Annotated in this window: 196 protein-coding genes, 5 tRNA genes, 2 rRNA genes, 12 pseudogenes and 1 other annotated feature (2 of these 216 only partly in view); of the genes and pseudogenes, 74 read left to right on the top strand and 141 right to left on the bottom strand. The window is 45.5% G+C overall.

Annotated elements, in window-relative coordinates:
• Positions 1 to 118 carry the 3' portion of a peptide MFS transporter gene (locus NSQ83_RS02445; RefSeq protein ID WP_015252830.1) on the top strand. 1,361 nt of this gene lie to the left of the window's left edge, so 118 of the gene's 1,479 nt are visible here — the last part of the coding sequence; its start codon lies off the left edge, out of view; its stop codon occupies positions 116 to 118.
• A gap of 41 nt (positions 119 to 159) precedes the next feature.
• Here the strand turns inward: NSQ83_RS02445 and NSQ83_RS02440 are convergent, their stop codons facing one another.
• The 5 genes from NSQ83_RS02440 to NSQ83_RS02420 form a co-directional block, all read right to left on the bottom strand.
• Positions 160 to 1,005, bottom strand: a complete 846-nt coding sequence (locus tag NSQ83_RS02440) for an alpha/beta hydrolase (RefSeq protein WP_038428351.1) — start codon at positions 1,003 to 1,005, stop codon at positions 160 to 162.
• Positions 1,006 to 1,071: 66 nt separating this feature from the next.
• Positions 1,072 to 1,536: a pyridoxamine 5'-phosphate oxidase family protein gene (locus NSQ83_RS02435; RefSeq protein WP_015715237.1), complete on the bottom strand. Its 465-nt coding sequence runs from the start codon at positions 1,534 to 1,536 to the stop codon at positions 1,072 to 1,074.
• Positions 1,533 to 1,760: a non-oxidative hydroxyarylic acid decarboxylases subunit D gene (bsdD, locus tag NSQ83_RS02430; protein ID WP_198878974.1), complete on the bottom strand. Its 228-nt coding sequence runs from the start codon at positions 1,758 to 1,760 to the stop codon at positions 1,533 to 1,535. The genes NSQ83_RS02435 and bsdD overlap by 4 nt, the downstream gene beginning before the upstream one ends.
• Positions 1,761 to 1,776: 16 nt before the next feature.
• Complete coding sequence (bsdC, locus tag NSQ83_RS02425) at positions 1,777 to 3,198, bottom strand: phenolic acid decarboxylase BsdC (protein WP_198878973.1); 1,422 nt, start codon at positions 3,196 to 3,198, stop codon at positions 1,777 to 1,779.
• 2 nt (positions 3,199 to 3,200) lie between these two features.
• Entirely contained in the window at positions 3,201 to 3,815 is a 615-nt protein-coding gene (locus tag NSQ83_RS02420; protein ID WP_014478815.1) for a non-oxidative hydroxyarylic acid decarboxylases subunit B, read from the bottom strand.
• 89 nt (positions 3,816 to 3,904) lie between these two features.
• Here NSQ83_RS02420 and bsdA point away from each other — a divergent pair, with 89 nt between their 5' ends.
• The 6 genes from bsdA (at position 3,905) to NSQ83_RS02390 (ending at position 8,894) form a co-directional block, all read left to right on the top strand.
• The gene (gene bsdA / locus NSQ83_RS02415) at positions 3,905 to 4,777 is read left to right on the top strand and encodes a transcriptional regulator BsdA (RefSeq protein ID WP_003234533.1); all 873 of its coding nucleotides are present in this window, start codon (positions 3,905 to 3,907) and stop codon (positions 4,775 to 4,777) included.
• 115 nt (positions 4,778 to 4,892) lie between these two features.
• On the top strand, positions 4,893 to 5,699 hold the full coding sequence (gene tcyA / locus NSQ83_RS02410; RefSeq protein WP_114523693.1) for a cystine ABC transporter substrate-binding lipoprotein TcyA: 807 nt from the start codon (positions 4,893 to 4,895) through the stop codon (positions 5,697 to 5,699).
• The gene (tcyB, locus tag NSQ83_RS02405) at positions 5,686 to 6,390 is read left to right on the top strand and encodes a cystine ABC transporter permease TcyB (RefSeq protein ID WP_003234541.1); all 705 of its coding nucleotides are present in this window, start codon (positions 5,686 to 5,688) and stop codon (positions 6,388 to 6,390) included. The genes tcyA and tcyB overlap by 14 nt, the downstream gene beginning before the upstream one ends.
• A 13-nt stretch (positions 6,391 to 6,403) precedes the next feature.
• Positions 6,404 to 7,147 (top strand): cystine ABC transporter ATP-binding protein TcyC, encoded by a 744-nt coding sequence (gene tcyC / locus NSQ83_RS02400; RefSeq protein ID WP_003234543.1) that lies wholly within the window; start codon positions 6,404 to 6,406, stop codon positions 7,145 to 7,147.
• A 320-nt stretch (positions 7,148 to 7,467) separates the two neighbouring features.
• Positions 7,468 to 8,115, top strand: coding sequence for a YitT family protein (locus tag NSQ83_RS02395; protein ID WP_014475783.1), 648 nt, complete (start codon positions 7,468 to 7,470; stop codon positions 8,113 to 8,115).
• A 104-nt stretch (positions 8,116 to 8,219) separates the two neighbouring features.
• Positions 8,220 to 8,894 (top strand): 4'-phosphopantetheinyl transferase, encoded by a 675-nt coding sequence (locus tag NSQ83_RS02390; RefSeq protein WP_198878972.1) that lies wholly within the window; start codon positions 8,220 to 8,222, stop codon positions 8,892 to 8,894.
• On the opposite strand, the gene NSQ83_RS02385 is transcribed toward NSQ83_RS02390, so the two are convergent.
• Positions 8,889 to 10,223 (bottom strand): PLP-dependent aminotransferase family protein, encoded by a 1,335-nt coding sequence (locus tag NSQ83_RS02385; protein ID WP_198878971.1) that lies wholly within the window; start codon positions 10,221 to 10,223, stop codon positions 8,889 to 8,891. The two genes, NSQ83_RS02390 and NSQ83_RS02385, sit on opposite strands and share 6 nt — an antisense overlap.
• 123 nt (positions 10,224 to 10,346) lie before the next feature.
• Between NSQ83_RS02385 and NSQ83_RS02380 the strand changes: the two genes are divergently transcribed.
• Both NSQ83_RS02380 and NSQ83_RS02375 read left to right on the top strand, forming a co-directional pair.
• Positions 10,347 to 11,285 carry a DMT family transporter gene (locus NSQ83_RS02380; protein ID WP_198878970.1) on the top strand — a complete coding sequence of 313 codons (939 nt, stop codon included), beginning with the start codon at positions 10,347 to 10,349 and terminating at the stop codon, positions 11,283 to 11,285.
• A 53-nt stretch (positions 11,286 to 11,338) separates the two neighbouring features.
• Positions 11,339 to 11,896, top strand: a complete 558-nt coding sequence (locus NSQ83_RS02375; protein ID WP_198878969.1) for a YcxB family protein — start codon at positions 11,339 to 11,341, stop codon at positions 11,894 to 11,896.
• Positions 11,897 to 11,910: 14 nt separating this feature from the next.
• Here NSQ83_RS02375 and NSQ83_RS02370 read toward each other — a convergent pair.
• From NSQ83_RS02370 to hxlR, 8 genes and pseudogenes are all read right to left on the bottom strand, one after another.
• Positions 11,911 to 13,135: pseudogene (locus NSQ83_RS02370) on the bottom strand (MFS transporter).
• Positions 13,136 to 13,244: 109 nt separating this feature from the next.
• Positions 13,245 to 13,973: a surfactin biosynthesis thioesterase SrfAD gene (gene srfAD, locus NSQ83_RS02365; protein WP_003234568.1), complete on the bottom strand. Its 729-nt coding sequence runs from the start codon at positions 13,971 to 13,973 to the stop codon at positions 13,245 to 13,247.
• Between the two features lie 28 nt (positions 13,974 to 14,001).
• The gene (srfAC, locus tag NSQ83_RS02360) at positions 14,002 to 17,829 is read right to left on the bottom strand and encodes a surfactin non-ribosomal peptide synthetase SrfAC (RefSeq protein WP_198878968.1); all 3,828 of its coding nucleotides are present in this window, start codon (positions 17,827 to 17,829) and stop codon (positions 14,002 to 14,004) included.
• Positions 17,830 to 17,865: 36 nt separating this feature from the next.
• Positions 17,866 to 25,395, bottom strand: a pseudogene (srfAB, locus tag NSQ83_RS02355) (surfactin non-ribosomal peptide synthetase SrfAB); the annotation flags it as partial.
• Positions 25,341 to 25,481 (bottom strand): competence protein ComS, encoded by a 141-nt coding sequence (comS, locus tag NSQ83_RS02350; protein ID WP_010886404.1) that lies wholly within the window; start codon positions 25,479 to 25,481, stop codon positions 25,341 to 25,343. The pseudogene srfAB (NSQ83_RS02355) and the gene comS, both read right to left, overlap by 55 nt.
• Positions 25,482 to 25,524: 43 nt before the next feature.
• A pseudogene (gene srfAB / locus NSQ83_RS02345) lies at positions 25,525 to 28,614 on the bottom strand (surfactin non-ribosomal peptide synthetase SrfAB); the annotation flags it as partial.
• Between the two features lie 12 nt (positions 28,615 to 28,626).
• Positions 28,627 to 39,390, bottom strand: a complete 10,764-nt coding sequence (gene srfAA, locus NSQ83_RS02340; protein WP_160215003.1) for a surfactin non-ribosomal peptide synthetase SrfAA — start codon at positions 39,388 to 39,390, stop codon at positions 28,627 to 28,629.
• Positions 39,391 to 39,963: 573 nt separating this feature from the next.
• On the bottom strand, positions 39,964 to 40,326 hold the full coding sequence (hxlR, locus tag NSQ83_RS02335) for a transcriptional activator HxlR (RefSeq protein WP_003246265.1): 363 nt from the start codon (positions 40,324 to 40,326) through the stop codon (positions 39,964 to 39,966).
• Between the two features lie 232 nt (positions 40,327 to 40,558).
• Between hxlR and hxlA the strand changes: the two genes are divergently transcribed.
• The 5 genes from hxlA to nin all read left to right on the top strand — a co-directional run bounded on the left by hxlA (position 40,559) and on the right by nin (position 44,628).
• A complete protein-coding gene (gene hxlA / locus NSQ83_RS02330; protein ID WP_003234604.1) occupies positions 40,559 to 41,191 on the top strand; it encodes a 3-hexulose-6-phosphate synthase in 633 nt (210 codons plus the stop codon).
• 5 nt (positions 41,192 to 41,196) lie between these two features.
• The gene (gene hxlB / locus NSQ83_RS02325) at positions 41,197 to 41,754 is read left to right on the top strand and encodes a 6-phospho-3-hexuloisomerase (RefSeq protein WP_003234605.1); all 558 of its coding nucleotides are present in this window, start codon (positions 41,197 to 41,199) and stop codon (positions 41,752 to 41,754) included.
• A 110-nt stretch (positions 41,755 to 41,864) separates the two neighbouring features.
• Positions 41,865 to 43,586 (top strand): methyl-accepting chemotaxis protein TlpC, encoded by a 1,722-nt coding sequence (gene tlpC / locus NSQ83_RS02320; RefSeq protein ID WP_029727077.1) that lies wholly within the window; start codon positions 41,865 to 41,867, stop codon positions 43,584 to 43,586.
• Positions 43,587 to 43,753: 167 nt separating this feature from the next.
• A complete protein-coding gene (gene nucA, locus NSQ83_RS02315; RefSeq protein WP_003234608.1) occupies positions 43,754 to 44,203 on the top strand; it encodes a DNA-entry nuclease in 450 nt (149 codons plus the stop codon).
• Positions 44,204 to 44,229: 26 nt separating this feature from the next.
• Positions 44,230 to 44,628, top strand: a complete 399-nt coding sequence (nin, locus tag NSQ83_RS02310; protein WP_032722902.1) for a DNA-entry nuclease inhibitor — start codon at positions 44,230 to 44,232, stop codon at positions 44,626 to 44,628.
• A 36-nt stretch (positions 44,629 to 44,664) separates the two neighbouring features.
• Here nin and bglC read toward each other — a convergent pair whose 3' ends face one another.
• The 4 genes and pseudogenes from bglC to NSQ83_RS02290 form a co-directional block, all read right to left on the bottom strand.
• On the bottom strand, positions 44,665 to 46,098 hold the full coding sequence (gene bglC, locus NSQ83_RS02305; protein WP_032722901.1) for a 6-phospho-beta-glucosidase: 1,434 nt from the start codon (positions 46,096 to 46,098) through the stop codon (positions 44,665 to 44,667).
• A gap of 152 nt (positions 46,099 to 46,250) precedes the next feature.
• On the bottom strand, positions 46,251 to 46,583 hold the full coding sequence (locus NSQ83_RS02300; protein ID WP_015252849.1) for a YckD family protein: 333 nt from the start codon (positions 46,581 to 46,583) through the stop codon (positions 46,251 to 46,253).
• Between the two features lie 81 nt (positions 46,584 to 46,664).
• A pseudogene (locus tag NSQ83_RS02295) lies at positions 46,665 to 46,985 on the bottom strand (RDD family protein); the annotation flags it as partial.
• A gap of 35 nt (positions 46,986 to 47,020) precedes the next feature.
• Positions 47,021 to 47,213, bottom strand: a pseudogene (locus NSQ83_RS02290) (hypothetical protein).
• A gap of 161 nt (positions 47,214 to 47,374) precedes the next feature.
• Between NSQ83_RS02290 and NSQ83_RS02285 the strand changes: the two are divergent.
• Together NSQ83_RS02285 and NSQ83_RS02280 are read left to right on the top strand one after the other, a co-directional pair.
• Entirely contained in the window at positions 47,375 to 48,238 is an 864-nt protein-coding gene (locus tag NSQ83_RS02285) for a transporter substrate-binding domain-containing protein (RefSeq protein WP_029727074.1), read from the top strand.
• Between the two features lie 9 nt (positions 48,239 to 48,247).
• Positions 48,248 to 48,928: an amino acid ABC transporter permease gene (locus NSQ83_RS02280; RefSeq protein WP_003234624.1), complete on the top strand. Its 681-nt coding sequence runs from the start codon at positions 48,248 to 48,250 to the stop codon at positions 48,926 to 48,928.
• A 48-nt stretch (positions 48,929 to 48,976) separates the two neighbouring features.
• On the opposite strand, the gene zinU is transcribed toward NSQ83_RS02280, so the two are convergent.
• From zinU to NSQ83_RS02255, 5 genes and pseudogenes are all read right to left on the bottom strand, one after another.
• Positions 48,977 to 50,170 (bottom strand): zinc metallochaperone ZinU, encoded by a 1,194-nt coding sequence (gene zinU, locus NSQ83_RS02275; protein WP_003234625.1) that lies wholly within the window; start codon positions 50,168 to 50,170, stop codon positions 48,977 to 48,979.
• A gap of 27 nt (positions 50,171 to 50,197) precedes the next feature.
• Positions 50,198 to 50,371, bottom strand: a pseudogene (locus NSQ83_RS02270) (hypothetical protein).
• Positions 50,372 to 50,608: 237 nt separating this feature from the next.
• Positions 50,609 to 51,193, bottom strand: coding sequence for a L,D-transpeptidase (locus NSQ83_RS02265; RefSeq protein WP_032730538.1), 585 nt, complete (start codon positions 51,191 to 51,193; stop codon positions 50,609 to 50,611).
• A complete protein-coding gene (gene folE2 / locus NSQ83_RS02260; RefSeq protein ID WP_144500918.1) occupies positions 51,190 to 52,104 on the bottom strand; it encodes a GTP cyclohydrolase FolE2 in 915 nt (304 codons plus the stop codon). The genes NSQ83_RS02265 and folE2 overlap by 4 nt, the downstream gene beginning before the upstream one ends.
• A gap of 116 nt (positions 52,105 to 52,220) precedes the next feature.
• Positions 52,221 to 53,426 carry a nitrate/nitrite transporter gene (locus NSQ83_RS02255; protein ID WP_015252853.1) on the bottom strand — a complete coding sequence of 402 codons (1,206 nt, stop codon included), beginning with the start codon at positions 53,424 to 53,426 and terminating at the stop codon, positions 52,221 to 52,223.
• Between the two features lie 179 nt (positions 53,427 to 53,605).
• Between NSQ83_RS02255 and nasB the strand changes: the two genes are divergently transcribed.
• The 5 genes from nasB (at position 53,606) to cobA (ending at position 62,462) form a co-directional block, all read left to right on the top strand.
• The gene (nasB, locus tag NSQ83_RS02250) at positions 53,606 to 55,921 is read left to right on the top strand and encodes an assimilatory nitrate reductase electron transfer subunit NasB (RefSeq protein WP_160221333.1); all 2,316 of its coding nucleotides are present in this window, start codon (positions 53,606 to 53,608) and stop codon (positions 55,919 to 55,921) included.
• A 6-nt stretch (positions 55,922 to 55,927) separates the two neighbouring features.
• Complete coding sequence (gene nasC, locus NSQ83_RS02245) at positions 55,928 to 58,060, top strand: assimilatory nitrate reductase catalytic subunit (protein ID WP_339238938.1); 2,133 nt, start codon at positions 55,928 to 55,930, stop codon at positions 58,058 to 58,060.
• 120 nt (positions 58,061 to 58,180) lie between these two features.
• Positions 58,181 to 60,598: an NADPH-nitrite reductase gene (gene nasD, locus NSQ83_RS02240; protein ID WP_160221331.1), complete on the top strand. Its 2,418-nt coding sequence runs from the start codon at positions 58,181 to 58,183 to the stop codon at positions 60,596 to 60,598.
• A gap of 31 nt (positions 60,599 to 60,629) precedes the next feature.
• The gene (nirD, locus tag NSQ83_RS02235; protein WP_160221330.1) at positions 60,630 to 60,950 is read left to right on the top strand and encodes a nitrite reductase small subunit NirD; all 321 of its coding nucleotides are present in this window, start codon (positions 60,630 to 60,632) and stop codon (positions 60,948 to 60,950) included.
• A 60-nt stretch (positions 60,951 to 61,010) separates the two neighbouring features.
• Positions 61,011 to 62,462: a uroporphyrinogen-III C-methyltransferase gene (cobA, locus tag NSQ83_RS02230; RefSeq protein ID WP_080348067.1), complete on the top strand. Its 1,452-nt coding sequence runs from the start codon at positions 61,011 to 61,013 to the stop codon at positions 62,460 to 62,462.
• A 31-nt stretch (positions 62,463 to 62,493) separates the two neighbouring features.
• Here cobA and ffoR read toward each other — a convergent pair whose 3' ends face one another.
• Positions 62,494 to 63,504 carry a ferredoxin--NADP(+) reductase gene (gene ffoR, locus NSQ83_RS02225; protein ID WP_029727065.1) on the bottom strand — a complete coding sequence of 337 codons (1,011 nt, stop codon included), beginning with the start codon at positions 63,502 to 63,504 and terminating at the stop codon, positions 62,494 to 62,496.
• A 154-nt stretch (positions 63,505 to 63,658) separates the two neighbouring features.
• On the opposite strand from ffoR, the gene NSQ83_RS02220 reads away from it, so the two are divergent.
• The 3 genes from NSQ83_RS02220 (at position 63,659) to NSQ83_RS02210 (ending at position 66,359) form a co-directional block, all read left to right on the top strand.
• Entirely contained in the window at positions 63,659 to 64,513 is an 855-nt protein-coding gene (locus tag NSQ83_RS02220) for an alpha/beta hydrolase (RefSeq protein ID WP_019712511.1), read from the top strand.
• 99 nt (positions 64,514 to 64,612) lie between these two features.
• Positions 64,613 to 65,497: a permease gene (locus tag NSQ83_RS02215; protein WP_128441338.1), complete on the top strand. Its 885-nt coding sequence runs from the start codon at positions 64,613 to 64,615 to the stop codon at positions 65,495 to 65,497.
• A gap of 4 nt (positions 65,498 to 65,501) precedes the next feature.
• Positions 65,502 to 66,359: a TIGR03943 family protein gene (locus tag NSQ83_RS02210; RefSeq protein WP_003234649.1), complete on the top strand. Its 858-nt coding sequence runs from the start codon at positions 65,502 to 65,504 to the stop codon at positions 66,357 to 66,359.
• 36 nt (positions 66,360 to 66,395) lie between these two features.
• Here NSQ83_RS02210 and putR read toward each other — a convergent pair whose 3' ends face one another.
• From putR to NSQ83_RS02175, 7 genes are all read right to left on the bottom strand, one after another.
• A complete protein-coding gene (gene putR / locus NSQ83_RS02205; RefSeq protein ID WP_003234651.1) occupies positions 66,396 to 67,631 on the bottom strand; it encodes a proline utilization transcriptional regulator PutR in 1,236 nt (411 codons plus the stop codon).
• Between the two features lie 152 nt (positions 67,632 to 67,783).
• Positions 67,784 to 69,205, bottom strand: coding sequence for a sodium/proline symporter PutP (gene putP / locus NSQ83_RS02200; protein WP_010886399.1), 1,422 nt, complete (start codon positions 69,203 to 69,205; stop codon positions 67,784 to 67,786).
• Between the two features lie 123 nt (positions 69,206 to 69,328).
• Positions 69,329 to 70,876 carry an L-glutamate gamma-semialdehyde dehydrogenase gene (pruA, locus tag NSQ83_RS02195; RefSeq protein WP_003234655.1) on the bottom strand — a complete coding sequence of 516 codons (1,548 nt, stop codon included), beginning with the start codon at positions 70,874 to 70,876 and terminating at the stop codon, positions 69,329 to 69,331.
• A 16-nt stretch (positions 70,877 to 70,892) separates the two neighbouring features.
• Complete coding sequence (putB, locus tag NSQ83_RS02190) at positions 70,893 to 71,804, bottom strand: proline dehydrogenase PutB (RefSeq protein ID WP_003246421.1); 912 nt, start codon at positions 71,802 to 71,804, stop codon at positions 70,893 to 70,895.
• A 189-nt stretch (positions 71,805 to 71,993) separates the two neighbouring features.
• Entirely contained in the window at positions 71,994 to 72,776 is a 783-nt protein-coding gene (locus NSQ83_RS02185) for a nucleotidyltransferase domain-containing protein (protein ID WP_003246492.1), read from the bottom strand.
• A gap of 83 nt (positions 72,777 to 72,859) precedes the next feature.
• Positions 72,860 to 73,816, bottom strand: a complete 957-nt coding sequence (cah, locus tag NSQ83_RS02180; protein WP_015715213.1) for a cephalosporin C deacetylase — start codon at positions 73,814 to 73,816, stop codon at positions 72,860 to 72,862.
• Between the two features lie 71 nt (positions 73,817 to 73,887).
• Positions 73,888 to 74,862, bottom strand: coding sequence for a LysR family transcriptional regulator (locus NSQ83_RS02175; protein WP_015715212.1), 975 nt, complete (start codon positions 74,860 to 74,862; stop codon positions 73,888 to 73,890).
• Between the two features lie 117 nt (positions 74,863 to 74,979).
• Between NSQ83_RS02175 and NSQ83_RS02170 the strand changes: the two genes are divergently transcribed.
• On the top strand, positions 74,980 to 75,741 hold the full coding sequence (locus tag NSQ83_RS02170; protein ID WP_015715211.1) for a class I SAM-dependent methyltransferase: 762 nt from the start codon (positions 74,980 to 74,982) through the stop codon (positions 75,739 to 75,741).
• Positions 75,742 to 75,768: 27 nt separating this feature from the next.
• On the opposite strand, the gene NSQ83_RS02165 is transcribed toward NSQ83_RS02170, so the two are convergent.
• Positions 75,769 to 76,329, bottom strand: coding sequence for a shikimate kinase (locus tag NSQ83_RS02165; RefSeq protein ID WP_003246473.1), 561 nt, complete (start codon positions 76,327 to 76,329; stop codon positions 75,769 to 75,771).
• Positions 76,330 to 76,606: 277 nt separating this feature from the next.
• Here NSQ83_RS02165 and tmrB point away from each other — a divergent pair, with 277 nt between their 5' ends.
• Positions 76,607 to 77,200, top strand: coding sequence for a tunicamycin resistance ATP-binding TmrB (gene tmrB / locus NSQ83_RS02160; protein WP_128442061.1), 594 nt, complete (start codon positions 76,607 to 76,609; stop codon positions 77,198 to 77,200).
• Positions 77,201 to 77,249: 49 nt separating this feature from the next.
• Here the strand turns inward: tmrB and nadE are convergent, their stop codons facing one another.
• Together nadE and NSQ83_RS02150 are read right to left on the bottom strand one after the other, a co-directional pair.
• A complete protein-coding gene (gene nadE, locus NSQ83_RS02155) occupies positions 77,250 to 78,068 on the bottom strand; it encodes an ammonia-dependent NAD(+) synthetase (protein ID WP_003246440.1) in 819 nt (272 codons plus the stop codon).
• Positions 78,069 to 78,197: 129 nt separating this feature from the next.
• Entirely contained in the window at positions 78,198 to 78,794 is a 597-nt protein-coding gene (locus NSQ83_RS02150) for a DUF1989 domain-containing protein (RefSeq protein ID WP_003246345.1), read from the bottom strand.
• Positions 78,795 to 78,923: 129 nt separating this feature from the next.
• Between NSQ83_RS02150 and NSQ83_RS02145 the strand changes: the two genes are divergently transcribed.
• On the top strand, positions 78,924 to 80,264 hold the full coding sequence (locus NSQ83_RS02145) for an amino acid permease (RefSeq protein ID WP_024572720.1): 1,341 nt from the start codon (positions 78,924 to 78,926) through the stop codon (positions 80,262 to 80,264).
• A gap of 1 nt (position 80,265) precedes the next feature.
• Here the strand turns inward: NSQ83_RS02145 and NSQ83_RS02140 are convergent, their stop codons facing one another.
• The 3 genes from NSQ83_RS02140 to NSQ83_RS02130 all read right to left on the bottom strand — a co-directional run bounded on the left by NSQ83_RS02140 (position 80,266) and on the right by NSQ83_RS02130 (position 82,264).
• A complete protein-coding gene (locus NSQ83_RS02140) occupies positions 80,266 to 81,027 on the bottom strand; it encodes a YqcI/YcgG family protein (RefSeq protein ID WP_044052645.1) in 762 nt (253 codons plus the stop codon).
• Between the two features lie 69 nt (positions 81,028 to 81,096).
• Entirely contained in the window at positions 81,097 to 81,726 is a 630-nt protein-coding gene (locus NSQ83_RS02135) for a LysE family translocator (protein ID WP_015252870.1), read from the bottom strand.
• 73 nt (positions 81,727 to 81,799) lie between these two features.
• A complete protein-coding gene (locus NSQ83_RS02130; RefSeq protein ID WP_003246360.1) occupies positions 81,800 to 82,264 on the bottom strand; it encodes a MarR family transcriptional regulator in 465 nt (154 codons plus the stop codon).
• A 112-nt stretch (positions 82,265 to 82,376) separates the two neighbouring features.
• Here NSQ83_RS02130 and bmr3 point away from each other — a divergent pair, with 112 nt between their 5' ends.
• Entirely contained in the window at positions 82,377 to 83,915 is a 1,539-nt protein-coding gene (gene bmr3, locus NSQ83_RS02125) for a multidrug efflux MFS transporter Bmr3 (RefSeq protein ID WP_003234681.1), read from the top strand.
• A gap of 43 nt (positions 83,916 to 83,958) precedes the next feature.
• Here bmr3 and NSQ83_RS02120 read toward each other — a convergent pair whose 3' ends face one another.
• The 5 genes and pseudogenes from NSQ83_RS02120 to NSQ83_RS02100 all read right to left on the bottom strand — a co-directional run bounded on the left by NSQ83_RS02120 (position 83,959) and on the right by NSQ83_RS02100 (position 91,036).
• Positions 83,959 to 85,584, bottom strand: coding sequence for an L-lactate permease (locus tag NSQ83_RS02120; RefSeq protein ID WP_069322349.1), 1,626 nt, complete (start codon positions 85,582 to 85,584; stop codon positions 83,959 to 83,961).
• Between the two features lie 31 nt (positions 85,585 to 85,615).
• Positions 85,616 to 86,581 (bottom strand): L-lactate dehydrogenase, encoded by a 966-nt coding sequence (locus NSQ83_RS02115; RefSeq protein ID WP_024572029.1) that lies wholly within the window; start codon positions 86,579 to 86,581, stop codon positions 85,616 to 85,618.
• Between the two features lie 176 nt (positions 86,582 to 86,757).
• Entirely contained in the window at positions 86,758 to 88,737 is a 1,980-nt protein-coding gene (amyE, locus tag NSQ83_RS02110) for an alpha-amylase (protein ID WP_217024592.1), read from the bottom strand.
• A gap of 148 nt (positions 88,738 to 88,885) precedes the next feature.
• Positions 88,886 to 89,487, bottom strand: a pseudogene (locus tag NSQ83_RS02105) (DUF6773 family protein).
• A gap of 115 nt (positions 89,488 to 89,602) precedes the next feature.
• Complete coding sequence (locus NSQ83_RS02100) at positions 89,603 to 91,036, bottom strand: YfcC family protein (RefSeq protein ID WP_003246402.1); 1,434 nt, start codon at positions 91,034 to 91,036, stop codon at positions 89,603 to 89,605.
• A gap of 149 nt (positions 91,037 to 91,185) precedes the next feature.
• On the opposite strand from NSQ83_RS02100, the gene NSQ83_RS02095 reads away from it, so the two are divergent.
• Positions 91,186 to 92,337, top strand: coding sequence for a M20 peptidase aminoacylase family protein (locus tag NSQ83_RS02095; protein ID WP_029317212.1), 1,152 nt, complete (start codon positions 91,186 to 91,188; stop codon positions 92,335 to 92,337).
• Between the two features lie 37 nt (positions 92,338 to 92,374).
• On the opposite strand, the gene opuAC is transcribed toward NSQ83_RS02095, so the two are convergent.
• Genes opuAC through opuAA form a run of 3 tightly spaced genes read right to left on the bottom strand, consistent with a single transcriptional unit; the run spans position 92,375 to position 95,362 of the window.
• Positions 92,375 to 93,256 carry a glycine/proline betaine ABC transporter substrate-binding protein OpuAC gene (opuAC, locus tag NSQ83_RS02090; RefSeq protein WP_003234700.1) on the bottom strand — a complete coding sequence of 294 codons (882 nt, stop codon included), beginning with the start codon at positions 93,254 to 93,256 and terminating at the stop codon, positions 92,375 to 92,377.
• A complete protein-coding gene (opuAB, locus tag NSQ83_RS02085) occupies positions 93,256 to 94,104 on the bottom strand; it encodes a glycine/proline betaine ABC transporter permease subunit OpuAB (protein ID WP_003234703.1) in 849 nt (282 codons plus the stop codon). Before opuAB ends, opuAC begins: the two co-directional genes overlap by 1 nt.
• A 1-nt stretch (position 94,105) precedes the next feature.
• Positions 94,106 to 95,362, bottom strand: coding sequence for a glycine/proline betaine ABC transporter ATP-binding protein OpuAA (gene opuAA / locus NSQ83_RS02080; RefSeq protein WP_024571578.1), 1,257 nt, complete (start codon positions 95,360 to 95,362; stop codon positions 94,106 to 94,108).
• Between the two features lie 289 nt (positions 95,363 to 95,651).
• Between opuAA and NSQ83_RS02075 the strand changes: the two genes are divergently transcribed.
• Together NSQ83_RS02075 and NSQ83_RS02070 are read left to right on the top strand one after the other, a co-directional pair.
• A complete protein-coding gene (locus NSQ83_RS02075) occupies positions 95,652 to 95,954 on the top strand; it encodes a metalloregulator ArsR/SmtB family transcription factor (protein WP_010886398.1) in 303 nt (100 codons plus the stop codon).
• Between the two features lie 68 nt (positions 95,955 to 96,022).
• On the top strand, positions 96,023 to 97,195 hold the full coding sequence (locus NSQ83_RS02070; protein WP_061891263.1) for an MFS transporter: 1,173 nt from the start codon (positions 96,023 to 96,025) through the stop codon (positions 97,193 to 97,195).
• A 290-nt stretch (positions 97,196 to 97,485) separates the two neighbouring features.
• On the opposite strand, the gene niaP is transcribed toward NSQ83_RS02070, so the two are convergent.
• The 7 genes from niaP to NSQ83_RS02035 all read right to left on the bottom strand — a co-directional run bounded on the left by niaP (position 97,486) and on the right by NSQ83_RS02035 (position 104,239).
• Positions 97,486 to 98,688 (bottom strand): niacin permease NiaP, encoded by a 1,203-nt coding sequence (gene niaP / locus NSQ83_RS02065; RefSeq protein WP_069837227.1) that lies wholly within the window; start codon positions 98,686 to 98,688, stop codon positions 97,486 to 97,488.
• Between the two features lie 121 nt (positions 98,689 to 98,809).
• On the bottom strand, positions 98,810 to 99,901 hold the full coding sequence (locus NSQ83_RS02060; RefSeq protein WP_003234715.1) for a toxic anion resistance protein: 1,092 nt from the start codon (positions 99,899 to 99,901) through the stop codon (positions 98,810 to 98,812).
• A 15-nt stretch (positions 99,902 to 99,916) separates the two neighbouring features.
• Complete coding sequence (locus NSQ83_RS02055; RefSeq protein ID WP_339239225.1) at positions 99,917 to 101,530, bottom strand: YceG family protein; 1,614 nt, start codon at positions 101,528 to 101,530, stop codon at positions 99,917 to 99,919.
• A gap of 83 nt (positions 101,531 to 101,613) precedes the next feature.
• On the bottom strand, positions 101,614 to 102,387 hold the full coding sequence (locus NSQ83_RS02050; RefSeq protein ID WP_003234719.1) for a TerC family protein: 774 nt from the start codon (positions 102,385 to 102,387) through the stop codon (positions 101,614 to 101,616).
• A gap of 51 nt (positions 102,388 to 102,438) precedes the next feature.
• Complete coding sequence (locus NSQ83_RS02045) at positions 102,439 to 103,002, bottom strand: TerD family protein (RefSeq protein ID WP_339238933.1); 564 nt, start codon at positions 103,000 to 103,002, stop codon at positions 102,439 to 102,441.
• Between the two features lie 34 nt (positions 103,003 to 103,036).
• Positions 103,037 to 103,618 carry a TerD family protein gene (locus NSQ83_RS02040; RefSeq protein WP_003234723.1) on the bottom strand — a complete coding sequence of 194 codons (582 nt, stop codon included), beginning with the start codon at positions 103,616 to 103,618 and terminating at the stop codon, positions 103,037 to 103,039.
• 21 nt (positions 103,619 to 103,639) lie between these two features.
• Complete coding sequence (locus NSQ83_RS02035) at positions 103,640 to 104,239, bottom strand: TerD family protein (RefSeq protein WP_003234725.1); 600 nt, start codon at positions 104,237 to 104,239, stop codon at positions 103,640 to 103,642.
• Between the two features lie 283 nt (positions 104,240 to 104,522).
• Here NSQ83_RS02035 and NSQ83_RS02030 point away from each other — a divergent pair, with 283 nt between their 5' ends.
• Complete coding sequence (locus NSQ83_RS02030) at positions 104,523 to 105,518, top strand: LLM class flavin-dependent oxidoreductase (protein WP_198879040.1); 996 nt, start codon at positions 104,523 to 104,525, stop codon at positions 105,516 to 105,518.
• 37 nt (positions 105,519 to 105,555) lie between these two features.
• Here the strand turns inward: NSQ83_RS02030 and znuB are convergent, their stop codons facing one another.
• From znuB to rapJ, 6 genes are all read right to left on the bottom strand, one after another.
• A complete protein-coding gene (znuB, locus tag NSQ83_RS02025; RefSeq protein WP_014478745.1) occupies positions 105,556 to 106,398 on the bottom strand; it encodes a zinc ABC transporter permease ZnuB in 843 nt (280 codons plus the stop codon).
• A complete protein-coding gene (znuC, locus tag NSQ83_RS02020; protein ID WP_003234730.1) occupies positions 106,356 to 107,051 on the bottom strand; it encodes a zinc ABC transporter ATP-binding protein ZnuC in 696 nt (231 codons plus the stop codon). The genes znuB and znuC overlap by 43 nt, the downstream gene beginning before the upstream one ends.
• A gap of 55 nt (positions 107,052 to 107,106) precedes the next feature.
• On the bottom strand, positions 107,107 to 108,066 hold the full coding sequence (locus NSQ83_RS02015) for a metal ABC transporter substrate-binding protein (RefSeq protein WP_086343416.1): 960 nt from the start codon (positions 108,064 to 108,066) through the stop codon (positions 107,107 to 107,109).
• A 187-nt stretch (positions 108,067 to 108,253) separates the two neighbouring features.
• Entirely contained in the window at positions 108,254 to 109,939 is a 1,686-nt protein-coding gene (locus NSQ83_RS02010; protein ID WP_198879039.1) for an alpha-glucosidase, read from the bottom strand.
• A 24-nt stretch (positions 109,940 to 109,963) separates the two neighbouring features.
• Positions 109,964 to 110,740, bottom strand: a complete 777-nt coding sequence (locus NSQ83_RS02005; RefSeq protein ID WP_003234739.1) for an SDR family oxidoreductase — start codon at positions 110,738 to 110,740, stop codon at positions 109,964 to 109,966.
• Positions 110,741 to 110,846: 106 nt separating this feature from the next.
• A complete protein-coding gene (gene rapJ / locus NSQ83_RS02000; RefSeq protein WP_015715201.1) occupies positions 110,847 to 111,968 on the bottom strand; it encodes a response regulator aspartate phosphatase RapJ in 1,122 nt (373 codons plus the stop codon).
• A 122-nt stretch (positions 111,969 to 112,090) separates the two neighbouring features.
• On the opposite strand from rapJ, the gene cwlK reads away from it, so the two are divergent.
• On the top strand, positions 112,091 to 112,594 hold the full coding sequence (gene cwlK, locus NSQ83_RS01995; protein ID WP_106074159.1) for a peptidoglycan L-alanyl-D-glutamate endopeptidase CwlK: 504 nt from the start codon (positions 112,091 to 112,093) through the stop codon (positions 112,592 to 112,594).
• 7 nt (positions 112,595 to 112,601) lie between these two features.
• Here the strand turns inward: cwlK and NSQ83_RS01990 are convergent, their stop codons facing one another.
• Both NSQ83_RS01990 and NSQ83_RS01985 read right to left on the bottom strand, forming a co-directional pair.
• On the bottom strand, positions 112,602 to 113,963 hold the full coding sequence (locus tag NSQ83_RS01990; RefSeq protein WP_129138221.1) for a YcdB/YcdC domain-containing protein: 1,362 nt from the start codon (positions 113,961 to 113,963) through the stop codon (positions 112,602 to 112,604).
• A gap of 186 nt (positions 113,964 to 114,149) precedes the next feature.
• On the bottom strand, positions 114,150 to 115,568 hold the full coding sequence (locus NSQ83_RS01985) for a YcdB/YcdC domain-containing protein (protein ID WP_339238932.1): 1,419 nt from the start codon (positions 115,566 to 115,568) through the stop codon (positions 114,150 to 114,152).
• Positions 115,569 to 115,741: 173 nt separating this feature from the next.
• Here NSQ83_RS01985 and NSQ83_RS01980 point away from each other — a divergent pair, with 173 nt between their 5' ends.
• Positions 115,742 to 115,873 carry a hypothetical protein gene (locus NSQ83_RS01980; RefSeq protein ID WP_003246334.1) on the top strand — a complete coding sequence of 44 codons (132 nt, stop codon included), beginning with the start codon at positions 115,742 to 115,744 and terminating at the stop codon, positions 115,871 to 115,873.
• 22 nt (positions 115,874 to 115,895) lie between these two features.
• On the top strand, positions 115,896 to 116,960 hold the full coding sequence (locus tag NSQ83_RS01975; protein ID WP_003234750.1) for a DUF4352 domain-containing protein: 1,065 nt from the start codon (positions 115,896 to 115,898) through the stop codon (positions 116,958 to 116,960).
• A 38-nt stretch (positions 116,961 to 116,998) separates the two neighbouring features.
• Here NSQ83_RS01975 and NSQ83_RS01970 read toward each other — a convergent pair whose 3' ends face one another.
• From NSQ83_RS01970 to natA, 3 genes are all read right to left on the bottom strand, one after another.
• Positions 116,999 to 117,931 (bottom strand): aldo/keto reductase, encoded by a 933-nt coding sequence (locus NSQ83_RS01970; RefSeq protein WP_088467508.1) that lies wholly within the window; start codon positions 117,929 to 117,931, stop codon positions 116,999 to 117,001.
• 135 nt (positions 117,932 to 118,066) lie between these two features.
• Positions 118,067 to 119,227: a sodium ABC transporter permease NatB gene (gene natB, locus NSQ83_RS01965; protein ID WP_003234755.1), complete on the bottom strand. Its 1,161-nt coding sequence runs from the start codon at positions 119,225 to 119,227 to the stop codon at positions 118,067 to 118,069.
• On the bottom strand, positions 119,228 to 119,968 hold the full coding sequence (gene natA, locus NSQ83_RS01960; protein WP_015252894.1) for a sodium ABC transporter ATP-binding protein NatA: 741 nt from the start codon (positions 119,966 to 119,968) through the stop codon (positions 119,228 to 119,230). It lies immediately after the preceding gene.
• Between the two features lie 143 nt (positions 119,969 to 120,111).
• Here natA and natR point away from each other — a divergent pair.
• Together natR and natK are read left to right on the top strand one after the other, a co-directional pair.
• A pseudogene (natR, locus tag NSQ83_RS01955) lies at positions 120,112 to 120,813 on the top strand (two-component system response regulator NatR).
• A 12-nt stretch (positions 120,814 to 120,825) separates the two neighbouring features.
• Complete coding sequence (natK, locus tag NSQ83_RS01950; protein ID WP_088467507.1) at positions 120,826 to 121,782, top strand: two-component system sensor histidine kinase NatK; 957 nt, start codon at positions 120,826 to 120,828, stop codon at positions 121,780 to 121,782.
• A gap of 39 nt (positions 121,783 to 121,821) precedes the next feature.
• On the opposite strand, the gene NSQ83_RS01945 is transcribed toward natK, so the two are convergent.
• On the bottom strand, positions 121,822 to 122,898 hold the full coding sequence (locus NSQ83_RS01945) for a helix-turn-helix domain-containing protein (protein ID WP_003246276.1): 1,077 nt from the start codon (positions 122,896 to 122,898) through the stop codon (positions 121,822 to 121,824).
• Positions 122,899 to 123,132: 234 nt separating this feature from the next.
• Here NSQ83_RS01945 and NSQ83_RS01940 point away from each other — a divergent pair, with 234 nt between their 5' ends.
• Entirely contained in the window at positions 123,133 to 123,516 is a 384-nt protein-coding gene (locus NSQ83_RS01940; protein ID WP_029317228.1) for an RDD family protein, read from the top strand.
• A gap of 37 nt (positions 123,517 to 123,553) precedes the next feature.
• Here NSQ83_RS01940 and lipA read toward each other — a convergent pair whose 3' ends face one another.
• Entirely contained in the window at positions 123,554 to 124,192 is a 639-nt protein-coding gene (gene lipA, locus NSQ83_RS01935) for a lipase LipA (RefSeq protein WP_003246250.1), read from the bottom strand.
• A 163-nt stretch (positions 124,193 to 124,355) separates the two neighbouring features.
• The gene (gene ansZ, locus NSQ83_RS01930; protein ID WP_198879037.1) at positions 124,356 to 125,483 is read right to left on the bottom strand and encodes an asparaginase AnsZ; all 1,128 of its coding nucleotides are present in this window, start codon (positions 125,481 to 125,483) and stop codon (positions 124,356 to 124,358) included.
• Between the two features lie 216 nt (positions 125,484 to 125,699).
• Here ansZ and lmrA point away from each other — a divergent pair, with 216 nt between their 5' ends.
• Positions 125,700 to 126,266, top strand: coding sequence for a transcriptional regulator LmrA (lmrA, locus tag NSQ83_RS01925; protein ID WP_038428320.1), 567 nt, complete (start codon positions 125,700 to 125,702; stop codon positions 126,264 to 126,266).
• Positions 126,267 to 126,305: 39 nt separating this feature from the next.
• On the top strand, positions 126,306 to 127,745 hold the full coding sequence (gene lmr(B) / locus NSQ83_RS01920) for a lincomycin efflux MFS transporter Lmr(B) (protein WP_198879036.1): 1,440 nt from the start codon (positions 126,306 to 126,308) through the stop codon (positions 127,743 to 127,745).
• A 42-nt stretch (positions 127,746 to 127,787) separates the two neighbouring features.
• Here lmr(B) and NSQ83_RS01915 read toward each other — a convergent pair whose 3' ends face one another.
• Positions 127,788 to 128,900, bottom strand: a complete 1,113-nt coding sequence (locus tag NSQ83_RS01915; protein ID WP_046664296.1) for an aminotransferase class V-fold PLP-dependent enzyme — start codon at positions 128,898 to 128,900, stop codon at positions 127,788 to 127,790.
• Between the two features lie 78 nt (positions 128,901 to 128,978).
• Here NSQ83_RS01915 and pcp point away from each other — a divergent pair, with 78 nt between their 5' ends.
• Positions 128,979 to 129,626 (top strand): pyroglutamyl-peptidase I, encoded by a 648-nt coding sequence (pcp, locus tag NSQ83_RS01910; RefSeq protein WP_046664297.1) that lies wholly within the window; start codon positions 128,979 to 128,981, stop codon positions 129,624 to 129,626.
• Here the strand turns inward: pcp and tatC are convergent.
• From tatC to cwlJ, 6 genes are all read right to left on the bottom strand, one after another.
• Positions 129,623 to 130,351: a twin-arginine translocase subunit TatC gene (gene tatC, locus NSQ83_RS01905; RefSeq protein ID WP_014475692.1), complete on the bottom strand. Its 729-nt coding sequence runs from the start codon at positions 130,349 to 130,351 to the stop codon at positions 129,623 to 129,625. The genes pcp and tatC overlap by 4 nt on opposite strands.
• Positions 130,352 to 130,411: 60 nt before the next feature.
• Positions 130,412 to 130,624, bottom strand: a complete 213-nt coding sequence (tatAD, locus tag NSQ83_RS01900) for a sec-independent protein translocase protein TatAD (RefSeq protein ID WP_003223835.1) — start codon at positions 130,622 to 130,624, stop codon at positions 130,412 to 130,414.
• Between the two features lie 12 nt (positions 130,625 to 130,636).
• The gene (phoD, locus tag NSQ83_RS01895) at positions 130,637 to 132,388 is read right to left on the bottom strand and encodes an alkaline phosphatase PhoD (protein WP_046664298.1); all 1,752 of its coding nucleotides are present in this window, start codon (positions 132,386 to 132,388) and stop codon (positions 130,637 to 130,639) included.
• An 18-nt stretch (positions 132,389 to 132,406) separates the two neighbouring features.
• Positions 132,407 to 132,583: a hypothetical protein gene (locus tag NSQ83_RS01890; protein ID WP_003246278.1), complete on the bottom strand. Its 177-nt coding sequence runs from the start codon at positions 132,581 to 132,583 to the stop codon at positions 132,407 to 132,409.
• Positions 132,584 to 132,664: 81 nt separating this feature from the next.
• Positions 132,665 to 133,396, bottom strand: a complete 732-nt coding sequence (locus NSQ83_RS01885; protein WP_003246379.1) for a VWA domain-containing protein — start codon at positions 133,394 to 133,396, stop codon at positions 132,665 to 132,667.
• 105 nt (positions 133,397 to 133,501) lie between these two features.
• Entirely contained in the window at positions 133,502 to 133,930 is a 429-nt protein-coding gene (cwlJ, locus tag NSQ83_RS01880) for a cell wall hydrolase CwlJ (protein ID WP_003246500.1), read from the bottom strand.
• A gap of 312 nt (positions 133,931 to 134,242) precedes the next feature.
• On the opposite strand from cwlJ, the gene NSQ83_RS01875 reads away from it, so the two are divergent.
• Together NSQ83_RS01875 and NSQ83_RS01870 are read left to right on the top strand one after the other, a co-directional pair.
• Complete coding sequence (locus NSQ83_RS01875) at positions 134,243 to 134,629, top strand: YndM family protein (protein ID WP_003246313.1); 387 nt, start codon at positions 134,243 to 134,245, stop codon at positions 134,627 to 134,629.
• A complete protein-coding gene (locus NSQ83_RS01870) occupies positions 134,589 to 134,723 on the top strand; it encodes a hypothetical protein (RefSeq protein WP_124073449.1) in 135 nt (44 codons plus the stop codon). The genes NSQ83_RS01875 and NSQ83_RS01870 overlap by 41 nt, the downstream gene beginning before the upstream one ends.
• On the opposite strand, the gene NSQ83_RS01865 is transcribed toward NSQ83_RS01870, so the two are convergent.
• The 15 genes from NSQ83_RS01865 to glnK all read right to left on the bottom strand — a co-directional run bounded on the left by NSQ83_RS01865 (position 134,684) and on the right by glnK (position 150,925).
• On the bottom strand, positions 134,684 to 135,370 hold the full coding sequence (locus NSQ83_RS01865; protein ID WP_082359962.1) for an ABC transporter permease: 687 nt from the start codon (positions 135,368 to 135,370) through the stop codon (positions 134,684 to 134,686). The two genes, NSQ83_RS01870 and NSQ83_RS01865, sit on opposite strands and share 40 nt — an antisense overlap.
• A gap of 18 nt (positions 135,371 to 135,388) precedes the next feature.
• Positions 135,389 to 136,312, bottom strand: a complete 924-nt coding sequence (locus NSQ83_RS01860) for an ABC transporter ATP-binding protein (protein WP_128992367.1) — start codon at positions 136,310 to 136,312, stop codon at positions 135,389 to 135,391.
• A 91-nt stretch (positions 136,313 to 136,403) separates the two neighbouring features.
• Positions 136,404 to 137,339, bottom strand: a complete 936-nt coding sequence (gene ycbM / locus NSQ83_RS01855; RefSeq protein ID WP_198879035.1) for a two-component system sensor histidine kinase YcbM — start codon at positions 137,337 to 137,339, stop codon at positions 136,404 to 136,406.
• A 1-nt stretch (position 137,340) separates the two neighbouring features.
• Entirely contained in the window at positions 137,341 to 138,021 is a 681-nt protein-coding gene (gene ycbL, locus NSQ83_RS01850) for a two-component system response regulator YcbL (protein WP_198879045.1), read from the bottom strand.
• Positions 138,022 to 138,117: 96 nt separating this feature from the next.
• Positions 138,118 to 139,056 carry a DMT family transporter gene (locus NSQ83_RS01845; protein WP_198879034.1) on the bottom strand — a complete coding sequence of 313 codons (939 nt, stop codon included), beginning with the start codon at positions 139,054 to 139,056 and terminating at the stop codon, positions 138,118 to 138,120.
• A 20-nt stretch (positions 139,057 to 139,076) separates the two neighbouring features.
• Complete coding sequence (gene rtpA, locus NSQ83_RS01840) at positions 139,077 to 139,238, bottom strand: anti-TRAP regulator (protein WP_003234807.1); 162 nt, start codon at positions 139,236 to 139,238, stop codon at positions 139,077 to 139,079.
• A gap of 96 nt (positions 139,239 to 139,334) precedes the next feature.
• Positions 139,335 to 139,582: a binding site (T-box leader), on the bottom strand.
• A gap of 56 nt (positions 139,583 to 139,638) precedes the next feature.
• On the bottom strand, positions 139,639 to 140,559 hold the full coding sequence (gene mphK / locus NSQ83_RS01835) for a macrolide 2'-phosphotransferase MphK (protein ID WP_046664301.1): 921 nt from the start codon (positions 140,557 to 140,559) through the stop codon (positions 139,639 to 139,641).
• Positions 140,560 to 140,837: 278 nt separating this feature from the next.
• Complete coding sequence (garD, locus tag NSQ83_RS01830; RefSeq protein ID WP_046664302.1) at positions 140,838 to 142,370, bottom strand: galactarate dehydratase; 1,533 nt, start codon at positions 142,368 to 142,370, stop codon at positions 140,838 to 140,840.
• A 91-nt stretch (positions 142,371 to 142,461) separates the two neighbouring features.
• Entirely contained in the window at positions 142,462 to 143,163 is a 702-nt protein-coding gene (locus NSQ83_RS01825; protein WP_046664303.1) for a FadR/GntR family transcriptional regulator, read from the bottom strand.
• A 69-nt stretch (positions 143,164 to 143,232) separates the two neighbouring features.
• Entirely contained in the window at positions 143,233 to 144,600 is a 1,368-nt protein-coding gene (gudD, locus tag NSQ83_RS01820; protein ID WP_109962837.1) for a glucarate dehydratase, read from the bottom strand.
• Between the two features lie 36 nt (positions 144,601 to 144,636).
• The gene (gudP, locus tag NSQ83_RS01815; protein WP_198879033.1) at positions 144,637 to 146,004 is read right to left on the bottom strand and encodes a glucarate transporter GudP; all 1,368 of its coding nucleotides are present in this window, start codon (positions 146,002 to 146,004) and stop codon (positions 144,637 to 144,639) included.
• A gap of 84 nt (positions 146,005 to 146,088) precedes the next feature.
• A complete protein-coding gene (gene gucD, locus NSQ83_RS01810) occupies positions 146,089 to 147,555 on the bottom strand; it encodes an alpha-ketoglutaric semialdehyde dehydrogenase GucD (RefSeq protein WP_204551418.1) in 1,467 nt (488 codons plus the stop codon).
• A 29-nt stretch (positions 147,556 to 147,584) separates the two neighbouring features.
• A complete protein-coding gene (kdgD, locus tag NSQ83_RS01805) occupies positions 147,585 to 148,511 on the bottom strand; it encodes a 5-dehydro-4-deoxyglucarate dehydratase (protein WP_014475678.1) in 927 nt (308 codons plus the stop codon).
• 226 nt (positions 148,512 to 148,737) lie between these two features.
• A complete protein-coding gene (gene glnL, locus NSQ83_RS01800; protein ID WP_339238923.1) occupies positions 148,738 to 149,682 on the bottom strand; it encodes a glutamine utilization two-component system response regulator GlnL in 945 nt (314 codons plus the stop codon).
• A 10-nt stretch (positions 149,683 to 149,692) separates the two neighbouring features.
• Entirely contained in the window at positions 149,693 to 150,925 is a 1,233-nt protein-coding gene (glnK, locus tag NSQ83_RS01795; protein WP_204551509.1) for an ATP-binding protein, read from the bottom strand.
• 301 nt (positions 150,926 to 151,226) lie between these two features.
• On the opposite strand from glnK, the gene NSQ83_RS01790 reads away from it, so the two are divergent.
• From NSQ83_RS01790 to mmuP, 4 genes are all read left to right on the top strand, one after another.
• Positions 151,227 to 152,210 (top strand): glutaminase, encoded by a 984-nt coding sequence (locus tag NSQ83_RS01790; protein WP_014475676.1) that lies wholly within the window; start codon positions 151,227 to 151,229, stop codon positions 152,208 to 152,210.
• A 22-nt stretch (positions 152,211 to 152,232) separates the two neighbouring features.
• Positions 152,233 to 153,669: an alanine/glycine:cation symporter family protein gene (locus NSQ83_RS01785; RefSeq protein ID WP_003246395.1), complete on the top strand. Its 1,437-nt coding sequence runs from the start codon at positions 152,233 to 152,235 to the stop codon at positions 153,667 to 153,669.
• Between the two features lie 128 nt (positions 153,670 to 153,797).
• Positions 153,798 to 154,745 carry a homocysteine S-methyltransferase gene (gene mmuM, locus NSQ83_RS01780; RefSeq protein WP_198879031.1) on the top strand — a complete coding sequence of 316 codons (948 nt, stop codon included), beginning with the start codon at positions 153,798 to 153,800 and terminating at the stop codon, positions 154,743 to 154,745.
• 119 nt (positions 154,746 to 154,864) lie between these two features.
• Positions 154,865 to 156,277, top strand: coding sequence for an S-methylmethionine permease (gene mmuP, locus NSQ83_RS01775; protein ID WP_015715174.1), 1,413 nt, complete (start codon positions 154,865 to 154,867; stop codon positions 156,275 to 156,277).
• A gap of 36 nt (positions 156,278 to 156,313) precedes the next feature.
• On the opposite strand, the gene NSQ83_RS01770 is transcribed toward mmuP, so the two are convergent.
• From NSQ83_RS01770 to gamR, 3 genes are all read right to left on the bottom strand, one after another.
• Entirely contained in the window at positions 156,314 to 157,384 is a 1,071-nt protein-coding gene (locus tag NSQ83_RS01770) for a branched-chain amino acid aminotransferase (protein ID WP_019712566.1), read from the bottom strand.
• Between the two features lie 209 nt (positions 157,385 to 157,593).
• On the bottom strand, positions 157,594 to 157,869 hold the full coding sequence (locus NSQ83_RS01765; RefSeq protein WP_038428307.1) for a DUF1648 domain-containing protein: 276 nt from the start codon (positions 157,867 to 157,869) through the stop codon (positions 157,594 to 157,596).
• 33 nt (positions 157,870 to 157,902) lie between these two features.
• Positions 157,903 to 158,610 carry a transcriptional regulator GamR gene (gamR, locus tag NSQ83_RS01760; RefSeq protein WP_003234841.1) on the bottom strand — a complete coding sequence of 236 codons (708 nt, stop codon included), beginning with the start codon at positions 158,608 to 158,610 and terminating at the stop codon, positions 157,903 to 157,905.
• Positions 158,611 to 158,828: 218 nt separating this feature from the next.
• On the opposite strand from gamR, the gene nagB reads away from it, so the two are divergent.
• From nagB to gltP, 3 genes and pseudogenes are all read left to right on the top strand, one after another.
• Complete coding sequence (nagB, locus tag NSQ83_RS01755) at positions 158,829 to 159,578, top strand: glucosamine-6-phosphate deaminase (protein ID WP_198879030.1); 750 nt, start codon at positions 158,829 to 158,831, stop codon at positions 159,576 to 159,578.
• Between the two features lie 20 nt (positions 159,579 to 159,598).
• A pseudogene (gene ptsG, locus NSQ83_RS01750) lies at positions 159,599 to 161,495 on the top strand (glucose-specific PTS transporter subunit IIBC).
• 144 nt (positions 161,496 to 161,639) lie between these two features.
• Positions 161,640 to 162,884, top strand: a complete 1,245-nt coding sequence (gltP, locus tag NSQ83_RS01745; RefSeq protein ID WP_003234847.1) for a glutamate-aspartate/proton symporter GltP — start codon at positions 161,640 to 161,642, stop codon at positions 162,882 to 162,884.
• A gap of 35 nt (positions 162,885 to 162,919) precedes the next feature.
• Here gltP and NSQ83_RS01740 read toward each other — a convergent pair whose 3' ends face one another.
• The 11 genes from NSQ83_RS01740 to purT form a co-directional block, all read right to left on the bottom strand.
• Positions 162,920 to 163,888 (bottom strand): rhodanese-related sulfurtransferase, encoded by a 969-nt coding sequence (locus NSQ83_RS01740; RefSeq protein ID WP_003246287.1) that lies wholly within the window; start codon positions 163,886 to 163,888, stop codon positions 162,920 to 162,922.
• 199 nt (positions 163,889 to 164,087) lie between these two features.
• Entirely contained in the window at positions 164,088 to 164,975 is an 888-nt protein-coding gene (locus NSQ83_RS01735) for an AraC family transcriptional regulator (protein ID WP_151261982.1), read from the bottom strand.
• A gap of 107 nt (positions 164,976 to 165,082) precedes the next feature.
• A complete protein-coding gene (locus tag NSQ83_RS01730) occupies positions 165,083 to 166,423 on the bottom strand; it encodes an erythromycin esterase family protein (RefSeq protein ID WP_198879029.1) in 1,341 nt (446 codons plus the stop codon).
• Positions 166,424 to 166,526: 103 nt separating this feature from the next.
• On the bottom strand, positions 166,527 to 166,805 hold the full coding sequence (locus NSQ83_RS01725; RefSeq protein ID WP_021481898.1) for a hypothetical protein: 279 nt from the start codon (positions 166,803 to 166,805) through the stop codon (positions 166,527 to 166,529).
• Between the two features lie 54 nt (positions 166,806 to 166,859).
• Complete coding sequence (locus NSQ83_RS01720; protein WP_080528866.1) at positions 166,860 to 167,651, bottom strand: phosphatidylserine decarboxylase; 792 nt, start codon at positions 167,649 to 167,651, stop codon at positions 166,860 to 166,862.
• Positions 167,644 to 168,132: a DedA family protein gene (locus NSQ83_RS01715; RefSeq protein WP_003234861.1), complete on the bottom strand. Its 489-nt coding sequence runs from the start codon at positions 168,130 to 168,132 to the stop codon at positions 167,644 to 167,646. The genes NSQ83_RS01720 and NSQ83_RS01715 overlap by 8 nt, the downstream gene beginning before the upstream one ends.
• Positions 168,123 to 168,656, bottom strand: coding sequence for a CDP-diacylglycerol--serine O-phosphatidyltransferase (gene pssA, locus NSQ83_RS01710; RefSeq protein WP_009966430.1), 534 nt, complete (start codon positions 168,654 to 168,656; stop codon positions 168,123 to 168,125). Before pssA ends, NSQ83_RS01715 begins: the two co-directional genes overlap by 10 nt.
• A 194-nt stretch (positions 168,657 to 168,850) precedes the next feature.
• Positions 168,851 to 169,741, bottom strand: a complete 891-nt coding sequence (cesB, locus tag NSQ83_RS01705; protein WP_198879028.1) for an enantioselective carboxylesterase CesB — start codon at positions 169,739 to 169,741, stop codon at positions 168,851 to 168,853.
• Between the two features lie 170 nt (positions 169,742 to 169,911).
• On the bottom strand, positions 169,912 to 170,310 hold the full coding sequence (locus NSQ83_RS01700) for a YbfJ family protein (RefSeq protein WP_198879027.1): 399 nt from the start codon (positions 170,308 to 170,310) through the stop codon (positions 169,912 to 169,914).
• Positions 170,273 to 171,214 (bottom strand): serine protease, encoded by a 942-nt coding sequence (gene mpr / locus NSQ83_RS01695; RefSeq protein WP_204551417.1) that lies wholly within the window; start codon positions 171,212 to 171,214, stop codon positions 170,273 to 170,275. Before mpr ends, NSQ83_RS01700 begins: the two co-directional genes overlap by 38 nt.
• Before the next feature lie 143 nt (positions 171,215 to 171,357).
• Complete coding sequence (purT, locus tag NSQ83_RS01690; protein WP_326379065.1) at positions 171,358 to 172,527, bottom strand: phosphoribosylglycinamide formyltransferase 2; 1,170 nt, start codon at positions 172,525 to 172,527, stop codon at positions 171,358 to 171,360.
• A 215-nt stretch (positions 172,528 to 172,742) separates the two neighbouring features.
• Here purT and NSQ83_RS01685 point away from each other — a divergent pair, with 215 nt between their 5' ends.
• Together NSQ83_RS01685 and NSQ83_RS01680 are read left to right on the top strand one after the other, a co-directional pair.
• Complete coding sequence (locus NSQ83_RS01685; RefSeq protein ID WP_204551415.1) at positions 172,743 to 173,546, top strand: AraC family transcriptional regulator; 804 nt, start codon at positions 172,743 to 172,745, stop codon at positions 173,544 to 173,546.
• Positions 173,543 to 174,463: a DMT family transporter gene (locus NSQ83_RS01680; RefSeq protein ID WP_204551414.1), complete on the top strand. Its 921-nt coding sequence runs from the start codon at positions 173,543 to 173,545 to the stop codon at positions 174,461 to 174,463. The genes NSQ83_RS01685 and NSQ83_RS01680 overlap by 4 nt, the downstream gene beginning before the upstream one ends.
• A 253-nt stretch (positions 174,464 to 174,716) precedes the next feature.
• On the opposite strand, the gene NSQ83_RS01675 is transcribed toward NSQ83_RS01680, so the two are convergent.
• The 3 genes from NSQ83_RS01675 to NSQ83_RS01665 form a co-directional block, all read right to left on the bottom strand.
• Positions 174,717 to 175,967, bottom strand: coding sequence for an MFS transporter (locus tag NSQ83_RS01675; RefSeq protein WP_204551508.1), 1,251 nt, complete (start codon positions 175,965 to 175,967; stop codon positions 174,717 to 174,719).
• On the bottom strand, positions 175,964 to 176,881 hold the full coding sequence (locus NSQ83_RS01670; RefSeq protein WP_122894972.1) for a helix-turn-helix domain-containing GNAT family N-acetyltransferase: 918 nt from the start codon (positions 176,879 to 176,881) through the stop codon (positions 175,964 to 175,966). The genes NSQ83_RS01675 and NSQ83_RS01670 overlap by 4 nt, the downstream gene beginning before the upstream one ends.
• Before the next feature lie 91 nt (positions 176,882 to 176,972).
• Positions 176,973 to 177,221, bottom strand: coding sequence for a YbeF family protein (locus NSQ83_RS01665; protein WP_087614234.1), 249 nt, complete (start codon positions 177,219 to 177,221; stop codon positions 176,973 to 176,975).
• 296 nt (positions 177,222 to 177,517) lie between these two features.
• On the opposite strand from NSQ83_RS01665, the gene glpT reads away from it, so the two are divergent.
• Together glpT and NSQ83_RS01655 are read left to right on the top strand one after the other, a co-directional pair.
• On the top strand, positions 177,518 to 178,852 hold the full coding sequence (gene glpT / locus NSQ83_RS01660) for a glycerol-3-phosphate transporter (protein WP_003246460.1): 1,335 nt from the start codon (positions 177,518 to 177,520) through the stop codon (positions 178,850 to 178,852).
• Between the two features lie 98 nt (positions 178,853 to 178,950).
• Positions 178,951 to 179,832: a glycerophosphodiester phosphodiesterase gene (locus NSQ83_RS01655; RefSeq protein ID WP_204551413.1), complete on the top strand. Its 882-nt coding sequence runs from the start codon at positions 178,951 to 178,953 to the stop codon at positions 179,830 to 179,832.
• Positions 179,833 to 179,878: 46 nt separating this feature from the next.
• Here the strand turns inward: NSQ83_RS01655 and NSQ83_RS01650 are convergent, their stop codons facing one another.
• A complete protein-coding gene (locus tag NSQ83_RS01650) occupies positions 179,879 to 181,498 on the bottom strand; it encodes an APC family permease (RefSeq protein WP_003246447.1) in 1,620 nt (539 codons plus the stop codon).
• A gap of 267 nt (positions 181,499 to 181,765) precedes the next feature.
• On the opposite strand from NSQ83_RS01650, the gene NSQ83_RS01645 reads away from it, so the two are divergent.
• Positions 181,766 to 182,026, top strand: a complete 261-nt coding sequence (locus NSQ83_RS01645; RefSeq protein ID WP_003234883.1) for a hypothetical protein — start codon at positions 181,766 to 181,768, stop codon at positions 182,024 to 182,026.
• A gap of 40 nt (positions 182,027 to 182,066) precedes the next feature.
• Here the strand turns inward: NSQ83_RS01645 and cypC are convergent, their stop codons facing one another.
• Positions 182,067 to 183,320, bottom strand: a complete 1,254-nt coding sequence (gene cypC, locus NSQ83_RS01640) for a fatty-acid peroxygenase (RefSeq protein ID WP_046664305.1) — start codon at positions 183,318 to 183,320, stop codon at positions 182,067 to 182,069.
• A 172-nt stretch (positions 183,321 to 183,492) separates the two neighbouring features.
• On the opposite strand from cypC, the gene blaOXA reads away from it, so the two are divergent.
• On the top strand, positions 183,493 to 184,296 hold the full coding sequence (gene blaOXA / locus NSQ83_RS01635; RefSeq protein WP_046664306.1) for a class D beta-lactamase: 804 nt from the start codon (positions 183,493 to 183,495) through the stop codon (positions 184,294 to 184,296).
• Positions 184,297 to 184,322: 26 nt separating this feature from the next.
• Here the strand turns inward: blaOXA and NSQ83_RS01630 are convergent, their stop codons facing one another.
• The 4 genes from NSQ83_RS01630 to NSQ83_RS01615 form a co-directional block, all read right to left on the bottom strand.
• Complete coding sequence (locus tag NSQ83_RS01630) at positions 184,323 to 184,514, bottom strand: DUF5370 family protein (RefSeq protein WP_003234886.1); 192 nt, start codon at positions 184,512 to 184,514, stop codon at positions 184,323 to 184,325.
• A 16-nt stretch (positions 184,515 to 184,530) separates the two neighbouring features.
• The gene (gene csgA, locus NSQ83_RS01625) at positions 184,531 to 184,779 is read right to left on the bottom strand and encodes a sigma-G-dependent sporulation-specific acid-soluble spore protein CsgA (RefSeq protein ID WP_003234887.1); all 249 of its coding nucleotides are present in this window, start codon (positions 184,777 to 184,779) and stop codon (positions 184,531 to 184,533) included.
• Between the two features lie 111 nt (positions 184,780 to 184,890).
• Positions 184,891 to 186,279, bottom strand: coding sequence for an amino acid permease (locus NSQ83_RS01620; RefSeq protein WP_015252942.1), 1,389 nt, complete (start codon positions 186,277 to 186,279; stop codon positions 184,891 to 184,893).
• Between the two features lie 317 nt (positions 186,280 to 186,596).
• The gene (locus tag NSQ83_RS01615; protein WP_204551412.1) at positions 186,597 to 187,781 is read right to left on the bottom strand and encodes a DUF4885 domain-containing protein; all 1,185 of its coding nucleotides are present in this window, start codon (positions 187,779 to 187,781) and stop codon (positions 186,597 to 186,599) included.
• Between the two features lie 131 nt (positions 187,782 to 187,912).
• On the opposite strand from NSQ83_RS01615, the gene NSQ83_RS01610 reads away from it, so the two are divergent.
• The gene (locus NSQ83_RS01610) at positions 187,913 to 188,770 is read left to right on the top strand and encodes a hypothetical protein (protein WP_204551411.1); all 858 of its coding nucleotides are present in this window, start codon (positions 187,913 to 187,915) and stop codon (positions 188,768 to 188,770) included.
• Positions 188,771 to 188,855: 85 nt separating this feature from the next.
• A complete protein-coding gene (locus NSQ83_RS01605) occupies positions 188,856 to 189,626 on the top strand; it encodes a protein kinase (protein WP_015252945.1) in 771 nt (256 codons plus the stop codon).
• Here NSQ83_RS01605 and NSQ83_RS01600 read toward each other — a convergent pair.
• Genes NSQ83_RS01600 through NSQ83_RS01585 form a run of 4 tightly spaced genes read right to left on the bottom strand, consistent with a single transcriptional unit; the run spans position 189,611 to position 192,566 of the window.
• A complete protein-coding gene (locus tag NSQ83_RS01600) occupies positions 189,611 to 189,874 on the bottom strand; it encodes a hypothetical protein (protein WP_029726939.1) in 264 nt (87 codons plus the stop codon). The two genes, NSQ83_RS01605 and NSQ83_RS01600, sit on opposite strands and share 16 nt — an antisense overlap.
• A 58-nt stretch (positions 189,875 to 189,932) precedes the next feature.
• Positions 189,933 to 190,919, bottom strand: coding sequence for a two-component system sensor histidine kinase YbdK (gene ybdK / locus NSQ83_RS01595; RefSeq protein ID WP_198879020.1), 987 nt, complete (start codon positions 190,917 to 190,919; stop codon positions 189,933 to 189,935).
• Positions 190,916 to 191,587: a two-component system response regulator YbdJ gene (gene ybdJ / locus NSQ83_RS01590; RefSeq protein WP_198879019.1), complete on the bottom strand. Its 672-nt coding sequence runs from the start codon at positions 191,585 to 191,587 to the stop codon at positions 190,916 to 190,918. The genes ybdK and ybdJ overlap by 4 nt, the downstream gene beginning before the upstream one ends.
• A 1-nt stretch (position 191,588) precedes the next feature.
• On the bottom strand, positions 191,589 to 192,566 hold the full coding sequence (locus NSQ83_RS01585; RefSeq protein WP_198879018.1) for an alpha/beta hydrolase: 978 nt from the start codon (positions 192,564 to 192,566) through the stop codon (positions 191,589 to 191,591).
• A 129-nt stretch (positions 192,567 to 192,695) separates the two neighbouring features.
• Between NSQ83_RS01585 and NSQ83_RS01580 the strand changes: the two are divergent.
• Positions 192,696 to 192,842: pseudogene (locus NSQ83_RS01580) on the top strand (MerR family DNA-binding transcriptional regulator); the annotation flags it as partial.
• A gap of 106 nt (positions 192,843 to 192,948) precedes the next feature.
• On the opposite strand, the gene NSQ83_RS01575 reads toward NSQ83_RS01580, so the two are convergent.
• From NSQ83_RS01575 to adaA, 10 genes are all read right to left on the bottom strand, one after another.
• On the bottom strand, positions 192,949 to 193,302 hold the full coding sequence (locus NSQ83_RS01575; protein ID WP_172480948.1) for a hypothetical protein: 354 nt from the start codon (positions 193,300 to 193,302) through the stop codon (positions 192,949 to 192,951).
• A gap of 207 nt (positions 193,303 to 193,509) precedes the next feature.
• Positions 193,510 to 194,682 carry an MFS transporter gene (locus NSQ83_RS01570; protein ID WP_017694956.1) on the bottom strand — a complete coding sequence of 391 codons (1,173 nt, stop codon included), beginning with the start codon at positions 194,680 to 194,682 and terminating at the stop codon, positions 193,510 to 193,512.
• Between the two features lie 126 nt (positions 194,683 to 194,808).
• Positions 194,809 to 195,111, bottom strand: a complete 303-nt coding sequence (locus NSQ83_RS01565; RefSeq protein ID WP_003234907.1) for a metalloregulator ArsR/SmtB family transcription factor — start codon at positions 195,109 to 195,111, stop codon at positions 194,809 to 194,811.
• Between the two features lie 495 nt (positions 195,112 to 195,606).
• A complete protein-coding gene (locus NSQ83_RS01560) occupies positions 195,607 to 195,981 on the bottom strand; it encodes a DUF2294 domain-containing protein (protein WP_003246482.1) in 375 nt (124 codons plus the stop codon).
• 57 nt (positions 195,982 to 196,038) lie between these two features.
• Entirely contained in the window at positions 196,039 to 196,329 is a 291-nt protein-coding gene (locus NSQ83_RS01555) for a DUF6407 family protein (protein WP_015252954.1), read from the bottom strand.
• A 63-nt stretch (positions 196,330 to 196,392) separates the two neighbouring features.
• The gene (locus tag NSQ83_RS01550; RefSeq protein ID WP_046664311.1) at positions 196,393 to 196,920 is read right to left on the bottom strand and encodes a carbonic anhydrase; all 528 of its coding nucleotides are present in this window, start codon (positions 196,918 to 196,920) and stop codon (positions 196,393 to 196,395) included.
• 76 nt (positions 196,921 to 196,996) lie between these two features.
• Positions 196,997 to 199,612, bottom strand: a complete 2,616-nt coding sequence (locus NSQ83_RS01545) for a YbcC family protein (protein WP_204551410.1) — start codon at positions 199,610 to 199,612, stop codon at positions 196,997 to 196,999.
• A 14-nt stretch (positions 199,613 to 199,626) separates the two neighbouring features.
• Entirely contained in the window at positions 199,627 to 201,144 is a 1,518-nt protein-coding gene (locus NSQ83_RS01540) for an NADH dehydrogenase subunit 5 (RefSeq protein ID WP_015715141.1), read from the bottom strand.
• A gap of 518 nt (positions 201,145 to 201,662) precedes the next feature.
• Positions 201,663 to 202,202 (bottom strand): methylated-DNA--[protein]-cysteine S-methyltransferase, encoded by a 540-nt coding sequence (gene adaB, locus NSQ83_RS01535; protein ID WP_003246311.1) that lies wholly within the window; start codon positions 202,200 to 202,202, stop codon positions 201,663 to 201,665.
• Positions 202,189 to 202,824: a bifunctional transcriptional activator/DNA repair enzyme AdaA gene (gene adaA, locus NSQ83_RS01530; RefSeq protein ID WP_204551409.1), complete on the bottom strand. Its 636-nt coding sequence runs from the start codon at positions 202,822 to 202,824 to the stop codon at positions 202,189 to 202,191. The genes adaB and adaA overlap by 14 nt, the downstream gene beginning before the upstream one ends.
• Positions 202,825 to 203,096: 272 nt before the next feature.
• Here adaA and alkA point away from each other — a divergent pair, with 272 nt between their 5' ends.
• Positions 203,097 to 204,008 (top strand): DNA-3-methyladenine glycosylase, encoded by a 912-nt coding sequence (alkA, locus tag NSQ83_RS01525; protein WP_204551408.1) that lies wholly within the window; start codon positions 203,097 to 203,099, stop codon positions 204,006 to 204,008.
• 266 nt (positions 204,009 to 204,274) lie between these two features.
• On the opposite strand, the gene NSQ83_RS01520 is transcribed toward alkA, so the two are convergent.
• The 12 genes from NSQ83_RS01520 to NSQ83_RS01465 form a co-directional block, all read right to left on the bottom strand.
• Positions 204,275 to 204,415: a hypothetical protein gene (locus NSQ83_RS01520; protein ID WP_160221295.1), complete on the bottom strand. Its 141-nt coding sequence runs from the start codon at positions 204,413 to 204,415 to the stop codon at positions 204,275 to 204,277.
• Positions 204,416 to 204,461: 46 nt separating this feature from the next.
• The gene (glmS, locus tag NSQ83_RS01515; protein ID WP_015252962.1) at positions 204,462 to 206,264 is read right to left on the bottom strand and encodes a glutamine--fructose-6-phosphate transaminase (isomerizing); all 1,803 of its coding nucleotides are present in this window, start codon (positions 206,262 to 206,264) and stop codon (positions 204,462 to 204,464) included.
• A gap of 433 nt (positions 206,265 to 206,697) precedes the next feature.
• Positions 206,698 to 208,044, bottom strand: coding sequence for a phosphoglucosamine mutase (glmM, locus tag NSQ83_RS01510; protein ID WP_198879015.1), 1,347 nt, complete (start codon positions 208,042 to 208,044; stop codon positions 206,698 to 206,700).
• Between the two features lie 18 nt (positions 208,045 to 208,062).
• Positions 208,063 to 209,517, bottom strand: a complete 1,455-nt coding sequence (gene cdaR / locus NSQ83_RS01505) for a CdaA regulatory protein CdaR (RefSeq protein ID WP_024571951.1) — start codon at positions 209,515 to 209,517, stop codon at positions 208,063 to 208,065.
• Positions 209,510 to 210,331, bottom strand: a complete 822-nt coding sequence (gene cdaA / locus NSQ83_RS01500; protein ID WP_003223651.1) for a diadenylate cyclase CdaA — start codon at positions 210,329 to 210,331, stop codon at positions 209,510 to 209,512. Before cdaA ends, cdaR begins: the two co-directional genes overlap by 8 nt.
• Before the next feature lie 160 nt (positions 210,332 to 210,491).
• Complete coding sequence (rsiW, locus tag NSQ83_RS01495; protein ID WP_038428286.1) at positions 210,492 to 211,118, bottom strand: anti-sigma-W factor RsiW; 627 nt, start codon at positions 211,116 to 211,118, stop codon at positions 210,492 to 210,494.
• 13 nt (positions 211,119 to 211,131) lie between these two features.
• Positions 211,132 to 211,695 (bottom strand): RNA polymerase sigma factor SigW, encoded by a 564-nt coding sequence (gene sigW, locus NSQ83_RS01490; RefSeq protein WP_014478649.1) that lies wholly within the window; start codon positions 211,693 to 211,695, stop codon positions 211,132 to 211,134.
• Positions 211,696 to 211,925: 230 nt separating this feature from the next.
• A tRNA-Gln gene (locus NSQ83_RS01485) sits at positions 211,926 to 211,997 on the bottom strand.
• Between the two features lie 4 nt (positions 211,998 to 212,001).
• Positions 212,002 to 212,086: transfer RNA gene (locus NSQ83_RS01480), tRNA-Tyr, on the bottom strand.
• A gap of 22 nt (positions 212,087 to 212,108) precedes the next feature.
• Positions 212,109 to 212,181, bottom strand: a tRNA-Thr gene (locus NSQ83_RS01475).
• A 4-nt stretch (positions 212,182 to 212,185) separates the two neighbouring features.
• Positions 212,186 to 212,261, bottom strand: a tRNA-Val gene (locus NSQ83_RS01470).
• A gap of 3 nt (positions 212,262 to 212,264) precedes the next feature.
• Positions 212,265 to 212,339 (bottom strand) — tRNA-Glu (locus tag NSQ83_RS01465).
• A 179-nt stretch (positions 212,340 to 212,518) separates the two neighbouring features.
• Between NSQ83_RS01465 and NSQ83_RS01460 the strand changes: the two genes are divergently transcribed.
• The 13 genes and pseudogenes from NSQ83_RS01460 to NSQ83_RS01400 all read left to right on the top strand — a co-directional run bounded on the left by NSQ83_RS01460 (position 212,519) and on the right by NSQ83_RS01400 (position 226,938).
• Positions 212,519 to 212,974: a DUF523 domain-containing protein gene (locus NSQ83_RS01460; RefSeq protein WP_003234960.1), complete on the top strand. Its 456-nt coding sequence runs from the start codon at positions 212,519 to 212,521 to the stop codon at positions 212,972 to 212,974.
• 12 nt (positions 212,975 to 212,986) lie between these two features.
• Positions 212,987 to 213,458, top strand: a pseudogene (locus NSQ83_RS01455) (GNAT family N-acetyltransferase).
• A gap of 109 nt (positions 213,459 to 213,567) precedes the next feature.
• Entirely contained in the window at positions 213,568 to 214,482 is a 915-nt protein-coding gene (murQ, locus tag NSQ83_RS01450) for an N-acetylmuramic acid 6-phosphate etherase (protein WP_339238907.1), read from the top strand.
• A 16-nt stretch (positions 214,483 to 214,498) separates the two neighbouring features.
• Positions 214,499 to 215,350, top strand: a complete 852-nt coding sequence (locus NSQ83_RS01445; protein WP_015252968.1) for a MurR/RpiR family transcriptional regulator — start codon at positions 214,499 to 214,501, stop codon at positions 215,348 to 215,350.
• Positions 215,351 to 215,375: 25 nt separating this feature from the next.
• A complete protein-coding gene (locus NSQ83_RS01440; protein WP_003234968.1) occupies positions 215,376 to 216,743 on the top strand; it encodes a PTS transporter subunit EIIC in 1,368 nt (455 codons plus the stop codon).
• Positions 216,744 to 216,799: 56 nt separating this feature from the next.
• Positions 216,800 to 218,125: an N-acetylmuramoyl-L-alanine amidase gene (gene amiE, locus NSQ83_RS01435; protein WP_198879173.1), complete on the top strand. Its 1,326-nt coding sequence runs from the start codon at positions 216,800 to 216,802 to the stop codon at positions 218,123 to 218,125.
• A gap of 27 nt (positions 218,126 to 218,152) precedes the next feature.
• Positions 218,153 to 220,081 (top strand): beta-N-acetylhexosaminidase, encoded by a 1,929-nt coding sequence (gene nagZ / locus NSQ83_RS01430; protein WP_198879172.1) that lies wholly within the window; start codon positions 218,153 to 218,155, stop codon positions 220,079 to 220,081.
• Positions 220,082 to 220,094: 13 nt separating this feature from the next.
• Positions 220,095 to 221,339 (top strand): exo-beta-N-acetylmuramidase NamZ domain-containing protein, encoded by a 1,245-nt coding sequence (locus NSQ83_RS01425; RefSeq protein ID WP_064911734.1) that lies wholly within the window; start codon positions 220,095 to 220,097, stop codon positions 221,337 to 221,339.
• Positions 221,340 to 221,529: 190 nt separating this feature from the next.
• Complete coding sequence (btr, locus tag NSQ83_RS01420; RefSeq protein ID WP_198879171.1) at positions 221,530 to 223,119, top strand: bacillibactin transport transcriptional regulator Btr; 1,590 nt, start codon at positions 221,530 to 221,532, stop codon at positions 223,117 to 223,119.
• A gap of 90 nt (positions 223,120 to 223,209) precedes the next feature.
• Complete coding sequence (gene feuA / locus NSQ83_RS01415) at positions 223,210 to 224,163, top strand: iron ABC transporter substrate-binding protein FeuA (RefSeq protein ID WP_014478641.1); 954 nt, start codon at positions 223,210 to 223,212, stop codon at positions 224,161 to 224,163.
• An 18-nt stretch (positions 224,164 to 224,181) separates the two neighbouring features.
• Positions 224,182 to 225,186, top strand: coding sequence for an iron ABC transporter permease (locus tag NSQ83_RS01410; RefSeq protein WP_003234979.1), 1,005 nt, complete (start codon positions 224,182 to 224,184; stop codon positions 225,184 to 225,186).
• Positions 225,179 to 226,189, top strand: a complete 1,011-nt coding sequence (gene feuC / locus NSQ83_RS01405) for an iron ABC transporter permease FeuC (RefSeq protein WP_003234980.1) — start codon at positions 225,179 to 225,181, stop codon at positions 226,187 to 226,189. The genes NSQ83_RS01410 and feuC overlap by 8 nt, the downstream gene beginning before the upstream one ends.
• Positions 226,186 to 226,938, top strand: a complete 753-nt coding sequence (locus NSQ83_RS01400; protein WP_198879170.1) for an alpha/beta hydrolase — start codon at positions 226,186 to 226,188, stop codon at positions 226,936 to 226,938. The genes feuC and NSQ83_RS01400 overlap by 4 nt, the downstream gene beginning before the upstream one ends.
• A 9-nt stretch (positions 226,939 to 226,947) precedes the next feature.
• On the opposite strand, the gene NSQ83_RS01395 is transcribed toward NSQ83_RS01400, so the two are convergent.
• Positions 226,948 to 227,868, bottom strand: a complete 921-nt coding sequence (locus NSQ83_RS01395) for a bile acid:sodium symporter family protein (RefSeq protein ID WP_014478637.1) — start codon at positions 227,866 to 227,868, stop codon at positions 226,948 to 226,950.
• A gap of 145 nt (positions 227,869 to 228,013) precedes the next feature.
• Positions 228,014 to 229,450 (bottom strand): SulP family inorganic anion transporter, encoded by a 1,437-nt coding sequence (locus NSQ83_RS01390; protein WP_198879169.1) that lies wholly within the window; start codon positions 229,448 to 229,450, stop codon positions 228,014 to 228,016.
• A gap of 306 nt (positions 229,451 to 229,756) precedes the next feature.
• Between NSQ83_RS01390 and NSQ83_RS01385 the strand changes: the two are divergent.
• Positions 229,757 to 230,194, top strand: a pseudogene (locus tag NSQ83_RS01385) (MFS transporter); the annotation flags it as partial.
• A 4-nt stretch (positions 230,195 to 230,198) separates the two neighbouring features.
• On the opposite strand, the gene rrf reads toward NSQ83_RS01385, so the two are convergent.
• A 5S ribosomal RNA gene (gene rrf, locus NSQ83_RS01380) occupies positions 230,199 to 230,314 on the bottom strand.
• A 54-nt stretch (positions 230,315 to 230,368) separates the two neighbouring features.
• Positions 230,369 to 230,686: ribosomal RNA gene (locus NSQ83_RS01375) — 23S ribosomal RNA — on the bottom strand (it continues 2,610 nt past the right edge of the window).

Here is a 230,686-nt window from a genome sequence, read left to right as displayed (position 1 = left end):
TGATAAAATTCCTGAAACAATGTACTTCGGCACCATCGGTTTGATTTCTATCGTTCTTGGCGGCATTCTCCTGCTGCTCTCGCCGGTTATCAAACGCGCGATGAAAGGGGTCTTATAATCAGAAACAGCCCGCGGATTTTGATCTGCGGGCTGTTTTTTTTATTGATCCAGCCATTTGCTGAAGCTTTGATCAAAGGCTTCCGGTTCTTCCAGCATCGGCTGATGGCCGCTCTTTTCAAAAATAACCTTATCCACATGGGGATATAAACCGTCGACAGCATCCCATAGCGCAACAGGCGCAACCAAATAATCATATCTCCCTAATCCGATATACACCGGCATACGAACATCAGCTAACCGCTGAATAAGATCAAGCCGGGCAAATGTTTTGCCCCATAATTCATCCATGATCGGCATATTCGTGAATACACCGTCCCATAAGGCAGCAGCATGCGGCCGCTCTTGATAAAAGCTTTTCGCTTCAGCACGAATACACATGTGCACGAAGCGCCTTTCAGGATCTTTGTCGATGTCCTGCGGCAAATTCTCGATGTCTTTTTCAAAGCGTTTCTTTCTCTCAAGACTGGCTGTTTCCATGAAAAATGATTCGCTTTTTCGCTGTCTTTCTTCACTGTTATCAGGCGCAGTATTGAAGAGCGCCACCTTCCGAACTTGTTTGGGATATGTCCTGGCATACTCTAAAGCCATAAAAGCGTGCCCGGAATGTCCCAGGATAGTAACATCCTCAAGCTGAAGAAATGTTCTCATCCTTTCGATATCGGCCAAGACGGCATCAAGCCCCGAATCCTCCGCACAAAGCTCCCGCTTAGGCTTAGCAAATCCCCTATGGTCGACAAAGACCCATTGATATTTCTGTTTGATATCTGAGGAAAAAAGGCGCGGATAGTAAACCGCACTCCCGATCACAAGGATGGGTGCGCCCTCGCCCTCAATTCGATAAGCTAAATCAAAGCCGTCCGAGTGACAGATCCCCGCACGTTCCATTTCTCACGCCCCCTTTTGTTTTCATTATATAAAAAAAGCCTGACGCATGGCGTCAGGCTATCGCTATTACCGTTTTAAATCTTCCAGGGTCTTTTCCCATCTGCCCAGCACCTCTTCAGGGCTGTGAAGCTGTATACGGACACCTGAAGTCAAATCAGCGTATTTCGCAACGTCCTCCTTCACTGAAACGATGCGGCAGGAAAAACGGTCTCTATCATATTCGGCATCTTTCAAAGGCGGTAAAGGCGCGCATTCAAGCTTTACATAATAGGCCGCTCCCTTCCACCACGCCGTGAACTGTGCTTTTCCTGTGCGAAGGATGTTGGCCGAAGTCATTGTGTTTTTCCACAGAGCGATTCGGATATCAGTTCGGCTCAGCGCGATAATTTCACCCGCACTGATCATAGCGGCATGCGGCCAGCCATCCTCTGATACTGTTTGCAGAACGAAGGCCTCATGCTGCTTCTCATTCAGGCATCTCCCGTCAAGCAGCTCAAAGAGACGGTCTGACATACTGTTCACGCCGATCAAGCCTTTCGTTCCGGCACCGCCGGAACTTCAATTGCTGTTTCTGTTTCCTTTGGATCAATTTTAAACGCTGGATTGTATTTTTCGGGATTTGTAATGTTTTCCGGTTCACAGGATCTCCATGTAAAAAAGCATGTTTGGCACTGATAAACTTCCCATGCGCCTTCTACAGGCGATTTGCTCATGACTTCTCCCTTTTTTGAGTCGCATCGAGGACATGTATGCATTTCGAACATCCTTTCCTTATTTATTCATTAAGTCCATTAGTTTTTGTTCCCATTCTTTCGTTGTTAGCGGAGAATCAAGCGGCTGTGAATAATGGCCTCTTGTTTCCGGCGCAACCGGTGTAGTGGCGTCAAGAATCATTTTGTGAGTGATTCCTGATGGATTGGATCCCGGATCAAGCGGCAGGACAGATAAGTCCGGAATGATGACCGCATCGTGTTTCGGATGCATTTTGGTCGAAAGCGCCCACATGACCTGCGGAAGGTTGAATGGATCGACATCCTCATCAACGACAATGACCATTTTGCAGTAGCCGAGTCCGTGCGGCGTTGTGAGTGCGCGCATGCCGACCGCTTTCGCAAATCCGCCATAGCGGGTTTTTGTGGAAACAATCGCGATTAAACCGTGTGTGTACATGGCGTTCACTGCCACAATTTCGTTCGGGTACGCTTCTTTTAACTGCTGATAAAGCGGCACGCATGTGTTAATGCCGATCATGTAATCGCATTCTGTCCAAGGCATGCCTAAGTATAAATGTTCAAAGATCGGATTGTTTCTGTGATAGACGCGTTTAATTTTGATAATCGGCATGCTGCGTCCGCCGGAATAATGGCCTGTGAATTCACCGAACGGCCCTTCATATTCGCGCTCTCCAGCAATAATCTCACCTTCAAGCACCACTTCAGCGCCCCACGGAACATCAAGATCAGACAGCTTTGATTTGACGATGCGATATGGTTCGCCTTGAATCGCACCTGCCATTTCGTATTCTGATTGATCATAGAGAAGCGGAGTCGATGCCGCCGTTGTAATGACCGGCTCACAGCCGAGCGCAATAGTGACCGGAAGATTGATGCCGCGTTCTTCAGCTTGGCGCAGATGGATTGCAATATCGTGCTGCGGGACAGGCTGAATGCCGAGGCGGTCTTTTCCTTTGACCTGCATTCTGTAAATGCCGACATTTTGTTTGCCGAAGTTGTCAGGGTCCTCAAGATCATGGGAAATAACACACGCTTTGTCTAAATAGTAGCCTCCATCACCTTGGTTAATTCTGAAAAGAGGCAGTATATCGAACAAATTGATATCTTCTGTGATTTCATTTTCATGGAATGGCGCTGTTTCCTCACGTTTGACCGGCATCGGAAATTGGTCATAACGCTTTGCGAATTCAAAAAACTGTTCTTTTACCGGTGTGTCTTTCGGCATGCCCAGCATCATTGCATGGTTTGGCCAAGAACCGATGACATTCATCGCAATTCGCGCGTTATGATAGCCGTAAATATTGTTAAATAAGAGCGCAGGGCTTTTATCGCCAAGATTGCTGGCTGCCCGTGCGGCGGCCCCTAAATCCGGTTCCGGCTTTACCTCTTCATTCACTGTAAGCAGCTGTCCTTCTTTTTCAAGGGCAGCGAGAAATTCTCTGAAATCTTGATAAGCCATGATCAAGCTCCTCCTTTTTGTTTTTCAATCCCATTCCAGCGCTTCGCTTCAGGAAGCCGAATGCCAAATTGGTCCAATGTTCTGAATACAATATGGTCGACCATTTCCTCTAAGCTGCTCGGCTGATTATAAAATGCCGGCATCGGAGGAAGAATGATGGTGCCCATTTTCGTAAGCGCTAGCATATTTTCGAGATGAATTTGGTTCAAAGGCGTCTCTCTCGTTAAGAGGACGAGTTTTTTTCTCTCCTTGAGCATGACATCCGCCGCACGTGTCAGCAGATTATCCGCCATGCCGGTGCGAATGCTTGCGAGAGATTTCATGCTGCACGGCGCAACAATCATTCCATCGGTATCAAACGACCCGCTTGAAATGGCTGCCGCCTGATCCTTATGTGAGTAAGTGTATGTGGCCAGTTGTTCTACTTCTTGTAAGGTATAGCCTGTTTCGTGTTTGATCGTGACGTTTGCCCAAGGAGACACAACGAGATGGGTTTCCACTCCGGCGGCCTTCAGCCACTGTAGCAGCCTGACCCCGAAAATGGCCCCTGTTGCCCCTGTCATTCCGACAACGAGTTTCACTTTGCCCCCTCCTTTACGCTTGAATTCTGCTTTCATTTCAATCATACTCCTGATATATCCATATGAAAAATATCTATTAAATCTATATTTAATACCTAAAAGGTATGATAAGGAGGCGCTTTCTTTTGGACATTCGCCAGCTTCGATACTTCATTACCATTGCCCAAGAACAGAAAATCACGTCAGCAGCCAAAAAGCTTCACATGGCGCAGCCGCCTTTAAGCAGGCAGCTCAAACAGCTGGAGGACGAACTTGGTGTTGTCCTGTTTGACCGGAACAAGAAAAAACAAATGACTCTTACATATGAAGGAGCTGTTTTTCTAAAAAGAGCAAAAGAGATTCTGCATAGGTTTGAAGATGCAGTCATTGAGGTACAGGAGCTGAAGGAGGAAGTAGCCGGCACACTTGCCGTGGGATCAACGATTTATTGCGCGGCTCTGATGCTTGAAAAAGTAACACAGATCAAAGAGAGATACCCCCATCTCACCTTTAATATTTGGGAAAATGAACCCGCGACACTGTTGGAACTGCTGGAAAGCCGGCAAATCGATGCGGCGGTCACGACAACACTGATCAAAAGTGACACAGTACAATTCAAACAGCTTGATGACATTCCATGTGTGCTCGTGCTTTCAGATGAAGCCGGATATCCGTGCGGAGACACCATTAAGATGGAGGACATTCCTTCATTTCCGCTGATCCTGCTGCGGCCTGTCAACGGAAAAGGCGTCTATAATCAGGTCATGAATGAATTTCATCGTTTGAACCTGGAGCCGCGCATTGTTTGTGAATGCCACGACTCTGCAACTTTGCTCAGCCTCGTGTCATCCGGATTCGGCGCGTCTATTTTGCCCGTCACAATGATTCCCGTTCATATGAGAAATCACGTTCACACCGTTCATATCGAAAATAATCCCTTCATTATGACACCGGCTGTCATGTGGAGAACGGACAGTTATTTGCCTAAACCGGCACAGCAATTTTTGGATTTATTTTAAAAGATTTCGCCTTATGAAAACCAATTACTTGACTCATACTAAAAAAAAGTTATCCTTTAGATTTGTAAGCTATTTTTTTATTTCAATAAAATCAACCAGAAAAGTGGGGAATAAGATGAAAAAAGCATTATTGGCTTTATTCATGGTCGTAAGTATTGCAGCTCTTGCAGCTTGCGGAGCAGGAAATGACAATCAGTCAAAAGATAATGCCAAAGATGGCGATCTTTGGGCTTCAATTAAGAAAAAAGGTGTGCTCACAGTCGGAACGGAAGGAACATATGAGCCGTTCACTTACCACGACAAAGACACTGATAAACTGACTGGCTATGATGTCGAAGTTATCACAGAAGTCGCAAAACGCCTCGGGCTTAAAGTCGACTTTAAGGAAACACAGTGGGACAGCATGTTTGCCGGCCTGAATTCCAAACGGTTTGACGTTGTTGCCAACCAAGTCGGAAAAACAGATCGTGAAAATCAATATGATTTCTCAGATAAATACACAACATCAAGAGCCGTTGTCGTAACGAAAAAAGACAACAACGATATTAAGTCTGAAGCAGATGTAAAAGGAAAAACGTCAGCTCAATCACTGACAAGCAACTACAACAAATTAGCTACAAATGCCGGCGCGAAAGTAGAAGGCGTTGAAGGCATGGCGCAGGCCCTTCAAATGATCCAGCAAGGCCGCGTCGATATGACATACAACGATAAGCTTGCCGTATTGAACTACTTAAAAACATCTGGCAATAAAAACGTGAAAATCGCGTTTGAAACAGGTGATCCTCAGTCAACATATTTCACGTTCCGTAAAGGAAGCGGCGAGGTTGTTGATCAAGTCAACAAAGCATTAAAAGAAATGAAAGAGGACGGGACTCTTTCTAAAATTTCTAAAAAATGGTTCGGCGAAGATGTTTCTAAATAATCTGCCGGCATTGACGCTTGGCACGGCGATCCCGTGGGATCTGGTGCAGCAGTCATTCTGGCCGATACTTTCAGGGGGAATCTACTATACGATTCCCCTTACGATTCTTTCCTTTATATTCGGAATGATCCTGGCGCTGATTACGGCGCTTGCCAGAATGTCGAAAGTGAGACCTTTGAGATGGGTGTTCAGCGTATACGTATCCGCAATACGCGGCACTCCTCTTCTCGTTCAATTGTTCATCATTTTCTATCTGTTCCCGGCCTTTAACGTCACATTAGATCCATTTCCAAGCGCAGTTATCGCCTTTTCATTAAACGTCGGCGCCTATGCATCTGAAATCATTCGGGCATCTATTTTATCCGTGCCGAAAGGGCAATGGGAAGCCGGCTACACAATTGGCATGACACATCAAAAAACGCTGTTCCGCGTCATTTTGCCGCAGGCGTTTCGTGTGTCGATCCCGCCATTATCCAATACCTTTATCAGCCTGATTAAAGATACATCCCTCGCCTCTCAAATTCTGGTCGCTGAGCTGTTCAGAAAAGCCCAGGAAATCGGCGCGCGGAATCTTGATCAAATTTTAGTGATCTATATTGAAGCAGCCTTTATTTATTGGATTATCTGCTTCCTGCTCTCACTCGTCCAGCATGTCATCGAACGGCGTCTTGACCGCTACGTGGCCAAATAAGGAGGTTCCGAGTATGCTTACCGTTAAAGGATTAAACAAATCATTCGGTGAAAATGAAATTTTAAAAAAGATAGATATGAAGATTGAAAAAGGAAAAGTCATCGCCATACTTGGGCCTTCAGGTTCAGGGAAAACGACGCTGCTCCGCTGCCTGAACGCTCTGGAGATCCCAAATCGCGGAGAGCTTGCATTTGATGATTTCTCCATCGATTTCTCCAAAAAGGTGAAACAGGCGGATATCCTAAAGCTTCGCCGAAAATCCGGAATGGTGTTTCAGGCGTATCACCTGTTCCCGCACCGCACAGCCCTCGAAAACGTGATGGAGGGCCCTATTCAGGTGCAAAAACGGAACAAAGAGGAAGTCAGAAAAGAAGCGATTCAGCTTCTTGATAAAGTCGGATTGAAGGACAAAATGGATTTATATCCATTCCAGCTTTCCGGCGGCCAGCAGCAGCGCGTCGGCATCGCCCGCGCACTGGCGATTCAGCCTGAGCTCATGCTGTTTGACGAACCGACCTCAGCGCTTGATCCCGAGCTTGTCGGAGAGGTGCTGAAGGTTATCAAGGACTTGGCCAATGAAGGCTGGACCATGGTCGTCGTGACCCACGAAATCAAGTTCGCGCAGGAGGTTGCGGATGAAGTCATCTTCATCGACGGCGGCGTTATCGTGGAGCAGGGACCGCCGGAGCAAATTTTCTCCGCACCAAAAGAAGAACGGACACAGCGGTTCTTGAACCGGATTTTGAACCCGCTGTAATAAGAAAAACAGAGCGTCAGCGCCCTGTTTCAGATTATTGACAAAATCCTAAAACGATATTCGTTTTAGGATTTTGTGATTTTCAGCGTGATTGAAAACCTTTGAAGTCTAGGAAGGGCGAGCATTGGAGCACAGCGAATGTTAAATTCGTGAGCACCGAAGCACAGGCCTGACAACGAATGCAAGGGTTTGCCAACACGCTGAAACAGGGCGCCTGCGGCGGCCCTGTTTTTTTGTTGAGCCCCTTTCGCCTATTCCGCCCTTCTGTCAGATGTGCTACAATGACAATCGACTGATTTTTACGAAAGAAGGGACCTCACGTGAAGCAAGAACTTGTTCTGCGCTGGACATTTTATTTTGCCGGTTTGATCATTTTGGCTTTTGGTGTATCCCTGACGATAGAAGGAAAAGCACTCGGCATTAGTCCGTGGGATGCATTTCATTACAGCCTGTTTCAGCACTTCGGGCTTACCGTCGGCCAGTGGTCCATCATTATTGGAGCGCTCATCGTCGGATTCACGTCATTGTTTACGAGAGCTTGGCCGAAAATTGGGGCCCTCCTGAATATGGTGCTCATTGGTGTATTTATAGATTTTTTCAATTTCATTCTGCCTGCCCCCTCGACCTACACAGGCTCGATCATCGTCTTCTCTCTAGGCGTGGTGCTGATCGGTTACGGCGTCGGTGTTTATGTATCAGCAGGCCTTGGCGCGGGGCCGCGTGATTCACTGATGATGCTGATTACAGAAAAAACCGGCTGGAATGTGCAATGGGTGCGGAACGGCATGGAAATAACCATTTTGTTTGCGGCATGGGGCATGGGGGGGCCGATCGGTTTTGGCACCATTTTGACCGCCATCCTCACCGGACTTATTTTGCGCTTTTCATTGCCCCAGTCAATCCAGCTGCTGAATTATGCTGTGGCAAGGCGGACAGCCGCTGTGAAAGCATCTCCGCCTGTACACTAAAACAAAGCCGCCTTGGCTTTGTTTTTTTATTTTCTCCTCTATATGAGTCTTGTGGAAGTATGATAGGATGGTTTTGACAATCTTTTGCAGACGGAGGATCTAGAATGAAGATTTACGGAATTTATATGGACCGCCCGCTTTCACAGGAAGAAAATGAACGGTTCATGTCTTTCATATCACCTGAAAAACGGGAGAAATGCCGGAGATTTTATCATAAAGAAGATGCTCACCGCACCCTGCTGGGAGATGTGCTCGTTCGCTCAGTCATAAGCAGGCAGTATCAGTTGGACAAATCCGATATCCGCTTTAGCACACAGGAATACGGGAAGCCGTACATCCCTGATCTTCCCGACGCTCATTTCAACATTTCTCACTCCGGACGCTGGGTCATTTGCGCGTTTGATTCACAGCCGATCGGCATAGATATCGAAAAAACGAAACCGATCAGCCTTGAGATCGCCAAGCGCTTCTTTTCAAAAACAGAGTACAGCGACCTTTTAGCAAAAGACAAGGACGAGCAGACAGACTATTTTTATCATCTATGGTCAATGAAAGAAAGCTTTATCAAACAGGAAGGCAAAGGCTTATCGCTTCCGCTTGATTCCTTTTCAGTGCGCCTGCACCAGGACGGACAAGTATCCATTGAGCTTCCGGACAGCCATTCCCCATGCTATATCAAAACGTATGAGGTCGATCCCGGCTACAAAATGGCTGTATGCGCCGCACACCCTGATTTCCCCGAGGATATCACAATGGTCTCGTACGAAGAGCTTTTATAAATGGCTCATCAACAGCTTGACACCGCGCTCAATATCTTCCGTTTTCACATTGGAAATATTGATTTTTAATAGATTTTCTTTCGGATAATCTGATAAATAATGACGGTCTATCGCCTCAAGGAGAACCCCTTGTTTTTTCAGTCTATGAATCACTCTTGAGGCGGGCAGATCCTGAGGAAGCACCAGATGGGTGTGCATACAGGGTGCCTGCCCGCTGGAGAACGTAAAGCGTCCGCATCCCAGCTGCCTGTGAGTTCGAATGGCTTGATGTAGCCTCAGCGACCGCTCTTTATAAGAATCTCTGATTTTCTCCTTATGCCTGCCGTACATACCGCTTTTCAGGTAAATCTCCAATGCCGATTGAGAAATCATCGAACAGTCGATGTCGTTCAGTTTTTTGTACGCATAGAACGTGTCAGTCAGCGCTTCGGGCAAAACAGCCGCCCCCACGCGAAGGCCGGGGAACATCATTTTTGAGAAGCTTTTCAAATAGATGACATGTGAGGACAGATCATATGCGTACAGCGGATCTGCCTTTTTATTTTCTTCCAGATCACCGAGGTAATCATCCTCAACGAGATAGACATCATACGCTTCTGCCAGTCTCACAAGCTCCTGTTTATCACGCTCTGACAATGAGCAGCCAAGCGGGTTATGGAAGCGCGGCATCGTATAAAAAAATTTAATCGATTCTGTTTGAAATAACCGCTCAACCTCGGCTATATCAAGCCCTTCTTCCGTTCGTTTCACCCCGATGGCGGGAATCCCAAGTGTCTCAAGCTGTTCGACCATCAAATGGTAGCCCGGCTGTTCAATGGCGATCTTCTCTTTCCCATTTGGGAACGGCATGGCACAAAGCAAGGATAACGCCTGCTGGACACCTGATGTAATGAAAATATGCCGTTCATCCGCAAATACCTGTTGAGTGGCCAAGAGCTTTCGGAGTACGCGGATGAGTGATGGAAGCCCCTTTGGCGTCCCATAAATAAACAAATCGTTTTTGTATGTATCAATCGCTTTGTTGATGCAGTGCTGAAAATCAAGATACGGAAACACATCTGGGTCCGGCGCAGATGTGGCAAAGTCGATGGGGCCAGGCTGCCCGCTTCTTGATTTCCCTGTCTTTTTCACAATATAATAGCCGCTTTTCGGAACAGAATAGATAAGGTGGCGCTTTTCCAGCTCCTGCAACGCGCGGATCACTGTGCTTTTGCTGACTTGGTAGCGGGCGGACAGCTGACGGATAGATGGAAGCCTGTCTCCTTCTTGATAGGCGGTGCTTTGCATCATCTCTTCTATCCTCGTTACTAGACTCATATATTTCTCCATGCCTTCTCCCCCTGTTTTGTATCGGTACAGTTCATTGTTTTTCTCATTGTACCGTTCTGACCGCGGCCATACAATAAAGGGAGCGACCGGCGCTGCAATTCAGGTAAAGGAGCCATTCCCATTATGGTTAAACATCAGCAAGCCCCCGCTTATATAGCGGCTATTTTATATTCGTTCATTATCGGTTTATCCTTTCTATTCGTAAAAATCGCACTGCAAACAGCAGAGCCGTTTGATATTTTGGCGCATCGGTTCACCATTGCGTTTGCTGCGGCCACTGTACCGATCTTATTCGGCTGGGTAAAGCTATCAATCCGCGTAAAGGACGTCATTGCCATTTTGCCGCTCGCCCTGCTGTATCCCGCGTTATTTTTCAGCTTTCAGGCATTCGGCCTTGTGTACTCGTCCTCCTCTGAAGCGGGAATTATTCAGGCAGCCATTCCGATTTTCACGATGGTCTTTGCCGCTTATGTTTTAAAGGAACGCCCAACGTGGACGCAAAAGGGGTTCACGGTTTTATCCGTTGCCGGCGTCATGTTTATTTTTGTGATGAAAGGCGTTGACGTGGAATCAGCCAGCTTAAAAGGGTCTTTGCTGATCCTATTGTCCGCTTTGTCTTCAGCGATGTACAATACTGCTGCCAGAAAAATGACGCAGCGGTTCAAGCTGACAGAGCTCACCTACATCATGTCAGCCATCGGCTTTATCGTCTTCAACGCCATCGCCCTTGTGCGTCATGGAGCGGCGGGAACAGTCGGCACTTATTTTCTGCCGTTCCGGGAGCCCGGCTTCGTTCTCGCCATTGTGTATTTGGGCGTGCTGTCTTCACTTGTCACTTCATTTCTGTCTAACTATACGCTGTCGCGAATTGAGGCGTTTAAAATGAGCGCTTTTAATCATGTATCTACCATTGTGACGATGATTGCAGGAGTTGTGATTCTCAACGAAAGCCTGGCCTGGTATCATCTTGCCGGGGCTGTTTGTATTATGATTGGCGTGGTGGGGAGCAATATCAATCTGGAGAAAAAAACAAAGCGCCCTGGTATGCCTGCAAAAAAATGAGAAATTATGCTAGACTGAAAGGAAAAACATGATTAGAGGTGTAGGTTTACCGTATGATTCAATATGCTAGTGAAAGTATCAATCTTCCAGGAGAAATCGCTTTTAAGGATGTAAGAGAAATCTTTTTTTATCAAATCGCAAAAATATCATGCTTTTACTTTCTGTTGTTTTGCACCATATTTGCTGCAGTTAACTTCATTAACGGATGGCCCCGTATCGTTTATGGCAGTGACGCGCTTAACTTGTTTATGAACAGTATGTTGATTATCGTGATGTCCGTTCTGTTTACACTGCTGCTTCTCCTTCTTCTATATGTGAAGTTTTCCAGAGCATACAAGAAGAACGAACGGATGAAATCGAAAAGAACATATACTCTGAACCAAGAAGGAATTCGTATATGTTCTAAAAAATATGACCTCATTTTCAATTGGGATGAAATCACAGCTGTTTTCGAATATAAGAATATCTTCCGCATCAATACATCCAGCAGCCAATATATTGCGATCCCAAAACATTTTTTTCATTCCGAAGTGGAGATGAACAGATTCAAGGAGATTATCCTTAAAAATACCGAAACAAAAAAACTCAAATTTAAAAAGGATCAGCATTGACAGTGCTGATCCTTTTATATTGATTGGTGGGTTTCTTTTGCCTTTTGTTTATCTAAAAACGGCACCAGCTCTATTACAGCCGATAAACCCACAAACACAATGCACACAGCGACAATCAGCAAATAACCATGAGTCATGTCAAAAAACAAACCGCCCGCATACACGCTGAGAGCTCCGGCAACCTGATGGATAAAGAAATTGATGCCTAACAGCGATCCGATCAATCCTGTTTGATAGCTTTCCGAAATTGACGCCGCGGTCAGCGGGATCACGCCTGTGTAACTGAGCCCGAATAACAGGATAAACCCGAAGTACCAAAGGTCGCTGTGATGAATTCCGAGAATGGGCATGAGCAGGCAAATCAGGCTGAGCAGCCGAATGACAAATAAGATGGATAGCATGACGCTTCTGCTGCCGAGGAGATCTGACAGCCAGCCCGCCAATAATCCGCCAATGATGATAAACGCCCCGAACGCGACCATCATTCCGTTGACATGAGAGACATGCGCATCCTTCAGTATCGGAACGAGGTGAGCATCAATAATTCCCATCGTAAATCCGCAAGTAAACACGCCGAAGTACAGGATATGAATGAGGCGGGATTGCTTCATCACGTACCAAAACCCCCGCCAATCATAAGATTTTTTCACAGACTCCGCTTGCGCATGTGGCGGGCTTCATCCCAAAGACGAGGAGCGGCAGCAGAACAGCCGCCATGACGATTCCCAAAATCGTATAGGTGCTCTGCCAGCCGGCATGATACGGAGCCGCAGCCCAAATGGGCGAGAGAAGCAGCAGGCCCGCAGAGTTGGCATTGGTCAAAATAGCAAGCGCCAGACCTTTATGTGTGTCAAACCAACGGCTGATGAAGTACTGGGTCGTCACGCCGACCGCGCAGGAATAGCCGATTCCGCCAAGCACACCGTAAATGGCGGAAAACACATGAACATTCGGTGAATAAGGAAGCACCAAAAAGCTTGCGCTGATGCAGACAGCTCCAAGCGCCATAATTTTTCTGACACTGAAACGGTCGATAAAAAAACCGACAAAAAACTGGACGATGCCGGTTGTGATCATAAAAATGCTGACAGAAACCGAAATCAGCGACCTGTCGGCATGGAAGGCATCCGCCATTGGCAGCATAAAAAATTGAAAGGAATTTCTGAATGAGTTCATTCCGATGGCGAAAACAAACGTAAACAGCAATACAAACCATTTCATCCTGGGAGACGTGCGCATGTTTCGACCTGTCTTTATTTGAGTATTTTGAGTATTTCGACTATTATACCATGCAGAAATTGGCATTCAACACAAAAAAAGCGGAACAGCCGAAGCTGTCCGCTTTTGATCACGGTTGAATGATCGGATGCTGATTCAAGATCGCAAAAATCCGTTCTGCGACTTCTTCCGTTTGTGACAGCAGGAACATGTGCCCGCCGTCAAATTGATGGAATGTGATGTCTTTTGCCCACTTCTTCCACCCTTCCGCATCTCGTATGCACTTTTTATCATCAAGCCCGTTAAAGACATGAACAGGCGACTGGATCTGGGCCAGATCGTAAAGCTCAAATTGTTCAAGAGCCCGGTAATCTGATCGGAAAGAAGGCAGGAAAAAGGACATGACCTCCTTATTTTCAACAAGCTCTGCGGGCATTCCGCCTAATTGGATAATATGATCGAGAAACTGATCATCAGGCAGATGGGACACTTTCTTCCGCTGAATATGAGGCGGCTGGATTGCAGAAATGATAACCGCCTGCGGAAAGATGCCTTCACGCTCAAGCTTTTGCGCCAGCCTGAAGGTGATCATTCCGCCCATACTGTGTCCGAACAGCACAAACGGCCGATCAGGGCGAAGGTTCAGTTCTTGCTTGTACAAATCCGTCAGCTCTTCGAGATCCTCAATGGCTGACGTTTGATTCGTGCCGTGTCCCGGCGGCTCGGCAGCGAGCATCTCGCACTCCCCCTGCAAAAAAGCATGGAGAGGGCGAAACGACGCCGAATAGCCGCCGGCAAACGGAAAACAGATGAGCTGTGTTTTTTCCGACGCATCAAATGATTTGAAGAGTTGGCTCATTGGCTGTCTCCTCCTTTCATCACTTCATTTATGAAACCGTTACGGTTTGTGTATTAAGAAATTCGAGCAAAATCTCCGCATTCCTATCTAGCGTTTCGCCCTGCAGCATTTCTGCGTGTGTTCCGAAGCCTCTTTTCACACGGTAAACACCTGTTGTAGCTTCTTCCCATGATGCAAGCCATTCCGGCATGTCAAAATCAGCGCCGGAAGTCAACAGATCAATATCTGCTTTCACCTGGCCTGTGCTGATCAGGTTGACGTAGTATGAGTAAAAGGCATGTGTTTTTTGCTTGAGGCCTTGTTTGACGGCTTCGCTGTTGAGCGCTTCATTGTCCCGATTGACATTCATCAACGCTTCGACATCACTTTCAACCGTGCGTCCGTCCAGATCACTGACACCTTGTTTTTTATAGGAATCGACCATGATGATCCGCTGAACAATACGGCCTTGTTCCTCAAGCTTTTTCGCAGCTTCAAACGCCAGGCTGCATCCCGCTGAATATCCAAACAATGTTAAAGGCCCTTCCGGCTGCAGCTTCTGGATCAAATCCGCATAGCGGTCAAGCCGGTCTTCCTCCTCAATAAAATCAAAGGCGCACAGCTTGTATGACGGCAAGCGGCTGGACAGATTTTGGTACATAAGGCCATAGCCCAAGACCGGCGGGAATGCGAAAATGATCTGCTCCTGATCCTGATTCATTATCGTTACATCCTGCAAGCCATCAGGGCCCCCGTTTTTCACATACGCTGAAATACCGGCGATCGTCGGCGCTTCAAACAAAAGCTTTACTGGAAGATCAATCCCAAGCTCTTTCTTAATGCGGGAAGCGGCGGTCATTGCCTTTAAGGAATGCCCTCCGAGCGCAAAGAAATCGTCATGAATGCCAATTTGCTTTCTGCCGAGAACCTCAGACCATATTTGTGCGATTGTTTCTTCCATCTCGTTCCGCGGTCCGATCCATTCTTCCGCCAGCTGATCCTGATCAGGTTTTGGGAGCAGCCGTTTATTGACTTTCCCGTTCGTCGTTAAAGGAAGCTCATCCAAGAAGGTAAAGGTTTGCGGCACCATGTAAGCAGGAAGCTGTTTTTTCAGGTGCGCCTTCACGTCCTCAGCTGAAAGCTGCGTCCGGTTCACGAGGTAGGCATTGATTGATGCATCGCCAGACTCAGGGCGGTCCGCCACAACGACCGCATCTTTCACACCTGGGTATTCCTGCAGCTGCTTTTCGATTTCTTCAAGCTCAATCCGGTGTCCACGTATTTTGACCTGGTCGTCAATACGGCCGGCGTATTCAATCGTTCCATCCGGCAGCCAGCGCGCTAAATCCCCTGTGCGGTAAAGCGTTTCTCCCGGCTTGAACGGGTTCTTAATAAACTTTTCCTTCGTGAGGTCAGCACGATTTACATATCCTTTTGACACGCCCATTCCGCTGATGCACAGTTCACCGATCGCCCCGAATGGCTGGAGATGGCTTTGCTCGTTCAGAATATAAACACTGGCATTGCTGATCGGCTTTCCGATCGGCAATGAGGAGATGGAATCCGGTATATCATGCACGACGTGAGCAGTCGCAAACACTGTTCCCTCAGTCGGCCCGTAGCAGTTAATCAGCTTGCCCGGCCCCATGACCCGCAGCGCTTTTCTGACATGAGGCACTGACGCGCGCTCTCCGCCGAATAATATACAGCGTAGTCCCTTCATCCAATCCTCTCCCGCATCCGTGAGAAGATTAAATAGTGCGGTTGTCGCAAACATGACATTGACATTCTCTTGCAGGATCAGATCTGTGAGCCGTTCTGTATCAAGCAGCGTATGTTCATCTGCGATAATGAGCCGTGCCGCATTCAGCATAGAAGCATAGAAATCAAAGGTAAATGCGTCAAAGGCGTAATTGGAAACAGATAAGAATGTATCTTTCTCAGAGAATGCCATGTAGTCTACATGCTTGACCAATCCTTGAATATTGGCATGAGTGGTGATATTGCCCTTTGGCTTTCCGGTTGTGCCGGACGTGTACATGATATATGCCGGATCATTAGGATCAATCGCGGTTGCAGGATCGCTTGCCTGTTCTTCAAACCGTGTTTGATCATCAATGAAGAGCGTTGTGCCTGTATACGGCAGCTCAGCCGCTTGTTCTTTCATCTTCTGATGCGTCAGAAGACAGGCTGCCGCACTGTCAGCCAGCATATACGAGATTCGGTCCTCTGGCAGCTTCGGATCAACCGGCAGATAGGCTGCTCCCGCCTTTAATACACCGAGAATGCCGATTACCAGTTCAAGTGAGCGCTTCGTGTACAGCGCTACAACAGAGCCTTTGCCCGCACCGTGTTTTTGCAGCCGGCGTGCAAGGCGGTTCGCTTCCTCATCTAATTCGCGATAAGACAGGGTCTGGCCGGAATACGTAAGCGCCGGCGCATCCGGATTGACGTTCACTGCTTCCTTGAACCAATCCGTCAGAGGCTTTGTTTCATGAGCTTGAGCCGGCGGGTTTAAGCCGGTTAGCAAAAATTCTCTCTCCCTGTCGTCAACGAGGTTGATCGTGCTGACAGGCTGATCCGGATTCTGGATGAGCTGCTGAATTGCTGTGAGAAGCTGAGATTTCAAGCGCAGGATAAACGCCTCATCAAACACATTCTCATTATAGGCAAGCTTAATCAGCATCTCATCTCCCGGGGAAGCCATCAGGTTGAGATCATAATTCGACTTCTCAAAAACATGAACATCCACCATATCAAAGCCGTTTTCACTGCTTTCTTCATTTTTCGCATCCTGAAGCGGATAGTTCTCAAAAACAATGATGTGGTCAATCAGTTTCGGCTGATCGGCCTGGCTTTGGATGTCATAAAGCGGCACATATTGGTGCGGCTCAGACTGCAGCGATTGCTCCTGCAGCTGCTTGAGCAAGCCGTTAAATGTGATACCCTCAGACAGCTTCACACGTCTCGGGACAACGTTGATAAACAGCCCGACCATATGTTCAACGCCTTTGATTTCCGCGGGACGCCCTGAAACAACTGTACCGAAGGCCAAATCGCCAGACTGCTGATAGCGGCTGATCAATACGCTCCAGACTGCCTGCAGCGCCGTACTTAAAGTGGTATGCTGCGATTTTGCAAGCTCAGTAAAAGCCTTTGTTTCCGCCTCCGGCAGTGAAAAGAGCAGCTCTTTCGGCTCATAGCCGTCCTTCTGTTTCTTCCTTTGCTCCGCAAACGTCGTTTGTCCTTCAAAGTCCTCCAAGTACTCGCGCCAGTAGCGGAGCGATGCTTGTTTATCCTGCTTTTCAAGCCACTTGATGTAGTCTTTATACGGTTTGACGGGCGGCAGGCTGTACGGCTTTTGTTCGCGCAGAGCATTGTATACCTTAAATAGATCCTGTACGACGATGCCGAAGCACCATCCGTCCAAAATAATGTGGTGGTAGCTCCACACCCATTCAAAGCTTTCTTCAGCTTTCTTGAAAATGGCTGCCCGCATCGGAATATCCCGCGTCAAATCAAAACCCCTGATCTTATCCTGTTCTTTGTACTCATTGATTTTGGCTGTTTGCTCGCTGCCCGTTAAGTGTGTCAGATCGATTTCTTCTATTTGGAACTGCCGTTTTTTCAATACGACTTGGACAGGTCTTTTTACTTTTTCGTGAATGAACACGGTACGAAATACATCGTACCGGTCCATGATCACATTCATGCTTTCTTCAAGACATTTGATATTCAAGCTGCCTTTTACTTTCATCGTGATTTGTTCAAGGTAAAAGCTTTGGCCGGGATTCAGGATGGCATGAAAAAGCATCCCTTCCTGCATCGGCGATAGGTAATACATATCTTGAACCTGATCCTTGCTAAATTGACTCATATGTTTCGCTCCCGCCTTCTGTAATTCCCTTGCGTTTTATTTTAAATTCTCCTCAAGCATGTCAAAGATATCTCCCATCTCGTCCATTTCAAGGTCTTCGGCGCTAAAGTCGCTTGGTGTGAATTCCTTGTCTTCTTTTTCCGTGCAATGGCGGATTAGCATCAGGAGGTTTTCTTTAAACCGTTCCATTTGCTCCTCGACTGTAGCTCTTTCAAACTCCTTCTCATTGTAGGAGCAGGAAAGCACAAACCGGCCGTTTCTGATCATGCCGCTGAAGCTTAAAGCGTACAGCGCCTCTGATTCTCCGCTTACTTGGCGCCCCATATCGAAAGCGGACGGTTCAAAGAAATCGGTTTTGACTTCACTGTCGAATTGGCCCAAATAGTTGAAGCTGATCTCCGGTGTGAAGCCCTTTGTTTCCGCTGTTTCTGTGAAATAACGAAGAATGCCGTAGCCAACACCTTTGTCCGGAATGCGGCGCAGGTTTTCTTTGACTGTTTTGATCACAGCCGAGGCATCTGCGTCAGATATGTCGAGCACAACAGGGTATTGTGCCGTAAACCAGCCGACCGTTCTGGAGATATTCACATTCGGGATAATGTCCTCCCGGCCGTGTCCCTCAAGGTTAATGCCAATTTTGGCCCCCTTTGTCCATTCTTTCATTGTCAAACCGAGCGCGCTGAGAAGAATATCGTTGATTTCAGTTCCATATGGCTGATGAACATCTGTTAAAAGATGCTTAGTGTCTTCTTCCGTTAATTCACATAGGACGGATGATGTATCCTTGACGATCCGCTGCTCTGTTTCACAATCCTTCGGTAAAGGAGAAACCTGTTCAGCGGCAATTTGCGACCAGTATTCAGCCTGCTGTAAAAGATGCGCTGATTGGCTGAATGCCGCCAGTTCTTCCGCCCAATCCTTGAAGGAGTTTGTTTTTTGCGGGAAGACAAGGCTCTCTTCTTTCTCAGCCTGCATGTAGCCTGAAGCAAAGTCTTCAAGCAAAATCCGCCATGACACACCGTCGACCACGAGATGGTGTACAGCAATGAGCAGGTGATCCCCAGCTTCTGTGCGATATTGCTCCGCCTTTAAAAGCGGCCCGGTTCTCAGATCGAGACTGCTTTGCAGCTTGTTCGCGAGAATCTTAATCTGGCTTCTCAGCATCTCTTCATCGGAGCCGTACAGGTCCACGATTTCGAAGCTGACCTTGCTCTCACCGATCGGTTGATACGCCTGAACGATGTCCCTGTTTTCCTCACGATAGACCATACGAAGCGCGTCATGATGCTCGATCAGCGCCTGCAATGTTTTCTCCACCCGTTCAGGATCAAAGCCCTTCTTGGCGTGAAGCATCACAGATTGGTTCCAGTGGTGCTTGTTCGTGAAGTTCTTTTCAAAGAACCAGCGCTGGATCGGCGTCAGGATGACTTCGCCCTCCACCGGGCCTTGGTCTGCCTGTTTGCCTTCGGCACGCTCTACGTACTGGGTGAGCTCTTCGATCGTCGGGTGCTGGAAGAGATCTTTCATTTCCAGCTTCCAGCCGTGCTGGTTCAAGCGGCTCGCCATTTGAATTCCTTTGATGGAATCTCCGCCAAGCGAGAAGAAATTGTCGGTGACACCGACTTCAGACATTCCAAGCACGTCCTGCCAGATGCCGGCAAGCAGCTCTTCCATGTCGGTCGTCGGCGCTTTGTATTCTCCGCTTCCCGCTTCGATGTCCGGCTCAGGCAAGGCTTTGCGGTCCACTTTGCCGTTTGCCGTAACCGGAAGCTCGTTCAGCGTCACCCAGAACGCCGGGATCATGTAATCCGGCAGGGTTTCCTTCAGTGCTGATTTCAGTGCTTCTATGTCAGCTGATTCCGGTGTGACATACGCCGCGATCGCTGTGTTGCCGCCTTTATCTTTGACAGCTGTCACCGCCGCATCCTGCACCTCAGAAAGCTGGGCGAGCTGGACTTCAATTTCTGAGAGCTCGATCCGGTAGCCGCGGACCTTGACCTGCTGGTCGATCCGGCCGATGTATTCGATGCCGCCGCCTGTCCACTTCACCAAATCGCCGGTGCGGTACATGCGCTCACCCGGCACAAACGGATCAGCGACAAACCGCTTCGCGGTTTCGTCTTCTCGATTCAGATAGCCGCGTGCCAGTCCGCGCCCCGCCACGCAAAGCTCTCCGGCTACGCCTTCCGGCTGCACCTGATTGCCCTCGCCGAGAATGTATACTCTCGTATTGGCAATGGCCCTTCCGATGGAAAGCGAGCCTTCCTCCGGATGGATTTCTGCGCTTGTGGCAACGACCGTATTCTCTGTCGGCCCGTAGTTATTGACGAGTGTGTACGGCTTTTTCACTGCGCGCTTCAGCTTGTCTCCTCCAGTAAGCAATACGCGAAGTGATGTGTTCTCAAGCTCCATGAACTGTTCCGCAAGCTGTGTCGGCAGGAACGTGATCGTTACGCCGTTCGTTTCAAAATAATCGTTCAGGCGGACGATATCGAGGCGGATCGCTTCATCAATGACGTGAAGCTCGGCGCCGATCGTCCAGGTTGGAAACATCTCCCAAATGGAAGCGTCGAACCCAAAGCCCGCGTACTTCGCACTGCGGTCCTCCGCTGTCATGCTGAACGCGTCGTGGTGCCAGAAGCACAGGTTCACAAGCGCATGGTGCTCGACCATGACACCCTTCGGCTGTCCGGTCGTTCCAGACGTGTAAATCATGTACGCCAAGTTCTCCGCGGTTACAGCGGTTTCTGGATTTTCCTCGTCGTTTTCATCAAGCGGCAGGCTTAGAATCGTGCGGCTTCCGTCGAGAAGAATGACATCTCCCGTATAGCTGTCCGGCACTGAAATGCCTTCCTGTTTCAAGAGAAGCTTCGCGCCGCTGTCCTGTAAAATATACTCAATCCGCTGATCCGGATAGTCAGGATCAATCGGCACAAACGCCGCTCCGGCTTTCAAGACGCCGAGCACCGCGGCGGACATTTCAAGCGACGGCTTCGTGAGAATGCCGACACGGTCATCCGGGCTGATGCCGCAGTCCATCAGAATCCGCGCGAGACGATTCGCCTTCGCATTCAGCTCGCCGTACGTCCAAGACTGGCCGTTGTATGTGACAGCCGGGCGGTCTTTGTGGCGCTGGACAGTCTCTTCGAATAGCTGATGAACCGTTTTGTCTGTCGGCACAGGCAGCGCTTTGCCCTTCCATGCCTCAAGAAGTGCTTGTTTTTCTGTCTCGGTGACGAGTGACAGGCTGGAAAGCGGCTGGTTCGGGTTATCCGCAACAGCCTTTAGTAGCCGCAGAACGTATTCGCTCCATTTTTCAGCTGTTTCTTTTGCGAACAGATCTGTCGCATATTCGAGCTGCAAGCCAATGCCATTTTCATCAGTAAATCCGCCCAGTGTCAGATCAAACTTAGAAGTTCCCTGATGAGCCTCATAAGGTGAAATGCTCAGATTTTGCAATGTAAGCTGTTCTTTATCAGGGTTTTCTGTCGTCACCATCACATTAAACAATGGGTTTCGGCTCATATCCCGAGGGAGATCAAGCTGATTAACCAGATCTTCAAACGGATACTCCTGATGCTCAAGCGCTGACAGGTTCGTCTGCTTTGCTTGCTCCAAAAGCTCCGCAAATGTTTGCTGTTCTTTCGCTTCCATTCTCAGGGCAAGTGTATTGACGAACATTCCCGGCATGTCCTGAACATCAGCATTCGTCCGGCCGGCAGTAACGGAGCCGATGACGATATCCCGCTGTCCGGAAATTTTGCTTAAAAAGACGTGGAAAACAGCATGGAGCACCATGTGCAAGGTCGTTCCGGTTTCCGCAAGCAGTTTTTCTACCGCCTTTGCCGTCTCACTTCCCGTACGGAAACGGATCGTATCTCCTTTAAAGCTTTGCACAGGCGGACGGGCGTAATCGAGCGGGAGATCAAGCTCTGGCAGCTCGCCTGAAAGAACTGACATCCAGTACGCCTCATGCTCCTTCATCCGTTCTTTTTGCTCAGCTTCATTTTTCCAAACGGCGAAATCTTTATAATGAAGCGCCGGCTCCGGAAGCTGCTCTCCTTTGTAAAGCAGCGCCAATTCTTTTACAAAGATGCCTCTTGAGACGCCGTCTGCGATGATATGATGCATATCTAAAAGCAGCAAATGTTTTTTCGCTTCTATTCGAAGCAAAGCTGCGCGAATGAGCGGTGCGTCGTTTAAGTCGAATGGCCGGATAAATTCCTTAATCTTTTGGTCCGCTTCGTCTTCTTCGGCTTCAAACACATGAAGATCAACCTCCGCCTTCTCAATGATGCGCTGAACAGGCTCACCATTAGCTTCCATAAATGACGTCCGCAATGATTCGTGACGGTTCACAAGCTGATTGAGTGAGTCGCGCAGGCGCGAAATATCAAGCTCTCCTTCCATTAGAAGAACAGATGGCATGTTGTAGCTTATCGTCTGGCGGTCAAGCTGATTGAGCACGTACATCCGTTTCTGTGCGGATGACAATGGATATATAGCCTGCTTGTCAGCCGGTTTGAGGACTTGATGGCCGCCTGAAACGGCAGACGCCTCCATATAAGCCGCCAGCTGGCGAACAGTCGGCTGCTCGAACAGTGCTTTAAGCGGTACGCTTTTCTCCAATTCCGCCTGAATGTTGGCAATCAGCATCATCCCTTTTAATGAATGGCCGCCTAAATCGAAAAAATTGTCATCAATGCCGATGGCTTCTATGCCAAGCGTTTTCTGCCAAATGCGGCATAAACTTTCTTCAAGCGCTGTCTCCGGTGCGGCCAAGGCCTTGCCTCCGGATTGTGCCGCGTTAGGCTTCGGCAGAGCGTTTCTGTCGGTTTTTCCGTTTGCCGTCAGCGGAATCGCGTCAACCTGCACAAAGAAAGCAGGAATCATATGAGACGGCAGTGTTAGGGAAAGCTGGTACCGGAGCTCTGCTTTTTCAATATCTTGATCCGACGTATAATACGCGCAAAGCTCTTGAAGACCGCCCTCGGAAACCGCTAGTACAACCGCTTCTTGAATTCCGCTGAGGCTGAGCATGACCGTTTCAATTTCTTTCGGCTCAATGCGGTAGCCTCGGATTTTCACCTGATCATCAGCCCGGCCGATAAATGCAAGCGTACCGTCAGAAAGTCTTCGTACGACATCTCCGGTTTTGTACATGAGGCTTCCCGGCGAATATGGATTTTCTACAAATCTCTCGGCTGTCAGCTGAGGCCTGTTGAGATACCCTCTCGCAAGCCCCTGTCCTGTGATATAGAGCTGTCCGCTCGCTCCCGGCGGCACAAGCTTCAATGCTTCATTTAAGACAAGCGCGCCGGCATTCGCAATCGGCCGTCCGATTGTCGGGCGTTTCACAAATGTATCCGGCTCAGACAGATCAACCCGCCCGGCGATGGCGCCGATCGTTGCTTCTGTCGGGCCGTAGTGATTGATAAATTCGGTATGTCCATACATCTTACGGAAGGCGAGAACATCAGTCGGGATGATTTTTTCTCCTCCCAAGACGATCAAGCGCAAGGATTCAAAGTTCGCATCTTTTGCAAAACTGGAGGTGTTCACTATTGTATGGAACAGAGACGGTGTCAGTTTGATATATGTGATCCCATGCTCCTTGATATAGTGCGCTATTTCATCCGGCGCCGTATAGGTTTCCTTCTGGACGATATGGAGCTCGCCCCCGCCCAGAAGTACAGGGAACATGCTCGTATAGCCAAGGTCAAATGCGTAAGATGAAAGCAATACAGTCTTATCATTTTCCGTCAGGCTCGCCTCTTCACTAAACCAAGAGACATAGTTTGTCAGATTGCGATGCTCAATCTGCACGCCCTTTGGCTTTCCGGTCGTACCGGACGTATAAATGACGTATGCAAGATTGCGAGACCCGGAAATGGATGATGGGCGCTCCTTGCTTTCATTTCTCCATTTACCGTCATCAAGGCTGACGATTGTCCCTTCATATTGCCCAATAGCCGTCATGTTTCTTTCATTCACGACCGCAAATTTTGCTCCGCTGTCCTCTAATGAATAACGGATTCGTTCTTCAGGTGTATCAGGATCAATCGGAAGGAAAGCTGCCCCCGCCTTCATGACACCGAGAATGGATACCATGACTTCAGCTGACCGGTCCATAACAATCGCGACGATGTCTTCATTTCCGGCCCCTTGGGCACGAAGATGATGCGCCAGCTGGTTCGCCTGTTCATCAAGCTCGCGATAGGTCAGCAGATTTCCGCCAGCCTTCACCGCAGGATGGTCAGGTGTTTGCTGGGCCTGTTTTTCAAAAAGAGCGGCAAAGGTTGCTTCGGTAATTTGAGTCATATGTCTTTCTTCTAGCAAAGCAGCTGTTTCTGCAGATGAAAGCAGATCTACATCAGACAGCCGAACGTTTGGATTAGCCGCGGCCGCTTTGATGATATTGACAAAGTGGCGGCTCCAGCGGCGGATCGTCTCGTCCTTAAACAAGGCAGTCGCATAGTCAAAGCTTAGGCCGATATCCTCTTCACGCTCGACCGCTTCCAAGGAAAGATCAAATTTCGCAACATGATGAAGCATGGAATACGAGGAAATCTTCAAATCTCCTAATCTTAATGAAGGAATCTCCATATTCTGCATGTTGAACATCACGCTGAACAGCGGACTTCTGCTTGTATCCCTTGTAAGCGGAAGCTTTTCAATCAGCTCCTCAAGCGGATAGCTCTGGTGCTCGAACGCTTGAAGGCTGGCTGTTTTGACCTCTTCAAGGAATTGCGCGAAGGTTTTATCTCCCGCTGGTGCCGTTCTGAGTGCCACCGTGTTGACAAACATACCCGGCACACCTTGCAGATCAGGATGTGTTCTGCCAGCTGTCGGCGAGCCAACAATGATATCATCCTGTGACGCGTACTTGGAAAGGAGTACATTGAACGCCGCCAGCAAAAACATGTATATCGTCGTATCTGTTTCTGCCATGAGCGATTTGATTTGAGCCGTGATTTGCTTATCAAGCCCAAACATCACGCGTTCTCCCGCAAAGCTCCGTTCAGCTGGCCGCTCGAAATCCGCGGGAAGATCCAGTATTGGCAGTTCGCCTTTAAAGACATCGAGCCAGTATTCCTCATCTTTTTGATAATTAGTTTGTTCTTTGTGCCAAACTGCGTAATCTTTATAGTGAATTTGTGGCAGTTCCAGATCTGCGCCTTGATATATTTTGGCAAGATCACCGATTAGAATGCCTGTTGAACTTCCGTCAGTAATAATATGATGCATATCAATGAGCAGCAGATGGCGTTTTTCTTCCAGCTGGACAAGCTTCGAACGGACGAGCGGCGCGCGGTTTAATTCAAACGGCTGAACAAATGCTTTGATTATCTCTTCCGCGTCTTCTTCCCGTCCCTTGGCAGCCTCCAGCTGGAACGATATGTTTTTATGAACGGTTTGCACAACCTCTCCGTCGATCATGTCAAACGATGTACGGAGGATTTCGTGCCGGTTGATTAATTGCTGAATCGCGTTTTCAAGCCGGTCTTTATCTACTTCTCCCTCCAGCAGAAGTACAGCGGGGACGTTGTAGCTTGTGTTTGCTTGTCCAAGCTGATTGAGGATATACATTCTCCGCTGGGCCGGGGATACAGGATAATGCTGCTGATAAGATGCTTGCCTGATCGGTTCAAACGTCTGCTCCTCCTTGCTTTCGTTCTCTTCCAAATACAGTGCCAGTTCTTGAATAGTCGGCTTTTCAAAAAGCACTTTTATCGGAACTTCCTTATGAAAATGCTCTTGAATTTTCGCCGTCATCATCATCGCTTTCAAAGAATGACCGCCGATCATAAAGAAGTTATCGGTAACGCCTGCTCTGACGCCGAGTATTCCTTCCCAGATCTCCGCTAATTTCTTTTCACTCTCTGTTTTTGGTGCTGCGTATTCCGGCTGCACGGCTTCTGATTGCGGTGCAGGCAGTTCTTTTTTATTGATTTTCCCGTTTGGCGTGAGCGGCAGGCTGTCCATTTGAATCAGGTGGGCAGGGACCATATAGTCAGGCAAAGACTGAGACAGTGTTTTTCTCAGCTCACTCACAGCCACTTCACGATCCGCCGTGAAGTACGCGCAAATTTCATTTTCATCTGCTTTGTTCTTGCGGATGATCACCGCAGCCTCTGTCACATGCTCAGCCATGTTCAGTTTTGTTTCAATTTCGCCAAGCTCAATTCGGAAGCCGCGCACCTTCACTTGGTTGTCGATTCTGCCTAAAAATTCAATATTGCCGTCCGGCAGCCATCTTGCCAAGTCACCAGTGCGATAAATTCTCTCACCCGGTCTGAACGGATCTTCGAGAAATTGCTTCTCTGTCAGCTCAGGGAGATTGACATACCCACGCGCTACACCGATTCCGCCTACGCAAAGCTCACCAGGCGCGCCGATTGGCTGCAGGCATTGCTGCTCATCCAGGATGTAGGCAGTGGAATTACCGATCGGCTTCCCGATTGGGATAGAGCCGCCATACTCGCGGTCGATCAGAAAACTGGTTGAAAATGTCGTGTTTTCTGTCGGGCCGTATCCGTTCCACAATGAAAGCGACGGCGATGCCTGTTTTACTTTGCTGACAATATGCGGGACAAGGGCGTCTCCGCCGATGATTAAATGGCGCAGTGTGCCGAACATACCCGCATCCTTTGCAGCAAGCTGGTTGAATAAAGGTGATGTCAGCCACATGGTTGTGATGCTTTGCTCACGCAGGAATGCAGCAAATTGTTTCGCATCAAGCAGCGTCTCTTTTTTGACCGGATAAAGCGCTGCGCCATTCAGCAGTGCGCCGAATACCTCAAACGTTCCGGCATCAAAGCTGACAGCTCCCGTTTGCGCCATGCGGTCCTCTTCAGTAACAGGAACGTACCCGGCATTTTTGACGAGGCGCAGAATGCTTTTATGTTCGATCATGACGCCTTTCGGTTTGCCCGTTGAACCGGATGTGTACATGATGTACGCCAAATCAGACGGGGCGGATGGCAGGTTGAGATTGTCAGCTTCGCCATCTTCAATGCCTATGTCCAGGGTAAGAACTGGCACCTGCAGCTGATGTGCCTGCCCTGTATAAGAATTTCCGGTCAAAACCATTCGAACGGAGCTGTCCTCTGCCATGAAACGAAGACGATCCCCCGGAAGCGCTGGATCAAGCGGCACATATGCGGCGCCTGCTTTTAACACAGCCAGCATGCCGACAACGGTTTCTACTGAGCGATCGTTCATAATCGCTGCTGTTTCCCCTTTTTGAAGGCCTTGTTCGACAAGCTTTCTCGCCAGACGGTTAGCCGCTGCATTCAGCTCACGGTACGTCAGCTCGGTTCCTTCATATACGACGGCAGTGCTCGCCGGCGTCCGTTTCGCTTGCTCTTCAAACACTTGGTGAACAGCCATTCCTTCAGGGAGTTCGGCTTTCGTGCTGTTAAACACCTCGACAATTTGACGCTGCTCTTCGTCTCCCACAAGCCCGTACTCACGCACAAAAGCGGCCGGCTGATCGACAGCTGCTTCCATCATGCGGGTAAGGTGCTCCGCTGTCCGTTCGATAAAAGCGGAATCAAAGGCGGCTCCGTTATATTTAATTTTGACGGTCCATGTTTTGCCTGGATACACAATCAGGTTGAAATCGAAGCTCGTTTGTTCAAATGCGCTTTCTACCTTAATCGAAAACCCGAGGCGGTCTTCCATGCTGCCGTTTTCAAGCTCTTGATCAAGCGGATAATTTTCAAACGCGACCAGATGGTTTAAGAGATTGCCATCAAGGGCTGAGCGTTTTTGAATCTCATAGAGCGGCACGTAATCGTAACGCTCTGCCTCTACTGCATGCTGCTGAACAGCTGTGAAAATATCAGCGAATGCAGCATCTCGTTCAACTTTCACCCGCACCGGAATGGTGTTGATAAACAGCCCCGCCATCGTTTCAATTCCGTTGATTTCAGACGGCCTTCCTGAGACGACCGTTCCGAAGACAACATCATCCGTAAAGTTGTATTTGCTGAGAACAATGCCCCAAACGGCCTGAAATAGGTTAGGCCCTGTCACTTGATGGAGATTTGCGGTTTGCTGAATACGGGCAACCAATGTTTCGTCCCATGTAAAGGAATATTCTTTATTGACGTATTCGTCTTTTTTCACAGGCAGGCGGCCCGGGAGCACGCTTGGCTGTTCAAAACCCGCCAAGCGCTCGCTCCAGTAGCTCTCCGCTTCTTCATTGTCCTGTTTTCCAAGCCACTTGATGTAATCGGAATAAGGCTTGCCTTGACCGTTTGCCGGTGTCCTGCCTGCTCTGAGCGCTTCATAGTTTTGGAACAGGCTTTTCATGAGGACGCCCATGCTCCAGCCGTCCATCATAATATGATGATTGCTCCAGACAAGATACAGCTGATCTGCAGCAAGGCGGAAAACCGCCACCTTGAACAATATGTCTTTTGCCAGGTTAAAGCCTTGGCGCTGAACGTCTTGTTTGTAACGCTCAATGTGCTCCTTCTGGCGATTCTCGTCTGCATGACTGATATCCTCATAATGCACCTTTGTTTTGCGTTCCGCTAACACGACCTGACGCGGTTTTTGCAGCTGCTGATGCACAAATACCGTACGGAGAATATCGTATGACCGAATCAGTTCATTGACGCTTTTCTCAAAGATTTCAAGATCAAAAGCGCCGTGAATCCCAAGCTCTAATTGTGTGAAGTACGAGGAAGAATGCGGATCAAGCATCGCATGATACAGCATTCCCTCCTGCATTGGTGTCAGTGCGTACACCTTTTGAATCGATTTTTTGCTCATATGCCACCTCTATTAGAAAATTTCCATTAATTTATCCAGCTCATCCAGCGTCAAATCGTCGTCACCAAGATCACTCGGGGTCAGTTCCGTACCGTCTTGAGATAGGCAATGTTCAATGATTCTAAGAAGATGCGCTTTAAAGCTGTCACTGAATGTTTGTACTGTTTTTTCATGAAATTCAAGAGAATGATAGGCCAGTGACATCGTCAGTTTTCCGTTTTCGATATATCCGACAACATCCAGCGCATTCGGTTTTTCTGTTTCAGGGCTTAATGACTGTCCTGATGGCAGCTCTGATCTCGTAAACAAACCTGCATCCGACATTTCGTCAAACTGACCTAAATAGTTGAAGCTGACATCCGGCTGAATCGAGAACGCCACATCTTCTTTATGTTCCGATGCCGTCAGATAGCGCAAAATGCCGTATCCGACTCCCTTATTCGGCACATGTCTGATATCTTCTTTCATTTGCTTCAGCTGGTAGCCCAGATCATCCGCATGCTTCATATCGAGCACCATTGGGTACATACTTGTAAACCAGCCGACTGTGCGGGAAATGGTCAGGTCTTCTATGATTTCTTCACGTCCGTGCCCCTCTAAATGAACATTTACTCGATCCTGACCCGTCCACTCCTTCATTGCCAATCCGAATGCCGTCAGCAAAATATCATTCATTTCTGTGTGATATGCCTCATGCACCTTTGTGGTGAGCTGTTCTGTCTCTTCAGCAGTCAGCGAGAATTCAATTGTCTTTGTATGTTTCATTCGCTGATCACCAGATTCGCGGTCTTTCGGAAGCTTTGCCGCGACAGCTTGTTCTTCAAGCTGTCTCCAATACTCTTTTTCTTTCAAAAAGGCTTTGGAGTTCGCGAAGTCTTGCAATCTCTCTGCATACTCTGCAAATGAATGTGTTTTCTGCGGGAGAACCGGTTCATTGCCTTGCTCAAGCTGTGTATATACTGCGGCGAAATCCTCCAGTAGAATCCGCCACGAGACGCCGTCAACCACTAAGTGGTGAATGGCGAGAAGCAAGTGGTCTCCGTCTTCCGCTTGGAACAAGCCTGCTTTTAACAAGCCGCCTTCCTGCAAGTCGATGCTGCTTTGCAAACGCTCTGCTTCTCTCTCTATACGGTCTTCGTAATCTGCAGCTTGGCCCTCAATCTGGATGACCTCCAATTGAGCGGAAGCAGCTTCAAGACCTCTGTTGTATTGAATGACGTCTTCCTGTCCCTCACGATAGACCATACGGAGCGCGTCATGATGCTCGATCAGCGCCTGCAATGTTTTCTCCACCCGTTCAGGGTCAAAGCCCTTCGCGGCGTGAAGCATCACCGATTGGTTCCAGTGGTGCTTGTTCGTGAAGTTCTTTTCAAAGAACCAGCGCTGGATCGGCGTCAGGATGACTTCGCCCTCTACCGGGCCTTGGTCTGCCTGTTTGCCTTCGGCACGCTCTACATATTGGGTAAGCTCTTCGATCGTCGGATGCTGGAAGAGATCTTTCATTTCCAGCTTCCAGCCGTGCTGATTCAAGCGGCTCGCCATTTGAATTCCTTTGATGGAATCTCCGCCAAGCGAGAAGAAATTGTCGGTGACACCGACTTCAGACATTCCAAGCACGTCCTGCCAGATGCCGGCAAGCAGCTCTTCCATGTCGGTCGTCGGCGCTTTGTATTCTCCGCTTCCCGCTTCGATGTCCGGCTCAGGCAAGGCTTTGCGGTCGACTTTGCCGTTTGCCGTGACCGGAAGCTCGCTCAGTGTCACCCAGAACGCCGGGATCATATAATCCGGCAGGGTTTCCTTCAGTGCTGATTTCAGCGCTTCTATATCAGCTGTTTCCGGGGTGACATACGCCGCGATCGCTGTATTGCCGCCTTTATCTTTGACAGCTGTTACCGCCGCATCCTGCACCTCAGAAAGCTGGGCGAGCTGGACTTCAATTTCTGAGAGCTCGATCCGGTAGCCGCGGACCTTGACCTGCTGGTCGATCCGGCCGATGTATTCGATGCCGCCGTTCACCCACTTCACCAAGTCGCCGGTGCGGTACATGCGTTCACCCGGCACAAACGGATCAGCGACAAACCGCTTCGCGGTTTCGTCTTCTCGATTCAGATAGCCTCGCGCTAATCCGCGTCCCGCCACACAAAGCTCTCCGGCTACGCCTTCCGGCTGCACCTGATTGCCCTCTCCGAGAATGTATACTCTCGTATTGGCAATGGCCCTTCCGATGGAAAGCGAGCCTTCCTCCGGATGGATTTCTGCGCTTGTGGCAACGACCGTATTTTCTGTCGGCCCGTAGTTGTTGACGAGTGTGTACGGCTTTTTCACTGCGCGCTTCAGCTTGTCTCCTCCGGTCAAGAGGACGCGAAGTGATGTGTTCTCAAGCTCCATGAACTGTTCCGCAAGCTGTGTCGGCAGGAACGTGATCGTTACGCCGTTCGTTTCAAAATAATCGTTCAGGCGGACGATATCGAGGCGGATCGCTTCATCAATGACGTGAAGCTCGGCACCGATCGTCCAGGTCGGGAACATCTCCCAAATGGAAGCGTCGAACCCAAAGCCCGCGTACTTCGCACTGCGGTCCTCCGCTGTCATGCTGAACGCGTCGTGGTGCCAGAAGCACAGGTTCACAAGCGCATGGTGCTCGACCATGACACCCTTCGGCTGTCCGGTCGTTCCAGACGTGTAAATCATGTACGCCAAGTTCTCCGCGGTTACAGCGGTTTCTGGATTTCCCTCGTCGTTTTCATCAAGCGGCAGGCTTAGAATCGTGCGGCTTCCGTCGAGAAGAATGACATCTCCCGTAAAGCTGTCCGGCACTGAAATGCCTTCCTGTTTCAAGAGAAGCTTCGCGCCGCTGTCCTGTAAAATATACTCAATCCGCTGATCCGGGTAGTCAGGATCAATCGGCACAAACGCCGCTCCGGCTTTCAAGACGCCGAGCACCGCGGCGGACATTTCAAGCGACGGCTTCGTGAGAATGCCGACGCGGTCATCCGGGCTGATGCCGCAGTCCATCAGAATCCGCGCGAGACGATTCGCCTTCGCATTCAGCTCACCGTACGTCCAAGACTGGCCGTTGTATGTGACAGCCGGGCGGTCTTTGTGGCGCTGGACAGTCTCTTCGAATAGCTGATGAATCGTTTTGTCTGTCGGCACAGACAGCGCTTTGCCCTTCCATGCCTCAAGAAGAGCTTGCTTTTCTGTCTCAGTGACCAGTGACAGGCTGGAAAGCGGCTGGTTCGGGTTCCCAGTAACTGCATCTAAAAGCTCCATCCAATATTGCTTCCATCGTTCAATCGTTTCCTGCTTAAACAGAGCTGTATTGTATTCGAGTACGAATGTAAGCCCTCCGTCGGTTTCGTCAGCCGTCAGCGTGAGGTCAAACTTGGCTGTTTTCCGTTCAAACGGATGCGGCTCAAGCTGAATCCCTTTCATTGTTAAATCCTTTATATTCGCATTTTGCATTGAAAAAACTGCATCGAATAACGGATTTCTGCTTGTGTCACGCTGAACCTGAACATTTCCGATCAAATCCTCAAGTGGGTAATCCTGCGCATCAAAAGCGCTGAGTGCCGTTTCTTTCACTTCGTTAAGATAGTTGGCAAACGTCTTTTCACCCTTCGGATACGTGCGCAGCGCCAATGTATTGACGAACATTCCGATGACGCGGCTGACGTCCGCTTGAGATCGTCCGGCCACAGGTGAACCGACGATGATATCGTCTTGCCCGCTCAGTTTTGATAAAAATGCACTGTATGAAGCCAGAAGCACCATGTAAAGCGTGGAATCCGTTTCTTTTGCAAGCCTGCGCAGAGCATCAGCTTTGCCTGCTTCTAATGAAAATGCAATGCGGTCTCCCTCAAATGTTTGAACAGCAGGCCGACTGTAATCAGTCGGAAGCGTCAGCACCGGCAGCTCTCCGTCCAGCTCCTTCAGCCAATGCTCTTCTTGCTTCTTGTAAAGCTCAGACTGAATGAACTGCTGCTGCCACACGGCATAATCCTTATATTGAATACGGAGCGGCTCAAGGGTTTCTCCGTCGTACAGCTTTGAAAGCTCCTCAATCAGCACACCGACAGATGCACCATCAGAAATAATATGATGCATATCGAACAGCAGCACATGCTCAGTGTCTGAATGCTTGATAAGCCCTATTCTGAACAGTGGAAGTTGGTCGATTTTGAAAGGCTTAATAAACTCAGAAACGATCCGCTCTGTCTCTTCTTCCGGTGCTTCGAAATAGGCTATCTCGCACTCAGCCTCTTCCCAGATCCGCTGCACCGTTTCTCCATCTTTTATTTCAAACGTGGTTCTCAAGGCTTCATGACGCTGCATTAACTGCTGCATGACGCTGTTAAGCCTTTCAACATCAAGCTCACCTGTCAGGCGCAGAACCGCCGGCATGTTATAGCTCGTTTGCGCATCCTCAAGCTGCTGAAGCACGTACATCCGTTTTTGCGGTGAAGAAACAGGATACGTATCTTGTTTCTCTGCCGGGCTGATACTTGCGGCTGTCCCTTTTTCAGCAGAGGCAATCACCTGTGCCAAGCCCTCAACCGTCGGTGATTGGAAGAGATCCTTGAGTGACAGCTCAACGCCCAGTTCCTGATGAACCAAGGCAAGCATCTTCATGCCTGCTAATGAATGTCCGCCAATGTCAAAGAAGTGGTCATAAGCGCCGACTTGTTCAGCCTGAAGCACCTGTGCCCAAATGTCTGCGACTTTTTGTTCCATTTCATTGCGTGGCGCAACATATGAAACACCTCTTGAAACGTTGGCATCAGGAATCGGCAGCGCTCTCCGGTCAATTTTTCCGTTCCCTGTCAGCGGCAGCTCGTCCATTTGGATAAACACCGCAGGAACCATATATGCCGGCAAGTCCTTCGCAGCATGCTCTCTCATCTCTTGTGATGAGATGTCTCCTTCTCCGACATAGTAAGCACACAACAGTTTATCTCCCGCTCCTTGATCAACGGCAAGCACAACACTTTCCTGAACACGATCATGGGTTTGCAGCTGATGTTCGATTTCTCCAAGCTCGATGCGCTGTCCGCGAATCTTCACCTGATGGTCGATTCGCCCGATAAATTCGATGTCGCCATTCGGCAGCCATCTCGCAAGGTCTCCCGTTTTATACATGCGTTCGCCGGATGTAAACGGATGGGGAACAAATTTCTCCTCAGTCAGTTCTGGACGGTTGTAATAGCCTTTCACGAGTCCTTCGCCGCTGACGCAAAGCTCTCCGGCAATCCCGGCAGGCTGCACGTGTCCCGTACGGTCAAGAATGTATACTTCCGTATTGCTAACCGGTTTTCCAATCGGAACAGACAGCGTGTGCTCCTCCAATTCATCAACCGGATGATACGTCGCGAAAACCGTGCTTTCAGACGGTCCATACATGTGAAGAAGCTTGCCCTTTCCAACCGTTTGCAAAGCTTTTCTGACATGCTCAACCGAAGCCCGTTCCCCGCCAAACATAATTTTGCGAAGCGTTGACAAGCATGCCGGATTCAAGTCCACAAGCAAGTGGAACAAAGCGGTTGTAATCATGAGAATACTGATGTTCTCCCGTTCAATGACGCGGGACAGGCGAGCCATGTCCAAAACGGTTTCCTTCGGTATCAGCACCAGCTTGGCTCCGTTTAACAAAGAGCCGAACATATCGAACATAAACGCGTCAAACACGTAATTGGAAAGACCGAGAATCGTATCCTGTTCTGTAATGCTGAGATAATTCGTTTCCTTCACCGTGCGGAGAATATTGGCATGTGTCACGATATTCCCCTTAGGTGTTCCAGTCGTTCCGGAAGTATACGTCAGGTTGGCCATTGCTTCAGAATCAAGAGGCAGTGCGAGATTGCGCGCATCGGCATGATAGCTTTCTTCCTCATCGGCTAGCACGATAACGCCCTTAAATTCCGCTTCTTCCGCCAAAGCCTTTAATTTCCTCTGAGTGAGAAGCACCTTTGCTCCGCTGTCACGGAAGAAATGCTGCATCCGCTGAATCGGATGTTCCGGATCGATCGGAACATAAGCCGAACCTGATTTTAATACTGCCAAGATCGACACAATCATATCCATTGACCGCTCGCATAAGACAGCCGCAGTTCTGCCTTCGCCAGCTCCAAGAGAAAGAATGCCGCGGGCTAAACGATTGGCCCGTTCATTCAGTTCACGATAAGTGAGTGATTCGCCTTCATATTGAAGCGCAGTGTGGTCTGGCGTATTCGCCGCTTGCTCCTCAAACAGCTGAACAATTGTTTTGTCTTTCGGATAAGGTGTTCTGCCCGGGTTAAACTGCTGAATTTGCGAAGCAGCCTCCTCTTCAGAAAGAAGCTTATACTCAGAAATCGGCTTCTCTGGATCAGCCGCAGCATCTTCAAGCAAACGCGCAAAATGCGTAAGCAGCCTGTCTGCCGTGCTTTGTTTAAACAGCTTTGTGCTGTAATCCAAATCAAGCTCAATGCCTTCATCGGTTTCTCTCGCCTGCACCGTCAAATCAAATTTGGCAATCTTGAAATTGGTCTCATGAACAGACAAGGACAGATCGCCGACAGCCGGAATGCCTGCTGTCGCATTTTGAAGGCTGAACATCGTGTCAAACAGCGGATGCCTGCTAACATCACGCGGGATGTTCAAATCTTCAACAAGCCACTCAAACGGATAGTCCTGATGAGAAAAGGCATTCAGCACCCGTTTGCGGACACGCGAGATCAATTGGGTAAACGTCTCATCTTGCTTCACCTCACTGCGAATCGCAAGCGTATTGACAAACATCCCGATAATGCCCTCTGTATCGGAGTGATTTCTGCCCGCTGACGGTGTCCCGACAATGATGTCATCCTGCCCCGTATACTTTGACAAAAGCGTATAGTAAGCGGACAGCATCACCATATATAAAGTGGCGCCGTTTTGTTCAGCCAAACGATTGAGGCGATCCTTTACCCCCGCATCCAGCTTGATTGACACCCGATCCCCTTCAAAGCTTTGAACAGGCGGTCTTGGGTAATCGGACAGAAGCTGAAGCACCGGGAGCTCGCCTGCAAAGACTTCCTTCCAATAAGCCTGGTCCTTCTTGTACCCTTCAGCAGCCTGTCTGCTTTGCCATACAGCGTAGTCCTTATACTGGAGACGAAGTTCAGGAAGCTGTTCGCCTTTATAAATGCGTGCTAACTCCTCCAGCATAATGCCAATGGATACACCATCAGAAATCAAATGGTGCATGTCAAACAGCAGCATATGACGGTTCTCTTCAAGCCCCAGCAAACCGATTCTGAACAGCGGAGCTTTCGCTAAATCAAATTTCCGAACGAATGAAGCCATAATTGCCTCATCTGAGCGGCCGCCTCTTTCAATCATTTCGATGTTGAAATCAACGCTATCGTGAATGTTCTGTCTCGGCGTGCTGTTTTCAAGAACAAATGATGTTCTCAATGACTCGTGGCGTCGGATTAACCCCTGAAATGCGCGCTCCAGCTTTTGAATATCTAAAGGCCCTTCCAGAATTGCTGCTGCCGGCATGTTGTAGCCGACTCCCGCATCCTCGAACTGGCTGACGATATATGTTCGCTGCTGTGCCAATGAAAGCGGATAATGCTCCTGTTTTTCAGCAGGTTCAATCACCGCAAAAGCTTTGCTTTCTCTGTGATCAGCTTCCTCTGCAAGAGCCGCAATCGTCGGATGCTCAAACAAATATTGAAGCGGAATCTCGACGCCTGCTTCCTTATGAATCTTTGTTAAAAGGGTCATGGCCTTCAATGAATGCCCGCCCGTTTCAAAGAAATTGTCAAAGACCCCCGCCTTCTCCACGTTCAGCACGTCCTGCCAAATGGCTGCGATTGCTTTTTCAGTCTCATTTCGCGGCGCTGTATAGGCAGTGCCGCTGACAGCCTTCACCTCTAGCGCAAACAGCTTGCGGCGGTCGACTTTGCCGCTTGGCGTAAGCGGAATTTCTGTCACTTCTGTAAAGTAAGCCGGCACCATATAGTCAGGAAGCTGTCTGGCCGCATGCTCCCTTAAGCCGGCTGGCGCAAATTCGCTTCCAGGCTTCTGCACAACATATGCGCAAACCTCAAGATTTCCCTGTTCGTCAGGGCGTGCCAAAACAACGGCTTTTGCAACGTCTGGCGCCTGCTGAATCACGGCTTCAATTTCCCCAAGCTCAATCCGGTATCCGCGGACTTTGACCTGGTCATCCTCTCTGCCTAAATATTCGATTGTTCCATCTGGAAGCCAGCGCACCACGTCCCCGGTCCGGTACATGCGATCGCCCGGCACGAATGGATCTTGTAAAAACTTCTCTTCCGTTAATTCAGGCAAATGCAAATAGCCTCGGCCCACACCGTCTCCCGCGATATAAAGCTCACCCGCCACGCCTTCAGGCTGCAGCCGGCCTTTTTGATCCAAAATATATAAGCGGTTATTCCCCAGCGCTTTCCCGATCGGCACATACGCTGATTGAACTGCATTCTCAGGGATAACCGGATGAACAGACGCGTCAACGCACGTTTCAGTCGGCCCGTACACATTAGTCAAACGCGGCGCTGTGCCGGCTTCTTTAAACAGCTTCAGCAGCTTGTCCGCAACAACAGATGACAGGCCTTCTCCTCCGATCAGCATGTGCTTCAGTTTTAGGCCTTCAAAATCGCCCGCTGCTGCCAGCATTTGCAAATGAGCCGGTGTTCCATCCGTCGCCTCAATGCTGTTTCTCCGATAATATGTAGCAAGGGCGGTCCCGTTCGTCACTGTTTTCTTCGGTACGATATAAAGGGTTTGTCCCAAAAGAAGCGACGCGAAGATCTGCTTCACTGACGCATCAAAGTGGAACGGCGCAAGCAATGCCATCCGCAGGGTTTGGCTGCCGCTTTGGTAAATCGTCTGCTGCAGAGATTCAACCAAATGATGAACCTGGCGATGCTCGATCATAACGCCTTTCGGACGTCCGGTTGTTCCCGATGTGTAAATAATGTAGGCAAGATTCCGCGCGTTTACATCAGCCTCCGTCATATCGTCTGCACCTTCCGCAATTGCCTGATCTAAGTCAATCAGCTCAGCATCGGCTTCAGGCGCTGCAACCTTCGATTCAGTCAGGATGAAGTCCGCCCCGCAGTCCTCCAAAATATATTGAATCCGCTCTGCAGGAAAACCCGGATCAATCGGCACATAGGCTCCGCCGGCTTTTAAAATTCCCATGATAGCTGTAATCATCCGTTCAGAACGTTCAATCAAAACCGCGACAGGACTGTCCGGGCCAACCCCTTTCTGTTTCAGCACATTGGCGATGCGTGCAGATTGCTCATGTAACGTTCGATAGGACAATGTACGATCTTCGAATACAACCGCTGGATGATCTGAAAGCTGCTCAGCCTTTTCTTGGAACAGTTCCGGGATCGTCATGTCCTTACGGTAGCTCACAGATTTACCGCCCGCCCTCGCAAGCAGCTTCTCTTTCTCCGCATCAGAAATCATCGTTAATTCATCAATTGTATGTTCTGGATGCGTTAACGCGTTCTCCAGCATTGTAATCATGCGCTCACAAATCATGTTGATTTCTTCACGTGAAAATAAATCAGTGCGGTAATCAAAATCTATGGTGAGTTTCCCAGTATCCCATCGATCCTTCACATGGATCGAGACATCATTTAATCCGCTGCCGCTGAAAATCGGCTCAGTCAAAAAGGCAAGGTCCTCTTCTTTTTGCCACTGCATCACCTGATATTCAAGAGAAACAGTAAACAGCTTGGTCAGAGAGCTCTTTGTTTCACGCAAATCGTTGATCAGGAGATTATACGGGTACTTTTGGTGGCGGAGTGTCTTCATGAGATCCTTCATCCGGTCTTTGACAAATTCTAAAAACGCCTGCCCGCCGTCAATGTTTGTCCGAAGCGGAACCGTAGAAACAAACATGCCAAGCATCTGCTTCTCTTTCGCATTTGTCCGGTTGCCCATAAAGGTTCCCGTCACAACATCATTTTGGCCGCTGACCCTGTACAAATAGGCGGCGAGCAACGATTGAAATACCGAAAGAACACTGACTTTATTCGCCTCACAAAACGACAGAATCTGCTGATGTAGCGCTTCAGGCACATCTTTAGAGAACCTCTCAGCATCTAAACTTCCCCCTGCGGATGCATTCCGTTTCAAGGAAACAAGTTCAGGCACCGATTCAAATTGTTTGTTCCAAAACGCCTTGTCCTTTTCAAACCGCTTCGATTGAGCATAGTCCTGTTCAGATAAAACATGATCGATAAATGAATGCGAGATTCCTTCTTTTGCCTCTGAGCCGCTGGCTAATTCTAAATAAATGTGCATGATCGCATTCCCGAGAATATTCATGGAGATACCATCAGAAATCACGTGATGAACATTTGCGTAAAACCATACTTCATTTTCCTTTATGGTGAACAAGGAAAAACGGAATAAATCACAATCGTACAACGGCAAAGGTTTTTTCGTTTCCTCCCGGCTCCATTGTGAAATAAACTCTATCGCATTCGGATCTTCAGTAGTGTCAGTATGTTTTATATCAACAGGCCGATACTCGCTAATATATTGTACAGGCTCCCCGTTTTCATCTAGCCGCAACCGAAGGCGCATGGCGTCATTTCTGCGAATAAACTCTTGAATCGCCTGCTCAACAAGCACATAATCAATCGCATCAGCTGAAACCAGCTTACCAATCCCCGCAAGATTTGAAATGCTCGTGTGAGGATAAAATTTTTCTGTGTACCAAATTCGTTTTTGTGCATCCGTTAAAGGATAAAAAGTTATTTCCATATTGTCATACCTCCCCTAATCTTTATAAGCAGTGAACATGTGCAACGCATTTTCTCTTTCTTATCCATATCAGCTTTTAATTCTTATGAACTAACAGCCGAAATAGCCCAAAGTACTACACTTAAAAAGCAGTGCTTCCAATCAAAAAACAGATGGCCGCTATTAAAGCAGGCTGCCGTCAGTCAGCATTGCGGCGTTTAACATAAGCGGATAAAGACCGCAAGACCCCACCCTAATAAGAAACCAATTTTGGCTATTTATTCATTGTTTTCAATATTTTTTATCTTTCTACCGTTTACTTTAAATGAAAAAAATGTTTTTATCACCGAAAAATGGGTGAAAAGTTTCATGCGGGATGCCGAAAGATTCCAGTTTATTTACAGGGATATTTTTGCGGGATGCCGCAATCATTTCCACTAAACATTATTTACAGAAAAATAAAAATTTTTAAACCAAACTGCTGCGTTCAATCTTTTTTTATTGCTGAATGCAATTTACAATCTTTACATGACTATGTGTACCGCGCAAAAACCGAAAAAAAGGCAAAAAAAAGACACCCTTGCGAAGAGCGTCTTACAACGATTCTTTCATGACATTTTTGTCGATATCAATCAATTCCATATAACCTTTCCCCCACTCATACATGGCTTCAAGAATAGGCATGAGGCTTTCTCCGTGCGGGGTCAGAGAATATTCAACCTTCGGCGGGACAACTGGATACACTTCCCTGTGAACAATCATATCCTGCTCAAGCTCTCTCAGCTGATTCACGAGGATCTTCTGCGTAATATCAGGAATCAATGTTTTTAATTCATTGAACCGTTTTGTGCCTTCTTTTCCTAAATGCCATAAAATGAGCATTTTCCATTTACCGCCAATCACTGCAAGCGTTAATTCCTTCTCACAATTAAACCTTTTGTCGTCCATCCGGCTCAATAGAATCCCCCCCTTAGTAACCTTTTTGTATGTTAGATACGTATCATCACTTACTTACTTTTTTGCAGACTCTTTTTTCATTATACTCACTCATAAAATCAAGCGAAAGAAATCTGATTGTCTCTCCTCACAGTATCCTCCAAGTAACTTGTTGACTTCAAAGTGCCTACTTCTCATCAAAAGAAGGAACCTATAGAATGAAAAATAATTCGAAAAAGGGAGTGGATCAACAATGGAATTACAGCTTGCATTAGACCTCGTCAACATCCCGGAAGCCATTGAGCTCGTCAAAGAGGTAGAACAATACATCGACGTAGTTGAAATCGGAACACCGGTCGTCATCAATGAAGGCCTAAGAGCCGTTAAAGAAATAAAAGAAGCATTTCCTCAATTGAAGGTTCTTGCAGACCTGAAAATCATGGATGCCGGAGGCTACGAAATTATGAAAGCGTCGGAAGCAGGCGCTGACATCATCACCGTTTTAGGGGCTACAGACGATGCAACGATTAAAGGCGCAGTAGAAGAAGCCAAAAAACAAAAGAAGAAAATCTTAGTGGACATGATTAACGTGAAAGATATCGAATCCCGTGCGAAAGAAATTGACGCACTCGGTGTTGACTACATCTGCGTCCACACTGGCTATGATCTTCAAGCAGAGGGCAAAAACTCTTTCGAAGAATTAACGACAATCAAAAATACCGTAAAAAACGCAAAAACCGCAATCGCGGGCGGCATCAAACTTGATACACTGCCAGAAGTGATCAAGCAAAACCCTGACCTTGTCATTGTTGGGGGCGGAATTACAAGCGCAGCTGATAAGGCGGAAACAGCTTCAAAAATGAAGCAGCTGATTGTCCAAGGATAACTCCTATGAAAACGACTGAATACGTAGCGGAAATTCTCAATGAGTTACACCGTTCAGCAGCTTATATTTCTAATGAAGAGGCTGACCAGCTTGCCGATCACATTCTTTCATCCCACCAAATTTTCACTGCGGGTGCGGGGCGGTCTGGCCTGATGGCAAAATCCTTCGCGATGAGACTGATGCACATGGGCTTCAACGCCCATATTGTAGGTGAGATTCTCACTCCGCCGCTCGCCGAAGGAGATCTAGTTATTATCGGCTCAGGATCAGGCGAGACAAAAAGCTTGATTCATACCGCAGCAAAAGCAAAAAGCTTACACGGAATTGTTGCCGCTTTAACCATCAATCCGGAATCAAGCATCGGAAAACAAGCGGACCTCATCATCAGAATGCCTGGTTCTCCTAAAGACCAGTCTAACGGAAGCTATAAAACCATTCAGCCAATGGGATCATTATTTGAACAAACTTTGCTGCTCTTCTATGATGCAGTGATTTTAAAACTCATGGAGAAAAAAGGACTCGATTCTGAAACTATGTTCACTCACCACGCAAACCTTGAATAGCATCACACAACCGGCCTGAAGATCAGGCCGGTTTTATTTTTTCTAAAATAAAACTTTAAACCCGAAAACCCGATAAGTAATATGACCTACAAATCGTAAAGGGAGGAATTATGTTGATAAAACGATTTAAGATGAAGCTAGGAACTAAAATTCTTTGCCTCGTTTTCGTGGTGATTCTTTTGTTTTCGGCATCAGTTGGCACTGTGATGCTTAAGGAAATTACAGAAAACATGAAACAAATGGCAACTGAAAAAGCGAAAGGTGATCTTGCTTTAAGCAGCACTTATATTGATGATGTCATGTCAGGCGACTGGCAGGTGAAAAACAATAAGCTCTATAAAGGGCAAACACAAATCAATGGAAATGAAGATATTGTTGATCTGCTTGGCGAAAAAACAGGTGATACCATTACCATTTTCCAAGGCGATACTCGTGTTGCAACCAATGTCATGAAGAATGGCGAAAGAGCTGTCGGCACCCAGGCTTCTTCTGAAGTTATTGCCGCTGTTTTAAAGAAAGGAAAGCGTTTTTACGGACAAGCAGATGTAGCAGGTTCTTCTTATCAGACTGCATACATGCCGTTAAAAGATCAAAATGGGAACATCATCGGCATGCTGTATACCGGAGCTAATCAAAGTATTTTAGCATCACTTACACAATCACTTTTCACTCAATTCGCTATCGTTCTTGTTATCGTCATTATGGTATCAGTCATCCTTGTCTTGGTTTTCACCAGAAAAATCAACAAGCGGCTGAACGCTTTAAAAAGCGCCTTTGAAAGTGCCGGAAACGGAGATATGACAATAGAGGTGTCAGACAAAACCGGTGACGAGCTTTCAGAACTAAGCGTCTATTATAATAAGATGAGAATGAAGCTGAACGATACCATACAAACCGTACAACAATCAGCCCTTCAGCTTGCGTCAGCCTCTCAGCAGCTCTCAGCCGGAGCAGAGGAAACAAATCAAGCTTCAGAAAAAATCACAGAAGCTGTACAGCAGATTGCAAATGGAGCCCAAGATCAGATCACCCGAATTGAAAGTAGTGAAAGCTCATTAAAACAAGCTTCAGCAGACATCCGGGATATTTCTGCAAATACTGCCGCTATCGCTGACAAAGGGCAGCTCGCTCAATCAAAAGCAGACATTGGACAAAAGGAAATTGCAAATGTACAGGCGCAAATGGATGCGATTCACCAGTCAATTCAGAAAAGCGGAGAAATCATACACCAGTTAGACGGCCGCTCTAAACAAATTGAGCAAATTTTATCGGTCATCACCCAAATTGCCGATCAGACAAACCTGCTTGCGCTGAATGCAGCGATTGAAGCTGCCAGAGCCGGTGAACAAGGAAAAGGCTTTGCTGTTGTTGCTGATGAAGTACGGAAATTAGCGGAAGAGTCTCAACAGTCTGCGGGGCAGATTTCAAAACTGATCATAGAAATACAAAAGGATATGAACCGGTCTGCAAGATCTGTTGAGCATGTGAAAACAGAAGCTGCAGAAGGAGTCACCATGATCCAGCGCACCAGAGATGCATTTAAGGAAATTGCAGCTGCAACAGGTGAAATCAGCGCCGAGATTAGTGATTTATCAGCATCTGTAACAAACATTTCAGCCAGTGCACATCATATAAATGATTCCTTTGCAGCCAATACGGCCGACATTAAAGAATCTACTAAAAATACCCGGCAAGCGGCTGCATTAACAGAGGAGCAATTTGCTGCAATGGAGGAGATTACCGCAGCTTCTGAAACACTTTCTCAATTAGCTGAGGAGCTTACCGGTATCATAAGCCAATTTAAAATGATTAATCAAGCCGAAAACGGCTGATGACTTACTATCATTATTGTAAATTGGCAATCGTATTTTGCTGAAAACAAATATTTCGATCTGCTAAAATTACGATTTCTGCAATAAACTGAGCGTAAAACATAAAATTTAAACCTTTACACCAAATGCTTTCTGGATTACTCTTGTGTCAGTTTTAAAAGCGGGAGGTGAACATCACGACGGACATCATAAAAACGATACTTCTCGTCATCGTCATCATAGCAGCTGCAGCTGTCGGCCTGATAAAAGGAGACTTTTTTTCAACTGATCAAAAAACGTCTCAAACGAAAGAATATGATGAAACAATCGCCTTCCCATCTGACCGGTATCCCGAAACTGCCAAGCATATTAAGGATGCGATAAATGAGGGACACTCAGAGGTGTGCACTATTGACAGAGACGGAGCTGAGGAACGCCGCGAGCAATCATTAAAGGACGTACCTTCCAAAAAGGGGTATGACAGAGATGAATGGCCAATGGCCATGTGCAAAGAAGGCGGTGAGGGAGCTTCTGTAGAATACATTTCTCCCGCTGACAACCGCGGAGCAGGCTCTTGGGTCGGGCATCAGCTTACCGATTACCCAGACGGCACAAAGGTTTTATTCACAATTCAGTAAACAGTACATAGAGGAGGAACAGCACATTGATCAAATCATGGAAGCCGCAAGAACTTTCGATTTCATATCATCAATTTACTGTATTTCAAAAGGATTCTACACCTCCTGTAATGGATTGGACTGACGAAGCGATTGAAAAAGGATATGCTGCGGCAAACGGAGCCATTTCCTTTGAGGCACAGCGAAATACAAAGGCCTTTATTCTTTTGCGCCTGAACAGTTCAGAAACAGTAAACTCCTACGAAAAAAAAGTGACTGTTCCTTTTCATGTCACAGAAAACGGAATTCATATTGAAAGCATCATGTCTAAAAGACTGTCCTTTGATCTGCCTAAAGGAGACTATCAATTGACATGCTGGACTGTGCCGGCTGAAATGTCAGATTTGCACGCCGACACTTATATTATTGATGCTGTTTCTGTGTAATGAAAAACCCCTGAGAGAATAACTCTCAGGGACTCTTTATAAACTTTCTCCGTTCGTCTTGATGACATCTTGATACCAATAAAAGCTTTTTTTCTTCAAGCGTTTTAAATCGTATGTGCTTTCTTCATCACGATTGACATATACAAATCCGTATCTTTTTTGGTAGCCGTTCAGCCAGCTTAACAGATCAGTAAACGACCAGCTGCAATAGCCGATTAAATCGACACCGTCACTGATGGCTTGTCTGCATTGCTCAAGATGCGAACGCAAATAATCAATTCGATAATCATCCTGTACAGTGCCGTCCTCAACTTTATCAAATTCACCCAAACCGTTCTCTGTTATAAACACTGGAAGCTGATAGCGGCTTGTAATTCGGCGAAGACCGATACGCAGCCCAATTGGGTCAATTGTCCAATCCCAGTTGCTCGTTGTCAGATGCGGATTTTTTTTCGTTTTGAACACTCCGGGTATCCCCGTCTCCTGATTGGTTCCCTTTTGGCCTGTCGTATTCATTTTCCCTTCTGACACACCATCAAGCGGATTTCGTTCATAGGTGATCGTCTGATAATAATTGACACCTACAAAATCAGGCTTCCCTTTGGCGAGCAGGTCCATATCTCCTGCTTCAATTGTCGGCGCCCATCCCTGTTTTTCCAAGTAGCGGAATGGAATTTGCGGGTAGGTTCCCCAGCAATACATGTCAAGCCACCAATTGTTCATAAATTCTTCGGCGTTTTCAAATGCCAGTATATCCTCTGGATGGCTTGATAAAGGGTAAGCCGGAGAATAAGCAAAGCTAGGACCTATTTTGCCTTCAGGCACATATTCTCTAAATGATTCGATGGCTTTTGCATTAGCCAGAAACGCAATATGGTTTGCTTCGTAAAATCGTTTTCTGTCTTTCACTCCAGGCGGATGCATGGCTGTAATAAATCCGTGATTAAAATTGTAGTTCTGTTCATTTAACGTAACCCAATATTTCACCCTGTCTCCAAAACGTTTATAAAGAGTAATACAGTAGTGATTAAAATCCTCTATGATGTTTCTGGATTCAAACCCGCCGTATTCGTCCATAAGCGCTTGAGGCAAATCCCAGTGATATAAAGTCAGAACCGGCTCGATGTGATGAGAAAGCAATTCATCAATCAGACTATCGTAAAACGCTAGACCTGCTTCATTGATCTCTCCTTTTCCTTTTGGAAAAACCCGTGGCCAGCTGACGGAAAATCGATATGCTTTTAACCCCATCTCAGCCATCAGAGCGACATCTTCTTTAAATCGGTGATAATGGTCAACCGCAATGTCGCCATTGGTTCCTTTAAACGTTTTGCCCGGTATTTTCGTAAACACATCCCAAACAGAAGGGCCTTTGCCATCTTCATTCCAAGCGCCTTCAATCTGGTACGCTGCAGAAGCAGAGCCCCACAAAAAATGTTTCGGAAAAGATTCTGGATGCTGGTGGATCATAGTGTTTATCACTCCTGAATTATTGATAAACCTATCATAGGCTATGAAACGCGTTTCATATCAACTCGATGTTAGTCGCGGAACAGCTCAGCTAATATTGCCTACCTGTAAATAACGCAAAAGCACCCAATTCCAATTGGATGCTTACCATTTTAATGTCTTTTTTCAAATTTATGCGGATGAGGATGGTGCTTTGGAACAAAGCCGTTTTGTTTCATCATTTCAAAGTGTTTGTCCAAGTGATTTTTGATGTGTTCTCCTCTTTCTTTAGGCAGGATACCGTATTGTACATACTTTGAGATCACGTCTTTGCGCTTTTTAAGAATCTCTGCTTCCAGTTGTTCAATCTCTTTCTTTTGCTGATCTGTCAGTGTAACATTTGCGGGAGGCTGCTGCTGTTTTTCAGCGGCCTCAGCTGTACCGGTCAGAGAAATGACAGCCGCTGCAATGAACATTGTGATGATGTTGATGGTTATTCGTTTCATCCAGTTTATTCCTCCAATCCTATTTTTCATATGTTTTGCTGCCTTGTATTTTTTATGCATAAAAATAAAAAGAGCGAACCATTATTCGCTCTTTCTAATCTCTTCGTCAGCATTAAGTTCCTCTTCACCTGGTGTCGCATAAGTGACATATGTTCCCGCGATTAAATCATGCAGGGTCCGTTTGTCTTCTCGTACGGCAATCAGAATCAGGCTGGCGATCAAGCCGAGTCCGAAGGTTATACAGTAAACCAGGCCGGCTACAATAACCCGTAAAAACATTGTTAACAGACTGACCTGTGATCCGTCTTTTTTTACGATTCTGATTCCGCAGATCCTTTTTCCGATAAGGTAGCCGCGCCAAAACACCGGCAGCAAAATAGAGTACAGCAGTACAAACAGGCTGGTTTGTAAATATTCATTTGACTCCCCATTATGGTTTAAATGTTTCCATTTTCTTTCTCATCGAATATATCATATGCCTTAGGGGCATCAGCAAGACTTAATATTCTGAAGATCGTTTCATGCTTCTTGACCATTTCTTACGGTATTGGCATAGATGAATGACGGATCTGCTGCACCTTAACTTCACAAGCTCCTATCCATGCACGTCTGGCATTCATCCTTGGACAATTCCTTTTTTCATCACCTCTTCCCTTCATAGACGCTTTTAAACACCCACCCATGCCTTTTGTATACACAATTCGAACTTTTTGAAAACGCGATCAACATATTGCAACCCCTTATGTTCAATGCTATCTTTTTAGTTGATTAACAGATTGGGGGAAATATAGGTGAAATCATTCAAGCAATCCAAAGCCGTTATATTCAGTTTCACAATGGCTTTCTTTCTTATATTGGCAGCCTGTTCCGGCAAAAATGAAGCCGATTCCAAGGATACAGGCTGGGAGCAGATTAAGGATAAAGGGAAAATCGTAGTCGCTACATCAGGTACGCTCTATCCTACTTCTTATCACGATACTGACTCTGGCTCTGATAAGCTGACGGGCTATGAGGTTGAAGTTGTTCGTGAAGCGGCAAAACGCTTGGGGCTGAAGGTTGAGTTCAAGGAGATGGGCATTGACGGGATGCTGACAGCGGTGAACAGCGGACAGGTTGACGCAGCCGCGAATGACATCGATGTGACGAAGGACCGCGAGAAGAAGTTCGCATTTTCTACTCCATATAAATATTCATACGGCACGGCAATCGTCCGTAAAGACGATTTATCCGGGATTAAAACGCTTAAGGATTTAAAAGGGAAGAAAGCGGCTGGCGCGGCTACAACCGTCTACATGGAGGTCGCGAGAAAATACGGCGCCAAAGAAGTGATTTATGATAATGCGACGAATGAGCAATATTTAAAAGATGTTGCCAACGGACGCACTGACGTCATTTTAAACGACTATTACCTGCAGACACTTGCGCTCGCGGCATTCCCGGATCTCAACATTACAATTCATCCTGACATCAAGTACATGCCGAACAAACAGGCCCTTGTCATGAAAAAAAGCAATGCGGCACTTCAGAAAAAGATGAACGAAGCATTGAAAGAGATGAGCAAGGATGGCTCTTTGACTAAACTGTCGAAACAATTCTTCAATAAAGCAGATGTATCAAAAAAAATTGATGCCGACGTTCAGGACGTTGATTTGTAATCGGACGCCATGATCAATAGCATTCAATGGGAATATATTTTCAACACGAAGCTGGCTATTGAATCGTTCCCTTATGTCATAAAAGGCATTGGATATACACTGCTCATCTCTTTTGTAAGCATGTTTGCGGGAACTGTGATCGGCCTGTTCATATCACTCGCCAGAATGTCTAAGCTTGCTTTGTTAAGATGGCCGGCGAAGCTCTATATCTCATTTATGCGGGGCGTTCCGATTTTGGTGATTTTGTTTATCCTTTATTTCGGGTTTCCTTATATCGGCATTGAATTTTCCGCTGTCACGGCTGCTTTAATCGGCTTTAGCCTAAACAGCGCCGCCTACATTGCGGAAATTAACCGTTCAGCCATTTCATCCGTCGAAAAAGGACAGTGGGAAGCCGCATCCTCGCTGGGTCTTTCCTATTGGCAGACGATGAGGGGCATCATTTTGCCGCAATCGATACGTATTGCGCTGCCTCCGCTTGCCAATGTATTGCTCGACTTAATCAAGGCGTCATCTCTCGCTGCGATGATTACAGTGCCGGAATTGCTCCAGCATGCGAAAATCATCGGGGGCAGAGAGTTTGATTATATGACCATGTATATTCTGACCGCTCTCATTTATTGGGCCATCTGCTCCATTGCCGCGGTCTTTCAGAATATCCTTGAGAAAAAATACGCTCATTATGTTTAAACAAACGTTTCATTAAAAAAAGCCGTTCCCCATGGGACGGCTTTTTTTCTATTGATTCAGCTTCCATTTAAACGGGTCCTCAAACAGCGACCAGTCGGAATCAAATTCATACTCAGTCAACAGGCATTGATCAAGCTCTTTCGTGATCGTTTCTTCATCCAGGTCAGTTCCGATAAAAACTAGCTGCGTTAGGCGGTCGCCGAACTCCGGGTCCCACTCCTCCAGGATTTCCGGCTCCTGCTGTTTGACTTGCTCCTGCTCAAGCTTCGGCAGCGCCGCCACCCAATAAGATACAGGCTCAATCGTAACCGACGGACCTGCTTGCGACATCAGCAAAGCGAGGTTGTTATGAGATGCGCACCAGACGATTCCTTTGGCACGTACCACGTTCTTTGGCATTTGATCCAACCAACGGTAAAATCGTGTAGAATGAAACGGCAAACGTCTCTTATATACAAATGAAGAGATACCGTATTCTTCTGTTTCCGGGGTGTGTTCCGCATGGCCTGCCGTCAGCTCTTGAATCCAGCCGGCCGATCCGCTCGCTTCCTCGAAGTTAAATAACCCTGTATGCAAAATCTCCTGTGGTTTTACATTTCCTTTGACGGAACGAATGAACCTGGCTCTTGGCTGCAGTTTACGAAGAACGTTTTCAAGCTGTTCGAGCTCTTGCTCGCTGACCAAATCACATTTATTTAAGATCAGTACATCGCAAAACTCAATTTGATCGATCAAGAGGTCGGCGATTTCTCTTTCATCCTTTTCCCCCAATGCTTCTTTGCGGTCCAGAAGGCTTTCGCCTGACTGATAATCATGCCAAAAACGGTTGGCATCAACAACCGTCACCATCGTATCCAGCTGACAGAATTTTGTAAGATCGATTCCCATCTCTTCATCGATATAAGAGAAAGTCTGGGCCACCGGGATCGGTTCGCTGATTCCTGTCGATTCAATGACGATATAATCAAACCGTCCGTCTTTTGCCAGCTTCTCAACTTCAATTAATAAGTCTTCGCGAAGCGTGCAGCAAATGCAGCCGTTTGACATTTCCACAAGCTTTTCATCTGTTCTGGAAAGGCCCCCTTCCTGCTTAACCAAGCCCGCGTCAATGTTCACCTCGCTCATATCGTTTACGATAACCGCTATTTTCAAGCCTTCGCGATTTTGCAGAATGCTGTTCAGCAATGTTGTTTTTCCCGCACCTAGATAACCGCTCAGTACGGTAACCGGAATTTTTTTCATAATAATGCCTCCATTAAAATAGAATGATTACGATTTAAATTGTATACTTTGCCGTATGTACAATGGTGTAGAGCAGCTTTTCGCGCTCATTTCTCGCTGCCGCCCGATTTATAAATCAGTAAAGGCTCCAACCGCGTTTAGTCCTTTTCCCCATCGCAAATCCCTGCCCCTTGCCGACATTCGGAAAACCGCAGCTTGCATAAAGCAATTGCTCCACTTGCGTTGCTGAACCGATGGAGAGCGCAAATATCTAATCAGAATGCGGCTTGTGTATCGTCTCCAGTTTTCAAGAGACGCTTCATGGGGATCAATGACAGCAAGATCCTTAGCCTTTACGCTTTTCACAGATACAGACAATGATAAGCCATTTATCACAAAACGTAATTGTTACGATTTAAATTGTATGGTCTTTTTTCCTTTTTGTCAACGGTTTTCAATTCAGCTGATCACCACTTTTGTATGTTCAGGGATATTTTCATATACCCATTTCGCATCTGGAATGGTCAGCCTGATACATCCGTGAGATGCTTTCGTTCCTAGTTTTTCTGCTTCCGTTTTGATGACTTTTTGATCCTTAGTCATTGGCACACTATGAAATAAAAATTCACCGTGATTTTTCCATGATACCCAGTATTCTGCGCCTTCCTGGTATCCTTCGGAGAAAAACCATTCTCCCCGTTCAGGCTCTACATAAAAGGTGCCCTTTGGCGTAGCATCATCTTTTGTTTGATCAAGACCAGAAGAAATCATCATTGTATAGATGGTGTTGCTTCCTTCCTTGATGTAAGCCTTCTGCTCCTTCACATTCACATCAATCCAGACATGCTTCTGTTTAATATCCGGGTATTCTCCGCCCGAAGGCTTTGTCCAATCAATGCTTGTTTTTTCTGGTTTTCGGGCGGCCGTCATGTGCTCGTCCGTTTTCTTCGTATTTAAACTTGCGTGTTCTTCCGTATGATAAGAACACGCTGACAGCAGGCTGGCCGGCACAAGAACTGCAATAATGAATAATGAGCGTTTCATATTCTATCCACCTGTTTCGAAAAACGCAGCTTCGCGCAGGCATCGTGGAGATGGATCGATTCTTCATTGCGGCATTCAATCTCAAAGGCCGACACCCATTCAAGCTCAAACAAATCAGCAGCAATCAGCCGGACGAGATCCTCAACAAATCTCGGGTTTTCATAGGCCGTTTCTGTCACGGCTTTTTCATCAGGCCGCTTCAATACCGGATGCAGTCTCGCAGAAGCATTTGATTCTGCGGCGTGAAGCAAATCAGCTTTAACATCACTTGGCAGCGATGCGGCCGGGTGAATATCCGCCCAAATGCTGACCGTTCCCCTCTGATTATGGGCACTGTATTCGCTGATTTCCTTGGAGCAAGGGCACAGAGTCGTTACTTTTGCTGAGATGCCGGCACGCTGTTTAAACGGCTGATCTTTGCGATAGGTGACAGACATGAATATATCAGCATGCATCAAACCCGCTTTCTCAAGCTTCGGGCTTTTCCGTTCGAAAAACCACGGAAACCTCACTTCAACTGTGGCAGATGATGTGTCCATGTTTTCTGCAAGCTCTTTCGTAAATTGCTGAAGAGAGGAAAATGAGAGAATCCAGCCATTTTGATGATAGACTTGCAGCAGCTCTGTTAACCGGCTCATGTTAATCCCTTTCTGATTTCTCGGCAAATTACAAGTCATTGTAAAGTTCGCAGCCGTTGTTTGCTCGGCAGGCATCATGGCAGAAGTGATTGTGACTGGATGGGACACATTAGCGACACCTACATGCTGAATGTCAAAAAAATAATCCTTCCTGATATTTTGCAGGTCCTTCATTTTCTCTTTTTCCACTGGTTTCTCGCCTTTGATCGGACTGACCGATCCAAAGTATTGAAGACGCTCCGTTTTTTTCGGGAGCAGCGTATGTTGATTCATTCAGAAAACTCCTCTCGCTAACAAATCGTAATAATTACTATTTATTTTGATCTTTTCACTGTTGAAAATCAAGAGAAAATAAAAAAGACACGCACAAACGCGTGTCCGTCAAAATCCTAAACATCCGCCGGGCTGCTTTCCGCGCTCCAGCTTTTCCGCCAGTAATAGCCTGCGGCAAGCACAAGTGCAAACGCCAGCAGCGCGATACAGGAAAACGTGATAAAACCGATAGCATATGTGCCTGTCATCTGTTTGAGAGATCCTAAGATGTTCGGCAGGAAAAACCCTCCGATTCCTCCGGCCGCACCGACGATTCCCGTCACCATGCCAATTTCTTTGCGAAAACGCTGCGGCACGAGCTGGAATACTGCGCCGTTTCCCATTCCGAGCCCCATCATTCCGACAAACAATAGAACAATAACCATTGAAAGAGATGGCAGGCTGCTGACTCCGGCCATACACAGTGCCACGATGACAAACAATACAGAAAGAACTTTCGTGCCGCCGACACGATCCGAAATCAAGCCCCCGACAGGCCGGAAAAAGCTCCCCGCCGCCACACATAATGTAACGAAGTCCCCTGCGTGAATTTTTGACAGCTGGTATTGATCAACAAAGAAAATAGATAAAAAGCTTGAGAGCCCGACAAATCCGCCAAATGTGACGCTGTACAGCAGGCAGAAAAACCATGTTTCCTTTTGCCCGAACACATGCAGATAGCTTTTGAGCGGCTGCGGAGCCGGCTGTGCAGGAGAATCCTTTGCCATGGATACAAAAAGAATAAAGACGATCAATAATGGAATTAGCGCAATTCCCATGACAATGTGCCAGCCGAACTGCTCTGCCAGACGAGGGCCAAACAGGGTTGCAAACAACGTGCCGCTGTTCCCCGCTCCGGCAATCCCCATCGCAAGTCCCTGCAAATGAGGCGGATACCAGCGGCTGGCCATAGGCAGCGCTACAGCAAAGCTTGCCCCCGCCACGCCAAGCAGAATCCCGATGGCATACAGCTCAGTCAGGGAACGGCCGCCGAATGTCCCCCAAAGCAGCGGAATCATCGTCACCAGCATCCCGATCACTGCCGTTTTTTTCGGTCCGATTCTGTCCGTTAAAATACCAAGAATGATACGAAACACAGATCCAGATAAAATCGGCACAGCTACGACAAGCCCTTTCTCAAAAGGAGACAGGCCAAAATCCTGAGAAATATAAACACCCAGCGCCCCAAGCATAACCCATATCATAAAACTGACATCAAAGTATAAAAAGGAACAGAGCAAAGTGAGTGGATGACCGCTAGTTTTCAGTTCCGACAGCTTCATAAGATTCCCCTTTCTAGACCCTCATTATTTTACATTTTCTGAATCAAGGATATAGGACCATTATTTTCTGGAAAAGACATGTGTAAGTTTTTGTGACACGTTTAATGCGTTAACAATGCATTGTGACATAATTTTTAATAGGAGAAAACTTACGAGCTTCGCCAAAGGAGGTCTGATACATGAAGAAACAAAGATTAGTGTTAGCGGGAAACGGCATGGCCGGAATCCGCTGTATTGAAGAAGTATTAAAGCTGAATCGCCACATGTTTGAGATTGTCATTTTCGGAAGCGAGCCGCATCCCAATTACAATCGCATTCTCTTATCCTCTGTATTGCAGGGTGAAGCGTCACTCGATGATATTACACTGAACAGCAAGGATTGGTACGACAAGCACGGGATCACGCTTTACACAGGCGAAACGGTTATTCAGATTGATACAGATCAGCAGCAGGTCATCACAGATCGGAAACGCACTCTGTCGTATGACAAATTAATAGTGGCAACAGGCTCCTCCCCTCATATTCTCCCTATCCCCGGGGCAGACAAAAAAGGTGTCTATGGATTTCGGACAATAGAAGACTGCCAAGCGCTGATGAACATGGCCCAGCACTTTCAAAAGGCTGCGGTAATCGGAGCCGGCTTATTAGGACTGGAAGCTGCAGTAGGTTTACAGCATCTCGGTATGGATGTCAGCGTCATTCACCACTCCGCCGGCATTATGCAAAAACAGCTCGATCAAACAGCGGCGCGGCTGCTGCAAACAGAGCTGGAACAAAAAGGCCTAACCTTTCTTTTGGAGAAAGACACCGTCTCCATTTCCGGCACCACGAAGGCAGACCGAATCCATTTTAAAGATGGCTCTTCGATAAAAGCAGACTTGATTGTGATGGCGGCCGGCGTCAGACCGAATATTGAATTGGCTGTATCCGCTGGAATCCAAGTGAACCGCGGGATCATCGTGAATGACTTCATGCAGACAAGCGAACCGAATATCTACGCCGTTGGTGAATGCGCTGAGCATAACGGAACGGTGTACGGATTGGTGGCACCGCTTTATGAGCAGGGAAGAGCTCTCGCCAGTCATATTTGCGGCGTTCCATGTGAGGAATATCAAGGCTCAGCACCATCTGCGGCGTTAAAAATAGCTGGAATCGATGTGTGGTCAGCAGGAAAGATCCAAGAGGATGAACGCACGACGAGCATCAAAATCTACGACGAACAAGCAGGAGTTTATAAAAAAGCGCTTTTTGTAGATGAAAAACTGGCCGGCGTTATTTTATTCGGAGACACCCGTGACAAGCAGCGGCTTCTCGACAGCCTCCTTAAACAACGAGACATCTCCATTGTCAAAAAGCAGATCATCGAACCGGAGACAAGCGGCCCTTTATTTGAATCCATGCCTTCCAGTGAAACGATTTGCCAATGCAACTCAGTGACGAAAGGCGCGATTGAAGAAGCGGTGCACACGAATAGCTTAACAACTGTTGAGGAAGTCAAGCACTGCACCAAAGCCACTGGGTCCTGCGGAGGATGCAAACCGCTCGTTGAAGACCTTTTGAGGCACATGACCAACAGCGAATATACGAAGCCCGCCGGCACACCTTCGTTTTGCAGCTGTACTGATTTTACAGAAGACGACATCATCGCTGAGCTTCAGCGCAGGCCATTCACTAATCCGGCAGAAGTGATGAACCAGCTTGACTGGAAAACAAAAAACGGATGCAGTACTTGTGTTCCTGCGATTCAATACTATCTGGAAATGCTGTACCCTGGGTTTGTCCAGCCTGAGCCAGCCACTGAAGAGACATGCATCCTGATTCCGCAAATGTACGGCGGGCGGACAAACGCGGAGCAGCTAAGAACCATCGCCAACATCATTGAGGCATACAGCATTCCCGACGTATCCATCACTCACGGCCAAAGGCTGAAGCTTTCCGGGATCAAGCCTGCGGATCTCCCGAACATAAAAAAAGACCTGAAGATGCCCGTTTACACTAATGAACACCGACACGCGCTGCAAAGCATCAAAGCATGTACATGCGGGCAAAATCGATCGATTCAGCAGCTGGCAGCCCAAATCGAAAGACAACTTGAGATGCTTCCCTTACCCGCTCCCATTTCTATCAGCTTATCATGTGAAACAGACTGCACCGATGCCGCCCTGCAAGATGTCGGCGCAATTCGGACACAAGCTGGCTGGGACATTCACATCGGCTGCGTCCGGGGAACTCATGCCCGTTCAGGAGCTTTGTTTTGCGTGACTGAGAACGAAGACAGCACTGCCAGCATGATCAAAGGACTGATTCAGTATTATCGGGAAACGGCTCATTACTTAGAAGGTGTTCATCAGTGGATAGACCGTCTCGGGATCGTTCATATCAGAGAAGTGCTATTCGAAGAAGACCTAAGGGCACAGCTGCTGGAAAGCCTCCAAACAGATCTGTCACTGATTCAAAACCCGACTGTAGAGATGGGCGCATATAAGAAAGGATGAGGCATTTTGACTGAACGACTGCTTAGATATTTCCGTGATAAACAGCAAGACGTCCAATCAGAAAAAACATATGACACTCAATGCCCGTTTTGCAGCATGCAGTGCAAAATGCAGCTCGTGGAACAAACCATCGTCACGCGCAAAAAGTACACTGCGATCGGGATTAATAATCCTACAACACAGGGGCGGCTATGCATGAAGGGCATGAATGCTCACCAGCATGCCTTGAACTCCTCTCGCATCACCCGCCCTCTGCTGAAGAAAAACGGCGAGTTTATGCCTGTTTCCTGGGAAGAAGCACTGAATCATATCAAAGACCAAGTGACAATGATCCAAACTGAACACGGACATGACGCCATGGCGGTATACGGAAGCGCCTCGATTACAAATGAAGAGGCGTATTTGTTAGGGAAATTCGCACGGGTGGGCTTACAGACAAAATACATCGACTACAACGGGAGGCTTTGTATGTCCGCCGCAGCAACCGCAGCCAACCAAACATTCGGCGCAGACAGAGGCTTAACGAATCCCTTATCAGACATTCCCCACACCCGTGTGATCATTCTGGCCGGCACAAATATCGCGGAGTGTCAGCCTACGATTATGCCGTATTTTGAAAAAGCGAAAGAAAACGGAGCTTACATCATTGCCATTGATCCGCGTGAAACAGCTACAACAAAAATCGCCGATCTTCATTTAAAAATCAAACCCGGCACAGACGCCGCCCTTGCCAACGGTCTCGTCAAAATCATCATTGATGAACAGCTTATAAACGAGGATTTCATTCAATCACGAACAAATGGATTCGAAGAGCTGAAGCAGCTTACTGACTCGTTGGACCTGAATGACATCGCCGAACAGACGAGTGTCCCGCTGGCGGATATAAGAAAAGCGGCTGTAAAGTTTGCCAAGGAAACGTCCGCCATGCTGTTTACAGCCCGCGGGATTGAACAGCAAACCGATGGAACAGCGGCTGTGAAAGGCTTCTTAAACATGGTGCTGATCACAGGAAAAATCGGCAAGCCTTACTCAGGTTACGGGGCGATCACCGGACAAGGCAACGTGCAAGGTGCAAGAGAGCATGGCCAAAAAGCCGATCAGCTTCCGGGCTATCGATCTATTGAAAACGAACAACACCGGGCACATGTTGCGAAAGTGTGGGGAATCCATCAGGATGATCTGCCGCGAAAAGGTGTCTCAGCCTATGAAATGATGGAAAAAATCAATGACGGCGACATTAAAGGATTGTTCCTCATGTGCTCCAATCCTGCTGTCTCCAGTCCAAATGCGAATCTCGTGAAAAAGGCTTTACGTAAACTGACATTCTTTGTTGCAATCGATTTGTTTATTTCTGAGACTGCGAAATACGCAGATGTGATTTTACCCGCCTCCTCTTACTTAGAAGATGAAGGCACCATGACAAATGTAGAAGGACGCGTGACATTAAGAGAAGCAAGCCGGCCATGTCCCGGCGAAGCAAAGCATGATTGGCAGATCATTTGTGATCTCGCATCCGCTCTCGGCAAGGGCCGCTACTTTTCTTATACGTCAGCGGAGGATATTTTTAATGAATTGAGAGAAGCAAGCCGAGGCGGGATTGCCGATTATTCAGGCATCTCATATGAGAGGCTAAGACGTGAAGGCGGCATTCATTGGCCGTGTCCGGAATCTGATCATCCCGGAACCAGTCGCTTGTTTACAGAATCATTTGCTCATCCGGATCAAAAAGCGGCATTAAGTGTGATTCCAAACGAACCACCTGTTCCAAAGGAGAAGCCAACAGCCGATTATCCGCTTTATTTAACGACAGGCCGCGTCATGTCTCACTACTTAACAGGCGTCCAAACAAGAAAAAGCGCCGCCCTTGCCGCGAGACATTTTGAATCGTTTATGGAAATCCATCCGCAAACAGCAGCGACCTACAATATCGAGGACCGTGTGCTGGTAAAAATAGAATCGCCGCGGGGAAGCATCACCGTCCGCAGCAAATTATCAGAACAAATCAGAAAAGATACTGTTTTTGTTCCCATTCATTGGGCAGACGCTCAAAATGTGAATGATTTAATCGGAGAAGCCTTAGATCCAGCCTGTAAAATGCCCGGTTTTAAGGTATGCGCCGTCCAAATCAGACCTATTTAAATTTTTCATAAAATTTTTAGAACTTTTCGTATATTTTGTTACATTTTATAACATGTATCTTAAATATTCCTTTTTGCTGTGCTACGCTGGAAAAAACATTGATAAGGAGCGGATCATCTGATGGGAAAAAAACAGCTAGTTCTTGTTGGTAATGGAATGGCCGGGGTAAGGGCCATTGAAGAGATACTGAGTATTGCTAAAGACGAGTTTCAGATCACAATTTTCGGTGCCGAACCGCATCCCAATTACAACCGAATCCTTTTGTCAAAAGTGCTTCAAGGCGATACAGATATTAAAGATATTACGTTAAACGATTGGGACTGGTACGAAGAAAACAACATTCAATTGTATACAAATGAAACAGTCATCAAAGTGGACACGGAAAACAAAACAGTCATCACAGATGCAGACAGAATCCAGCCTTACGATGAATTGATCCTGGCGACAGGCTCGGTCCCTGTTATCCTTCCGATTCCGGGCGCAGACAAAAAAGGCGTCACAGCTTTCCGGGACATAAAAGATACAGACACAATGCTCGCCGCGTCAAAACAATATAAAAAAGCTGCCGTCATCGGCGGAGGACTTCTTGGTTTGGAAGCAGCTCGCGGACTGCTGAATCTTGGCATGGATGTGTCCGTCATCCACCTTGCCCCATTCCTGATGGAGCGCCAGCTTGATGCAACGGCAGGACGCCTGCTGCAAAACGAGTTAGAAAAACAAGGTATGACCTTTTTACTTGAAAAGCAAACAGAAGAAATTGTCGGTGACGACCGTGTCGAAGGCCTCCGATTCAAGGATGGCACAAGCATTGAAGCTGATTTAGTCGTCATGGCTGTCGGCATCCGCCCAAATACAACGCTCGGGGCCGAGAGCGGCATTCCGGTTAACCGCGGCATCATCGTCAACGATTATATGCAGACTGAAATCCCGCACATTTACGCGGTCGGCGAATGTGCCGAGCACCGAGGAATCGCCTACGGGCTTGTGGCGCCGCTGTATGAACAGGCAAAAGTGCTGGCAAAGCATATGTGCGGCATCGAAACAAAACCGTATGAGGGCTCCGTTCTCTCCACACAGTTAAAGGTATCAGGCGTCGAGGTCTTCTCTGCCGGTGACTTTAACGAATCAGAGGAGAAAAAAGCGATTAAAGTCTTCGATGAGCAGGACGGCATCTATAAAAAAATAGTCCTGAGAGGCAATCAAATTGTCGGTGCTGTTTTATTCGGCGACAGCAGCGAAGGCAATCGCCTGTTTTCTATGATTCAAAAAGAAGCCGATATCTCTGAAACCTCTAAAATATCAATCTTACAGCCCCTCAGCCAGGAAGCAGGCACAAGCATAACCGCAGCGATGAGCGACGATGAAATCATCTGCGGCTGTAACGGCGTGTCAAAAGGTGCGATTATTCAAGCCATACAGGAAAAGGGCTGCTCGTCAACGGACGAAATCAAAGCATGCACCGGCGCATCCCGCTCATGCGGAGGCTGTAAGCCGCTCGTAGAAGAAATCCTCCAGCATACGCTCGGATCAGACTTTGATGCGTCAGCGCAAAAAGAAGCCATTTGCGGCTGCACCACATTGTCGAGAGATGAAGTCGTAGAAGAAATCAAAGCCAAAGGGCTGTCACATACAAGAGAAGTCATGAATGTGCTCGGCTGGAAAACGCCAGAAGGCTGTTCTAAATGCCGACCCGCTCTGAACTACTACTTAGGCATGATCAATCCAACCAAATACGAGGATGACCGGACATCCCGCTTTGTTAATGAACGAATGCACGCCAATATTCAAAAAGACGGAACATACTCAGTCGTTCCTCGGATCTACGGCGGCGTGACCAACTCCACAGATTTGCGCAAGATCGCCGATGTCGTTGACAAATATGAGATCCCGCTCGTGAAAATGACAGGCGGCCAGCGAATTGATCTTATCGGCGTGAAAAAAGAAGACCTTCCGAAGGTATGGGAAGATCTTGATATGCCATCGGGCTACGCGTACGGAAAAACGCTCCGCACAGTGAAAACATGTGTAGGCGAGCAATTCTGCCGCTTCGGCACACAAGACTCCATGGCACTGGGCATTGCGCTTGAGAAAAAATTCGAAGGGCTGAACACGCCTCACAAAGTCAAAATGGCCGTGTCTGCCTGCCCGCGAAACTGTGCGGAATCCGGCATTAAGGACCTTGGCGTTGTCGGCATCGACGGAGGCTGGGAGCTTTATGTCGGCGGAAACGGCGGAACCCATTTGCGTGCCGGCGATTTGCTGATGAAGGTGAAAACAAATGAAGAAGTCTTAGAATACGCGGGCGCTTACCTGCAATATTACAGGGAAACCGCAAACTATCTGGAGCGTACGTCCGCATGGCTTGAGCGCGTCGGTTTATCCCATGTCCAATCCGTGTTAAACGATCCGGAAAAGCGGCAGGAGCTGAACGACCGAATGAATGAAACACTCTCTGTCCACAAGGATCCGTGGAAAGACTTTTTAGAGGATAAACAAACCTCTAAAGAATTATTTGAAAATGTCGTGACCACATCATAATGACAAAAACTATCATTGAGGAGGAATGGACATGGTAAACAAAGACGTAACAAAAGTATGTATCGGAAAAATTGAAGAATTGCCTGAACAATTAGGCAAAACAGTGTATATTGAAGATAAGGAGCTCGCGGTTTTCAAGCTTTCAGACGGAAGCATCCGCGCCATCGAAAACCGCTGTCCGCATAAAGGCGGCGTCCTGGCAGAAGGCATCGTCAGCGGTGAATATGTTTTCTGCCCGATGCATGACTGGAAAATTTCCTTAAAAGATGGAATCGTCCAAGAACCTGACCACGGATGCGTCAAAACATATGAAACGCTGATCGAAGGAGAACATGTTTATCTCGTATATTGATCAAAAGACCGGATCACTTTTCTAGTGGTCCTTCATTTTTTACAGTGACGGAAGGATGACATGATCATGAAGAACGGAATCGTATATTTCGTGGGAGCCGGACCCGGCGACCCAGGCCTGCTCACCATCAAAGGAAAACAGGCGCTCGAGGAAGCAGATGTGATTTTATATGACCGGCTCGCCAACCCGAAGCTGCTCGAATTTGCATCACCGGACTGCCAGTTTATTTATTGCGGAAAACTGCCAAACCGCCATTTTATGAAACAAAAAGAAATTAACGCCCTGCTGGTTGAAAAAGCATTAAATGGGTTAACCGTCGTTCGCTTGAAGGGCGGAGATCCGAGCGTATTCGGCAGAGTCGGCGAGGAAGCAGATGCTCTTCATGAGCACGGCATTCGCTATGAAATGGTGCCGGGAATCACCTCTGGAATTGCAGCGCCGCTATATGCGGGCATCCCCGTCACGCATCGGGATTTCGCATCGTCTTTTGCCATGATTACAGCGCATGATAAATCATTAAAAGGCACGCCGAACCTTGACTGGGAAGGGCTTGCACGAAGCGTACAAACCCTTGTTTTTTACATGGGTGTCAAGAACTTGTCTTATATTTGCCAGCAGCTTATTTCATACGGGAAATCGCCTTCTGTCCCTGTCATTGTCATCCAATGGGGAACGTGGGGCCGCCAGCGGAGTGTGAAAGGAACACTTGAGAACATTCAGCAAAAAGTGCAGGAACACCAGATTACAAACCCTGCGATTATCGTCATCGGAGACATCGTCAACTTTCAAACACACGGCTGGTTTGAAAGCAAACCGCTCATCGGACGGCATTTGATGGTTGTGACTCATGGCGAAGATGAAGACCCGCTTGCAGACAAGCTGCGCGATTCCGGCGCCGATGTCATCGAGTGGCCGAAATGGCGGACCGAAAACATGCCAGTCAATGAAGACATTCTTCGAAAGATTGGCACCTTTGAAGACGTTTTTTTCACATCGCGCCGAGCGGTTTGTGAATTTTTCAGAGCACTGGCTTCTCAGAAAATCGACATCCGCCAGCTGACAGCCAAACTGAGTGCAGCATCTGAGCAAGCAAAGACAGAGCTTGAGAAACGGGGCTTTCTTGTCACCGCCATTCAACCTGATTCAGAGAAACGTCTTGTTGTCGGGAGCCGCCATGCAGTGGAATTCATGCAAAAGCATGAATCCTGTTCGTTTTATATCACTCATGAAAACGTCATAGATGACCGGTTCACCCACATGATTCAGCGTACCATCAGTGAATCCCCGCTGCACATGGTCATTTGCCCGAACAAGCTGTCCGTTCAGCAATTGATCAATGGTGGCGAACAAATTGGCATTTCGCCGGAATTGTCAGCAAGCCGGCCCCCTATCGTCTGTATAGGCGATGACTCAGCTGCCGAAGCTTATGGATTCACAGCTGTACAAGAACAGGATGAATTGCTAGCTTTCATTCAGAATCAACAGACGCAGAAAAAGCTCCTTCACAGCTGATGGCTGGCAGCCCTTTCCCCCAAGGGCTGTTTTATTTATGTACCAATTTTTTATGATGGGTGGAATACATCGCCATATTCTCGGCCTTAGGGTCCAGATAAGCCTTGGCACTGTTGACCGCTGTCGGGCCTTCGGTAAAGCCGCCGGCAATCAATCTCAGCTTGCTTTCATAAAAAGCCGCGTCACCCGCTACAAACACGCCCGGAAGATTCGTCCGCATATGTCTGTCAGCTTTCACCCTGCCTTCTTCAATCTCCAGCCCCCACTCCATCATCGGCCCTAGATCAATTTTGAAGCCATGATTAATGATCAGCTCATCAATTTCTATGTCTTTCCTCTGGCCAGACTCAGTATGACAAACGGTCACGCTTTTGATGCCCTCTTCATCTCCGTTCAAATGCTCCAGCCGATAAGGCGTAAGCACCCGCACCGATGATTGCTTCATTTTCGTCACGCTGCTTTCCATTCCGCCGAATTCCTCACGCCGATGAACGACAGTCACAGACGCCGCAATCGGTTCAAGCTCATTAGCCCAATCGACCGCAGTATCTCCGCCGCCTGATATCACCACGCGTTTCCCTTTAAACGCATCGAGCTTCTCCACTCCATAATGAAGATTTTTGCCCGCATATCGGGCCGCATCCTCGCTGTCAAACTCATTGACCTCAAGTGTACCCATGCCGCAAGCCAAAATCACAGTTCTTGTATAGTGCTTTTCCCCTTCAGAACCCGTCAGTACAATGGTGCCGTCATTCAGGCGTTCAAACCCGGTCACACGCTGATTCAATACGATATCAGGATCAAATGTTGCCGCCTGCTCCTTCAGCTGCTCGATCAGCTGCTTTCCCGCAATCCCCGGTATGCCGCCGATATCGCGAATGATTTTCTCAGGAAAGAATAAAGACACCTTCCCTCCGAGCTTCGGCAAAAATTCGATTACCTTTGTTTTCAGCTCCCGCATCCCGCAGTAAAAAGCAGTAAACAGCCCAATCGGCCCGCCCCCTATTATCGTAACGTCATATACCTCTTGATTCTCAGCCATCCGTCCTGCCTCCCGTTCACATCTATATCAAAGTTTTAATTGAGAATGAATATCAATACAAAGTATATCATATTTCAAGGGCCTGTGTTTATTCATTTCTTCACCTTGTGATCAATTGCTGAAAACTCTATAATAGGACAAATGGGAGTAACAGATGAAAAGACAAGTCGAAACGATCACCTTTGATGGCAGTACACTAGAATATTCTGTGACAGGCAAGGGAACTCCGATCCTTGTCATGCATGGCGGGCATTCAAATTGTTACGAGGAATTCGGATACACAGCGTTGATTGAGCAAGGGTATTCCATCATTACGCCTTCAAGGCCCGGCTATGGACGAACGTCAAAAGAAATTGGAAAAAGTCTTGCCAACGCCTGCCGTTTCTATGTGAAATTATTAGATCATTTACAAATCAACAGTGTCCATGTGATCGCCATCTCAGCAGGAGGGCCGAGCGGCATATGCTTTGCCTCACATTATCCGGAAAGAGTAAATACATTGACCCTGCAATCCGCAGTCACCAAAGAGTGGCTCACCCCAAAAGACACTGAATATAAATTGGGGAGAATTCTCTTCCGCCCGCCGGTGGAAAAGTGGATATGGAAGCTGATTTCTTCTTTGAATAACGCTTTCCCGCGTTTGATGTTTCGAGCTATGAGCCCCCAATTCAGCACGCTTCCGTTTCAGCGAATCAAGTCCTTGATGGATGAAAAAGACATGGAAGCATTTCGGAAAATGAACAGCCGGCAACGCTCGGGTGAAGGATTTCTGATTGACTTGTCACAAACCGCCGCTGTCTCTTTAAAAGACCTGCAAGCCATCATATGTCCCGTGCTGATTATGCAAAGTGTTTATGATGGATTGGTTGACTTGTCACATGCACATCATGCAAAAGAGCACATTCGTGGCGCTGCTCTCTGTTTGCTTCACTCATGGGGACACCTGATTTGGCTCGGAAAAGAAGCTGCAGAAACAGACAGTATCCTACTCAGCTTTTTGGAATCCTAACCAAAGTGAAACGATCCTTTCCCCTCCTCCGTCAAACAAGCAGTGCCTTTTTTTCTGGTATCATAAGAAAGGCAGCTTAACATGAGCGGAGGTTTTATTGTGACAGCACAATCATCTTTTCTTCAGCTGAATTCTATTTTTATCAGCATTTTAATAGAAGCCATTCCGTTTATTCTGATTGGCGTCATACTTTCCGGAATCATTCAAATGTTTGTTTCTGAAGAAATGATTGCAAGAATCATGCCGAAAAACCGTTTTCTCGCCGTTTTATTCGGTGCGCTGGCCGGCGTTTTATTTCCCGCCTGCGAATGCGGCATCATCCCGATTACGAGGCGGCTTCTGTTAAAGGGAGTTCCTCTGCATGCGGGGGTTGCTTTCATGCTGACCGCGCCTATCATTAATCCTATCGTTTTATTTTCTACTTATATTGCGTTCGGGAATAGATGGAGCGTTGTCTTTTACAGAGGCGGACTGGCTCTCGCCGTTTCGCTGATCATCGGGGTCATCTTATCCTATCAATTTAAGGATAACCAGCTTTTAAAGCCTGATGAACCCGGGCACCACCATCATCATCACGGCACCTTGCTCCAAAAACTGGGCGGGACCTTGCGGCATGCCATTGATGAATTTTTCTCCGTGGGGAAATATTTAATCATCGGCGCCTTTATCGCAGCCGTTATGCAGACGTATGTCAAAACATCCACTCTGCTTGCGATCGGGCAGAATGATGTATCCTCTTCCCTCGTGATGATGGGTCTGGCGTTTGTCCTGTCGCTTTGTTCAGAAGTTGATGCGTTCATCGCGTCTTCCTTCAGCAGCACATTTTCATTAGGATCGTTAATCGCCTTTCTCGTCTTTGGCGCAATGGTGGATATTAAGAATCTATTGATGATGCTTGCGGCCTTCAAAAAACGATTTGTTTTCCTGCTGATTACATACATTGTCGTGATTGTTTTAGCGGGATCACTACTGGTAAAGGGGTGATTGGATGTTTCGTCTATTGGTGCTGATGGGATTTACGTTTTTCTTTTATCATCTGCATGCCTCAGGAAATCTAACAAAATATATCAATATGAAATATGCCTATCTTTCCTTTATTGCGATTTTCCTGCTGGCCATTCTGACCGCCGTCCAAGCATATCTATTTATCAAGTCGCCTGAAAAAAGCGGGCATCACCATGACCATGATTGCGGGTGCGGCCATGATCACGAGCATGACCATGAACAAAACAAGCCATTTTATCAGCGTTATTTGATTTATGTTGTTTTTCTTTTTCCTTTGGTGTCAGGCATCTTCTTCCCGATTGCAACGCTTGACTCATCCATAGTCAAAACAAAAGGGTTCTCGTTTAAGGCGATGGAGAGCGGAGATCACTACTCCCAAACTCAGTATTTGCGGCCTGATGCCAGCCTTTATTACGCGCAAGACAGCTATGACAAACAAATGAAACAGCTGTTTAATAAGTATTCCAGCAAAAAAGAGATTTCTCTGACCGATGACGATTTCCTAAAAGGAATGGAAACCATCTATAACTATCCGGGTGAATTTCTCGGACGGACGATAGAATTTCATGGATTTGCTTACAAAGGAAACGCAATTAACAAAAATCAGTTGTTCGTATTAAGGTTTGGCATCATTCACTGTATCGCTGATTCCGGCGTGTACGGGATGCTTGTGGAATTTCCGAAGGACATGGACATCAAGGATGATGAATGGATTCACATTAAGGGCACTCTGGCCTCAGAATATTACCAGCCATTCAAGTCAACTCTCCCTGTCGTCAAAGTAACTGACTGGAATACCATTAAAAAACCTGATGATCCGTATGTTTACAGAGGATTTTAAGTGAAGACGAAACCAGTACAAGTACTGGTTTCTTTTTTATTTCTTTTTCATCAGCATCAAATCGAGATAGAGCTGGCACCGCGTTCTGAAATCGCTTAAATCGATCGACGTCATCTCAGTAATTTGTTTGATGCGGTAATTCAATGTATTTTGGTGAATAAACAGCTGTTCTGCCGCTGGTTTTGTTTTGCAGTTGTTGAGGAGATAGATTTCCAAGGTTTTGAGCAGCTCAGTGCTGCTTTCTTCGTCTTTCGCTTTTAATAAAGCTAAATCTTTATTCTCGTATTCTAAAAATTCATTTTTCTGTTCGATGCTTTCTAAATAACGGTAAATGCCGAGTTTGGCATATTCATATGGAATGTTTTCCTGATTGCCGGTGATTTCTGCGGCTTTGATGACTTCAAGTGCTTCTGTGTAGCTCTTGCCAAGTTTTAATAGGTGATTATATTCGTTTCCGATACCGATATAAATAGGGGTAGGTATTTTTTGAAAGTGAAAATGTGTTAACAGCTTGTTAATAAACTCAGAAGCTGCTGAGGAGACGGAGCTTTTTTGGGAAAAACTCGCTACGACGATGACAATGTTTGATTCGATCGTTAAGACATGACTGACCTTATCCCGTAAATTCAGGTACGACCTGATATTTTCCTTTAAATCCTCAACCGCTTCCCCATCCCCATTTGCGGCGTGCAGGATCACAACTGAAAACATGGAAGGCAGCACGGTGTTGATCCTTTCAGCTTCCCGTCTGAGTTCCTTCTCAGAGGTAAATTGCTGATAGATCGCCCGTTTGATGAGATCCTCTGCTTTTTCTTCCTTTTCCTGTTTCAATTTATTCGTTTTATAAATGATTTTCCCGACATGGAAGGAGGTCTCGTACAAAAAGTCGAGCTCTTCATCCGTCAGATTTTGGTCCAGCTCCTGAATCCAGATGTAGCCCATGACTTCCCCTTTGTGCTTTGCACTCACGACCACCCTCTGGTTTAACCCAATGCTTTCAATTTTATTGACGCGAAACGGCTCAGGCTCTGTTTTTAATTTTTCAATAATACCGTCCTTCAGAAACCTCTCAAAAATCTGGACCGGACACTTTTTCGAAAAAATAGTCTGCTGGTTGGCAGAATCAAAATGGTTAATATAGTAAGAATTATAGGCTAATAAAAAGAAATCCGCGCTTTCCAGTATCACTGGCTTTTGCAGTTCATAGCTAATAAAATCAATCAGCTTATCAACATCTGAAAATGAAAAAACTCTCTCTAAAAGCTCTTCCATACCTTTTTCTCCTATACTTTTTTTACTTTAATCATATCCATACGGGGTCTTTTTGTATAGAAAAAAATACGTTTGTTTCCAAAAGAAAAAAATGGCCGCTTAAAAGGAGAAAAGAGGAAAAAGGGACAGCCCCTTCCTCCTCCTTTCGATCTTTATTGCGACATTGTATCTTGGTAGTCGTTGAACTGGTCTGTGACAGCTTGTGACGGAGCCTGCGTCAATATGCTGACAAAAAAGACAGATAATAGACTCGCAGCAAAACCAGGTATCATTTCATACAGAAAGTCCGAAAGACCGGCATTCGCCCAAATGATTACAGTCGCTGCTCCCACAATCATGCCGGCGAGTGCCCCCCATTTGGTCATTCGTTTCCAAAACAGACTGAGCAGTACAACTGGCCCGAATGATGCACCGAAGCCCGCCCACGCGTAGCTGACCAATCCAAGGATGGTGTTATTTTTCTCCCAAGCCAGAACCAACGCGACAATTGAAACAGCCAGAACAGCCAGTCGGCCTAAAAACACCAGTTCTTTATCTGAAGCTGAGCGTCTGAACATCGACTTATACAAATCTTCTACCAGAGAGCTTGATGTCACAAGCAGCTGGGAAGAAATTGTACTCATAATCGCGGCCAAAATCGCTGAAATCAGAAAACCCGTGATAATCGGATGGAACAAGATATTCCCTAATTGAATAAAAATCGTCTCTGGGTCCTTCAGTGTCATGCCGCGCTGATGGTAATAAGCGATTCCGCCCAAACCGGTCAGCACTGCGCCTACTGCAGACAAAATCATCCAGCCCATCCCAATTCTGCGCGCTCTTTTGATCTCTTTGACAGACGTTATCGCCATAAAACGCACAATAATATGCGGCTGGCCAAAGTATCCCAGCCCCCAGGCAAACAAAGAAATAATGCCAAGGACGCTCGTTCCTTTGAAAATATTAAACATATCAGGATCTACAGAGCGGATTTCAGCAACTGTATCACCTGCTCCTCCCGTGTGGAAAAACGTAACGATCGGCACAAGAATGAGTGCGGCAAACATAATAATCCCCTGAACAAAATCTGTCCAGCTGACTGCCAAAAAGCCGCCAAACAGGGTATATGCCACAACAACACCCGTCACAATCCACAGGCCGGTGTGATAATCCATCCCCAAGATGCTGTTGAATAAGACGCCGCCGGACACCATTCCGGACGATACATAAAACGTGAAAAAGACTAAAATGACAATTCCCGAAAACAGTCTGAGAAGCTTTGTTTGATCTCCGAAGCGATTTTCCAGGAATCCGGGAATTGTAATAGAATTCCCCGCTTTTTCAGTATAGGTTCTCAGCCGTGGTGCGACGTAAAGCCAGTTCGCCCACGCTCCAAGGCAAAGTCCGATGACGATCCAAGCGCCGCTCAGACCAGTAGAAAACATGGCGCCCGGAAGCCCCATTAGCAGCCAGCCGCTCATATCGGCAGCGCCGGCACTGAGAGCGGTTACTGCCGGACCCAAAGAGCGTCCTCCCAGCATATAATCCGTCAGATTCGACGTACGCTTGTAAGCAAAGTAGCCGATTAGCAGCATTCCCGCCATATAAATACAAATCGAAATAATCAGCTGTGTGTTTTCTATGGCACTTCCTCCTCTTTTTTATAGTATATGGATGAAATGGACACCCCCGCAGGGAGGATGCCCATTTAGTCCCGCTTAGAACATTTCACTGATTGTTTTTGCTTGCATATGCAGAGCCAAGTAATCCGGCCCGCCTGCTTTTGAATCCGTTCCCGACATTTTGAAGCCGCCAAACGGATGGTAGCCGACGATAGCACCTGTACAGTTGCGGTTGAAGTATAGGTTTCCGACATGGAATTCCTGTTTCGCACGCTCGATGTGCTTGCGGTTGTTTGTGATAACCGCGCCTGTCAAACCATATTCAGTATTGTTTGCCACTTCTAAAGCTTCATCAAAGTCTGACACTTTACAAAATGCAACGACAGGTCCGAAAATTTCTTCCTGCATGAGTCTTGCTTTCGGATCAAGGTCAGCGAAGATCGTCGGTTTGATGAAGTATCCTTTCGAATCATCACCAGTACCGCCGCTTACTAGACGCCCTTCCTGTTTTCCGATCTCAATATAGCTCATAATTTTATCATAAGAACCTTGGTCAATGACAGGTCCCATATAAACATCTGCACTGTCAGGTTTAGCTGTTACTTTTGATTCCGTAATTTCAATGACACGCTCTAATACTTGATCATACACTTTTTCATGAACAACTGCACGTGAACCTGCAGAGCATTTTTGTCCCGCAAAGCCGAATGCTGAAGTAAAGATCGATTGAGCCGCTAATTCAATGTCCGCATCCTCATCAACAACAACCGTATCTTTACCGCCCATTTCAGCGATGACACGCTTTAAATGCTGCTGGCCCGGCTGAACCTTCGCCGCGCGTTCGAAAATTCTCGTACCAACTTCTCTTGATCCCGTAAATGTGATAAGGCTTGTTTTCGGATGGTCAACAAGATAGTCGCCTACTTCCGCTCCGCTTCCCGGAACAAAGTTGACTACTCCTTTTGGCAATCCGGACTCTTCAAGCACCTCAACAAATTTTGCTGCAATAACAGGTGTAGCACTCGCAGGTTTCAGGACCACTGTGTTTCCAGTAACGATCGGCGCCACTGTTGTGCCTGCCATGATCGCAAACAAGAAGTTCCAAGGCGGGATAACCACTGTCACTCCAGTCGGCGTGTATACATATTGGTTTTTCTCGCCTTCACGGCTGTTGACCGGTTTGCCTTTTGCCAGTTCGATCATTTGGCGCGCATAATACTCCATGAAGTCGATCGCTTCAGCCGTATCGGCATCCGCCTCGTTCCAAGGCTTTCCTGCTTCTTTCACAAGCAAAGCTGAGAATTCATGTTTTCTTCTGCGGACTTTGGCAGCAGCGCGGAACAGGACAGCCGCTCTCTCTTCAGGAGACGTGTATCTCCACTCTTCAAATGCTTTTGCAGCCGCTTGAATCGCTTGCTCAGCGTGCTCTTGAGAAGCTTTTGACACTCGGCCGACGACTTCTTCTTTATCAGCCGGGTTGATTGAAACGATTTTCGCTTCCGTTTCCACTCTCTCGCCGTTAATGACAAGCGGATAGTCTTTTCCTAAATATTCGCTTACTGTCGCAAGCGCTTTTTTAAACGCTTCCACGTTGTTTTGATCTTGAAAATTTGTGAATGGCTCGTGTTTGTAAGGTGTTGTCATGATAATCTCTCCTTTTTTACTTCTTTGTCATTCCTTTGAAAGCAAATGCAATGTTTGACGGACGTTCTGCAAGGCGTCTCATAAAGTAGCCGTACCAATCCTCGCCGTATGGCAGGTAGACTCTCATGTTATAACCTTCTTTTACGAGGCTGAGCTGGGTTTGCGACCGCATGCCGTACAGCATCTGAAATTCAAACTTGTCATTGGCAATGCCATGTTCCTTGGCAAGCTGCTTTGTAAAGTCGATCATTTTGTCGTCATGTGTGGCAATCGCTGTATAGTGACCGTTTAAGAGCTGCTTTCGGATGATTTTTTTGTAATTTTCATCGACATCGCTTTTCTCCGGGAAAGCTACTTTTTCTGATTCTTTATAAGCTCCTTTTACAAGGCGAAGGAACGGGTTTAAAGAATCCAAATCGTCAATGTCTTTTTCCGTCCGGTACAGATAGGCTTGCAGCACTGTGCTCACATGCTCGTATTTCTTTCTGAAATCTTTGAAAATATCAAGCGTTTTCTGGCATCTGACTTCGTCCTCCATGTCAATGGTGACCATGATTTTATGTTTCTCGGCCGTCTGAAGGATTTTTGTCATATTTTCATACACCAAATCCATATCTATATCCAAACCTAAAGACGTCATTTTTAAAGAAACGTGTGAGTTCAGCTCCTGATCCGCGATGGTCGCAATGGTTTGAATGCACTCTTCCGTACGCTCCCGTGCGACCTCGGCACTGTTCACAAACTCGCCTAAATGATCGACAGTAACTGACAGGCCTTGGCTGTTAAGCTGTCGAATGGTCGGGATTGAACTATTAAAGTCATTCCCGCCGATAATTTTACCCGCTGCTACCCGGCTTCCCCAGTTCCTCGCCATTTTATTGAGAAAGCCGCTTTTGGATAAAAATAAGAAAAAATCTCTTGTGATCACTTCCAACCTCAACACCCCGCAATCTAAGAAGTATTTGTATGAGTTTATTGTAAATGGACAAAACAGGCGTTCACAATATTCTCAAAATACAAAGATTCTGATTATTTTTGTGGGTTTGCCACAATCAGATAGTTAGAAAGTCGGGGGGTATTCTGTCGAATAAAGGAGAAAAGGAAGCGACAAAAAACATCAGCTTCCTCCATCCTTCCACACTTCTTCAACCGTATTCAAAAGCAAACGGTTCAATTCAGATGTCATATCTTTTTTCTCTGCCTTCAGTTCTTTTGCCGCTTCCATGATTCTTTCAATTTCCGTTTCAATGAATTGGTGAATAACATCGATTCTTGCTTCGAGGTCAAGCTCTTCCCCTCTTCTTTTCCGTTCAAGCAAGGTTTCCATTTCAGCCTTCAGCTCGGGTTCAGCAACAAGTTCATTCATCAAAACAGTAAAGTCCATTGGCGGTATGGTTCCGTGCTTTTCAATCCATTGGCAGGCCAAAATAGGCCGAAGAACGTAGAAGTACTTTTTAATTTTGACCTCTTGTCCTTGTAGATAATCCTTGACGTTCCTTCTCGCCATATTGATATAGTGATACACGCTTGCTTCAGGCTTAAATGCCTCCGTGCGCAGTTTTCTTAACTGCTCTGCGGTCGTAAATGCTTCATAATACACAATGTCTGAGGACAGCCATTCGAGGAGCGGAGGGTTTGATTTTTTGAAAAGCCGAAGCGTTTTTCTCAGCTCCCAGCCGCTGATATCCAGCAAATCGTGAATCGGTTCCTCAATGACATCACGCTCCTGCTCAATTGAAAAATACCACTCCTTTTTCGGCACATAAATAAAGCGGACGTCGTAATCACTATCCTGCGAGGGAAATCCCCATGCGCGGCTTCCTGACTCGACGGCATACACGATTTTGACTCCGTATGACTGCTCGATCCGTTTTAATTCATCAATGATTCTTTGTTTCATATCTATTCGTCTCCAGTCTGTTCTCATTCCGGCAGTTTGCAGAAAAAAACCGCCTGATGATATGCGGCGGCTTTTCACATTTATCAGCCTTTAAGATGCTGCTTAAAAAAAGCAAGTTTTTCCGTTTGAAAAGCAGGGATATACTCATGTCCGAAGTAGCGGTACACCTTCAGCTCTTTCTCTGTTTCCAAATGATTGTAGGCGGCAAACACGGTGGACGGCGGCGTGACCTTGTCTATCAGGCCGATTGACATCAGGACAGGCACCTTCACTCGGTCAGCGAGATTCATAATATCGAAATATGAAAGTGTCTTCATCGCCTGCACTTCTGTTTCCGGACTGCCATTTCTTCTGAAGAAGGAATTGATTTCAAGATACGGCTGTTCAAGCGCCACATCAATGGCCCGTTCGAAGTTGCTTAAATAAGGATAATCAGCAACCGCGGCTTTTGGAATGTCTGACAGCGCCGCTGCGGCAATGGTTAAACCTCCGCCTTGGCTTCCTCCTGTCACACCGATCCTTGTTTCGTCAACCTCGTCGAAGCTGCTGATGACCTCAAGCGCGCGGACGGCGTCCAAATAAACACCGCGGTAATAGTATGTATCTTTATCAAGAATTCCTTTCGTCATCCAGCCCAAAGCGTGACCGTGCGGTGAAATACTCGTATCCTCGCTGCTCTGCTGGCCGCGGACAAGCATGCCGAATGCGGCGTAGCCATGGAGTGCCCAGTTTACCATTTCATGAATCTCACCATCATAGCTTGCATTGTAGCCATGATATTTCACGATCGCCGGATGCGGGCCTTCCTTGTCAGGCACCGCGTACCATCCGGTAATGCGGGCGTTTCCGAAGCTTTTATATGTGAGACGGTACACTTTTACTCCGTCAGCAGGATAGTCAACCGGCTGTAAATCAGGTTCTGCTTGGACTTTTGCAAGTTCCTCCAAAGATAATTTCCAAAACTCAGAAAAATCTTTCGGTGCTGTTTTTTCAGGCTTATATGTTTGCAATTGGTCGAGCGGCAGATCGAATAGTTGCATTTCCGATTATTCCCCTTTGTTTTATAAGATTTAGTTTGTATTCCTATACTACCACGTTTCGTCTTTGTTTTCTAAATATTTTCATCTTTGTTTCCCAGACAGCCTTCATCAAACGTTTGTTTAAGACTTTCCCGGCTTAGTTCCATAAAGGCCTGGGCCGTCAGACTGACATAGCGGTTCTTTAAAAAGACAAAGACGAGGGTTCGTGATGGCGCGGATTGAATCGATAAATAGATCACACCCGGATCTTTATCCCTTCTGACCATATTCGGTGCCATAGTCACACCTAATCCATTAGCCACAAGAGATTGGGCGGTTTCAATATGGCTCGTCTTAAAGGCAGCATTCGGCTTAAAGCCGCTTTCCGCACAGAGATCGAGAACTGTCCTGCGAAAGCCGAAGCCTTCTTTTAACAGAATAAAGGGCACGTTCCTTACCATGTCAATCGGCACACACGGCTGGCGTCCCTCATCTTCTTCCAGCGCTTTCTCAATCAGAGCGACCAATTCCGGCGGCATCCACCTTTGTTTTTCCTTCGGCACCGCGAGAACAACCGGTTCCGTGAGCAAGGGTGTAATGGAGAGCCGTTCATCCTCGATGGGCAAGGATATAACAGAAAGGTCAACTTCTCCCTTTGCCGTCATCTCCTCCAATGAAACCGGATCTTTTTCAACAAGCTGAACCTCCACATGAGGATAGCGCGCCAAAAACTGCTTCAGCAGCGGGGGAAAGAGATATCTCCCTGTTACAGCAGGAATCCCGATGGATAATTTATGACCGATTCCCTGTGATCGCTCCTGCATTTCCCGAAGCAAATCATCTCTGGAACGAATGATGTCCTCGGCTTTTTCAATGAAACGCCTGCCGTGAGGTGTCAGTGTAACAGAGCTATGGGATCTGTGAAAAAGGGTAAGCCCCAGCTCAGCCTCAAGCTTTTTGATTTGCTGGCTGAGAGACGGCTGTGCGATATGAAGATGTTCCGCCGCCTTTGTAAAGCTTTGGCGCCGGGCAATTTCCGCTGCATATTCCATCACTTTAATATCCATTTCAGCCTCCATAGGTTGAACCTATCATTTTCATCATTTTTATATCTTGGACGAATCATAACAAAAATTGCTAACATAATCCATATCATCATTTACGAAAAGAAGGAGCTGGTTCAAATGACTAATGAAACACCGTTTTCTAAAAACGCCGAGATGTATCGGGATGAAAAGGTATTTGCCGAGGGGGAAGATTTGGGGTTGATGATCAAAACAGCGGAATGCCGGGCAGAGCATCGAGTGCTGGATATAGGAGCGGGCGCCGGCCATACGGCGCTGGCATTTTCTCCTTATGTACAGGAGTGCATCGGTGTTGATGCGACGAAAGAGATGGTTGAGGTTGCGTCCTCCTTCGCGCAAGAAAAAGGAGCTGAAAACGTACGCTTTCAGCAAGGAACGGCAGAGTCACTCCCCTTCCCCGACGATTCATTTGACATCATCACCTGCCGATACGCAGCCCACCATTTTTCAGATGTCCGCAAAGCTGTCAGCGAGGTTGCACGCGTACTAAAACAGGACGGACGTTTTCTCTTAGTTGATCATTACGCGCCTGAAGATCCCGTTCTTGATGAGTTTGTCAATCATTTGAACCGGCTTCGAGACCCTTCCCATGTTCGAGAAAGCTCATTATCAGAATGGCAGTCGATGTTCAGCGCCAATCAACTGCCCTATCAAGACATCCAAAAGTGGAACTTGCCGATTCAATACGATAGCTGGATCAAACGAGGCGGAACTCCCGCTGACCGGAAAAAACAAATCATTACCCACTTGAATCACGCATCAGACGAAGCACGCGACACGTTCTGTATTACATTGAACCAAAACGGACAGCCCATCTCCTTTTGTTTAAAAGCGATTTTGATACAAGGGATAAAACGATAAAAAAAGCCGTGCGCTGCGCACGGCTTTTTACATCGGCTGATAAAGATCCCAGCCAATTTTTAATGTCTCAACAATGTAATCGGCAACCTCTTCCGGGGAAAGGTTGTCTGTTGCCACTTTTGAATTGTGCTTGTCATAAATGACTTTTCTTTCGTTAAACAGCTGTTCCATTTCATCCATTGAACGGTTATGCAGTACAGGGCGGCTTTCGATCAATAAATCCGCGCGCTGCTTCCAGTTCTCCCATGACAGGTCCAGATGAAGCACGAGACAGTTTTCCAGACAGCAATTTCTGATTTCTTCTTGTTTAAAAGATCCCCCGCCCAGAGATACGATTTTGAATCGTTTATGATGGCAGATGTCTAAAATATATTCCTTCTCCGTTTTCCGGAAAAAGTCTTCCCCCTTTTTCTCAAATATCTCAGGAATTGACATATTGAAATCCTTTTCGATCTGTTGGTCAATATCAATAAAATCTCTATATAATTTTTTAGCGACCAATTGGCCGATTGTCGTTTTTCCTACACCCATGAATCCGATCAGGACGATATTTCTTTCTCTTACTGGGATGGCTCGTTTAGCGTTCATCTTCGGCGAAATCCTCCTAAGGAATGAAATTTTATATTCATTATATGCTTATTTAGCGAATATTTATATAGATACCGGCTTTACCGGTCAAGCTTATAGTGCGCTTTTTTTTTTAATCATTTTTGCCTGAATGACATTCATTGTACAACATTTCTGCAGGTATTTTAATACTTCGACGCAAAAAAGCGTTAAAACCTTCCGCCTTTATTGTTTTTCCAGCTGACTCTTCGATGGAAGGGTCTTTTTCTGTATGATAAATAGGAAGGGAGAAATGGCGATGATCATTTGGATAAACGGGGCATTCGGTTCCGGAAAAACACAAACAGCCTTCGAACTGCACAGAAGGCTGAACCCATCTTACGTGTATGATCCCGAGAAAATGGGTTTTGCGCTGCGCTCCATGGTGCCGCAGGAGATCGCAAAGGACGATTTTCAAAGCTATCCTTTATGGCGGGCGTTCAATTACAGTTTGCTAGCTTCTCTGACAGATACATACCGCGGCATCATTATTGTGCCTATGACGATTGTACATCCTGAATACTTCAATGAGATCATCGGCAGGCTCAGGCATGAAGGCAGGATCGTTCGCCACTTTACACTAATGGCTTCAAAGGAAACCTTGTTAAAAAGGCTGCGCACCAGAGCAGAAGGAAAAAACTCCTGGGCCGCCAAACAAATTGACCGCTGCATTGAAGGTTTATCATCACCCATTTTTGAGGACCACATTCAAACAGACAACCTGTCGATTCAGGATGTGGCAGAGAACATTGCCGCGAGAGCCGAACTCCCATTAGATCCTGATACGAGAGGCAGCCTCCGAAGGTTCGCCGACAGATTAATGGTAAAGCTGAATCATATCCGCATCAAATAAAGCTTCTGTACACGACAAAAGCCCGCTCCGAGAGCGGGCTTTCTTCAACTTATTTCCACCAGTCATCAAACATAGACGCCGGGACCTGGCGTTTATGTTCAGTCATGCTGTAGCGTTTTTCCAGCGCTTCTGATACTTTCGCTGATACTTCTTTTCCTTCGAGATAATCGTCAATCTCGTCGTAGGAAATGCCAAGCTCTGTTTCATCCGACTGCTGCGGTTTTTCGTCGAGCAGATCGGCAGTCGGCTCTTTTAAGTATAAGCGTTCCGGTGCACCCAGCTCTTTCAGCAGGGTTCTTCCCTGGCGCTTCGTCAAGCCTGTCAGCGGCAGGAGGTCTGCTCCGCCGTCACCGTACTTCGTAAAGAAACCAGTCACTGCTTCAGCAGCATGGTCTGTTCCTAACACAAGAAGGCCTTCCTGGCCGCCGATCGCGTATTGCGCGATCATTCTTGTTCTTGCTTTTACGTTTCCTTTATTAAAGTCAGTCAGCTGATCGCCTGTTTCCTGCTGATACTGATCAGAAAAAGCGCTGACTGTTGATTTAATATCAAACTTCCATGATTTATCCGGCTTAATAAACTTCAAAGCAAGCTGGGCATCGTCTTCATCCTGCTGTGTGCCATGCGGAAGACGGACAGCGATAAATTGAGCGTCTCCGCCCTCCTCGCGAATGCTCTCCACCGCAAGCTGAGCGAGTCTTCCCGCAAGTGTTGAATCCTGGCCGCCGCTGATTCCCAATACAAAGCCTTTAGCACCAGTTTTCTTTACATATTGTTTTAGAAAATTGACTCGGTCCTCAATTTCTTGCTTTGGATCAATTGAGGGCTTCACATGTAACTCACGCATAATCTTTTCCTGCATGCTCATCCCAATCATTCCTCCTGTACATTTTCCCTTGTTACTGATCATTTCCCCAAATCAATGAAAATGAATCATGACTGTTATGTATCCCTATTAAATATAGCACAGGTCTTCATTCACAGTGAACAAGAGAGATCAGCTGACTTCAACCCGTATGGATGTCACACTGTCGCCATTGCATTTCCCTTTTTCAATCGGGCAGGAAGAAAACGCGACAATTAAATCCATCTCCGCCCTGAGCCTTACATAATCTCCGGCATTCGAAAGCGGCGTTTCCACAGACAGATTCCCTTTCTCATCAAGGACAGTATTCATAAAAATCGCAAATGGGTAATGCATGTGAGGCTTCGGTACGCCAAACTGCTCAAGCGCACGGTTCATATTGTCATAGCACGTATCCTGAAACTCATCCTTTTGCTTCCCATATAAGAGCCTGTTCATATCAGGACGGCAGGCGGGCAGCAGCAGATCATGCTTGCCGACCGTATCTTCAATCAGGGTTAACATCGGCTTATACAGGTTGGAGTAGAGATGGTCGTTGACCTTCACATGAATGGAGTGATTGGCGTCTATCGTCGCTCCCTGATCAAGGTGTTCATAAAAATCCTTGGCATGGTATGCGACAAAATCAGCCACCTGCTGCCCTTCTACATCAACCACCTTTAAAATCTGACCCTTTTTCAGCTTCAGCCCAAGCCCTTTTTTCGGCTCCACAATATATTGCTGTGTCATTGGTTTGCTCCTTTTTTCATTAGTATGAGCGTCCGCTTCCTTCTCCATGTAAAAAGAGGCAAAAATCCGATGTATATAAGCTTCGGACAGATCACAATCTAACCTTAGATAAAAGGGGTTGAATAAATAATGAGCCAAACAAAAAAAGACCAGCCAAAAGGGAATCTGGCTTGGTGGCAGCTGTCACTGATCGGAGTCGGCTGCACGATTGGAACAGGCTTCTTTCTCGGTTCCAGCATCGCAATTGTAAAAAGCGGTTTTTCCGTTCTCCTTTCATTTCTGATCGCAGGGATCGGTACGTATTTTGTCTTTGAACAGCTCGCCAAGCTATCGGCGAAGCAGCCGGAAAAGGGCTCGTTTTGTGCGTATGCCCGAAAAGCATTCGGCAAATGGGCAGGCTTCAGCAACGGCTGGGTGTACTGGACATCAGAAATGCTGATTACCGGAAGCCAGCTGACAGCCATTTCGCTCTTTACGAAGCATTGGTTTCCTCAAGTGCCGCTATGGGTGTTTGCCTCAATCTACGCAGTACTTGGGCTCCTTATTATTTTCACCGGCCTGTCCGTCTTTGAAAAAACAGAAAACGTGCTGGCAGTGATTAAAACAGCTGCTATTTTTATGTTTATTGTCATTGCCATCCTGGCTTTATGCGGTATCCTGTCCGGCGGAAATCATGGCATACATGTTCCAAATAAGACGAGTGAGTTTTTCCCATACGGCGCCATGGGGCTGTGGACAGGTTTAATCTACGCGTTTTACGCTTTTGGCGGAATTGAGGTCATGGGGCTGATGGCGGTTCACTTAAAAAAACCTGAGGAAGCGTCTAAATCAGGGAAACTGATGCTGGCGACGCTGGCGATTATTTATATCATTTCAATCGGGCTTGCTCTGCTTTTGGTTCCGTTACACGCGTTTACTGAACAGGACAGTCCGTTCATTACATCATTAAAAGGATATAACCTTGAGATCATCCTTGATATATTTAACGGGATTTTCATCATCGCCGGGTTCTCGACCCTTGTCGCTTCGCTTTTTGCCGTTACGACATTGCTTTGTACGATGGCTGATGACGGCGACGCGCCGAAATGCTTTACTCTCAAGGAAGGCAAAAAAATATGCTGGCCGGCACTTGGGCTGACGTTTGCGGGGCTTGTTCTCTCCATTATTCTGTCGTTAGTGCTGCCTAAAAACATTTATGAGCATATGACAACAGCTGCGGGGCTTATGCTTTTATACACTTGGCTGTTTATCCTGTTCTCCAGCAAAAAGCTGACTGATCCCGAGGGCATGGGAAAAACGCAAATTTATTTAGCGATGGTTCTGATTGCTGCGGCTGTGTCCGGTACATTGTTTGAAAAATCAAGCCGGCCCGGTTTTTTCGTCAGCATAGGTTTTCTCGTGATCATCGCCATCGTTACCATGATCTATCAAAAAAAGCAGGGTCATAAAGATCGCCCTGCCAGTCCTTGATTTATTTCATTTTGTTGAACATGTTCTTTAAATAAGAAAACGGGCACTTCGATACCTGTTTTTCGTCATCACGGAGGAAATACTGCTTCCATTCACGATTATCCTTTCCTCCGTACCAGCCTAATTGCGGGTGAATCGGAGCCTGATCATAGGCCTCTAAACGAGATCGGATCAGCCTGCTCATGTTACGGCCAAATGCAGTTGATCCATTTAGGTCATCAAACACCCACCTTGGCTGAAACGTGACCATAAAAAAAGGAAAGCTCCGGCTTCTTCTTGCCTCGTGCCCCGGTGTAGCGCACAGAATGAAATACGGCTCGCCGTCAAAACAAAACTCCCATTTATAATGCTCAGGATCGGCCGGAATGTCTTCCGGCCATTCTTTTTCGTCTTGATGACTCAGTCTATTTAAAAAGCGCCAAAACAGCTCTTCATACGCTTCAATCGAATAATGCTCCGCCAAATCTTCCGGTGTATCAAACAACACAACGAGGGATGCATATTTTCCCGTGTCCCGCGATATCTTGCCGTACTCCGCAAGCAACGGAGCCAGTTCCTCCGCTGTACAGTTTTCCCGCGGATCTCCGGCAAAAGCAATCCGAAGCTGATCAGTCAGAAACGCCTGGCGTCCGGGAATGCACGGAAACGTATCCGCGTCGTCCCCCAGAGTTTCTGCCAGCAGCTCAAAAGCGATTCTTTGCCATTCAGGAAGCTCTTCCTGAATACGTTCCAGAAAACTTTTGGTGTAAATCCCATTCACCATTGATCCACCTCCAGTATCATCTGGATACTATATTAAAACTGGAAGCGGCAGGTGACTGTCCTTCATGAATCAGCCCAATAACTGTTGGATGCCCTGATAACCAAAGTAAAAGCCAAACACAAGGAGGGATACACCGGCGATTCCGGTCAATCCTCTCAATAGCTTTTCATGAAGCAGGTTTCTGAACGTACTGGCTGTGATAGCCATGCAGAAATCCCAGATTAAAATGCCGATCATGATGCCGGAGCTATAGATTAGAAGCTGATTCATATTGTAGGCCTCTGCTGTTTTCGCAAGAATGCTTCCGTAAATTCCAAGCCAAAAAAGGATGCTCAATGGGTTTGACAATGAAATGAGAAAACCCGATGCGAATGTTTTCCTGTATGACGGTTTCCCCCGCGAGCTTCGCACATCCATCGGTTCTCTGACGTTTTTCAGCGTTTCAATTCCGGTATAGGTCAGGACAAAAAAGCCGAAGAGCCACAAAAACGTTTTCACAAATGGAGCGGTCAAGAACTGCGACAACCCGAAATAGATAAAAAGCATGTACAGCCCATCCGCTGTCATGGCGCCTAAACCGAAAATCCATGCATGCCAAAAACCGTTTTTAATTCCTTTGTCTATTTGCGCCGCATTCACTGGCCCCACAGGCGCAGACAAGGACAGTCCCAGCACAATATAGCTCAAAAAAATGTTCACCGGCCCGTACTCCCTTCTCTTATGTAACTTGTACAATTTATTCGGGAACGGGCCAAGCTATGCACAAATTCACTTACTGTTTCAGACGTTCAAGCTCTTCCTCCATAATATCGGCGGCTTTGCCTACAAAACTGAAAATGAGTTCCAGCTCCTCTTCCGTATATTCGCGGCACAAATCCATCGTTGACTCAGACAGAGGACGGAACAAATCCTTTATATGTTTTTTCGAAGCAGTCAAAGGGACGATTACGACTCTCCTGCGATCGTTCGGGTCCTTTTCACGAGCCACATACCCCGCTTTTTCCAGCCGGTCAACAAGCGCCGTGACGGAACCCGTGCTGAGGCCGGTTTTTTTCCCCAACTCTCCGGCCGTCATCGGCCCTGCTTCATTTAAAATGTCAGCTGATTTCAAATCGGTGGGAAACAGACCGAGAGCTTGAGCGGCTGCCTGATGAAACAGAACCGTTCTTGTGCCCAGTTTTCGAAAAAGCTGAACAGCAGTCTTTTCCAACTCACTTCTGGAATTTCTTGTTGACAACTGACAGTCCTCCCTATAAAATCGAGTTTATCTTGATAATCGAGATATTCAACAATCAAACTATTATCATGATATCAGAACTTACATAGAAAAGTAAGAGGAGGTAGAACAAATGGACACAACAACAGCAAAACAGGCTTCCACCAAATTTGTGGTCCTCGGTCTCCTGCTGGGCATCTTGATGTCTGCAATGGACAATACGATTGTTGCCACCGCGATGGGCAATATCGTAGCCGATCTTGGAAGCTTCGATAAATTTGCCTGGGTGACGGCATCCTATATGGTGGCGGTTATGGCTGGCATGCCGATTTACGGCAAGCTTTCCGATATGTACGGCCGAAAACGTTTTTTCCTGTTTGGACTTATTTTTTTCTTAATCGGTTCTGCTTTATGCGGGATTGCCCAGACGATGAATCAGCTGATCATCTTCCGGGCCATTCAAGGGATCGGAGGCGGCGCGCTCCTGCCGATTGCCTTTACCATTATCTTTGATTTGTTTCCGCCGGAAAAACGCGGAAAAATGTCCGGCATGTTCGGTGCTGTATTTGGATTATCCAGTGTTCTTGGTCCGCTCTTAGGCGCGATCATTACAGATTCGATCAGCTGGCACTGGGTGTTTTACATCAATGTGCCGATCGGCGCATTGTCATTGTTTTTCATTATTCGCTACTACAAAGAATCTCTGGAGCACAGAAAGCAGAAAATAGACTGGGGCGGCGCGATTACCTTAGTCGTATCCATTGTATGTCTGATGTTCGCCCTTGAGCTTGGCGGCAAAACATACGATTGGAATTCCATTCAGATCATCGGGCTGTTTATTGTATTCGCCGTTTTCTTCATTGCCTTTTTTATTGTGGAGAGAAAAGCAGAAGAGCCGATTATTTCTTTCTGGATGTTTAAGAACCGCTTGTTTGCCACAGCGCAGATTCTCGCTTTCCTGTATGGCGGAACATTTATTATTTTAGCGGTATTTATTCCGATTTTCGTTCAGGCGGTCTACGGCAGCTCGGCGACAAGCGCGGGCTTCATTCTGACGCCGATGATGATTGGATCAGTCATCGGAAGCATGATCGGCGGGATCTTCCAAACGAAGGCAAGCTTCCGCAATTTGATGCTGATATCTGTTATAGCTTTCTTTATCGGCATGCTGCTTCTTTCCAATATGACGCCTGACACAGCACGGGTATGGCTGACAGTCTTTATGATGATTTCAGGCTTTGGTGTAGGCTTTAACTTCTCCCTGCTGCCGGCGGCATCGATGAATGATCTTGAACCTCGCTTTCGGGGAACGGCAAACTCTACAAATTCATTTTTGCGATCATTTGGCATGACCTTAGGCGTCACCATTTTCGGAACGGTGCAAACAAACGTATTCACGAACAAGCTGAGCGACGCCTTCAGCGGTATGAAAGGCTCAGCGGGATCAGGTGCTGCGCAAAATATTGGCGACCCGCAGGAGATATTCCAAGCGGGAACACGTTCCCAGATTCCTGATGCGATCCTGAATCGCATTATTGACGCGATGTCATCAAGTATTACGTATGTGTTTTTGCTCGCTTTGATTCCAATTGTCCTCGCGGCGGTTACCATTTTATTTATGGGGAAAGCCAGAGTGAAAACAACAGCCGAAATGACAAAGAAAGCAAATTAACATAAAAAAGCAGTACATGCTGGGCATGTACTGCTTTTTTATATTACACTCCTAATCTTGCAAGAATAAACGTCCATATACAAATGATCAATAACAGAATCAGGCTGTACGCCACTGTCCTTTTAAACAGTTTAGATTCCTTGCCTGTTTGGCCGACCGCTGCGGCAGCGATGGCGATAGATTGAGGAGAAACAAGTTTCGCCATGACACCGCCCGCCGTATTTGCGGCTAACAGCAAATCTGAACCCGCACCGATCTGCGCTCCCGTGACAACCTGCAAATGGCCGAACAAAGCATTATTGCTGACAACAGAACCGGTGATGAACACGCCAATCCAGCCGAGAACAGGACTGACAAACGGGAACAGGTCTCCTGTTTTCGCCAATGCTAACCCAATTGAAGAGCTGAGCCCTGCGAAGTTGGCCAGATTGGCAAACCCCATCACGAAGCAGATCGTGATAATCGGCACCCACAGCTCTTTTCCCGTCTCCTTCAAGGAAGCAAAGGCATCCCGATAAGAGAAATTTTTGCTGAACAGCCCTGTCACGATGACCGCCGCTAAAATCGCTGTTCCAGTCGCTGACAGCAGATCAACTTTAAAGACTGCATCTAACGGCATGGCAGATGGCGCAATCGGCGGCATTTTCATAATTTGCTGATGCAGAAAAGGCATTTTGAACAGGAGCGTTGATTGATATAACAGCCCGCCTTCTTGGAAAAGCGCTTTGAAGGCAGGAAGGCTCCAAATGGTGATCGCCGCAGTTAAAATGTAGAAAGGAGACCACGCTTTCGCAATGTCAGCGGCACGGTATGCCTTTTTCTCACCAGCATCGCCGGCCCCTGCCTCGCGGTAAATCTCTTTCGGCTGCCATTTGCGGAGGAAGAGGGCAAGCCCGCCCATGCTGAATAAGGCCGCCAAAATGTTTGCTAATTCCGGCCCGAGCACCGCCATTGTCAGTGTCTGAACCGCTGTATACCCACCGCTCACAACCAGAAGAGCGGGCCATGTCTGTTTGATTCCTTTCATTCGGTCTAATAGGAATACAAGCAGGAATGGTATGAAAAATGAGATCATCGGCAGTGTCCACATTAATGTCCGAGACAGCTCAAGAGCAGACAAATCACCAATCTGCGCCCCTGTGATGACAGGAATCCCAATCGCCCCAAAGGCTCCGGAGGCGGCGTTTGCAATCAAGCAGAGCGCCGCCGCTTTTAACGGTTTAAAACCAAGTTCGACGAGCAGCGCCGCACTAATCGCAATCGGAACACCAAAACCGGCCGCGCCTTCTAAAAACGCGTTAAAACAAAAACCAATTAATAATAGCTGTAATCGTTGGTCAGGCGAAATGCCGGCAATGCTGGACCGAATAATGGTAAATTTCCCGGTTTTCACTGCGATTTTATACAGCCACACCGCCATCAGGACGATGTAGCCAATAGGCCACAGCCCGCTCCCGATTCCTAACAAAACAGAAGAAATCGCTTTTTCAACCGGCATATGAAATGCCAAAACGGAGACGAAGAAACTGACGGCTAGGGTAAGAAATGCCGCAAGAATGCCTTTCATTTTCAAAACAGTTAAAGCCAAAAGAAAAAAGAGAATCGGTGTGAGCGCCACAAGTGCGCTCACATACTCGTTTCCAAACGGATCATACAACTGCTCCCACATTGACAATCAGCCCTTTACTCTAAAGTTGCGGTTAGTTGACTTTTTGTTCTGCAAAATGAGGTTTTAAAATGTTTTTAAGGACGCCGGCGCTGTGAAGGAACTGTTCTTTTTCTTTCTCATTTAAGTTCAGCTCAGTGATACCTGCGATCCCTCCGCGGTTCACGACAGCCGGCACACCGATGTACACGTCATCTGCACCGTATTGCCCGTCCAAATATGTGCTGACAGTTAATATGCTGTTTTCATTATGAAGAATGGCTTTTGTAATGCGAGCAAGACTCATCGCAACCCCATAATAAGTCGCGCCTTTTTTCTCAATGATATGGTAAGCTGCGTTTTTCACATCATCTACAATTTGGTCCAGCTCCTCTTGTTTGTACGCATCGTTTTTCTCAACGAGTTCACTGACCGGCACACCGCCGACATTCGCGTGGCTCCAAACAGGAAGCTCTGTGTCGCCGTGCTCTCCGATAATATGCGCGTGCACGTTTTGAGGCGCTGCGCCAAAGTATTCGCTCAGCATGAAACGGAATCTCGCAGAATCAAGTGTTGTGCCGCTTCCAATCACCCGCTCTCTTGGCAGGCCGCTGAATTTCCATGTTGCGTAAGTCAGGATATCAACCGGATTTGTCGCGATTAAGAAAATACCGTCAAATCCGCTCGCCATGACTTCACTAACGATGCCTTTGAAAATCTTCAAGTTCTTTTCTACTAATTCAAGGCGTGTCTCACCAGGTTTTTGGTTTGCTCCGGCGCAAATGCAGACAATATCAGCATCCTTGCAGTCTTCATATGTTCCGTAAGATGTTTTGACCGGTTGTGGCGCAAACGCCTTTCCGTGGTTTAAATCCATCACATCGCCCATTGCTTTTTCTTTATTTACATCAATGACCACAAGCTCATCTGTGATCCCTTGGTTAATTAACGCAAATGCATAACTGCTTCCAACAAAACCCGCTCCGATTAAAGCTACTTTATTTACATGTTTGTTCATCATTAATCATCCTTCCAGGGTATGTTTCTCTTTGATGTCTTTTTATTTGTGAAGTATTTCACATTTATATTGTGCAATACTTCACAAACTTTTGCAAGAGAAAAGTTTTGTCTGATTTATGAACAAAAAAGAAACCATCATAGATGGTTTCTTTCGGTAAGTCCCGTCTAGCATTGCCCTCAATGAGGAAGAGAACCGCTTAAGCCCGAGTCATTATATAAACCATTTTGCACGTAATCAAAGCCAGGCTGATTCTGGCCGGGCACTTGGGAGCTGCCATTATTAAAAATCACTTTGGCGTTGGTTGTATCCGTGTCCGCAGGCAGCGTCAGCGTGTAAATTCCATCTGCATTTTTAGTCATTGGTTTTCCAGGCCAAGATCCGGTCAATTCAATTGCCCGGCCCCCATCATGTTTATAGATATAAGCATTTACCTGGCTCCAATGATTCGGATTTTGATAGCCGATGGTTTTGGCCGAAGCTGGATCTCTTTTAACAAAGCTGTATTCCTCGGCCCTCGTTACACCATCACTGTTCGTTCCTTTTAACATGATGGTGTATGTTTTGCCAAATGGATCTCCTTTTCCGATTGTGAATTGATCTCCATCCTTAAACGCCGTCTCTGGTCCATTATTGATTTGATAAACGGCTTTTGTTGTATTCGCATCTGCACGCAAGGTAATCGTCAGTTGATCATTGAAAGAATGTGTTACACCTGTTTTGTAATTCTCAAGGAAAACATGAGGCGCTTTTGCAATATCATCAGGATAAAGCACAGCCACAGACCTGGCATTGATCGTGCCTGTCAGTTTACCATCATTCACTTGAAATGAACCTGCCCCAGCTTTATTGTCATATCTGCCATCAGGCAATTTTGTTGCCGTATTGATAGAGACAGAGGATGAACCTGCATTTGCCAGCACAACGCCATGTGAGCCGCGCTGATTCATAAATATCTGGTTGTTTCCATTCGGGTTCGAGAGTTCCTCAGGCTGTCCAGCCATCACATTGTGAAATCTATTGACCGCAGTGATAGCCTGATCTTCAAATAAAGCACTCCCGCGATCGCCTATTTGGCTTTTCCCCGGGAACCTCACACCATTTCCGCCTCCCTCAGGTCTGGAAAAGAAAAGAGGCGTACTGCCTGAACGAGAAGCTATCACCGCCCAGCCTAAACGGATATCATCATCGCTCATCCATGTCGACTCTTCATCATCATTGGCATACGTATCATGCGACTCTACCCATGTCACTAGCTTGTCCGCAGACACATCAGATGCATAGTGGGAGATATTCGACACGCCCAGATTACGATTCTTTAAAGCGGACCTTATGGAATGCCCATAGTTAGACGCTGTCACATCCATATAATTCGCATATGCAGCATCTCTGGAGGCACTATCCTGCAGGATTTCTCCGTATTGGAACTCTGCAGATGTATTTGTGATATTCGGCCAAAATTGACTGCCGTAACTGCCATCATCTGGAAGCTCTATATGTTTGGCGGCATCAAATCGAAAACCGTCTGCCCCGTCATTCAATGCCCTTTCTAAGAACCGTTTCAGATAGGACTGTACTTGTGTATTTTGTGTATTCCAGTCATACAGCCCGAGCAATGAATTCTGCGTGACATCCCATCGATCAGACCAGTTTTTAATTTGTGTGTTTCCATGTGTCCAGTTTGGAATACTCTTAACCTCATTGGAAATCGCGGCATAATCACTGGTGGTATGATTGATGACCGCGTCAACAATGACCTTTATGCCATATTCTTCAGCGGCTGCACACATTTCTTTAAATTCTTGTTCAGTACCTAAGTAACGGTTGCCAATTTGATACGATGTCGGCTGATACAGCCAGTACCAGTTCGACATGCTTTTATCTCCTTGATTCCCTTCCTTTACTTGGTTAATCGGAGATGTCTGAATGGCTGTATATCCTGCATCATGAATATCCTTCATATTGTGTTTTAACGTATTGAACGACCAATTCCATGCATGAAGAATGGTTCCGCTTTTGATCGACGGTGCTGTAAGCTCATTCGATTTGTTCGCCGTTTCAGCACTCGCAGCCGCCGGTCCTGCCAGAACCAAATGAAACAGCAATAAAAATCCAGCGAATAACGGCAGTAAAGAGGTTTTGAATCGTTTTGCAAACATTCTTGACACTCCTTATTTGATTTTTTGAAGACTTACTTCGGAGTCAAAAATCCCTCTTACTTCATTCTTCCGCTTCCTCCTTTCAAACCGATGTGAAGACTGGAGAATTTTGTTAACGCTTACATTTAAAATTATCACAATCACTCTATCAAAACAACTTGGCAGAGTGAATACAAATCAATGTTCCTATAAAAAAAGCTGCCCGAAACTGTGAACGCTTCCCTCGCTTTCCAAACAAAAAAAGAAACCATCTATTTTTCAAGATGATTTCTTTTTTATTTCTTCTTTTACCGCTCTTCTGTAAGCCAGCTTCACAATCACATACCGAAGCAGAAACAGAACGCCGCCGCAGACGATAAAAAGAAGAATCATTTTCAGCCAAGCGAAGAATGTATGGGGAATCCCCCTGTCGTACATCGTAAGCACCACTACCGCAAAGGCGACCGCAATTGATTCTATTCGCTGCTGCTTCACCCGTTTTTGCAGTTCTTCTTTGGTGTCTATTCTCGGCATGAGCATTCCGGATGCCGCAGCCCTGATGCAGTAATATAAGATAATGATGAACAAAAACACAAGGCTTGCAGCCCATTCTTTAAACGGAAATTCAAACATAATGCCGCGGATGATCACATCAAGCAGCGCAAATGCTCCCGCTATCATCCCAATCTCCGACCAGATTTTTTGTTCTTTTTCTTTTACTCTCTTATTTTTCCCATTCACGCCTGAAAGTCTATTACGCAGATTATTCATGACCTTCCTCCCGCACTTTTACGAATGGCTTATGGCTTACATGTTACAATAACAGCCTGCGCTTCTGCAATGAATAACTCAAAAGCCCGCCGTACAAGCCGGCGGGCAGCAATCGTTAAAACGGCCCCCAATTGATCATGACGCCGATCACGATAAAGACAAGCCCGATCAAGAACCAAATCAGAGCAAGCGGCACCATAAACCGCAGCCACTTGACATACGGAATACCGCTGGCGGCAAGCACCGCCATGAGAACGCCGGATGTCGGGTTCACACAGTTGACGACCCCTTCTCCAAGCATAACCGCTTCAACCGCAACCTGTCTCGTGATTCCCATCAAATCAGCGAGCGGCGCCAGGATTGGAATAAATACAACGGCTTCGCCAGAACCTGAAGAGATGAGAAAATGAAGCAGCGCACTGGCGATATACATGCCGATTGCCCCAGCAATCGGGCTGAATCCATCCAAAAGTGAAGCCAAAGCATTGACGACAGTATCGAGAAGCTTTCCATTTTCAAGGATAACGGAAATGCTTCGTGCCATCCCGACAATCAGCGCCCCGTATACAAGACTTTGGCAGCCCGTAATGAAGGTTTTGGCAATATCGTTCGCCGCAAGCCCGCCTATTAAACCGGCAAGGACAGAAATAAAAATAAATGTTGCAGCCATTTGGGAATCTGACCAGCCAAGCTTCAAAGCGCCGTATAAAAATCCGACAAGTGAGAGTCCCGCCACAGCCAAAATCAGCTTATGGCGAACGGTAAACGGCACTGACTGATCTTCTTCTTTACCGGCTTCGCCCATTCCTGCCGCAGGGAACCAATCTGTTCCTAACACACTGGCATCTTTTGATTTTTTTAATTTTCTCGTATACAAATAGATATAAATAATAGAAGACAGCAAAAAGCATATGTATATCACAACTCGCAGGCCGATTCCTGAGAAAAGAGGGAGCTCCGCGATTGATTGTGATAAACCGAGCGGTGACGGTGATAATATGGTGGAGTTAAATCCAGCGTAGCAGCCGATGTATATAACAGCGGCTCCCGCGACTGCGTCCCATTTTAAGGATCGTGCCACAATGAGGCCGATGGGGATAAAACCGATAACTGAATTCACGACAATCCCGGTTGTTCCGAGAATGGAGAACAATGCGCCGACAATACAAATAAATAATAATTGCTTTGTGCGGAATTTGCTGATGACATTGTAAATCAGGCCATTGATGGCACCCGTTTTTTCTAGAATAGCAATGGTGCCGCCTGTGAATAAAATCAGAAAGATGATGGGTGCTGATCCAACCATTCCATCCTGTAGAGAAGTAAAAAAGCTGATCAAGCTGACCGGAGACTGTTCAATTGAATGATAGCTTCCCGGAACAGCGGTCGTGACATCCCCCTTTGTCACGCGGTCAAATTCACCTGCCGGCACAATATATGAAGCGATTGCGCAAATGAAAGCAATCATAAATAAGAGGACATAGGCGTCAGGCATTTTAAATGTCATACGTTTTTTCTTAGGCTGTGTTTCGGCTGCTGGCATACTCATATTTCGATCCATCCCCTCTGTTTGAAAATATTAATTATTCTGAATAGTAGCAATATGTGCTATATTATATACAGCCTATCTTCCTGTTTCAATATAAATAAAGTAAAGAAGGTAAAAATTCATTCTGATAGAAGGAGGTATTTCTTACCATGCAAAAGCTTTCAGAAGACATGAAACAAACCATTATGGACATCTTCGAGCATCTGCACGCGAACCCTGAAGTCAGCTGGAAGGAATATGAGACAACTTCATTTTTGAAACAAAAGCTTGAGGATTTAGGGTGCCGGACGCGCACGTTTTCAGACTGCACCGGGGTTGTCGGCGAAATCGGCTCAGGCTCACCTGTTGTAGCGGTACGCGCTGATATTGACGCGCTGTGGCAGGAGGTTAACGGCACATTTCGCGCCAACCATTCCTGCGGACACGATTCACATATGACAATGGCATTGGGCACGTTAATGCTGCTAAAAAAACAACCTGAGCTTCCGAAGGGCACAATCCGTTTTATCTTTCAGCCGGCAGAAGAAAAAGGCGGCGGCGCCTTGAAAATGATAGAAGAAGGCGTGCTTGATGACATCGACTATTTGTATGGCGTTCACGTCCGTCCGATCCAGGAAACACAGAACGGCCGCTGCGCTCCGTCTATTCTGCACGGATCAAGCCAGCACATTGAGGGAACGATCATCGGGGAAGAGGCTCATGGCGCCCGTCCGCACCTCGGGAAAAACAGCATTGAAATTGCGGCATTTCTTGTACATAAGCTCGGACTCATTCATATTGACCCGCAAATCCCGCATACCGTCAAAATGACAAAACTTCAAGCCGGCGGTGAAAGCTCTAACATCATTCCAGGAAAAGCATCGTTCAGCCTTGATTTGCGCGCACAGACCAATGAAGCCATGGAGGCGTTAATCGCCGAAACAGAAAGAGCCTGTGAAGCGGCCGCCGCTGCATTCGGCGCAAAAATCGAGCTGCAAAAAGAACACAGCCTTCCTGCGGCAACACAAAACAAAGAAGCTGAAGCGATCATGGCAGAAGCCATTACAGATATCATCGGGGCTGAGCGGCTTGATGACCCGCTTGTCACTACCGGCGGAGAGGATTTCCATTTTTACGCCGTGAAGGTGCCGAATCTGAAAACAACGATGCTTGGCCTAGGCTGCGGGCTCCAGCCGGGGCTCCATCATCCGCACATGACCTTTGACAGAAATGCGATGTTCAACGGCATTCACATTTTAGCGAATGCCGTGCTCAAAACATTTCAGAAGGCGGAATCACTTGCTGCCGCTAACGCTTCTTAACGCAAAAAAGCAGCCTGGCTACAGGCTGCTTTCTCCATTATTTATTCAAATCTTCAATTGAGTTGACATTTTTCATATATTGAGGAACAACAAGCCCCATCTTCACACCAGTCATACTGGTGCCAATATCATCATATTTGCCTTTATATTTAGCGGCGTATGCTTTATGGGTATTCGGCAGCCATGCGGAAAGGGATGCATCCGCACTTCCCGTCGCAATTGCAGTCCACATCGGCCCAGCCTCTACCTGAGTAAGTGTTACCTCATAGCCCAAGTCTTCTAAGACTTTGCCTATGACGTTTGTACTTGCAATCTCACTGTCCCACGCCACATAGGCAAGGTTGATTTTGTCTCCCTTCACCTTTTGAACGCCTTTTGTCCATTCGGCAATCTGATCCTTGTGTTTATTCACGTACTCAGCAGCAACTTTGGCAGGTTTCTCGCCTTCTTCCACCTTGATCATGATTTCGCCCATTTCGTCTTGCGTCCATTTAAACTGGCTCAGAAGCTTTGCGGCATTCGGCTGCTCTTTGCTGAAGCCTTTGCGTGTGATCGTATGGATTTCCTCTGCGCTGCCATAAGATTGTTTCGGATCATCGAGATATTTCAGCTTATATCTGGAGAACATCCAGTGCGGAGTCCATCCTGTAATGATAATCGGTTTCTTACGGTCGTATGACTTTTTAAGCGTAGCGGTCATCGCAGCACTTGACGCTGAAATCAATGTCCAGTCATTCAGGTCATAATCCTTCATCGCTTTGTCAGTCAGGGACATAATCCCTGAACCGGGGTCAATCCCGATGATGGTCTTATTCACTTGTTCTGCTGCGGATGCATTTTCATCGTTTTCTGAACCGCAAGCCGCAAGTGAGAGCGCCAGCATGGCTGAAACGCCGATGCCGATGATTTTTTTAAGCATCAGGCATTCCCCCTGCTTTTCTTCTTCACTTTAATATTTTGAGTAATACGGTCCAGGGTAATGGCAACGATAACGATGGCGATACCGGCCTCTACTCCGACCCCGGTTTTCAGCTGTGTAACGGCACTGTATACTTCAGAACCAAGTCCCGGTGCACCGACCATTGCGGCGATAACAACCATTGATAACGCAAGCATGATGCTCTGGTTAATTCCGGCCAAAATCGTTTTTGTCGCAAGCGGAAGCTGAACTTTAAACAAACGCTGAGCTGTTGTAGAACCGAATGCCTCAGTCGCTTCAATCAGATCCGCCGGCACTTGTTTAATACCGAGAACAGTCATGCGGATTGTCGGCGGCATCGCGAAGATAACAGATGCAACAACACCCGGCACAACACCGATGTTAAAGAAGAAAATCGCCGGCAATAGATATACGAAAGCAGGCATTGTCTGCATTAAATCAAGAATTGGCGTTACAATACGGCGAACCGTTTCCTTCTGAGACGCCCAAATTCCGATCGGTACCCCGACCACAATCGAAATAATCACAGATGTCAACACAAGCGCCAATGTTTGCAGCATTGGGTCCCAATATCCTAAATAATCGATCAGAAGGAATCCAATCAATGTAAATAACGCAATTCCCCTTGTACTGATCCACCACGCAAGTGCAGCGAAAATAATTGTTAACAAAATAGATGGAATAAATCCAAGACCGGTGACAATTCCATTTACAAAAGCGGCCAATCCGTTTGCAATTCCGTCGAAGAATCCGCCAAACGTCATCGTAATCCAGTCAACAAAACGGTCAATGATATCTGCTAAAGGTATTCTAGGCAGTCTATCCATCTTACTTCACCTCCTGTACAGAAGGATCTTGTGTTTGTTCACCAGTGCCTTCAGCATTGATATACTCGTTATTGCCGGCAAGTGCGCCAATCAGCGCGCCTCTTACGACAATTCCTTTCATTCTTTGCTTCTCATCCACAACCGCAATTGGAATATTCGCATCGGACACAACGTCAAAAATCTCAGTCAGATACGTATTCTCTGGTACAGTCGTAAATTCTGTATTCAAGATGTCTTGAAGTGACAAATCAGACTCAGCCGCTTTTTTCGCATCAGACGCATAGATAACACCTAATAATTTCTTTTGTTTATCCACTGCATAAATTGAAGAAATTCCAAGGTTTTTCATCAGTGTCAATGCTACGCGAGGCCCTTTATCAATCCGCACTGTTTCAGCGCGTTTCATAATGTGGCCTGCTGTGAGGACTTTAGACAAATCAACATCTTCGACGAATTTCTCAACATATTCGTTAGATGGATTCATCAGGATTTCTTCAGGCGTGCCGATTTGAACGATGTTGCCGTCCTTCATTAGGACAATTCTGTCGCCGATCCGCAACGCTTCGTCCAAGTCATGCGTAATAAAGATAATCGTTTTTCCGACATTATCGTGAAGATCAAGAAGTTCATCCTGCATATCTTTACGAATCAATGGATCAAGCGCACTGAACGCTTCGTCCATCAGAAGAATGTCCGGATCATTTGTCAACGCGCGGGCAAGGCCGACACGCTGCTGCATCCCGCCGGAAAGCTGGTCGGGATATTGGTGTTCAAATCCTTCCAGTCCAACGAGCTTAAGAGACTCAAGCGCTTTTTGCTGCCGCTCTTGTTTGTCTACACCTTGAAGTTCCAGTCCGTATTCTGTGTTTTCAAGTATCGTTCTGTGCGGGAACAGAGCGAACTTTTGGAAGACCATGCTGATTTTCTTCCGGCGGACTTCCCGGAGCTGGTCTTTAGACATATTTGTTATCATGTCACCATCAATGTAAATATTTCCGGCAGTCGGTTCAATAAGCCGGTTTAACATCCGTACTAAAGTTGATTTACCGCTCCCTGATAGACCCATGATGACAAATATCTCACCATCATATACTTCAAAATCTGCCTGATTAACACCAACGGTTGATCCGGTTGCTTTCAGGATCTCTTTTTTTGTCTTTCCGTTGGCAAGCATTTGAACTGCCTTCTTTGTTTGTTTCCCAAAAATCTTAGAGACTTTCTCGACTTTTATCTTAATTGGTTTCTCATCTACACTCATATTTTCCCTCCATATTAAGCAATCTTTATTACCGTAACATTTATGTAACTTCCCACACAAACAGCATATTCTCTTTTATTCTGTACCATTTCTTTATAAACATCCATGTGACCACATGATCTTATTTATGCTTCTAAATGCTCTGTAATCCTCCTATATGATTGTATTTTACGGGTGATTTTTCGCCTATCTTTAGTTGAAAACGCTTTTATTGGAATTGAATTCCTCCTTCCTCTTATGACTTCCCTCTCCTTTACTGGAAAAATAAGTTGCTTTTTCAACATCAATTATGTATTATAGTTTCATGACTATGAAACAATCAGATGATCAAATCAGAGCGCAAATTTTTAAAGCACTGTCTGATGAATCAAGGCTTGCCATTATTCGTACGCTTTATGTCAGCGGAAAAGAACTCAGCTGCGGTGAAGTAGGTGAAAAGTGCAATATTGTCAAAACCACGGCATCTTATCATTTTAAAACGCTGCGTGAAGCGGGATTGACGGCAACCCGGAAAGATTCGCGGACAAAATACGTCAGTCTGCGTGAAGACACATTTCAAACATACCTGCCTGGCTTTTTGGAAACCCTCTAACAAAGGGTTTTCTCTATACATATCTGTTTCATAGTTTCAAAGTTATAAAACAATAGGAGTGATAAAATTTGAATCGCATTTGGCTTTTCTTCAGTGTCATGTTTGTCATTGGCACGGATACCTTTTTGCTTTCGCCGCTTCTCCCCCTTTTACAGGATCAGTTTCATGTCTCTACTGATTTGTCAGGCTGGATGGTCAGTGCTTATGCACTCGGTTATGCGCTCTTCGCTTTCATTGCAGGCCCAATCTCAGACCGGCTGAACAGGAAAACAGTCATGCTGTGGGGACTTGCAGGCTTTATCGTATCCACATTTTTATGCGGCATCGCTCCCTCTTTTGCCGCCATGTGCCTGTTCCGTTTTGCCGCAGGCGTTAGCGCTGCGTTTGTGACGCCTCAAATTTGGGCGTCCATCCCAGTCATTGTCCAGCCTTCTCAGATCATAAAAGGCATGGGGATTGCGACAGCAGGTTTGGCCGCTTCACAAATGCTCGGACTTCCTATTGGAGGGTTTCTCGCTTCCTTTACATGGCATACGCCATTTTTCGTTTTGTCAGCGTGCTCGCTTATTCTTCTATTGATCCTGGCGGCGGTCATGCCTGGCATCCGGCCTTCTGAACCATTGGCGCGCCCATCAATTGTCAACCCCTATCGGGAGCTTTTTTCATTGCCGAAAACATCGGTCATTCTGCTTGCCTATTTTCTGTTTCAAACCGGAAACTTCGCATCGTTCAGCTTTCTGGGTACTTGGCTTTCCGCGGATTATCATTTAACCGTGTCACAAATTGGCGCAGCTATGCTTGTACTCGGACTGGGAAATATGCTCGGGAGCCTTATCGGCAGCCGGGTTTCAGAAAAGCTGGGCATGTTTAAAACACTGATCAGCGGGATGCTGCTAATGGGCGCTCTCTATTTCGCTCTTCCGTTCTTTCCAAACTTGTTTTTAGTAGAAGCCGGCTTTTTTCTCACGTTCTTTACAGCTGGCATCATCTTTCCGTTAATGATGGGTGTCTTTCAATCCATTGCACCAAATGCGCGAGGAACCATCGCTTCCCTTTCCAATGCCGCTATGTATGCCGGGACCACTGTCGGTACAAGTATTGCAGGTTTTTTATATCAAAGCACACAGCATTTCGGAGCTGTCACAGGATTTACTGCCATTTTGTTCATACTTTCTATGACGCTCTACCAGGCAATCAGTAAAACCGGGAAACGCCAATCCGCAGCCCGGGCGCAGATGTAAAAAAAAAAAGCACCTCATTCAAGAGGTGCCTCAGATTGTTGACAAAATCCTAAAATGGTTTTCATTTTAGGATTTTGTCATCTTTTCAGCGTGATTGAAAACCCTTGAAGTCTAGGAAGGACGAGCATAGGAGCGGACATTCACAGGATGTGATGACGACGGCGTTTAGGCAGGACGCCTGAGAATTTAGCCGTTGATCCACTTCGCATTGAGCACCGAAGCGCAGTCCTGACAACGAATGCGAGGGTTTGTCGACACGCTGAAAGCACCTCTTTCAAGAGGTGCTTTTCCTATTCTAGCTCAGTTTGTTTCGTTTCTTTCCCCATAATCAAAATACAAGCAACCGCGAGTAAGATTGCAATGCAAAAGATTGAAAAGATGACCGAAAACGAAATATGACGGGCTGCCAGGGTTCCGACGAGCAAAGGCCCGAAGATGCCGCCGATTCTTCCAAACGCTGCTGTCGTTCCTGAACCTGTTGCCCGAATCGCAGTCGGGTATTGCTCCGGGGTATAAGCATACAGCACGCCCCACGCACCGAGATTGAAAAACGATAACAGCATGCCAGCCGTAAGCAGAAGACTTAAGGAATCCGCTGTTCCGAAGAAATAGGCGCTTCCTGCTGTGCCAATCAAGTAAATGACAAGTATCCACTTCCGGCCCGCTTTTTCAATCAGCCATGCGGCAGAGAAATAGCCAGGTAGCTGAGCAAGCGTCATCAGCAGGACATATTCAAAGCTTTGAATCATGCTGAAGCCTTTCAGCAGCATGACACTCGGGAGCCATAGGAACATGCCGTAATAAGAAAACACCACACAGAACCAAACGAGCGACAGCATCACGGTCGGCCGTATATACTGTCTTGCCCAGACGCTTTTTACATTCTCCCACACCGACCTCTTTTTGGCAGAAAGCGATTCATATTTCGGCGAATCAGGCAGACTCGTCCGCAGGTACAGCGCATAAAAAGCAGTCAGCGCAGTTAACAGAAGTGCAGCCTGCCAGCCGAAGCTTGGTATCACAAAGTAAGAAATCAAGGCCGCTGCGAGCCAGCCCACGGCCCAAAAGCTTTCCAAAAGCACAATCACTCTGCCCCGCTTTTCAGGCACAACCGCTTCCGAAACGAGTGTTGAAGCGACTGGAAGCTCGCCGCCAAGTCCCATACCAATCACGAAACGAAGGATTAGAAATGCCGATAAACTTGTCACAAAAGCGGAAATGCCGCTTCCGATGGAAAAGCATAAAAGGGTGATGATAAACACTTTTTTGCGGCCGATTCGATCAGCAAGCAAACCAAACAAAAACGCACCCGCAGCCATGCCGATGGAATTGACGCTTCCGATCCATTTCATTTCTTCGGGCGACAGATTCCACTCTACATGGAGCGCGGCGATAATAAACGATAATATTCCGACATCCATTGCATCAAACAGCCACCCCAAACCGGCGACGCCCAGCAGTTTACGCTGGGATATAGACTGTTGTTTTCCCATTGCCAACACCTCTGATATGCAAAATGATTACCGTTTAAGTTTACACCTGTCTTTACACATTGTCATTAACTAAATGATGTAATTGAAATACCCCGCTTATGTTCCACAAGCGGGGTTTTTATTATTGCTGCAATGCTGCTTTTTTAATATTATCCTGAAGCTGGGCAATTCGTCTCGCGCCGTCTTCGCGGAGGCGCTTGTTTTCTTCTTCGATTTGTTTTGTTTCCTGCATGCCGCTGACAATCGTGTTCCAAGACGATTCAATCGTTTCAATATCTATGCTCGGTCTGCCGGCCATTCTCGCAATTTCAACACTTTGGCTCGAGATGTTTTCAGCATTTCGTTTCAGCATCTCGTTTGTCCGGCGGTCAAGCTCGCTCATGGAATCAGCCACAAGCTTTTGCCGCTTTACCGTAACAGCCTGAATAATGCCGTTTTTGAAAATCGGAATGGTAATGATAAACGCGGAGTTGATTTTCCCGATCAGCTTTGCATTTCCTCGCTGCAGGAGACGGATTTGAGGTGCGGTTTGAAGCGCCACCATCCGTGCCATGTCAAGATCATACACCCGTTCCTCAAGCGCCTGAATGCCGTTGCGCAACGTATCGAGCTGCATTTGCGCCAGCTGGTTCCCGCTTGCCGCTTTTTCCTCATATGAAGGAAGGATCGACTGCATCTCTTCCAGTTTCATCTGCCCGGCAACGACGTATTTTTCAAGCTCCATATAGTATTTGATATTGTTTTCATACATTTCATCGAGCGTGTAGTTCGTCTTCGTCATCTCATCTTTGTATTTTGAAATCTCAACGTGGATTTTTTCAATCTCTCCGCCAAGCGTCTGATACTTTTTAAAGATTTTTTCAATCATGCTGCCGCCGCGTTTGAAAATTTTCGCCATTAATCCCTTTGGCTCATCAAAATCATTTTTGTCGAAGCGGTCCATGATTTTCCCAAGCTGAGTCAGCATTGTGCCGGAGTCTGTCACGCTTGTTGTTTTCATCATCCCTAAGATGCGGTCAGAGAACTTGGATATTTCAACGGCCGGCTCCTTGCCGTACTCAAGCAGCTCCATTTGGTTTTTGACGTCAATTTGTTGAGCAAGCCGCTTCACTTCTGGTTCCTGACGGAGCTGAAGACGGATATCGTCAGCTTTTTGCTGGGAAATCTCTTCATTTTTATCGAGAACAAGCGGATTTTGATTTTCTGTTGTCATGCTTTTCTTCTCTCCTTATTTTTGGGTAATGGTTCTGAAGAGCCTTTTCACAAGCGAAGGCTCTTTGTAGTCCTGCTGAAACACCATGTCATCCAGCCAGTGGATATCATACTGATCCTCTTCAATAAACTGCTCTATATCCTGGTGTCCGGGCGGATTATAAATGATGATATCGATTCCGATTTCATTCAGGAACAGCAGGGCAGCAGCATCCGAACGCGTGAGTCCGCCGCTCATTTCCGTATGATATAAAACGAGTTTCGGAACGGTTTGCGCATAGTCGAACATTTGAATCAATTTCAGCAGATTAGCAGGCAGGTTTGTTGTTTGTTTAAACAAATAGATTTGAACATCCTTGACTTGTTCCTGATGCAAAGCCTTAAGCCGCGGGTGCCTGCACATTCTCGAAATCGTTTTGGCAATGGCAGTCTGAACGCCTGCCGGCAGCTGTTTGTACTGCCACACATTGCTTGCCATCAGCTTGTCCGGATCAATGTTCCCTTCTTGATCAAGTGCGTGGCTGTAGTGAAATTGATAGTTCGACTTTATTTCTTCTGTAAATGGAAAGCTTCTTACCATTTCTGTTTCCTGATAATCCGCTAGAGTATGAAGCCTGTTCCAATATTCCTTATTGTCTTTCGACACGCCCATAATTTTGGCGAATACATTCGGAATCTCAATGGAATGTTTATCAGCTTTGAAATTCGGCCGAATAAAGGCGCGTTCTTTCGTGATTAAAAACAATTCATCATAGGTCGTTTTCAGCGTAACGGACACCGGTGTGTGATCTCTGAACTGCCACGGCTTATACAGCATGGATTCCTCGTGATTCAGCACATGTTCAATTTCCTTTGTTGAGCGGTAAGCCACTGTTGATTTCCGGTCTGGTTTTTCTTTCGGAAACGGCTGAAGCTCCGAAACATCCGGGAGCTTTTCCGTAAAACCGAGCTCCTGCTTCGGGTCGACAAGCGCCAGCTGATCCGTTCCCGCCGGATGGAACAGCAGTACATCACAGCCGACCAGCATCAGATAATATAAGAAATAGAGCTGGCTTTTCGTCGCATCTCCATACCAAACAACCTTCGGCATCTCCCGCTCTATATCGGTTTTTTCCAGCCAAGGGTTCAGATGGTTTAAGGAAAACTTCGAGACATCAAGCAGCACTCTGCGAAAATCAGGATGATTCAGCCCCTTTTCATGACTGTCCGCAAAGGTATGTAAAAGCGTCATCAGCGCTTTTCTTAAATGGCGGTGCATCAGGGGATTTGAGTGCTTCGCAATCAGCTTTTCCCCGTCCAGAAAGGCAACAAAGCGGCTGACTGACAGCCCTTTTTCTTTCTGATTGATGGAATGAATATGCTGAAGCTTTTGAAATGTTTCCGGTTCGATTGTTTTATCAAGCGTTTCACTCAAAATCGTTATACGGTCGTTTACAGACAGCTCATACAGCTCGTTATAGTAGTCCGTCTCATCAATAGGCGTGCCCAATATCTGACCGGCAAGACGAGAAAAAGAAAGGCCTTGTGCAGTTTCATAGTGATCCCGCTCCGGCAATGGTTGAAACAGCAGGCTTTTCCAATCGCCATCAGGCGGAAGAGCTTTATGAATGGTTAGTTCTTCTTGTCTCATCATATCCTCCTTTCCGGTTTGTCATTGAACGATATTTCGGTAACAAAAAAGGAAGGACATTGAACCTCCCTCCTTGTTTTGTTTTATTCTTCTTTTGAAGCGGCTGTTTGTTCGCGCACCTGCTTTTGTTTATTGATGTAGTGAATGATCAATGTTACCGCAAATGCAGCGATAATGATGATGAAGAATACAGAGTGCGGCATTTCGTAATGGAAAGCGCTCCCCGCCATTTTCAGCGCGATAATGCCGATTAAGACGAATGCTGTGTTTTCCAGCTCAGGAATTTTATCAATCAGCACAAGGAACACTTTTGCCACTGTACGCATCATTAAAATACCAAGCATACCGCCAATCAGAAGCACCCATACTTTTTCAGATACTGCAAACGCGGCCAGGATGCTGTCCACAGAGAAGGCAAGATCCATTAATTCTACTGAAATGACAGTCGCCCAGAAGATCCCAAACGTGCGGACCATCCAAGAGTTTTTCTTGATGCCGTCCGCTTCCTCTTCTTTTTCGCCTATCCAGAAGTGCTTAATGACGAGCCAAGCCAGGTAAAGCGCGCCAAGCACCTTGATCCACCAGAATTTAATGAGAAGCATACCGAGCCCGATGAAAATAAACCTGAAAATATAAGCTCCAAACAAACCATACGTTAACGCTTTTTTCCGCTGTTTTTCCGGCAGGTGTTTAACCATGACCGCAAGAACAAGCGCGTTATCGGCCGATAAAAGGCCTTCCAGAACAACAAGGGAACCGATCAAACCCCAGGAAACAGGATCAGTCAGAACTTCCCCCCACATTTTCCAATCGAAAAATGAAGCATACGTAGACAAAATATGATGTAAAAAGTCCAAGTTTTTTCCTCCTATTAATTTGAAACGGTGACTTCTCTATTTGTCACTCGCTTACACTTGCAAACCGTAATTCCGGCACAATGCAGCCAGCCCGCCAGAAAATCCGCTGCCGATTGCATTGAATTTCCACTCGCCGCCGTGTCTGTAAAGCTCACAAACGACAACAGCTGTTTCAATGGAGAAGTCTTCTCCCAAATCGAAGCGAAGAAGCTCATTCTGCGTTTCTTCATCCACAACGCGGACAAATGCATTGGAAACTTGTCCAAAGTTTTGGCTGCGTGCTTCAGCGTCGTGAATGGTCACTGTGATGCCGATTTTCTCAATGTGAGCAGGGATTTTTGAGAAATCAACGATAATCTGCTCATCATCTCCATCGCCCTCACCCGTATGGATGACACCGCCGCTCGGATGTTCAAGGTTATTATAGAAGACGAAATCGAGATCATTTACGCAGTTATCATGCGCATCAACTAAAAAGGCCGAAGCATCCAGGTCAAAATCGTGTCCGCCGGAATACTTGTTTGTATCCCAGCCTAAGCCGATCACCGCTTTAGTCAGTCCCGGATTTGTTTTTGTTAAATCAATGCGCTGTCCTTTTGATAATTGAATGGCCATACTGCCTCTCTCCTTTCTGCTCTTCGTATTTGTCTTAACCGACTTGCAAACCGTAGTCTGTTGCAATGCGGGCAAGGCCGCCTTGGTAGCCTGAGCCGATTGCTGAGAATTTCCACTCGCCGTTATGTCTGTAAAGCTCCCCTGCAATGATTGCCGTTTCAATAGAGAAATCTTCTGCAAGATCGTAACGGATGAGCTCTTCATTTGTTTCTTCATTTACGATGCGGACAAACGCGTTTGATACTTGTCCAAAGTTTTGGCTGCGCGCTTCTGCATCGTGAATGGTAATAACAAATGAGATTTTATCAATGTTTGCCGGTACAGCGCTGAGATTTACTTTTACATTCTCATCGTCGCCTTCGCCAGCACCAGTCAGGTTGTCGCCTGAATGAACGACTGAACCGTTGCCGCCTTCAAGCTGGTTGTAGAAAATAAAGTCGTTTGGAGATGCGCATTTGCCTGCGGCGTCTAACAGAAACACACTTGAGTCAAGATCAAAGTCGTGCCCGCCGTCATACTTGTTCGTATCCCAGCCTAAACCGACAACAACCTTTGAAAGACCCGGATTTGTTTTTGTTAAATCTACTTTTTGTCCTTTTGCCAATGAAATTGTCATGTTTCATCCACTCCTTTTCTTTTATACGTATCGGCTGATAATATCTTCTAATCTCGTATCGTTTGTGCCTTCACCGATCGCCGCAAACTTCCACTCACTGCCGCTGCGGTAGATTTCTGCTGTAATCAGGCTTGTTCTGCCGGCGTAATTGTCTCTCAAATTGTACTTGAGCATTTCCTCGTGATTAGATTGATCAACTACGCGGATAAACGCATTTTGAATCATGCCGAAATCTTGTTTTCTTCTGACACAATCGTAAATGTTCACTACAAATACAAGCTTATCGATGTTTCCAGGCACTTTATCTAAATCTATCATAATTTGCTCGTCATCGCCCGCACCGTCACCCGTCAGGTTGTCGCCTGTATGCTGTACACCGCCGCAGCGGCTTTTCAGGTTGCCGAAATAAATCAGGTTTTTCTTATCGGTGAATTTTCCGTTTTCCAACATCAGCACTGAAGCGTCACAGTCGATATTCGGACCGCCTCCGCCAAGCAGTTTGCTGAAGAACCCTCCGCCTGAGGACACTGGGTCCCAGCCGAGACCGACCATCAATTTTGACAGACCGGCTTTTCCTTTTGTTAAATCAATTCGTTGACCTTTTTCTAAAGAAATTGCCACACGATTCACTCCTACTCATCGAAATGTGAAGATAGTCACATTTATTTTTACGCTCACAAGGAAAATAAGCCGTAAATTACTAATATATACGTTTGTTATTATATCAAAGTTTCGTAAAAGTTAAGAATAATTGACGAAAAACCTCGAAAAAAAACTTCCATATTTGATATATGATTTGCAAATGCTATAAAGTGCGCTTCTTAAACAAACCATTTGACGCGGGCAAGTCATTTTGCCTATTCTGGTGTCACCATCTAAAAACAGACAGAAAGGAAGCGGCCTTTTGATTCAATTAAGCATACTTGATCAGGCACCTGTTTCTAAAGGAGAAAGCCCTGTGACAACTCTTCAGCATTCGGTTGAGCTTGCCCAATTAAGCGAAGAGTGGGGCTATAAGCGTTATTGGTTTGCCGAGCATCACAGCACGAAAGGACTGGCAAGCACAGCGCCTGAAATCATGATCGCCCGCATCGCAGCACAGACAAACACCATTCGTGTCGGATCAGGCGGCGTGCTTCTGCCCCAATACAGCCCATTTAAAGTGGCTGAAACCTTTCGCCAGCTTGAGGCCCTGTATCCAAACCGGATTGACCTCGGCGTCGGCCGTTCTCCAGGCGGCACGACAAAAACCAGGCTTGCATTAACGGACGGGGTGAAAAAAAGCTTAACCGAATTTAACAGACAGCTGCAGGATGTCTCTTATTTTCTAACAGATTCCCTTCCTCCCGACCATCCGTATGCCGGAATCAAAGCGGCGCCCCTTATTGGTACGGCACCCGAGCTATGGGTGCTCGGTCTTGGTGAAAACAGCGCAAGACGCGCGGCGCACCAGGGGATTGGATATGTATTTGGGCATTTCATTAATCCCGAGCGAGGAGAAAATGCATTCCGCATCTACCGGGAAAGCTTTCGGCCCTCAGCCCATTTTTCGAATCCATCCGCACTGTTTACGATTTTTGTCATTTGCGCAAAAACAGATGAAGAGGCAGAAGAACTCGCATTAAGCCAGGATTTGTGGCTTCTTCGCGTCGGAAAAGGCTTGGACAGCCGCGTGCCAAGCATCGAGGAGGCGAAAGCTCATCCCTACACAGCGTCCGATAAAAAACTCATAGAAGAAAACAGAAAGCGGATGGTGATCGGTTCTCCAACCACTGTCAAACAACAGCTGTTAGACCTCACAGGCCGCTACGAAACAAATGAAATCATGGTTCTGTGCAATGTGTTTGATTTTGAGGCGAAAAAGGAATCTTATGAGCGCCTTGCCGGATTGTTTCTATAAAAAAAGCAGTTTTCTCTAGGGAAAACTGCTTTTCATGTTATCGGTGCCTTTTTTTGCGCTGAGCTTCTTTTTTGATAAACGTCCAAACTCCCTGAACTGCAAATCCGATTAATAGCAAAACGATCAAAAGCAGGGTAATAGACGGACCTGGCGGCGTCCCGAGCTGATAGGATGATGTCAGTCCCGTAAATACGCTGAATAATGAAATGAGTATGGCTGTAATGAAAACCATGTTAAAGCCTTTTGCAATTCTGATGGCGAAGGCTGCCGGCAATACGAGCAGGGCCGATACAAGAAGGACCCCGATGATCGGAATAATGACTGAAATCGCAAGGCCTGTGACAATACTGAATGACAACGAGAGAACGTTTGTATTGATTCCCGATGTTTTGGCTGTTGCTTCATCAAACGTCAGCAGGTAGAGCGGCCTTCTCAGTACGATAAAATAAAGCAGGATCAGCAGTGTGATAATACTGATAATATAGACCTGCTGCTGGTTTACTGTCACAAGCGATCCAAATAGGTATTGATCGATGCTCATATTGGCTGTGCCTTTGGAAAGGCTGATTAAAAACATCGCGAAGGACAAACCAGCTGCCATTAAGATGGCAATGGACACTTCTGAATAAGTCCGATACGCCCGCCGCATGTATTCAATTCCGATCGCGCCGATGGTCACGACGACTATGCTTGCTGCGGTTATATTGGTGCTGAGAAAAAAGCCGATGGCAACACCTGACAATGAGATATGTGAAAGTGTGTCAGCCATTAAGGCCTGTCTTCTGAGAACGAGATACACTCCTAGTATTGGAGCCATGACGGCGATCATGCCGCCTGCTAGAAAAGCTCGTCGCATGAATTCCAAGTCAAACATTTCCATCCGCCTTTTTCTCCTCTCTCTAATCGAATCACTTTATCTAAAAATTGCTGTACTTCGTTTTGTTCGTGAGTAACCATCACAACTGTGCGGTTGTGATTTTTCACAAGGTGATGCATAAATTCGTAAAATCCTTTTCTGCTGTCGTAATCAACAGCTGTCGTCGGTTCGTCCAGCATCAGCAGATCCGGGTTGCTGGCGAGCATTCTGGCGATACAGATTTTCTGTTTCTGTCCGCCTGATAAATCACCGATTTTACGATGGCGGAGGTCCCACATTTCCACCATTTTCAATGCTTTTTCTACTTCAAGATGATCTTCTTCATTTAAACGTTTAAACCATTTCCCTTTTGTATAGCGGCCTGACTGAACAAGCTCCAGCACCGTGCTCGGAAATCCGGCATTAAATGAAGAAATTTGCTGCGGGACGTACCCTATGGTCAGGCGTTTCCCTTCTGTATTCCTTTTACTGATCGTCACTGTGCCTTCCCACGGTTTCAGCATGCCGAGCATTACCTTTATGAGCGTCGATTTAGAGGCGCCGTTTGGTCCAGTGATGCCGACGAACTCACCGCTTTCAATATCAAGTGATACTTTATCTAAAACAGGCGTATGGGAATAGCCGAAAACGATATCTTTCAATGAGACGAGATTCATGTTAATCTTCCTTTCTCACAAAGAAATAGTGTGCACCCCTCCGGCGCACACTATCTTATGATTTAACCAATAGTGAATCTTTCAGGGCATCGAGGTTTTGTTTCATAATGTCGATATACCCTAAACCTTTATCCTGTTCTTCTTTGCTCAAGCCTTCCAGTGTATTCAGCACTTCTGTCTTCGCGCCGATTTCACTGGCGAGCGTATCTGCGACCTTTGAGGATGCAATTTCTTCAAAGTAAATAACTTTTACATTATGTTCTTTGGCATATGTTTTCAGCTTTGCCAAGCTGGCTGCGCTCGGTTCTTGGTCAGGTGAAAGCCCTGCAATCGGAACCTGCTTCAAGCCGTATTCTTTTGCCAGATAGCCAAAAGCTGTATGCTGCGTGATAAATTCTTTTTTCTCCGCTTTTTTTGCGGTTGTACGATATAGTTTATCAAGATCCTGCAGTTTTGCAATATATTCTTTACTATTTTTCTCATAGTATTCTTTGTTATCCGGGTCCTGCTTCACGATTTGCGCCGTAATATTTTTAACTTCCTTCTGTGCCAGAACAGGGCTAAGCCATACGTGAGGGTCCATTGCATGACTGTGCTCATGCTCCCCATGATCATGCTCTTCGTGTTCTTCTTCAGAGCCTTCCATTAAATCAATGCCTTTGCTTGCATTAACGAAAACGGCATGGCCTTGGCCCATGCTTTTTTCAGCTGACGGAACCCATGTCTCCATGTATTCACTATTATAAACGAACAAATCAGCATCCTGAATGTTGGCAATGTCTTTCGGCGTCGGTTCCCAATCATGCGGTTCAACGGAAGATGGGATTAACAGATCCACATCGCCTTTGTCTTTTACAATTTGTTTTGTGAATTCATACATCGGGTAGAACGTTGTGACAACGTGCAGTTTATCACCCTTTGAATCCGCCGACCCTTTTGTTGATGAGTTGCCGCATGCTGCAACTAATAAAAAGCACGCTGCAATCACAAACAAACCGCTCCATTTTTTAGACATATCGTATATCCCCTCTTTTTCAGTAACTTTAAATCAAAATGATAACGATTTTGTAATCCTATATTATAATAAACCGAAGTCATTACGTTTTGCAAGAATAAATTTCATTTTCATTTATTCTTCCCGCCTGCAGAGCGGATATATGTACTAAAAAAACCCGGCTAAGAATGCCGGGCTACTTCAATCATTAGTTTGTTTTGTCCAGAAGATAGACCCTGCTCTCATAAGGCCGGAACACCATTTCGTCAGCAAGATCATTGTTGTTATAATTGCTGAGAAGCAGAGAGGCCTGAGCTTTGCCGCAGTTCTTAGGCCACTGAAAAACAGCTTGCTCTTTTGAAAAATTATTGACCGACAAAAGCTGCTGTTTACTGTTTCCTCTCATGTATACAAACAGCTGCGGATCGTCCGGAAGCAAAAGATCAAAGCTTCCTTTCATGAGGTCAGCGTACTGCTTTCTCAGGCTGATCAGCTTTTTGTAATAGATTAAGACCGAATCAGGGTCTCTCTGCGCTTCCTCCACATTGATTGCGGTGAAGTTCGGATTGACCTTCAGCCAAGGCGTGCCGTCAGTAAATCCGGCATTTTTGCCGCTGTTCCACTGCATCGGGGTCCGGGCGTGATCCCGGCTTTTGGCTAAGATCGATTTCATCACATCATTTGGATCATAGCCTTTTTCAAACACCCGTTTATGATACATATTGATCGTTTGGATATCTTTGTAGTCTTCAATCCGGGTGAACGGCGCGTTTGTCATCCCGATTTCTTCTCCCTGATAAATATACGGCGTGCCCTTCATAAAATAAAGTACGGCTGCCAGCATTTTCGCTGATGCTTTGCGGTATTCCCCATCGTCTCCGAATCTGGACACAATCCGGGGCTGGTCGTGGTTGCACCAAAACAATGTATTCCAGCCTTGATGTTCAAGCTTCTTTTGCCATTTTGTCAAAACCGATTTTAAATCAGAAAGCTCAAGGGGCTTCAAATCCCAATGTTCTTTTCCGGGCTGCTGATCAAGCTCCATATGCTGAAAGTGAAAAATCATATTCAGCTCATGCTTATCTGTTCCCGTATATTTAAGGCCTTCTTCCGGTGTGACACTGCCGACCTCTCCGACAGACATGACATCATATTGAGAAAACACTTCATCTGTCATTTCTTTTAAATAGTCATGGATTCGTTCGCCATTTGGCTGAAAGGGCTTCGGCTCTGCCTGCTGATTGATATAGTCCTCATACGAAGGAAGATATTCTTTCTTAGAAATGAGATGGAGCTGATCAATTCGCAAACCGTCGACCCCTTTATCGAGCCAAAATTTCATCATGTCATACACCGCCCGGCGAACTTCGGGATTTTCCCAGTTTAAATCAGCTTGTTTGACGGCATTCATATGGAGATAGTATTCTCCGGTGTGCTCTTCGTATTGCCAGACCGGGCATCCATAGTTTGAGAGCCAGTCCGTCGGCGGGCCGTTCTTTGTGCCGGGACGCCAATAATAATAGCTGCGGTATTTGCTGTTTTTGTCCAGCTCCGCTTCTTTAAACCACGGATGCTCGACCGAGGTGTGATTTAACACAAAGTCCATCACCAGCTTTAATCCCCGCTGATGCACCTGGTCCAGCAACTCGTGAAAATCGTCCATTGTTCCGTAAGAATCCATAATCGCCTTATGGTTTGTCACATCATAGCCGTAATCAACATTCGGAGAAGGATAGATCGGGCAAATCCAAATCACATCTGCCCCGAGCTCCTTTATGTAGTCAAGACGGGAAATAATCCCCCGCAAGTCCCCAATTCCGTCTCCATTGCTGTCCTGAAAGCTTCTCGGGTAAATTTGGTACACCACTGCATTCTTCCACCAGTCCGTTTTCATCCCGCAATCCCCCTGTTTTGTCTTCTATTCAAGCTGAGATGGATAAAGTGTCATTCCGCCGTCGACGAAAAGTGTTGCGCCGGTCACATAGCTTGCTTCCTCAGATACGAGCCAAGCTGCTGCTGCCGCCACTTCTTCAGGCTTTCCGAAGGCTTTCATCGGGATTTTTTTCAATTGTTTTTGCCTGCTCTCTTCCTTTTTCGTATCAACATTTGATTCTGTGGCAATGGTGCCGGGCGCTATCGCATTGACGCGGATTCCCTTATCCGCATAATTGAGCGCCAGCGTTTCCGTCATCATCTTGATGCCGCCTTTGGATGTGGAATACTGAACGTTGACAGGGCGCGGAATCTGCTGATGAACACTTGAGATATTCAGCACATTGCCCTTGATATTGTTTTTCATCATGTGGTTAAGTGCTGCTTTCGCTCCCAGAAAGGTTCCGGTAACATTGACATCAATCACTCTCTGCCAATCTTCAAGACTCATCTCATGCGGCATCGCCTCAACGCCGTTAAAACCAGAGTTGTTTACCATCACATCGAGCGTGCCGAAATGCTCTAAAGCTGTGTCCAAGAGCGCCTGAATCCCCTCTTCTTTTGACACGTCCGCCTCAACTGCGACGGCTTTCCCTCCGTTCTGTTTAATGATTTCCAGGGTTTCATCGGCTCCAGACGGGTCGCTGTGGTAGTTTACAACAACATTCATTTTCTCCTGTCCGAACCGTTCCGCAATGGCTTTCCCGATTCCTTTTGAAGACCCTGTCACAATCGCTGTTTTTCCGGTTAAATCTTTGTACATACTTGATATCCTCCTCTGTTTCTCACTATGCAGTGGAAAATACCCTGTTTTTCCGAGTTGAAAACAGCACAAAAAAAGCAGAGAACCTGTAGTTCTCTGCCATTTCCTATTGAAAACGCTGCTCAGCAAGCTTCTTTTTAATATTCATCAGCCTGCGGTAAAAGAAAGCGGCGGACTCGTAATGTTCCAGCTGATTGAAACGTTCCGCTGTATCATGCAGCAGATCTTCGGCGTCAGCAAGAAGCTGCCTGGATTCCAGCAGATCAAAGCATTCTGTAAGCACGTTCAGGTCGCCGCTTCCAAGATACAGCTCATGAATGAGGCGGAATTTCGTCAAGTACATGTCATCCTCCCATTCAGCCGCGCTCTTTATCCCGCGGTCATACGCCTCTACTGCCTTGTCATATTTTCCCTCTTTACAGTAGATATGGGTCAGTGAAAATACAGCTTGAACAGCTTGCTGAAAGTTGTGCTCCTCAAAAATGGCGGCGGCTGTTTTGAAATAGCCCTCCGCTTCTTTGTAATCACCCAGACTGTACTTACAGTGTCCGACATTATAATAGGCAGCGGCGATCATGTATGCTTCTTCAAGCTGCCTGGCATGATCTAAAGCGCTGCACAAGTGGGTCAGTGCTTTTTCATGATGATACACATCGGTCAAATTTCCGGCGATGATAAATTCACACTGAACCCGGCGGCGACCGTACAGTTCATATTTCGTATAGATATCAAGCGCCTGGCTCGCATAATTCATGGAAAAATACGTTTGTTTGATGTGATAATACACTTCTGCGACTTTAAAAAGAAACTCAGCTTTTTCGATCTCATCCTCGACATACTCGAGCTTTTCCTCGGCATGTTTATAATGGTCGATCGCTAATATGAAATTTTTCTGCTTGAATTCGTACATTCCTCTGAAATAATAAAAGTAGTATTCCAGTAAGCCCGTGAGTTTTTGCTGATTGCTTTCAATTTCGTTCAGCATATCAGAGAACGGAGGCTTGGTGTCGCTGTCTTTCACCGGCATCAGCTTATCAAGCATGATTCGATGCCGGAATTCCATCAAAGAAAAATATAAAAGCAAGTCCTGGTTCTCTTCCATATCTTCTAAATCGTATTCAATCTCCTGCTTTAACGCTTCTGCTTGATCTGCTTCAAATGCGCGAATGAGCTTGTACCATTCATTCAGCTTTACTGCTACTTCTTCTGATGGAATCTTTGCTCTCATCGGTCTGCCTCCTTCCTCCTGCTACTATTTATGTTATATTTTATCATAGCTGTTCGCTTTTAGAGAGAGTCAATCACTTAAAAGCGTTAACATTCAGCACATCTTGAGAAAGTGAGACCGATATGAAGTTACCCGCAAAAACATTTGTTATCTTATGTATTCTATTTCTTCTAGATCTTTGTTTTAGTTATATTCGGCATGAATGGCATTCTCAAAACGCCTTGCAGGACATGCCTGTCCCCTCGGATCTTCATCCGATTGTGAAGCAGAATGCCGATGCACTCAAAGCCGCTGCAGCGAATAAAGGCATTACCGTCGTCATTACTGAAGGATTCAGGTCCTTTAAGGAACAAGATGAATTATATAAACAGGGACGTACAAAAAAAGGGAATATTGTCACCTATGCAAGAGGAGGGGAATCGTATCATAACTATGGTTTAGCGATTGATTTCGCCCTTCAAAAAAAGGATGGGAGCATCATATGGGATATGGAATATGACGGCAATCAAAACGGAAAATCAGATTGGCTGGAGGTTGTCGAGATCGCTAAGACACTCGGTTTTGAATGGGGCGGGGATTGGAAACGATTCAAGGACTACCCCCACTTGGAGATGATTCATAACTAGACACCCCTCACAGCCTTTTCTTTTTCCTTATGTGCGCATCAATATAGGAAGGGTAAACCGGCTTATAGACAAGTTTGTAGTGCTGGTCACTGCCTGCTGTAAAATCAGGCTGCCATTCCAGCTTCACATCAAAAGCGCCTAAAAACGCTTCTCTCGCTTCTTCAGCGGAAACATCCGGCCTGTGATTTATCGCTTCCAATTGTTCAGGTTCAATATCAGGCGCCATAAAAGCGTCAACCAACCCAGTTTCCGGATTGACAATGATGCGGGCAGCGCCGAACCGCAGCGGCACTCCTTTATACCAGACAGAAAAATGGTTGCGGACTCTCCCTCTTTCATCAATTCGGACGGGATTCACCCTGAAAAACTCAGCCGCTCTCGGATAGAGGGCATACAAAAATTGAAGCGCTATCTCTTGGCATTCTTCCGTGGAGCATTGGCGGTTGTTCTGCCGCTCCATAAAAGAAAGCGCTGCTTTTAATTTTCCGGTTCTTTTATCCGTCTTCATTTTGATTGTGTTTTTATTTCTCGTTTCAAAATAGCTTCCTATGCTTAAATCCTTACGCTCCGGCGCAGCGCCCCTGCGCCATGTGCTTCCAATTTGTTCTCCAAAGTCTCTTTCACTGACTTTCTGCATATCAGAGGTAAAACCCAGCAAGGCAAATATATCAACTTCTTCCTTGTTCTGAAGCGGCGGCAGTGGCGCCGTGTTTTCTATTCTTTCATCTGCGATATGCTGGTCGGGCACAATTTCGTCTACATCTGCGGGATAGCTGTATCCCGGGAGAATCGGTTCATAAACAAGCCTTGGTTCCTGTTCGCCATCAATGACATCGTACATCAGCTCAAAAGACATTGTGTTTAAGTAATGGGACACAACCTTCTCTTTTGCTACAAATTCCGTCGGAACTTCGGCTTTATGCCCTTCCCCGTAATATAGAAAGTGGACAATCTGACCGCTGCGTGTCATATCAATTAAAAAGCCGGAATTGGGAATCGGAAGCCCCAGCTCCATTTTGGTATAGACAAACCGGATGTGCTGCCCCCGTTCTTCCTTGCCTTGAAAATGAAAATTCATAAATGTGCCGGGATGATTGGCAGCGGCAAACTGAAGAGCCGTCAGCTTCAGCTCGGCATCTGGAAGTTGTTTGTCTGGTTCGGAGCGGACAGTTGTTGAAAAGGTGAGCAAAGCGCCGTCATTTCTAAGTTCAACTGTAATGTGCTTTTCCGGATCTTTAGGGTCCTTCCAGATAAAATATGCCTGCCCGTTCTTCTTTTGCTTTTGGTCGTAATCTTCTATCTCAAGCTCATAATGCGTCGGTACATTTCCGATCTCCTGCGCCTTCTTTTTCAGCTGTTTATTAACCAATGAAGTCATCCCTTTCAAAGAGTCTACGACAAAGAGAATCCTGTTTATTATATAAAAAGACCTTTCTTCTTTTAAAGTGAAGAAAGGTCCTTTTCTATTATTGTCATTGTTTTTCGAGATTCTTTCTGTTACTTTCATCACGCACTCTCTTCTATGCCTGAGGCAATTGCGTGACTTTTGGCTGTTTTACCATGAGCTGAAGACAGGCTCTCCTGTATGTGCATCGATAAAACGCGGATACACCGGCTTATAGACGAGCCGGTAGCTGTGTTCTTCATCATCTCCGTACTCTCTTTCCCAGCCAAGCTCAACTTTAAAATGCTGCCAAAAGATAGCCTTGGCTTGTTCAACTGAAATGGCCGGAATGGGATCAATGGCTGCCAGCTTATTTGGGTCAATATCCGGTCCCATATAAACAGTGATATCCCCTGTCTGGCGGCTGACACAAATTCTGATCTGCCCAAATCGGATCGGAACTCCGTGACAATGCGCTTCAAACGTAAAACCAGCGACTGCGTTTTCTTCTTCATCTTTTTCGTCGTATCTGATCCTAAAATATTGATCGGCATTCGGAAATAAAGCAAATAGAAAGCGAAGCGCGATTTTTTCACACTCTGCCAAGGTTACTGTCAGCGGCCCTTTTTTCTCCATAAATGACATGACGCCTTCGAGTTTTCCGGTTTCTTTGTTATAGATGGTTTTCAGCACTTGATGAGTCCGTCCCTTAAACCAGCTGTCCATGCTTTTATCCGCCGGCTGATACACAGGGTCATCCGGATTCCGCCAAACGATTCCAATTCTCCCATCTCCCAAATCCGCTTCCCGCTCTTTGACAAACCCATTTTCAATACCAATCATGCTGTCAGGATCGGCCTTTTCGCGGATGCCCTCGAATAAAGGGAGAGGAAAGCTCTCCGGCTCCCTGTAATCATCGTCATCATCAACTGCTTGTTCTTCTTGAACCAAATCCGCAGGTACGGTAATCGCCCTACATTCAGGCTCGTACACCAAATGCGGCTGATCATCTCCGTTTTTGTAAACAGAACGATGGAGAACCTGAAACAAAAGGTCGAACTCCACGTCCTTCTTGATAAAGGCAAGTGCCTCTTCAACATCCGCGACCCGCTTTGGCTTGATGATGCTGCCCGCTTCGCCGTAATAACGGAAGTAAACAATCTCACCTGATAAGGAAACATCAGCCATAAATCCGCTCATGGGGAGAGGAAGCCCAGCCTCCATTTGAACATATGAAAATCTCACTTTATCGCCGTATGCACGGTCATTTTCTTCACGAACAAAGGCAGAGAGTGCCCCCGGATGATGAGTCTCGACAAATTGGCGCATGATATCCTCTAGTTTCTCCTCAGACAGCCTTTCTCCGCTTTCAGGCTCAATATCACGGGAAAGGGATTCCAGCTCTCCGTCCGGTCCAAGCTCCACGATAATGCCGGTATTCTCATCCTGAGGATCTGCCCAACATAAATGAGCTCTTTTATCATCACCGCCATAATCTTCAATTTCCAGTTTTAAGTGTGTCGGCACCCGGCCGATTTCCAGTGCTTTTTGTTTCAGTCCCTCTTTCTTCACAAAGGCGGCCCCTTTCATCCTTCTTAAGTTCCCTCCAACTAATCAAAAAGTAATAGTCTAAAATACACAGTTTTCTGAGTTTACCAGTTTTACCAGAACATTTTTCACCAAAAATAGGATGATGAACCTATTCAATATAAAAGCTAATAATCTTAAAATTAATTCCGTTGTAACTTTTTATAGGTCCATTCATGACAAAGGAGGGCGGAGTTTCCAGAAAATCCGGTGAGAACCGTGAGAAAAGAACTGATTTTTTTGGTTATATGATGCTAATCCATTCAAAAAGATCCATTTCTCAAAGACAAAAGACTCCCCTTTCCTAAACCATTTGAGGAGGAAAAATGAATGTTTCAGAAAAAAACGTACGCTGTTTTCCTAATTCTTCTGCTGATGATGTTTACAGCTGCTTGTTCCGGCAGCAAAACAAGCGCGGAGAAGAAAGAATCAGAAACAGAAAAAAGCTCAGATATAGCTCAAGTCAAAATCAAGGATGTCTCTTACACACTTCCGTCTAAATATGATAAGTCCACTTCAGATGACCAGCTCGTGTTAAAAGTCAATGTCGCGGTGAAAAACACAGGAAAAGACCCGCTGAATGTAGACAGTATGGATTTCACATTGTATCAAGGTGATACCAAAATGTCTGACACAGACCCTGAAGACTATAGCGAAAAGCTTCAAGGCAGCACCATTAACGCTGACAAATCCGTTGAAGGAAATCTTTTCTTCGTTGTAGATAAAGGCAAGCAATACGAGCTTAACTATACGCCGGAATCTTACGGTGATAAAAAGCCAAAATCAGTTACTTTTAAAATTGACGGAAAAGACAAAAAAATCCTGGCGACGGCAGATAAGCTCCAAGATTCTGCAAAAGCGTTATCAGCTTATGTTGATGTCCTTCTTTTCGGCAAAGATAACGCCGATTTCGAAAAAATCACCGGCGCTAACAAAAATGAAATTGTAAATGATTTCAATGAATCAGCCAAAGACGGTTATCTCTCAGCTTCCGGCCTTTCCAGCACATATGCGGACAGCAAAGCGCTTGATAATATCGTGAACGGCATTAAAGAGGGATTAAGCAAAAACTCTTCCATTCAAGCAAAAACGACTTCAATCTCTAAAGACGAAGCAATTGTTGAAGCCACAGTTAAACCTGTAGATGCATCTTCTCTTTCAGACCGTATCGAAGACAAAGTGAAAGACTACTACAGTAAAAACTCTAGTGCCAGCTATGAAGAGGCAGTGAAATACGCGCTTCAAGTCTACCCTGAGGAATTTAAAAAGCTTGGACCTGCTTCATCTGAAAAAACAGTCGAAGTAAAAATGAAGAAAAATGACATCGACCAATGGCAGCTTGATATGGATGATTACAGAGCAGCAGAATTAGTCGAAGCATTCATCAAAGAATAAAACACCAAAAGGAAATAGCCATGACGGCTATTTCCTTTTTATTTAAAAATGTCGCTGATGAAATTCACTTCATCTTCGGTGAGTTCAATGTTCAAGGTTTTCAGGTTATCCTGTAATTGCTCAGGTCGTTTAGCTCCTGGAATAATGGCATCAATCGCCGGTCTCGTTAACAGCCACGCCAAGGCGACATGTGCCGTATCCACTTGTTTTTCCTCCGCTACTGCTTTCAGCTTATCTACTTTTTTGAGATTGTGGATAAACGTTTCACCCTGAAATTGAGGTTTATCCTTTCTGAAATCATCAAAGACTGTGTCTCGCGTGAATTTTCCTGTCAGCAGTCCGGACGCAAGCGGAAAGTAAGGAATAAAGGAGATGCCTTGTTTTTCACAGTATGGAAGAAGCTCTTTCTCGGCATCACGCTGTATGAGAGAATATTCGGCCTGGAAGACCTCCAAATAGCCATCAGCATTAAAATCCTGCAATTGCTGATAATCGAGGTTCGAAGCGCCGATTGCTTTGATTTTCCCCTCATCCTTCAGCTCTTTCAAAGTGCCCGCCACTTCAGCGAGAGGTGTTTTTCCATCCGGAAAGTGAACATAATACAAATCAATATAATCTGTTTTCAGCCGCTTCAGGCTCTTCTCGACCTCGCTGCGAAGAAACTCCCGGCTATTGTCTAATTCAATGCTGCCGTCCACTTCTTTATGAGCTCCTTTGGTGGAGATGATGAGCTCATTCCGCACGCCGCGTTCCTGTACGACTTCGCCGATTAATTCTTCAGACCGCCCCAATCCATATATAAAGGCGGTATCGATAAAATTGACGCCGCCATCCAATGCCGTGCGCACTAAATCCTTCCCTGTTTCATCATTTAGATTTGGAAATAGATTATGCCCGCCGACCGCATTCGCGCCGAATCCGATCCGCTTCACCTTCAGCTTCGTTTTGCCGAGTGTACGTGTTTGATCCATTGTTCCTTCTCCTTTGAAACCAATTTTGATGAAAAATAGTGCAGGGTCACTTTTTGTATTAGCTATCCTTTTTCTATTTTCCTTCTTTTTTCAGGATATACAAAAAGGAGAAAGTGTATTTCTCCTTTTGCAAGTTTATTTTGGAAGAACCCATTTGTCTTTCAGGAAGCAGGCTCTGGCTAGTAAAAAGAAGATGGCGATGAGCACGGCGATGGTTCCTGACGTAGACAAAATGGCAGCCGGGTCAACCATCCCGAATAAAAGCTGTTTAAATAACGCATGCAGGTTCAGAAACGGGATGAGAAAGTATGATAAGTCAAATTGGTTCGGTGCCTTGCTGAAGATGAAAAACATCGGGAACACAGGCAGAAAGACGACGAGAGACATATAACTTTGCGCTTCTTTTACCGAGCTGGACATGATGCTGATGAAAAGCTCCATCGCAGATATCAGCAATGCAGAGAGCACAATGATTAAGGCTGAAGCGCCGATTACACTCCACATATGATCTCCCAGCTGGAAGGCCGTTTTTAAATTTTCGGTAAATAACACGGTGGACAAAATCAAAAACACCAAAGCAAATACACCTGAAGCCACGCCAAAAGTGGAAACCGCAAGCCACTTGCCGACCAGCACTTTGTTTCTGCTGACTGGCGTTAATAGCAGCGCCTCGATTGACTTTCGGTCCTTTTCACCGGCCATGATATCAAGAGCGATCGGCATTGCGCCGGAAACAATGGAAGTCAGAATCAGCATGGGCAGAATGGCGGAAAGCATAATAGCGGAAGTCCCTTTCTCCTCATCCGCTTCCTTTTGCTGAATTGTAAACGGCTGGATCACCGATTGATCAATATGCTTATTTGTTAAACGTTGCTGCACAATTTCATTTTTGTACTGATCTAAGGCAGACTGCACAAGCTGCATGGCATTTGACGACCCTTGATCTATTGAATTGCCGTAAACATCAACCTTAAAAGGTGTCATGCTGTTGACATATGAGTCGAACTCTTTCGGGACGTTCAGATAGGCATCTGCTTTTCCTTCATCAACTGCCTCTTCAGGCTTTGCAAATGTTTTTACGCTGATTTCGTCAATCTCATTAAGCTTGCTTTCCAGTGCGGGCGGAAGCGAATGGCCGACAGCCAGCGTGTACTGCTCCCCTTTGTCGGACAGCATGCTTTCATAAAAGAAGACAAGTCCAAGCATCATAATCATCGGCACTAAGATTGTGAGTAAAATCGTTTTTCTGTCGCGCAAAGCGTCGATCATTTCTTTTTTATAAATATGGCTCAGCATTTAAGAAATCCCCCTGACAAGCTTAGACATAAAGATGTAATTCAAATCCTCACTGCGCTCGCTCTCGTATAGTGATTCAAGCGCCCCTCGGTAAATCACCTCTCCGCTGTGAATCATGATGACACTGTCACAGAGTGCCTGCACTTCCTCCATAATGTGGCTGGAGAAAAGAATCGTTTTTTGTTCTCTTTTCAGCTGCTGTATAAATTCGCGGAAGATGTTGCTTGACGTAATATCAAGCCCAGTTGTCGGCTCATCAAATAAAATGATGTCCGGATCGTGAATCAGCGCTCTGGCAATGGCGACTTTCTGCCTCATGCCTTTCGAAAACCCGCCCACTCTCCGGTTCATATAATCGCGCATGCCGAACCGTTTCGATAAATCTTCTATTCTTGCTTTGATCTCGTGGCGGTTCAGCCCATACAGCCTGCCGAAGTATTGGAGATTTTCTTTAGCGGTCATCCTGTCGTAAAGCCCGGTTTCTCCTCCGAATAAGACACCGATTCTTTTTTTGACTTCAGCCGGCTGCTTGACCGTGTCAAAGCCGTCTACTGTGATTACACCCTGTGATGGTTCAAGCAAGGAAGCAATCATTCTCAGCATCGTCGTTTTGCCGGCACCGTTTTCTCCGAGAATGCCGACGACTTCTCCTTTTTCAATTGTTAAGCTTACATCTCGCACCGCTTTGACTACTTTTTTCTTATCCTGAAACCTGCGGCTGCAATCGGTCAGTGTAATCATGTCACAATCTCCCTTATCTTTATTTCTAGTAATGACTATATACGAAAAGCTGGATTAGTTGGATAAAGTTGTCGCGAAGAGTTCTTTTTATGTCGTGAAATGGGATAGAATAAAGATGATTCTATGTAACTAGGGGAATGATAATGGTAAAAGTCGGACTTGTAGATGATTATCGAGTAGATTTAGAGAAGCTGGAAGCGATCGTGTCCAGAATGCAGGACGTCGAAATTGTCTTTTCCACCGATTCAGCGAAGGAAGCCTACAGGCGGGTAAAGAACGGAGACATTGATCTGCTGCTTGCCGATATCGAGATGCCCCATATGTCTGGCTAAGAGCTTGCTGATTTGATCAAATCCCATTCACTTGATGTGGATGTGATTTTTGTTACCGGCCATGGCGGTTATGCGGTTCACGCCTTTGACCTGAACGTCCATGATTATATTATGAAGCCGTACTATGCCGACCGTCTGGCCGCTTCCTTCGACCGGTACTTGAAAAAGAAAACGGAAACGAGTTTGAATGGGCGTATATTGATAAAGCAAAAGTCTGAAATGCACGTCCTGCAAAAGAAGGATATTATTTTCGCAGAACGGACGGGACGTTCGACGACGATTGTGACAACCGCCGAAGAGGTGCAAACGTATCAAACATTAAATGATATTAAAGGCGACCTGCCCGAAAAGGATTTTCTTCGTTCGCATCGTTCCTTTATTATCAACATTCATTACATAAAGCATTTTTCCGCTTATACCAAGCATTCATTCACAGTTTCCTTTGAGGGAACGTCTAAAAAAGCGATGATCACTAAGCAGCAGCTTGATTATTTTCAAAACTACTATTTTTGAGGAGTTCGGAACGTGATTACCCTTTTTCAATGTCTTTATCTGGTTTTATTTAGTTTCATATGTTATCAGGGAGCTGCTGCTCTTTCACACAGCACAGCAGTCTCTTGGCTCACCGCTGTTTTAGGCGCAGCTGCTGCAGGTTTGTACATTTGGAATACGAAGCGGGTGTGGGACTGCTGTTCCTTCCAGCTTTGTGCGTGGATTGCGGTGATTCAAGTGATGTCGGCGGGAGTAGTGCTGATCGGCACAGACATCATGCCGGTATTATGTGTAATCGCGATATTTGCAGGGTGTGAAGGGCTCCGTATCGGACAGTCTGCTTTGCAGGCAAGGCTTTCTGATCAAATTGATAAGCTGACTCAAGCTGAACAGCACGCCAATCAAATGCTGATTGATGTCAGAAGCCGGAATCATGACACAATGAAACATATCACTGCAATCAAATCAGCTCAGCCCAAGGCAGATACACAAGCATATATTCAAAACTGGGCGGATCAATACAGCCAATATGACCGTTTTTTGAAAGGAGAGAACGCGTACGTTGCAGGGGTGCTTTATGATTTTTTAGAAAAAGCCCGCGCCTCGAATGTGAGTGTTTCGCTGCATATGCATACACCGCTTTCTTCCCTTCCGTTTTCGCCTGCTGATCAGGTCAGCTTGGTCGGCAACATATTAGAAAATGCGCTCGACAGCGCAGCGGAGGCCCGAGAAAAAGCAGAGATTAAACTGGAAACTTCACTGCGCAGCGGACTTTATGTACTGACTTGTGAAAACAGCACTCCCGGGATGGACCCAAAAGTGCTCGATACAATTTATCAATCGTTTGGCCGCTCAACGAAAAACGGCGCTCATGAAGGCATGGGCACATATATCATTCAAAAACTGGTGAAGAGCGCTTTTGGCAGGCTGGATTTTACCTACCGCCACCCCGTCTTCCGGTTAGAAATCAAAATTCCGTTTCAGAAATAAAAAAACCTTGAAAAGCCTGGCTTTTCAAGGTTTTTTCCATTATGAGGATAACGCTTGTGCAAAACGATCTGCTTCATCTTGCAGCGTGCTTTCAATTTCTTTGTAACGGCTGGAAATCGTTGATGCGCTAACGCCGTATTTTTTCGCCAGTTTAGCCTGGGAAACGGACGCGCCGTTAAGAGAAATTGCGTTTACATAATATTCAACTGCCGCCGCAAAAGCTTCCGGCTTTCTGATGACAGGTGATTTTTTCTCGCAGAATGTTTTCCAGATGTCAATAACAGCTGGGATCAATTCAGTCGGATACTCTTCCCCGCTCATGCCTTCTTCAATAGCCGCAGCGGTTTCTTTCTCCAAGTCGTTTGCCCACTCAACAGTGCTTACTTCCGCTTTCTCTGCTTGTGGCTCTTCATCTTTCTCAGCTAACAACGCGAACAGAACGTTGTTGAATTCCTGCTTCATGAAGTCCTCCGGCGTTTTGCCGTCCTTCACAGCGGCATCCGCATATTTCTTCACCTTGCTGATCAGCGCTTCTGTTCTCTTCACCGGGAAGATCGTGAACTGCATGAAGAATTCTGCTTTTTCCGCTTCGTGGATTGGGTATCCAAGAATCAGGCTTCCCACTGGAGGAAGGTCTTGATTGCTGGCGTCCATTTCCACTTCGAATTGTTTTGCCGTAATGACATCTTCAAAGTGAATGATGCCTTCCTTCAGGTCCTTCAGCAGCAATAAAGCAGGCGTCATGCTCTGCCATGATTCTACGATCTCACGCGTTTTCGGACGAGTGATCGAATCGCCTTTTTTCTGAAGGTACTCTTCGAAGATTGTCTTCTCACCAGCAAGCGGGTGGAAGAAGATTCCCCAGATTCCTAAGTTAAATACGCTGATGTCTTTCGTCTGTCTGTCCATAGCAGAAAGAAAATCATGCTGGTTGATAAAGCCTGAAATGCTTTCTCTATGTACTGTGAAGGCATACTCCACTAAGTCTTCCTGAATTTGTTTCGCTTCTTTTGCCGCTAGTTCCGCCGGGAAGTCGACAACTTTACTTCCGCAGCATTTTTTATATTTCTTGCCGCTGCCGCATGGGCAAGGGGCATTTCGTTTCACTTTTCCCACAATAAACCCTCCGAATTCTGTTGTAACTTTTCTATTTTAACAAAAATAACTTCTGAGGGCTTGGTTTCGGGCTAAAAAAGAATTTGGTAATGTGATAAGCTGGCTGATTATGCCAATTTACCTATGACATTTTCACCAACTTTTGTGATTTAAGGCTTATCACCTATTCCCACTTTAGGCCCTTCTTTTTTACAATCATTAGGTGTTTATTTAACATTTTAAGGAGTGTTTCTATTGGAACTAGCTGGTTTCATGCTGCGCGCCTGCGCTCTTTTACTTGATGTAATCATTGCCGCAGCAGTGATTTTGGCAGCCGGATTTACGTTTGGCGATGGGTCCGCTGGTGTCATTATTGTCGCCATATTGATGCTGATTGTGTATCCTTTGCTGATGCCGCTGACAAATTGGAAGGGCACACTGGGCAAAAAAATCATCGGGCTGCAAATCGTGAGGGACGAAACACACGAGAAAATTTCTTTCCTACAGGCGATTGTCCGTTACATCATAGCGTGGGTGCATGTATTCTCCCGCCTGATCTATTTGACAGCCGCATTTACGAAGAAAAAACAAACCGTTCATGATATGGCGGCGAAAACCATTGTGCTGAAAGCAGAATAACCTTGAAGAATAGGACTCTTCAAGGTTATTTATCTCATTAGTTTGTATTCTGGCCCCCGCCGTTCAGCCCTTCTTTAATCAGGCTGTTGACTTGGCTGCTGTACAGAAGGCCGATGTGTCCAACGCCATGGATTTGAACGTTTCTAGCACCGTCTAATCTTGATAAATAATTCATGACAATCATATCGGCACTGCTGTAAATGGATGTGTATAAAATCTTTTGATTTGGATCTGTTCCCGGAAGCGCCTTGCCTGTCGTCAAACGGTTCGCGCCGCCAAGCGTCACGACGTTTGCAACTTTATTTCCGCCGTCCAGATTTTTTATGTAGTAAAGTGTGTTCGCGCCCCCCATACTGTGAGCGACAATATCCACTTTTTTCGCACCCGTTTCATCTAAAACCTTTTGCACAAATCGTGATAATACCGGTCCATTGTTATAATTTGTGCCTGTCTTGTCCCAAAAATCAACTGCATACAGCTTGTCCCGCGACCAGCCCTGAGATACGAGATAGCTCTTAATTCCCGCAAAATTGAATGATGCCCCTCCAATACCGTGAACCATAACGACTGGATTGTGTTCAGCGGCTTTTGCTGACGGCTGCAACGCAAACAGCGATGTAACAGACAGCATCAAAATTGTTACAAGTGCAATGATCCTTCTTTTTACAAATTTCATAATATCCTCCTTTTTTTGTAACAAATTCTCCAATTATATTACGTTACCAAATTAATTAAGTAAAGGGTAATTTTGGCTTATTTTTAAAGAAATTTTAAGATTCAGAGGTCATTATTGGTCCTAAAAAGCCAAAAAAAAAGAAGGCTTATTCGCCTTCTTTTCTTCAATACTCATTGAAATAAGCTTGGATTTTTTGAGGATCATTTGTTTTGGTAAGCGCAAGCATCAGCAACATCCGTGCTTTTTGGGGGTTTAAAGAGTTCGATGCCAGCAGGTCCTTTTCCGCATAGTCTTGGTTTGGTGTGACGACACCATTTCCCGTGCGGGTAGAGCGCACCACTGTGACGCCTTTTTTGACTGCGCTGTCCGCCCCTTTTTCGGCTGCGTCAGATAAAGACCCGTTCCCAGAACCGGCAAATACAATCCCCTTTGCTCCGGCTTTTACAGCAGCGTCAAACAGGTAGCTTCCGTCATTTTGGTATCCATAGATAATGTCAACCTGCGGCAGCTCATCAAGATTAGAAACCGAGAAATCCGTGTCCTTCGTATGCTTACGAGTAATCTCATTATTAAAATAGATATCATCTGCAATTGTTCCGACGAAGCCCATTTCTTCTGATTTAAATGTATCTGTTGTAGTTGTGTTTGTTTTGGTGACATATCGGGCTGAGGCAATCCGGTCGTTAAGAACAACAAGCGTCCCTTTCCCTTTTGCCTCAGGGGCACCTGCCACTTTCACTGCATTGTACAGGTTAGAAGGCCCATCAGCGCTGATGGCTGTGGAAGGTCTCATCGAACCGACAATAACAACCGGTTTATCACTTTTCACGGTGAGATTCAAAAAATAAGCGGTTTCCTCCAATGTATCTGTTCCATGAGTCACGACGATTCCGTCTACATCATCTGAAGCGAGCAAGTGGTTGATGCGTTTCGCCAGCTTCAGCAATATTTTATTATCAATATTTGTGCTGCCGACGTTAACAATCTGCTCGCCGCTGACGTTTGCAATGTCTTTCATTTCTGGAACTGCCTCAATCAGTGATTCAACGCCGACAACACCTGCTTTATATTCAGTCGTTGAGGTTTTCGATTGATCGGCACCAGCTATCGTGCCTCCTGTCGCTAAAATTCTAATGTTTGGCAGACCTTTTTTTTCAGAGGCAGAAGCCGAAGAGACTTTTTGTGTCTGCGCTTTTTCTTTCGGGGATTCTTTTGTTTCAGGAGAATGTGAACATCCGGTAAAAACAAACAATAGTGCAGTAAAAAGTACGAGCATTCGTTGTTTTTTCATCTATTTCTCTCCTTACATCCATATGATGATTAATCATTGAACATTTTATCTATTCAGTCAAAAGATCAGTCAGCTTTTCTCTCAGTATTTTTTGTTGTCATATCCTTCTTTTTTTGTCTTTTCATACAATGAATTTTTCTTGACAATTGATGATTGAATCAAGATAATAGACCAGTCACTATATTTTTGATTGCAATTCAGTAAGGTGGGAATGTTATGAGTTATGGAGATTCCCGTGAGAAAATCCTTTCGGCAGCTACCCGGCTTTTTCAGCTGCAAGGGTATTACGGCACGGGGCTGAACCAGATTATAAAGGAAAGCGGTGCGCCTAAAGGCTCTCTTTACTACCACTTTCCCGGGGGTAAAGAACAGCTTGCGATCGAAGCCGTGAATGAGATGAAGGAGTATATCCGTCAGAAAATCGCGGACTGCATGGAATCCTACACCGATCCAGCAGAAGGCATTCAAGCCTTTTTGAAGGAGCTCTCCTGCCAGTTTTCATGTACGGAAGACATTGAAGGCTTGCCTGTGGGCTTGCTAGCGGCTGAGACGTCATTGAAAAGCGAACCGTTGCGCGAAGCCTGTCATGAAGCCTACAAAGAATGGGCCTCTGTGTATGAGGAAAAACTGCGGCAGACTGGCTGCAGCGAGAGGCATGCAAAAGAAGCCAGCACTGTGGTTAACGCGATGATTGAAGGCGGCATCCTTTTATCTTTGACGGCAAAAAACAGTACGCCGCTCCTTCATATCTCCAGCTGCATTCCTGACCTGCTGAAGAGATAAAAAAAACGACATACTACATGCAGTTGATAGAGAGGGGAAATGATTTTGGAAACAACAGCTAAAGCATCTCAGCAATACAAAGTGATGCCGATTATGATTTCCTTGCTGTTGGCCGGTTTTATCGGCATGTTCAGTGAAACAGCGCTGAATATTGCGTTAACCGACCTTATGAAGGAATTGAACATTACAGCGGCAACCGTCCAATGGTTAACGACGGGCTACCTGCTTGTACTCGGTATCCTTGTTCCTGTTTCAGGACTGCTGTTGCAGTGGTTCACAACAAGACAGCTTTTTACCGTGTCACTTATCTTTTCAATATTAGGGACGCTGATCGCGGCGCTTGCGCCAAGCTTCCCGTTTTTATTGGCGGCGAGGGTCGTTCAGGCACTCGGAACCGGTCTTTTACTCCCGCTGATGTTTAACACGATCCTGGTGATTTTCCCGCCTCATAAACGGGGTGCCGCAATGGGAACGATCGGTCTTGTCATTATGTTCGCGCCCGCCATCGGCCCGACTTTCTCAGGATTGGTTCTGGAGCATCTCAACTGGCACTGGATTTTTTGGATCTCTCTTCCATTCCTTGTGCTGGCGCTTGTTTTCGGTATCGCATATATGCAAAATGTATCTGAAACGACAAAGCCGAAAATCGATGTATTGTCTATCATCCTGTCGACGATTGGCTTCGGCGGCATTGTGTTCGGATTCAGCAACGCGGGTGAAGGCTCCGGGGGATGGTCCAGCCCGACTGTTATCGTGTCGCTGATTGTCGGCGTTGTCGGCCTTATCCTATTTTCAATCCGCCAGCTGACAATGAAGCAGCCGATGATGAACCTCCGTGCGTTCAAATACCCGATGTTTATTTTGGGTGTGATCATGGTGTTCATTTGTATGATGGTCATTCTGTCATCTATGCTGCTTCTGCCGATGTATCTGCAAGGCGGCTTAGTCCTGACTGCATTTGCATCTGGTCTTGTTCTCTTGCCGGGCGGTATTTTAAATGGATTTATGTCCCCTGTCACAGGCCGCTTGTTCGATAAATACGGGCCGAAATGGCTTGTCATTCCGGGATTTGTGATTGTCACAGTTGTACTATGGTTCTTCTCAAATGTAACGACCACTTCAACAGCTGTGCTGATTATCATCCTGCACACCTGCTTGATGATCGGGATTTCTATGATCATGATGCCTGCACAGACAAACGGTTTAAACCAACTGCCGCGCGAATTTTATCCAGACGGCACCGCCATTATGAACACGCTGCAGCAAATGGCTGGCGCTATCGGAACAGCGGTTGCGGTCAGCATTATGGCTGCAGGCCAGCATGATTATATGAGTACAGTTAAAAACCCTGCCGATCCGGCAGTCATCCCGCAAGCTTTGACAGCGGGTGTACAGCACGCATTTGTGTTTGCAATGATTGTTGCCATTATCGGTTTAATTGGCGCTTTCTTTATGAAGCGCGTGAAGGTAGATCATTAATATGAAAAGCCCCTGACTAGTGTTCAGGGGCTTTTTTTATGTTTACTTGTGGATCGTTTTCGCCGCGATTTCATCAATCGCGTGCCGCATTTCCTCCTTCGTATTATAAAAATGGGGAGCGAGACGGATGACATTGTCCCGCGGCGCGCAAATCACTTTTTTCTTCTTCAGCAACGCCGCCGTTTCCGATGCCCGCTCATCCCGGATCGCAACCATGCCCGGCTGACCCCCACCTTGTGCCGCCGCCAGCTGCAGGCCTTTTTCAGCGGCATATTGAACTGCATCGGCACAGATCGTTTTCACATGATCTCTGATATGAGAAACCCCAATATGATTCAGCAGCGATAAAGCCGCTGCAGCTGCGTATACGCTGATAAAAGCTGGGGTGCCCGTTTGAAAACGGCGCGCTTCTTTTGCATAAGCCCCATCAAATCCGTTCTCTCTGCCGAACCAAGCTGATGCTTTCGGCTTCAGTGCGTCAGCCAGCTCCTTTCTCACATAAAGAAACGCCACACCCGGTATGCCGAGCAAATACTTCCGGGTGCCTGCTGCCAGCATATCTACGCCCCATTCCTTCACATCAATGGGAATATGCCCGGCTGATTGATAAGCATCTACAAACAATAAAGAGCCCTTTCTCTGAGAAATCTCGGCAATCGCTTTTATATCCTGAACATAGCCGTCACGATAATGAACGTGAGGAACACACGTCAGTACTGTTTCATCCGAAATATGCGTTTCATACTGTTCGAGCGGCATCACACCGTCTATTGATGGAATGACGGATACGGTATAATCGGAGTGTGCCTGCCAAACATGAGGCACCGCCGGAAAATCCATATCTGTATATACAACGTGCTTCTTTCCAAATGCAGTTAAGGACGATGCTACAGAAACCAGCGCATCAGAAACTGACGGCACAATCGCCACTTCATCCGGTTCAGCCCCGATCAGCTTTGCAAACTCGTTTCTCGCAAACTCTGTTTTTTCAATCGCTTCTTTCCAGTTCGTCCCTTTATACAGCAGGCTATCATGATAATCCTGGATCGCCCTTGATACAGGCTCTGCCAATGCGCTCTGAGAACAGCTGGCAAGCATCGTATGCGTCTGCAAGGTTGGGAATAAATGACGATACTGCTGCGGTAAATGCTCCATTATGATTCACTCCTTTACATTATTTTGATGAAAAACCCATAAATAAACAATAGAATAAAAGAAAAAGGAGATGAGAAGATGAGAAAAAAAGTGCTGATCACTGGCTTTGACCCTTTTGACAAAGAAACCGTCAATCCATCATGGGAAGCAGCGAAACGGCTTAATGGCTTCGAGACAGAAGAAGCCATTATTACAGCGGAACAAATTCCAACCGTCTTTAGATCCGCTCTGGACACTCTGCGCCAAGCCATTCAAACACATCAGCCGGATATCGTAATTTGTGTCGGCCAAGCAGGAGGACGGATGCAGGTTACACCGGAACGGGTGGCGATCAATCTTGCAGATGCGCGAATCCCCGATAACGAAGGACATCAGCCGATTGATGAAGAGATTTCTCCAGATGGGCCCGCCGCTTACTGGACAGGGCTTCCCGTGAAACGAATAACTGCTAAGATGAAGGAACACGGCATTCCAGCTGCGGTTTCCTACACAGCGGGGACCTTTGTATGCAACTATTTGTTCTACGGGTTAATGGATCACATTAGCCGGACATCCCCGCACATTCGCGGCGGTTTTATTCATATTCCTTACATTCCGCAGCAAACAATCGACAAAACAGCGCCGAGCCTCAGCCTGGACACGATTGTCCGGGCATTGAGAATCGCCGCTGTTACGGCCGCACAATATGATGAGGATGTGAAGTCACCGGGCGGTACGCTGCACTAAGCGGCCGCCGCTGTTTCTTCCCTCAGCCTCTTTTTGTAGACAAACGCCGATAGGGTGACACTCACTTCAAACAGGACAAGAAGCGGGATCATCACGAGAAAATCAGAAATAAAATCAGGCGGTGTAATCAATATAGATACGACAATCAGCAGAAAATAGGACAGCTTTCTCGCTTTGGCCAGTCTGTAAGGATTTAAGATGCCCAGCCTTGTTAAAAACATCACCACCAAGGGCATCTCAAACAAGAAGCCGAACGGCAGGCTCAAATTCACCATAAACCGAAAGTAGCGGTCAGCCGTAAACATCGTTTCAAAGTGGCCGGAGGATAAATGAGTCAAAAAGCTGAGCACGATCGGAAACAAGACAAAGTATCCGAAGGAGATGCCCGCCAAAAACAACGCAAATAAACCTGGTATGTACATGAGCGTCACCTTGCGCTCCGTTTTCGTCAGCGCCGGTGCAACGAAACGCCACAGCTGGTACGCGGCAACAGGGATAGAAGCCGCAATGGCACAAATGCCGGAAAGCATCATATACACCCAGAGGATTTCACTCGGCCCAAGCACAGCCAGCTTTCCATCCAAATCCCTGATTAGCCAGTCATAAATGTCCTGTACGAACAAAAAAGCCGTGATGAGAAATAGAAAAAATGCCGCGAGGGTTACGATAATCCGGCGGCGAAGCTCTTCTAAATGCCCGATCAAATGGGTTTCTTTTTTATCCATTCAAAAAAGCCCTCCCTTTCATAAAAAAAGAGGCAGACCCGGTGTCTGCCTCATCAGCATTCAGCCCGCGTTTTTGTCCTGCTTTACCGCTGTCAGCTCAGCTGATTTCTCTTCTTTTTCATCACCAGACACAAGTGATTTTGTGGCGCTTTTAAATTCCAGCAGTGTCCGTCCGGCGGCACGCCCGATTTCCGGCAGCTTGGAAGGGCCAAAAATAATGAGGGCGATGACGAAGATCAGAATCAAGCCCGGTATTCCAATGTTTGAAAACATAATTTCCACTCCTTAATTCGTGATTTTTGCCCGCTTCTTAATCATTTGTTTTTCGTGGGCTTTGTTGTGCGCAAAGAAACGATTCTCTTCGACCTCATCGGATTGCTTCACCCCGCCTTGGATTGTTGTGGATGATACCTTTCTCAACCCAGTTTGGTCTTTCTGGTAAACGAATGAAGCCCGCGTGGAAATGGCTGCGCCCGGCTCGGTCACAAACGGCATCACCCGATAATCGGCTTTCCACTGGTGAGGCGTCACTGTACAGCGGACATATCCGCGATAGTCGTTAAAGAACTTGATGTGCGGATTTTCTTTTAAAATTTGGTCCGTATCCGCCCGCTTATCGGCGCCGTTTCCTCCGGATGTGATCGAGGTTCCGACAAATTCGGCTCCGAATATTTTTGAACTTGTCTTCTCGAAATCGACATGCAAATTCGATGCCCAGCTTGCGTGTACATCACCTGTCAGTACGACAACATTATTCAGATTTTTGCTTTTAATGAAATTGATCACCCGTTCGCGCTGAGCCGGGTAGCCGTCCCACGAATCCATGCTGTAGATCGGGCTTGCGCTTGTCCCGAAATTCCACTTGGCAAAGAAAATCTGCTGCGCCAGCACATTCCAGTGGGCTGTCGAGCTGCCCAAATTGTTGAAGAGCCACTGCTCCTGTTCTTTTCCAAGCAGGGTCCGATTCGGATTGAGCGATTCATCAGAAGGCGGCTTATTGCCGTCGTTATTGGCTTGGTCGTCCCTGTACTGGCGGGTATCAAGCACATTGAAGGACGCCAGGTTTCCGTACGTAAAGTGCCGGTACAGCTGCATATCTGGGCCATTCGGCAAAGAGGAAATGCGGAGCGGCATATGTTCATAGTATGCCTGGTATGCTGCCGCGCGGCGGAGCACGAATGCTTCAACCGACTGTCCTTTTTCAGGTATTTTATTGGCATAGTTGTTTTCAACTTCATGGTCATCCCAAGTTACAACCCAAGGGAATGCCGCATGTGCAGCTTTAAGATTGGCGTCAGAACGGTATTGAGCGTGACGGTTCCGATAGTCTTGCAGCGTAATGATTTCCGCGCTGTTGTGCGTGCGGACATTGCCTGTTTTTGATACATATTCATTTGGGCCGTATTCATATATGTAATCACCGAGATGGAAGACAAGATCAAGCTTTTCCTTTGCCATATGCTTGTAGGCCGTATAATATCCGTGCTCATATTGCTGGCAGGAAGCAAATGCAAAGGTCATTTGCGGCACATTGGCGCCAGGGGCAGGCAGTGTTTTTGTTTTTCCGACAGGGCTTAGTTCATGACCGGTTTTGAAACGGTAATAGTACACTTTGTTTGGCTCAAGCCCGTCCGCTTCCACATGAACGGAATGGGCAAGACTTGGTTTAGCCATTTCAGTGCCTTTTCTTACGATTTTGCGGAAATGCTCATCCTTTGCGACCTCCCATTTGACAGGCACTGCTTGCTTCGGCATTCCCCCGCCATTCAGCGGATCTGGTGCCAGACGTGTCCAAAGCACGACACTGTCAGAAAGCGGATCACCTGACGCTACCCCTAATGTAAACGGATAGCTTGAGAATTTAGGCGCAGCATTTACTTCAAAGGCCCTAACCGACTGGGCAATCGTTAATCCAAGAGAAAGTCCTGCAATCTTCCCCGCTCCTTGAATAAATTTGCGGCGGTCAAACGTATTGTTTTGAAAGCTTTCCTCTTTCAGTTTCTGTACCCATTCATCAAAACGACTGTCGTATGCCATTCAAGATCCCCTCTCTCCTCATTGATCGTCTCCATTATAGGAAATCATTGTTAAACGACTGTGAAGAAGTGTGAACTGATTGTAAGCGCTGAACATTAAAAACAGGTCTTCCCTCACAAGCCTGCTGCTGAAACATGCCGAAAGCTGGCTGAATGACGCGTTTTCTGCATATCCTGTCGTTTGCAAGCCGCCCATTCGGCCTATTTTTCTTCACATGATCTTAAAAAAACAAAAACACCGAGCCATTTCGCAGAATGACTCAGTGCTCTTTATCAGTTATTTCGAAAACAATCTGCTGAAAAAGCCCTTCTTTTTCGGCTTTTCAGCAGGAGGCTCTTGTTCTCTTACAATCCCTTTTTCCTTCGCTTCTTTCAGCCAAAATGGAAATTCAGCAAGCAGAGCATCATAAAGCTCATCATCAGAAATGCGGTCAATCTCTTCGATATGCAGGAAGTTCGTGTTATCAATGACACGCCCTTCTAACGTATCCAGTTTATTGAGAAAATCAAAGTTTCCGTTTCCGATGCCGACAAACTGCCAGAACACCGGTTTATCAGAAGAAGCTTCAATTATCGGTTTGATTGACTTTTTACAGCCCCCGTCATTGATAAAAACAATGAAAGCAGGATACGAGCTCGGTTCCTCCGTAACATATTTGCGCAGCACGTCCTTCATGACTGGCGGCTCATCATTTCTGCCGAATTTATGCAAGCGGTCATTATTTAAAATTTCACGATCGACATAGCCCGAAAAATCCTTTTCTGAAACTGGCTTTAATCGGGAAAATTCATTATCATACACCCATACATCCAGCAAACCGTTATCATCAAACTGATCAGCCACTGCCAAAATCCGCTCCACCACATTTTGAACCGTCCCGTTTTTGTAGAGCGGTCTCATCGATCCCGTAATATCAAGAACCAGTCCAACACGAGCCGTCACCTTCGTTAACTGCTTTTTCTCCAGTACGATCTTTACACTTTTCTTTTGCAGGTCAATTGTTGCCATTCTGTCATCTCCGTCAGCTCTTTTTTCTTTGATTATCTCACAGGAATATTTTGCATTGCATCTTTTCAAAGAAAAACACCGTTCAATTTGAACGGTGTCCTGTCTCTAAAATGTGTTATATACATTTTCACACGTCTCCGCCGTCGGCTGATAAAAGCAGTGTGACTTAAATCTGGCCACAAACGGCTGGTTATACCACTGGGCTGGACAGTCCCCCTGCGGCCTGAAGTACCATAAACTAAATTTTGCAGGCCAGCGCCTTTCACCATTAATCGACCGGCGTGCAAGGGCACGCTCGCTATCCCGCGCTCTTTGATAAAAATATCCATGAGTCACAGCCTCAAACGCGTGTGGCTGATAAATCATCTGCCTGATGGTGCGGAGGCCTTTAAAATCTGAGCAATTCGCCCGCAGCCGATTAATTCCAACGTTGCCGACAAGCAGCATCCCCTGCTTGCCTTCACCTTCCGCTTCCGCTCTGAGCAGCCTTGCCATCAAATCGACATCCGCACTCGTTGCTCTCACGACCGCCATCACGTCACCTCCCCTTGATCTCTTTTCATCATATTTCATTACTTCAGAAGTGATGACGGAGGGACAGGAGAAGTTTTTAAATTTATTCATCTAAAAACAGCAAACATAATGGGCTGTTGGGCATCAAAGCAGCGTCCGGTGCAGTACAAGCTTCACATTTCCGCTGTCGAAGCGCCGCAGCCTCAATTCCTGATTCACATCATTGACCCCTCCCCAGCAGATTTGCACCCGTCTCCGAAAAGAAATAAGGTTTAACTTTTTACATTTGAGGAATTATACATAACAAATCAAATGACAAAAGGAGGAATTGTAATGACACATGTGAAAGCGCTCGCTATTAAAGGTATTATGACGATTATTGTGTTGTATCTGGTGCTTGGTCTGGGCTTTGGGTTCACGTTTGGTGATACGCTGCTAATGACGATTGTGTTAGGGGTTATTTCTTATTTACTGGGCGATCTTTATGTATTGCCGAAATGGAATAATATGATTGCAACTTTGGCTGATTTTGGTTTGGCCTTTCTCGTGATCTGGCTGATGGGCATGCCGCTTTCTATGGGGATGACTGGCGGTGAAGTTGCATTGGCGGCTTTATTCGGCGCGATTGTCATGGCAATCGGTGAATATTGCTTCCATTTCTATATGATGAGCAAAGAGATTGGCAAGAAGCATTATCTTGAAACAAGAACAGACTCATAATGGAAAGGCCGATGCTGACAGCATCGGCCTTTTATACATATTGGGCGCCTTTGTTTACGCATCCTGCTTGTCCGCATTCCTGATCGCCATGTAGGAAAAGAACAATCCGAATGCCGCTAACGATAACGGGATATACACAACAGATGAAATCGAGAAGCCCGGACTTGTTGAGCTGATGAGCATCACAATTACTACAGATGAAATGATGGTCGCCGGAACCGAGTGTCTACGCATCCCAAAAAAGATGGGAACTAAACTGGTTCCAGCGGCGCCAAAAGCGAAAACCGCCATTTTGACCGCCTGTTGAGAAATGATCTTGGAAGTAAGCTCTCCCGGTATGAAATGGTAGATCGAGTTCAGCCAAAAGAAACCGGCGGCTATGAGTATATTTGAAAGTAAAATCGTGATAAACGTCAGTCCGCCCGCGATCATGAGCTTAGCGGTGAGCAGCTTTTTACGGCTGATCGGGTACGTGAACATCACAAGAATGGTTTTGTTTTTATATTCCGAAATCACCAATTTTACGATCAGCACAGCGCCAAATACGATAAATACCGCTCTGACGAAGGTGCCGATGATGAGGAATGCTTCATCCGTACTTTGGAACGAAACCCCGCCATCGGCTTTTTCGGAATAACTGATCAGCCACATAAAACCCATAATGATCACGTTGGCAATAAGGGCACCTCTGATATACCAGCCCATTTTCATTTTTCTTAATTCGATTCTGATCAGATTCATCAACGTGTCTCTCCTCCTTTACGCACTGATGCTATTGCCGTTGATCAATTTGATAAAATAATCCTCCAGCGACGTATACTTTTTGTTCATTGATTCAATGTCTACATCATTTAAAATCAATGCTTTGGATATGGCAGCCTGAGAGGCTTCAGCCTCGTAAATTCGAATCGTTTTCTCATTTAATATTTTAAAGTTGGTTAATTGCAGCTCTTTCTCCAGCACAAAGCATGCCCTTGTCTGATTCGATGTAACAAGCTCGATGTATTCAGTGTTCTGGCCCCTGACATCCTCCATTGATACCTCTTCAAGCAGCCTGCCGTCCCGAATGACGCCGATCGTGTCCGCAATTTGTTCGATTTCACCCAGCAGGTGGCTTGAGATCAGCAGCGTCATACCGTACTCTTTGCTCAGCACTTGAAACAAATGCCTGATCTTTTTAATGCCGAGAGGGTCAAGACCATTCACCGGCTCATCCAGAATAAGCAGGTCCGGCTTCGTGAGGATGGCACGCGCAATTCCAAGGCGCTGCTTCATCCCGAGGGAAAAGGTTTTGACGGGTTTTTTGTCGATTTGTTTTAAATTCACCATATCCAGCACTTCTTGTATGGCTTTTTTATTGTGATATCCCATATATTCACAATGCAGATCTAAATTTTCTTCAGCTGTCAGGTTTTCATAAAAAATCGGATATTCAATCATGCTGCCGATGTTCCCCAGAACCTCATATGACGTGTGGGTGAACTTGTTCCCAAGAATGATGATTTCACCGCTTGTCGGTTTGACAAGGCTCGTCAGCATTTTCATAATGGTTGTTTTCCCCGCGCCGTTCGGGCCGAGAAAGCCATAGATTTCACCTTTTTTAATATGCATGCTGACATTGGATACGACCTCTTTGCCCTGATATGTTTTGGTCAGCCCGTTTGTTTGTACGATATAAGTCAACTTTGTTTCTCCTTCCCTCTCTTTTCCTGTTTTCTATTGTAGCGGCGAGCCCTGTCATTTTTATTTCTCAAACCTTAAGAAATTCTTACGATTAATATGTCATGCGTTTCAAGGTGATCGTAAATGCAGTCCGTTCGTACGGCTTGCTTTGGACGGATATGGTGCCTCCCATTTTTTCTGTAAGCCTTTTTGTGATGGTTAAACCCAGTCCGCTTCCTTGAAATGCTTTATTTCTGGATTCTTCAAGTGTGTACAGCCTCTCAAACACCCGCTGCTGATCGGTTTCACTAATCCCTTTTCCGCGATCCCATACGGTGATGGCGATGTTCCTCTCATCATAAGACAGCGTCAGCCCGATTAACTTGCCGGCCGCGCCATATTGAATCGCATTGGACAATAGGTTTTGCAGGATTCTGTCCAGAGCCTCTTCATTCGCCTGCGCATACACCGGCGTATCCGGGATATCGATGGCTGCTTGAAAGCCTTTTGACTGAACAGTGTCATAATAGTGCAGGATATTTCGTTTGCATATGTCGTTCATATGTACTTTGGTAATCGGGATCTCTTTATCTTCAGATTCTAATTTCGCTAAATCAAAAAAGGAGTTGATCATCTGAATAAGTTCATTTGTTTTCTGGCGGAGCTTCCCCAACAATCTTTCCCGCTCTTCTTCCGGCATGTTCGGGTCACTTTGAATGGCTTCGATATAACCGAGAATGACCGTTAACGGCGTTTTCAGGTCGTGCGACATATTGGTCAGCATCCGCTTCATGGATTGCTCTGTTTTGGCAAATTGGGCGCTGATCTGCTGACGATTCTCAACGATAAGATTGATATTAACAAGCAAGCTTTTGAGCGCATGATCGTCTGTAGGAAGCAAAATTTGTCCTGCCGAATCCCGGCTGAGCATGTAGCTAAGCTGGTCAGCCGTGTAAGCCAGATTCCCGTCCCGCTTCTTTTTCATTATGAATTGAATCACATTCAGACACGCCAGAGCGATGACAGCGGCCACCCATAGCACTGTCATTCTAAAACTCTCCTAATTTATAACCGATGCCCCATAACGTTTTAATATATTGAGGGGAGGAGGGGTCATCCTCAATCTTTTCTCTGAGCCGCCGCATATGTACGTTAATGATGTTCTGATCATCAAAGTACTCTTCATTCCAAACGGAACGGTAGATTTGTTCTTTCGTAAACACTTTTTTAGGATTTGATGCAAATAAGCACAGCAGCTGCCATTCTGTTGACGTCAGCTGGAGCGGCTCTCCGTTTTTCAAAACGGAAACATTGTCTATATCTATCGCAAGCTGGTGAATCTGGATCACCTTCTTCACAGCCGGCTCCTCTGCCGAATATTGCGTTGCCCGCCGTATCGCGGCTTTTACTCTGGCTGTCAGCTCAATCATCGAAAACGGTTTGGCGATATAATCATCCGCCCCAAAGCCAAGTCCCAATGCCTTGTCCACATCTCCGTCTTTTGCCGAAATCATTAAGACCGGTATATTGCTTTTTTCCCGGATGATTTTCAGAAAATCCATGCCGTTCAGCTTCGGGAGCATGATATCAAGGAGGACCAAATCGTATGAATCCTGCTGAAACAGCCGGATGCCCTCTTCTCCGTCGAAAGCATGCACAATTCCAAAGCCTTCTTTTGTTAAATAATGATCCACCATTTCACTGATTGAGTGGTCGTCTTCTACAAGCAATATGCGCTGCATCTTCTCACCTAACCTTTACAAAATCAAAAAACACACACGTAATTACACTTATTGTAATTGAAAAACGTGTGTGTTTTATAAAAATTATTCTTTTTTTCCTATTTTCAGCTTCCTGTATTCCATGCCCGTAATGACAAAGAATACGGCAGCGCATCCAATGACTTGAATGAGCCCGAGTCGTTCACCGAGAAATAAAGCTCCATAGAAAATCGTCAGGATAGGCCCTGGCATTGAAATGGCGGCGGCTCGCTGTGCCCCGATTCGTTTTATGTCCTCAAGCATTAGCACAAATGGAATCACTGTGGTAACGACTGCAATTACCGCGAACAAACCATACATAGAAAGCGGATATGCTGCCATTGGCGTATTCATGCCAGCCGCCGATTTTATCCCTGTGTAAAGCATCATGGCAGCTCCAGCAGCTGTCATCCCGTATGCATTGAGACGGATCCCCCCGATTTGATGGACGAGATGCCCGGAAAGGACAAGATAACCAGCATAGACGGCCGAAGATAACAAAATGAATACAGCTCCAATCATATTCGCCTGGAAAAGCTCAGCATTCCAGCCGCCCAGCGCCAAGAAAAGCCCAAACATGACCGCCAGAACTGCGAAAAGGTCCTGAATTGAGGACATTTTCCGGTCACGACACGCGGTGAATCCAAACACAAACAACGGATAGCTCATCAGCAATATACGTTCAACCATTGCGGATACATGGTTCAGCCCGATAAAATCAAGCAAGGGAGACAGAAAAAAACAAAACACTCCCGCGCCACAAGCCTTCCATAGGTCTCCTTTTTTCTTACCGTCTGGCATTGGAGGACGGTATATTAAAAAAATCAGCCAAAACAGCGGAACAGCCAGCAGCTGCCTGTATAGCAGCACGGCATCTGGCTCAGCACCCATTTGGTATGCCCATTTTATCCAAATCGATTTAGACGCAAAACAAACTGTTCCGATCAGCAAAAAAATCGTACCTGCTGCGGCCTCACGAATCTTACTCTGCTCTTCTGCTCTCATCTCAGCTCAGCTTTTCTCCTTTACTTATTCAAATGCTTTTGGATAAAATCCAGAAGCGTATATCCTTGAGCAGTCAGAATAACACCTTTTCCGCTGCAGGCCGGGCAAGGTGTTCCTTCGATTTCTCCCGCTCTTTCACATTTAGGACATGCGACCTCAAGATCATCAGTTGCAATGACCATTTGATATCCTCCTTTCTAACTCATCTGCTATGCCACCACCAGCCATCGTCCATTGGCCGTCACCTCCTTTAAGAAACACAAAAACCCCCGTCCTATGCAAAGGACGAGGGTCTCGTGGTACCACCTTTATTAACAGCTATACAGCCGTTCACTCTAAGTACAGAAAACCTATGTTTCGATACTCCTCTCTTGGTAACGGGGAGAGAAACCCGGCATCGCCTACTATCCGTTCAGCAAAGCAATTCAGAAGCCCATTCGGCATCAGGGGAGGATCGGTTCACACCTGCCACCGACTCTCTGAACCTCCATTCTGATGCGTACTTGCTCTTCCTCACGATTGTTAATCCGTTCTATTATTTGTAGAGTTTATAATACTCGGTTCATGAAACGAAGTCAATTCTTAATCCGATGTTACACCAAGTGCTTCCAGCGCCATATTGATGTGTTCCTCCTGCTGTGTTTGCAGAGCTAGCTTGGCGATTTCCACCGGATACGCCGCCTGCATCTCTGAAATGTGTTCCTGCATTTTTGCCCATATTCGGCCGCCTGCTTGATCATAGTATTCAAGCAAACGGGCAGTTTCTTTTTCTCCGAAAATGGTTTGATAAAGAACAAAATCCTTGGCTGGGTCAGCAACCTTCGCTTCTGTCCAATCCAGAAGTCCTGTGACACGTCCATTTTGATCGATAAGGATATGCGGCGGGTGGAGATCGCCGTGTATCAAAGAAGAGAAACCCGGCCAGTATGCATCATCATCTATCCACTTTTGCCATCTTTCCCAAAGCGTCGTAGATACGCCAAGCTTATTCTTCACATCAACCATAGAGTCTGCTGTCATTTGCCTGAAATCTTCTGGCCTTATCACTTCTATTCCGGATTGCCCAGCAGATATTTGATCCGTGCCATGTAATTCAGCCAGTATGCCAGCAAGTGTGCGGACAAAGTCGTCTGACGGCGGCTGATGATCCATATTCCATACATATTGCTTTTGTTCCAAGTCAATTCCAGCAGCCGGCGTTCCTTTTAACATTGGGTAAGCGATCAATTCCGGTGTATGAATTCTCCAATCCGGCACATCAGCAGTCAGATTCGCGCGGAGAAAGGCAAGCGTTATGCCTTCTGCAGATGCTCTTTCCACAACATCACTTCGCCGCGGTTTTCGCAGCACCCATGGCATACCTGTGTCGTCCTTGGCAAATACAACTTGAAAGTCCATTCCGGTTTCATTCAATTGCGCGTTCTCAGAATGAACCGTCAAACCTTGGCTGCGTGCAAGCCCGACAATCTCCGTGATCATCTGTTTTTCGGTAAGGTTTGTCATCCCATTTCCCCTTTCTCATGCTCCGCCCTGAAGGAGAGAGAGGGGATGTTTGGAGGCAGAAAAAAGAAGGCAGGCATCGCCACCCTCTTTTTTAATAACCATATAAGGGCTCATACATAGGCGGATTCATCCCGATTCTCCCGCATTCAGGCGAGAGTTGCTCACTATTGAATTCGTGTCACTCGGAATCTAATGAATGCCATGCTGTAACCCCTCCGTTTCCTATACGTTAATTGTATTTTACATCATATTCCATCTAATCGCTATAAAAAAATGAATCAAGTCACTGGAGCAGGATTAAACAAGCACAAATCATTATGAAGGCCCCAACGGTCTGCCCACGTTTGTTTTCGGCCGCTTGCCACATCCAAAATCGTTCTGAAGATTTCCCAGCCTACGTCTTCGATACTGGCCTCTCCTGTCGCGATTTGGCCGGCATTGATATCGATTAAATCAGCCCAATGCTCTGATAAGGAATGCCGCGTCGATACTTTCAGCACCGGCGCAGCAGCCAGGCCGTATGGTGTTCCCCTTCCTGTCGTAAACACCTGCAGATTCATGCCCGCAGCCAGCTGCAGGGTGCCGCACACAAAATCGCTTGCCGGTGTCGCCGCGAACAGCAGGCCTTTTTGCTCTGCTCTTTCACCAGGGCCGAGCACGCCGGAGATGGGGCTTGTGCCTGATTTCGCTACCGAGCCTAACGCTTTTTCCACCACATTGGATAATCCGCCTTTTTTATTGCCTGGTGACGGGTTTGCGCTTCGGTCTGCGTCTCCCCGCCGAAGATAGCTGTCATACCACTTCATCTCTTTGATCAGTGATTGTCCGACCTCTTCACTGACAGCCCGCGGCGTTAATAAATGAATGGCATCCCGCACCTCTGTCACTTCAGAAAACAAAACCGTTGCACCTGCGCGAACCAATAAATCAGCCGCATACCCCACGGCAGGGTTCGCCGTCACGCCGGAAAACGCATCACTGCCGCCGCATTGCAGGCCGATAACCAGATCCGAAACAGGGCATGACACCCGGGTTCTGCTGTTCAGCCTGATTAACCGTTCCTCCGCCATTTCCAAAATGGATTGGATCATCGCCGCAAAACCTCGGTGATCCTGGAGCGATAGAATGTCATCATCATTTTCGGAGGCAATTCTTTCCGGGAGGAGCTTTTCACATCCCAATCCGATTACCATTACTTCTCCGCCGAAGTTCGGATGCTTCGCAAGATTTTGAATCGTGCGGATCGGAATGACAGCGTCGGGCGCATTGATCGCCACGCCGCATCCGTATTGATGATGCAGCGGCACAACGTCATCGACATTTGGGTATTTCGGCAACAGCTCTTCTTTTATTCGTTTGACTGCATAATCCAAAACGCCAACAACACATTGAACACTTGTCGTGATGCCGAGGATATTTTTTGTCCCCGCACTGCCATCCGCATTCCGGTATCCTTCAAACGTGTAGCCTTCAAGAGGCGGGCGCGGCTGCGGCACCCTGTTTGCGAGAGGAAGATCGTCTAACGCCGGAGGAGCGGGCATTCTCACGAGGGCTTCCCGTATCCAGCTCCCGCGTTTGATCGTCTCATCAGCAAATCCGATCACCTCTCCGTAACGCACGATCTCGTCCCCTTGATTAAGATCGGTGAGGGCCACCTTATGGCCTTGAGGAACATCCTCTTCAAGTACGAGCCCGCATGAGAAAACAGTGCCCTTTGGCAGTCCTCCATCATTTACAATAATCGCGGTGTTATCTATTTCATGCACTTTGATGTAAAGGGGCGCTTGGTTCTTCCTGAGGTTCATCGCCATATGAAAATCACTCCTCATAACTTAGTAAGCGTTTTCTAAATTGGTTTTAAAAAAACCGCAGCTCTTACGTTTCAACTGCGGTTGCTCACCATTATTTATCATCCATTCCTTTTAGAATTTTGTCACGGACAAATTTCAGATGTTCATACATGTGGTAATGTGCTTTGTACGGATCTCTTTTGGCAAGGGCGTCGTAGATTTTTTTGTGATATTCGACCGTTACATCTCTCTCCCTGTACGGAATTTGGCTGTCAATTTTCGCATGGGTGATCAGCAGGGACTGAATCATCCCTTCAACGACGGGGTTATTGGCGCTTAACGCAATAATTCGATGGAACTCTTTATCCGCTTCACCATAATGATTGTCAGTGCTGTTGGCAATATCGTCGATCGTCTTCTGCAAACGCTGAAGCTCTTCCTCATTGATTTTTTCCGCGGCAATTGTCACGAGTCCGAGTTCTAGCGCCATCCGCGCTTCAATGATAGCCGGAAGATTATCAGTGGCCAAAGCAAGCATGACGGAAAATGGCTGCATGCCGATTTTATCGTTGAAATATGTGCCCCCTCGTGTTTTTCTCGTAATGACGCCCAGCGTTTCAAGTGAACTGAGTGCTTCCCGTAGCACCGGCCTGCTGACATGCAAAATGTCCATCAGTTCCATTTCTGTCGGCAATTTGTCTCCGGCCCTCAACTGTCCGCTCGATAATAAATGGACAATCCGTTCGATGACCTGCTTGGCTAATGTTTTCCGATTGACTGTATCGACTTTCAAATCTTCTAAACCTTCGTACACGAACAACTCTCCCTTCAGTTGTTCAATTGTAAGACAAAATAGCGGATATGACAATATTTACAATCAAACTTATCGCACAAGACATGGACGCTTCCGGTCAAATTCCCAGTTGCTGATCAGGAACTGCATTGGGATCGCGTCATTCCGTGCGCCTAAATTCATTTTCCAATAGATCTCATGCGCTTTTTCCACTTGTTCCATATCAATATCGACGCCTAGTCCAGGCTTATCCGGCACCTTGACACAGCCAGAAGAAATCTCAAAAGGCTGTTTCGTTAATCGCTGCCCGTCCTGCCAGATCCAATGGGTATCAATCGCCGTGATCCGCCCCGGAGCCGCTGCTGCCACATGGGTAAACATCGCAAGGGAAATATCAAAGTGGTTGTTGGAGTGCGAGCCCCATGTCAAACCCCAATCATGGCACATTTGCGCAACCCGCACCGACCCTTGCATCGTCCAAAAATGCGGATCAGCCAGCGGTATATCGACCGCATGGAGCTGAATCGCGTGACCCATTTCCCGCCAGTCAGTCGCAATCATATTTGTCGCAGTCGGAAGCCCTGTCGCGCGGCGGAATTCAGCCATTACTTCACGAGCGGAGTAGCCATTCTCATCCCCGCACGGATCTTCCGCATATGCGAGCACATCTTGCTTTCCTTTGCATAATGCAATAGCTTCCTCTAATGACCATGCCCCGTTCGGATCAAGAGTGATCCTTGCCTCTGGAAAACGTTTCGATAATGCGGTAACAGCTTCGATTTCCTCTTCTCCCCGCAGCACCCCGCCTTTCAGCTTGAAATCCTGAAAGCCATAACGCTCCTGTGCGGATTCGGCAAGACGCACAATGGCCTCCGGCGTCAGCGCTTCCTCATGGCGCAGACGGAACCACGCACAATCTGACTGCTCATCGCTTTGATACGGCAAGGTCGTCCGCTTTCGGTCGCCGATGTAAAAGAGGTAACCGAGCATTTTTACTTCATCACGCTGCTTCCCTTCGCCCAGCAAAGCCGCGACCGGTTCCTGAAGAAACTTTCCAAGCAAATCTAACAAAGCCGCTTCCAGTGCGGTGACGGCGTGCACAGTGGTGCGCAAATCAAACGTCTGGTTTCCTCGCCCTCCCCTGTCCTGATCGCCAAACTGCTTTCTGACCGTTTGCAATATCGCTTGGTACGCACCGATAGATTTTCCGACAACAAGCGGCTCTGACAGCTCCAGTGTGCGGCGAATATGCTCTCCGCCAGGCACCTCGCCGACTCCCTGATTTCCGCTGCTGTCCGTTAAGATTACGATATTCCGGGTAAAAAACGGGCTGTGTGCTCCGCTTAGATTCAGCAGCATGCTGTCATGTCCCGCAACAGGAATCACCTTCATTTCAGAAATTGATGGAATATTCGATCTTTTCTCTTTTTGAACCTGCTCTTGTATCGGTGAACTCATGCATTTTCCTCCCTTTATAAAGCGCTTTCATAAATATTAGACAGGCAACGATTGATCAGGGCCTTGTTCTTGTTTCTTTAACACGACCCGTTTGATCGGCCCGACCAGCAGCAAATAGCTGAGGATCGCCGCAATCGCGTTAGCGCCGACAAACACAAGCGCGCCATTGAAAGATCCAGTGGCATTGACAATGTATCCGATAATAATCGGTGTTGTAATTGAGGCAATATTCCCGAAAGTGTTGAACAAACCGCCGCTTAATCCTGCACATTCTTTCGGAGACGTGTCCGACACGACAGCCCAGCCCAATGCGCCGAAGCCTTTTCCGAAAAACGCAAGCGACATAATAACAACGACAAGCCACGCTGAATCTGTATAGTTGCAGACAATCATACTGCAAGACAGCAGCATGCCGGCAATGATTGGCACTTTTCTAGCAAAGGTAAGTGAACGGCCTTTTTTGAGCAAGATGTCTGACACAATGCCCCCAAGCACGCCGCCGGCAAATCCGCACAGCGCCGGCAGGGAAGCGACAAACCCAGCTTCAAGAATAGACATGCCGCGGGCCTGAACCAAATATACCGGAAACCATGTGAGAAAGAAATAGGTGAGAGTCGTAATACAGTATTGCGCGATGTACACGCCAATCAGCATGCGGTTCGTTAACAGCTGTTTGATATACGGCCATTTCGATTCTGTTTCTTGTTTGCTTTTACTGTCATCCATGGAAATCAGCCCGCCGCCCTGTTCGATGTACGCAAGCTCAGCTTCATTAACCTTTGGGTGTTTTTTCGGTTCATACACCGTTTTTAGCCAGATGACAGCCAGAAGAATGCCCGCAATACCCATGATAACGAAGACGGAATGCCAGCCGAAAGAGTGGGTAAGCCAGCCCATTAAAGGAGAAAAAATGACGATTGCGAAGTATTGTGCTGAATTAAAAAAGGCTGAAGCTGTCCCGCGCTCGGAGCTTGGAAACCATGAGGCAACAACTCTGCCGTTTCCGGGAAATGAAGGCGCTTCTGATAAACCAACCAGAAAACGCAGTGCAAACAGCAGGATAATCGCTGTGCCGGCGGAGAAAAAGCCAATCGCCCCTTGCAGCAGCGTAAAAAACGACCAGAAAAAGATGCTTAACGCAATGATAGTCTTTGAACCAAAACGGTCCAGCAGCCAGCCGCCCGGAAGCTGTCCGATGACATAGGCCCAGCCAAAGGCAGAAAAGACATATCCCATGGCGACCGAGTCCAATCCCAAATCATGCTGGACGGAATCTCCGGTGATGGAAAGCGTCGCTCGATCCGCGTAGTTAATAGAGGTCACAAGAAACAGCATAAACACGATGAACCAGCGCACGGACGTTTTTTTGCCCGCCGGTGTAACATTCGCAAAGTCTTTTTTCATAGTATCTTCTCCTTTTCAAAGTAGAGAATCATATGCTGGCTGTGATAAAGCCGGGAAAGAGACGCATGCCTCTTTCCAGCACCATTACGGCTTCACAAAAACGGTTTTAATCGCTGTGAAAAAGTCCTTCGCTGCCTCACCCTGTTCTCGGGAGTGGGAGCTCGACTGCTTCATGCCGCCAAAAGGCGCCTGCAGCTCAACACCTGCGCTTTCTGCATTGATCCGAACCAGTCCGGCATCGATTTCATCAATGAAAGAAAGCATTAGGCCGATGTTTTCCGTGAAAATGGATGCACTTAAACCGAACTTCACATCATTGGCGATGTTCAGCGCCTCCTCCATCGAGTCCACCTTGATCAAGGCGATCACCGGACCGAAAATTTCCTCCTGGGCAATTGTCATCTCAGATGTCACATTGTCAAAGATGGCAGGCTGAACATAATAGCCGTTTTGATACTTTCCGTTCTCCAGCTTTTCTCCTCCTATTAAAAGGGAAGCCCCCTCCTGTTTGCCTTTCTCAATGTATGACAGGCAGTTATCAAGCTGATTCTTGCTGGCAATCGGTCCCATCCAGACATCCTCTTTTAAGCTGTCTCCGATTGTAATATCTTTTGTGCGGTGGAGCAGGTTTTCTTTAAAGCGCTCGTAAATTCCGCTTTGTACGATGACACGGCTTGTCGCGGTGCATTTCTGGCCGGTTGAACGGAAGGCCCCTGTTATGACTGCTTCTGCCGCAGCTTCAAGGTCAGCGTCATCAGCTACGATGACAGGGTTTTTGCCGCCCATCTCAAGCTGGTACTTGGCTCCCCTCGCTAAAGCGGCTTGCCCGATGATTTTTCCGACTTGATTCGAACCGGTAAACGTAACGGCGTTTACACCGTCATGCTCAGCAAGCCCCTGCCCGACAACAGAACCCAGGCCTGTCACCAAATTGATGACCCCTGCCGGGAGCCCCGCTTCCTCAAAGCAGGCAATGATCTTCGCGCATGTCACAGCTGTTTCTGTCGCCGGTTTGATGACAACGGTATTGCCGTATACCAATGCCGGCGCCATTTTCCAAATCGGAATCGCCACTGGGAAGTTCCACGGAGAAATCACGCCGACCACACCGAGCGGAACACGGGTGGTAAACATGAGCGCGTCTTTGTCAGTAGACGGAATGACGTCACCCGTTTTTCGCATGCCCTCTCCGGCGTAATAACGCAGAATGGCAATCCCCCGGGCTGTTTCTCCCTTCGCTTCCGGCAATGTTTTCCCCATTTCACGCGTTGCACAGGCGGCGATTTCCTCCAAGCGCTGCTCCATGATATCCGCTGTTTTGTATAAGTATTGGCCGCGCTCGGCACCCGTCAGCTTTCTCCAAGCCGTTTTGGCTTCATTGGCGGCGGCGACGGCACGTTCCACATCTTCAGCCGTTGAATTCTGTACATATCCGACAATATCATTCACATCGGCAGGGTTTTCGACCTTGACCATATCGCCTGATTGAGACTTAACCCACTCTCCGTTAATAAAGTTGAGGTACGTGTTTTGTTCCGTGATCACAGACATGCCCATTGCCCCTTTCGTGTTTTTTCTGGTCAAACCGTCGCGGCTTTTTTCGGAAAACGGTCAGCCGCCTGCTTCAAAATTGCTTCCAATTGCTGATAATGATCTTTTTCAACCGGGCCGACAGGCGGTCTGGCTGTATTCCTTACATTCAAACCCATGATTTCCATACCGGCTTTAATCAAGGATACGGCGTAGCCTTTTCGTTGTTTGCGAATGTCGTTGATCGGCAGAATCACATGCCGATAGAGTTCCTTCACCAGCTCGTCATTTCCGTTTTTCAATGCATCATAGAACATTCGCGAAATATGTGGGATATAATTTGAAATCGCTGAAGAGTAAGAGTGGAACCCGATCGGCAGATAAGCCGGCATCGTCACTTCAGCCATCGGCATTCCGTTGAGCCATCCCAAGCGGTCGCCGATCGTATAGACGAGATTGATATTCAAATCCATATTTCCTACCCCGTCTTTAACACCGACAAGCTGTTCACATTCGGTCAGACGTTTGATCTGTTCAACAGAGAGAACGGCGTTATCGCGCTGATAAAGAATCGCGTTCAAGTCAGTGCTTTCAATAATCGTTTTCGCATACTGGTACAGCCCCTCCTGTTCGCCATGCACCAAATACGGAGGCAGAATCAAGTAGCCGTCGGCGCCTTTTTTCTCCGACAGCTGCGCCCATTCAAGCGCTGTGCTGAGGTTGCCGCCCACCCCCGTGTAGACCGGCACCTTTCCTCCGGCTGCCGAGACTGCGACTTCCACCATTTGCTCATATTCCTTCTGGCTGAGAGATTGGAATTCACCAGACCCGCAAGCGATAAATATCGCTTCCAAGCCCTCATTCAGCAAAAACTCAATGTTTTGAAAAAGAGCTTCTTCCTCCAGTTTTCCTTGTGTGTTAAAAGGAGCAACCGGAAAACCTAAAATTCCAGCGGGTGCTTTTCTGATACGGCTCATCAACATAACCTCCTGTTATTTGTGTATACAGCCTCTATCTGTAAGCGCTATTATTAATTTTTCTTTCACATCCGCTCCTTCCCATATATCCTTTTGTTTAATTGTAAGACAAATAAACAATAAGTCAATATCTTTATTTTCTGATATTTTATAAAAAAGCGGTAAATCACTGTCCGGCCGGGATTCTGCGCAGCAAAAAAACAGCCTGGTCAGCCGGCTGTTTGGTTTATATCCTTCTTTGTTTCATCGTCTCATGCAAAAGCTTTGCTTCCAAAAAAAACACGTGGATGAATTTTTTCATATTTATTCTAGCAGGGGCGAGAGGTTTTGCATCCTTGGATTGGAGTTCTTTCATTTTCTGGCTGACTACCGGAAAATCAAAGAATTTCGACGCATAGGTTTCAAATTTTGGATTCGAAAAATCAGTTGTCCCCAGTGATGCAAAATGGTGCAGCGAATGGATAATCGCTCTGCGGATACGCTGCTCCGAGGCTTTCATTTCGCGATTGACTTCCGTCTGTGAGGCCCCTGTCCCCAGCTTCCGTACCGCTACTTGGGTGAATATTTGTTTTAGCGAAGGGCTTTGTTTTTCGTGCGGCTCGGATTGCTCGTGTTCTGCTAAATACTGCAGGACCGCCATGAGATCATGTGCGCCGCCTTCTCCCACCATGCCCAGCTCGGACAACAGGAATGTTCCTGCCTCTTTTAAACCGCTGTCACTCTTCTGCTGGGGACGCGCTTTCCGTTCAGTCCGATTGACAAGCCGGCTTAGAGAATGCTGAATGGCTCCAATCGAGTGTTCAAGCTCGATCCGCTCCTTCACCTTTTGAAGAACCGTGACAATTTCAATGCGGTTAATCGGCTTATGGATAAAATATTCGATGCCGAGCGAGTACGCTTCCCCGACCATTTCCTTCGCCTCCACTTGAGAGATCATTACGATTTTGCCGGAGTACGTATTCTGGATCTGACGAATCGTCTCAATGCCGTCTCTTCCGGGCATTAACAGATCGATTAATAAAATATCAATCTGCTTAAATTGCAGCATATGCCCTTCCACTTGGCTTCCGTCGTCTGCTTCACCAGCAGCCTCCCCGAGATCTTCGTCCTCAATGATCTGCCTTAAAATTGACCGCACCGCACGGTCATCATCTGCAATAAAAAAACGCATAGCTTTTGGTTCACCCTTTCTGAATCAAATGCCGGACAGGCAGCCTGATGGCAAACACCACTCCCCGCTGCTGATTATCAAATGTGATATCCCCTTCTAGCTCTGTCACGATTTCCTTTACGTAGGAAAGTCCGATACCCGTAGAAGGCGTGCCAAATTCGTCATATTTTGAAGTAAAGCCCGGGTCAAACACAATGTCTCCGATTTTCTCGGAAATCCCTGGGCCATTGTCTTCCACCTGGAATTCTACCATACTCTCATTTGGCTTACGGAGCCTCAGACTGACCATTCCCTCTTCATCCATAGCCTCTACCGCATTTGCTGTTAGATTATTAATGATCGAAAGCACGATAAATACGTGATATTCGTCATGCTCTCCCTCGATCGAGCAGTAAAAATCAATCTGCTTCCCTAGTGCTTCAGCGTACTTTTCATTCATTCGAATCACGAGCTGCAGCAAATCAGAGGCCCTCATATAATCTCTCAAACTCTCATTCGAAATCAGTTTTGATAGCCCAGCGAATATCCGCTGGTTGTCCTTTTTCACTTCATGAATCTCTCCGGCCAGTCTCAGGATTCTGCCGCTCAGCTGAACATCCTTTCCCTTGATTTCCCGATAGAGCTGATACGAATCGTTTGTCACTTTCTCTGTCGTTTTCAATGTCTTTTTTAGGTGCACCGTTTCTTCATATAAATTGGAAACGATCATCAGCATGTGCTCGTGCTGCTGCCTTGTCTGTTTTTCTCTCGATTGTGTTTCATACAGCTTCAGCACACTATAAAAGCTCATCACAATAAATGTGTGAGAAATCGCAATCACCGCAATGTCAGTGATTTTCTCAGGCGTGACAACCGTATGAAAAATGAGAAATTGCACAGTTAGCTCGACACAATCTGACACAACTTCAATCATAAACCCAATGAAACCGAGCATAATCGGCCGTTCACGGAAACGATTGGCCTTTAATATGGAAAACAGACAGGCGTAAGTCATATAAAAGAAAAAGCCAGACGCTTGATCATACAGAATCGGAGTCAGCCCATTGTGTCCTCCGCCCCATAATTCCAGAAAGACGCGAAAGATGAAAACAGCCGCTCCAGTCAGAAAACCCGGCAGCACAGCGGGCACATGCCGCAACAATGATAAAAAGAAGAAAAAAACCGGTGCCCCAAAGCTGACCCGGAATTCTTCATTGAGGGGATAAAATTTCAGTTCACCGGCCAGCGGCACCGTAATCAGCATCAGGGCCAATATATATCCGTCTTTTTCAATAAACCGTTCCAGTTTTATGTTGATCACATCCTCGCTTTTTATTTTGGGGAATCGGGAGAAAACCTGCAAATTGCTTTTGACCCAGAACATGAGGTTTTTATAAATCTTACTGCTTATTTTCAAAATGTTTTTGTCGTATTTTGTATGATTCTGTAGTCTCCATTATACAGTAATTATACCTTCCGCTATTATGAAAGCGTTTAACGCCCCTTTAGCCTTCGTTTTGATACACCTCAGTCCTTTAAGAAAAAAATCAGTGAGGAGGAATTCGATGAAAGAATTGATAAAAGAGCACCAGAAAGACATAAATCCGGCGTTACAGCTTCATGATTGGGTTGAATACTATCGCCCTTTTGCCGCCAATGGACAAAGCGCAAACTATATCCCCGCTTTAGGAAAAGTCAATGATTCACAGCTCGGCATCTGTGTATTGGAGCCTGATGGAACGATGATACACGCCGGCGACTGGAACGTCTCTTTTACCCTGCAAAGCATTTCAAAAGTGATTAGCTTTATTGCCGCCTGCATGAGCCGCGGCATTCCCTATGTGCTGGACCGCGTAGATGTCGAGCCGACAGGCGACGCCTTTAATTCAATCATTCGGCTCGAAATCAACAAGCCGGGAAAGCCCTTCAATCCCATGATCAACGCGGGTGCCCTCACCATCGCTTCGATCCTTCCCGGAGAATCGGCATACGAAAAGCTCGAGTTTCTTTACTCGGTGATGGAAACTTTGATAGGAAAACGGCCGAGAATTCATGAGGAAGTATTCCGTTCTGAATGGGAAACCGCCCACCGCAACAGAGCGCTGGCCTACTATTTAAAAGAAACAAACTTTTTAGAAGCTGAAGTAGAAGAAACACTTGAGGTGTACTTGAAGCAATGCGCTATGGAAAGCACCACAGAAGATATTGCGTTGATCGGCCTGATCCTTGCTCATGACGGGTATCATCCGATTCGACGCGAGCAGGTGATTCCAAAAGATGTGGCAAAATTGGCCAAGGCATTAATGCTGACGTGCGGCATGTACAACGCTTCAGGCAAATATGCGGCGTTTGTCGGCGTGCCGGCCAAAAGCGGCGTCTCCGGCGGCATCATGGCGCTGGTGCCTCCAAGCGCCAGAAGAGAACAGCCTTTTCAATCCGGATGCGGCATCGGCATTTACGGGCCTGCCATTGATGAATACGGCAACAGCCTCACTGGCGGTATGCTGCTGAAGCATATGGCGCAGGAATGGGAGCTCAGCATTTTTTAAACATGAAAAAAGAGGTGATTCTATGCAGCAAATCCTAGAACATATCGTCGGTATTGCAAATGATCTTTTGTGGTCAAAGCTATTAATTGTTTTGCTCCTTTCTTTTGGAATCTATTTTACGTTCAGGCTTAAGTTTTTACAGGTTCGCATGCTGAAAGAAATGGTCAGGGTATTAAGAGAAGGTGCTGCTTCCCGGTCAAAAAACAGCATTTCTCCGTTTCAAGCCTTTTGCATCAGCATGGCGGCCCGTGTCGGAACGGGAAATATTACGGGCATTGCCATCGCCATTGCACTCGGCGGGCCCGGTGCAATCTTCTGGATGTGGATTATCGCCATTATCGGATCAGCATCCAGCTTTGTGGAAAGCACACTGGCTCAGATTTATAAAGTAAAAGATGTAAACGGCTTCCGCGGCGGGCCGGCGTATTACATGGAAAAAGGGCTGAACAAAAGGTGGATGGGCGCGCTGTTCGCTGTGTTAATCACCTTATCGTTCGGTATCGTCTTCAACTCGGTTCAATCCAATACAGTCAGCCTTGCCTTTGAAAACGCGTTTGGCACAAACCGCCTGACATTGGGACTCATTTTAATTGCTGTATTCGGCACGATTATTTTTGGCGGAGTCAAGCGCATTGCAAAGCTGGCTGAATCCATTGTCGTCGTATTGGCTGTCCTGTATATCGGAGTTGCGTTTTTCGTCATTTTCTCCAACATTACGCAGCTGCCAGGTGTGCTTGCGCTAATCGTGAAAAATGCGTTTGGTTTTGACCAGGCCGCCGGCGGGGCTTTGGGCGCGGCACTCATGCAAGGCGTCAGACGGGGAATCTTTTCAAACGAAGCGGGAATGGGAAGCGCACCAAATGCCGCTGCCACCGCCACAACAAGCCATCCCGTCAAACAGGGGCTGATCCAAGCTTTTGGTGTACTGACAGATACACTGGTCATTTGTACAAGCACCGCTTTTATCATTCTGTTTTCGGATGCCTATCATACTCCGGGTCTGAGCGGAATCGCCTTGACACAAGCCTCCCTCAGCTCCCATGTCGGATCATGGGCATCAGGCTTTCTCGCGATTCTGATTTTGTTATTCGGATTCTGTGCTCTAATTGGAAACTATTATTATGGCGAAACCAATATCGGCTTTTTGAACAAAAGCAAAAAACTGATTTTTGTCTACCGTATCGGCGTGCTGGCAATGATCGTGTTTGGCTGTGTTGCCAAAGTCCAGCTCGTCTGGGATCTTGCTGATTTGTTCATGGGTTTGATGGTCATCGTGAATTTAATCGCGATTTTCTTACTATCAAAGGTCGTTTTTACGGCGCTGAAAGACTATACACGCCAGAAAAAAGCAGGCAAGGATCCGGTCTTTTATAAAGATGTGCTCAAAAACCATAACGGCATTGAGTGCTGGCCGGTTTCAGACACAAAGACTGACACGCACAACAAACAAATATCATAAGAAAAGGGTGTTCAGACATATGGGCTGAACACCTTTCTCTTTTTGCGTTTATTGACAAACACGTAAGCCTCCATTACGATTTTCATATCTTTTTCAAAAAAATCTGAAAGAAGGCATCGGTACATTCTATGAATCCTATCCAACACATATTAGATACATACCCGCTTATTGTGCTAGACGGCGCCATGGCGACCGAGCTTGAACGCAAGGGCTGTAATTTGAATGACAGTCTGTGGTCGGCAAAAATCCTGATGGAAGAGCCGGAGCTGATTAAACAAGTTCATACTGATTATTTTGCGGCAGGTGCCGATTGTGCAATCACCGCCAGCTATCAGTCTACATTTGAAGGCTTTGCCGCACGCGGGCTGAGCGAAGCGGAAGCACGCCGGCTCATCGAGTTGTCCGTCAGCATCGCAGCTGAAGCACGTGATGAATTTTGGTCGCTTAAAGAGAACAGTTTGAATCGGCCAAAACCCATCATTGCGGCTTCTATAGGCCCTTATGGCGCTTATCTTGCAGACGGGTCTGAGTATCGCGGCAACTACGCAATATCAGAAGATGAACTGATTGAATTTCATCGCCCCCGGATGAAGGCGCTGATTGAAGCCGGAGCTGATGTATTGGCATGCGAAACGATTCCGTGTCTGACTGAAGCCAAAGCGATTGTTCGGCTGTTGAAGGAATTTCCTGAAACGTATGCATGGATCAGCTTCAGTGCTAAAGACGGCCTGCATATCAGTGACGGAACACCTGCATCTGATTGCGCATCATGGCTTGATGAACACCGCCAAATTGCAGCACTCGGCATCAACTGCACGCCGCTTCAGCATATCCCTTCCTTGATAGAGGAGTTAAAAAAGAACACGTCAAAACCGATCATTGTCTACCCGAATTCAGGTGAGCAATATGATCCGGAAACAAAAACGTGGAACGGCGCAGCATGCGCAGAATCTTACGGGGCGAGCGCCCGCACCTGGCATGAAAAAGGAGCGAGGCTGATTGGCGGCTGCTGCCGGACAAAACCCGAAAATATTCAAGAAATTGCGGCTTGGGCCCGCTCTTTAAAAACAACTTGACTTATCGGAATAGTTTGTATATTCTAACTTAAAGCCGGTTCGCCGGAGTCTCGTGTCACTTTCTGACATGAGATTTTTTATTAGGAGGAAATAAATCGCTGATAGAAAGTTGGAAAAAGATGAACTCTGCCCACAACAAGAATGAGACAACCTTTCAGAGAAGTATGAAAAGCCGGCACCTCTTTATGCTTTCCTTGGGAGGTGTCATCGGAACCGGGCTGTTTTTAAGCTCAGGTTATACCATTCAGCAAGCAGGCCCGGCCGGAACGATACTCGCCTACTTAGTCGGGGCCGGCATCGTCTATCTGGTCATGCTATGCCTCGGTGAGCTGTCAGTCGCCATGCCTGTGACCGGCGCCTTTCACACCTATGCAGCCAAATACATAGGGCCGGGCACCGGATTTACGGTTGCTTGGCTGTACTGGCTGACATGGACCGTGGCATTGGGATCAGAATTCACAGCAGCCGGCCTGTTAATGCAGCGCTGGTTCCCCCATACATCGGTTTGGATGTGGAGTGCCGTCTTTGCGCTGTTCATTTTCTTGCTTAACGCATTTTCGGTCAAGTTTTTCGCTGAATCAGAATTTTGGTTTTCCAGCATCAAAGTATTAGCCATTGTATTATTTATTCTTTTAGGCGGCTCTGCCATGTTCGGCATCATCCCGATCAAAGGCGGAGAAGCCGCACCGATGCTGTCCAACTTCACCGCGGAAGGCGGGCTTTTTCCAAATGGATTTGTCCCGATTTTGATGACGATGCTGTCCGTTAATTTTGCCTTTTCGGGAACGGAACTAATCGGAATCGCAGCCGGTGAAAGCGTTGATCCTGACAAGACGATACCAAAAGCGATTAAAACAACGGTCTGGCGTCTCTCACTCTTCTTTGTCGGAACAATTTTTGTGCTGTCAGGGCTGATTCCGATTCAAGATGCAGGTGTCATCAAAAGCCCGTTTGTCGCTGTTTTTGACAGAGTTGGTGTACCATACGCAGCCGATATCATGAACTTTGTTATCCTGACAGCGATCCTGTCAGCGGCTAATTCCGGACTCTACGCTTCTTCCCGGATGCTGTGGTCTTTATCAAAAGAAAAAACGCTTCATCCGACATTTGCAAAGCTGACGTCAAAAGGAACCCCTTTTAACGCGCTGGTGTTCAGCATGATCGGCGGCATTCTGTCGTTGCTGTCCAGCGTATTTGCGCCAGACACTGTATACGTTGTGCTCGTGTCGATTTCCGGTTTTGCCGTCGTTGTCGTGTGGATGGGAATCGCTGCTTCTCAATTCATGTTCAGAAAACGTTATATCGAAGCGGGAAACAAGGTTACTGATTTGAAATACAGAACCCCTTTGTATCCGTTCGTGCCGATTGCAGCGTTCCTGTTATGCCTGGCTTCCGTTGTTGGCATTGCCTTTGATCCGAATCAAAGAATCGCACTCTATTGCGGCGTTCCATTTATGGCCATTTGCTATGCAATATATTATGTAAAAAACCGCAAAAGCGAGCCGGCTGCTGATATGACTTATTCAAAATAAAAAGAACCTGCCTTCAGGCAGGTTCTTTTTCGATTTTCACACTTCCACTGTCCAGTTAAACGGCCCTTTCACCTTGCCAAGCTGAATATCTGTTATCGTTTCATACAGCTTTTTCGAGAGGTCCCCGATTTGCCCGTCTCCTACAATCACCGTTTTTCCATGAATGTTGAGTTCACCGACAGGCGTAACGACGGCTGCCGTGCCTGTGCCGAAGACCTCTGTCAATTCTCCGCGTGCAGAGGCCGCATACACCTCATCAATCGATATTCTCTCTTCACGAACCGGAATGCCCCAGCTTCGAATCAATTCAATCGCAGACGCGCGTGTCACCCCGCTTAAAATGCTTCCGCTTAAAGCAGGTGTGACAGCTTCCCCGTTTATGACGAAAAAGATGTTCATGCTTCCCACTTCTTCCACATATTTCTTTTCGATGGCGTCCAGCCACAGTACCTGGTCATAGCCCAGTTCATTCGCTTTCCGCTGTGCCTGAAGACTGGCGGCATAGTTTCCAGCCGTTTTTGCAAACCCGACTCCTCCGTTGACCGCCCGCACATACTCATCTTCGACATAGATTCTAACCGGCTTCAGCTGATCGTCGCCATAATAGGAGCCGACAGGCGAAAGCACGATCATAAATGTATAGCTCCTGGATGCCTTCACACCGAGACTCGGTTCTGTGGCAATGACAAAAGGACGAATATACAGTGACGTTCCTTTTTTCTTTGGAACCCAATCTTTCTCCAGCTCAACTAATTGTGTCAATGCCTCAAGCACCAGCTCTTCGTCTAAAGGGGGCATGCTCATGCGCTCACACGATCTGTTCAGCCGTTTGATATTTTGATCCGGACGGAACAGGAGCACCCTGCCATCCTCTGTTCTGTATGCTTTTAATCCTTCAAAAACAGCCTGGCCGTAATGAAAAACAGATGAAGACGGATCGAGCGTAAGCGGTGCGTACGGTGCAATTCTTGGATGATGCCATCCAATTCCCTCTTCGTAGTCCATCACAAACATATAATCTGTAAAATATTGTCCAAACCCCAAGGAAGACGGGTCGGGCTTTTCCTTATAATATACAGTTTTTTCTCGTTCAATAAGCTTATTCAATCTAATCAGCACACCTTTCATATAATTGTTTAAATATTCAGTCTTTTTAAGGCTGCAAAAAACATACAGCCCTTCCTTTCATGATACGCCGCTCCACACCGATAAATTTCAGAATATTCTTTAGGATCATCAGCTATTATACACCACATTCATTGTCAGATGAAGCTGAAATTAAAGAAAAACAGCCAGTTTTATTCTGGCTGTTTGATTTAGACCGCTAAACAAAGGACGACAATGTGGCAAATCAGCAAAATATACACTGCGAATACAAATTGCCAATTGATCTTCCACGCCCATGCAAACACCACCATCAAAATAGGCAGCATCACAGTCCCCGCCAGCTTGTTAACCGTCAGATCCGGACTGTTCGCAACATCATAATGAATCGGCATCTGCGTCGGCAGAAAAGGGTAAAATACAATTGAAAGGATGAATGCAGCAATCACTGCTCCCCACAGCACTTTTCCATTCGTAAATAAAAACATAGAACCACCATTCCCTTCTTAAAACACATTGCTTTATGAATGATATGACTGTTCTACGGTGAATTTCGTTCGGTCTCCCCGGGTAATAATTTGCGCATATTCCACCACTTCTTCATTTTTATCATAGGTAAGGGATTCTGATAAAAACGCAGGCGCTCCGACATTGGTTAATAAGTGGCCGCTGATCGTTTCATCGGTTAAAATCGGTTCGATCGATTCCGTGCCCCTGCTGATTTCAATATTGTATTTTGTCCTTAACAACTCAAACAGCGAGCCGGTGCATTCCTCCTGCGCCAGCCCCGGTGCCGCCTTCCAGGGAATATATGAGGTATGATACTGCAAAGGTTCCCCCTCGGCGTATCTGACTCTGACAAGCTTGTTGACAGGTTCATTCTCTTTCATTTTCAAAAGCTCGGCAATGGAGTGATCGGCAGGAATCACCACAAGCTCAAGCACTTTTGATTCAGAACGAAGGCCTCTCATTTGTTCTGCAAAGCTCGTAATCTTATGCGGAATCGGCGTTTGTATTTTTGCCGCCGATACAAATGTCCCTTTTCCTTGAATTCTTTTAATATATCCCTCAAGCTCCAGCTGCTGAAGGGCCAGTCTCACAGTTGTTCTGCTGACATCATATTGTTCGCAAAACTCACTCTCCGTCGGCAGCTGATCATTCGCCTGATATTTGCCCGATTTAATCAACTCAATGATTTTAAACTTGATCACAGAATATAAAGCTGTCATTTCATTCTCCCCATTCTGTATGCAATCCGTTCTTTTTCATTGAGACCATAATACCATTTGCCATCCCAATATGAAAGATTTGTATCCTTCTTTTATAACAAATTTTCAGAAATTAATATTGACAGTTTGATAAGGGCGGTGCTAAATTCGTAATGACAAGTATCATAAATTGGTCATAACAAATATGGTGCTTGTCTATCTCTTTGAGGGGGTGTCACATGAAGATTCTAATCGCCGAGCACTACGAAGAACTCTGTAAGTTAAGCGCTGCCATTATTAAAGAACAAATACAAGCTAAGAAAGATACCGTTCTCGGCCTGGCAACAGGAAGCACACCGGTCGGCTTGTATAAGCAGTTGATTTCAGACTATCAGGCAGGCGAAATTGATTTTTCAAAGGTTACTACATTTAATTTGGATGAATACGCTGGTCTCTCTCCATCTCATCCGCAAAGTTATAACCACTTTATGCATGAGCATCTATTTCAGCATATCAATATGCAGCCTGATCATATTCATATCCCGCAAGGAGACAACCCGCAGCTTGAGGCGGAATGCAAAGTATACGAGGATCTCATCCGCCAGGCGGGAGGCATTGATGTCCAAATTCTCGGCATCGGCGCCAATGGCCATATCGGTTTTAATGAACCGGGATCTGATTTTGAAGACCGGACACGTGTTGTGAAGCTCTCGGAAAGCACGATACAGGCAAATGCCAGATTCTTCGGCGGTGATCCGGTGCTGGTGCCGAGACTCGCGATTTCAATGGGCATTAAAACCATCATGGAATTCAGCAAACATATTGTGCTTTTAGCAAGCGGCGAGGAAAAAGCAGACGCCATTCAAAAGATGGCTGAAGGTCCTGTCACGACAGAAGTACCAGCCTCCATTCTTCAAAATCACAATCATGTAACCGTTATCGCCGATTATAAAGCAGCTCAAAAATTAAAGAGTGCATCATTCTCATAACACAATAAAAGGAGACTGTCATGTTTAAAAAGGCATTTCAAATTCTGCAGCAGCTTGGCCGCGCGTTGATGACTCCGGTTGCCGTCCTGCCGGCAGCAGGTCTTTTGCTCCGTTTCGGAGACAAGGATTTACTGAACATCCCTATTATAAAGGATGCAGGCGGCGTTGTATTCGATAATCTCCCGCTGATTTTCGCCGTAGGGGTCGCGATCGGATTAGCCGGCGGAGAAGGTGTAGCCGGACTTGCCGCTGTCATCGGATACTTAATTTTAACCGTCACCCTCGACAATATGGGAAAATTACTCGGCCTTCAGCCTCCGTATGAAGGAGCCGAGCACCTGATTGATATGGGGGTTTTCGGAGGAATCATCATCGGGCTTCTCGCCGCCTATTTATATAAGCGATTTTCATCAATCGAGTTGCATCCGGTCCTTGGATTTTTCTCTGGAAAACGATTTGTCCCGATTATTACTTCCGTCAGTTCATTGGTGATCGGCGTCATTTTCTCATTCGTTTGGCCGCTGATCCAAAACGGAATTAACGCAGCCAGCAGTTTAATTGCCGATTCAACAGTCGGCCTGTTCTTTTATGCAACGATCTATCGTTTGCTGATTCCTTTTGGCCTGCATCATATTTTTTATACGCCTTTCTATTTTATGATGGGAGAATACACAGACCCATCAACAGGCAACACCGTAACCGGCGACCTGACAAGGTTTTTCGCGGGAGACCCGACAGCCGGGCGCTTTATGATGGGGGATTTCCCTTACATGATTTTCTGTCTGCCGGCAGTTGCACTTGCCATTATCCATACCGCGCGTCCGGAAAAGAAAAAAAATGATCTCCGGCGTGATGATTTCTGCGGCGCTCACATCTATGCTGACCGGAATTACAGAACCGGTTGAGTTTTCTTTCTTGTTCGTTGCGCCCGTGCTCTATTTGATTAACTCTATTCTTGCCGGCGTCATCTTTGTCGTTTGTGATTTATTCCATGTCCGCCACGGCTATACGTTCTCAGGCGGCGGAATTGACTACGTCTTGAACTACGGACTGTCTACAAACGGCTGGGTTGTCATTCCTGTCGGGATCGTGTTTGCTTTCATTTATTATTATTTGTTCCGATTTGCGATTCTGAAATGGAATTTGAAAACGCCCGGCCGTGAGACAGATGAAGACGGTCAGAATGAGGAGAAAACTCCAGTTGCAAAAGACCAGCTTGCCTTTCACGTGCTGCAGGCCTTGGGCGGACAGCAAAATATCGCTAACCTGGATGCGTGTATCACTAGGCTTCGTGTGACCGTTCATCAGCCAAGCCAAGTCAGCAAGGATGAATTAAAACGGCTTGGTGCAGTAGGTGTGCTGGAGGTCAACAACAACTTCCAGGCAATATTCGGAACCAAGTCCGATGCCTTAAAAGACGACATCAAAACAATCATGGCCGGAGGCGTCCCTGCCACCGCCGCCACGCTGGACACGGTAACTGACAAACCGCAGAAGCCCGATTCCGGTGAGACCTTTATTTATCCGATTAAAGGAGAAACAGTCTCTTTAGGGGATGTGCCTGATCAAGTCTTTTCAGAAAAAATGATGGGCGAGGGATTTGCGATTATACCATCAGAAGGAAAAGTCGTTGCACCTGCGGACGGCGAGATCGTCTCGATTTTTCCGACAAAACACGCCATCGGCTTTATGAGCGCCGGCGGCACTGAAATCCTGATTCATGTCGGCATCGATACCGTCAAACTGAATGGGGAAGGCTTTGAAGCACATGTCACAAGCGGACAAGCCGTCAAACAAGGCGAACTGCTTCTCACCTTTGATCTCAATTACATCAAGCAGCATGCCGCTTCAGCCATAACACCGGTTATTTTCACAAATACCTCTGAAGAAGATCTAAAGCACATTCAAATGAAGTAAAAAAGTCCCCCCTGCTGCGGGGGACTTTTTCGCCAACATAATGAAAGCGCTGTCAAAATAAAATAACTTGAAAAAAGGTGTTTGCATTTGAATCACGAATGATATGAATATGCCTAAATTCTATCGTTCTAAAGGGGGATTCATTTGAAAAAATTAATCGCGTTTCAAATTTTAATCGCTTTGGCTGTCGGCGCAGTGATCGGCCACTTTTTTCCTGATTTCGGGATGGCACTGAGGCCTGTCGGAGATGGATTTATCCGCCTGATTAAAATGATTGTTGTGCCGATTGTGTTTTCTACCATTGTCATTGGAGCCGCAGGAAGCGGAAGCATGAAAAAAATGGGCAGCCTTGGTATCAAGACGATCATTTGGTTCGAAGTGATTACAACGTTGGTATTAGGGCTTGGACTTTTATTAGCGAATGTCTTAAAACCAGGTGTCGGGCTTGACCTCTCCCATTTGGCAAAAAAAGATATCCATGAACTTTCCGGCTACACAGACAAAGTTGTTGATTTCAAGCAAATGATCCTGGATATTATCCCTACAAACATTATTGATGTCATGGCCAGAAATGATTTGCTTGCCGTTATTTTCTTCGCCATTTTATTTGGTGTCGCCGCAGCTGGTATCGGCAAAGCTTCTGAACCAGTAATGAAGTTCTTTGAATCTACCGCTCAGATTATGTTCAAGCTCACACAAATCGTCATGGTCACTGCTCCTATCGGCGTGTTAGCCCTGATGGCAGCTTCTGTAGGCCAATACGGCATTGAACTCCTCCTCCCTATGTTTAAGCTGGTTGGCACCGTATTCCTTGGCCTGTTCCTGATCCTCTTTGTCCTCTTTCCGCTTGTCGGTCTCATCTTTCAGATTAAGTATTTCGAAGTATTGAAAATGATATGGGATCTGTTTTTAATTGCATTTTCCACCACCAGCACTGAAACCATTCTCCCTCAGCTGATGGATAGAATGGAGAAATACGGCTGTCCCAAACGAGTGGTATCATTTGTCGTTCCCTCCGGCTTGTCATTGAACTGTGACGGCTCCAGCTTATATTTATCAGTTTCTTGTATCTTTCTCGCACAGGCCTTTCAAGTAGACATGACATTGTCCCAGCAGCTGCTCATGATGCTTGTGCTTGTGATGACCAGTAAAGGCATTGCAGCTGTACCCTCAGGATCGCTTGTAGTTCTTCTGGCGACTGCCAATGCTGTAGGACTGCCGGCTGAAGGCGTTGCCATTATCGCGGGTGTTGACCGCGTCATGGACATGGCGAGAACGGGCGTGAACGTACCGGGACATGCGATCGCCTGTATCGTGGTATCAAAATGGGAAAAGGCCTTCCGCCAAAAAGAATGGGTTTCCGCAAACAGCCAAACTGAAAGCATATAGAAAAAAAGAACACCTCAATACGAGGTGTTCTTTTTTTATTCAGCAGCAGCGTGATCTTCTGTTTCAATCGCTGCCAGTCTTGCGTTTACTTCTTCTTCTGTCATATTATGCTCTTTCACATACAGGTTTCTTGGGTTCGTGCGGCATTCGTGGCTGCAGCTGCGCATATATTTATACTCATTTTCCGGTGTGCATATCATTTTTTTATTGCAAGATGGATTTGCGCAGTTCACATAACGCTCACACGGTTCTCCTGTAAAGTAGTCCTTGCCGACAATCACATGCTCAACACGGTTGACAGGCACGCTGATTCTTTCATCAAATACGTAGCACTGGCCGTCCCAAAGCTTGCCTTGCACCTCAGGATCTTTTCCGTATGTCACGATTCCGCCGTCAAGCTGTGCTACATCTTCAAAGCCTTGCTTCACCAGCCATCCTGAGAACTTTTCACAGCGCACGCCGCCTGTACAGTACGTTAAAATCTTTTTGCCTTCAAGCATATCTTTGTGTTCTTCAATCCATTCAGGTAATTCGCGGAAGGCTTCGATGTCAGGACGGACCGCACCTCTGAAATGGCCAAGGTCATACTCGTAATCGTTACGCGCGTCGATTACAATTGTGTTTGGATCCTGCATCTTCTCATAAAATTCTGCAGGCTTCAAATGCTGGCCTGTTGTTTCGTTCGGATCGACATCATCTTCCAGACGAAGCGTTACAAGCTCTTTTTTATGGCGGACGAAGATTTTTTTGAAGGCATGGCCTTCTGCTTCATCAATTTTAAATACCATGTCCGCAAAACGAGGATCAGCTTTCATTGTTTCCATATATTTTTCAGTCTGTTCAACCGTACCTGATACCGTACCGTTAATTCCTTCAGAAGAAACAAGGATACGGCCTAACAAACCAAGCTCCTTACAAAAAGCCAGATGCTGCTCTCTAAACGCCTCTGGATCTTCAATCGGAACATATTTATAGTAAAGTAATACTCTGTATTGTTTTTCCATGTTTTAAACACCCTGTTCAATTATAGTTAGTTGCTATGCACACTCTTACTATATCATACAGGAAAATGCCGCAAAGATGAACAGATCCGCCCAGACTGATAAAAATATCCAAGCTCTTACAAACCTAAGCAGCACAAGGGTTTATTAATAACAAATAGTATTTTCCAATAACTCACTAATAAAAATAGTTGTCTGAAAACTATTTTTGTAGTTCCTCTTCAAAAGATAAATTTACCGGTTCATCTAAAAGTTCTCCCGGCATTTCAAGGTTTGTTGAAGGAACGCTCTCATCTACCTCTTCAAAAACAACATGATCCATCCACACCTGACCCGGCCCAGATAATTGAACGCCAAAAGATATCACAGCGCTATTTTCTGGGACATCTAAAACGATAGCATAATGATTCCAATTGGTTGTTCCGGTAATAGGTCTGTTGCTCATATTATCAAATTGGAGAACATCATCAGCAGCACTGTCAACCCGCATCCAAAGTGAGGCAAAATGCTGCACCCCCTTTGTTTTGATAAAACTTGATAGACGAAGCCTTTTTCCTAGATAGCGATCTGCTTTGAATTGCTGCATCATCGTCGCAAATTCACCGATATCCTGCACCATCGTTGACTTTAAATACCCTGAAGCTTTTCCCTGATGTACATTTTCCCGGTCAATCCCCATTTCGAATTGGAACGGATGGCTCCCGCTCAATACCCAGCCTTTCATTTTTTTCTCCATGTAAGATTCCTCCCTTTTTGAAGTAAAGCGTTTCATAAATGTTCGGTATGCTCCTGGCGGCATGTGATACATCTTTTTGAACGTCCTCGTAAATGCTTCTTGAGATTCAAACTGATAATACAAAGCAATATCGATAATACGATGATCTGTATAAAGCAAAGCTGCCGCCGCATTCGCAAGACGTCTTAACCGAATATAAGAAGCAACCGACATGCCGACTTCTTTTTGAAAAATCCGATGAAAATGGAATTTTGAAAAGCTTGAAACGTTAACAATATCCTCGTTTGATATTTGCTCATGTAAATGTGATTCAATCCAATTGATTGTTTTCTGGACAGCTTTTTCATAATACATTGCACGCTCCAATCTCCTTTCTGTTTTAGAATAATGGATCACGGATTATATGTTTTGATTATTTTTGCGATATGTAAAAATCCCCTGTTTACCACAGGGGACACCGCTCACTTGATAATGACAGAGGGCGTGATATGCTCCAGCCAAATGACACCGTCATATTGTTCCTTAAGGATCAGCTGCTCTTCTGTGAATCCCCAATAGAGTGCTGTGCGGGGGGTATACATCCACGAAGTGCCTTTCTTGTTTTTTGTATGGAGAAAATCAACAAAAACAGCCGGTCGGTCCGCCGCTTTCAGCAAAGCTTCAAGGCTCCCAGACGGCGGCGGGCTTGTAACCGGCTTAACAGTCTTATTATCGGAGCTATCAAGACTCGCACCTGAGTAAGCATAAATGCCAATCGTATATGTTTGTTTTTTCAGCCGCTCCGGCAAATAATCACCCATGTTAGAGCCGTTTAGCTGTACCCAGTCCTTTATCATCTTCGTATTCTGTTTGCGTAGATGGTAATTGTGGCCCCAGACAATGATTTTCTTTTTCGGATAAAGGGTGTCAGCTACCCACTGAAATTGTTCAGCCATCATGCGGTCTCTCATAAAGAATGAAAAATCCTCAATATTCTCCGGATACTCCTCTAGTTTTTCTTTCATTTCTTCCAGCATATACGTTTCCATTACGTCAATTCTCAGCTGAAGAGAATGCATAAACATCTCATAAGCTTTCGGCTCTTTTGGAAGGTTTTCTTTTAGCTCTGAAGCATGTGTTTTAGTGAACTTGATCAGCTTCTGATAGTTTTTCACAAGCTTTTCCTTCTTTTGCGAAAATTCATCAAACGTATTGCTGTCTGTCACTAATGTTGAAAAATCATTTTCTGATTGGGAGAGCAACTCTGCTTTCTCAGGGTCCACCGCTTTTACCCAATGAGTCGCAGCATCATTGAATGAATTCTTCATGCTTTGAATATCAAAACCGGTAAGGATCAGCGGATCGCCTTTCTCTTTTTGCTCTTTCATGTAATCAAACAATTCAACAACATCTTCTGTGTGCCATACAGCGTAAATGGAGTTTTTCATCGTGCTTTTAGGGGTTAATTGGTCCATATTAAGGTAGGATGCATTTGTATCAGGAAAACCGGACTCAAAGGCCAATACATCGTATCCCAGCTCTTCGTGGAGGTATTTGATCATTCTGACCTTTGTGGCATTGATTTCGCCAGCGCCATGTGTCGTTTCTCCTAACTGAACGATTCGTTTTCCTTTCAGCACCTTCTTCAGAAAGCGAAGGTCTTTGTTTGAAGCATTGGAAGCATCCAGCGGCTGTGCATGTCGTTCAATCCATGAACCCCAATATTTTTCTTCAGAAGCAGCACGTGCCGAGACTGAAAAAGAAGAAAACGCTAGACAGACAATCAGCAGCAGCAGGATCATTCTCACTATCATTCGTTTCAATTCTATCTCTCCTTTTCTGCTAGGTTCTCTAGTCATTACGAGATAGATATAGAAAAAGTTTCCTTTTCCTGCCAACAAAAAAGCTTCTCTGTTGAAAGAAGCTTTAGCTGGATTCTCTCATCACCTGATGAAAGTAAAACCGATACGTATTTCGTAAAAATGTCTCAACCGGAAGCTGCACATCCGCTTGGTATTTGCTGATGATGAATGGAAACCGCTCGATTCCTTTTTCGCGCAAATTGTTCGCTTGTTCATCATCTATTGCCTTCTCTTGCAAAACCGCTTCAACGATCGGCCAGCACACTTCTCGCACTTGCCGCAGGACGGCTTCATCTCCGGTGTTCTGATAATCTGTAATCCAGCTGATGATTTGTTTCTCCATAAGTCTCACCTTTCTTCAAAAAAAGAGGCGCTGCGTTTATGCAAGCTCCTCTTTTTACTCTTCATAACCTATCAGTTCTCCGACTTGGACTTCTTGGCCTTCTGCTAAATGGGCGGACGGCTGGAACGCGTCTTTTTCAAAAATCAAAATGACCGTTGAGCCAAATGAAAAGTATCCCAGCTCTTCGCCGATCTCCAATTCAGTACGGGTATTCGTCTGCACGATAGAATTAATATTCATCGCGCCGACAGGAATCATCAGGAGATTTCGGCTGCCGCTATTCAGCTCGTACACAAACCGGTAATTTTTCGACAGCACATCTTTCCCGTATTTTAAGCCTAGTTGATTTACCGGGTATGAGCGATTTCCAAGCTCGGCCAGCTTTTGATACCTGCAGCTGATCGGAGAATGGAAACGGTGATAATGCCTCGGGCTTAGATACAGCACGACGAAGTAACCGCCATTGTATTGATGGTCTGCGCTTTTACAGCCGGTCAGCTCAGCGAATGAGTAATCTTTTCCCTTCACCGTAAAGGTTTGATTCGGGTTGATGATTCCTACCGTCTGAACTACACCATCAACAGGGCTGACCACCGCATGCGCCTCTTTTGACACAGGGCGCCGCTCCAGATTTATTTGTCGAATGAACAATTCGGACAGCGATCCGTAATCAGCAGCCGTACCGTCCACATCATCCCAATTCAGCCGAAAATGTTTTGAGAAAAGCGGAATGACCGGTTTGCTGATTTTCGACTCGCAAAATCCTTTAATCAGATAGGATGACAAACGATGATTCGTCAGCTCTATCAATGATCGATACAGAATCTTTACAGCCGTATTAAACATGAATAATCCCTATAACCCTTCCGATTGTAATAAAAACAAAGCACCATAAAAAGGCGCCGATTGCAGCAAACGCAACATACGTTTTCAGATCCATTTTGCCGATCCCCGAAAAGTAGCACGTCACATGTCTGACGCCGGGAATAAAATAACCTAAAATAAGAGAATATGGACCGTATTTCTTCATCCATTTTTCCACTTTCATCATTCTTTTTTCTTTTAAGCCGACCCACTTGCCGTACTTGTCAATAAACGGGCGTCCGGCTTTTCTGCCAATCATGTAGCTGATCAGCATACCTAACAAAGCCCCGACAAAACTAATCAATATCGAAAGCTCATAATTCAATACATCGGTATGCGTGAAATAGCCAACAACGGTCATCATCACTTCATCTGGAATCGGCAATCCTACAATTCCTAATACCAGCATCAAAAAAATAGCGAGATAACCGTAATCCGCTATGAGCTGCTGAACTAATTCCATCTCCCAGACTCCAGGTTTTCTGCCGCATGTTTTTTAAAATGAGGGAATTTTATTTTACTCACCATCAAATATGAGAGTCCGCAAGTGCCGATTGCCAGAAGGATCGGGTTATAGGTGAAGCTTAGAATAACGAGACACATGCCCGCAAACGGAATCGGCATACCGATAAATGTCGGGAGCTTGCTTTGTTCAATGTTAAATTTAGAGAGGCGAAGCATTCCGCAAATGCTGTACGTCAATGCGCATAAGATCCCGATAAATGGCAGGGTATACAACGCGACACTGTAAGCAAGCATAGAAGGAGCCACCCCAAACGTAACCAGATCGGCAAACGAATCCAGTTCTCTCCCCATATCAGAAACGGCATTCAGCTTACGAGCAGCCATCCCGTCAAAGAAATCAAGGAACATGCCTGTAAAAATAAAAAGCACTGCTGAATGAATGTTGTGATATAGCAAGGAATGAATCGCCAGCAATCCGCAAATGAAGTTTCCTATCGTAATCATACAGGGGATGTAATTCACAGTGTAACCAAACCTCCAATTGTAAAACCATCTATATTATTTGACGATAGTGATCGAATAGCGTTACAGGAAAAATTTTTCTCCAATAAGCATGATAACATAGAATGCTCCCAAAAAAGCAGCATTCAAATTCTATTATTATACAACATTTGTTACCTTTTGAAAAACGAATGCCAATCTTTTCATGTTCCTTACTATTTTATCCCCCCGCATAAAAAGGACAAGACGCGTTGATTGACGTACTCTGGCTGCTCCAGAGATAACAGATGTCCGGCGTTCTTTACGAATTCAGCCTGAATTCCCGGCACCAATACCGAAGCCCGCTCAAAGGCCATTTGCTGATGGTACATGACCTCGTGCTCACCGAACATCAGCAGTACCGGGACTTGTATCGATTTCAATTCCTGGTCTGTGAACACGTACGGAAAGCCGTTTTCTGTCGGTTTCAGGCTCCTTTGTTCATCCTGCCATTCCACGCCCGCCACAATTTGTCTTTGCAGTAAAGGATGCAGATCATAACTGTTGCCTGTGATCCACTTGATATATGATTCAGCTCCTTTTTCCCCTGTAAGCTCTGCAGCGTATTTATAGACATCCGGATGAAATGAAATAAACGCTTCAGCGGGACTCATAACAACCGCCCGCTCTACTCTTTCAGGCGCGCGGAGTAAGAAATTCACGATATGGGACCCGCCAAGCGAAAGGCCGGCCAGGTGTGCCGTCTCAAGTCCAAGAGAATCAAAGACATCTTTCATCCATTCTGCAAAATCAGCTCTCGTTTCCATGGCTGCTGATGGTATACTTTTATTTTTGTCTCCTATTATATCGACCGCATATGTACGAAATTGACTGCTCCACGCTGCGATATTCGGATACCACATCGCAGAGCTGAAAAGGCCTCCGTGAAGCAAAATGAGCGAAGGTGCGTCCTTTGGCCCACTTGCAATGATATGTGTTTTTCCAAAACGAGTAGAAACATAGAATGCTTCCGACTCAATCGGCCACAAAGAAAGGCTTTGATCATATGCCTGGTAAAAGCGCAGACCACTTTCAACCGCGGCAAACTGCATTGAATCTTGTATCATTTTCTTCTTTTTCCTCCGGGTTTGATTGATATAAAATAAGGGATAACGCCCCTTTTGTCTCGTAAGAAAAAATACCTATTTCTTATTATCTCACATAATAAATTTCCAGTATATAGTTTGGTTTCCTGCAATAAATAAAAAAGGCAGTTCCCTTAAAATCAAGGAAACTGCTATTCTTTGAAGACTAATGGAATGGCATGATCTTTTTTATCCTCTGTTAACGAGATCTGATGGGTTACTGATGTTTCACCCTTCGTCAACGCGACTGAGTAATCGCCTTTTCTGCCGGTATCCCATTTGATATCTCCGTTTTTGTCTGTTTTACCAAGTATCTCGCCAATCTCTGTACTCGGCTCCTTATCTGAAGAGGGCGCTTTGACAATCGTCACTTGAACCCCTGCGACCGGCAGCCCCTTAGCATCCTCCACATGAAGAGTGACAGGAATAGTCGTTTCTTTTTGAGAAGAATGCGTCTGCGAACTACATCCGCATAAAAACAAAATAGACATGAATATGGCTAGTTTGCTGTATTTATTGATTTGCCCAATATTGAATATTGTTGAATACATCGTTCGTCACCCTTGTTCCCAAGTTATATGACGATCCTCCGTTCGTGTGAATGGCAATCGCTGTCTGCCCTGTATCACTGTAGTTTCGATAAACAGGCGAGCCGCTTTGGCAGCCGTACGTATCGGTTGTATAGGTCAGCTTATACGTTTCAGCGGAGCGAATCGGCTTTGTATCAGACCACATCGTGCCAAAGGTTTTGTCACACGGGAATCCTGTCACTGACGAGGAAAGACCCACGGGACTGCTGCTGTTTGTAGTCCGGTAGCCGTACCAGCCAACCGTGTTTCCAGGAGAACCGTTTAATTTAATAGCTCCGTAATCATAATTAGTGTCTTTGCTTTCCGTCCATCCTTTGACGGAGTAAAACATCGTGCCTGAATAAGTGCCGTACGGATATGACGAACCATTGCGGCCCGGCGCGGCGGTTATCGTCGAAGCCCATCCATGATCCTGGCTGTAAACACAATGTCCAGCCGTGACGACTGTATTTGGATTGACTAAAAATCCGGTACATCCATAAGTGCTTGAAGTGCTGGGATACTTGATTGACAGTTGAACGGTTGCTCTATATGGAAAAGATGTAGTGCTGGAGATTCTGGTGCGTTCATCAGTTCCGATAATGCTCGAAGGCTGTAAGGTTTGAATGTTTTTTTCCAGTTCCGTTTGGCCGCCGTATAACGATTTACTTGTTTTTCCGGTTCCCTCATAAGGGGCGGAAACCTGATCTGCTTTTGACGTTTGGTTTTTCGTAGCATCAGCTTCTTTACCGGTATTCGATACAGAAGTTTGCGGGTTCTCTGCCGCTTTTGCCGGTTCGCCAAAAGATACCGCTGCTGCCAAAGCCAAACACAAAACCGTTAAGTAAGCGAACCATTGTTTTCTGAATCTTGGAACTAATTTCATTTTGTCATCTCCCTCCTTTAGTGTCAACCACCCGTATTGATGGAAGACTTTTACATTATAATCAGGTTTCTGATTCTTATGATAAAACTTTTATGGAGGAAGAAAAAAACAGGCCTTGTACGATGACAAGGCCTGTTCAAACTCTATTTTAAAATTAGCTGGTCCAACGCTTTCTTTGCATTCTCTCTTGCCGTTTCAACTGAATCAGCAGCAGAAAGCGCAACTGCCATACGACGTCCGGCTTTTGTTATCGGCTTTCCAAAGACGCGCACTTGAGTCTTTGGGACTGCCAGTGCGTTTTCCAATCCTTCAACAGTGTAATCCGCTAATTCTTCCGGCGCTTTGAGGGGCTTGCTGGCGCCAGGAGAAAGCTGTGTGATTTCTGTAATCGGAAAGCCGAGAATCGCCCGGACATGCAGCGCAAATTCTGACAAATTTTGCGTCACCAGCGTGACAAGACCCGTATCATGCGGACGAGGAGATACCTCACTGAAATATACCCTATCTTTCGCAAGGAACAGCTCAACACCAAACAGGCCGTATCCGCCAAGCTCATCCGTGATCGTTTTCGCAATATGCTTCGCTTCTTCTATTTGCTGCTCTGTCATATCATGCGGCTGCCACGATTCGATATAATCCCCGTCCTTTTGCACATGACCAATCGGCTCACAAAATGCCGTACCGTTAACCGCACGTACGGTTAAGAGTGTGATTTCTGATTCGAAAGGGATAAACTCCTCAACGATCACGCGGCCGTTTTTCACCCGTCCGCCTTCCATCGCCGTCTCCCAGCAGCTCTCTAAATCCGCTTCAGAGCGGCACACACTTTGGCCTTTTCCAGAAGAACTCATCAATGGTTTAACGACACAAGGAAAACCGATCTGAGCTGCCGCTTGTATAAATTCATCATATGTATTCGCAAATTCATAGCCAGCTGTCGCAAGTCCAAGCGTTTCCGCCGCAAGTCGTCTGATGCCTTCCCGATCCATCGTCAGCTTGGCCGCACGGGCATTCGGGATAACGTGAAATCCTTCCTCTTCAAGCTTCAGCAATTCATCCGTCGCAATCGCCTCAACCTCAGGCACAATCAAATCCGGCTTTTCTTTCTCAATGATGGTTCTGATCTGCTCTGGGTCCAGCATATCAACGACATAACTGTTATGCGCAACCTGCATCGCCGGAGCATGCTCGTAACTGTCAACTGCCACCGTCTGTACCCCAAGACGCTGGGCTTCAATCACTACCTCTTTACCTAATTCACCTGAACCTAACAATAAAACCTTCTTTGATTGATACATCTTTGCCCCTCCTATCTGTTCCAAACCATTATAACTGAAATATTCGAAAAATAAATTTTTATTAAAAAAGATAAAATTATTATTGAGGGTTAAAATCTTTTAAATTCTTAGACGAAAGCAGACCAATAACGGTCTGCTTTCTCTATTCCTAAACAGCAACATCATACAAGAAATCCCCCTAAATCATGCTACACTTAATTCAAGACCACCACACCGACAGGAGGCATCCCATGCAAAACGAAACCCGCACACTGCAGCTTGACCCACACCTTCATATAGAAGCCTACCGCTTCAAGGGAATTATGCAGAAGTTCCCGAACCACTTTCACGATTATTATGTGATTGGATTTATTGAAAAAGGGCAGCGGTATCTGGCCTGTCAGGATCAAGAATATATCATCAATCCAGGTGATCTTCTCCTCTTTAACCCCCGTGACACGCATAGCTGTGAACAGATTGACGGCCGGACGCTTGATTATCGGTGTATCAATGTCATGCCGGATATCATGGAGAAGGCGGTGAAAGAGATTACTGGCTCCGGGCATCTCCCTTATTTCTCCCAGCATGTGTTATTCCGCCATGAGCTGACAGCCAGCCTGCAGGAATTGCATATTTTGATATCCGAGGAAAAACAAGCTTTGCGTAAGGAGGAGCTGATCCGCCATTATTCAGATGTCACGTTCCTTAGCAGCGTTCCAGAACCATCAGACGAAGTCAAAATGGTTTGTGAATTTTTAGAAGAGCATTATGCCGAAAATGTTACACTCAATGATTTGAGTGAATTAACAGGCTGGAGCAAGTATCATTTATTGCGTTCATTTACAAAACAAAAAGGCATTACCCCTAATAGCTACATGGAAACAATCCGGATTAATCAAGCCAAAAAACTCCTTGAACAAGGGGTAAGGCCGATTGATGCGGCATTTCAGACAGGATTCAGCGATCAGAGTCATATGACGAAGTTTTTTAAACGGCAGGTGGGGCTGACGCCGAAGCAATACATGAAGATTTTTGAAAAGGAGCTTCACAGATGAACATACAAAGAGAAACTTCGGGGCATATCGCAGCCATTGTGACCATTCTGATTTGGGGGACGACCTTTATTTCGACAAAAGTTCTGCTGGCTGACTTCTCTCCAATGGAAATATTATTTTATCGGTTTTTGATGGGCTTTATCGCTCTTATCCTCGTCCGTCCCAACATGATTCCGTTCAGAAATTGGCGGCAGGAGCTGTTGTTTGCCGGAGCTGGTTTATTTGGCGTAACCTTATACTTTCTATTAGAAAATATAGCTCTCACCTATACATACGCATCCAATGTCGGCATGATCGTGTCCATTATACCGATGATCACTGCGGTTTTGGCCCATTTTCTGCTCGAAGGCGAAAAACTGCGTCTGACTTTTTTGATTGGATTTGTCTCGGCACTGATCGGGCTTTTATTGATTACGTTTAACGGCAATGTGGTACTGCGTCTAAATCCGCTCGGAGACATCATGGCAGCCGGGGCTGCTCTCGTGTTTGGCGGATACTCGATATTCATGAAAAAATTAAGCGCTTACGAATACCACATCATCGAGTTGACACAGAGAGTATTTTTGTACGGCTTATTGTTTATGGTTCCCGCCTTATTTTTGTTCGACTTCCATTTTGGCCTGAGCCGATTTTCATCTGCTTCGAATGCGCTTAACATGCTTTTCCTAGGCATTGGCGCTTCTGCCCTGTGCTTCGCCACTTGGAATTATTCAGTCGGCGTGCTCGGAGCCGTCAAATCCAGTGCGTATATTTACATGGTCCCGGTTATCACGATCGCCGCTTCCGTCCTGGTCCTGCATGAAAACATGACATGGATCGCTCTTCTAGGAGGCGCCCTTACGCTTTTAGGCCTCTACATCTCGGAGATGAAACCGAAAGCGAAGCTGATGGAGAACGAATGTAAAATGGATGCTTAATGTCTAAATTACAGTTTATGGGTAGACGACAGACATCTCACGCTGCGTTACAAATCAACTATGAAAATATGTTAAATAGTCTCAACTTCCCAATAGATGTTTGAGGTTTTACGCTTATAATCGTTCAGAACGCTTCAAATAAAATTCCGAAAACGCCCGCATAGTCGGTATGATCGACTTCGTATTAGAACAAAAATACAAAAAAAGCATCTCTGAATAATCCCAAATCAGAGATGCTTTCCCTTTGTCCTCATCACTTGTCTACCACAGACGCACTGTCACGCGTGACCGCCGCAGGCTCCCTCAGCATCACATTCATTACGCTCGCAAGCACGAGCATTCCAATCGACAAATAAAAAGCCAGTGTATACTCACCCGTTACCGTATAGATGACGCCGGGCACATACGCACCTAGTGCCGATCCGATCTGATGGGCGAGTGACAGCCAGCCAATCATGAGGCCGATCGAGTAGTTTTGAAAGTACTGGGTGGCGAGCATTTGAGTCGGTGCTACCGTTGCAAAATCCACTAATCCAAACAGAATCGCAAAGGTTAAAAGCAAGTAGGGCTCGTGGCTGTAAATAAGAATCACGATCGACAGCGCCCGCACCGCATATAAAAAGCACAGGATTTTCCGGCTGCTCCACCGGTCCGCTACAATTCCGGACAGCAAGATGCCAGCAATATTAAAGCCTGACAGCAGACTGACAGCAGCACTCGTGACTCTCGTTGAAAAGCCATGATCATGAGAAAACGGAATCAAATGGGTATCCATCAGCCCCACGGTCGTAAATCCACAGATCAAAAACGGAAAAATCAAGAACCAGAATTGCCTCATACGAAACATCCCGGCCACTGAAAGAGCTGTTGTTTTGGGTGCTGTTTCTTTTTCTGATGCAGCCAGTCCGCCTATCGGCTCTGTATTCTTTTCTGAAGGATTGTTCCGAAGCATCAGCAGCGCAGCCGGAAAGACAATCACGATTAACAGCAGTCCCAACACCACAACCGTCAGCTTCCAGCTAAACCAATGGATCAACATGAGTGAGCCGGGAACGAGAAGCATTTGCCCCGCGCCAAAGCCTGCTTCCATGATCCCAAAGGCTAGTCCCCGCTTTTTGCTGAACCAATTGACGACCAATACACTTGCCGCCACATTCGACGCTCCGCCAACTCCAAGCGAGACACCCAGCCCATAAAGCAAAAACAGCTGCCAAGGCGAAGTCACAAGGTATGTTAAGAAAATGCTGACTCCTGTCAGTAACGCACTCCATGCCAAAACAGCCCGGGCACCCCATTTGTCCACAAGCCGACCGATCACAGGCTGTGATATGCCATAAACAATAAAACTCACCGTCGAAATCAGCGAGATGGTGCTTCTATCCATTGAAAACTGCCGTTCCCACGGCTCCACAAACGCACCAAACGACAGCCGCACCCCCTGAACCGCCAATAAGATCAAAAAGGTGACGGAGACGATGATCCACGCATAATGCAGTCTTTTCATGACAGCTCCAAATCCCACCGTTCTTCTGTCAGCTGCTGTCCCCATAATGGCGCTTCTTGTTTTACTTCACTTATCCTGAATCCAAATTTTTCATAGAGCGGACGAGCCTCAGCCATGGTGCTCACCGTCCAAAGGAAAATGCGGTCAAACTTCATGTCTTGGCAGTATGCAACCAGATGCTCCAGCAATTGCGTGCCGAGCCCCCTGCCCCGAAAATCCGCATCAACCAGAAACCATCTGAGCTGGACTGTCTTTTCATCGTGCTTGACCAACCCGACAGAGCCGGCAAATTTCCCGCCGCTTTCCGCAATCCATATTTTTTCGATGTCAGCGTCAAATGTCTCCTGAAGATAAGCTAAAAACGTGTCATCCCAACCGTGAGCCTCCGCGTAAAATTGTCTTTGTTTCTCAATAAGGAGTTGAAGATCCTCCGAAAGAAAATAATCTCTTATCGATATCTCTGATGCTCTGGCAGAAAGCGACTGTGAAAGGATCGCTTCAATCTCTGCCATCGCCTCGGCAAGCTTGTGCTGCTCCTTTTGGTTGATTTCCTTCAGCATCAGTTCTACTTGTTCGTTGGCTTTCTCCTCCAGCTTTTTATAAATCGTTTTTCCTGTTTCTGTGACAAAAATATAATGTTGGCGGGCGTCATCTTTGCTCCTCTGTTTATAGATCAAATCTTCTTTTTCAAACTGCTTCACAATCCTGCTGACATATCCCCGGTCAAGCCCCAGCTTATCCTGAAGAGCTTTTGCCGTACAATTAGGCGTATTATAAATCTCAAATAAAATCCGTGTTTCTGTTAAGGAAAACGGGCTGTCGTAAATGTGCTCATTAAGGAAACCAAGGACGTTTGTATAAAATCGATTGAACTTTCTGAATTTTAATCCGACAGATGATTCTCTTGTTTTCAAATCAATCCCCACTTTCTAATATCGTTGACTAAGGCAATTATAATCACATATAGTTGCTTTAGTCAACGATATATTAGAAAGTGAGGTCTTTTTAATTTCCTGATTCCTTCCTTTTCCTTACCACAATCAATGTGATATAGGATAAAGCCAGAGAAACCAAGCTATAGACAACAGCCCATCCCAAAAATGATTGATTAAAAATGGTAAAGGTGAGCACAAGAGAAATCACCAAACTAAGCATTGGCATCAGATACGGGTTTTTACAAATACAGGTCCCGATAATCGATAGCAGCATAATTCCTAACGGTAAAATAAAGAATGCGATATCTAATTCATCCACCTTTAAACAGCCTCCCTCCAGATTTTTATGTTACTAGTAAAAAAATATAATTGCATTTAGTAAAAGGATAATATTTACTTCCCTAAGGCCCAATTTGAAAATTACCCGTTTACATTCGCTCCGGACTATGATAATTTAAGAAAGCGCTATCATGATAAGTTAATAGCTTGGATGGAGATGAGGAGAGCCAGGAATCCAACCCCTTTTGACAAGGGGTGTTTTCTGGCTCTTTTTGTTTTTCGGGAAAGGAGGCACGCCACACATCCAGCACAAACAGCAAAGGGGGATAATTATTAATGCTTAATATATTTAAACCGGCTCCTCATATTGAGAGACTGGATGATTCAAAGATGGATGCGGCATACAAACGGCTCAGGCTGCAAGTATTCATTGGTATTTTCATTGGCTACGCAGGCTACTACCTGCTGCGGAAAAACTTTGCCTTTGCCATTCCTTATCTGCAGGAACAGGGATTTTCGAAAACAGAACTGGGTTTGGTGCTGGCCGCTGTGTCCATTGCGTACGGCTTCAGCAAATTCATCATGGGAATGGTGTCTGACCGCTGTAATCCGAGATATTTTCTGGCGACAGGCCTATTTTTATCAGCAATCGTTAATATTCTATTCGTTTCAATGCCTTGGGTGACTTCGAGCGTCACCATCATGTTTATTTTTATGTTTATCAATGGATGGTTTCAAGGAATGGGCTGGCCGCCATGCGGCAGGACGATGGCCCATTGGTTCTCCATAAGTGAACGCGGCACAAAAATGTCAATCTGGAATGTCGCCCATAACATAGGCGGCGGTATTCTTGCTCCGCTTGTCACTCTTGGGATCGCGATGTTCGTCACTTGGAAAAGCGTGTTTTTCTTCCCTGCCATCATCGCCATTATCATTTCATTTTTAATTGTTTTATTGGTTCGTGATACGCCTCAATCCTGCGGACTCCCGCCAATTGAAGAGTATCGGAATGACTATCCAAAACACGCTTTTAAAAATCAGGAAAAAGAATTAACAACAAAAGAAATTCTTTTTCAATATGTGTTGAACAACAAATTTCTTTGGTACATCGCTTTTGCCAATGTATTTGTTTATTTCGTGCGATACGGCGTGGTTGACTGGGCGCCTACTTACTTAACAGAAGCCAAAGGCTTTTCTCCTGAAGACTCACGCTGGTCGTATTTTCTTTACGAATACGCAGGCATACCGGGAACGATCTTGTGCGGCTGGATCAGTGACCGATTCTTCAAAAGCCGCCGGGCACCGGCAGGCGTTTTGTTTATGGCGGGTGTTTTCATTGCCGTATTGGTGTACTGGCTGAATCCGGCCGGCAATCCGCTCGTGGACAATATCGCCCTGATCAGCATTGGCTTCTTAATCTACGGACCTGTTATGCTGATCGGCCTTCAAGCAATTGATCTTGCACCGAAAAAAGCAGCCGGAACTGCAGCCGGTTTGACCGGATTTTTCGGATACATCGGCGGATCCGCTTTCGCAAATGCCATTATGGGCTTTGTCGTTGACCGCTTTAATTGGAACGGCGGCTTTATCATGCTGATCTCATCCTGCATTCTTGCCATCGTCTTCTTGGCTTTGACGTGGAATACAGGAAAACGGGCAGAGCATGTTTAAGAAAGACACATAAAAGATTAATAGTTTTCCAACACGCCGTTTACATCCATTTTTTAATATGAAAGACAGGTAGTGCTTATCTATAAGGAGGAGAAATCATGAGAAAAAATAGAATACTGGCCTTGTTTGTTCTGTCGCTGGGCTTACTCTTATTTATGGTAACGCCAGTGTCGGCAGCGTCAAAAGGAAACCTGCTGTCACCTGACCGTATCCTGACCGTCGCGCACAGAGGGGCTTCTGGATATGTGCCTGAGCACACGATTCTGTCTTACGAAACCGCTCAGAAAATGAAAGCTGATTATATTGAATTGGATCTGCAAATGACAAAAGACGGGAAATTGATTGTCATGCACGATGAAAAACTGGACCGTACCACAAACGGAACGGGCTGGGTGAAAGACCATACGCTCGCAGACATTAAGAAGCTTGACGCCGGTTCTTGGTTTAATGAAGCCTATCCGGAAAAAGCAAAGCCGCAGTACGTCGGCCTTAAAGTTCCTACATTAGAAGAGGTATTAGACCGTTTCGGAAAGCACGCGAACTACTACATTGAAACAAAATCGCCTGACACCTACCCAGGTATGGAAGAAAAACTGATCGCTTCTTTGCAGAAACATAAATTACTGGGCAAACATTCTAAGCCAGGCCAGGTGATCATTCAATCGTTCAGCAAAGAAAGCCTAGTAAAAGTCCATCAATTACAGCCAAACCTGCCGACCGTTCAATTGCTGGAAGCCAAACAAATGGCGTCAATGACAGATGCTGCCCTGGAAGAAATCAAAACATACGCTGTCGGTGCGGGCCCGGATTATAAAGCTTTAAATCAAGAAAACGTCCGTATGATCCGCAGCCACGGCCTCCTGCTTCATCCTTACACAGTCAATAATGAAGCTGATATGCATCGCCTGCTTGATTGGGGCGTAACAGGAGTGTTCACCAACTATCCTGATCTTTTCCACAAAGTAAAAAAGGGTTATTAAAAGCAAAAAACCTTGCGACAACTATCGCAAGGTTTTCTTATTTATTTTATTCTTTTCCGGCAGCAGCTTCTGACTGTCCATTAAGCAGCTGAGAATTTATCTCTTTCGCATCCTTTAAGTATTCTGTCTGGTAGCCGCTCTTCAGCGCCCACACATAGAATACAAGTGATACCATCGCAATCAGAACCATATCCCAGCCATAATGAATGACATTCAGGCCGCCGAATTTATCACTGCCCAAATAAGAAATGACCATCATGGCCAGCAGATAAAACACCATCCAGACGCCGGCTTTAAAGTTCCGGCCAAACCCTTTCCATTTCGCCTTCGCCTGATAATAGAAATAAATCGGAAGACCGATCAGGATAATAAACAGAACCTGCCCTGTTAACGGCCAGCGCGCCCAATACAGCACCAGTGATGCAAAAATAAATCCAAGCGGCGCTATCACGTTTAAACCTTTTAAACGAAGAGGCCTGTACAGGTCTTTCCCCGTCCGTCTCAATGTCATGACTGTGATCGGGCCGGTGATATAAGAAATTAACGTAGCAACGGAAATAATTTCCGCTAATACGCCCCACCCTCTGAACAGGAACAAAAAGATGAACGACACAATCAAGTTAAAGAACATTGCTTGTCGCGGAACGCCGTAAATCGGATGAAGCTTCCCGAATATACTCGGCATGTATTTGTTTTTTTCCATTCCGTAAATCATTCGGGACGTTGTCGCCGTATACGTAATCCCTGTTCCAGACGGTGATACAAATGCATCCGCATATAACACAATAACTAGCCAGTTAATATTCAGCGCAATCGCCAGATCAGCAAAAGGAGAATTAAAATTCAAATGGCTCCAGCCGTGAGCAATATCAGAAGGATTCACCGCTCCGATGAAGGCGATCTGCAGCAGGACATAAATCACTGTCGCAACGAAAAGAGAGCCGACAACCGCAATCGGAATTGATTTCCCCGGATTTTTTGCTTCACCCGCCATATTAATCGGGCTTTGGAAACCGTTAAACGCAAAAACGATACCTGAAGTGGCAACCGCCGTCAGCACACTTGCCCAGCCATTCGGCGCAATGCTTTGACCGCCAGTAAAGTTTTCTCCGTGGAATCCGACAAACAGCAAAGCTCCAATCGTAAGACCCGGAATAATAATTTTAAAAATCGTAATTAATGAATTCGCTTTCGAAAATAGATTGACTGTCCAGTAGTTCAGCAGAAAATAAATGAGAAGCAATACAGAGGCAAATGCTAGCCCTTCCCCAGTCAGCGTTCCATTCTTCACCAAACCGCTTGTCCATTTCGCCCATTCCCATGGCCAAGAACTCATATATTGAACGGAGGCCACCGCTTCAACCGGAATGACGGACACAATTGCAATCCAGTTGGCCCAGCCCGCAATAAAACCGATAAACGAACCGTGTGAATATTGCGTATATTTTACCATTCCCCCCGCTTCAGGGAACATAGAACCTAGTTCACTATAAGAAAGAGCAATAAATAAAATGACGACCATTCCAATAACCCATGAAATAATAGCAGCTGGTCCTGCTATTTGAGCAGCACGCCAAGCCCCGAACAGCCAGCCTGAACCGATCATCGACCCGAGCCCGACCATCATGAGGGAAAACGTTCCCATTCTTCGATGCAATTGATTCATATCGTAAACACCTTTCATGTATGATGACATTCTCTTGCTAATTATATTATTATTCTGATTACTTTACTTTGTCAATATTTATCGAATTTTGACTGAAACGATAATAAGTCAATGTATATTACCTTCCAATACAGGAATGAAGTCACTAATTTCTTCTTAAATGGAATTTACTGTGAATTCCAATGATAAAAACACAATAGGTTTAGCTATTTCCAAAACGGGAATGATACAGGAAACACTATTCTTAAAATAGAAAGGAGTATCACCATGAAACAAAAGCTGTTACTTTCAGGTCTCGCTGTTTCAACTGTCGGCATCACTTCTTATCTATTAAAAGACCCGTCAAATCGCCAAAAGGCAAGAGAATTCATTCACAGCATGAAGATGAAAATAACAAAACAGCCAGACATGGAAACGTTCCCAGTTGATAAAGCCGGCCACCCGGACCCGCAAGATATCGAGGACAACAAAATGGTATCAGAAGGCTCCATGTATCCCGTCCAATACTACGATGAAAAAAAGAAGTAATCAAAAAGCTCTCTTCGATAAAGGAAGAGAGCTTTTTAATTTAACTTTTTCGTCTGATTCCGCTCATTACGAAGCCGCTTTCAGGCAATGACGGCATTCTGGCGAGACTGTAATGCAGTGATTGTTCCGGAACATCGTATTCAATCTGATGGACGAGGAAATCCAGGCTCGCTTTCATGACTTCAATTGTAATGCCTTCCCCTGGACAGCGGTGGCCTTTCTCGGCGTGCCCCCCGCCTTGAGGAATCATATCATACGGATTTTCTTCCCGCTCCGCAAATCGTTCCGGCCGGAATTCATCGGGGTGATCCCATAGACGAGGGTCGTGGTTCGTTCCATATACATCAAGCAGCACCGATGTGCCCTTTTTAAACTCACAGTTATTCCATACAAAATCTTTTTTGACAAGCGCCCCTAAAAACGGGCCGAACGGATAATATCTGCGGACCTCCTGCACAAACATTTCTCTTTCCCGGCTGTTTCCAGACCGCAGCCATTCCTTATACTTCGGATGCTCATGAAGCGCCAAAGCTGAAAACACCAGAAAGTAAGAAATGGCGACAATAGGCCGCAGTACATTAATCAGCTCAATGGCTGCCATGCGGGAATCCAGCTGGCTTCCATCTTCTTGTGTGTGAAAAGCCATTTCATGCAGCGCTGTTCCGGGAGTCGTTTTCAGCAAGCCGGCACGAGCATCTTCAATCATGACTTCAATCCACTCTTCCGCACGCGGCCTTGCTCTTCTTCCCTTCCAATGCCGCGGTCCCACAGCACCGAACGCGTCGACCATGTCAATGAAGTCATCCGCCCTCTCTTTGACTTCCGTTTCCTTCAACGGAACACCTGCCCAATAGCACGCTACCCGGCACAGGATTTCTTTTGCTTCTTCAAATAACACAACCTCATCTGCCTTCTCCCATCTTGTGACTGCTGCTTTCCACTCCTCTGTCATCAACTCAGCCAAACGTTTTTGATGCGGCGGTGTCATCAATGACAGAAAAAGCATCTTCCGATGGATATGCGCGCTGCCATCCATTCCCTGAATCGCATTAACACCAAACAGCGATTTCTGCACCCGCTTAGGCAAAGCGTTCTGCCGCTGGAATCGATCCGTATCATAAAACACCTTCGCCGCCTCAGCGCCAGTCATGCAAATAAAGTTTTTTCCCAACAAACGGGCCTGAAACAGATCTGAATTGTAGCGCTCTGTTCTGTTTTTAATAAATAAATACCCTTCCTTCAGCAGTGTCAGGCTGTTATCGAGACTTTTGTCATGTGGAATCTGCTCATTCATCCGCTTACCCTGCCTTCCTTTTTACCCTCTATTTTCACGTTATCTTCCGACTATAAACCCAGTAACAGTATTTGTTTACAAAACCAAATTTAAGCGCTTTTTGATTATTTTTTAAAGGAAGAACAAACGAAAGAGAGAAAAGGTAGTTAATCAAAACGAAGGGGAGAACAAAATGAAAAAATGGATATATGTTGTGCTTGTGCTGAGTATTGCAGGGATCGGCGGCTTCTCCGTCCACGCAGCATCATCTGCTCATGAAAAACACTTGAATGTCAGCAAAATGAATGTCGATGATGAATTCAAGGATACGGATGGAACCTTCATTCTTCACGATTTACAAAAGGATCAGACATTTGTCTATAACAGAAAACGGGCAAATCAAAGACAAACTCCGCAATCCACCTTTAAAGTCGTGAACGCTTTAATCGGTTTGCAGGTCAAAGCTGTAAGAGATGAATACGATGTTAAACGATGGGACGGGGTCAAGCGTGAATTCGAATCATGGAACCGCGACCATACGCTTGGCTCGGCCATGCGCGAATCCGCAATCTGGTATTATCAGGCATTAGCGAGAGATATCGGCGAGGAAAGAATGAAAACATGGCTTCATACACTATCTTACGGCAACGAGGATATCAGCGGGGGAATCGACCAGTTTTGGCTGCAAAGCTCGCTCACAATATCTCCGCTGGAACAAGAAACTTTTTTGGAGAAACTGGCTAACGAGGAGCTTCCATTTGACAAGCCGGTAATGAAAACCGTCAAGCGCATGATGATTCAAGAGGAAGGCGATCATTACACGCTCTACGGGAAAACCGGAACTCGCCTGACAGATATGGGATTAGGATGGTTTGTCGGATTCATCAAAACAGAGCATGGCTCTTATGTCTTTGTCACCAATGTCGATGATTCCGGCACAAAAGCCAAAAACATCACCGTGGATATCCTGAAAAAGTATGGGCTGATCACATCCTAAATAAAAGAGCCCTGCACGACAGGGCTCTAAATCTCATGCTCAAAACAATAATGATTCACAAGCTCTTCAATCAAATCATGATCGGGATATTCCCCGTTAAATTCAAATTCGATTTCTTCCACAAACTCTCCTTGGTGGTACACATGGATGGCTCCGTTTTGACGGACAACGCTAAACTCCGGCTGAAATGTATATCCGCTTCGTTCAATTGCTCCCATTTCTTACCCGCCTTTCTCAAAGCAGTAATTCATACACCTCGTTTAATTCCTTGGCCCGTTTTTGATCCTGTTCATTCTGGGCATACTTAATTTCTTTTTCTAATACATGGTTCAAAAAAGACATTTCATTATCATCTAAGTCTTTTACAAATTCCTCTTCATTTGCATAACGCTTCGCCAGCATCTTCTTGCAAATACGCTGGCACACTTCATTTTCTAGATGATTCGAAAGTGATTCGCGCAAATAACCGAGTGTAACATCCATTTTATGAACACCTTTCCTTCTGCTATCTTTACCCTATAGCTTGCTAAAATAGGGAAAATCCATACGCAAAAAATAAAAAAAGAGACATCCGCGAATGTCTCTTTTTTATCGTTATTCAGCTGCTTGTTCGCTTTTTGTCAAATTGGCCTGCGTGCGTTTGCCAATCCCAAACACATAATAACTAATGACCACAAGCGCTAAGAAAATTACACCTACAATCAGAGAGATACGAGTATCATCGTTAAACCACATGCCAACCAGAACCATCAGCAAGAAAGCAATCGTCAAATAGTTTGTAAAAGGAGCAAACGGCATTTTGAATGGATGTTTATCTAATGCAGCACCCTTCGCTTTTCTGAATCCGATATGGCTGATCAAAATGATAAACCAAGGAATCATCCCTGGGAGCACGCTTGCGCTGTATACATAGACAAAGATCTTCGGCGGAGCGATATAGTTCAGCACAACACCGACAGCCAAACCGATCAGCACCGCAATTGTGCCATACAGCGGCACACCATTGCGTGAAATCTTCTTAAAGAATTTCGGTGCTTGTCCATTGACACCCAGTGTATACAGCATGCGGCCCGCGCTGAAAATACCGCTGTTACAGCCGGACATTGCAGCAGTAATCACGACAAAGTTAATAATGCCGGCCGCTGCCGTAATTCCAATTTTCGAGAACGTAGACACAAACGGACTTCCGAGTGAGTTGAGCTCATCCCAAGGATACACCGTCACGATCACAAAAATAGCACCAATGTAGAAAATCAAAATACGCCAGATAATACTTTGAATCGCATTTCTTAGCGTGTTTTGCGGGTCCTTCGCTTCACCCGCTGTAATCCCGATCAGCTCAACTCCTTGATAGGCCGCAATGACAAGAGACAGTGCAAAGAAGAAACCCGAGAAACCTCCTGCAAAGAAGCCCCCGTGAGACCACAGGTTCGACAAACCGATCGCATCTCCGCCATTGCCAAAACCGAAGAAAATAATTCCGATTCCCGCAATAATCATCAAGATAATCGTCACGATTTTAATCATCGCAAACCAAAACTCAAATTCCCCAAACGACTTAACAGAAATTAAATTCGCCGCACCAAGAATCACCATTGCCACGATACCAGGTATCCAAGCAGGCAAATCCGGGAACCAATACTTCATATAAGAACCGACAGCGATAATTTCTGACATGCCGACGATAATCCACTGGAACCAGTTGCTCCATGCTGTTATATAACCTGCCATCGGATGAATATATTGATGGCCGAACGTCGCAAAAGAACCTGTGCTCGGCTCGACATACAGCATTTCACCCATCGCACGCATAATAAAAAAGATAAAAATTCCGCATATTGCATAAGCCAGAAGGACAGATGGGCCAGTCCATGAAATCGTGCTGGCAGAACCCATAAACAAACCAACACCGATTGTACCGCCCAAGGCGATCATCTGAATATGGCGCGCGCCCAGGCCCCTCTTTAATTCTTTATTTGCCACTCCTCTTCCTCCTCCTAACAAAATACTCATAAATGAGAAAACAGCAGACCTGCTTGCCTTCACATGAATCAGTGATAACAATCAGAAAATTCAAACTTAAAATTGTTATATAATCTCCTAAATTACTTATTTCATCATAATAAATTTCTCTGGAAAATACAATTGTTTTTTTCAGGTAAACACCTTTGTTCAGAGTTTTGAATCGTTCACTTCTTTTAAAATCTTTTATATAAAAATAATAAAATTGTTTGAATATTCTAATTAATACACCCCTTAGATTCTCATAAAAAATAAGCTGTCCTACATGAACAGCTTACTTAATAATTCACACCCGTTTGACGCTTTAATGCTTCAAGCCACCCGGTATCTCCGGTCCCATAGCTCTTGCTTTGTCCCACATCTCTCAGAGATCCATTGCTGTAATCAATTGATAGGATGAAATCCGGAATGGCATTATACCCGGCTTCCGCGATTTTACTGAGCTCTGAACGATAGTAAGATATAGCATAAGAAGCCGTTTGCTTCTGTACTGGATCTTTTTCAAGTTCTTCCTTATATACATCTATTAAGTCACGTCCCTCAGGCGTGACGTACCGTCCATCAATGACTTCTAAATCCTTCAATTGATAGCCTGTGACTTCGTACATCTCACGAGCAGTCTGATACTTTTGATAGGCCTCTTCGGAAAATTGTGTTGAATCACTGCTTTGGCTTTTCATGATGTGTAAAAATAGTTCTTTGCTGTTGTCTCCAGATTGCAGCACTTGCTCAATTTGCTTGATCAGATCCTGATCGTCTGTCCCGCTCACCCGCACCTGATAGTCAATCGGTGTGATTGTAAACGTCAGCTCTGTCCCCTCTGGAATATGAATATGGTTTCGATTCAACAGCACTTGCAGCTGCTGGTTAACCTGTCCCCGCTGATACACCTTTTCATTCTCAGCTTCCACTTCCCCATGAAATGTGACATTCCGAAACGCAGCATCCTGGAGGTTATAGTTTTGCGCCTTCCCTTTGAATAGCCATTCTGTTTCATTATCGTAAGCAGCCTGTCTTTCTGCAGCTGACAGATCACTTCTGAAATAAGGAGACTTTGAATTTTGGTACTTATCCTTAATATAGCCTAATGGATCAGACTTTGTTTTATTAATCGCATTCATCCTGCTGTATTTTTCATCTAGTATTTTGATTCTGATATCACTCTCAGATTCATAGGGGTTTTGGGATTGAATCACTGTTTCTTCCCCTGTGTCTGTCACTGTTCGATCATTCGCTGATTGATACGCTTTGCTGAACGTCCCGCTGTTTCCCGACACGCTGGTTTTAGAATAATTGAACTGATTGATTCCCCCAGTTGAAGATTGTGACTTAAGCCTGCTGTATGCCTTTTCCAGAACTGCCGCTGGATTTTCAGTCGCATTCTCCCGTTTGGCAGGCGCATTCTTGCTCAATATGTTCTGTGCCATCAGCTGAGTGCGGATAAATTGCCGATTCAGACGCATTGAATTCCCTCCCGAGTATTCTCTCTTATTCTTTTTTATCGGCGAAGATAATGTATATATTAACCTCAAAAAACATTTATTTACACCTAAATCGTTATTATGTATGATGGAAATAAAAGGAGGTTGTTTGCATGGTGAAAAAATGGCTTATTCAATTCGCTGTTATGCTTTCTGTCTTATCTACCTTTACGTATTCGGCATCAGCTGTCGGAGTCACTGCTATCACAGGAAACAATTCATTTGATACCGCAATGCCGATCGGTTATTGGAAATATAAAAATATCGATACAACAATACTGGAAGCTGGTCAAGATGAAGCCTATTTCACTTTTACGGCTAATAAGGGAGAAAAAGTATACGTGAGGAGTACATACCAGAGCGCGTATACAGGGATGAAAATTGAAATTTATGATAAGAATAGAATACCTGTTTCTCAAGGGACAGAAGTCATTAACCCTAATACGTTTTCTTCTTTTATTTATGCAAATGCAGACGCCCAAAACACGACAGATACCTTTTATGTGAAAGTGTCACGAGGCACCTATACCGGAAACATGTATTTTACACTTTCAATTGAAGACCGAATCAAATCAGGCAGCGGAACGTTCCAATTCAGCGGCGTTGCTGAAAATAAAGGAAATACAAGCCTTAGCCCCTCAGGTTCTGACTCCAGCGTGATCAAGGTTGATTTAACAAACCAATCTGGGATACCGCGTGATGCCATTGTAACCAGAGTTCAGACAACCGCCACTCAAACACCAAGCCAGGGAAATACACGCCACCTGATCATGACGAGCGAAAACAACGAATGGCGCCGTGCTCTTGTAAACAGCTCGACTTCAGGGTCTTATGATATCTCTTTGTCAGATCAACTCAGTGTGGCAAAGGTATGGAGTTTTAAATATAATACATTAGCGACAGCCAGATCGACGATGAGCAACGTAAAAGCAAAAATAGATTATGAATACGACGTGACAAAGCAGTTTTAACTTATACCGAGCCGGTTATCCGGCTCTTTTTTATTCTCCGTCTAGAAGGTAAACTATAGTCAGTACAACCAAGGGAAGTGCAGACATGGCATTAAAACTTCTAAAAAAACTGCTTTTTGACCGCCCTCTAAAGAACGGCGTTATCTTAAATCATCAATACAAAATCGAAGAGTGCCTTGGTATGGGAGGCTACGGTTTGGTTTATTTGTGCACCGATATCCTAACTCAAACACCTTATGTCTTAAAACAGCTTCGGCCGACAAAAGCGAAAAAGGAAAAAGAGAGAGTCCGATTCCAACAGGAAATAAAACTGCTCAAAAGCATTCACCACCCGCAAATTCCGGGCTTCATAGATGAGTTCATCATAGACGGACAGGCTTATTATGTCATGCAGTTCATTGAGGGAGAGAATATAGAAGAATTATTATTTTTTCGAAAACAGCCGTTCACAGAGCTTATGGCGTTACAACTGATTTCGCAGCTGCTTGAGATTATAGAATACCTGCATGATCGCCTTATCTTCCACAGCGACATCAGGACGCCTAATATCATCATCAATGACGGCAGGCTCTGCCTCCTCGATTTCGGCCTTGCCAAACAATTGACTCCTGAAGAAATGGAGGAAATAAAGGTACGAAAACAGGATGACTTCTTCGATCTCGGAGAAACGCTGTTATTCCTGCTGTACTCTCAATATAAAGGAAAAAAGAAGAAAAACGGCACTTGGCTGGAGGAATTAACACTGACAAAGGAAGTAACCCTGCTGCTGAAAAGATTATTGGGCATTGAGGAAGAGTATCAGCACACCGCTTCCATTCGCGAGGATCTAAACCGGGCCATTCAATCGGTCACATAAAAAAACCCTTGTCCCAAAAGCGGAACAAGAACTTTTTTTGGATTAACTGCTGCTGTAGCTCCGGCGTTTGTAACGATGACTGCCGCCATAACGGTCGTAGTGTCTTCTTTTGCCCGAGCTGCTGCTGTAGCTGCGATAATGTCTGCGCCGACTGCTGCTGTAATGCCGGTGTCTGCGATATCGGTCACTAGAACTGCTTGAGAGGTACTTAATCGTTTTGATGATTTTTTTAAACATATGCTGTTCACCCCATTTCTTTCTCCCTATTATATAAATTTTATAGGAGAAAGAAAAACATCAGCGGGGTCACTCTTTTGAAAACAAGAACCCCGTTCCGTTATCATTTGTATGCAGCTCATAAGTAATCGCAAGCAGCCTGCATGTATCCTCAATAATCTTTAACCCAAGTCCCTCACTGCTCTCATTCCGATCAAATCCAATACCGTCATCACGAATAAAAACATCGCCATGTTCAATCGTGACTTCCATCTTTTTAGCTTTTGAATGCCTTAACGTATTTTGAAAAATATTATCAAACAGCCTTTCCATCCATAACGCGTTGCTCATCCATATCACATCTTGATCTGCCGGCTTATAGTGCAGCTCAATCCCACTCATACTGTATAAATAATCCCACTTTTTCACCGCTGTTTCTAATAGCTCGTTTAGACGCACTTCTTCATTTACAATATAAGAGCTTTCCAGCGTCTCAGCGGAATATAGATTGAATTCATTGGTTAATTCCGAGATATATTCGATTTGCTGATACAATGATTCGAATACAGCCTGACCATGACATTGGTCTTCCAAATAAAATAACTGCAACCTGAGAGCCGTTAAAGGTGTATTAATGTCATGCCGCAGTTTTTGCAAAAGCTCCTTTTTGATTTCCTCTTGCTGTCTCAGCTCCAGTTCACGATATGTCGTCCGTTCAATTAACAAATTGACCGACTTGATCAGTTCCCCGATTTCATCAGCACGCTTCACTTCAATTTTATCGGGCACCCTTTGATCACTCGCCAAATGCCGAATGGTTTGATTTAATAGATTGATTTTATGCAACAGAGAATGAATCGACTTTGAAAATAAAAAAGCTAACAATAAGAGCGATATCAAAAATACAACAATCATTGCCGGGTACGCAAACGACCTGTGAAAGGGCGTACCATGATTCATCGGTTTAAACATGCTGTCATAAATCACCGACATCAAAACACTGACCGCCAGCAATAGCATCGGAACACTAATGACTGCCGTAAACAATAACAACTGACATTTTGTCTTGAGCTTCATTTCTTCACAACGGTATTCAGCCGATACCCTTCTCCATATATATTTTCAATCATCTCACCCGCTTGATCATTGATTTTAGCTCTGATTTTTTTAATATGCACATTGACAATATTCGGGTTTCTATCTTCGAGCTGCCATAGATATTCAAAGAAATGTTCCTTTGTCAGGATACTATCTCTATTTTCATATAAATAAAAGAAAATTTTCCGCTCAATCGCAGTAAACAATACCTCATCATGCAGGCTTTCATTGAACACTTTTTTCGTTACTGCATCAATATACAAATGTTTGATTTGCGTAAAGGTGCCATAATGATGCTCAAGCATATTCCGCATTCTTAATAGCAGCTCTCTCGGATCAAAGGGCTTTACCATATAATCCTCGCCGATCTGCAAACCTTGAAGCTTGCTGTCCATGTCATTGCGGGCCGAGAGAAAAATAACCGGAATGCCCAGCCCCAGCTCTTTGATTTTTGCAGACATTTGATACCCGTCTTCACCCGGCAGCATCAGATCCATAATGACCAAATCCACCTTCTGAATCACCGAAAGCACATCCGCTCCATCTGTTTTCCATATCACACGATATCCCTCACGCTGCAAAATCTTTTGCAGCAAATCACCAATCATCACATCGTCTTCAACGATTAAAATATGATAACCCTTCATCCTAGCGAACCTTTCTCATAAACTCCATGGAAAGTTTATATATTTGATCAGGCTGATATAAATAAATACTGTGTGTTCCCCTCAGTTCCTTTATATCGGCAGTATTGAATTGAGCCGCAAACGCTTCATAGTCTTTTCGGTTTTGTATAGCATACTTTGAATGTCTATTTTGGTCAGAGACCGCATCTAAAATCAAGACGGGAGTTTCCTTTGGCGCCGGCAGATTCACAGATTTGCTGCCGTTTTGGTAAGACTGCAAAAGCTCATGCTCCATATCTGCATTAAAAAATTGCTTAAAGTTAATGGCTTTATAGATTTCTTTTTCTTCATCAGTTAAAAACGACTGCCGAATCACCTCAGGATTATATACAGCGGAAGGCATAAACCGATGAAAACCAATCGAGGTTAACAGGTGGAACCCTCTCACTTTCAATCGGTCAACTCCGCTCAATTTATACGTGACGTACTGCTGGGGCAATCCAATATCCATCGCAATAATGGCCTTGATTTCCTTAGGATATTTCTGTGCCCAATACATTGCTTCAATCCCGGATATCGAATGAGGCATTAAAATATAAGGAGGCTTATTTCCGCTTTTCATAAGCACTTTCCTCGTCTGTTCCAATACCGTATCAATATCTCTGTCATCGTGAGACACTTCACTGTATCCATAACCTGCCCGATCTACAACAGCAATCTTATTTTCTTTTGAAAACTTGCTGTACAGTTCCTTCATTTCATAAGCAGGCGCAGCAATCCCCGAACCGGACATAAACACAAACGTATCCTTCCCGCTTCCCTCTTGATACACATTCATCTTTTTACCATCAACTTCGACTAATGTGCCTTTTTCTTTAAGGAGTGCCGCCTCTTTATTTAGCTGGAAATGGTGATAAATAAATACCGAGACGCATACAAGCAAAACCAAAGCAGCCAAGCTGACAAAAACAGTTTTGAGGACTTTCCATAATGTTTTCATATGATGCTCCTTTCACTTGATACTGAAAGGATACAATATGAAAATAAATTTCTGATTAACTTTGGAACAGTTTTTTTTCACATTTGACTTTGCCCTTACGGAAAGGTGTACATTTGGAGCATAGAGGTGATCACTCGGCTATCGATCGGCGAATTTTCAAAGATATGCAAAGTATCAACAAAAACACTGCTATACCATGATGAAATCGGACTCATCCACCCAGAAGACATTAATCCTGAAATCGGAAGGTCTATACGCAAAGTCCGAGAATTTCTTATACGCAGCCTTCTCCAACCGAGAACGACATTGAGAAGGCTACCGCTTATATCAATCTTTCACAAAACATAATTCAGGGGTATTTAATCTATTTATTCCTATTTATTCACACATCAAAGTCACCACAAAGCTTTTTCTCTTCTTCCTGCTCGATAAACAGATAATTTTCAGGACGGCCCAAAACAGAAAAAAGCGCCAAAAGCAACTTCCATCCTCGAAGCGGACTTCCGCATCTAAACTTCAACACTTCTCCTTCCGCTAAAGCAAACCTCAAAGTTGGGCTTGTACACCAAGCAATCTTCACTTGAATAACATGCTCACCAGGCGGTAAATCAATTCGCAGCCTTCCTCCATCTTTGATAGTTCCCATCTCAGCCCCATCAATTAGCACTGAATACTCTCTCATTTTGTTGATGTACTGCGATGTCCTGCTCATTTCAATGTACGTCTTTTGATTCACGATGACACATCCTCAAAGTAATGATCTTACAGGCGAGAAGCGCTAAAACCCTTCCGCCATACCGTTATTTCCCTTCCTAGTATATTATAACTTGCTGTGCTTCAGCTCTCCGTCGGCAAAAATCCCTTTCAGCTACAGTGTGTCTTCTAGTTGAGCGTATAAAAAAACACCCGCTTGTATAACGAGCGGATGTTAGAACTTTCGAAATTATTGATTGATATCTTTTAGCGCTTGTTTCGGTTGCGAATTGAAAATCAGCAATGATGCAATAATGGCAATCATAACCCCTAACGCACCAACCCAGGTAATCGAGGCCAATGATACGTTTTCCACAAAAACCCCTCCTATACCTGCGCCGACCGCCATGGCGAATTGCATCATTGACTGATTCATGCTAAGCAAAACACCTGACATTTCCGGTTCTATTGTAGCCAGGTGAAATTGCTGTGTCGGACCGGTGGACCATGCGGCAAACGACCATAATATGAGAATCACCAACACTCCGATATAGGAATGAGTAACAAGTGACAGAAGAATCAGTGTGACGATATGCAACGTCATCCCGCCAACGAGTGTAAAAGGCACTCCCCATTTATCGGTGCTATATCCCCCAAACTTTGATCCAACCAAACTGGCAATTCCAAATATAAGCAAAACACCACTGAGCAGCTTGCCATTTATACCTGAGATGTTCAAGAGATACGGTGACAAATAAGTGTAAGCAACAGAATATCCCCCGAGCCAGAAGAAAGTGATTGATAATCCCATAGCCACTTTCCGTTTTTTGAAAAGAGCAAGCTGTTGAAGCAAAGGCACAGGCTTATCCCCTTCAGTATGCGGAAGAGTAAAGAAAATAACGACCATTGCGATCAATCCCAACAAAGCAATTGCTCCAAATACAGACTTCCAGCCTAATGCTACTGCTATCATTCTTCCAAGCGGAACACCAATGATTAAAGAAGCGGTAAATCCCATCACGACCGTAGCGATGGCACTTCCCTGCTTCCCTTCCGATGCAATCTTAGCGGCAATCGTTAATGCGGTGACAACAACCACACCTGCTCCCATCGCCATAATGATCCGCGCTGCAATAAACCATCCATAACCAGGCAGTACAAAAGCCAGGACATTACCGAACACAAACAAACCTAGGGCATACATCATCAATTTGCGTCTATCCATACTTGCTGTCAACGCCATAAGTATGGGTGTAGAAAGAGCATATACAAGTGAGAAAATGGTAATAAGCTGGCCCGCGGCAGCTAAAGTGATCCCGAGAGTATGAGCAATTTGATCCAAAATTCCCGAAATGATGTACTCTGAGGTTCCAACTAAAAAGCTGACAATGGCTAAAATATAAATTTTCCAAGTGTTAGACATAAAACATTCACTCCTTAATTATCAATAAACATATCACGAATTATCGATATGTTATTATAAAAAATAAACACATCGTAATATGTCGATATGTATGGTGTAAAAATAAACATCTTTTGATGTTTATTTTTATATCTCTGTTTTAAGAAAGTCAGCAAGTTTCCCAATGGCTTCTTCATCTCTTTTGTAATATGTGTACTTTCCAATACGCTCCGCCTTAATCAAGCCGGCTCTTAAAAGGATGGTAAGATATTGAGAAGCTGTCGATTGCGTCATTTTCAATTTGTCTGTTATTTGACTGACACATACCCCGATTGTGTTCATATCAATCCCTTCATGGGGTGCAAAATGACGATCGGGCTCCTTCAGCCATTGTAAAATTTGCAGCCTTGATTCATTTGATAAGGCTTTGAATACTTCAATTGGTTCCATATCGATTATTATATCGTTATATTTCGATATGTCAATCCGTTTTTTGGATATATTTAATTAAAGGTTTATCTCTGACTAATTCCGTGAAATGAAACTGAAGACAGCATATCAATTTTGTTCACCTCTTAAATTTATCATCAAGCTTTACGAAATTGGTCTCATAATCATGTCACTAAACACTTGGGGAACCCGGCAGGTGACAAGGATGTTTTCAATTAAAATGAATTTAATATTGTTCAAGTGACTAATCACCAGCATCAAATTCATGTATTTAAAATAGATGTAAAAAAACATCCGCTCATAACAACAGCGGATGTTAGATCTTTCGACAGGAATAACAAGTCAGTGTACTATGAATTGACATCTCTTTATGTCCGCTTAGGTTATGAATAAAAGTTATCAATGATGCCATAATTGTAAAACAAAAGAAGCGGCAGTTCATTATGTTCAATTCACAACAGATTCCATACCGTCAAAACATTTATTTTCTTTAGATTATAAGATCTTTTCCAAATTTTTCTCTAGATCATTACATAATTTAAACACCATCACTCGTTCACCTGTCCGGGAGCTTAAATCAGTATGAAAACTTTTCACTTTTTCTCCGGTTATTTTTAAGATAATATCCTTAAGGCCTTCTATACCTGATTCGACTAACTCCGAACGAGTTTGTTTGATAGATAACATACCCTCTTTTGATCCACAAACTACATATTCGGCTGGTGTTAAAATCCCTTTTAAATTGACGATGATCATGTCCCGCAGTATATCAGTCTTAACAGATACAGACCCCCGTCCAAGATAATCCTTCTCCCATTGAGTAATGGACTTACTGATCTCTGATTCAATAGAACCTTTCGACTTTTTCATATCTAATACATCTCCTGAGCAAAAAAATTGGCATATTCTATTTGTGGTTTCGTCTCATTAATATTCTCTTACAACATATCCTTCATATACACCTTCAATATCCAAATCAGTTTTACCGTTTCTTGTGACCACTATCATTTTGGATAACATATTTTCTTCCATCATAGAGTGGACATGCAAAAATCGAACATTTCCTGAATGGGTTTCCTCAACTTCTTCATAAGATTTAAGATGATAAAAATCAATTGCTTTTCTAATTAGTTTTTTCATACATTCCATATTTTCACGATCAAACGAGTTCATGTCCTCTATTGTTTTCGTGACAAAATCAGTTAAATTAGCGCTCATACAATCTCCTTAGAACTGCTTTCTCCATATATGGGTGCGTTTAGAAGTTAAACCTGCATTTCATCATAACAAGCAATGATCAGGTAAGGCTTGACCTGTTTTAACATCAGGAACCTCCACGATTGAGGGTTTTCCATCCTTATGATGAACGAATAAACCTCTAACTTTAACATATGACGGCACTAGGGGATGATGTCGAATCATATCAACACTTTTTTCAATGGTGTCACTGCTATTTTCATTTAGCCATTCATCGACCGTACCACCTAAAAATTCAGGCTTGCAATTTTGAAAAAGATAATCCAATGTTTGTATTTTATCTTTCATTGTTTCAAGTTGAGTTAGTCCATTACCTGCGGAAGTCTTCTTATCTTTTGTTCCTACTACAAAAATCTCCTCAACATCTTCCTGGTAAATCGCAAAAATAACAGACCTCATGATTTCTCCATAAGGATGTGAAATACCGGCACCATAGCTTTGTATAGTCAACATATTCTCTGCAGAAGTGTTAGTCGCTTCTTGTAAAATAGGCTCCAAACCGTTTTCAATATCCGTCAAAAATAATACTTTTTTATTTTGGTTTACATTCATACAGCACACCTCTTCCTTATGTTTATCATTTTTGTATTGAGTAACAAATCCATTTGATAAATGCTTAGATTCATCATTACCAGCTTTCCCAACATCCTTCTGGATCAAGACTAGCCAGTCGGACCCATCCATTTTGAACTTTTTGCAGAAATGCTGAATCATTATTTAATAACCGTTCTACATATTCTCTAGGTGCTTGGATGAGTATCAATAAACGAAGAGGAGAATGATAGGCCTCGTGATCTGATTCCATGACGGATTGCCAAGGCAGTCCGGCTAACAAATCGCTTGCATTCCCCTGCATAACGCCGAGACCTGCAGTAACGGTTTGAGTTGCTTTATTTCCGCTGCCATAATAATGAGGTGCTACCGTTGATGCGTAATATTGTAAATTAATCCATTGGGCTACAGTTCCAGGTCCTGCAATAATATTTGCTAGGAGTTCACCGCTTTCATCCTGCTTCCAATCATAATTATGGAGAAAGGCTCTGCCTTCCAAATCACAATCCTGAGTTAGTTCACGTTTACCGATAATAAAAGCGGCATTACGAGCCAGTCCCCATTCCGGACGTATCTCACTCCAATCTTCCGCAAATCGGTTTGCCTCAGCCTTCGGATTTTTTAGCTTCGATTGGAAATTCGGTAATTGGGCCAGACGTTCTGCGTTTACATGATGTCTCACTTTCGGCATCACGGCTTCAATTTGTTCAAATGCTTCTTGTGCAGCTTCGGAAAGCTCTGGTACATAAAGCCAATGTAATTCATCTACTGTTGTATTATGTTCAGCTGCTGCAAAAACCGTATCCTCAGGAATTTGAATTCCTTCAGCTAAAAGAGCTTCTCGTACCTCTGATAGATTACATAAAGCAGCTAAAACTCTAGCATTGAATCCACCTGCCGCTCCACCGCAGGCACCACAATCAAGGGCTGCGGAATAAGGATTATTAGTGCTTTGACTGCCATGCCCGCAGATCACGACCAAGGGTGCGATGTTTTCTGTTAACCCCATCATTTTTAATGCTTGACGAGCATAGTTCACTTTTTCTTCATCAGTAAAACCCACAGGTATTTCTGCCTCTGTAGTATCATGATGAAGCGAGAGTTTTGTATCAGGTTTGCGCAACCAAGCCTCACGGAGATTACGAATGAAACGACCCGCCTTTCTTGGCACAAAGCTACGGGCTGCCATTTGCAGAGTAAGCCAAGGTCCACTTAGCTCAGGCAGTAGTAAGCTCGAAAGCGCATTCTGCTTCATCGTTTTAAAGGTATGGCTTAAAGAATGAATTGCTTGCTTCCGTTGATTGTATTTTTTGAATACATCCTCATCTGCGAACTCTTTTATTTTATTTTGCGGTTTTTGTATGATCGGCAAGGAAGCATGACTGTGTTTACTGCCAAGTTCACAAGTTGCAATCGGCACCCCGAAGAAACCAGCAATACCAATCGTTTCAAACGGGCCTTCTTTTTCTAGATGACGACGAAAAGGTTCTGATCGTACATCGATGCAGAATGCTAATTGAGCTAATGCAGATTTTTTACGGCCGGTTTCACGTTGTTTCGAGATGATCTTCTGGCTTAATCGATCAGTGTACGTTTGTTCCCAAGCTTCTAACCAAAGTTTCTTGCGAAGTTTCTCATCAAAGCTGTAGGCAAATGATAAATATTCGTTTTGTTCAATGGCCGTCATCTGTGACCATTCTTCTAATGTAAGCCCACCCCAATGAATCCAAGCTGCTATAAGGGGAGCAATTGAAATTTTTTTCTTAGATCGTTCATTAGTCAAAGGTAAGTATGGCTTTATAAGAGCCCACTCCATGGATATTCGAACCGCTAAATATTCTGTTAGGAGTGCATGTTCGTGGCTCGATTGCTGGGAGCGCCAAAGCATCATCCCTGCCCATCCAGGTAATGAAAGTAAATGACCTTCAAGATAAGTCTGGATTTCTGACTCTGGGATTTCTAGTGCGAATAAAGCTTCCTGTAAAGCCAAATGTGCCTCTTTCGGCCAACCTTTTACCCTTTCTCGCTGCTTTTTGCTAAGTGCTGGATCATATTGAATGAGATGCTGCCAAGCACGATAAAAACCTTCCTCACGATTAGGCATTGTCCAGCCTGCTTGAGAGTCATCAAGATATAATTTACTCCACTTAATGACATGATGATCTAGTATATTGACTAGCCTTTCACCATCTTGATTCTCTATATACGAACTTAGTGGTTGCATAAACACATTCTCGATATGATCCAATCCACTACATTCACTTACTAATTTCTCCAGCTCATGTGATGATAAAAGGTCGGAAGGCAGGGGATCTAACTTTAATGCAGCATGACAAAATCGCTCTGCCACGTCCCGTGGGATGTGATAGGAATGTGAATCAAGCCAACGCTGCAGCCCCATTTCCACAAAATCTTCATCAATCTCACCTTTATTCTTTGCTAAACGGATCATAGACGCACTAGGGTATATATCAACATCGCGAGTGTTTTTCAACCAACTTGCAACCTGATCAAAAGGTTGGTTTTCAAGTCCCATCCACGGATTACGTGCAGCAAATGTAGAAATAGGCCAAAGTGGCGCAATCACTCGGCTGGCAGATGTAATGAAAACGTTAAGATCCCTTTCTTGAACATCAATATCTGTATCTATCTTTTTTACATTATCTTTCGTTAATACTGATGTAATGCCCATCTCAGATTAGCTCCTTATGAAATATATTGTTTAAGGTAGTCTGGGTGACTCTCTACTGACTTTGGTTTTGCTTCACCTAATCGGACTAACCAAAGATAGAGTACCGCAAAAAAAACGGAAGAACGATGACGAGCAACCCACGTACCTAAAGCACTGCCAAAGAGTAAGAGACATACGACAATCATGACAGCTGACATTGGAGGTTGAACACTTTGAAAAATGGTTGTATGCAGCCACTTATAGAAAAGGTGATGAATGATAAAATATACGAGGGCTGCTCCTCCTAAAACAGTTAAGCCGGCAATCCGGCCAATTCGGCCCTCTCCAAAAGCGACAAGCTGAGTCCAAGAAACGGACAATGACCACCCTAAGATCAGCGCACTTATTAAGTGATACCCGTCTCCAGGAGCAGTGAGCCAAAAAGCAACACCTATTACTAAGGATAAAATCCGACCAGCCATGACCCATAAATAAGATGTTCTTTCATTAGTGCGAGCCGATACTTCATGACGCCCTACTGCTGAACCAGCTTGTAGAAACAACGTAGCTTTGAATAAACCATGTAAAATAAGATGAATAATGGCTGCTATATAGGCGCCTAATGCACACTGAATGAGCATAAACCCCATTTGTCCAATCGTGGAGCCTACTAACTGGCGTTTATAATCAACCTGGACTAAACTAATTCCAGTTCCAATCAATACAGAAATGCCAGCAAGCAGAAGTAAGATAATCGAAGCGATACCACCATGAAATAGAGGTGAAAATCGAGTTAGTATTATTCCTCCAGCATTTACTAAACCTGCATGCATAATTGCAGAAACTGGGGTTGGAGCAACAATAGACTCAACCAACCATCTTTGGAACGGCCATTGAGCTGCAGGAATGATCACCGCCAGTACAATCAATAGCTGAATCCCTGTTCTCTCCCATTCTCCCAGCCCAGCTAAACTTTCATTTGTTACAACCAATGATAACTGCCATTGACCTGTGGCATGAAAAAGCCACATCATCGCAAAAAACAAAGAAAACCAACTTAACAAAAATAACCGGCCAGAAATTTTGGCTGCTTCACTAGCCACTTGCCAAGCACTGTTTAACCTTATAAGTAAGGTTAAACCAACAAGAGTTGCTCCCCAAAATAGAACCATCAAGCGGAGATCACCACTTAACCATGTCATTGAAGCAGCCCCTGTTGTGAAAGTAAAAAGCGTAAAATATTTTCGATAAGATCGATCCCCCATTAAGTAACGTACAGAAAAACGCTGAATGATGAATCCAATTGCAAGAACAAAGAAAGTCATTAAACAAGCTAAGGAATCTAAGTGCCAAGGGCCAACATTTCCACTCACACCACTATTGGCAAGAATCAGTAAGGAAACCAAAAGTGGTAAAGCCAAGGTCCCAATATGAATGCGGACAAAACTCAAGGGTACACGCGGATGTAAAAACAATAGTCCACTAATCCCAGAAGCCATAAGCATAATAAAAAATAATGTTAATAATGATGACAAACTCAGCGAAACTAACATTCTAAATTCTCCCTTTTTTAAAACTCATTATTGGTCAAAAGACCTTTCAATCAGATCATATATGTCTATTATTTATTTCAATTTTTATTTATCTCTATTTTTTTCCAACAAAAAAGCCGACAACTTCAAAATTTCAATGATTATGTTAGATCATTGAATCCTGAAAATTGTCGGCTTCACTTCAACTAACTTCAGCGAAGTTTTTTGAAGTGCTACCTTATTATTGGTCTTTACTTTATGCTATGTTTTCATTTCCTTTAATATAGTCCTGATTATCAAATAAATCGACTCATGTTCTCTTCCTTTTTTATTAGGATACTTTTTCATCCTATCAATATTTAAAATTAAATATGAAAAGAATGCTAAAGGCCTACATATTTTAAAAGGAAAAATAAACATCTGCATCGATTATTAAGTTACGTATAAGATATGCTAAATTTTAAAAGTTGTCAAGTTTATCAGTAAACTGGTCTTTATTTTCCTCTAAAAGAATCCAACCCATTATAGATGATTCACTTTCAATGAGGAACATCCATTTCAGATGAAGCTCGCTTTTCCAGATCGAGGAGCAGTGTCTTCATTTCAAATCCGCCCCGATAGCCAGTTAATGAGCCATTCTTTCCTATTACACGATGGCACGGTACAGTAATTAATACCGGATTAGCCCCAATAGCCGCACCTACAGCACGAACAGCAGCTGGTTTATTTATATCATTTGCAATGTCGGAATAGGATTTCGTCTGTCCATAAGGAATTTCACAAAGTGCATTCCAGACTGCTAGCTGAAATTGCGTACCGGCGTACTCAACTGGAACAGTAAAGTTTTTCCGCTTTCCTTCTAGATATTGAGTGATTTCAACGGCATAGGGTTCAAGCTTATCATCATCTTCAACAAGAAGACTTCCCGGAAAGCGTTTCCTAGCCCATTCGAACAATTCCTCGATTGGTTTGTTCTGTGAACCTACAAACACAAGCCCCTTTAAAGTTGAAGCAATATAAAAATTCCAATCCTTGAACATTAGTAAAGACCAATAAAGGGTTGGTTTATTTGTTTCCATTGTACGTTTCCTCCATTTTACTCATTTGACGAAATTGTGCTGGTGTCTGTCCAGTTTTCTTTTTAAATAAAGTAATAAAATAAGGCGCGTTAGCTATACCCACACATATAGCGATATCTCCAATCGCTTTATTTGTCTGAATCAAATACTTTTTAGCCGCGTGTACTCTAACTTGTTGTATATACTCAACCAGCGTAATGCCTTTAATTTTTTTAAATGTTCGATGCATATGATACGGACTCCCATGACAAATATCTGCTAACGATTCTAGCGTTAATTTTTCTGTGAAATTTTTATCAATGTATTCAGTAATTAAATCAACCCACTCGCTATCAGGCATTTTTTCATTAGTAGGTTTACAGCGTTTACAAGGGCGAAAATTTGCGCGGAGAGCTTGTTCTGCGTTTGGAAAAATGCATACATTTTCTTTTTTCGGAACACGAGATTTACAGGATGGTTTACAGAATACCCCTGTCGACTTTACAGCGTAGAAAAATTGATTATTGTACGCTGCATCATTATTTATAATGGCTTGCCACTTTTCATCTGTTATCATTTCTACATCATTCGAAATTCTATGATCATGGCTCTCTTTATGTCCGTTATTGATACTATCCGGCATTTATCTCACCTCTCCTTACATGGCTCATCTAATTCATTTTGAATTGAATCCCAATTTAAATTTTCGACACGCGTTTTTTATATCTTGGGCCATTTTTATCTACTCCCGTTTAGCATTCTTGATAACTACACTATAACCTCATAAATAGAAAAAAATAAGGTGGTTAGAATGTAATAGCAAGATAACAAAATGAGTAAAGCTTATTATGTGATAAACTAATTTCAACCAGCGTGAGTTTTCTTATAATTATTTAAGATAAGGAGAATGAAAAAGTGACATGGCATGAAGTCAATGATGTTATTGTCATTACATTACCTGAAATTTTCGACATGAATGCGAACCTTGGCTACCTAACCAGGGAAAAAAATGAATGCATGTATGAAATAGAGAACAATATCATTACAAAAGTTATAGCCATTGGGGAAATTCGGTCCTTAGTGCAGGTAAGCGTAATCAATAATAAACAAATGATTGTTCAATTCCTAAACGATTCTAGACCTGTTGAGCAGTGGAAACGGGAAGAGATTGTAAAATATATTCATGAATGGTTTGATCTTGATAACGATTTAACTCCATTTTATGAAATGGCAAAAGCAGATCCATTACTTAAAATGCCTGCCCTAAAATTTTATGGGTTGCGAGTGATCGGCATTCCCGATTTATTTGAAGCTTTATGTTGGGGAGTTTTAGGGCAACAAATTAACTTAGCCTTCGCGTACTCCTTAAAGAAGCAATTTGTAGAAGCATTTGGCGATTCTATTGAATGGAATGGTAAAAAGTATTGGGTGTTCCCACCGTACGAGCGAATTGCACGGTTAACCCCTACCGACCTGGCAGATATTAAAATGACGGTAAAAAAAAGTGAATATATCATTGGAATAGCCAGATTAATGGCAAGTGGGGAATTATCGAGAGAAAAATTAATGAAAATGAACTTTAAAGATGCTGAAAAAAACTTAATTAAAATACGAGGAATCGGTCCTTGGACAGCCAATTATGTTCTAATGCGCTGCCTTAGGTTCCCGACAGCTTTTCCAATCGATGATGTGGGTCTAATTCGTTCGATAAAAATATTACGTAATATGAATCGAAAGCCTACGAAAGATGAAATCTTAGAAATATCGGTTCCATGGAAAGAATGGCAATCATACGCTACCTTATATTTATGGCGTGTCCTTTACTGAATCATTTCAACTTAAACCGGAATGTACTCAATAAAAAAAGAATGAGCTTTAAAACCTAAGGCCCACAAGTACATTGTAAGTGCGACTTCTAGAATTCTTTTGCCTTTATTAATTGACAATAAAAAAACACGTTATCATTCCAATAGGCTCTCCGGTTTTCGGATTTCTAGCATGCTTTATTCCAACTGCTATCAAAAGCGTTTCATAATGAGGAACTGCTCTCTTATATCTGTATTAACATTAGAAAACTCAGTTAGGCAAAAGTCTTAATGCCTTTTAACCTGATTGACCGACCTAATGTGGAAACATCTTAAATCTATAGCCATGGCCGATAGATAGTCGAGTCCTGTACCATCACCTTCTTTAATCCATTTTTCCACTGTAGACGTTCTTTCTCTTTTGGACATAAAAACACCCCTTTAGACAATCTTATCCAAAGGGGTTAAACATTTATTACTCCACAGTAACACTCTTCGCAAGGTTACGCGGTTTATCAACATCACAGCCGCGATGCAGTGCAGCATAGTAAGCGATCAGCTGCAATGGAACAACAGATACCAACGGAGCAAGCGCTGGGTTTACTTCCGGCAGTACGAATCTGTCATCCGCATCGTCTAGGCCTTTCAGTGAGATGATGCATGTGTTTGCTCCGCGAGCGGCAACTTCTTTGACGTTTCCGCGGATGCTTAGGTTTACGTGCTCTTGAGTTGCCAGTGCGAATACTGGTGTTCCTTGTTCGATCAAGGCAATCGTTCCGTGCTTTAGCTCACCGCCGGCAAAACCTTCTGCCTGGATGTAAGAAATCTCTTTCAGCTTCAGTGCGCCTTCGACACATACGAAGTAGTCAAGGCCGCGTCCGATGAAGAAAGCGTTTCTGGATACAGTCAGGTATTCACGGGCGATCATTTCCATTTCGTCTTTCTGGTCGCATAGAGCTTCCATTGCGTTTGCAGCGATACCGAGTTCTTTGACGAGGTCAAATCCGATATCGATGCCGTTTTTGTCAGCAGCCACAGAAGCAAGAACCGCAAGAACTGCAATTTGTGCAGTGTATGCTTTCGTTGACGCAACAGCGATCTCAGGGCCTGCATGAAGCAGCAATGTATAGTCAGCTTCACGAGAAAGCGTTGATCCAGGTACGTTTGTGATTGTCAGGGCTTTGTGTCCGAGTGCTTTGACTTGAACGAGAACCGCGCGGCTGTCTGCTGTTTCTCCGCTTTGAGAAAGGAAAATGAAGAGCGGTTTCTTAGACAGAAGCGGCATGTTGTAGGAGAATTCACTCGCTACATGCACTTCAACCGGCACGTTTGCCCACATTTCAATATATTGTTTACCGACAAGTCCTGCATGGTAGCTTGTTCCGCAGCCAATGATATAGATGCGGTCCGCTTCCGCTACAGCGGCAGCGATATCGCCAGGCACAGACAGCTTGCCGTTTTCATCTTGATACGTTTGGATGATTTTGCGCATAACAACAGGCTGCTCATCCGTTTCTTTCAACATGTAGTGAGGGTACGTGCCTTTTTCGATATCACTGGCATCAAGCTCAGCAATATAAGACGCACGTGTAATCACGTCACCATCAAGGTTTTTGATGACAACTTGGTCATCAGTGACGATAACCATTTCTTTATCCATCAGCTCTACGTATTCGTTGGTTACTTGAAGCATCGCCATTGCATCAGATGCTACGACGTTGAATGTATCTCCAAGACCTACTAATAGAGGGCTTTTGTTTTTCGCTACAAAAATCGTTTCTCTGTTGTCGTTATCGAATAAAGCAATTGCATAAGAGCCTTTTAACAGTGTAAGTGTTTTGCGGAACGCTTCTTCTGTCTCAAGTCCTCCATTGACGAATTGCTCGATTACTTGAACGACTACTTCTGTATCGGTGTCACTTTTGAGCTCTACATCTTGCAAATACTCTTGCTTCAGCTGAACATAGTTCTCGATCACGCCGTTATGAACAAGTGTAAAGCGTCCCAGTGCGCTTTGATGCGGGTGAGCGTTCAGATAGCTTGGTTCGCCGTGTGTAGCCCAGCGAGTATGCCCAATTCCGGCTTTCGCTTCTACATTGGCATCCACAACTTCACGAAGATCTGCAATGCGTCCTTTTTCTTTGAACACATGGATTCCCTGTTCGTTGGCAACAGCAATACCAGCAGAGTCATAACCGCGATACTCAAGCTTCTCTAACCCTTTTAATAAAATTTCCTTCGCATCAAGCTGACCGATATAACCTACGATTCCACACATATTTTTCTTCCTCCTAAGATTGTAAAAGGAGACGAAGAAAGTCAAATTTCAAGGGGACTTTCAATCGTCCCCTCCTACATGTTTTTTGGAAGATCATGTGATTTCTCTTTGTTCAAGGAGTCACCCCCTTGGTTTGAAGAAATCCTTACGGCTGTGATCTGCACACTCAGCCGGGAGGCATCCGCCGAAAATTCGATAACCTCCATCCTCGTCAACTAAGCCTTTTTCCGGGCGCTTAGTTCGGGCGCTATAATTATAGGTAAAGCAATAATCCCGTCTTCTTTTCCTATTGAGAAAATAAGAACAAGACAAGCTTGATTTTACAACATGTGGCATAAACGGTCAATTGTTTTTTAAACAACTTTGCCGTATGTCTCACAATTATCTTATGTAAACCTCGCTTGTCTTGTTCACTCTCTGATAATAGACTTCGTTACTCTAATCCCATTTCTGACCGGACGACTTCAACAATGCGATTGACATACTCATCGCACAGCTCTTTCGTCTTCGCTTCAGCCATGACACGGACGAGCGGTTCAGTTCCTGAAGGGCGCACCAAAATCCGGCCGTCGCCGTTCATTTCTTTTTCAACTTCAGAAATAACTGCTTTTACTGTTTCATTTTCTTCAACTTTATATTTATCAGTCACTCTCACATTGACTAACAGCTGCGGGAACTTCTGCATTTCAGCTGCAAGCTCTGACAGCGGCTTGCCTGTGGCTTTCAAAGTGTTCATCAGCATAATAGCAGACAATAATCCGTCCCCTGTCGTGTTGTAATCAAGGAAAATAAGATGTCCTGACTGCTCTCCGCCGACGTTGTAGCCGTCTTTTTTCATTGCTTCTACTACGTAGCGGTCGCCGACAGCTGTCTGTACGCTTTTGATGCCTTCTTTTTCGAGCGCCTTATAGAAGCCGAGGTTGCTCATCACGGTTGAAACCAAAGTATCATCCTTTAAACGGCCCTCTGATTTCAGGTGTTTTGAGCATATGTACATGATTTGGTCGCCGTCTACAATATTTCCTTTTTCATCTACAGCAATCAGGCGGTCGCCGTCACCGTCGAACGCAAGACCGAGATCCGCGTTTTTCTCTTTGACAAACGCGCTGAGCGCTTCGGGATGAGTCGAACCGACGCCGTCATTAATGTTTAATCCGTTCGGGGAAGTCCCCATTGTAGAAACATCTGCATCTAAATCAGCAAACAGGTGTGTCGCCAAGGATGACGTTGCGCCATGGGCACAGTCCAATGCCACATGAATGCCTGTGAAATCTTCATCAGCTGTCTGTTTTAAGAATTGCAGATATTTTTGTCCGCCTTCAAAATAATCGTTTACAAGTCCAAGGTCTGCTCCGACAGGTCTTGGCAGCTTATCCTCAGGTTCGTCCATCAGGCGCTCAATTTCAGCCTCTTGTTCATCAGAAAGCTTAAATCCATCTCCCCCAAAGAATTTGATGCCGTTATCCTGCACCGGGTTATGAGAAGCGGAAATCATGACGCCCGCCTCTGCATCCATCGCTTTTGTCAAATAAGATACACCTGGTGTAGAAATGACACCCAGGCGCATGACTTCTGCGCCAATGGATAAAAGTCCGGCGACAAGGGCTCCCTCCAGCATATGGCCGGAGATGCGTGTATCGCGGCCTATCAGCACCTTTGGACGTTGTTTGTCTTTTGTCAGCACATAACCGCCGAAACGTCCGACTTTAAAGGCCAGCTCAGGTGTAAGCTCACTATTGGCGACACCTCTTACACCGTCTGTTCCAAAATACTTGCCCATTTTATAATCGCTCCTTTTTTATTCCGATGAGGATTGTGAATTCGCAGTGGATTCATCCTCATCCTGATCTTGGTTTTGATCTTTATTTTCGTCTTGGTTTTGATCGTTGTTGTTTTTATCAGTGTTCTTTGTATCTTCTTGCTGATTGTTCTTTTGATCATTTGTTTGTTTATCTGTGTCATCCTGGTTCCCTGATGTATTGCTGCTGTTATCATTCGTTGATGTATTGCTTTTCTTAGACGTCAGCTTGATTTTGGCGTTTTTCCGCCCCAAGGACCAAGTTACATTCTGTGGCCCGTTCACTTCAAGCTTCACGCTATGCTCCCCGTCCTCTAAATCTGAAACATTCACATACAATTCAATATCTGATTTTTTCAGTTTATTTATATTCGTGGGAGAGCCTTTAGCCGTTACATCTATCGCTTGTGATTCAGGATCAAGAAATTCAATGTTTTGTGAGCTGCTCAGCCCTACAGTCTTGATAGGGACATTCTCGAACTTCTGATCCGCTTCACTGTCGACTTCTATATGCAAAGTCACCTTTGACGGTGAGATTTTTTTGACACCGTCAGGAAGCGGAATATCTGCCTCGATATCGGAATCCTTGTTAATTTTACTTAAATCTAAGCTGACGCCGTCAATAAATTCAAGAGAATCCAACACATCCTGTGAGCCGTAAACCGTTACCTCACTGGGGCTGGATTCAATATTCGCTATGCTGACACCGTCAGGAAGGCTTCCTGTCCGTTCAATTTTAAAGGGCACTTTTTTACTCGGGCTTGTCACCGGAACCGTAATCTTGATGACCGAGGGCTCCACGTCGACAGGAAGCGCGTTTCCGTCTTTATCATAGACAGTCACTTTCGCTTCCTTTTCAATCGTTTCATCTGCGTTTTCCAAATTCACTGAAGCTTTTACAAGAGAAATATTATCGATGACATTTTTCGATCCGGTAATCTGCACATTTTTCGGACTGACAATCGGCTGCTCCGGAGAATAGCCTTTTTTCATCTTGCTTTTGTTGTAGTACTCCACTTCTACGGGAAAACTTTTGGTCGTCCGTTCCTGAATGGTCACTGTCGTAACAGACGGATTAATTGAGATTGTCAGCCCATCCGACACGTTTTTGGCCTTAAGCTCAACCTTATGTGTGCCGGTTTTCAAATGTTCCATATCAGCATATATTTCAAAGTTTTTGGTCTGCCGAGCCTTTTTCACGGCGCTTGTCGAGCCTTTTATCGTGACATTAACCGTTTGCGGAACACCCGTCACGACGTAATTTTCATCATCATAATACGCTTTAACCGGAATATCAGTCAGAGTTGCTTCATCAGTTGTTGATGTCGGAAAGAAAGATTCACCCGGTTTTTTGGGAGTCGGTGCTTGGTTGCTGTTAACCGCCACATAAAGCAAGAGCGCGAAAAGCAGAGCAATGATTTTCACAGCCCAGCGGTTGTTTAAGAATTTATCCATTTTTCTTGCCCCTCCAATACCAGCGGTTAGAAGAAGTGTCTCTGGTGTTTTTCTTAAACTCGGCTTCAAGCATTTCTTTCAGCGCTTCTTCTGTAAGCTCTCTGTGAAGGTCGCCGTTCTTTGCCACACTGACGCCGCCGGTCTCTTCAGACACAATAATCGTCAAACTGTCTGTTACTTCACTGATACCGACAGCCGCTCTGTGCCGCGTGCCCAGTTCTTTTGAAATAAACGGGCTCTCAGAAAGCGGCAGATAACAGGCGGCCGCGGCAATTTCATTATTTTTCATAATCACCGCACCGTCATGAAGCGGGGTGTTTGGGATAAAAATATTGATCAGCAGCTCAGAGCTGACTTTGGCATTTAGTGGTATGCCAGTCTCAATATAATCCCCCATTCCAGTATCCCGCTCAATGGTCAGCAGGGCGCCTATACGGCGTTTCGCCATATAATTGATTGCTTTTGTAATGGCCTCAATCGTTTTCTGCTGCGCTTCTTCAACAGGCGTGCCGCTCCTCGAAAAAAAGCGGCCGCGGCCTAACTGTTCAAGCGCTCTTCTCAGCTCAGGCTGAAAAATAATAATAATTGCTAAAAATCCCCATGTTATCGCTTGGTCCATCAGCCATTGAAGTGTGCTGAGGCCCAAATATTGGCTGGCCATACGAACAAGCACGATGACTACAATTCCTTTTAACAGCTGAACCGCTTTCGTGCCGCGTATCACCATAATCAATTTATATATCACATACCAAACAAGGAGAATATCAACGGCATTGCCGAGGTACTGCAAAAAAGGGATATCCTCAAAAGCCATTTCCTCGTCCTCCAAGATTTCAGTCATTTCGTATTTTGTGTTTTACGTGTTACGCATATGTACTTTACATAGCGAGCCCATTATACCACATTTCGATTTAGCAAGTGAAATGTGCCAGCCCTCTCAGCCCGCAAAAAAAGAGCAAAGCGGCTAACGCGCTTTACTCTTCTCCCTTCGGACTGAATGCATCGAGTACACTTTTCCCCGCAGACTTCATCTTGTACCATGTCCAATCGAATAATTGATTGATTTCTTCAATCTGACCGGTGACTTGTCCAGCAGAGGCCATATACTTTTCGCCGTTTACGACGGTTACATCCCCGTCTATTTTGCCTTTAATAATCAGCTTGCCGTTTTTAACAGTGACATCACCTTTGACCGTCTCACCTTCTGGCACGGTCACAGTATGGTTATGAACCACAAGATTCGGCTGCTTGGACACGCTGAAATTGTGGTCATTATGCCAGCTGTTAAAAAAACCCCCGCCCATCAAAATGATGAATACCGCAGCAGCTGCGATAACGGGATGGGATCTGAACCATCTTTTTACAGAAGCTCTTTTCTTCTCCTTAGGCAATTTTGCCATGACATTAGCGGTAAAATCCGCGGGGGCTTCGACATGCGATGTGCTCCGTACGAGCGCTATGGATTTCTCCATCTCGTAAAAATGCTTTCTGCATTTCTCGCATGTCTCCAGATGTTTATTTAATACGTGTTCATCTTTTGGAAGGATATCTCCATCAAGATGCATATGCATAAGCTGCACAATTTGTTCAGGACAGCTCATTTCATCACCCCACTTAAAGATCCCTTAATTGTTTTCTAAGAGCCTCTCTGCCTCTGTGAATCCGCGTTTTCACAGTCCCCACAGGAATATTTAGAATCTCCCCGATTTCAATTAATGAGAGTTCGTCAATATACTTTAATACGATGACTGTTCTGTATTTGTCAGGAAGCTTTAAAATTTTCTGCTGTATCGTGTTTGAGAGCTCCAGCGACACAACTGCATCTTCAGGCAAAACACCATCTGCGGCGATTTGAGAATACATGGTCAAGCCTTCCGTACCAGCCACCTCTGCATCGAGGTAATAATCCGGCTTCTTTTTGCGAATGCGGTCAATGGTCAAATTGGTCGCGATTCGATAAAGCCAAGTTGAAAATTTCCGGTTAATATCAAAACTGTCGATATTAACGTACGCTCTGATGAAAGCTTCCTGTGCAATATCCTCCGCCTCATGCACATTGCCAAGCATACGGTAGCAAAGCTGATAAATTTTATCTTTATAAATATCTACGATGTCCGCAAATGCATTCTGGTCGCCTTTTTTGACTTGTTTAATTCTTTTTTTAATCATCATTTCCATATTTATCTAACCTCTGCCTTCACCGGTCTGTATGTATACGAGCTTCGTTTCAAAAGGTTTCAATTTTTTTATAAAATAAGTTTATCAAATTTTTGGCAGGGTGTAGATGGTAATTCGTGAATAAACTACCTTAACATATTTTTAAAATTATTATACAGACTGAACAGTTAGAAGTTGGAATGATTTTTCCGAAAAGAAAAAAGACACCTTTTGATCAAAGGTGTCTGTGACTGGGCTAGCTGGATTCGAACCAACGCATGACGGAGTCAAAGTCCGTTGCCTTACCGCTTGGCTATAGCCCAATAATGGTGGAGGGGGGCAGATTCGAACTGCCGAACCCTGAGGGAGCGGATTTACAGTCCGCCGCGTTTAGCCACTTCGCTACCCCTCCACATAAAATTTTGAAAAAACAGTGCCGGCAAGAGGACTTGAACCCCCAACCTACTGATTACAAGTCAGTTGCTCTACCAATTGAGCTACACCGGCAAGATGGTGGAGGATGACGGGCTCGAACCGCCGACCCTCTGCTTGTAAGGCAGATGCTCTCCCAGCTGAGCTAATCCTCCAAATGGTGACCCGTACGGGATTCGAACCCGTGTTACCGCCGTGAAAGGGCGGTGTCTTAACCGCTTGACCAACGGGCCGTTGTGTTCTCGTCGAGCTGACAAAAGTTATTATATACAGGTCACCCCCTGTTTGTAAAGAGAAAAATTAAATTTTTTATTTTCAAACTTTTTAACTCCTTTTTTAACTGAAAAAGCCTCCCAACTAAAGCCATTTATTTTATGATAGAGACAAGCAAAGCAAGAGAGGAGAAACCAATATGATACTAGTCAGTTCTTGCCTTGGAGGCATTGAATGCAGATATAACGGCTCTCACGCAGCGTCGGAGAAAATCAGAAAACTAGTCGATGAAAAGAAAGCAGTCATGGCTTGCCCTGAACTTCTCGGCGGCTTCTCTACCCCACGCGAACCCGCAGAAATCATAGGAGGCACTGGCGAGGATGTCCTCAATGGAACAGCGAAAATCGTGACAGCTTCAGGAGAAGACGTCACAGAACTATATATGGAAGGCGCCGCGAAAACATTGGCTTACGCAAAAGAAATCAACGCTTCTGCCGTCATATTAAAAGAAAACAGTCCATCTTGCGGAAGCGGTTTTATCTATAACGGCACATTCTCTGGCAAAAAAATCACCGGCAGCGGAGTAACCGCCGCACTGTTAAAACAAGCGGGCTACCGCGTCATTTCGGAAAACGAGCTTAACGACATATTGTAAGGAGGCCACCCCATGACTCAAGACATTTCTTTATCCTTCTATAAGCCTGAACACTTGCCCGAGCTCCAATCATTCACGCTCACCAAGCTTTACCTCCCTCCCGAAAGAGGTGCTGTCTCAGGCTCTGGGCATACAGGACCGATACCCGGTTGTCATCTTAAAAGACGACCTTCCAGTCGGTTTTTTCATTTTACATGCATCAAAAGAAACGCTTGCTTCCTATTCTAACAATCCATTTGCTTTACTGCTCAGCTCCCTGTCTTTAAACGCTGTGCATCACGGAAAAGGCTATGCGAAAAAAGCCATGCTTTTGCTTCCCGCTTTTGTGAGCGGATATTTTCCATGGTGCGACGAAATCATCTTGGCCGTCAATCATCTGAACATACGCGCAAAACACCTTTATATGAAAAGCGGGTTCCTTGATAAAGGACGGCGAAGAATCGGGCCGCTTGGAGAACAGTTGATCCTTCATCATTTCTTATAGTCTTAAGTGAAATAAAATTTCAAAAATTTAAAAACATAGTTGAAATATCATAACAGAAATGAATATACTGAATATTGAGATATATCATTTTAAAACAGGGGGCATCCTCATGTCAGAACCATTAAACCTTCACCGTCTCACAACGGAATCACGCAATAGCCAAACAGTTGAAATCCACAAAGCAAACACTCTCGGCATCCTTAAAATGATCAACAACGAAGATATGAAAGTCGCTGCAGCCGTTCAGGAGGTTCTCCCCGACATCAAAACAGCTGTAGACTGCGCATATGAATCGTTTCAAAATGGAGGCCGGCTCATATATACAGGCGCCGGCACAAGCGGCAGACTCGGCGTCATGGATGCTGTTGAATGTCCTCCCACCTACAGCGTAAGCCCAGATCAGGTCATCGGAATCATGGCTGGAGGCCCCGAAGCCTTTTTACAGGCAGCAGAGGGCATTGAAGACAGTGAAGAAGCAGGAGCTGAAGATTTAAGAAACATACAGCTCACTTCAAATGACACCGTCATTGCCATCGCAGCAAGCGGCCGCACACCCTACGCCGCAGGCGCCCTAAGATACGCCCGCAAAGTCGGAGCACACACCATCGCCCTTACTTGCAATGAAAATTCCGCCATCAGCAAGGATGCGGATCACAGCATTGAGGTTGTCGTCGGACCTGAGACCATTACAGGATCAACACGTATGAAAGCCGCAACCGCTCATAAAATGATTCTAAACATGATATCTACCGCTGTAATGGTCAAAATCGGCAAGGTTTACGAAAACTTGATGGTAGACGTCAACGTCAGCAACAAAAAACTAAAAGAACGCGCCATCAGCATCATCCAAAGCCTTACAAACGCTTCATACGACACAGCCAGATACACTCTGGAACAAGCCGATCATCACGTTAAAACAGCAATCGTCATGCTCAAAACAAGCACAGATCAGAAACAAGCAAAGACATTACTCGATGAAGCAAACGGTTTCATTGACAAAGCAATCGAACATTACCATCCATGATAAGGAGAGAACTAGAATGGCCACAGGCGGTTTAGCGATCATCCAATCAATGAAGCATAAGCTCCCTCCATCCGAGCGCAAACTTGCAGATTATATCCTAGCCCATCCCCACAAAGCAATCGAAAGCACGGTCAACGAAATCAGCGCCTTAGCCAATTCAAGTGACGCTGCCGTCATCAGGCTCTGCAAATCACTCGGTTTAAAAGGATTTCAAGATTTAAAAATGAGAGTAGCGGGCGATCTGGCAAAGCCTACTTTTCAGGGCTACCGGGATATTGTTCCCCACGAGCCGCTGCCCTCCATTTCCGAAAAAACGGCCGGCAATGCCATTCAAGCCATTCAGGATACTTCAGACCTGATGGACTACAAAGAGCTTGAGCGAGCGGTTTCTCTGCTTCTCAAAGCTCATACCGTGCATTTTATCGGCCTCGGGGCTTCCGGCATTGTCGCCAAGGACGCCCAGCAAAAGTGGCTTCGCATTCATAAACAAGCAACCGCGTTTACAGACACTCATCTTGTGGCATCTTTAATCGCAAATGCAGATAAAGACGACATCGTATTCGCCATTTCGTTTTCAGGAGAGACACAGGAAATCATTGAACTGTTTGCCATGGCTAAGGAAAAAGGCATCACAACGATCAGCCTCACACAATTCAGTCAGACATCCGTCTCCGCACTGGCTGATGTCCCTTTGTATACAGCCCATTCCAATGAAGCCTTGATTCGAAGTGCAGCCACTTCCTCCCGCCTCGCCCAGCTTTTTATAATTGATGTTTTGTTTTTAGGCATGGCGGCTGAGCAGTATGAAACGACAACCGGTTATATCGATAAAACGAGAGCAGCCATACAATCTATGAGAATAAAATAAGGCATCTTGAAGGGGAGGGGTTTTAATGAGCAAAGAAAATAACTACCATCATCTCGCACAGAAAATCCTTGAGCTATGCGGAGGAAAATCCAATATTTCTTCATATACGCATTGCATGACACGCCTGCGCATTACGCCTTACGATGAAAGCAAAGCGGATGCTCAGGCTTTAAGAAAGCTTGACGGCGTATTGGGGGTCGTTGAAGCTGAAACCTTACAAATTATCCTCGGCACAGGAGTCGTCAATCATGTTACAGCTGCTTTCTCAAAGCTCGTGTCAGCAGAAGAAGGTGCCGATGTCAAAGAAGCAGCCGCCAAAAAGAAAGCCGATATCAATCGGAAAAATGCCACTCCTTTTAAACTTTTCTTACGTAAAATTGCCAGCATTTTTATCCCTCTTATTCCCGCTCTAGTCGCTTCCGGTTTAATTACTGGGATTACCAAAGCAATTATTCAAGCAGGCTGGCTCTCTGCAGACTCACAAATTGCGATTATCCTGACAGTCATCGGATCAGGGCTGTTCACTTATCTCGGCATTCTCGTCGGTATTAACGCTTCGAAAGAATTTGGCGGGACACCCGCACTTGGGGCTTTGGCCGGGATCTTGATTATCAATCCGGAGATCGCAAAAATCAGTTTATTTGGAGAAGAGCTTCTCCCGGGCAGGGGAGGTCTGATCGGCGTCCTTTTCGCAGCCATATTCATTGCTTACACCGAACAATTTATTCGCCGTTTTATCCCTCAATCACTCGATATCATTGTCACACCCACCGTTTCACTGTTAATCACCGGAATCGTAACGTATGTCGTATTTATGCCTTTAGGCGGATTCATTTCTGATGCCATTACATCCGGCCTTCTGTCCATCCTGGACATCGGCGGCATCGCTGCAGGCTTTATTCTGGGCGCAACCTTCCTTCCTCTCGTCGTAACCGGACTGCATCAAGGCTTGACGCCTGTGCACATGGAACTGATCAATTCAATTGGCAATGATCCTCTGCTCCCTATTTTGGCTATGGGAGGTGCAGGACAGGTAGGCGCGGCCTTTGCCGTTTTCGTGAAGACGAAAAAAACAACACTGAGGAAAGCAATCGCCGGCGGGCTTCCATCGGGACTGCTCGGCATTGGTGAACCGCTTATTTTCGGAGTCACGCTGCCGCTTGGCCGTCCGTTTTTAACAGCATGTTTAGGAGCTGGAATCGGCGGCGCCTTTCAAGCTTATTTTCAAGTAGCCACCATTGCGATTGGTGTCTCCGGACTGCCGCTTTCTTTTCTAGTCCTGCCTTCGCAAATCATCCTGTATATCGTTGGGCTCTTTATTTCCTACGCGGCCGGTTTTTTATTGACCTATGCATTCGGATATAAAGATGAAATGGCTTCTCAGTTCGATTAAATTGTTTCTGTTTTAGGGATAGTAAACGGGATAGAAGCACAGAAAGGGGCTAGCCTGTGAAAACAAAGACACTGTTCATATTCAGTGCCATTTTAACCCTATCGATATTTGCGCCAAATGAAACCTTCGCACAAACAGCAGACAACTTGATTGAGCCGAAAATCATAAATGCAGAAACTGCACAATTCTCGACGAAGAAGCTAAGGAAGGTAGATCAGATGATAGAACGGGATATTGCAGCAGGATTTCCAGGCGCCGTTCTTGTGGTGGTGAAGGATGGACGCATCATAAAAAAAGCAGCATACGGCTACAGTAAAAAGTACGAAGGATCAGAACTGCTGCGCCGTCCGGCCAAAATGAAAACCCGCACGATGTTTGACTTAGCCTCAAATACAAAAATGTACGCAACAAATTTTGCATTGCAGCGCTTAGTCAGCCAAGGAAAACTTGACGTCTATGAAAAAGTTTCTGCATATTTGCCGGGTTTCAAGGATCAGCCGGGTAACCTCATAAAAGGAAAAGACAAGATACGTGTCATTGATGTCCTCCAGCACCAATCAGGGCTCCCATCAAGCTTTTACTTTTACACGCCGGAAAAAGCCGGCAAGTACTATTCCCAAGAACGGGACAAAACGATTGAATATTTGACGAAAATTCCGCTCGATTATCAAACCGGGACAAAACACGTATACAGTGACATTGGATATATGCTACTTGGGTGTATTGTCGAAAAACTCACTGGCAAACCGCTTGATGTCTACACGGAGCAAGAGCTCTACAAACCGCTCAGGCTGAAGCATACCTTGTACAATCCGCTGCAAAAGGGCTTTAAACCGAAACAGTTCGCAGCTACTGAACGAATGGGCAATACACGTGACGGCGTTATTCAATTCCCTAACATCCGCACAAACACGCTGCAAGGAGAGGTGCATGACGAAAAAGCGTTTTACTCAATGGATGGCGTGTCTGGGCATGCCGGATTGTTCTCAAATGCAGATGATATGGCCATACTGCTGCAAGTCATGTTAAACAAAGGTTCATACCGAAACATTTCTTTATTTGATCAGAAAACAGCCGACCTGTTTACAGCACCTTCAGTAACAGACCCGACATTCGCTCTTGGCTGGAGGCGGAACGGAAGTAAAAGCATGGAATGGATGTTTGGCCCTCATGCCAGCAAAAATGCTTACGGGCATACCGGCTGGACAGGGACAGTTACAATTATTGATCCAGCATACAATTTAGGCATCGCATTGTTAACAAATAAAAAGCATACACCAGTTATTGATCCAGAAGAAAATCCAAACGTCTTTGAGGGTGATCAATTTGCAACAGGCAGTTATGGAAGTGTCATAACTGCGATTTATGAAGCGATGGAGTGAATGATTAGACGATAGGAGGAAGTTTCTATGAGACCTGTCTTTCCGCTTATCCTTTCAGCCGTTCTCTTTCTTTCATGCTTTTTCGGGGCCAGACAGACAGAAGCCTCTGCATCCAAACGTGCAATCGATGCCAATCAGATTGTCAATCGTATGTCGTTAGATGAAAAACTCGGCCAGATGCTGATGCCTGATTTTAGAAATTGGCAAAAGGAAGGCGAGTCCTCTCCGCAAGCCCTTACAGAAATGAATGATGAAGTCGCCAGCCTCGTCAAGAAATATCAATTCGGAGGCATCATCCTTTTTGCAGAAAATGTAAAAACAGCAAAACAAACTGTCCAACTGACAGACGATTACCAAAAGGCAAGTCCAAAAATCCCGCTCATGCTGAGTATTGATCAGGAAGGCGGCATTGTAACGAGGTTAGGGGAGGGCACTAATTTCCCAGGGAATATGGCGCTGGGCGCAGCCAGAAGCAGAATCAATGCGTATCAGACCGGCAGCATTATCGGGAAAGAGCTCTCTGCCTTAGGCATCAATACAGATTTCAGCCCTGTCGTGGACATTAACAATAATCCCGATAATCCTGTAATCGGCGTACGGTCATTCAGCTCCAATCGAGAACTGACATCACGTCTCGGTTTATACACGATGAAAGGGTTGCAGCGGCAGGATATCGCGTCTGCCCTCAAACATTTCCCGGGACATGGAGACACGGACGTTGACAGCCATTATGGACTGCCGCTCGTTTCCCATGGCCAAGAACGGCTTCGTGAGGTCGAACTTTATCCTTTTCAAAAAGCAATTGATGCTGGTGCTGATATGGTGATGACAGCCCATGTTCAATTCCCTGCCTTCGACGACACCACATACAAAAGCAAACTCGATGGATCGGACATTCTGGTTCCAGCTACACTTTCGCAAAAAGTGATGACAGGTCTTCTTCGTCAGGAAATGGGCTTTAATGGGGTCATCGTTACCGATGCGCTCAATATGAAGGCAATTGCAGATCATTTCGGACAGGAAGAGGCTGTGGTCATGGCCGTAAAAGCTGGTGTCGATATTGCATTAATGCCAGCCTCAGTCACTTCAATGAAAGAAGAACAGAAATTCGCACGTGTTATTCAAGCTTTGAAAGAAGCCGTGAAAAACGGGGATATTCCTGAACAACAAATCAACAAATCAGTTGAAAGAATCATTTCCCTGAAAATAAAACGCGGCATGTATCCAGCGCGAAACAGCGACAGTACAAAAGAAAAAATAGCCAAAGCCAAAAAAATCGTAGGAAGCAAGCGGCACCTGAAAGCAGAGAAAAAAATAGCTGAAAAAGCAGTAACTGTATTAAAAAATGAACAGCACACTTTGCCGTTCAATCCTAAGAAAGGCAGCCACATCTTAATTGTGGCACCTTACGAAGAACAAACTGCTTCAATCGAACAAACCATTCACGATCTCATCAAGCGAAAGAAAATCAAACCCGTATCCCTCAGCAAAATGAACTTTGCCAGCCAAGTATTTAAGACCGAGCATGAAAAACAAGTAAAAGAGGCTGATTATATCATTACCGGCTCCTATGTCGTCAAAAATGACCCTGTCGTCAACGACGGTGTCATCGACGACACAATATCAGATTCAAGCAAATGGGCCACCGTGTTTCCGAGAGCTGTCATGAAAGCCGCACTGCAGCACAACAAACCATTTGTCTTAATGAGCCTGCGCAACCCCTATGACGCAGCCAATTTCGAAGAAGCAAAAGCACTGATTGCAGTCTATGGCTTTAAAGGATACGCAAATGGCCGTTATCTTCAACCTAATATTCCGGCCGGAGTGATGGCGATATTCGGCCAGGCAAAACCTAAAGGCACACTTCCAGTTGACATTCCGTCAGTCACGAAACCAGGGAACACCCTTTACCCATTTGGCTACGGATTAAATATCAAAACGGGAAGACCGCTTTAATAAGGAGGGACACATGAGAAAAACAATATTCGCTTTTCTGACAGGGCTCATGATGTTCGGAACGATAACCGCTGCCTCTGCTTCACCCGATTCAAAGAATCAAACAGCTAAAAAACCTAAAGTCCAGACTGGGATAGACACGCTCTTGCCAGACTATAAAAAACAGCTCAAGGGAAAACGTATCGGACTGATCACCAATCCAACCGGAGTAAACGCATCTCTAAAAAGCAGTGTCGATATCCTTTACGAGAACCCGGATATCAAACTAACAGCTTTATTCGGCCCTGAACACGGCGTCCGCGGTGACGCCCAGGCTGGAGACGAAGTAGGCTCTTACATTGACGAAAAAACCGGGGTTCCCGTATACAGCCTCTACGGAAAAACGAAAAAACCGACTCCAGAAATGCTTAAAAATGTCGATATTCTAATGTTTGACATTCAGGATGTCGGGACCCGTTTCTACACGTACATTTATACAATGGCATACGCAATGGAAGCCGCTAAAGAAAACGGCATTCCATTTATGGTGCTGGACCGTCCGAATCCTCAAGGCGGGAATCATATTGAAGGACCAATCTTAGAACCTGAATACGCCTCATTTGTCGGATTGTATCCCATTCCATTGAAGCATGGGATGACGATAGGCGAATTGGCTTCACTGTTCAACAAAGAATTTAGTATTGATGCCGATCTTACAGTGGTAAAAATGAAACACTGGAAACGAAAAATGGATTTTGACGATACCCGATTGCCTTTCGTCCTCCCTTCGCCTAACATGCCGACGGTGGAAAGCACATTTGTTTATCCTGCAACCGGGCTGATTGAAGGAACAAATATATCCGAAGGGCGAGGGACAACAAAGCCATTCGAATTGATCGGAGCTCCCTTTATCAAAAGCACAGAACTTGAAGAAACATTAAACAGCCTCCATTTGCCGGGCGTTACATTTAGGGCAGCATCCTTCACACCGACGTTTTCTAAACATCAAGGAACGCTTTGCCACGGTGTGCAGCTCTATGTGACAGACAGAGATAAGTTTGAAGCCGTTAAAACGGGTCTTTCAGTCATTAAAACCATACACGATCTCTATCCTGAGGATTTTGAGTTCCTGTCAACAGGTTCATTCGATAAACTGGCAGGCAACGGCTGGATCAGGACAAAAATTGAAAATGGAACTTCGGTTGAGAACATCATAAACAGCTATGAAAAAACACTCCAACAATTCAGCAAAACAAGAAAAAAGTATCTCATTTATTAGAACATAAGCATCGTATGTTACACGTGTAACATATTCTTATTGAACGAAAGACCCTTACTTTTACACATAAGTAAGGGTTTTTTTCATGCTAAAAACCCACCCGCTTTATATAGGAAAACTTTCATTTATTTGGTACAATTTTTATTGAAAATGATTATCAATTGAAAGCTTCTGAAAAGGTGGTCTACTCGTGCAAAATGCAGTGATTTATCAACCGGTACAAATTGAATATCTAAAAAAGACAAGTGATCTCTTCTCAGAACAGCAATTAGCCGATTCATTCGTGCTGATTTTTCATTTAAAAGGAAACGGCTATATTTCGATCGGAACAAACACCAATCCTCTGCAAAAAAAGACACTTTATGTTTGTCCGCCTAACGATACCTTTGGCTTTACGCTAGCAGCCGATGGACATATAGATGCCTGTCTGATCAGGCTTCAAAGCTATATCAAGGAAACCGGACAAGATATTTTCACACCGTGCACAGAATCGGAATTAGCCAAACTGAAGCTTATGAATGTTTCACATATCGAAAATCTTGCAGTCCGGCTTCAAGAGCTTGCCGCACAATGGAATGAATCGTCTCAGCTTTCTCAGCTAAAATGTGTGATTGAAGTACAAAGCCTGATTTATGATCTTTTTACTGCCAGTTTATCTGATCAAACGGATACACATTCAGCAATCGAAAAAACAAAACACTATATCGAAACCCATGCCGATACAAAAATCACGCTTGCCCAGCTGTCGCAAATGGCAGGAATCAGTGCCAAACACTACAGTGAAAGCTTTAAAAAATGGACAGGACAGAGCGTAACAGAATTTATTACGAAAACACGAATCACAAAGGCAAAACGGCTCATGGCAAAATCAAACTGCAAATTGAAAGAAATCGCACACCAAACCGGTTATCAAGATGAATTTTATTTCAGCAGAATCTTCAAAAAATATACAGGCTGTTCACCTACAAGCTATATGAAAAAACGCCGAAAGAAAATCGCCGCATACGGAAGGGGCACAATGGGCCATCTCATCCCTCTTCACCACATACCTTTTGCGGCCGCTCTGCATCCGAAATGGACGTCTTACTACTATCAGCATTATTCGACAGATATACCCGTCCAGCTTAGTGCATACCGGTTTAATGAAAAGTGGGAAGAAAACCTGTACACGTTATCACAGGCAGAACCAGATGTGATTGTCAGCATGGATTCTATTTCTCCAGAAGAACAAGATCGCCTGAATCGCATCGCAGAAGTCATGTACCTTCCTTCAGAAGAAAGCTGGAGAACCCACTTTCTGCAAACTGCCTCATTTTTAAAGGAAGAGTCCGAAGCAGAAAAGTGGCTAGCGGATTATGACCAGCAGACAACAGCCGCCAAAAAAACACTTCAGCACGTTCAAGGGCTGCGTTTTCTCTTTTTGAGGCTGCATAAGCAAAACTTCTATCTGGCACATAACCGAAGTGTCCGCGAAGTTTTCTTTGGGGATTTAGGATTCAGCTCGGCAACAACGGCTGACACACCTTCAGAACAAGCGATTTCGTTAGAAAATATCGCAAATTACCAAGCTGACTGTATGATGCTTTTTCTTTTTAAAGAGCCGGAGACCATAGCTTACTACCAGCAATTACAGCAGACAGAAGCATGGCAAAACCTAAGCGCGGTACGGAATAACCGTGTTTATCTTCTATCCCTTGATCCGTGGAATGAATACTCAGCTTGCGGGCACGAACGCATCGTTCAGCAAACTGTTTCTTTATTATCCGGAGATTGTCCATGATAAATCAGGAATTTGTCCATGGTGTTATATCTGTTCATTCTCTATAATTCCAATTGATAATAGTTATCAATTGAACAGGAGGCTCTATAGATGAAAAAGATATCTCTTACCTTATTGATCTTGCTTCTCGCGCTGACAGCGGCAGCTTGCGGCAGTAAAAATGAATCAACTGCCAGCAAGGCAAGCGGCACAGCATCTGAGAAGAAGAAAATTGAATACCTTGATAAAACATATGAAGTAACTGTACCGACAGACAAAATCGCCATTACGGGAAGCGTTGAATCAATGGAAGACGCGAAATTGCTTGACGTTCATCCGCAAGGCGCAATTTCATTCTCCGGCAAATTCCCTGATATGTTCAAAGACATCACTGATAAAGCCAAACCAACCGGAGAAAAAATGGAGCCAAATATTGAAAAGATTCTTGAAATGAAGCCAGATGTTATCCTTGCTTCAACAAAGTTTCCGGAAAAAACGCTGCAAAAAATCAGCACAGCAGGCACGACGATCCCAGTTTCTCATATCTCTTCAAACTGGAAGGAAAACATGATGCTGCTTGCCCAGCTGACCGGAAAAGAGAAAAAAGCAAAGAAAATTATTGCAGACTATGAACAGGATCTAAAAGAAACAAAAACAAAAATCAACGATAAAGCGAAAGATTCAAAAGCGCTTGTCATTAGAATTAGACAAGGCAACATTTACATTTACCCTGAACAGGTGTATTTCAACTCCACACTATACGGTGATTTAGGCCTTAAGGCGCCTAACGAAGTAAAAGCTGCAAAAGCGCAAGAGCTGATTTCATTAGAAAAATTAAGTGAAATGAACCCGGACCATATTTTCGTCCAATTTTCTGATGATGAAAATGCAGACAAACCTGATGCCTTAAAAGATTTAGAGAAAAATCCAATCTGGAAAAGCCTTAAAGCAGTCAAAGAAGATCATGTGTATGTCAACTCAGTGGACCCTCTCGCACAAGGCGGCACAGCTTGGAGCAAAGTCCGTTTCCTGAAAGCGGCTGCTGAAAAATTGACACAAAACTAATTCAGAGTAGGTTTTTGTATGTATTCAAAACAGTGGACACGTATCATATTGATTACTTCTCCATTTGCTATAGCGCTGTCACTTTTACTTTCAATCCTTTATGGGGCAAAGCATCTTAGCACAGATATTGTTTTTACATCTCTTATTCATTTCGATCCGGGAAACACAGACCATCAAATTATATGGCACTCCCGGATTCCAAGGGCTGCCGGCGCTTTGCTCATAGGGGCAGCCCTTGCTGTTTCTGGAGCGCTTATGCAGGGCATCACGCGCAATTATTTAGCTTCGCCATCCATTATGGGTGTTTCAGATGGTTCAGCGTTTATCATTACGCTTTGCATGGTTCTGCTCCCGCAATCATCTTCGATTGAAATGATGATATACTCTTTTATCGGCTCAGCGTTAGGAGCTGTGTTAGTATTCGGCCTTGCCGCCATGATGCCAAACGGATTTACCCCCGTGCAGCTCGCCATCATCGGCACAGTCACAAGCATGCTGCTCAGCAGCTTATCAGCGGCCATGTCGATTTATTTTCAAATTTCTCAGGATCTCAGTTTCTGGTACAGTGCCAGACTTCATCAAATGAGTCCGGATTTCCTGAAGCTCGCCGCTCCGTTTTTCCTGATTGGCATTATAATGGCCATTTCTCTCAGCAAAAAGGTAACCGCTGTATCATTAGGGGACGACATTTCTAAAAGCCTGGGGCAAAAGAAAAAAACCATTAAAATCATGGCGATGCTTTCCGTCATCATTTTAACCGGCAGTGCCGTAGCGCTGGCCGGAAAAATTGCGTTTGTCGGATTGGTTGTTCCGCATATCACGAGATTTCTCGTCGGCTCTGATTACAGCAGGCTGATTCCGTGCTCCTGTATTTTGGGCGGAATCTTTTTAACCCTGTGTGATCTCGCAAGCAGATTTATCAACTATCCGTTTGAAACACCGATTGAGGTCGTAACATCCATTATCGGCGTACCTTTCTTCCTTTATTTAATTAAACGAAAAGGAGGGGAGCAAAATGGCTAAAAAATATGCATTGTTCATCGCTTTGATTCTTGTTGTCAGCTATTTCAGCTTAACGAGCGGATCATTTTCTGTTCGTCCTGCTGAGCTGCTCTCCACTCTTTTTCAAATCGACCCGAATCCGCAGTATGAAATTTTGTTGTTCGATTTAAGACTGCCGCGGGTTGTCATGGCTGCTATTATTGGACTCGGTCTTGGCATTGCAGGCGCTGTTATCCAGGCCATCACGAGAAACGGGCTTGCTGATCCTGGAATTCTCGGAATCAACGCAGGGGCAGGAGCCGGCATTGTAGCGTTTATGCTCTTATTCCAAGGCCAGAAGGAAGTGACATCCATAGCTGCAGCGATGGGAATGCCGCTCTTTGGATTGATAGGCGGGCTCATCGCGGCGATCCTGATTTACATATTTGCATGGCACAGAGGCAATTTAGATTCAGGAAGAATTATTCTGGTAGGGATTGCGATCAATTCAGGATTCAGCGCCCTGTCTTTGTTTTTATCTTTAAAAATGGACCCGCAAGACTATCAAATGGCCATGGTGTGGAAAAACGGAAGCATCTGGTCTGCCAACTGGACGTATATCACAGCCGTTCTCCCATGGATGCTGCTGTTTATACCGATTCTTATCGGCAAATCCCGCCTGCTCGACACCATTCGTTTTGATGAAGACACAGTCAGAAGCCTCGGCATTTCATCAAATAAAGAAAAAACCATCCTGCTCGTAGCCTGTGTAGCAATCATCAGCGCCTGTGTCTCCGTAGCGGGAAGCATGGCGTTTGTCGGCTTAATTGCTCCCCATATCTCACGGAGACTGGCTGGCGTCGAACATCGCTATATCCTGCCACTGAGCGGTTTAATCGGGATGCTTCTTGTGATAAGCGCAGACTTTGCCGGAAAACTGTTTTTTCAGCCCGCAGAAGTGCCCGCAGGCATCATTTTGGCGATCCTCGGAGTTCCTTATTTCTTATATCTGCTTTTCAAGCAAAAAAAGGGGGAGAATGCTTGAAAGGATCTCTTTCAGAACACAAAGCCGGCAACAGGAGGTTCACGCTGTACCTCCCTCCTTCCTACAGCACAGACAGCGGGGGATTTCCTGCTGTTTACGTGCAGGATGGCAGTTCTTTGTTCCAAAACCAAATCGAATTATTAGAAAGCGCATATCAACAGCAAAGGCTCCCTGAACTCGTGCTGATCGGTATCGAACCCGAAAACCGGCTAAATGAATACACACCTTGGCCGGCTGCATCACTCAGTGATCGGTTCACGGACTTCGGCGGAATGGGATATCACTATCTGTCTGATATAACGAACCAGTTCATTCCGCTAATCGAAGAAAACTGGAACGTCATCAGGAAACCGCACACAAGAGGAATGATCGGTGCCTCATTAGGCGGCCTCATCTCAATGTTCGCCTTATTAAAGTATCCGTCAATGTTCGGGAAAATAGGCTCTATCTCAGGTTCATACTGGTACAAGAACGCAGCGGAAACCATTCATATATCTTCTTTAAAGCCCGCCACTACACGTGTTTTCATGTCTGTCGGGAGTGAAGAAGGCCGTGAAAAACAATCCATTCAGCGACATATGCTGAAAAAAACAAAGCAAGTTCATCAAAGTCTAAAAGAAAAAGGCTTCACTGAAGACCAGTTGTATCTTTCAATTGAAAAAGGAGCGGTGCACCACCGCAAGTATTTCTGCAAACAGTTCATCAACGCGCTCGAATGGCTATACGGAAAAAACCGCTCAACCCTATGAGCGGTTTTTTTATGCTTTCTGCAACATTGGTTTTAATTCAAAACGATTCAGCATATAGCCAAACAAAGCAGCCAATATCTGCTGAAACAGCATGCCGATCACAACAGGAACGGCAACCTGAGACGGGAAGAACGTAACGGCAAGAACTGCGCCGGCACTAATATTCCTCATGCCTCCCGTAAATATAAGAGAGACTATTTCCTCTTGCCGCCTTTTCATCATTTTTCCGATCAGCCAAGCAGCGGCATAGCCTGTTAACGCGATAAAGAATACCGTTACAGCTATTCCTGCAAATCTCAAATCAATGGATTTGAAATAAGGAGCAATCGCTGAACTGTTAATCGCAATCACTGCCATCAAGCAAAGCTTTGAAAAAGGCGACAGCGCACTGCTCACAGACGCAGTTCTTTCTGGAGATGACATCTGATTAAACAGCATGCCCAGAAAAGAAGGAATCACGACCATTACAATCAGACCTTTCATCATTCCCCACACATCCATATGAACCTGAGCGCCGGCCAGCAATGAAAGACTCAGCGGTACGATTAGCGGTGACAGCACAGTATCAATTAAAATAATCGAAAGTGTCAAACCGACATTCCCTTTGTACATCGCTGCCCAAATCAAGCTTGTAATCCCCGTAGGAATCACAACAGCCAATGTTAAACCGGTAATCGTCAAAGGATCACCTTTAAATATAAGATGGCCGCTGCCCCAAGCAAAAAGCGGCATGAAAATATGAAGAACGAATAGTGCAAGAATCATAGGGAGAGGATGAGACAATGCATGTCTCAAAGATTGAAAGTTCGCGCTCAAACTGCCTGCAAACGTAATAAAAGCAAAGATCCAAGGCACAGCCCATTCATACCCATTTAAAAACTGAGACAGCAGCACGCCCAGCACCACACTAGTCGGCGTTAACAGCGGCATCACTCTCCCCAATACACGGTTCAGCTTCTGAAGCATCATATGCAAGTCCCCTATTTAAAATTTCTCTTCTCTCTATTATATCAATGCTGCTTAAGTGTATGTTATATAAAAAAGCCCAGATCTCATTCATCTGGGCTTCTCTATTTTATGCCATCTGTTTCATTAGAGATTTACTCGCTTTATTCAAACCTTTTAACTCAGCTTCAATGCCTTGTTCCTTAAACTTCGCAACAATCTTATCAAGTGCGGCCGCTCCAGAATCGTCCCATACGTGAGCTTCAGTTAAGTCAATCACAACCCGCTCAATATCCTCTTGATATATAAACGCATTCGTAAGATCAGTCACTGACGCAAAAAAGATTTGCCCCTTTACTTGATACGTTCTAAGCTTTTGTTCCTCTGCATGAGAAACGATTTTCAGCTTCGAGATTTTTGCCACAAAGAACACGGCACTTAAAAGAACACCGACAAATACACCCTTAGATAAGTCATCCGTCACAACAACCGTAACCACAGTCACAACCATGACAATCGAGTCCGTGAGCGGCGCTTTTTTGAGACCTTTTAAAGAAGACCAATCAAAAGTGCCGACAGACACCATAACCATTACAGCTACTAACGCCGCCATTGGGATTTTCACCACGACATGACTTAACACCGCAATTAAAAACATCAGAAAAGCACCGGCAACAAATGCTGACAAACGTCCGCGACCGCCCGCTTTTGTATTAATGACAGATTGTCCGATCATAGCGCAGCCTGCCATTCCGCCAAAGAGTCCAGTCACGATATTCGCAATTCCCTGTCCGCGGCTCTCTTTATTTTTATCACTGTCCGTATCCGTCATTTCATCAATAATCTGTGCTGTCAGCAAAGATTCAAGCAACCCGACAAACGCTAAAGCAATTGAATAAGGAAAAATAATTTGCAGTGTTTCAAAGGTAAACGGAACATCAGGGATTAAGAAATGAGGCAATAAACTAGAAATATTGCCCATATCACCAACCGTCCGCACATCCACATGGAAAGTGACCGCAATAATTGTCATCACAATAATCGCCACAAGCGGAGACGGAACAGCAGTCGTAAACCTTGGCAGCACATAAATAATAACCAACGACCCGGCAAGCATCGCATACATGCTCCAAGAAGCACCTTCAAACTGGGGAAGCTGCGCAGAGAAGATAAGGATCGCCAGCGCATTCACAAACCCGATCATCACAGAACGCGGGATGAATTTCATTAATCTTGCAATTTTACTGATACCTAAAATCACCTGAATAATGCCTGTCAAAATCGTAGCCGCAAATAAATACTGAAGCCCATGATCAGCAACCAGCGACACCATAACGACTGCCATTGAGCCTGTCGCAGCTGAAATCATGCCAGGTCTGCCGCCAAAAATAGAAATAATAATGGCTATACAAAATGACGCATAAAGACCGACCATCGGATCCACACCGGCTATAATAGAAAAGCCAATCGCTTCAGGTATTAACGCTAACGCAACTAAAATGCCAGCAAGAATGTCTTTTCGGATATTCCCGAACCATTGCTGTTTTAATGTAAAACTATTATTCAAATATAACGACTCCTTTTTAGTAAAAAATAAATCCGCACCATATCTATTGTATTGGGAGCTTTTTTTATTTTACGGGAGAAAATGAAAAGAAAAACGACCGGGGAAAACGGGGAAACGTTGAGTATATTGTATTGAGGCAAGGAGTTGTCATACAAAGAGTATCATAATAAATTTTTATCAATTACGCAAGAGAACGATGGGGAAAAAAATGGCACAAATATAGTCAGAGTCATTTTATCATATTCGGATGAAACCAAGAATCGTTTTAATGACAGTAATATCTTTTCTCTCATTTGGCAACCCGAGCCGGTTTCCGAAAAAATAACCTATCATCATTATCTCAGGCTGATAAATATGAGCGGCCTCATTTAACTCTGTATTTTGGCAATCAATAAAACAGCTTTTGCAGAGATTATTCTTAGTTTTTTCTTAGGACTTATTTATGGCCGGCATGTTCGCCATTATCTTAATTGTCACCAACCAATTTTATCATGGAAAAACAGAACAAACGACAGGCATGCTGCTCGCTGCCAATGGATTGGCGGCTCTATTCTGCCAATTGCAGTCGGATGGATTCTGGATGAGTCTCCCGTTCAAACTGCATTTTGATTATTTATGACTCTCATGTTGATCATGCTGGGGATTGTATTGGGATTGAAAGTATTAGAAAACTTAAAAAGCAGAATCTTGATAAAATGTACCGAAGATAAAAACAAAAAACCCAGCTCAATGAGCTGGGTTTAAGCTTGCTTGGCGGCGTCCTACTCTCACAGGGGGAAACCCCCGACTACCATCGGCGCTGAAGAGCTTAACTTCCGTGTTCGGTATGGGAACGGGTGTGACCTCTTCGCTATCGCCACCAAACAAATTGAGAGTGTTCTCTCAAAACTAGATAACAGGTGTGACATCATTCAAAATGTGGTTAAGTCCTCGATCGATTAGTATCTGTCAGCTCCATGTGTCGCCACACTTCCACCTCAGACCTATCAACCTGATCATCTTTCAGGGATCTTACTTCCTTGCGGAATGGGAAATCTCATCTTGAGGGGGGCTTCATGCTTAGATGCTTTCAGCACTTATCCCGTCCGCACATAGCTACCCAGCGATGCCCTTGGCAGAACAACTGGTACACCAGCGGTGCGTCCATCCCGGTCCTCTCGTACTAAGGACAGCTCCTCTCAAATTTCCTGCGCCCGCGACGGATAGGGACCGAACTGTCTCACGACGTTCTGAACC

The organism is Bacillus sp. PS217 (genome assembly GCF_037963535.1).
GTDB classification, from domain to species: domain Bacteria; phylum Bacillota; class Bacilli; order Bacillales; family Bacillaceae; genus Bacillus; species Bacillus subtilis.
This window is presented reverse-complemented; position numbering and strand designations above follow the sequence as displayed.

What these genes read in the sequence shown, in the direction of transcription:
- NSQ83_RS02440 (WP_038428351.1), bottom strand. Translation starts at nt 1,005, where the DNA reads ATGGAACGTGCGGGGATCTGTCACTCGGACGGCTTTGATTTAGCTTAT.
- bsdD (WP_198878974.1), bottom strand. Translation starts at nt 1,760, where the DNA reads ATGCATACATGTCCTCGATGCGACTCAAAAAAGGGAGAAGTCATGAGC.
- bsdC (WP_198878973.1), bottom strand. Translation starts at nt 3,198, where the DNA reads ATGGCTTATCAAGATTTCAGAGAATTTCTCGCTGCCCTTGAAAAAGAA.
- NSQ83_RS02420 (WP_014478815.1), bottom strand. Translation starts at nt 3,815, where the DNA reads ATGAAAGCAGAATTCAAGCGTAAAGGAGGGGGCAAAGTGAAACTCGTT.
- tcyA (WP_114523693.1), top strand. Translation starts at nt 4,893, where the DNA reads ATGAAAAAAGCATTATTGGCTTTATTCATGGTCGTAAGTATTGCAGCT.
- tcyB (WP_003234541.1), top strand. Translation starts at nt 5,686, where the DNA reads ATGTTTCTAAATAATCTGCCGGCATTGACGCTTGGCACGGCGATCCCG.
- tcyC (WP_003234543.1), top strand. Translation starts at nt 6,404, where the DNA reads ATGCTTACCGTTAAAGGATTAAACAAATCATTCGGTGAAAATGAAATT.
- NSQ83_RS02390 (WP_198878972.1), top strand. Translation starts at nt 8,220, where the DNA reads ATGAAGATTTACGGAATTTATATGGACCGCCCGCTTTCACAGGAAGAA.
- NSQ83_RS02385 (WP_198878971.1), bottom strand. Translation starts at nt 10,223, where the DNA reads ATGGAGAAATATATGAGTCTAGTAACGAGGATAGAAGAGATGATGCAA.
- NSQ83_RS02380 (WP_198878970.1), top strand. Translation starts at nt 10,347, where the DNA reads ATGGTTAAACATCAGCAAGCCCCCGCTTATATAGCGGCTATTTTATAT.
- NSQ83_RS02375 (WP_198878969.1), top strand. Translation starts at nt 11,339, where the DNA reads ATGATTCAATATGCTAGTGAAAGTATCAATCTTCCAGGAGAAATCGCT.
- srfAD (WP_003234568.1), bottom strand. Translation starts at nt 13,973, where the DNA reads ATGAGCCAACTCTTCAAATCATTTGATGCGTCGGAAAAAACACAGCTC.
- srfAC (WP_198878968.1), bottom strand. Translation starts at nt 17,829, where the DNA reads ATGAGTCAATTTAGCAAGGATCAGGTTCAAGATATGTATTACCTATCG.
- srfAA (WP_160215003.1), bottom strand. Translation starts at nt 39,390, where the DNA reads ATGGAAATAACTTTTTATCCTTTAACGGATGCACAAAAACGAATTTGG.
- hxlA (WP_003234604.1), top strand. Translation starts at nt 40,559, where the DNA reads ATGGAATTACAGCTTGCATTAGACCTCGTCAACATCCCGGAAGCCATT.
- hxlB (WP_003234605.1), top strand. Translation starts at nt 41,197, where the DNA reads ATGAAAACGACTGAATACGTAGCGGAAATTCTCAATGAGTTACACCGT.
- tlpC (WP_029727077.1), top strand. Translation starts at nt 41,865, where the DNA reads ATGTTGATAAAACGATTTAAGATGAAGCTAGGAACTAAAATTCTTTGC.
- bglC (WP_032722901.1), bottom strand. Translation starts at nt 46,098, where the DNA reads ATGATCCACCAGCATCCAGAATCTTTTCCGAAACATTTTTTGTGGGGC.
- NSQ83_RS02300 (WP_015252849.1), bottom strand. Translation starts at nt 46,583, where the DNA reads ATGAAACGAATAACCATCAACATCATCACAATGTTCATTGCAGCGGCT.
- NSQ83_RS02280 (WP_003234624.1), top strand. Translation starts at nt 48,248, where the DNA reads ATGATCAATAGCATTCAATGGGAATATATTTTCAACACGAAGCTGGCT.
- zinU (WP_003234625.1), bottom strand. Translation starts at nt 50,170, where the DNA reads ATGAAAAAAATTCCGGTTACCGTACTGAGCGGTTATCTAGGTGCGGGA.
- NSQ83_RS02265 (WP_032730538.1), bottom strand. Translation starts at nt 51,193, where the DNA reads ATGAAACGCTCATTATTCATTATTGCAGTTCTTGTGCCGGCCAGCCTG.
- folE2 (WP_144500918.1), bottom strand. Translation starts at nt 52,104, where the DNA reads ATGAATCAACATACGCTGCTCCCGAAAAAAACGGAGCGTCTTCAATAC.
- NSQ83_RS02255 (WP_015252853.1), bottom strand. Translation starts at nt 53,426, where the DNA reads ATGAAGCTGTCGGAACTGAAAACTAGCGGTCATCCACTCACTTTGCTC.
- nasB (WP_160221333.1), top strand. Translation starts at nt 53,606, where the DNA reads ATGAAGAAACAAAGATTAGTGTTAGCGGGAAACGGCATGGCCGGAATC.
- nasD (WP_160221331.1), top strand. Translation starts at nt 58,181, where the DNA reads ATGGGAAAAAAACAGCTAGTTCTTGTTGGTAATGGAATGGCCGGGGTA.
- nirD (WP_160221330.1), top strand. Translation starts at nt 60,630, where the DNA reads ATGGTAAACAAAGACGTAACAAAAGTATGTATCGGAAAAATTGAAGAA.
- cobA (WP_080348067.1), top strand. Translation starts at nt 61,011, where the DNA reads ATGATCATGAAGAACGGAATCGTATATTTCGTGGGAGCCGGACCCGGC.
- ffoR (WP_029727065.1), bottom strand. Translation starts at nt 63,504, where the DNA reads ATGGCTGAGAATCAAGAGGTATATGACGTTACGATAATAGGGGGCGGG.
- NSQ83_RS02220 (WP_019712511.1), top strand. Translation starts at nt 63,659, where the DNA reads ATGAAAAGACAAGTCGAAACGATCACCTTTGATGGCAGTACACTAGAA.
- NSQ83_RS02210 (WP_003234649.1), top strand. Translation starts at nt 65,502, where the DNA reads ATGTTTCGTCTATTGGTGCTGATGGGATTTACGTTTTTCTTTTATCAT.
- putR (WP_003234651.1), bottom strand. Translation starts at nt 67,631, where the DNA reads ATGGAAGAGCTTTTAGAGAGAGTTTTTTCATTTTCAGATGTTGATAAG.
- putP (WP_010886399.1), bottom strand. Translation starts at nt 69,205, where the DNA reads ATGCTGCTAATCGGCTACTTTGCTTACAAGCGTACGTCGAATCTGACG.
- pruA (WP_003234655.1), bottom strand. Translation starts at nt 70,876, where the DNA reads ATGACAACACCTTACAAACACGAGCCATTCACAAATTTTCAAGATCAA.
- NSQ83_RS02185 (WP_003246492.1), bottom strand. Translation starts at nt 72,776, where the DNA reads ATGAAACAAAGAATCATTGATGAATTAAAACGGATCGAGCAGTCATAC.
- cah (WP_015715213.1), bottom strand. Translation starts at nt 73,816, where the DNA reads ATGCAACTATTCGATCTGCCGCTCGACCAATTGCAAACATATAAGCCT.
- NSQ83_RS02175 (WP_015715212.1), bottom strand. Translation starts at nt 74,862, where the DNA reads ATGGATATTAAAGTGATGGAATATGCAGCGGAAATTGCCCGGCGCCAA.
- NSQ83_RS02170 (WP_015715211.1), top strand. Translation starts at nt 74,980, where the DNA reads ATGACTAATGAAACACCGTTTTCTAAAAACGCCGAGATGTATCGGGAT.
- NSQ83_RS02165 (WP_003246473.1), bottom strand. Translation starts at nt 76,329, where the DNA reads ATGAACGCTAAACGAGCCATCCCAGTAAGAGAAAGAAATATCGTCCTG.
- tmrB (WP_128442061.1), top strand. Translation starts at nt 76,607, where the DNA reads ATGATCATTTGGATAAACGGGGCATTCGGTTCCGGAAAAACACAAACA.
- nadE (WP_003246440.1), bottom strand. Translation starts at nt 78,068, where the DNA reads ATGAGCATGCAGGAAAAGATTATGCGTGAGTTACATGTGAAGCCCTCA.
- NSQ83_RS02150 (WP_003246345.1), bottom strand. Translation starts at nt 78,794, where the DNA reads ATGACACAGCAATATATTGTGGAGCCGAAAAAAGGGCTTGGGCTGAAG.
- NSQ83_RS02145 (WP_024572720.1), top strand. Translation starts at nt 78,924, where the DNA reads ATGAGCCAAACAAAAAAAGACCAGCCAAAAGGGAATCTGGCTTGGTGG.
- NSQ83_RS02140 (WP_044052645.1), bottom strand. Translation starts at nt 81,027, where the DNA reads ATGGTGAATGGGATTTACACCAAAAGTTTTCTGGAACGTATTCAGGAA.
- bmr3 (WP_003234681.1), top strand. Translation starts at nt 82,377, where the DNA reads ATGGACACAACAACAGCAAAACAGGCTTCCACCAAATTTGTGGTCCTC.
- NSQ83_RS02120 (WP_069322349.1), bottom strand. Translation starts at nt 85,584, where the DNA reads ATGTGGGAGCAGTTGTATGATCCGTTTGGAAACGAGTATGTGAGCGCA.
- NSQ83_RS02115 (WP_024572029.1), bottom strand. Translation starts at nt 86,581, where the DNA reads ATGATGAACAAACATGTAAATAAAGTAGCTTTAATCGGAGCGGGTTTT.
- amyE (WP_217024592.1), bottom strand. Translation starts at nt 88,737, where the DNA reads ATGTTTGCAAAACGATTCAAAACCTCTTTACTGCCGTTATTCGCTGGA.
- NSQ83_RS02100 (WP_003246402.1), bottom strand. Translation starts at nt 91,036, where the DNA reads ATGAGTATGCCAGCAGCCGAAACACAGCCTAAGAAAAAACGTATGACA.
- NSQ83_RS02095 (WP_029317212.1), top strand. Translation starts at nt 91,186, where the DNA reads ATGCAAAAGCTTTCAGAAGACATGAAACAAACCATTATGGACATCTTC.
- opuAC (WP_003234700.1), bottom strand. Translation starts at nt 93,256, where the DNA reads ATGCTTAAAAAAATCATCGGCATCGGCGTTTCAGCCATGCTGGCGCTC.
- opuAB (WP_003234703.1), bottom strand. Translation starts at nt 94,104, where the DNA reads ATGGATAGACTGCCTAGAATACCTTTAGCAGATATCATTGACCGTTTT.
- opuAA (WP_024571578.1), bottom strand. Translation starts at nt 95,362, where the DNA reads ATGAGTGTAGATGAGAAACCAATTAAGATAAAAGTCGAGAAAGTCTCT.
- NSQ83_RS02075 (WP_010886398.1), top strand. Translation starts at nt 95,652, where the DNA reads ATGTATTATAGTTTCATGACTATGAAACAATCAGATGATCAAATCAGA.
- niaP (WP_069837227.1), bottom strand. Translation starts at nt 98,688, where the DNA reads ATGGGAAAACAACAGTCTATATCCCAGCGTAAACTGCTGGGCGTCGCC.
- NSQ83_RS02060 (WP_003234715.1), bottom strand. Translation starts at nt 99,901, where the DNA reads ATGACAACAGAAAATCAAAATCCGCTTGTTCTCGATAAAAATGAAGAG.
- NSQ83_RS02055 (WP_339239225.1), bottom strand. Translation starts at nt 101,530, where the DNA reads ATGAGACAAGAAGAACTAACCATTCATAAAGCTCTTCCGCCTGATGGC.
- NSQ83_RS02045 (WP_339238933.1), bottom strand. Translation starts at nt 103,002, where the DNA reads ATGGCCATTCAATTATCAAAAGGACAGCGCATTGATTTAACAAAAACA.
- NSQ83_RS02040 (WP_003234723.1), bottom strand. Translation starts at nt 103,618, where the DNA reads ATGACAATTTCATTGGCAAAAGGACAAAAAGTAGATTTAACAAAAACA.
- znuB (WP_014478745.1), bottom strand. Translation starts at nt 106,398, where the DNA reads ATGGAAATGTTTGACTTGGAATTCATGCGACGAGCTTTTCTAGCAGGC.
- znuC (WP_003234730.1), bottom strand. Translation starts at nt 107,051, where the DNA reads ATGAATCTCGTCTCATTGAAAGATATCGTTTTCGGCTATTCCCATACG.
- NSQ83_RS02015 (WP_086343416.1), bottom strand. Translation starts at nt 108,066, where the DNA reads ATGTCTAAAAAATGGAGCGGTTTGTTTGTGATTGCAGCGTGCTTTTTA.
- NSQ83_RS02010 (WP_198879039.1), bottom strand. Translation starts at nt 109,939, where the DNA reads ATGAAAACGGACTGGTGGAAGAATGCAGTGGTGTACCAAATTTACCCG.
- NSQ83_RS02005 (WP_003234739.1), bottom strand. Translation starts at nt 110,740, where the DNA reads ATGTACAAAGATTTAACCGGAAAAACAGCGATTGTGACAGGGTCTTCA.
- rapJ (WP_015715201.1), bottom strand. Translation starts at nt 111,968, where the DNA reads ATGAGAGCAAAGATTCCATCAGAAGAAGTAGCAGTAAAGCTGAATGAA.
- cwlK (WP_106074159.1), top strand. Translation starts at nt 112,091, where the DNA reads ATGAAGTTACCCGCAAAAACATTTGTTATCTTATGTATTCTATTTCTT.
- NSQ83_RS01985 (WP_339238932.1), bottom strand. Translation starts at nt 115,568, where the DNA reads ATGAAAGGGGCCGCCTTTGTGAAGAAAGAGGGACTGAAACAAAAAGCA.
- NSQ83_RS01980 (WP_003246334.1), top strand. Translation starts at nt 115,742, where the DNA reads ATGACAAAGGAGGGCGGAGTTTCCAGAAAATCCGGTGAGAACCGTGAG.
- NSQ83_RS01975 (WP_003234750.1), top strand. Translation starts at nt 115,896, where the DNA reads ATGTTTCAGAAAAAAACGTACGCTGTTTTCCTAATTCTTCTGCTGATG.
- NSQ83_RS01970 (WP_088467508.1), bottom strand. Translation starts at nt 117,931, where the DNA reads ATGGATCAAACACGTACACTCGGCAAAACGAAGCTGAAGGTGAAGCGG.
- natB (WP_003234755.1), bottom strand. Translation starts at nt 119,227, where the DNA reads ATGCTGAGCCATATTTATAAAAAAGAAATGATCGACGCTTTGCGCGAC.
- natA (WP_015252894.1), bottom strand. Translation starts at nt 119,968, where the DNA reads ATGATTACACTGACCGATTGCAGCCGCAGGTTTCAGGATAAGAAAAAA.
- lipA (WP_003246250.1), bottom strand. Translation starts at nt 124,192, where the DNA reads ATGAAATTTGTAAAAAGAAGGATCATTGCACTTGTAACAATTTTGATG.
- ansZ (WP_198879037.1), bottom strand. Translation starts at nt 125,483, where the DNA reads ATGAAAAAACAACGAATGCTCGTACTTTTTACTGCACTATTGTTTGTT.
- lmrA (WP_038428320.1), top strand. Translation starts at nt 125,700, where the DNA reads ATGAGTTATGGAGATTCCCGTGAGAAAATCCTTTCGGCAGCTACCCGG.
- NSQ83_RS01915 (WP_046664296.1), bottom strand. Translation starts at nt 128,900, where the DNA reads ATGGAGCATTTACCGCAGCAGTATCGTCATTTATTCCCAACCTTGCAG.
- pcp (WP_046664297.1), top strand. Translation starts at nt 128,979, where the DNA reads ATGAGAAAAAAAGTGCTGATCACTGGCTTTGACCCTTTTGACAAAGAA.
- tatC (WP_014475692.1), bottom strand. Translation starts at nt 130,351, where the DNA reads ATGGATAAAAAAGAAACCCATTTGATCGGGCATTTAGAAGAGCTTCGC.
- tatAD (WP_003223835.1), bottom strand. Translation starts at nt 130,624, where the DNA reads ATGTTTTCAAACATTGGAATACCGGGCTTGATTCTGATCTTCGTCATC.
- phoD (WP_046664298.1), bottom strand. Translation starts at nt 132,388, where the DNA reads ATGGCATACGACAGTCGTTTTGATGAATGGGTACAGAAACTGAAAGAG.
- NSQ83_RS01890 (WP_003246278.1), bottom strand. Translation starts at nt 132,583, where the DNA reads ATGGGCGGCTTGCAAACGACAGGATATGCAGAAAACGCGTCATTCAGC.
- NSQ83_RS01885 (WP_003246379.1), bottom strand. Translation starts at nt 133,396, where the DNA reads ATGGCAACAATTGACCTGCAAAAGAAAAGTGTAAAGATCGTACTGGAG.
- cwlJ (WP_003246500.1), bottom strand. Translation starts at nt 133,930, where the DNA reads ATGGCGGTCGTGAGAGCAACGAGTGCGGATGTCGATTTGATGGCAAGG.
- NSQ83_RS01875 (WP_003246313.1), top strand. Translation starts at nt 134,243, where the DNA reads ATGACACATGTGAAAGCGCTCGCTATTAAAGGTATTATGACGATTATT.
- NSQ83_RS01865 (WP_082359962.1), bottom strand. Translation starts at nt 135,370, where the DNA reads ATGAATCTGATCAGAATCGAATTAAGAAAAATGAAAATGGGCTGGTAT.
- ycbM (WP_198879035.1), bottom strand. Translation starts at nt 137,339, where the DNA reads ATGACAGTGCTATGGGTGGCCGCTGTCATCGCTCTGGCGTGTCTGAAT.
- NSQ83_RS01845 (WP_198879034.1), bottom strand. Translation starts at nt 139,056, where the DNA reads ATGAGAGCAGAAGAGCAGAGTAAGATTCGTGAGGCCGCAGCAGGTACG.
- rtpA (WP_003234807.1), bottom strand. Translation starts at nt 139,238, where the DNA reads ATGGTCATTGCAACTGATGATCTTGAGGTCGCATGTCCTAAATGTGAA.
- mphK (WP_046664301.1), bottom strand. Translation starts at nt 140,559, where the DNA reads ATGACAAACCTTACCGAAAAACAGATGATCACGGAGATTGTCGGGCTT.
- garD (WP_046664302.1), bottom strand. Translation starts at nt 142,370, where the DNA reads ATGGCGATGAACCTCAGGAAGAACCAAGCGCCCCTTTACATCAAAGTG.
- gudD (WP_109962837.1), bottom strand. Translation starts at nt 144,600, where the DNA reads ATGAGTTCACCGATACAAGAGCAGGTTCAAAAAGAGAAAAGATCGAAT.
- gudP (WP_198879033.1), bottom strand. Translation starts at nt 146,004, where the DNA reads ATGAAAAAAGACTTTGCGAATGTTACACCGGCGGGCAAAAAAACGTCC.
- gucD (WP_204551418.1), bottom strand. Translation starts at nt 147,555, where the DNA reads ATGTCTGTGATCACGGAACAAAACACGTACCTCAACTTTATTAACGGA.
- kdgD (WP_014475678.1), bottom strand. Translation starts at nt 148,511, where the DNA reads ATGAGCCGTATCAGAAAAGCACCCGCTGGAATTTTAGGTTTTCCGGTT.
- glnL (WP_339238923.1), bottom strand. Translation starts at nt 149,682, where the DNA reads ATGCGTTTTTTTATTGCAGATGATGACCGTGCGGTGCGGTCAATTTTA.
- glnK (WP_204551509.1), bottom strand. Translation starts at nt 150,925, where the DNA reads ATGCTGATTACGGTGCCGCTGGCCGGTGAACTGAAATTTTATCCCCTC.
- NSQ83_RS01790 (WP_014475676.1), top strand. Translation starts at nt 151,227, where the DNA reads ATGAAAGAATTGATAAAAGAGCACCAGAAAGACATAAATCCGGCGTTA.
- NSQ83_RS01785 (WP_003246395.1), top strand. Translation starts at nt 152,233, where the DNA reads ATGCAGCAAATCCTAGAACATATCGTCGGTATTGCAAATGATCTTTTG.
- mmuM (WP_198879031.1), top strand. Translation starts at nt 153,798, where the DNA reads ATGAATCCTATCCAACACATATTAGATACATACCCGCTTATTGTGCTA.
- mmuP (WP_015715174.1), top strand. Translation starts at nt 154,865, where the DNA reads ATGAACTCTGCCCACAACAAGAATGAGACAACCTTTCAGAGAAGTATG.
- NSQ83_RS01765 (WP_038428307.1), bottom strand. Translation starts at nt 157,869, where the DNA reads ATGTTTTTATTTACGAATGGAAAAGTGCTGTGGGGAGCAGTGATTGCT.
- gamR (WP_003234841.1), bottom strand. Translation starts at nt 158,610, where the DNA reads ATGACAGCTTTATATTCTGTGATCAAGTTTAAAATCATTGAGTTGATT.
- nagB (WP_198879030.1), top strand. Translation starts at nt 158,829, where the DNA reads ATGAAGATTCTAATCGCCGAGCACTACGAAGAACTCTGTAAGTTAAGC.
- NSQ83_RS01740 (WP_003246287.1), bottom strand. Translation starts at nt 163,888, where the DNA reads ATGGAAAAACAATACAGAGTATTACTTTACTATAAATATGTTCCGATT.
- NSQ83_RS01735 (WP_151261982.1), bottom strand. Translation starts at nt 164,975, where the DNA reads ATGTATTATGAAAAAGCTGTCCAGAAAACAATCAATTGGATTGAATCA.
- NSQ83_RS01725 (WP_021481898.1), bottom strand. Translation starts at nt 166,805, where the DNA reads ATGGAGAAACAAATCATCAGCTGGATTACAGATTATCAGAACACCGGA.
- NSQ83_RS01720 (WP_080528866.1), bottom strand. Translation starts at nt 167,651, where the DNA reads ATGTTTAATACGGCTGTAAAGATTCTGTATCGATCATTGATAGAGCTG.
- NSQ83_RS01715 (WP_003234861.1), bottom strand. Translation starts at nt 168,132, where the DNA reads ATGGAATTAGTTCAGCAGCTCATAGCGGATTACGGTTATCTCGCTATT.
- cesB (WP_198879028.1), bottom strand. Translation starts at nt 169,741, where the DNA reads ATGATACAAGATTCAATGCAGTTTGCCGCGGTTGAAAGTGGTCTGCGC.
- NSQ83_RS01700 (WP_198879027.1), bottom strand. Translation starts at nt 170,310, where the DNA reads ATGTATTCAACAATATTCAATATTGGGCAAATCAATAAATACAGCAAA.
- mpr (WP_204551417.1), bottom strand. Translation starts at nt 171,214, where the DNA reads ATGAAATTAGTTCCAAGATTCAGAAAACAATGGTTCGCTTACTTAACG.
- NSQ83_RS01685 (WP_204551415.1), top strand. Translation starts at nt 172,743, where the DNA reads ATGCAAAACGAAACCCGCACACTGCAGCTTGACCCACACCTTCATATA.
- NSQ83_RS01680 (WP_204551414.1), top strand. Translation starts at nt 173,543, where the DNA reads ATGAACATACAAAGAGAAACTTCGGGGCATATCGCAGCCATTGTGACC.
- NSQ83_RS01675 (WP_204551508.1), bottom strand. Translation starts at nt 175,967, where the DNA reads ATGAAAAGACTGCATTATGCGTGGATCATCGTCTCCGTCACCTTTTTG.
- glpT (WP_003246460.1), top strand. Translation starts at nt 177,518, where the DNA reads ATGCTTAATATATTTAAACCGGCTCCTCATATTGAGAGACTGGATGAT.
- NSQ83_RS01655 (WP_204551413.1), top strand. Translation starts at nt 178,951, where the DNA reads ATGAGAAAAAATAGAATACTGGCCTTGTTTGTTCTGTCGCTGGGCTTA.
- NSQ83_RS01650 (WP_003246447.1), bottom strand. Translation starts at nt 181,498, where the DNA reads ATGAATCAATTGCATCGAAGAATGGGAACGTTTTCCCTCATGATGGTC.
- NSQ83_RS01645 (WP_003234883.1), top strand. Translation starts at nt 181,766, where the DNA reads ATGAAACAAAAGCTGTTACTTTCAGGTCTCGCTGTTTCAACTGTCGGC.
- cypC (WP_046664305.1), bottom strand. Translation starts at nt 183,320, where the DNA reads ATGAATGAGCAGATTCCACATGACAAAAGTCTCGATAACAGCCTGACA.
- blaOXA (WP_046664306.1), top strand. Translation starts at nt 183,493, where the DNA reads ATGAAAAAATGGATATATGTTGTGCTTGTGCTGAGTATTGCAGGGATC.
- NSQ83_RS01630 (WP_003234886.1), bottom strand. Translation starts at nt 184,514, where the DNA reads ATGGGAGCAATTGAACGAAGCGGATATACATTTCAGCCGGAGTTTAGC.
- csgA (WP_003234887.1), bottom strand. Translation starts at nt 184,779, where the DNA reads ATGGATGTTACACTCGGTTATTTGCGCGAATCACTTTCGAATCATCTA.
- NSQ83_RS01615 (WP_204551412.1), bottom strand. Translation starts at nt 187,781, where the DNA reads ATGCGTCTGAATCGGCAATTTATCCGCACTCAGCTGATGGCACAGAAC.
- NSQ83_RS01610 (WP_204551411.1), top strand. Translation starts at nt 187,913, where the DNA reads ATGGTGAAAAAATGGCTTATTCAATTCGCTGTTATGCTTTCTGTCTTA.
- NSQ83_RS01605 (WP_015252945.1), top strand. Translation starts at nt 188,856, where the DNA reads ATGGCATTAAAACTTCTAAAAAAACTGCTTTTTGACCGCCCTCTAAAG.
- ybdK (WP_198879020.1), bottom strand. Translation starts at nt 190,919, where the DNA reads ATGAAGCTCAAGACAAAATGTCAGTTGTTATTGTTTACGGCAGTCATT.
- ybdJ (WP_198879019.1), bottom strand. Translation starts at nt 191,587, where the DNA reads ATGAAGGGTTATCATATTTTAATCGTTGAAGACGATGTGATGATTGGT.
- NSQ83_RS01585 (WP_198879018.1), bottom strand. Translation starts at nt 192,566, where the DNA reads ATGAAAACATTATGGAAAGTCCTCAAAACTGTTTTTGTCAGCTTGGCT.
- NSQ83_RS01570 (WP_017694956.1), bottom strand. Translation starts at nt 194,682, where the DNA reads ATGTCTAACACTTGGAAAATTTATATTTTAGCCATTGTCAGCTTTTTA.
- NSQ83_RS01565 (WP_003234907.1), bottom strand. Translation starts at nt 195,111, where the DNA reads ATGGAACCAATTGAAGTATTCAAAGCCTTATCAAATGAATCAAGGCTG.
- NSQ83_RS01560 (WP_003246482.1), bottom strand. Translation starts at nt 195,981, where the DNA reads ATGAAAAAGTCGAAAGGTTCTATTGAATCAGAGATCAGTAAGTCCATT.
- NSQ83_RS01555 (WP_015252954.1), bottom strand. Translation starts at nt 196,329, where the DNA reads ATGAGCGCTAATTTAACTGATTTTGTCACGAAAACAATAGAGGACATG.
- NSQ83_RS01550 (WP_046664311.1), bottom strand. Translation starts at nt 196,920, where the DNA reads ATGAATGTAAACCAAAATAAAAAAGTATTATTTTTGACGGATATTGAA.
- NSQ83_RS01545 (WP_204551410.1), bottom strand. Translation starts at nt 199,612, where the DNA reads ATGGGCATTACATCAGTATTAACGAAAGATAATGTAAAAAAGATAGAT.
- NSQ83_RS01540 (WP_015715141.1), bottom strand. Translation starts at nt 201,144, where the DNA reads ATGTTAGTTTCGCTGAGTTTGTCATCATTATTAACATTATTTTTTATT.
- adaB (WP_003246311.1), bottom strand. Translation starts at nt 202,202, where the DNA reads ATGGAAACAAATAAACCAACCCTTTATTGGTCTTTACTAATGTTCAAG.
- adaA (WP_204551409.1), bottom strand. Translation starts at nt 202,824, where the DNA reads ATGCCGGATAGTATCAATAACGGACATAAAGAGAGCCATGATCATAGA.
- NSQ83_RS01520 (WP_160221295.1), bottom strand. Translation starts at nt 204,415, where the DNA reads ATGTCCAAAAGAGAAAGAACGTCTACAGTGGAAAAATGGATTAAAGAA.
- glmS (WP_015252962.1), bottom strand. Translation starts at nt 206,264, where the DNA reads ATGTGTGGAATCGTAGGTTATATCGGTCAGCTTGATGCGAAGGAAATT.
- glmM (WP_198879015.1), bottom strand. Translation starts at nt 208,044, where the DNA reads ATGGGCAAGTATTTTGGAACAGACGGTGTAAGAGGTGTCGCCAATAGT.
- cdaR (WP_024571951.1), bottom strand. Translation starts at nt 209,517, where the DNA reads ATGGATAAATTCTTAAACAACCGCTGGGCTGTGAAAATCATTGCTCTG.
- cdaA (WP_003223651.1), bottom strand. Translation starts at nt 210,331, where the DNA reads ATGGCTTTTGAGGATATCCCTTTTTTGCAGTACCTCGGCAATGCCGTT.
- rsiW (WP_038428286.1), bottom strand. Translation starts at nt 211,118, where the DNA reads ATGAGCTGTCCTGAACAAATTGTGCAGCTTATGCATATGCATCTTGAT.
- sigW (WP_014478649.1), bottom strand. Translation starts at nt 211,695, where the DNA reads ATGGAAATGATGATTAAAAAAAGAATTAAACAAGTCAAAAAAGGCGAC.
- NSQ83_RS01460 (WP_003234960.1), top strand. Translation starts at nt 212,519, where the DNA reads ATGATACTAGTCAGTTCTTGCCTTGGAGGCATTGAATGCAGATATAAC.
- murQ (WP_339238907.1), top strand. Translation starts at nt 213,568, where the DNA reads ATGTCAGAACCATTAAACCTTCACCGTCTCACAACGGAATCACGCAAT.
- NSQ83_RS01445 (WP_015252968.1), top strand. Translation starts at nt 214,499, where the DNA reads ATGGCCACAGGCGGTTTAGCGATCATCCAATCAATGAAGCATAAGCTC.
- NSQ83_RS01440 (WP_003234968.1), top strand. Translation starts at nt 215,376, where the DNA reads ATGAGCAAAGAAAATAACTACCATCATCTCGCACAGAAAATCCTTGAG.
- nagZ (WP_198879172.1), top strand. Translation starts at nt 218,153, where the DNA reads ATGAGACCTGTCTTTCCGCTTATCCTTTCAGCCGTTCTCTTTCTTTCA.
- NSQ83_RS01425 (WP_064911734.1), top strand. Translation starts at nt 220,095, where the DNA reads ATGAGAAAAACAATATTCGCTTTTCTGACAGGGCTCATGATGTTCGGA.
- feuA (WP_014478641.1), top strand. Translation starts at nt 223,210, where the DNA reads ATGAAAAAGATATCTCTTACCTTATTGATCTTGCTTCTCGCGCTGACA.
- NSQ83_RS01410 (WP_003234979.1), top strand. Translation starts at nt 224,182, where the DNA reads ATGTATTCAAAACAGTGGACACGTATCATATTGATTACTTCTCCATTT.
- feuC (WP_003234980.1), top strand. Translation starts at nt 225,179, where the DNA reads ATGGCTAAAAAATATGCATTGTTCATCGCTTTGATTCTTGTTGTCAGC.
- NSQ83_RS01395 (WP_014478637.1), bottom strand. Translation starts at nt 227,868, where the DNA reads ATGCCGCTGTTAACGCCGACTAGTGTGGTGCTGGGCGTGCTGCTGTCT.